Origin of the sequence: Streptomyces sp. NPDC088762, assembly GCF_044750905.1 — a bacterium.
GTDB lineage: Bacteria > Actinomycetota > Actinomycetes > Streptomycetales > Streptomycetaceae > Streptomyces.
On the sequence record NZ_JBIVKT010000003.1, the window covers coordinates 433492 to 655768 of the forward strand.

The 222277-nt window shown below is 73.6% G+C and carries 208 protein-coding genes and 2 pseudogenes (1 of these 210 cut by a window edge); 93 read left to right on the forward strand and 117 right to left on the reverse strand.

Annotated elements, in window-relative coordinates; genetic code table 11:
- From ACIP5M_RS10470 to ACIP5M_RS10480, 3 genes are all read right to left on the reverse strand, one after another.
- Positions 1-541, reverse strand: the 5' portion of a protein-coding gene (locus ACIP5M_RS10470; protein WP_401194553.1) for an NAD-binding lipoprotein. It extends 1394 nt beyond the left edge of the window; 541 of the gene's 1935 nt are visible here — the first part of the coding sequence; it begins with the start codon at positions 539-541; its stop codon lies off the left edge, out of view.
- Between the two features lie 138 nt (positions 542-679).
- Complete coding sequence (locus tag ACIP5M_RS10475; RefSeq protein WP_401195083.1) at positions 680-1786, reverse strand: serine hydrolase domain-containing protein; 1107 nt, start codon at positions 1784-1786, stop codon at positions 680-682.
- A 227-nt stretch (positions 1787-2013) separates the two neighbouring features.
- Positions 2014-2913 carry an alpha/beta hydrolase gene (locus tag ACIP5M_RS10480; protein ID WP_401195085.1) on the reverse strand — a complete coding sequence of 300 codons (900 nt, stop codon included), beginning with the start codon at positions 2911-2913 and terminating at the stop codon, positions 2014-2016.
- 117 nt (positions 2914-3030) lie between these two features.
- On the opposite strand from ACIP5M_RS10480, the gene ACIP5M_RS10485 reads away from it, so the two are divergent.
- Positions 3031-4065, forward strand: a complete 1035-nt coding sequence (locus ACIP5M_RS10485) for a helix-turn-helix domain-containing protein (protein WP_401194556.1) — start codon at positions 3031-3033, stop codon at positions 4063-4065.
- Positions 4066-4165: 100 nt separating this feature from the next.
- On the opposite strand, the gene ACIP5M_RS10490 is transcribed toward ACIP5M_RS10485, so the two are convergent.
- On the reverse strand, positions 4166-5257 hold the full coding sequence (locus ACIP5M_RS10490) for a DUF5954 family protein (RefSeq protein ID WP_401194558.1): 1092 nt from the start codon (positions 5255-5257) through the stop codon (positions 4166-4168).
- 159 nt (positions 5258-5416) lie between these two features.
- Here ACIP5M_RS10490 and ACIP5M_RS10495 point away from each other — a divergent pair, with 159 nt between their 5' ends.
- From ACIP5M_RS10495 to ACIP5M_RS10505, 3 genes are read left to right on the forward strand one after another with little or no spacing between them, the layout of a single operon-like run.
- Entirely contained in the window at positions 5417-5806 is a 390-nt protein-coding gene (locus tag ACIP5M_RS10495) for a GntR family transcriptional regulator (RefSeq protein WP_401194561.1), read from the forward strand.
- Positions 5803-6690, forward strand: a complete 888-nt coding sequence (locus ACIP5M_RS10500; RefSeq protein ID WP_401194563.1) for an ABC transporter ATP-binding protein — start codon at positions 5803-5805, stop codon at positions 6688-6690. Before ACIP5M_RS10495 ends, ACIP5M_RS10500 begins: the two co-directional genes overlap by 4 nt.
- A complete protein-coding gene (locus tag ACIP5M_RS10505; protein WP_401194566.1) occupies positions 6687-7616 on the forward strand; it encodes an ABC transporter permease in 930 nt (309 codons plus the stop codon). Before ACIP5M_RS10500 ends, ACIP5M_RS10505 begins: the two co-directional genes overlap by 4 nt.
- A gap of 31 nt (positions 7617-7647) precedes the next feature.
- Here ACIP5M_RS10505 and ACIP5M_RS10510 read toward each other — a convergent pair whose 3' ends face one another.
- Positions 7648-8883 (reverse strand): tryptophan 2,3-dioxygenase family protein, encoded by a 1236-nt coding sequence (locus tag ACIP5M_RS10510; RefSeq protein ID WP_401194568.1) that lies wholly within the window; start codon positions 8881-8883, stop codon positions 7648-7650.
- 197 nt (positions 8884-9080) lie between these two features.
- On the opposite strand from ACIP5M_RS10510, the gene ACIP5M_RS10515 reads away from it, so the two are divergent.
- Positions 9081-9632 carry a helix-turn-helix domain-containing protein gene (locus tag ACIP5M_RS10515; RefSeq protein ID WP_401194570.1) on the forward strand — a complete coding sequence of 184 codons (552 nt, stop codon included), beginning with the start codon at positions 9081-9083 and terminating at the stop codon, positions 9630-9632.
- Positions 9633-9645: 13 nt separating this feature from the next.
- Here ACIP5M_RS10515 and ACIP5M_RS10520 read toward each other — a convergent pair whose 3' ends face one another.
- Entirely contained in the window at positions 9646-10104 is a 459-nt protein-coding gene (locus tag ACIP5M_RS10520) for an SRPBCC family protein (RefSeq protein ID WP_401194572.1), read from the reverse strand.
- Positions 10105-10313: 209 nt separating this feature from the next.
- Between ACIP5M_RS10520 and thpR the strand changes: the two genes are divergently transcribed.
- The 4 genes from thpR (at position 10314) to ACIP5M_RS10540 (ending at position 14452) form a co-directional block, all read left to right on the forward strand.
- A complete protein-coding gene (gene thpR / locus ACIP5M_RS10525; protein WP_401194575.1) occupies positions 10314-10907 on the forward strand; it encodes an RNA 2',3'-cyclic phosphodiesterase in 594 nt (197 codons plus the stop codon).
- Positions 10908-11010: 103 nt separating this feature from the next.
- Positions 11011-12204 (forward strand): epoxide hydrolase family protein, encoded by a 1194-nt coding sequence (locus ACIP5M_RS10530; RefSeq protein WP_401194578.1) that lies wholly within the window; start codon positions 11011-11013, stop codon positions 12202-12204.
- Between the two features lie 61 nt (positions 12205-12265).
- The gene (locus ACIP5M_RS10535; RefSeq protein ID WP_401194580.1) at positions 12266-13105 is read left to right on the forward strand and encodes a YhjD/YihY/BrkB family envelope integrity protein; all 840 of its coding nucleotides are present in this window, start codon (positions 12266-12268) and stop codon (positions 13103-13105) included.
- A gap of 99 nt (positions 13106-13204) precedes the next feature.
- The gene (locus tag ACIP5M_RS10540) at positions 13205-14452 is read left to right on the forward strand and encodes a hypothetical protein (RefSeq protein ID WP_401194582.1); all 1248 of its coding nucleotides are present in this window, start codon (positions 13205-13207) and stop codon (positions 14450-14452) included.
- 21 nt (positions 14453-14473) lie between these two features.
- On the opposite strand, the gene ACIP5M_RS10545 is transcribed toward ACIP5M_RS10540, so the two are convergent.
- Both ACIP5M_RS10545 and ACIP5M_RS10550 read right to left on the reverse strand, forming a co-directional pair.
- Positions 14474-16093 carry a protein kinase gene (locus tag ACIP5M_RS10545; RefSeq protein WP_401194584.1) on the reverse strand — a complete coding sequence of 540 codons (1620 nt, stop codon included), beginning with the start codon at positions 16091-16093 and terminating at the stop codon, positions 14474-14476.
- A 97-nt stretch (positions 16094-16190) separates the two neighbouring features.
- Positions 16191-16844 (reverse strand): maleylpyruvate isomerase N-terminal domain-containing protein, encoded by a 654-nt coding sequence (locus tag ACIP5M_RS10550; protein ID WP_401194587.1) that lies wholly within the window; start codon positions 16842-16844, stop codon positions 16191-16193.
- Between the two features lie 107 nt (positions 16845-16951).
- Here ACIP5M_RS10550 and nadE point away from each other — a divergent pair, with 107 nt between their 5' ends.
- Positions 16952-17782 carry an ammonia-dependent NAD(+) synthetase gene (gene nadE, locus ACIP5M_RS10555; protein WP_401194589.1) on the forward strand — a complete coding sequence of 277 codons (831 nt, stop codon included), beginning with the start codon at positions 16952-16954 and terminating at the stop codon, positions 17780-17782.
- A 63-nt stretch (positions 17783-17845) separates the two neighbouring features.
- On the opposite strand, the gene ACIP5M_RS10560 is transcribed toward nadE, so the two are convergent.
- From ACIP5M_RS10560 to ACIP5M_RS10570, 3 genes are all read right to left on the reverse strand, one after another.
- On the reverse strand, positions 17846-19048 hold the full coding sequence (locus ACIP5M_RS10560) for a DUF6545 domain-containing protein (protein WP_401194591.1): 1203 nt from the start codon (positions 19046-19048) through the stop codon (positions 17846-17848).
- Positions 19041-19682: a hypothetical protein gene (locus ACIP5M_RS10565; RefSeq protein ID WP_401194593.1), complete on the reverse strand. Its 642-nt coding sequence runs from the start codon at positions 19680-19682 to the stop codon at positions 19041-19043. Before ACIP5M_RS10565 ends, ACIP5M_RS10560 begins: the two co-directional genes overlap by 8 nt.
- Before the next feature lie 138 nt (positions 19683-19820).
- Entirely contained in the window at positions 19821-20033 is a 213-nt protein-coding gene (locus tag ACIP5M_RS10570; protein WP_401194596.1) for a hypothetical protein, read from the reverse strand.
- Positions 20034-20280: 247 nt separating this feature from the next.
- Between ACIP5M_RS10570 and ACIP5M_RS10575 the strand changes: the two genes are divergently transcribed.
- On the forward strand, positions 20281-21258 hold the full coding sequence (locus tag ACIP5M_RS10575) for a hypothetical protein (RefSeq protein WP_401194599.1): 978 nt from the start codon (positions 20281-20283) through the stop codon (positions 21256-21258).
- 79 nt (positions 21259-21337) lie between these two features.
- Here the strand turns inward: ACIP5M_RS10575 and ACIP5M_RS10580 are convergent, their stop codons facing one another.
- The gene (locus ACIP5M_RS10580; RefSeq protein ID WP_401194601.1) at positions 21338-21946 is read right to left on the reverse strand and encodes a helix-turn-helix domain-containing protein; all 609 of its coding nucleotides are present in this window, start codon (positions 21944-21946) and stop codon (positions 21338-21340) included.
- Between the two features lie 631 nt (positions 21947-22577).
- Here ACIP5M_RS10580 and ACIP5M_RS10585 point away from each other — a divergent pair.
- Positions 22578-23450, forward strand: a complete 873-nt coding sequence (locus ACIP5M_RS10585; protein WP_401194604.1) for a helix-turn-helix domain-containing protein — start codon at positions 22578-22580, stop codon at positions 23448-23450.
- An 11-nt stretch (positions 23451-23461) separates the two neighbouring features.
- Here ACIP5M_RS10585 and ACIP5M_RS10590 read toward each other — a convergent pair whose 3' ends face one another.
- Positions 23462-25111: a serine/threonine-protein kinase gene (locus ACIP5M_RS10590; protein WP_401195088.1), complete on the reverse strand. Its 1650-nt coding sequence runs from the start codon at positions 25109-25111 to the stop codon at positions 23462-23464.
- Positions 25112-25175: 64 nt separating this feature from the next.
- Positions 25176-25772, reverse strand: a complete 597-nt coding sequence (locus ACIP5M_RS10595) for a 2'-5' RNA ligase family protein (RefSeq protein WP_401194607.1) — start codon at positions 25770-25772, stop codon at positions 25176-25178.
- 132 nt (positions 25773-25904) lie between these two features.
- On the opposite strand from ACIP5M_RS10595, the gene ACIP5M_RS10600 reads away from it, so the two are divergent.
- A complete protein-coding gene (locus tag ACIP5M_RS10600) occupies positions 25905-28292 on the forward strand; it encodes an ATP-binding cassette domain-containing protein (protein ID WP_401194610.1) in 2388 nt (795 codons plus the stop codon).
- Between the two features lie 34 nt (positions 28293-28326).
- Here ACIP5M_RS10600 and ACIP5M_RS10605 read toward each other — a convergent pair whose 3' ends face one another.
- The 4 genes from ACIP5M_RS10605 to ACIP5M_RS10620 all read right to left on the reverse strand — a co-directional run bounded on the left by ACIP5M_RS10605 (position 28327) and on the right by ACIP5M_RS10620 (position 34069).
- The gene (locus tag ACIP5M_RS10605; protein WP_401194612.1) at positions 28327-29043 is read right to left on the reverse strand and encodes a hypothetical protein; all 717 of its coding nucleotides are present in this window, start codon (positions 29041-29043) and stop codon (positions 28327-28329) included.
- A gap of 90 nt (positions 29044-29133) precedes the next feature.
- A complete protein-coding gene (locus ACIP5M_RS10610; protein WP_401194615.1) occupies positions 29134-30306 on the reverse strand; it encodes a GDSL-type esterase/lipase family protein in 1173 nt (390 codons plus the stop codon).
- A 279-nt stretch (positions 30307-30585) separates the two neighbouring features.
- The gene (locus ACIP5M_RS10615) at positions 30586-32064 is read right to left on the reverse strand and encodes a branched-chain amino acid ABC transporter substrate-binding protein (RefSeq protein ID WP_401194618.1); all 1479 of its coding nucleotides are present in this window, start codon (positions 32062-32064) and stop codon (positions 30586-30588) included.
- A gap of 4 nt (positions 32065-32068) precedes the next feature.
- The gene (locus ACIP5M_RS10620; protein ID WP_401194622.1) at positions 32069-34069 is read right to left on the reverse strand and encodes a hypothetical protein; all 2001 of its coding nucleotides are present in this window, start codon (positions 34067-34069) and stop codon (positions 32069-32071) included.
- 171 nt (positions 34070-34240) lie between these two features.
- Between ACIP5M_RS10620 and ACIP5M_RS10625 the strand changes: the two genes are divergently transcribed.
- The gene (locus tag ACIP5M_RS10625) at positions 34241-34738 is read left to right on the forward strand and encodes a GNAT family N-acetyltransferase (RefSeq protein WP_401194624.1); all 498 of its coding nucleotides are present in this window, start codon (positions 34241-34243) and stop codon (positions 34736-34738) included.
- A gap of 42 nt (positions 34739-34780) precedes the next feature.
- On the opposite strand, the gene ACIP5M_RS10630 is transcribed toward ACIP5M_RS10625, so the two are convergent.
- From ACIP5M_RS10630 to ACIP5M_RS10640, 3 genes are all read right to left on the reverse strand, one after another.
- On the reverse strand, positions 34781-35494 hold the full coding sequence (locus ACIP5M_RS10630) for a ribonuclease H (protein ID WP_401194626.1): 714 nt from the start codon (positions 35492-35494) through the stop codon (positions 34781-34783).
- Positions 35495-35631: 137 nt separating this feature from the next.
- On the reverse strand, positions 35632-36360 hold the full coding sequence (locus ACIP5M_RS10635) for an SOS response-associated peptidase (RefSeq protein WP_401194628.1): 729 nt from the start codon (positions 36358-36360) through the stop codon (positions 35632-35634).
- A 190-nt stretch (positions 36361-36550) separates the two neighbouring features.
- A complete protein-coding gene (locus ACIP5M_RS10640; RefSeq protein WP_401194631.1) occupies positions 36551-36811 on the reverse strand; it encodes a DUF6225 family protein in 261 nt (86 codons plus the stop codon).
- Between the two features lie 237 nt (positions 36812-37048).
- Here ACIP5M_RS10640 and ACIP5M_RS10645 point away from each other — a divergent pair, with 237 nt between their 5' ends.
- The 3 genes from ACIP5M_RS10645 (at position 37049) to ACIP5M_RS10655 (ending at position 39192) form a co-directional block, all read left to right on the forward strand.
- Positions 37049-37969 (forward strand): DNA-binding protein, encoded by a 921-nt coding sequence (locus tag ACIP5M_RS10645; RefSeq protein WP_401194633.1) that lies wholly within the window; start codon positions 37049-37051, stop codon positions 37967-37969.
- A 66-nt stretch (positions 37970-38035) separates the two neighbouring features.
- Positions 38036-38632 (forward strand): TetR/AcrR family transcriptional regulator, encoded by a 597-nt coding sequence (locus tag ACIP5M_RS10650; RefSeq protein ID WP_401194635.1) that lies wholly within the window; start codon positions 38036-38038, stop codon positions 38630-38632.
- Positions 38629-39192: a TIGR03086 family metal-binding protein gene (locus ACIP5M_RS10655; protein ID WP_401194638.1), complete on the forward strand. Its 564-nt coding sequence runs from the start codon at positions 38629-38631 to the stop codon at positions 39190-39192. The genes ACIP5M_RS10650 and ACIP5M_RS10655 overlap by 4 nt, the downstream gene beginning before the upstream one ends.
- 447 nt (positions 39193-39639) lie before the next feature.
- Here the strand turns inward: ACIP5M_RS10655 and ACIP5M_RS10660 are convergent, their stop codons facing one another.
- The 4 genes from ACIP5M_RS10660 to ACIP5M_RS10675 form a co-directional block, all read right to left on the reverse strand.
- Positions 39640-39963 carry a hypothetical protein gene (locus ACIP5M_RS10660; protein ID WP_401194641.1) on the reverse strand — a complete coding sequence of 108 codons (324 nt, stop codon included), beginning with the start codon at positions 39961-39963 and terminating at the stop codon, positions 39640-39642.
- Between the two features lie 186 nt (positions 39964-40149).
- Complete coding sequence (locus ACIP5M_RS10665) at positions 40150-40725, reverse strand: GNAT family N-acetyltransferase (protein ID WP_401194644.1); 576 nt, start codon at positions 40723-40725, stop codon at positions 40150-40152.
- A gap of 134 nt (positions 40726-40859) precedes the next feature.
- Complete coding sequence (locus ACIP5M_RS10670; protein WP_401194647.1) at positions 40860-41372, reverse strand: hypothetical protein; 513 nt, start codon at positions 41370-41372, stop codon at positions 40860-40862.
- Positions 41373-41621: 249 nt separating this feature from the next.
- Positions 41622-42113 (reverse strand): hypothetical protein, encoded by a 492-nt coding sequence (locus ACIP5M_RS10675; protein ID WP_401194649.1) that lies wholly within the window; start codon positions 42111-42113, stop codon positions 41622-41624.
- On the opposite strand from ACIP5M_RS10675, the gene ACIP5M_RS10680 reads away from it, so the two are divergent.
- Positions 42096-42308 carry a hypothetical protein gene (locus tag ACIP5M_RS10680; RefSeq protein ID WP_401194652.1) on the forward strand — a complete coding sequence of 71 codons (213 nt, stop codon included), beginning with the start codon at positions 42096-42098 and terminating at the stop codon, positions 42306-42308. The two genes, ACIP5M_RS10675 and ACIP5M_RS10680, sit on opposite strands and share 18 nt — an antisense overlap.
- Positions 42309-42731: 423 nt before the next feature.
- The gene (locus ACIP5M_RS10685; protein WP_401194654.1) at positions 42732-43130 is read left to right on the forward strand and encodes a nuclear transport factor 2 family protein; all 399 of its coding nucleotides are present in this window, start codon (positions 42732-42734) and stop codon (positions 43128-43130) included.
- A 44-nt stretch (positions 43131-43174) separates the two neighbouring features.
- Here the strand turns inward: ACIP5M_RS10685 and ACIP5M_RS10690 are convergent, their stop codons facing one another.
- The 3 genes and pseudogenes from ACIP5M_RS10690 to ACIP5M_RS10700 form a co-directional block, all read right to left on the reverse strand.
- On the reverse strand, positions 43175-43402 hold the full coding sequence (locus ACIP5M_RS10690; RefSeq protein WP_401194656.1) for a DUF6213 family protein: 228 nt from the start codon (positions 43400-43402) through the stop codon (positions 43175-43177).
- Positions 43403-43515: 113 nt separating this feature from the next.
- Positions 43516-44333, reverse strand: a pseudogene (locus tag ACIP5M_RS10695) (NAD(P)-dependent alcohol dehydrogenase); the annotation flags it as partial.
- Positions 44334-44371: 38 nt separating this feature from the next.
- Positions 44372-44671 (reverse strand): hypothetical protein, encoded by a 300-nt coding sequence (locus ACIP5M_RS10700; protein WP_401194658.1) that lies wholly within the window; start codon positions 44669-44671, stop codon positions 44372-44374.
- A gap of 123 nt (positions 44672-44794) precedes the next feature.
- Between ACIP5M_RS10700 and ACIP5M_RS10705 the strand changes: the two genes are divergently transcribed.
- On the forward strand, positions 44795-45535 hold the full coding sequence (locus ACIP5M_RS10705; protein WP_401194660.1) for a PP2C family protein-serine/threonine phosphatase: 741 nt from the start codon (positions 44795-44797) through the stop codon (positions 45533-45535).
- A gap of 186 nt (positions 45536-45721) precedes the next feature.
- Complete coding sequence (locus ACIP5M_RS10710; RefSeq protein ID WP_401194663.1) at positions 45722-47152, forward strand: family 2B encapsulin nanocompartment shell protein; 1431 nt, start codon at positions 45722-45724, stop codon at positions 47150-47152.
- Positions 47153-47211: 59 nt separating this feature from the next.
- Here the strand turns inward: ACIP5M_RS10710 and ACIP5M_RS10715 are convergent, their stop codons facing one another.
- Positions 47212-47628 carry a nuclear transport factor 2 family protein gene (locus tag ACIP5M_RS10715; protein ID WP_401194665.1) on the reverse strand — a complete coding sequence of 139 codons (417 nt, stop codon included), beginning with the start codon at positions 47626-47628 and terminating at the stop codon, positions 47212-47214.
- Between the two features lie 94 nt (positions 47629-47722).
- On the opposite strand from ACIP5M_RS10715, the gene ACIP5M_RS10720 reads away from it, so the two are divergent.
- Together ACIP5M_RS10720 and ACIP5M_RS10725 are read left to right on the forward strand one after the other, a co-directional pair.
- Positions 47723-48292, forward strand: coding sequence for a PadR family transcriptional regulator (locus ACIP5M_RS10720; RefSeq protein ID WP_401194668.1), 570 nt, complete (start codon positions 47723-47725; stop codon positions 48290-48292).
- Positions 48279-49064 (forward strand): SGNH/GDSL hydrolase family protein, encoded by a 786-nt coding sequence (locus tag ACIP5M_RS10725; protein ID WP_401194670.1) that lies wholly within the window; start codon positions 48279-48281, stop codon positions 49062-49064. The genes ACIP5M_RS10720 and ACIP5M_RS10725 overlap by 14 nt, the downstream gene beginning before the upstream one ends.
- A 47-nt stretch (positions 49065-49111) precedes the next feature.
- Here the strand turns inward: ACIP5M_RS10725 and ACIP5M_RS10730 are convergent, their stop codons facing one another.
- Entirely contained in the window at positions 49112-52321 is a 3210-nt protein-coding gene (locus tag ACIP5M_RS10730; RefSeq protein ID WP_401194673.1) for an amidohydrolase family protein, read from the reverse strand.
- A gap of 193 nt (positions 52322-52514) precedes the next feature.
- Between ACIP5M_RS10730 and ACIP5M_RS10735 the strand changes: the two genes are divergently transcribed.
- Positions 52515-53411: a sigma-70 family RNA polymerase sigma factor gene (locus ACIP5M_RS10735; RefSeq protein WP_401194675.1), complete on the forward strand. Its 897-nt coding sequence runs from the start codon at positions 52515-52517 to the stop codon at positions 53409-53411.
- 88 nt (positions 53412-53499) lie between these two features.
- Here ACIP5M_RS10735 and ACIP5M_RS10740 read toward each other — a convergent pair whose 3' ends face one another.
- A complete protein-coding gene (locus ACIP5M_RS10740) occupies positions 53500-54114 on the reverse strand; it encodes a DUF1877 family protein (protein WP_401194678.1) in 615 nt (204 codons plus the stop codon).
- 155 nt (positions 54115-54269) lie between these two features.
- Here ACIP5M_RS10740 and ACIP5M_RS10745 point away from each other — a divergent pair, with 155 nt between their 5' ends.
- Positions 54270-55463, forward strand: coding sequence for an MFS transporter (locus tag ACIP5M_RS10745; RefSeq protein WP_401194680.1), 1194 nt, complete (start codon positions 54270-54272; stop codon positions 55461-55463).
- Between the two features lie 72 nt (positions 55464-55535).
- Here ACIP5M_RS10745 and ACIP5M_RS10750 read toward each other — a convergent pair whose 3' ends face one another.
- Positions 55536-55922, reverse strand: coding sequence for a MazG-like family protein (locus tag ACIP5M_RS10750; RefSeq protein WP_401194683.1), 387 nt, complete (start codon positions 55920-55922; stop codon positions 55536-55538).
- 422 nt (positions 55923-56344) lie between these two features.
- Between ACIP5M_RS10750 and ACIP5M_RS10755 the strand changes: the two genes are divergently transcribed.
- The 3 genes from ACIP5M_RS10755 (at position 56345) to ACIP5M_RS10765 (ending at position 60219) form a co-directional block, all read left to right on the forward strand.
- Positions 56345-58348, forward strand: a complete 2004-nt coding sequence (locus ACIP5M_RS10755) for an RICIN domain-containing protein (RefSeq protein ID WP_401194686.1) — start codon at positions 56345-56347, stop codon at positions 58346-58348.
- 90 nt (positions 58349-58438) lie between these two features.
- Positions 58439-59047: a hypothetical protein gene (locus tag ACIP5M_RS10760; RefSeq protein ID WP_401194689.1), complete on the forward strand. Its 609-nt coding sequence runs from the start codon at positions 58439-58441 to the stop codon at positions 59045-59047.
- Positions 59048-59244: 197 nt separating this feature from the next.
- Entirely contained in the window at positions 59245-60219 is a 975-nt protein-coding gene (locus ACIP5M_RS10765) for an endonuclease/exonuclease/phosphatase family protein (RefSeq protein ID WP_401194691.1), read from the forward strand.
- Positions 60220-60252: 33 nt separating this feature from the next.
- On the opposite strand, the gene ACIP5M_RS10770 is transcribed toward ACIP5M_RS10765, so the two are convergent.
- From ACIP5M_RS10770 to ACIP5M_RS10780, 3 genes are all read right to left on the reverse strand, one after another.
- Complete coding sequence (locus ACIP5M_RS10770) at positions 60253-60726, reverse strand: hypothetical protein (protein WP_401194693.1); 474 nt, start codon at positions 60724-60726, stop codon at positions 60253-60255.
- Positions 60727-60901: 175 nt separating this feature from the next.
- Positions 60902-62971, reverse strand: coding sequence for a prolyl oligopeptidase family protein (locus ACIP5M_RS10775; RefSeq protein ID WP_401194695.1), 2070 nt, complete (start codon positions 62969-62971; stop codon positions 60902-60904).
- A complete protein-coding gene (locus ACIP5M_RS10780; protein ID WP_401194697.1) occupies positions 62961-64010 on the reverse strand; it encodes an AI-2E family transporter in 1050 nt (349 codons plus the stop codon). Before ACIP5M_RS10780 ends, ACIP5M_RS10775 begins: the two co-directional genes overlap by 11 nt.
- Positions 64011-64148: 138 nt before the next feature.
- Here ACIP5M_RS10780 and ACIP5M_RS10785 point away from each other — a divergent pair, with 138 nt between their 5' ends.
- The 3 genes from ACIP5M_RS10785 (at position 64149) to ACIP5M_RS10795 (ending at position 68624) form a co-directional block, all read left to right on the forward strand.
- Complete coding sequence (locus ACIP5M_RS10785) at positions 64149-65426, forward strand: MFS transporter (protein ID WP_401195090.1); 1278 nt, start codon at positions 64149-64151, stop codon at positions 65424-65426.
- Between the two features lie 165 nt (positions 65427-65591).
- The gene (locus tag ACIP5M_RS10790; protein WP_401195093.1) at positions 65592-66887 is read left to right on the forward strand and encodes a radical SAM protein; all 1296 of its coding nucleotides are present in this window, start codon (positions 65592-65594) and stop codon (positions 66885-66887) included.
- Between the two features lie 294 nt (positions 66888-67181).
- Positions 67182-68624, forward strand: coding sequence for a nucleobase:cation symporter-2 family protein (locus ACIP5M_RS10795; protein WP_401194699.1), 1443 nt, complete (start codon positions 67182-67184; stop codon positions 68622-68624).
- A 107-nt stretch (positions 68625-68731) separates the two neighbouring features.
- Here the strand turns inward: ACIP5M_RS10795 and ACIP5M_RS10800 are convergent, their stop codons facing one another.
- From ACIP5M_RS10800 to ACIP5M_RS10815, 4 genes are all read right to left on the reverse strand, one after another.
- Positions 68732-69454: a transcriptional regulator gene (locus tag ACIP5M_RS10800; RefSeq protein WP_401194702.1), complete on the reverse strand. Its 723-nt coding sequence runs from the start codon at positions 69452-69454 to the stop codon at positions 68732-68734.
- Positions 69455-69588: 134 nt separating this feature from the next.
- Positions 69589-70398, reverse strand: coding sequence for an MBL fold metallo-hydrolase (locus ACIP5M_RS10805; RefSeq protein WP_401194705.1), 810 nt, complete (start codon positions 70396-70398; stop codon positions 69589-69591).
- Positions 70399-70521: 123 nt separating this feature from the next.
- Positions 70522-71484, reverse strand: a complete 963-nt coding sequence (locus tag ACIP5M_RS10810; RefSeq protein WP_401194708.1) for an aldo/keto reductase family oxidoreductase — start codon at positions 71482-71484, stop codon at positions 70522-70524.
- Positions 71485-71519: 35 nt separating this feature from the next.
- The gene (locus tag ACIP5M_RS10815) at positions 71520-71954 is read right to left on the reverse strand and encodes a hypothetical protein (RefSeq protein ID WP_401194711.1); all 435 of its coding nucleotides are present in this window, start codon (positions 71952-71954) and stop codon (positions 71520-71522) included.
- Between the two features lie 241 nt (positions 71955-72195).
- Between ACIP5M_RS10815 and ACIP5M_RS10820 the strand changes: the two genes are divergently transcribed.
- From ACIP5M_RS10820 to ACIP5M_RS10840, 5 genes are all read left to right on the forward strand, one after another.
- Complete coding sequence (locus ACIP5M_RS10820; protein WP_401194714.1) at positions 72196-73401, forward strand: sensor histidine kinase; 1206 nt, start codon at positions 72196-72198, stop codon at positions 73399-73401.
- Positions 73398-74063: a response regulator gene (locus ACIP5M_RS10825; protein ID WP_401194717.1), complete on the forward strand. Its 666-nt coding sequence runs from the start codon at positions 73398-73400 to the stop codon at positions 74061-74063. The genes ACIP5M_RS10820 and ACIP5M_RS10825 overlap by 4 nt, the downstream gene beginning before the upstream one ends.
- A 147-nt stretch (positions 74064-74210) precedes the next feature.
- Positions 74211-74501, forward strand: a complete 291-nt coding sequence (locus ACIP5M_RS10830) for an SHOCT domain-containing protein (protein WP_401194719.1) — start codon at positions 74211-74213, stop codon at positions 74499-74501.
- Positions 74498-75280: an ABC transporter ATP-binding protein gene (locus tag ACIP5M_RS10835; protein ID WP_401194722.1), complete on the forward strand. Its 783-nt coding sequence runs from the start codon at positions 74498-74500 to the stop codon at positions 75278-75280. The genes ACIP5M_RS10830 and ACIP5M_RS10835 overlap by 4 nt, the downstream gene beginning before the upstream one ends.
- Positions 75277-77847: an ABC transporter permease gene (locus tag ACIP5M_RS10840; RefSeq protein ID WP_401194725.1), complete on the forward strand. Its 2571-nt coding sequence runs from the start codon at positions 75277-75279 to the stop codon at positions 77845-77847. Before ACIP5M_RS10835 ends, ACIP5M_RS10840 begins: the two co-directional genes overlap by 4 nt.
- A gap of 39 nt (positions 77848-77886) precedes the next feature.
- Here the strand turns inward: ACIP5M_RS10840 and ACIP5M_RS10845 are convergent, their stop codons facing one another.
- Together ACIP5M_RS10845 and ACIP5M_RS10850 are read right to left on the reverse strand one after the other, a co-directional pair.
- A complete protein-coding gene (locus ACIP5M_RS10845) occupies positions 77887-78135 on the reverse strand; it encodes a hypothetical protein (RefSeq protein WP_401194728.1) in 249 nt (82 codons plus the stop codon).
- Between the two features lie 44 nt (positions 78136-78179).
- Positions 78180-78689: a hypothetical protein gene (locus tag ACIP5M_RS10850; protein ID WP_401194731.1), complete on the reverse strand. Its 510-nt coding sequence runs from the start codon at positions 78687-78689 to the stop codon at positions 78180-78182.
- A 198-nt stretch (positions 78690-78887) separates the two neighbouring features.
- On the opposite strand from ACIP5M_RS10850, the gene ACIP5M_RS10855 reads away from it, so the two are divergent.
- Together ACIP5M_RS10855 and ACIP5M_RS10860 are read left to right on the forward strand one after the other, a co-directional pair.
- Positions 78888-79712 (forward strand): serine protease, encoded by an 825-nt coding sequence (locus ACIP5M_RS10855; RefSeq protein ID WP_401194734.1) that lies wholly within the window; start codon positions 78888-78890, stop codon positions 79710-79712.
- Between the two features lie 104 nt (positions 79713-79816).
- Positions 79817-80191, forward strand: a complete 375-nt coding sequence (locus tag ACIP5M_RS10860; RefSeq protein ID WP_401194736.1) for a toxin Doc — start codon at positions 79817-79819, stop codon at positions 80189-80191.
- Between the two features lie 73 nt (positions 80192-80264).
- Here ACIP5M_RS10860 and ACIP5M_RS10865 read toward each other — a convergent pair whose 3' ends face one another.
- The 10 genes from ACIP5M_RS10865 to ACIP5M_RS10910 all read right to left on the reverse strand — a co-directional run bounded on the left by ACIP5M_RS10865 (position 80265) and on the right by ACIP5M_RS10910 (position 88036).
- Positions 80265-80654, reverse strand: coding sequence for a hypothetical protein (locus ACIP5M_RS10865; protein ID WP_401195095.1), 390 nt, complete (start codon positions 80652-80654; stop codon positions 80265-80267).
- Positions 80655-80970: 316 nt separating this feature from the next.
- On the reverse strand, positions 80971-81891 hold the full coding sequence (locus ACIP5M_RS10870) for a MurR/RpiR family transcriptional regulator (RefSeq protein ID WP_401194737.1): 921 nt from the start codon (positions 81889-81891) through the stop codon (positions 80971-80973).
- Positions 81892-81955: 64 nt separating this feature from the next.
- Positions 81956-82663: an NADPH-dependent FMN reductase gene (locus ACIP5M_RS10875; protein ID WP_401194740.1), complete on the reverse strand. Its 708-nt coding sequence runs from the start codon at positions 82661-82663 to the stop codon at positions 81956-81958.
- A 108-nt stretch (positions 82664-82771) separates the two neighbouring features.
- Positions 82772-83113 carry a TcmI family type II polyketide cyclase gene (locus tag ACIP5M_RS10880; protein WP_401194743.1) on the reverse strand — a complete coding sequence of 114 codons (342 nt, stop codon included), beginning with the start codon at positions 83111-83113 and terminating at the stop codon, positions 82772-82774.
- A gap of 21 nt (positions 83114-83134) precedes the next feature.
- The gene (locus ACIP5M_RS10885) at positions 83135-83614 is read right to left on the reverse strand and encodes an SRPBCC family protein (RefSeq protein ID WP_401194746.1); all 480 of its coding nucleotides are present in this window, start codon (positions 83612-83614) and stop codon (positions 83135-83137) included.
- 1 nt (position 83615) lies between these two features.
- Positions 83616-83870 (reverse strand): acyl carrier protein, encoded by a 255-nt coding sequence (locus ACIP5M_RS10890; RefSeq protein ID WP_401194749.1) that lies wholly within the window; start codon positions 83868-83870, stop codon positions 83616-83618.
- A gap of 48 nt (positions 83871-83918) precedes the next feature.
- Complete coding sequence (locus ACIP5M_RS10895) at positions 83919-85157, reverse strand: beta-ketoacyl synthase N-terminal-like domain-containing protein (protein WP_401194751.1); 1239 nt, start codon at positions 85155-85157, stop codon at positions 83919-83921.
- Positions 85154-86425, reverse strand: coding sequence for a beta-ketoacyl-[acyl-carrier-protein] synthase family protein (locus tag ACIP5M_RS10900; protein ID WP_401194753.1), 1272 nt, complete (start codon positions 86423-86425; stop codon positions 85154-85156). The genes ACIP5M_RS10895 and ACIP5M_RS10900 overlap by 4 nt, the downstream gene beginning before the upstream one ends.
- Positions 86422-86865, reverse strand: a complete 444-nt coding sequence (locus ACIP5M_RS10905; RefSeq protein WP_215020393.1) for a cupin domain-containing protein — start codon at positions 86863-86865, stop codon at positions 86422-86424. Before ACIP5M_RS10905 ends, ACIP5M_RS10900 begins: the two co-directional genes overlap by 4 nt.
- 73 nt (positions 86866-86938) lie before the next feature.
- Positions 86939-88036 carry a SchA/CurD-like domain-containing protein gene (locus ACIP5M_RS10910; RefSeq protein WP_401194755.1) on the reverse strand — a complete coding sequence of 366 codons (1098 nt, stop codon included), beginning with the start codon at positions 88034-88036 and terminating at the stop codon, positions 86939-86941.
- Between the two features lie 276 nt (positions 88037-88312).
- On the opposite strand from ACIP5M_RS10910, the gene ACIP5M_RS10915 reads away from it, so the two are divergent.
- Positions 88313-89980 carry an FAD-dependent oxidoreductase gene (locus ACIP5M_RS10915; RefSeq protein ID WP_401194757.1) on the forward strand — a complete coding sequence of 556 codons (1668 nt, stop codon included), beginning with the start codon at positions 88313-88315 and terminating at the stop codon, positions 89978-89980.
- An 86-nt stretch (positions 89981-90066) separates the two neighbouring features.
- On the opposite strand, the gene ACIP5M_RS10920 is transcribed toward ACIP5M_RS10915, so the two are convergent.
- Positions 90067-90282 (reverse strand): acyl-CoA carboxylase subunit epsilon, encoded by a 216-nt coding sequence (locus tag ACIP5M_RS10920; RefSeq protein ID WP_401194758.1) that lies wholly within the window; start codon positions 90280-90282, stop codon positions 90067-90069.
- Between the two features lie 266 nt (positions 90283-90548).
- On the opposite strand from ACIP5M_RS10920, the gene ACIP5M_RS10925 reads away from it, so the two are divergent.
- From ACIP5M_RS10925 to ACIP5M_RS10935, 3 genes are all read left to right on the forward strand, one after another.
- Positions 90549-90773 carry a hypothetical protein gene (locus ACIP5M_RS10925; protein WP_401194761.1) on the forward strand — a complete coding sequence of 75 codons (225 nt, stop codon included), beginning with the start codon at positions 90549-90551 and terminating at the stop codon, positions 90771-90773.
- A 344-nt stretch (positions 90774-91117) separates the two neighbouring features.
- Positions 91118-92563 (forward strand): glycoside hydrolase family 16 protein, encoded by a 1446-nt coding sequence (locus tag ACIP5M_RS10930; RefSeq protein WP_401194764.1) that lies wholly within the window; start codon positions 91118-91120, stop codon positions 92561-92563.
- A 106-nt stretch (positions 92564-92669) separates the two neighbouring features.
- The gene (locus tag ACIP5M_RS10935; protein WP_401194767.1) at positions 92670-93710 is read left to right on the forward strand and encodes a LacI family DNA-binding transcriptional regulator; all 1041 of its coding nucleotides are present in this window, start codon (positions 92670-92672) and stop codon (positions 93708-93710) included.
- Positions 93711-93814: 104 nt separating this feature from the next.
- Here the strand turns inward: ACIP5M_RS10935 and ACIP5M_RS10940 are convergent, their stop codons facing one another.
- Positions 93815-94444 (reverse strand): DUF4360 domain-containing protein, encoded by a 630-nt coding sequence (locus ACIP5M_RS10940; protein ID WP_401194769.1) that lies wholly within the window; start codon positions 94442-94444, stop codon positions 93815-93817.
- Between the two features lie 216 nt (positions 94445-94660).
- Here ACIP5M_RS10940 and ACIP5M_RS10945 point away from each other — a divergent pair, with 216 nt between their 5' ends.
- Positions 94661-96595: a galactose oxidase-like domain-containing protein gene (locus ACIP5M_RS10945; RefSeq protein ID WP_401194771.1), complete on the forward strand. Its 1935-nt coding sequence runs from the start codon at positions 94661-94663 to the stop codon at positions 96593-96595.
- A 41-nt stretch (positions 96596-96636) separates the two neighbouring features.
- On the opposite strand, the gene ACIP5M_RS10950 is transcribed toward ACIP5M_RS10945, so the two are convergent.
- Entirely contained in the window at positions 96637-97215 is a 579-nt protein-coding gene (locus tag ACIP5M_RS10950; RefSeq protein WP_401194774.1) for a HutD family protein, read from the reverse strand.
- The gene (locus ACIP5M_RS10955) at positions 97212-97652 is read right to left on the reverse strand and encodes a MarR family winged helix-turn-helix transcriptional regulator (protein ID WP_401194776.1); all 441 of its coding nucleotides are present in this window, start codon (positions 97650-97652) and stop codon (positions 97212-97214) included. Before ACIP5M_RS10955 ends, ACIP5M_RS10950 begins: the two co-directional genes overlap by 4 nt.
- Positions 97653-97795: 143 nt before the next feature.
- Here ACIP5M_RS10955 and ACIP5M_RS10960 point away from each other — a divergent pair, with 143 nt between their 5' ends.
- Entirely contained in the window at positions 97796-99319 is a 1524-nt protein-coding gene (locus tag ACIP5M_RS10960) for an MFS transporter (protein WP_401194778.1), read from the forward strand.
- A 63-nt stretch (positions 99320-99382) separates the two neighbouring features.
- Positions 99383-99907: a DUF664 domain-containing protein gene (locus ACIP5M_RS10965; RefSeq protein WP_401194780.1), complete on the forward strand. Its 525-nt coding sequence runs from the start codon at positions 99383-99385 to the stop codon at positions 99905-99907.
- A gap of 171 nt (positions 99908-100078) precedes the next feature.
- Here the strand turns inward: ACIP5M_RS10965 and ACIP5M_RS10970 are convergent, their stop codons facing one another.
- The 6 genes from ACIP5M_RS10970 to ACIP5M_RS10995 form a co-directional block, all read right to left on the reverse strand.
- On the reverse strand, positions 100079-101125 hold the full coding sequence (locus ACIP5M_RS10970) for a tetratricopeptide repeat protein (RefSeq protein ID WP_401194783.1): 1047 nt from the start codon (positions 101123-101125) through the stop codon (positions 100079-100081).
- A 220-nt stretch (positions 101126-101345) separates the two neighbouring features.
- Positions 101346-101528: a hypothetical protein gene (locus tag ACIP5M_RS10975; protein WP_401194785.1), complete on the reverse strand. Its 183-nt coding sequence runs from the start codon at positions 101526-101528 to the stop codon at positions 101346-101348.
- The gene (locus ACIP5M_RS10980) at positions 101456-105202 is read right to left on the reverse strand and encodes a hypothetical protein (protein ID WP_401194787.1); all 3747 of its coding nucleotides are present in this window, start codon (positions 105200-105202) and stop codon (positions 101456-101458) included. The genes ACIP5M_RS10975 and ACIP5M_RS10980 overlap by 73 nt, the downstream gene beginning before the upstream one ends.
- 2 nt (positions 105203-105204) lie before the next feature.
- Positions 105205-105678 (reverse strand): hypothetical protein, encoded by a 474-nt coding sequence (locus tag ACIP5M_RS10985; protein WP_401194790.1) that lies wholly within the window; start codon positions 105676-105678, stop codon positions 105205-105207.
- A 94-nt stretch (positions 105679-105772) separates the two neighbouring features.
- Entirely contained in the window at positions 105773-106435 is a 663-nt protein-coding gene (locus ACIP5M_RS10990; protein ID WP_401194791.1) for an NADPH-dependent F420 reductase, read from the reverse strand.
- 318 nt (positions 106436-106753) lie between these two features.
- The gene (locus ACIP5M_RS10995; RefSeq protein WP_401194793.1) at positions 106754-108115 is read right to left on the reverse strand and encodes an FAD-dependent oxidoreductase; all 1362 of its coding nucleotides are present in this window, start codon (positions 108113-108115) and stop codon (positions 106754-106756) included.
- 230 nt (positions 108116-108345) lie between these two features.
- On the opposite strand from ACIP5M_RS10995, the gene ACIP5M_RS11000 reads away from it, so the two are divergent.
- Both ACIP5M_RS11000 and ACIP5M_RS11005 read left to right on the forward strand, forming a co-directional pair.
- Complete coding sequence (locus tag ACIP5M_RS11000) at positions 108346-108537, forward strand: DUF5302 domain-containing protein (RefSeq protein WP_401194796.1); 192 nt, start codon at positions 108346-108348, stop codon at positions 108535-108537.
- Positions 108538-108706: 169 nt separating this feature from the next.
- Positions 108707-109114 carry a rodlin gene (locus tag ACIP5M_RS11005; protein ID WP_401194799.1) on the forward strand — a complete coding sequence of 136 codons (408 nt, stop codon included), beginning with the start codon at positions 108707-108709 and terminating at the stop codon, positions 109112-109114.
- 37 nt (positions 109115-109151) lie between these two features.
- Here ACIP5M_RS11005 and ACIP5M_RS11010 read toward each other — a convergent pair whose 3' ends face one another.
- The 3 genes from ACIP5M_RS11010 to ACIP5M_RS11020 all read right to left on the reverse strand — a co-directional run bounded on the left by ACIP5M_RS11010 (position 109152) and on the right by ACIP5M_RS11020 (position 115039).
- Positions 109152-111941 (reverse strand): AAA family ATPase, encoded by a 2790-nt coding sequence (locus tag ACIP5M_RS11010; protein ID WP_401194801.1) that lies wholly within the window; start codon positions 111939-111941, stop codon positions 109152-109154.
- A 192-nt stretch (positions 111942-112133) separates the two neighbouring features.
- Entirely contained in the window at positions 112134-113897 is a 1764-nt protein-coding gene (locus ACIP5M_RS11015) for a S8 family serine peptidase (RefSeq protein WP_401195097.1), read from the reverse strand.
- A gap of 389 nt (positions 113898-114286) precedes the next feature.
- Positions 114287-115039, reverse strand: coding sequence for a DUF1838 family protein (locus ACIP5M_RS11020; RefSeq protein ID WP_401194803.1), 753 nt, complete (start codon positions 115037-115039; stop codon positions 114287-114289).
- 166 nt (positions 115040-115205) lie between these two features.
- Between ACIP5M_RS11020 and ACIP5M_RS11025 the strand changes: the two genes are divergently transcribed.
- From ACIP5M_RS11025 to ACIP5M_RS11035, 3 genes are all read left to right on the forward strand, one after another.
- Complete coding sequence (locus tag ACIP5M_RS11025) at positions 115206-116189, forward strand: DUF1996 domain-containing protein (RefSeq protein WP_401194806.1); 984 nt, start codon at positions 115206-115208, stop codon at positions 116187-116189.
- 111 nt (positions 116190-116300) lie between these two features.
- Positions 116301-116912: a sigma-70 family RNA polymerase sigma factor gene (locus tag ACIP5M_RS11030; protein ID WP_401194808.1), complete on the forward strand. Its 612-nt coding sequence runs from the start codon at positions 116301-116303 to the stop codon at positions 116910-116912.
- Complete coding sequence (locus tag ACIP5M_RS11035) at positions 116909-117631, forward strand: anti-sigma factor family protein (protein WP_401194811.1); 723 nt, start codon at positions 116909-116911, stop codon at positions 117629-117631. The genes ACIP5M_RS11030 and ACIP5M_RS11035 overlap by 4 nt, the downstream gene beginning before the upstream one ends.
- A gap of 433 nt (positions 117632-118064) precedes the next feature.
- Here the strand turns inward: ACIP5M_RS11035 and ACIP5M_RS11040 are convergent, their stop codons facing one another.
- Complete coding sequence (locus tag ACIP5M_RS11040) at positions 118065-118796, reverse strand: hypothetical protein (RefSeq protein ID WP_401194813.1); 732 nt, start codon at positions 118794-118796, stop codon at positions 118065-118067.
- 183 nt (positions 118797-118979) lie between these two features.
- Here ACIP5M_RS11040 and ACIP5M_RS11045 point away from each other — a divergent pair, with 183 nt between their 5' ends.
- From ACIP5M_RS11045 to ACIP5M_RS11055, 3 genes are all read left to right on the forward strand, one after another.
- A complete protein-coding gene (locus ACIP5M_RS11045) occupies positions 118980-119876 on the forward strand; it encodes a RimK family alpha-L-glutamate ligase (RefSeq protein ID WP_401194816.1) in 897 nt (298 codons plus the stop codon).
- On the forward strand, positions 119873-120715 hold the full coding sequence (locus ACIP5M_RS11050; RefSeq protein ID WP_401194818.1) for a RimK family alpha-L-glutamate ligase: 843 nt from the start codon (positions 119873-119875) through the stop codon (positions 120713-120715). Before ACIP5M_RS11045 ends, ACIP5M_RS11050 begins: the two co-directional genes overlap by 4 nt.
- 75 nt (positions 120716-120790) lie before the next feature.
- Positions 120791-121648 carry a DMT family transporter gene (locus ACIP5M_RS11055; protein ID WP_401194820.1) on the forward strand — a complete coding sequence of 286 codons (858 nt, stop codon included), beginning with the start codon at positions 120791-120793 and terminating at the stop codon, positions 121646-121648.
- A 17-nt stretch (positions 121649-121665) separates the two neighbouring features.
- Here ACIP5M_RS11055 and ACIP5M_RS11060 read toward each other — a convergent pair whose 3' ends face one another.
- Positions 121666-121986: a putative quinol monooxygenase gene (locus tag ACIP5M_RS11060; protein WP_401194823.1), complete on the reverse strand. Its 321-nt coding sequence runs from the start codon at positions 121984-121986 to the stop codon at positions 121666-121668.
- Positions 121987-122083: 97 nt separating this feature from the next.
- On the opposite strand from ACIP5M_RS11060, the gene ACIP5M_RS11065 reads away from it, so the two are divergent.
- Positions 122084-122401, forward strand: a complete 318-nt coding sequence (locus tag ACIP5M_RS11065) for an ArsR/SmtB family transcription factor (RefSeq protein ID WP_401194825.1) — start codon at positions 122084-122086, stop codon at positions 122399-122401.
- A 12-nt stretch (positions 122402-122413) separates the two neighbouring features.
- Here the strand turns inward: ACIP5M_RS11065 and ACIP5M_RS11070 are convergent, their stop codons facing one another.
- Together ACIP5M_RS11070 and ACIP5M_RS11075 are read right to left on the reverse strand one after the other, a co-directional pair.
- Positions 122414-124057: an AMP-binding protein gene (locus ACIP5M_RS11070; RefSeq protein WP_401194828.1), complete on the reverse strand. Its 1644-nt coding sequence runs from the start codon at positions 124055-124057 to the stop codon at positions 122414-122416.
- A gap of 49 nt (positions 124058-124106) precedes the next feature.
- Positions 124107-124643, reverse strand: a complete 537-nt coding sequence (locus ACIP5M_RS11075; protein WP_401194830.1) for an ATP-binding protein — start codon at positions 124641-124643, stop codon at positions 124107-124109.
- 255 nt (positions 124644-124898) lie between these two features.
- Here ACIP5M_RS11075 and ACIP5M_RS11080 point away from each other — a divergent pair, with 255 nt between their 5' ends.
- A complete protein-coding gene (locus tag ACIP5M_RS11080) occupies positions 124899-125852 on the forward strand; it encodes an alpha/beta hydrolase fold domain-containing protein (protein ID WP_401194833.1) in 954 nt (317 codons plus the stop codon).
- A 146-nt stretch (positions 125853-125998) separates the two neighbouring features.
- Complete coding sequence (locus ACIP5M_RS11085; RefSeq protein WP_401194835.1) at positions 125999-126790, forward strand: phosphatase PAP2 family protein; 792 nt, start codon at positions 125999-126001, stop codon at positions 126788-126790.
- Between the two features lie 51 nt (positions 126791-126841).
- Here the strand turns inward: ACIP5M_RS11085 and ACIP5M_RS11090 are convergent, their stop codons facing one another.
- From ACIP5M_RS11090 to ACIP5M_RS11100, 3 genes are all read right to left on the reverse strand, one after another.
- Positions 126842-127849, reverse strand: a complete 1008-nt coding sequence (locus ACIP5M_RS11090; RefSeq protein ID WP_401194837.1) for a LacI family DNA-binding transcriptional regulator — start codon at positions 127847-127849, stop codon at positions 126842-126844.
- A gap of 123 nt (positions 127850-127972) precedes the next feature.
- Positions 127973-129562: a carboxylesterase/lipase family protein gene (locus tag ACIP5M_RS11095; protein WP_401194840.1), complete on the reverse strand. Its 1590-nt coding sequence runs from the start codon at positions 129560-129562 to the stop codon at positions 127973-127975.
- Between the two features lie 92 nt (positions 129563-129654).
- Complete coding sequence (locus ACIP5M_RS11100; protein ID WP_401194843.1) at positions 129655-130347, reverse strand: phosphatase PAP2 family protein; 693 nt, start codon at positions 130345-130347, stop codon at positions 129655-129657.
- A gap of 1554 nt (positions 130348-131901) precedes the next feature.
- On the opposite strand from ACIP5M_RS11100, the gene ACIP5M_RS11105 reads away from it, so the two are divergent.
- From ACIP5M_RS11105 to ACIP5M_RS11115, 3 genes are all read left to right on the forward strand, one after another.
- Positions 131902-133161 carry an MFS transporter gene (locus tag ACIP5M_RS11105; RefSeq protein WP_401194846.1) on the forward strand — a complete coding sequence of 420 codons (1260 nt, stop codon included), beginning with the start codon at positions 131902-131904 and terminating at the stop codon, positions 133159-133161.
- A gap of 108 nt (positions 133162-133269) precedes the next feature.
- Entirely contained in the window at positions 133270-134193 is a 924-nt protein-coding gene (gene surE, locus ACIP5M_RS11110; RefSeq protein ID WP_401194849.1) for a 5'/3'-nucleotidase SurE, read from the forward strand.
- 99 nt (positions 134194-134292) lie between these two features.
- Entirely contained in the window at positions 134293-135894 is a 1602-nt protein-coding gene (locus tag ACIP5M_RS11115) for a carboxylesterase/lipase family protein (protein WP_401194851.1), read from the forward strand.
- Here the strand turns inward: ACIP5M_RS11115 and ACIP5M_RS11120 are convergent.
- Entirely contained in the window at positions 135891-136967 is a 1077-nt protein-coding gene (locus tag ACIP5M_RS11120) for a DUF2330 domain-containing protein (RefSeq protein WP_401194853.1), read from the reverse strand. The genes ACIP5M_RS11115 and ACIP5M_RS11120 overlap by 4 nt on opposite strands.
- A gap of 12 nt (positions 136968-136979) precedes the next feature.
- Entirely contained in the window at positions 136980-137990 is a 1011-nt protein-coding gene (locus ACIP5M_RS11125) for an NAD-dependent epimerase/dehydratase family protein (protein WP_401194856.1), read from the reverse strand.
- A gap of 71 nt (positions 137991-138061) precedes the next feature.
- Here ACIP5M_RS11125 and ACIP5M_RS11130 point away from each other — a divergent pair, with 71 nt between their 5' ends.
- On the forward strand, positions 138062-138979 hold the full coding sequence (locus ACIP5M_RS11130) for a LysR family transcriptional regulator (protein ID WP_401194859.1): 918 nt from the start codon (positions 138062-138064) through the stop codon (positions 138977-138979).
- Positions 138976-140553 (forward strand): hypothetical protein, encoded by a 1578-nt coding sequence (locus ACIP5M_RS11135; protein ID WP_401194862.1) that lies wholly within the window; start codon positions 138976-138978, stop codon positions 140551-140553. Before ACIP5M_RS11130 ends, ACIP5M_RS11135 begins: the two co-directional genes overlap by 4 nt.
- 236 nt (positions 140554-140789) lie before the next feature.
- Here ACIP5M_RS11135 and ACIP5M_RS11140 read toward each other — a convergent pair whose 3' ends face one another.
- Positions 140790-141749 (reverse strand): hypothetical protein, encoded by a 960-nt coding sequence (locus tag ACIP5M_RS11140; protein WP_401194865.1) that lies wholly within the window; start codon positions 141747-141749, stop codon positions 140790-140792.
- An 87-nt stretch (positions 141750-141836) separates the two neighbouring features.
- Positions 141837-142619, reverse strand: coding sequence for an ABC transporter ATP-binding protein (locus ACIP5M_RS11145; protein WP_401194867.1), 783 nt, complete (start codon positions 142617-142619; stop codon positions 141837-141839).
- A gap of 176 nt (positions 142620-142795) precedes the next feature.
- On the opposite strand from ACIP5M_RS11145, the gene ACIP5M_RS11150 reads away from it, so the two are divergent.
- The 4 genes from ACIP5M_RS11150 to ACIP5M_RS11165 all read left to right on the forward strand — a co-directional run bounded on the left by ACIP5M_RS11150 (position 142796) and on the right by ACIP5M_RS11165 (position 151365).
- Entirely contained in the window at positions 142796-146104 is a 3309-nt protein-coding gene (locus ACIP5M_RS11150) for an FtsX-like permease family protein (RefSeq protein ID WP_401194869.1), read from the forward strand.
- Entirely contained in the window at positions 146101-148836 is a 2736-nt protein-coding gene (locus ACIP5M_RS11155; RefSeq protein ID WP_401194871.1) for a hypothetical protein, read from the forward strand. Before ACIP5M_RS11150 ends, ACIP5M_RS11155 begins: the two co-directional genes overlap by 4 nt.
- Entirely contained in the window at positions 148833-149801 is a 969-nt protein-coding gene (locus ACIP5M_RS11160; protein ID WP_401194873.1) for an ABC transporter ATP-binding protein, read from the forward strand. The genes ACIP5M_RS11155 and ACIP5M_RS11160 overlap by 4 nt, the downstream gene beginning before the upstream one ends.
- Before the next feature lie 82 nt (positions 149802-149883).
- A complete protein-coding gene (locus ACIP5M_RS11165; protein WP_401194876.1) occupies positions 149884-151365 on the forward strand; it encodes a condensation domain-containing protein in 1482 nt (493 codons plus the stop codon).
- Between the two features lie 49 nt (positions 151366-151414).
- Here ACIP5M_RS11165 and ACIP5M_RS11170 read toward each other — a convergent pair whose 3' ends face one another.
- From ACIP5M_RS11170 to ACIP5M_RS11185, 4 genes are all read right to left on the reverse strand, one after another.
- On the reverse strand, positions 151415-152644 hold the full coding sequence (locus tag ACIP5M_RS11170) for an RNA polymerase sigma factor (RefSeq protein ID WP_401194878.1): 1230 nt from the start codon (positions 152642-152644) through the stop codon (positions 151415-151417).
- 65 nt (positions 152645-152709) lie between these two features.
- On the reverse strand, positions 152710-153063 hold the full coding sequence (locus ACIP5M_RS11175) for a YciI family protein (RefSeq protein ID WP_401194881.1): 354 nt from the start codon (positions 153061-153063) through the stop codon (positions 152710-152712).
- 163 nt (positions 153064-153226) lie between these two features.
- On the reverse strand, positions 153227-153847 hold the full coding sequence (locus tag ACIP5M_RS11180; RefSeq protein WP_401194883.1) for a hypothetical protein: 621 nt from the start codon (positions 153845-153847) through the stop codon (positions 153227-153229).
- 88 nt (positions 153848-153935) lie between these two features.
- Positions 153936-154205 carry a hypothetical protein gene (locus ACIP5M_RS11185; protein WP_215017590.1) on the reverse strand — a complete coding sequence of 90 codons (270 nt, stop codon included), beginning with the start codon at positions 154203-154205 and terminating at the stop codon, positions 153936-153938.
- A gap of 117 nt (positions 154206-154322) precedes the next feature.
- Between ACIP5M_RS11185 and ACIP5M_RS11190 the strand changes: the two genes are divergently transcribed.
- The 3 genes from ACIP5M_RS11190 to ACIP5M_RS11200 all read left to right on the forward strand — a co-directional run bounded on the left by ACIP5M_RS11190 (position 154323) and on the right by ACIP5M_RS11200 (position 156206).
- On the forward strand, positions 154323-154685 hold the full coding sequence (locus ACIP5M_RS11190; protein WP_401194886.1) for a thioredoxin family protein: 363 nt from the start codon (positions 154323-154325) through the stop codon (positions 154683-154685).
- Between the two features lie 94 nt (positions 154686-154779).
- Entirely contained in the window at positions 154780-155976 is a 1197-nt protein-coding gene (locus ACIP5M_RS11195; protein ID WP_401194888.1) for a cytochrome P450, read from the forward strand.
- Positions 155977-156008: 32 nt separating this feature from the next.
- Positions 156009-156206 (forward strand): ferredoxin, encoded by a 198-nt coding sequence (locus ACIP5M_RS11200; protein WP_401195100.1) that lies wholly within the window; start codon positions 156009-156011, stop codon positions 156204-156206.
- Positions 156207-156282: 76 nt separating this feature from the next.
- Here ACIP5M_RS11200 and ACIP5M_RS11205 read toward each other — a convergent pair whose 3' ends face one another.
- Both ACIP5M_RS11205 and ACIP5M_RS11210 read right to left on the reverse strand, forming a co-directional pair.
- Positions 156283-156489, reverse strand: a complete 207-nt coding sequence (locus ACIP5M_RS11205) for a cold-shock protein (RefSeq protein WP_215017580.1) — start codon at positions 156487-156489, stop codon at positions 156283-156285.
- A gap of 194 nt (positions 156490-156683) precedes the next feature.
- Complete coding sequence (locus tag ACIP5M_RS11210; protein ID WP_401194891.1) at positions 156684-157076, reverse strand: HGxxPAAW family protein; 393 nt, start codon at positions 157074-157076, stop codon at positions 156684-156686.
- Between the two features lie 120 nt (positions 157077-157196).
- Between ACIP5M_RS11210 and ACIP5M_RS11215 the strand changes: the two genes are divergently transcribed.
- Positions 157197-157691: a MarR family winged helix-turn-helix transcriptional regulator gene (locus ACIP5M_RS11215; protein ID WP_401194894.1), complete on the forward strand. Its 495-nt coding sequence runs from the start codon at positions 157197-157199 to the stop codon at positions 157689-157691.
- A gap of 68 nt (positions 157692-157759) precedes the next feature.
- Positions 157760-159247 carry a DEAD/DEAH box helicase gene (locus ACIP5M_RS11220; protein ID WP_401194897.1) on the forward strand — a complete coding sequence of 496 codons (1488 nt, stop codon included), beginning with the start codon at positions 157760-157762 and terminating at the stop codon, positions 159245-159247.
- A 121-nt stretch (positions 159248-159368) separates the two neighbouring features.
- Here the strand turns inward: ACIP5M_RS11220 and ACIP5M_RS11225 are convergent, their stop codons facing one another.
- The 7 genes from ACIP5M_RS11225 to ACIP5M_RS11255 form a co-directional block, all read right to left on the reverse strand.
- Positions 159369-159839 carry a hypothetical protein gene (locus tag ACIP5M_RS11225; protein WP_401194900.1) on the reverse strand — a complete coding sequence of 157 codons (471 nt, stop codon included), beginning with the start codon at positions 159837-159839 and terminating at the stop codon, positions 159369-159371.
- Positions 159836-160009 (reverse strand): hypothetical protein, encoded by a 174-nt coding sequence (locus tag ACIP5M_RS11230; protein ID WP_401194902.1) that lies wholly within the window; start codon positions 160007-160009, stop codon positions 159836-159838. The genes ACIP5M_RS11225 and ACIP5M_RS11230 overlap by 4 nt, the downstream gene beginning before the upstream one ends.
- Positions 160010-160169: 160 nt before the next feature.
- A complete protein-coding gene (locus tag ACIP5M_RS11235) occupies positions 160170-160745 on the reverse strand; it encodes a GNAT family N-acetyltransferase (protein WP_401194903.1) in 576 nt (191 codons plus the stop codon).
- 115 nt (positions 160746-160860) lie between these two features.
- Entirely contained in the window at positions 160861-161376 is a 516-nt protein-coding gene (locus ACIP5M_RS11240; protein ID WP_401194906.1) for an SRPBCC domain-containing protein, read from the reverse strand.
- A 105-nt stretch (positions 161377-161481) separates the two neighbouring features.
- On the reverse strand, positions 161482-162102 hold the full coding sequence (locus tag ACIP5M_RS11245; protein WP_401194909.1) for a hypothetical protein: 621 nt from the start codon (positions 162100-162102) through the stop codon (positions 161482-161484).
- Positions 162103-162142: 40 nt separating this feature from the next.
- A complete protein-coding gene (locus ACIP5M_RS11250) occupies positions 162143-163489 on the reverse strand; it encodes an NUDIX domain-containing protein (RefSeq protein ID WP_401194911.1) in 1347 nt (448 codons plus the stop codon).
- Positions 163490-164120: 631 nt separating this feature from the next.
- The gene (locus ACIP5M_RS11255; protein ID WP_401194914.1) at positions 164121-164285 is read right to left on the reverse strand and encodes a hypothetical protein; all 165 of its coding nucleotides are present in this window, start codon (positions 164283-164285) and stop codon (positions 164121-164123) included.
- A gap of 171 nt (positions 164286-164456) precedes the next feature.
- Between ACIP5M_RS11255 and ACIP5M_RS11260 the strand changes: the two genes are divergently transcribed.
- Entirely contained in the window at positions 164457-166298 is a 1842-nt protein-coding gene (locus tag ACIP5M_RS11260) for an RNA ligase family protein (RefSeq protein WP_401194917.1), read from the forward strand.
- A 5-nt stretch (positions 166299-166303) separates the two neighbouring features.
- Positions 166304-169198 carry a poly(A) polymerase gene (locus ACIP5M_RS11265; protein WP_401194919.1) on the forward strand — a complete coding sequence of 965 codons (2895 nt, stop codon included), beginning with the start codon at positions 166304-166306 and terminating at the stop codon, positions 169196-169198.
- A 45-nt stretch (positions 169199-169243) separates the two neighbouring features.
- On the opposite strand, the gene ACIP5M_RS11270 is transcribed toward ACIP5M_RS11265, so the two are convergent.
- Complete coding sequence (locus ACIP5M_RS11270; protein ID WP_401195101.1) at positions 169244-170161, reverse strand: NADP-dependent oxidoreductase; 918 nt, start codon at positions 170159-170161, stop codon at positions 169244-169246.
- 179 nt (positions 170162-170340) lie between these two features.
- Between ACIP5M_RS11270 and ACIP5M_RS11275 the strand changes: the two genes are divergently transcribed.
- On the forward strand, positions 170341-170973 hold the full coding sequence (locus tag ACIP5M_RS11275; RefSeq protein WP_401194922.1) for an HAD-IA family hydrolase: 633 nt from the start codon (positions 170341-170343) through the stop codon (positions 170971-170973).
- Here the strand turns inward: ACIP5M_RS11275 and ACIP5M_RS11280 are convergent.
- On the reverse strand, positions 170960-171607 hold the full coding sequence (locus tag ACIP5M_RS11280) for a nucleoside/nucleotide kinase family protein (RefSeq protein ID WP_401195103.1): 648 nt from the start codon (positions 171605-171607) through the stop codon (positions 170960-170962). The two genes, ACIP5M_RS11275 and ACIP5M_RS11280, sit on opposite strands and share 14 nt — an antisense overlap.
- Before the next feature lie 49 nt (positions 171608-171656).
- The gene (locus tag ACIP5M_RS11285; RefSeq protein WP_401194925.1) at positions 171657-173039 is read right to left on the reverse strand and encodes a sporulation protein; all 1383 of its coding nucleotides are present in this window, start codon (positions 173037-173039) and stop codon (positions 171657-171659) included.
- A gap of 175 nt (positions 173040-173214) precedes the next feature.
- Here ACIP5M_RS11285 and ACIP5M_RS11290 point away from each other — a divergent pair, with 175 nt between their 5' ends.
- From ACIP5M_RS11290 to ACIP5M_RS11310, 5 genes are all read left to right on the forward strand, one after another.
- On the forward strand, positions 173215-173595 hold the full coding sequence (locus ACIP5M_RS11290) for a hypothetical protein (RefSeq protein ID WP_401194927.1): 381 nt from the start codon (positions 173215-173217) through the stop codon (positions 173593-173595).
- 78 nt (positions 173596-173673) lie between these two features.
- The gene (locus ACIP5M_RS11295; protein WP_401194930.1) at positions 173674-175029 is read left to right on the forward strand and encodes an FAD-dependent oxidoreductase; all 1356 of its coding nucleotides are present in this window, start codon (positions 173674-173676) and stop codon (positions 175027-175029) included.
- Positions 175030-175078: 49 nt separating this feature from the next.
- Positions 175079-175825: an SDR family oxidoreductase gene (locus tag ACIP5M_RS11300; RefSeq protein ID WP_401194931.1), complete on the forward strand. Its 747-nt coding sequence runs from the start codon at positions 175079-175081 to the stop codon at positions 175823-175825.
- A gap of 128 nt (positions 175826-175953) precedes the next feature.
- Entirely contained in the window at positions 175954-176781 is an 828-nt protein-coding gene (locus ACIP5M_RS11305; protein ID WP_401194934.1) for a PP2C family protein-serine/threonine phosphatase, read from the forward strand.
- A gap of 86 nt (positions 176782-176867) precedes the next feature.
- The gene (locus ACIP5M_RS11310) at positions 176868-177824 is read left to right on the forward strand and encodes an MASE1 domain-containing protein (protein ID WP_401195104.1); all 957 of its coding nucleotides are present in this window, start codon (positions 176868-176870) and stop codon (positions 177822-177824) included.
- Positions 177825-177861: 37 nt separating this feature from the next.
- Here ACIP5M_RS11310 and ACIP5M_RS11315 read toward each other — a convergent pair whose 3' ends face one another.
- From ACIP5M_RS11315 to ACIP5M_RS11325, 3 genes are all read right to left on the reverse strand, one after another.
- Positions 177862-178653: a peptidoglycan-binding protein gene (locus ACIP5M_RS11315; RefSeq protein ID WP_401194936.1), complete on the reverse strand. Its 792-nt coding sequence runs from the start codon at positions 178651-178653 to the stop codon at positions 177862-177864.
- Between the two features lie 62 nt (positions 178654-178715).
- Positions 178716-178877: a hypothetical protein gene (locus ACIP5M_RS11320; RefSeq protein ID WP_401194939.1), complete on the reverse strand. Its 162-nt coding sequence runs from the start codon at positions 178875-178877 to the stop codon at positions 178716-178718.
- A 115-nt stretch (positions 178878-178992) separates the two neighbouring features.
- Positions 178993-180327, reverse strand: a complete 1335-nt coding sequence (locus ACIP5M_RS11325; protein ID WP_401194941.1) for an MFS transporter — start codon at positions 180325-180327, stop codon at positions 178993-178995.
- 232 nt (positions 180328-180559) lie between these two features.
- Between ACIP5M_RS11325 and ACIP5M_RS11330 the strand changes: the two genes are divergently transcribed.
- Positions 180560-181000 (forward strand): hypothetical protein, encoded by a 441-nt coding sequence (locus tag ACIP5M_RS11330; RefSeq protein WP_401194943.1) that lies wholly within the window; start codon positions 180560-180562, stop codon positions 180998-181000.
- A 54-nt stretch (positions 181001-181054) separates the two neighbouring features.
- Complete coding sequence (locus tag ACIP5M_RS11335; protein ID WP_401194945.1) at positions 181055-181609, forward strand: AAA family ATPase; 555 nt, start codon at positions 181055-181057, stop codon at positions 181607-181609.
- Here the strand turns inward: ACIP5M_RS11335 and ACIP5M_RS11340 are convergent.
- Positions 181585-181866 carry a hypothetical protein gene (locus ACIP5M_RS11340; RefSeq protein ID WP_401194947.1) on the reverse strand — a complete coding sequence of 94 codons (282 nt, stop codon included), beginning with the start codon at positions 181864-181866 and terminating at the stop codon, positions 181585-181587. The genes ACIP5M_RS11335 and ACIP5M_RS11340 overlap by 25 nt on opposite strands.
- 93 nt (positions 181867-181959) lie before the next feature.
- Here ACIP5M_RS11340 and ACIP5M_RS11345 point away from each other — a divergent pair, with 93 nt between their 5' ends.
- Together ACIP5M_RS11345 and ACIP5M_RS11350 are read left to right on the forward strand one after the other, a co-directional pair.
- Positions 181960-182415 carry a hypothetical protein gene (locus ACIP5M_RS11345; RefSeq protein ID WP_401194950.1) on the forward strand — a complete coding sequence of 152 codons (456 nt, stop codon included), beginning with the start codon at positions 181960-181962 and terminating at the stop codon, positions 182413-182415.
- 203 nt (positions 182416-182618) lie between these two features.
- Positions 182619-183035, forward strand: a pseudogene (locus tag ACIP5M_RS11350) (GNAT family N-acetyltransferase); the annotation flags it as partial.
- 30 nt (positions 183036-183065) lie between these two features.
- Here ACIP5M_RS11350 and ACIP5M_RS11355 read toward each other — a convergent pair.
- On the reverse strand, positions 183066-184031 hold the full coding sequence (locus ACIP5M_RS11355) for a helix-turn-helix transcriptional regulator (protein ID WP_401194953.1): 966 nt from the start codon (positions 184029-184031) through the stop codon (positions 183066-183068).
- 114 nt (positions 184032-184145) lie between these two features.
- On the opposite strand from ACIP5M_RS11355, the gene ACIP5M_RS11360 reads away from it, so the two are divergent.
- Positions 184146-184562 (forward strand): DUF3224 domain-containing protein, encoded by a 417-nt coding sequence (locus tag ACIP5M_RS11360; protein WP_401194956.1) that lies wholly within the window; start codon positions 184146-184148, stop codon positions 184560-184562.
- 58 nt (positions 184563-184620) lie between these two features.
- On the opposite strand, the gene ACIP5M_RS11365 is transcribed toward ACIP5M_RS11360, so the two are convergent.
- Positions 184621-187362 carry a DNRLRE domain-containing protein gene (locus ACIP5M_RS11365; RefSeq protein WP_401194958.1) on the reverse strand — a complete coding sequence of 914 codons (2742 nt, stop codon included), beginning with the start codon at positions 187360-187362 and terminating at the stop codon, positions 184621-184623.
- A gap of 344 nt (positions 187363-187706) precedes the next feature.
- Here ACIP5M_RS11365 and ACIP5M_RS11370 point away from each other — a divergent pair, with 344 nt between their 5' ends.
- Both ACIP5M_RS11370 and ACIP5M_RS11375 read left to right on the forward strand, forming a co-directional pair.
- On the forward strand, positions 187707-188009 hold the full coding sequence (locus tag ACIP5M_RS11370; RefSeq protein ID WP_401194960.1) for a hypothetical protein: 303 nt from the start codon (positions 187707-187709) through the stop codon (positions 188007-188009).
- Between the two features lie 153 nt (positions 188010-188162).
- Entirely contained in the window at positions 188163-188621 is a 459-nt protein-coding gene (locus tag ACIP5M_RS11375) for a Crp/Fnr family transcriptional regulator (protein ID WP_401194962.1), read from the forward strand.
- A gap of 56 nt (positions 188622-188677) precedes the next feature.
- Here the strand turns inward: ACIP5M_RS11375 and ACIP5M_RS11380 are convergent, their stop codons facing one another.
- The 4 genes from ACIP5M_RS11380 to ACIP5M_RS11395 form a co-directional block, all read right to left on the reverse strand.
- A complete protein-coding gene (locus tag ACIP5M_RS11380) occupies positions 188678-189301 on the reverse strand; it encodes an isochorismatase family protein (protein ID WP_401194965.1) in 624 nt (207 codons plus the stop codon).
- Between the two features lie 85 nt (positions 189302-189386).
- Positions 189387-190379: a GlxA family transcriptional regulator gene (locus tag ACIP5M_RS11385; protein ID WP_401194967.1), complete on the reverse strand. Its 993-nt coding sequence runs from the start codon at positions 190377-190379 to the stop codon at positions 189387-189389.
- Positions 190380-190505: 126 nt separating this feature from the next.
- Positions 190506-192965 (reverse strand): ABC transporter permease, encoded by a 2460-nt coding sequence (locus ACIP5M_RS11390; protein ID WP_401194970.1) that lies wholly within the window; start codon positions 192963-192965, stop codon positions 190506-190508.
- Entirely contained in the window at positions 192959-193696 is a 738-nt protein-coding gene (locus ACIP5M_RS11395; RefSeq protein WP_401194973.1) for an ABC transporter ATP-binding protein, read from the reverse strand. Before ACIP5M_RS11395 ends, ACIP5M_RS11390 begins: the two co-directional genes overlap by 7 nt.
- A 398-nt stretch (positions 193697-194094) precedes the next feature.
- Between ACIP5M_RS11395 and ACIP5M_RS11400 the strand changes: the two genes are divergently transcribed.
- Positions 194095-194538 (forward strand): subtilase-type protease inhibitor, encoded by a 444-nt coding sequence (locus ACIP5M_RS11400; RefSeq protein WP_401194976.1) that lies wholly within the window; start codon positions 194095-194097, stop codon positions 194536-194538.
- 74 nt (positions 194539-194612) lie between these two features.
- Here ACIP5M_RS11400 and ACIP5M_RS11405 read toward each other — a convergent pair whose 3' ends face one another.
- Entirely contained in the window at positions 194613-195461 is an 849-nt protein-coding gene (locus ACIP5M_RS11405; protein WP_401194979.1) for a GNAT family N-acetyltransferase, read from the reverse strand.
- 103 nt (positions 195462-195564) lie between these two features.
- Complete coding sequence (locus tag ACIP5M_RS11410) at positions 195565-195993, reverse strand: hypothetical protein (RefSeq protein ID WP_401194980.1); 429 nt, start codon at positions 195991-195993, stop codon at positions 195565-195567.
- A 319-nt stretch (positions 195994-196312) separates the two neighbouring features.
- Between ACIP5M_RS11410 and ACIP5M_RS11415 the strand changes: the two genes are divergently transcribed.
- Complete coding sequence (locus tag ACIP5M_RS11415) at positions 196313-197038, forward strand: SIR2 family NAD-dependent protein deacylase (protein ID WP_401194982.1); 726 nt, start codon at positions 196313-196315, stop codon at positions 197036-197038.
- A 66-nt stretch (positions 197039-197104) separates the two neighbouring features.
- On the opposite strand, the gene ACIP5M_RS11420 is transcribed toward ACIP5M_RS11415, so the two are convergent.
- The 7 genes from ACIP5M_RS11420 to ACIP5M_RS11450 form a co-directional block, all read right to left on the reverse strand.
- Complete coding sequence (locus tag ACIP5M_RS11420) at positions 197105-197587, reverse strand: VOC family protein (protein ID WP_401194985.1); 483 nt, start codon at positions 197585-197587, stop codon at positions 197105-197107.
- Between the two features lie 140 nt (positions 197588-197727).
- A complete protein-coding gene (locus ACIP5M_RS11425) occupies positions 197728-201312 on the reverse strand; it encodes a CDP-glycerol glycerophosphotransferase family protein (protein WP_401194988.1) in 3585 nt (1194 codons plus the stop codon).
- Positions 201313-201476: 164 nt separating this feature from the next.
- Positions 201477-201851, reverse strand: a complete 375-nt coding sequence (locus ACIP5M_RS11430; RefSeq protein ID WP_401194991.1) for a hypothetical protein — start codon at positions 201849-201851, stop codon at positions 201477-201479.
- Positions 201852-201911: 60 nt separating this feature from the next.
- The gene (locus ACIP5M_RS11435; protein WP_401194993.1) at positions 201912-202331 is read right to left on the reverse strand and encodes a roadblock/LC7 domain-containing protein; all 420 of its coding nucleotides are present in this window, start codon (positions 202329-202331) and stop codon (positions 201912-201914) included.
- 71 nt (positions 202332-202402) lie between these two features.
- Positions 202403-203191, reverse strand: coding sequence for a transcriptional regulator (locus tag ACIP5M_RS11440; RefSeq protein WP_401194996.1), 789 nt, complete (start codon positions 203189-203191; stop codon positions 202403-202405).
- On the reverse strand, positions 203188-203592 hold the full coding sequence (locus ACIP5M_RS11445; RefSeq protein ID WP_401194998.1) for a hypothetical protein: 405 nt from the start codon (positions 203590-203592) through the stop codon (positions 203188-203190). The genes ACIP5M_RS11440 and ACIP5M_RS11445 overlap by 4 nt, the downstream gene beginning before the upstream one ends.
- A gap of 160 nt (positions 203593-203752) precedes the next feature.
- Positions 203753-203998 carry a helix-turn-helix domain-containing protein gene (locus tag ACIP5M_RS11450; protein ID WP_401195000.1) on the reverse strand — a complete coding sequence of 82 codons (246 nt, stop codon included), beginning with the start codon at positions 203996-203998 and terminating at the stop codon, positions 203753-203755.
- A gap of 339 nt (positions 203999-204337) precedes the next feature.
- Between ACIP5M_RS11450 and ACIP5M_RS11455 the strand changes: the two genes are divergently transcribed.
- Together ACIP5M_RS11455 and ACIP5M_RS11460 are read left to right on the forward strand one after the other, a co-directional pair.
- Positions 204338-205642 (forward strand): M48 family metallopeptidase, encoded by a 1305-nt coding sequence (locus ACIP5M_RS11455; RefSeq protein ID WP_401195003.1) that lies wholly within the window; start codon positions 204338-204340, stop codon positions 205640-205642.
- A 196-nt stretch (positions 205643-205838) separates the two neighbouring features.
- Positions 205839-207086 carry a helix-turn-helix domain-containing protein gene (locus ACIP5M_RS11460; RefSeq protein WP_401195005.1) on the forward strand — a complete coding sequence of 416 codons (1248 nt, stop codon included), beginning with the start codon at positions 205839-205841 and terminating at the stop codon, positions 207084-207086.
- Here ACIP5M_RS11460 and ACIP5M_RS11465 read toward each other — a convergent pair.
- From ACIP5M_RS11465 to ACIP5M_RS11480, 4 genes are all read right to left on the reverse strand, one after another.
- On the reverse strand, positions 207016-208944 hold the full coding sequence (locus ACIP5M_RS11465; protein WP_401195008.1) for an APC family permease: 1929 nt from the start codon (positions 208942-208944) through the stop codon (positions 207016-207018). The genes ACIP5M_RS11460 and ACIP5M_RS11465 overlap by 71 nt on opposite strands.
- A 52-nt stretch (positions 208945-208996) precedes the next feature.
- Entirely contained in the window at positions 208997-210442 is a 1446-nt protein-coding gene (locus ACIP5M_RS11470; RefSeq protein ID WP_401195010.1) for a PucR family transcriptional regulator, read from the reverse strand.
- Positions 210443-210658: 216 nt separating this feature from the next.
- Positions 210659-211114, reverse strand: coding sequence for a (2Fe-2S)-binding protein (locus ACIP5M_RS11475; RefSeq protein ID WP_401195012.1), 456 nt, complete (start codon positions 211112-211114; stop codon positions 210659-210661).
- 21 nt (positions 211115-211135) lie between these two features.
- Positions 211136-213364 (reverse strand): molybdopterin cofactor-binding domain-containing protein, encoded by a 2229-nt coding sequence (locus ACIP5M_RS11480; protein ID WP_401195014.1) that lies wholly within the window; start codon positions 213362-213364, stop codon positions 211136-211138.
- A gap of 317 nt (positions 213365-213681) precedes the next feature.
- Between ACIP5M_RS11480 and ACIP5M_RS11485 the strand changes: the two genes are divergently transcribed.
- Together ACIP5M_RS11485 and ACIP5M_RS11490 are read left to right on the forward strand one after the other, a co-directional pair.
- Entirely contained in the window at positions 213682-213930 is a 249-nt protein-coding gene (locus ACIP5M_RS11485; RefSeq protein ID WP_401195016.1) for an SCO4226 family nickel-binding protein, read from the forward strand.
- A gap of 182 nt (positions 213931-214112) precedes the next feature.
- Positions 214113-215534 carry a PP2C family protein-serine/threonine phosphatase gene (locus ACIP5M_RS11490; protein ID WP_401195018.1) on the forward strand — a complete coding sequence of 474 codons (1422 nt, stop codon included), beginning with the start codon at positions 214113-214115 and terminating at the stop codon, positions 215532-215534.
- Positions 215535-215705: 171 nt separating this feature from the next.
- On the opposite strand, the gene ACIP5M_RS11495 is transcribed toward ACIP5M_RS11490, so the two are convergent.
- Positions 215706-217202 (reverse strand): hypothetical protein, encoded by a 1497-nt coding sequence (locus ACIP5M_RS11495; RefSeq protein WP_401195020.1) that lies wholly within the window; start codon positions 217200-217202, stop codon positions 215706-215708.
- 231 nt (positions 217203-217433) lie between these two features.
- On the opposite strand from ACIP5M_RS11495, the gene ACIP5M_RS11500 reads away from it, so the two are divergent.
- Complete coding sequence (locus tag ACIP5M_RS11500; protein WP_401195022.1) at positions 217434-218561, forward strand: aminoglycoside phosphotransferase family protein; 1128 nt, start codon at positions 217434-217436, stop codon at positions 218559-218561.
- 176 nt (positions 218562-218737) lie between these two features.
- A complete protein-coding gene (kstD, locus tag ACIP5M_RS11505; RefSeq protein ID WP_401195024.1) occupies positions 218738-220546 on the forward strand; it encodes a 3-oxosteroid 1-dehydrogenase in 1809 nt (602 codons plus the stop codon).
- Between the two features lie 19 nt (positions 220547-220565).
- On the opposite strand, the gene ACIP5M_RS11510 is transcribed toward kstD, so the two are convergent.
- Both ACIP5M_RS11510 and ACIP5M_RS11515 read right to left on the reverse strand, forming a co-directional pair.
- On the reverse strand, positions 220566-221066 hold the full coding sequence (locus ACIP5M_RS11510; RefSeq protein ID WP_401195026.1) for a hypothetical protein: 501 nt from the start codon (positions 221064-221066) through the stop codon (positions 220566-220568).
- Between the two features lie 57 nt (positions 221067-221123).
- The gene (locus ACIP5M_RS11515) at positions 221124-221942 is read right to left on the reverse strand and encodes a maleylpyruvate isomerase family mycothiol-dependent enzyme (RefSeq protein ID WP_401195028.1); all 819 of its coding nucleotides are present in this window, start codon (positions 221940-221942) and stop codon (positions 221124-221126) included.
- Positions 221943-222277 lie beyond the last annotated feature (335 nt).

The window sequence follows — 222277 nt, forward strand, 5'->3', positions numbered from 1 at the left end:
CGGGGTCGGGGACGGAGGTGGAGATCTCGTCCTCCATCTCCACTTTGTCCATCGGCGCGAGGACGGCGATGGCCGACGTGCGCTGGTTGGCATGGGCCGCCACCAGCTCCCCGACCACCGGGAAGATCTGGTCGGACCAGCCCAGCACGACGGTGTGCCCGGATTCCAGCACGGTGGAATGACCGCGGCGGAGCTGCATGATGCGCCGGTTGATGCCGGTGGTGATCAGACTGACCAGCGTGGACACGAACAGCAGGGCGACGAGGGCGAGCGCGACGGAGGCCAGCACGTAGAGGGGGGAACCGACCGCTCCCCCGATCTTGAGCGTTTGTCCGACACTCACCCACACGGCCGCGAGCCGGCCGGAAAGGGTCCTCGGGGCGGACCGGTCGGCCCAGACGAGCACCGTGCTCGCCGGGACCACGACGGTGAGGCAGGCCAGGGCGAACCAGCCGATGAGCGCGGTGGTTCCCCCGGCCACCAGGTTGTCGAACCGGTACCGGAGGCGCAGCCGTAAGGACGCCGTGTGCCGCTGCGCCATGAGATCTCCCTCGTCTTCCGTGCTGCTAACCCGTGGGCGCCCTCCGGGTTACGGCCCATCCGGTGGTCAACTTCCTTGCGCGGCCCGCAAGGAAGTTGCACGACCGTCGGGAGACCGGCAGCGGGGGAAGGACCCGGACTACGGCGTGTCCTCGCCCCGTTGGGCGGTCGTGTCGCCGCACATCGCCTGCCGGTACAGCGCGGACAACGCACCGTCGATGGGGTGGGGCTGCGGCTTGCCGGAGGAGTCCGGCTTGTTCCACCGCTCGAGGTTGAGCGCCACGGACATCTGCCGCTTGCCGTCGTCCCGGGTCAGGGCCATCGTCCTGGCTCCCCAGACCGTACCGTCGCTGCCCCAGAAGGTGCCGCACCCCTCGACGCTGACCTTGTGCAGACCGAGGCCGTAGTTGATCATCGTCCCGTCCAGGGCGCGGACCGGGACCGTGCGCTGCATCTGCGCCAGCGACGACCGGCTGACGATCTCGCCGGCGAGCAGCTTGCCGTAGAAGCGGTTGACGTCTTCCATGGTCGACACCAGCGCGGCCCCCGTGCCGGTCCAGGACATGTCGTAGACGCTGTAGTCGCGCGGCGGGTCGATCGCGCCGTACAGGGACTCGTACATCCGCGCGTGCGGGCCGTTGATCCGGGTCCCGGCCGGGAACTCCGTGTGCCGGAGGCCGGCACGCTGGATGACGTTGCGGGTGATGTACTCCTCGGCCGTGGTGCCGGTCACCCGTTCCAGGAGTTGGCCGAGGAGCTGGTAATTGGTGTTGGAGTAGACCCCGATGGGGCCTCCGGGCTCGCCGGCGGGGGGCGCCGCGAGTCCCAGCTCGATCAGCTCGGCCGGGCGGAAATGGCGGAACCGGTTCTCGTCCAGGCTCGCGGACGCCTGCGGCGAGGGGTACTGCCGGATGGACGGGAAGGCGTAGGGGATGTAGTCGGGGAGGCCACTGGTGTGGTTGAGGAGCATCCGGACCGTGATCTTCTGGCCGCGTTCTCCCGGAACCAGGTGTGGCAGATAGCCGCCGATCGGCGCGTCGAGCCGGATCCGGCCCTGCTCCACCTGCTGCATGACGGCCGCGGCGGTGAAGCTCTTCGTGATGCTGCCGACGCGCTGTCGCATGTCGGGCCTGACGGGACGGCCGGTCGCGAGATCGGCGACCCCGGAGGCGCCGCGCCATGTCCGGTCGCCGTCGCGTACTTCGGCGAAGAGGCCCGGCATCCCCGCACGGTGGACACCGTCCATGGCGGACTTCAGCTCTGCGGGGTCAAAACGGGGCGAGGGGCTCGCGCCGTTGGGCGACGCGTTCTCTGCCTCGTGGGGCACGGGGGCTGCCGCCACCGTGCCGGCGCAGACGCTCAGCGCGGCCACGCTCGCGCACACCACCAGTCGGATCTTCACTGCGTCATCCGTCCTTTCGTCATCGAGGGGTACAACGGAGCCTCTTTCTTCGGCTGTTCGGCGGCCACGGCTCACCGGGCCAGGGCGCGGCGCAGGGCGGCGCCCAGTTCGGCGTTCTGCCGCTGCGAGATCTCGGCGGACAGGATCGCCTGCGATCCGTGGAAGGTTCCGGGCCATTGGTGGAGCTCGACCGGCACGCCCGCCCGGAGCAGGCGCAGCGCGTACTCGATGCCCTCGTCGCGGTTGGGACAGAACTCCGCGGTGGCGATGTAGGCCGGTGGCAGGCCGGACAGATCGGCGGCCCGCGCGGGGGCGGCGTACGGCGTGGCGGGCCGGGAGCCCAGGTAGTGCCGCCACACCGCTGCGATCCGGTCGTGGTTGAACCAGGGCGTGTCGGTGAAGTTCCGCGCCGACCACGTCTCCTGCCGGTCGTCCAGTCCCGGCTGGTTGAGCAGTTGGAAGCAGATCCCCGGCCCCTGCTCGTCACGTGCCCGCAGGGCCACCGCGGCCGAGATGTTCGCGCCGGCGCTGTGACCGCCGACGGCGATGCGCGCCGGGTCGATGCCCAGTTCGGCGGCGTTCTCGGCCGCCCAGACGAGTACGGCGTAGGTGTCGTCCAGGGCGGCCGGGAAGGGGTCCTCGGGCGCGAGGCGGTAGCCCACCGAGATCACCACCGCCCCGGAGAGGGCCGCGATCCGGGCGGCCCAGGGGTGTTCGGTGTCCAGGTCACCGAAGACCCCGCCGCCGCCGTGCAGCCAGACGACGGCGCCACCGTGTGCGCGGTGCGGGCGGTAGATGCGCACCGGCACGTCCGGATCGGCGGGCACCGTGCGGTCGGTGACCTCCAGGTCCGAGGTGTCCGGTGCCGGCGCCGCGGCGGCGCGCTCGGCGAATTCCTTGCGTGCCGCGACGGGGTCGTTCATGTCGAGTTGCGGGAGGAACGGGAGGAACGCTTCGAGTTCGGGATCCATGACGACCATCCTGATCGCCGTCCCACCGGGGTTCATCCGCCATCCGTCGCGCATCCGGCCCTGATCACGCGCCGCCCGGCGGGCCCCTGCCCTCATGTCCCCTTCTATCCTTCTGACATGGAGGCACTGGCCGTACGGCTGTCAGGACTTGATCCGTACGCCGAAGGCGCGATCCGCGTCATCGCGTTCTACGACACGCTGATGCGCCGGCGGGTGGACCTCCCGGCGCTCGCCCGGGCGTCGGCGGGCCTGGCCGAGTGCGTGGCCGGGATCCGGCTCCACGGCACCGGGCGCCCGGTTCGCGTCTCTCCCGACGGCAGGGAGGCGTCGGCGCCGCCGGCGCCCGCGTCCACCACGGTGCCGGTGACGCTCGACGAGGAGGAGATCGGGACGGTGTGGCTGGAACGCCCCGGCCCGCCCCATCCGCTCGACGAGGTGCTGCTGGAACGGCTCGCCCTCGCCGCCGCGGCGGTCGTCGAGCGGTACGGCCCGGCGCGCACCACCATGGCCGACCCCGCACTGGTGGAACTGGTGATCAGCTCCGACAGCGACGAGGCGGCCCGGGCCCGGGCGCTGCGGCTGCTGGGTTTCGCCGTCGATCTGCCGGTGCGCGTCGCCGCCGTACGGTCCGGGCTCCCGCTCGACCGGATCGGCGGTCTGGTCTGCCCGGCCGGCCATGTCAAGGCGGCTCCTCTGGCCGGCGTGGGCGTCATCCTGAGCACCGTCATCGACCCGGCCCGGTTTCCGGCGGGCGTACGCGCGGGCATCGGCGCCGCGCGGAGCCCCGACCGTTCCTGGCGGCAGGCCCGCACCGCCCTGCGCTTCACCGGTCCCCGCGAACCGGTCGTCGACTACGCCGACTTGGGCGCGCTGGCGCTCCTGGCCGAGGTGCCCAGGGCGACCTCGCGCGACAACGCCGACGTGGCCGCCGTCGCCCGGGTCGCCGGCAACCCGGAAGACATGGAGACCCTGGACGCCTACTGCGCCACCGGCTCCCTGCGCCGGGCTGCCGACCTCCTCCACCTGCACCACAGCAGCGTCGCCCGCAGGCTCGAACAGATCGCGAAGACCCTGGACGTCGAGCTCACCGAACCCACCGGACTGACGCGGGTCAGGCTCGCCCTCACCGCATGGCGGCTGCTCGAGGACTGACGGGAGGGTCCGGCGGCCGGCACCCGACACGGGCGCCGGGGCTCGCTGGGCAGCCCGCCCCCGCCGGCATGCGCAGGTGCGGAGGGGGACGGGGGCGGGGTCAGTGCTCGGGGATGACGTGGCCGTCCTCGTCGAGCCCGGGGTGGATGCGTGTGGGGTCCTGGCTGTTGGTGTCGGACGGGCGCGGGCCCTCGGGCCCGTCGGGACCCCAGCGCAGCAGGCGGCGGGTGCGGGCGATCTGGTACACGGTGCCCTGGAATTCCAGCCGGTTGACGCGCCCGGCCCGGAGCGTGTCGGCCGCCCGTGCGTACGCGGCCAGCTCCGCGTTCCTCGCGCCGGCCGACGGTTCTCCGTCGGGAAGACCGGTTCGGGCGTCGGTGCGCGGGGGGACGCCCGGGGGAATGTGCCCGTGCATGCGCGGCCACATCCACGTGAGGGCGAAGTCCAGCGACTTCCGGGCGGCGTGCGCGGTCGCGTGCGGGCCGCTGACCGGCCTCCAGCCGCCCGTGCTCTGCTCCACGACCGTGAACGTAGGGGGCAGCAGGAGCACGTCCGGGTGGGTGTCCAACGCGCGCAGTGCGTCACCGCGCACGTCCGGGGGGAAGCGTTCACCGGTGTAGCACAGGCCGCGCAGCGCCAGCTGCTCGAGGGCCTGGCTCGGGGTGACGGGCGCGTCCGGGTTCAGGACCAGGCCGTCGTCGACCGCCGTGTCCCTGGTCGCACGGTCCCACTCGGGGACCGGCGGCTCCGGGTCGGTCGGCCGTGGCTGCTCGATGCCGTCCGGGCCCGTGCCGGCGTACTCCTCGGCGCGCACGACCCGGTAGCGGGTTCCGGCCGCGGCGAGTTCGTCGACCCGCTCCTTCTCCAGCCGGGCGACCGCGGCCAGCAGGGCCCGCCGCTCCGCCTTGTCGTGCGCTTCGTCCTTCGCCCGGAACCACAACAGTGAGTTCAGCCCGTCGCGCGCCAGCTGCGGGCAGCCCGCCGTCATCTCGATGACCACCCGCCACCGGGGCCCGTCCTCGGCGGACTGCGCCGCCACCCCGAACAACGGACCGCGCACCACCACGTCGCCCGCCCGGGTCACGGCGTCCACGGCGTCGGCTTCGACCGCGGCTTCCACCGGCTCCACCGGCACCCGCACCCGCACCACCACCGGGCGGGGTCCGCCCGGTCCCACATCGCGACGGTTCATGGCCCCATCCTCCCGACTGCGGCAGGACAACGTCCCTGAATCGCGGATTCCGCGCGATTCGAACACAACGACGGGCGACTGCCGACCGGTTGAGGTTGACACGGACCGCGCCCCTGCATCACCCTTTCACTACTTACCTAGTGAAAGGGTGATGCAGGCGTGCTGGAATACCGCATCGACCGGCGCAGCGGCATCGCCACGTACCTGCAGATCGTCCAGCAGACCAAACGGGCCCTGCGGCTGGGGCTGTTGGAGCCCGGCGACAAATTGCCAGCGGCGCGCGAGGTCGTGGAGGCCACCGCCATCAACCCGAACACCGTCCTCAAGGCCTACCGCGAACTGGAACGCGAAGGGCTCGTGGAGGCGAAGCGGGGCCTGGGCACCTTCATTCGCAGGTCCCTGGGCAGCGCCCCGGCCGACTCTCCGCTGCGCGACGAACTCGCCGACTGGGCGCGGCGCGCCCGGGACGCGGGGATGGAACGGGACGACGTGGCCGCGCTCTTCACATCCGTACTGGAACAACACTTCGAGGGAGACGGCGACGCATGACGGAAACCGTGATCGAGGCGGAAGGCCTCGGCCTGCGCTACGGACGCCGGGGAGGGTGGGCGCTGCGCGACTGCTCCTTCCGGCTGCCCGAAGGCGGGGTGTGCGCGCTCGTCGGCCCCAACGGTGCCGGGAAGTCAAGCCTGTTGGCCCTTGCGGCCGAGCTGGCCGTCCCCACCGAGGGCACTCTGCGCACTGCGCCGCAGGAGAGGTCGGCGTACGTGGCCCAGGACAAGCCCCTCTACCCGCAGCTCACCGTCGGCGAGACCCTGCGCATGGGCCGCGAGCTCAACCCGGGCCGCTGGGACGCGACGGCGGCGGAGCGGATCGTCGAGGCCGGAGGACTCGACCCGTACGCCAAGGTCCGCACCCTCTCCGGCGGCCAGCGCACCCGCATCGCCCTGGCCCTGGCCCTCGGCAAGCGCCCCGGCCTGCTCCTCCTGGACGAGCCGATGGCCGACCTCGACCCGCTGGCCCGGCACCAGCTCATGGGCACGCTGATGGCCGACGCCGCCGAGAACGGCACCACCGTGGTGATGTCCTCCCACATCCTCACCGAGCTGGAGGGCGCCTGTGACCACCTCCTCCTCGTCGACGGGGGCCGGATCCGCCTCTCCGGCCCCATCGACGAGGTCCACGCGGCCCACCGGCTGCTCACCGGTCCGGCCGCCGCCTCCGCCGAACTCGCCGCGCACACCGTCGTCGAAGCCCGCACCGCGGGGCGCCAGCTGACCGCACTCGTGCGGCTGCGGGGCCCTGTCGACAGCCGGACCTGGCAGACGACGCACCCGTCCCTGGAGGAACTCTTGCTCGCCCATCTGCGTTCACCCGACGCCCCGTCGTTCACCCTCGACGGCTCCTTCGCCACCGCGGGGGGCCAGGCGTGAGCGCCCTGACGCTGAAGGGCCCGTACTGGGTCACGGTCCGCCAGCACCGGCTCACGCTGTGGGCGGTGCCCGCCCTCGTGGTCCTCGGCCTCGCCTCGGTCGTCGCCCTGCGCGCGTGGGCGGGCGACCCGGACCCCGGGCGGATGACCGTACCGTCCTCGAACCACGGGTTCACCGCGCTGCGGCTCTTCATGGAGGCGGCGAGCACGGGCCTGCTGTTCCTGCCCCTGCTGGTGGGGGCCTTCGTGGCCGGCCCGATGACCGCCCGCGAACTGGAGAGCGGCACCTGGCGGCTCGCCCTCACCCAGTCGAGCTCGCCCAGGGCCTGGCTCGGCGCGAAGGTCCTGGTGGCCGCCGCGGTGTCCGCGCTCGGGGCGGCCGCGCTGGCCGCGGTCTACCGCCTGGGCTGGGTCCGGATATCGGGGACCTACCAGTTCCACTGGGCCGACCGCGGGACGTACGAGGCCTCCGGCCCGGTGCTCATCGGCTACTGCCTGCTCGGCGTGGCCCTCGGAGCCCTCGCCGGCCAGCTGGTCCGGCGCACCCTCCTCGCCATGTCGGTCACCGGTCTGCTCACCGGGCTGGTGCTGCTGGGCCTCGGCGCCCTGCGATGGTCGATCCTCCCCGTGGAGACCAACACCGCGCCCTTTCCCGGCCGGCCGGCGTTCCCACCCCACTCCGCGTTCATGACGGACTCCGGACTCCTCACCGCCACGGGTGAGCGCGTGCCCAGGGCCGCCTGTTTCGCCCGGACCCACGACATGAGCGTGTGCCCCGCCGACATGAACATCACCGGCCAGTACACGGAGTTCCACCCGGCCTCGCACTACTGGCCCACGCAGCTCATCGAAACCTCCCTCGTCCTGGTCCTGGCCGCCGGCCTCCTCTACGCCGCCTTCCGGGTCGTGCGGGCCCGACGCATCTGAACGCTCACTGCCGGCCGGCCCCCGGGCCCGCTCAGAGGCTCGTGCCGAGGTTCCGGAACAGTCGGTTCCCGAGGCATTCGGTCAGATAGGGAACGCCATCGGTGTGGCCCGTGCCGCGTTCCTCGCCGAGGATGCGCACCGCAAGGCCGCGGTGGGCCGATTTCCACCGCTGGTGGACGCTTTCGAGCCGGCTGAGCGCCGCGTCGAGGCGATTGAGTTCCTCCCGGCCGGGACCGCCGCCGTCGCGCAGGTCGAGGTACGCCTTCGTGACGGTGTCATGGCCGGCGTCCTCGGCTGCGGCCCGTATTGCGGGAACGCTCGTGAAGGCGGGCGAGTGCAGGCGCCGGAGCGTGGGAATCCCGCAGAGGATTTCGAACCGCTTGTACTGTTCGGACTGAATGGCGCTGGCGCCCTGCGTGTACTGGCGGAGAGAGGAAAACTGCTCCGGCCGAATGGTGGCGACGATCCGGAAGAGCACGGCGGCGCGCTCGAACATGCCGACCGCGTGGTCTATTCGCTTCACGCCTTCTTCCGGGTGCCCCGCGCGCAGTGCCGCGATGGCTGCGGTCATGTCTTCCGCTATCGCGGTGAAGAGCATTTCGTGGGTTTGCAGGACGCGGATGAAAAAGTACTCGTCGTGCACGGTGGACACGGGCTGGACGGTCGCGTCGAACCACCGCCAGGCATCCGTCGCCGGTGGCCTTGGCAGGTGACCGGCGAGATCCGCCAGCCGCGACCGGGGCATGTGCGTCATGCGGGACGGCAGGTCGCAGGTCTCCGCCCGGCCCAGGCCCTTCGCCACGAACCGCAGGGCGTGCCGCAGCCGTGTGCCGAGGGTCGCCGGATCCGGCCGGCCGGCCCGGCAGGGCCCCTCGCTCGGGTCATCTGCCGCCTGGATCTCGAAGTGCACGACGTCGGACATGAGCAGGGTGGACATCCGGTCCGCGCTGAGCGCGGAATCCCCTTCCACGAGCAGCTCCAGAACCGGCAGCGCAAGGTAGGTGCGGTTACGGAAACGCCCTTCGTGTTTGTCGAGGATGCAGTCGAGAAAAGCGTCGAGGAACGGCCGGCCCGCGGCGTGCAGCCGCCGGATGGCGCTCAGCTGGACCAGCATGTGCTCCGGCAGGAGATGCCTTCCTGTGTGCCGCACGTATGCGGTGACGGACCGGGCCAGATGAATTCCGTCCGAGTCCGCCGGCACCGGGTCGGCGGCTGCCCATCGCTCTCGCACGCACGGGGTCGCGCTGCTCTCAGAAGTCGTCGCCACTCGTCTCTCCTTGCCTGGCGGTACCGTCCACTAGGCATGATCGAGAGACCGCACGTCATGTCTCGGGAATTCGTGCCTTGACAGGGGCCAGGGCATGGGTGAGCGGCAGCGCTGTCACTCCACGCCCTGCCCACCCACCGTTCCGTGTGTGGAACGATGGGTGGGCCAAGAGAATGGATCGAGCGGAGGCCGAACCGATGGGACCCACCGGACCGATCGACAGCGCCGCGGTCCTCGCCGCGCAGGTCGGCGCCCGCCTGCGGGCGTTGCGGACAGAGCGCGGGCTGTCGCTGTCGGAGCTGGCCCGAAGGTCCCGGGTCGGGAAAGGGACCCTGTCGGAGCTGGAGAGCGGGCGCCGCAACCCCACCCTGGAGACGCTCTACGCCCTCACGACCGCCCTGGAGGTACCGCTCAGCACCGCGCTGCACACGACCGGGACGGCCGCCGAGATATCCGGCGCGGCAGTCAGCGCGGTCCTCACCGAGCGGTTCGAGGACGCTTCCGCGGTCACCGAAACCTACCGGGTACGCATCCGGGCTGGCTCCGCACAGCAGTCGGAGGCTCACACGCCCGGCACCACCGAGCACATCGTCGTCCTGGCCGGTACGGCACTCGTCGGGCCGCTCGGCGCCCCCGCCCTGAGGGTCGGCCCGGGCGAACACGCCTCCTGGGCCGCTGACACGCCTCACACGTACCAGGCGCCCGCGGGAGACGTCGAGGCGCTCCTCGTCGTCCGGTACCCCCGGTAGGGGGATCCGCCGCTCACGTACGGCCTGCCGGGGCGGTCAGTGCGGTGTGGGCGGCGTCGAGGATGTTGCGAAACGTACGGGTGATGAGCGGCCGGGCGATCAGGCGGGTGAGGGGGGCGCCGAACAGCGGGATGCCGATCTCGGCGCGGGTGGTCCACTGGACGTGGGTGCCGCCCTCCACCTCGGTGAAGGTCATGCGGCCGAGTTCATGGCGGGACGGCGGCAGGCTCCGCTCGACGACGTATTCGGTGGCGTACGGCGGGTCGTAGCGGGTGATGCGCTCCTCGAACAGGCCGATGAGCCAGAGGTGACGGCGGATGGCGCCCACCCCGTAGGGCGCGCCGTCGCCGGGCCGCGTGAGGCGGCAGCGCAGCACCAGCGGCGAAGCCGTGTAGTGGGTGGTCGTGGTGAGCCAGGTGAACACGTCGTCGATGGGGGCCCCGATGACACGTTCCACGGTCATGGTTTCCATGGCTGCCGTCCTCTCGGTCGAGCGGGCGTGGCGCGCGGCTTGGGTACCGCGCACACCACGGAGACCGCACAGGCCCGCGAAGCGTGACAACCCTCCGCCGTGACGCAGACCACACCATGACGGCGGCCGGGACGCGTCGGGCCGCATGCCCTGCGCTGCGCGCACGCAGGAGATGTGACTGAGCCCGCCGGGCACGGTAGGAAGTCCTTGTGAACGAAGAGATACCGGCCGCGACCGTTCGGGTGTTCATCGCCCTCGCCCCGCCCGACGACGCCAAGGAGGAGCTGGAGCGGGAACTGAGCCCCGCCTACGACGCGTACCCGCGCATGCGGTGGAACCGCATCGAGGACTGGCACATCACCCTGGCGTTCCTCGGCGAGCTCCCGGTGACCGCCGTTCCCCTGCTGCGGCCGCCGCTCGCGGAGCTCGCGGCGACGCGCCGGCCCGTGGAACTGGCACTGCGCGGCGGCGGGCACTTCGACGAGCGGGTGCTGTGGAGCGGGATCGGCGGGGACCTGGAAGGGCTGCACCTGCTCGCCGCCGACGTGCGGTCCGTGGTCAGGCAGTGCGGTATCGACTTCGAGGACCGGCCGTTGCGTCCCCATCTGACACTGGCACGCTCCGGACGCGACGATCCGTCCTGCGTGGTGAAGGCCGCGGCCGCCCTCGGCGCGTTCACCGGGCGCAGCTGGCACTCCGAACGCCTGCACCTGGTCGGCAGCAACTTCGGCCGCGGCCCGGGACCGATCCGCTACCGCGACGTCGAAGCGTGGGACTTCGGCGGCGGCGCCGTACGAGCCTGAGCCGTCATTCACCCCCAGGGGGTGTCTTACGGATCAGGCCGGGCTCGCGGTGTCCGGTGCCTCATCCGGCCTGATCCGTAAGACACCCCCTAGCATGCACCTCATGCCGGACGCCCTGCCCCGCCCCGCGCCGTTCAGCCCGCAGACCGCCCCCGCGGCGCTCGAGGACCTGAGGGCGCGGCTGCGCGGGACGCGGTGGCCGGACGAGCCGGAGGACGCCGGGTGGTCCCTCGGGACCGACCTCGGCTACCTCCGCGAGCTCGTCGCCTACTGGGCGGACGGCTTCGACTGGCCGGCGCAGGAAGCGGCACTCGCCCGGCTCCCCCGTTTCCGCGTCCCGCTCGGCGGCCTCGGGATCCACTTCGTGCACGCCCGGGCCGTCGCACCGGCGGGGCCCGTGCTGCCGCTGGTCCTGAGCCACGGCTGGCCGGATTCGTTCTGGCGGTACACGAAGGTCGTCCCGCTCCTGACCGACCCCGGCGCACACGGCGGCGATCCCGCGGACGCGTTCGACGTGGTGGTGCCCGACATGCCGGGCTACGGGTACTCCGACCGTCCCACCGGCCCGCCCCCCGACTCCCGCGCCGTCGCCGGCCTGTGGGCCCGGCTCATGGACGTCCTCGGCTACCCGTACTTCGGTGCCGCGGGCGGGGACATGGGCAGCCATGTGAGCCGGTACCTCGCACTCGACCACCCCGACCGGGTCGTGGCCGTACACCGCACCGACGCGGGTCTGCCCGTCTTCGCCGGCGACCCGGCGGACCTCGCGCCCGAGGAGCGCGCCTGGCTCGAGAGCGCCGCGGCGTGGGGCGGGAGCGAGGGCGCCTATGCGGCCGTGCACCGCACCAGGCCGCAGACCGCCGCCGTCGGGCTCACCGACTCGCCGGCCGGGCTCGCCGCGTGGATCGTCGAGAAGCTGCGCGCCTGGAGCGACTGCGACGGCGATGTCGAGCGGCGCTTCACGAAGGACGAGATCCTCACGAACCTCACGATCTTCTGGCTCACGGGCACGATCGGCTCGTCGATGCGCATGTACCGCGCGAACGCCGCGATCCCGCCCGCCCAGCACGCCCGCCGGGTCGAGGTGCCGTCCGGCTTCTCCCTCTTCCGCGGTGACGTCGTCCGCCCGCCGCGTGCGTGGCTGGAGCGCACGGCGAACGTGGCGCGCGTGACCGAGCCTCCGCGCGGCGGGCACTTCGCCCCCTTCGAGGAGCCCGAGCTCTACACGGAGGAGCTGCGCGCGTTCTTCCGCCCCTACCGGGCAAGTGGCCTCCCCCACGGCGTGGTCCTACCGTGAAGGGACAGAGCGACGGCCTACGGCGCCCGTGGTGCCGCCCGGCACACGGAGGTGCCCTCGCATGGCCATCAGGAAGGGAGCCACCTCCGGCGGCGCCGGGCTCTGGTCTCCGTTCCGTAAGGTGCGCCGCGCGATCCGCCGTGTCCGGGCCGGGCGCCGGTGGGGGCAGGTCAGTGCCGTCGAGTTGTGGCAGCGTTCGCTGGGTTTCGCGGCGCTCGGTTTCCTCACGCTGGTGCCGCTGCTGATCGTCGTGTCCGCGGCGGCCCCGGCGAGCGGGCGGGGGTTCGCCCAGTGGCTGGGGGACGGGCTCGGCGTGTCCACGGCTGCCAGGGCAGAGATAGAACGATTGTTCGCCCTGCCCGGCCAGGCGTGGCGCACCACGACGGCGTTCGGCCTCGCCGTACTCGCCGTGTTCGGCGTCTCGTTCTGCACGGTGGTGCAGAACGGGTACGAGAGGGTCTGGGATCTGCCGCCGGCCCGCTGGTGGGCCAGGTGGCGGCACGTGGTGTGGCTCGCCGTCCTCATCGGGCTCCTCTACCTGTCCGCGATCACACCGGTCTGGCGCGACTCCCCGGCGCGCGGACTGGTCACCGCGGCGAGCGGCACCCTGTTCTTCTGGTGGTCGCAGCGGATGCTGCTCGACGGCCGGGTCGCCTGGGGCGCCCTGCTGCCCGGGGCGGTGGCCACCATGGTCGGCCTGCTCGGCCTCAGGCTGTTCTCGCGGCTGGTCTTCTCCCCGTTGATCGCTTCCGGCGCCGTCACCTACGGGCCGTTCGGGACGGTCCTCGTGATCCAGTCCTGGCTGCTCGGGGTGGGCGTGGTCGTGTTCGGCGGGGCGCTGGTCGGCCGGCTCCTCCACGACGGGTTCTCCCTTCCCAAACCCCGACCGCACCTCGACTGACCGACCCCACCGAGTCATCAGGCCTGCTAGAATGCGGGTGTTGGCCTTCGGCGCGCACGACTCACGCGTCCGGAGGCTTTTTTTATGCCTTCCGATTCCATGCCTTCCGACAGCCCCGCACCCACCACCGCGCCAACCCCCGCCCCTGCCCCCGGCTATCGCGCTCTGCTGCGCAACAGGGAGTTCGCCGGTCTCTATGCCGGCTTCACCCTGACGGTCGGCGCCACGACCCTGTCGGGCTTCGCGCTCGGCACGCTCGTCAACCACCAGACGCACTCCCCGTTCCTGACGGCCGTGAGCATGTACGGGGCCACGTTCGCGACCGTGCTCGGCGCCTTGACCCTGATGTCGGTCGCCGACGGGAAGCGGCCGCGCCGGACCCTCGTCGCGCTCCAGTGCGTCGCGCTGGCAGGTGTCGCCGCTCAAGCCATCCCGGGGCTGCCGTTGGCGGCCCGGTTCGGACTGCTGCTGGTCCTGGGGTTCTTCCAGTCGCTGGGGACCGGCACGAGGATGGGGCTGCTCGCCGAGGTCGTACCGGCCTCCGGCTACGCGCCGGCGCGTTCGCTGATGAACATCACCTCGGGCGGCATGGCGATCCTCGGCTACGCCACCGGCGCCGTGCTGCAGCGCCACCTCAGCCCGCAGGGGGTCTTCGTCGTCGCGGCGGTCCTCACCGGGCTCGGACTGGCCGCCGTGGCGGCCACCGTCCGGGAACGCTCGATCCGTCTCACCCGCCGCCCCGGCCTGCACCGGACCTGGACGACGAACGCCGAGCTCTTCTCCCACCCCGGCCGGCGGGCGCTGCTGCTGAACCTGTGGGTCCCCAACGGTCTGGTCGTGGGCTGCGAGGCGCTGTTCATCTCCTACGACCCGGGGCACGCCGGCACCCTCCTGGCGGCCGGATCGGCCGGCATGCTCCTCGGGGACCTGACCGTCGGCCGCCTGCTGAGCGCCGACGGCCGACGCCGCCACGCCTTCGCGCTGCGGCTGCTGCTCGCCGCCCCCTACCTGCTGTTCGCTGTCCATCCCCCGGTTCTGGTCTCGGCCGCCGCGGTGTTCGTCGCCAGTGCCGGGTTCGCGGCCACCCTGCCCCTGCAGGAGCGGCTTCTCGAGCTGACGCCCGAGCCGGTACGCGGTCAGGTCCAGGGCGTCGAGTCAGCCGGCCGGATGACCTGGCAGGGACTCGGCGCAGCGCTCGCCGGCGCGGCCGCCCAACACCTCAGCCCCGGCACCGCGATCACGGCCGCCGCCGCGGTCTCCCTCGTGGTCACCGTCGCCTCCCGGCCGTCGGTGGTCCGTGCCGGGAAGGCGGCTGCCGATCGGCATGCCGGCGCACCGGCCGGGTGACTCGGGAGGCCGCTCGAGCCGTCAGGCCGCGCGCGAGACCGTCATGTCCGCGACGACGAAGGGGGCCGGTCCCAGCGTCGACTTGATCTGGAGGACGAGCAACACGATGTCCCCCGACGGGTGCTTGACGCAGAACTCGCTGCCGGCCGCCGCCGGGGCCAGCGAGAAGCTCCGCGCCGTGGCGCCCTTGAGGAGGATCCGGCACTCCTCGATCGAGCCGTGCGGCTCGCCGAACAGCATCGTGATCACGCTGGAGTCGCTCTCCAGCGCGCAGCGGACGCCCTCGCAGGCCAGGCGGATGTCACCGGTACGGTCCTCGCGCTGGACCGGCTCCTTGACGCCGATCGAATTCTTCTCGTCCATGCGCACCATGGGGTAGGGGACGAGGACGGGCTTCGCCGGCGGGGACGGGCTCGGTACGGATCCGGAAGCCCCCGGTGTCCGTCCGCCGGGAGACGAGCCGACTCCGGCCGGCGGTGTCTTCTGCGCCCCCTGGGCCGAGCCCGACGGCTTGGCCCCGGCCGCCGTCCGCTCGCGCAGCCTGCCCGCCGCGTCCCCGATCGTCCAGACGAGGAGGGCCAGCAGCAGGGTCCCGGCGGTCACCGCCGCGGTGACGGTCAGCGCGGTACGCCGCCTGCGCGCCTGCCGTTCCTGCGGCCGGTCCGGCACCGGCGCCGGCGACTGCGGTCGCGGCTCCCGGCGGACCAGCGCCAGCGTGTGCACCGGGGTCGGATGCGGCACGGGCGCCGGGATGGTCACCTCCGGCCCCGCCACCTCGCGCCAGACGGCGGGGCCGCCGCCCGCGTCGGCGTCCGCGCCCAGGCGCTGCCGGCACCACGCCACGATCTCCGCCGGGGTGGCGCGCTCCTGCGGATCGGCGGCCAGGCAGCGCGCGATCAGCGGACGGAGCTGCTCCGGCAGCCGGGACAGGTCGGGCTCGGAGTGCACGATCCGGAACAGCACGGTCGGGGAGGGGCCGTCCCCGTACAGCGGCTCGCCCAGTGCCGCGAAGCCCGCGGTCTGGCCCAGCGCGAAGACGTCGGTGGCTGCCGTGCTCTCGCCCGCCAGCGCCTGCTCGGGGGCCATGAACTGGGGCGTGCCGATGGCGCTGCCCGTGGCGGTGGGCGCGGTCGTACCGGACGCGAGCGAGATGCCGAAGTCGATGACCCGTGGCCCGTCGGCGGCCAGGAGCACGTTCGACGGCTTCAGGTCCCGGTGCACGATGCCCGCTCCGTGGATGGCCTGCAGTGCCTCGGCCACTCCCGCCATCAGCCACAGCACCGCGGGCACCGGCAGGGGTCCGCGCCGGGCGACGGCCTCCGCCAGCGAGGGCCCGGGCACGTAGAGGGTGGCCAGCCAGGGCGGCGACCCGTCCGCCTCCGCGTCGATCAACTCCGCGGTGTACGCCCCCCGGACCCGTCTGGCCGCCTCCACTTCGCGGCGGAACCGCCGCCGGAACGCCGGGTCCTCGGACAGCTCCGGCCGTACCACCTTGATCGCCACCGGGCGGCCGCCCTGGGTGTGCGACAGGTAGACCCGGCCCATGCCCCCCGCGCCGAGCCGGGCCACGAGGCGGTAGCCGGCCACGGAAGGCGGATCGTCCGCCTGCAAGGGCTGGAACACCTCGGTCGCGCTGTTCATCGGCCTCCCCCGATCCCCCGATCAACGACGAGTTGATCAAGGTAACCCTAAGCGCTGGACGGGTGTCCCCCGGAGCCCTGCGCCCCCACCGCCCGGGTCAGCCGAGGACGAACGGCAGCTTCGCCGCCAGGTCACCCAGCTCGGCCTCCTCGGCTTCCGTCGGGCGGCGTCGTCCGGTGCCGAGCAGCAGCGCGTCCCTGTCGGAGAGCGACGCGGGAAACGACGCTCCGGCGATCTTCTCCAGCAGCTCGCGTGACCGGGCGAGCCCCTCGGCGGGCGGGTCCGCCGCCTCCGGGAGGCAGGCGATCAGGTCGAGGTGGTGCAGCGTCCATTCCAGGACGTACGCGGAGAGGTAATCGCCTGCGGTGAGCACCTCGCCGCGGGTGCTGACCCGGAGCGCGGGATCCGCGAGTTCGGCGGCTCGACCGGCAGCGGAGCCGACGTCGTCGAGGTGGAACCTGAGCAGCCCCGGCTCCTGGTAGGCGGCGGCAAGGCGGACGGTCAGCGCGTCGAGCGGGTCGTCTCCGGTCGGGGCTTCGACGATGTCCCAGTAGGTCACCGTGTCGCGCGTCGGTTCCGTTTCGGCCGGGGTGACGAGGGTGATCAGGACGTCCTGGGCGTCGATGATCAGGTGGCACACCACATCCCGTACGAGCCAGCCCGTGCAGCCGGACGGCCGCGCGAAGTCCTCGTCGGGCAGTTCGGCCACCGCCTTGCGCAACGCCGCCCAGGAGCGTGAGAAGAGTTCCACGCCCGCAAGCTAGCAGCACCCCTGCGGCCGCCGCCCGGCGCAAGGGGCACGTACCCGCTGGGTAGGGTGGGCGCGACAACATCGTGCACCGGAACCAAGGAGCAGACGTGAGCGAGTCGGCGTCCATCGCCCTGCAGCAGGAGATCGCCCGGGAGCTCGAGGTCGCCGAGACCTTCGAGGCCGAGCGGGAGATCGAGCGCCGGGTGGCCTTCCTCGCCGAGCGGCTGACCTCCACCGGGCTGCGCTCCCTCGTGCTGGGGATCAGCGGCGGAGTCGACTCCACCACCGCCGGCCGGCTGTGCCAGCTCGCCGTCGAGCGTGTCCGGGCCGCCGGGCACGAGGCGCAGTTCTACGCGATGCGGCTGCCCTACGGGGTCCAGGCCGACGAGCACGACGCGCAGCTCGCCCTCTCCTTCATCCGGGCCGACCACGTGCTGACCGTGGACATCAAGCCCGCGAGCGACGCCGCGCTGGAGGCCTCGCTGGCCGCCGGGGTGGGCTTCCGCGACGCCGGCCACCAGGACTTCGTCCACGGCAACATCAAGGCCCGCCAGCGCATGATCGCCCAGTACGCGGTGGCCGGCGCGCACGACGGCCTGGTCGTCGGCACCGACCACGCCGCCGAGGCGGTCTCCGGCTTCTTCACCAAGTTCGGTGACGGCGCCGCCGACCTGGTCCCGCTGACCGGCCTGACCAAGCGCCGCGTGCGCGCCGTCGCGGACGCCCTGGGCGCGCCCGCCGAGCTGGTGTGGAAGACCCCGACGGCCGACCTGGAGACCCTCGACCCGGGCAAGGCCGACGAGGACGCGCTGGGGGTCACCTACGACGACATCGACGACTTCCTGGAAGGCAAGCCGGTGGACGGCCGGGCCTTCGAAACGATCGTCCGCCGCTACCGGCTCACCGACCACAAGCGCCGGCTGCCCATCGCCCCGTAGGGCGAGGCGGGCGGTTCGGCGGGCCGCGGGGGTGGACGCCCGTGGTCCGCGAAGGCCGCCCGGTCAGCCCCGTACGGGTACGCCCGCGGCCGCCCGTACGGCCGGGTGACCGAGCCGGCCGGCGACCTTGACGAGGTGGGCGCGTTCCTCGGCGGTGCTCAGCCCGCGGCCCGGCAGCGGAGCGGGCGCGGCGGGCGGTTCGGCGCCGGCGTTCTTGCGGGCGATGGCGTCGAGGAGGGTCGCCGCCGCGGCCGCGGCCCGCTCGTCCGCCTGCGTCCAGCGCTCGGTGGCCGCCACCTGCCGGATCCGGTCGGCCGGCGCCGCGTCGAAGTAGGGGCCGAGGCTCTGTACCACGGTGAGGATGTCGGCGATCCGGGTCAGCAGGTGCCAGTCCCGTACGTCGAAGAAACCCAGTTCGGTGAGCCGGTTCGGCTCGGTAAGCGCCATGCGCGGATCGGCCTGGCGCGTCAGCTCCCACAGCGGTGCCAGGGCGATGTAGTCGCGCCGGTCCGCCCGCCAGGCGGCGACGGCGGCGCCGGAGAACCCGTAATTGATGATGAACGCGCCGATGGTGCCCGAGACCGGGCCGAGGCTGTGCAGCGCGTCGAGGGCGTGGGAGCCGAGGGCCCCGGCGAGCGTGGCCGGTCCGACGCAGACGACGTACCCGGCGATGAACCAGGTGGCGACGCTGATGTGGTGCAGGGCACGGCTCAGGCGCGGGTCCCGCTGCGCGGACAGCAGGGCGCTGCGGTGGAAGCGGATCGCGGTGGCCAGCGAGGCGTAGGCGAGGCCGGACTGGAAGGCGGCGAGCATGAGGAGCGCGCCGGGGTCCTGGCCGTAGGCGATGTTGAAGTCCATGGGGTGGGGGGTGTCCCCGGTGGCGGACCACAGGAAGCCGGCCAGCATCAGGACGCCGAGCAGGCCGTAGACCGACAGGCGCACGGAGAGCGCGCTGACCCCGGCGAGCGGGGGCATCGGCTCCGGCTGCCACAGCATCGCCATCACGTGCGTGTGGGCGAAGAAGCCGAGGATGCAGAAGAAGACGAGCAGTTCGGCGAGGTTCGGGGAGCCCGTGGCACCGGCGACCGCCCGGTAGACGACGGGTGTGGCGAAGAGGAAGGCGCCCACGCCGACCGCCGAGCAGGTGGCGATGAGCCGCAGGGCGCCGGAGCGTTCCCGGCGCCAGGCGATGACCTTGGCCGTCGTGGTGGATATGCCGATGGCCACGACGATGAGGTAGACGATGTCGGCTGCGTCCTCAGACACCCGTCCCCCTGTGGCGGAGGGCCGAGTTGGCCTCGGCGCTGTGGGCGGGCTCGTCCGCGTTGACGATCATGGAGACCATCAGCCGCCCCAGGATCTCGGCCTGGCGTTCCGCGGACGGGCCGCAGTGGGCGTGCGTACCGGCGACGGGGTTGGCGGCGTCCCCCTCGGCACGGGGGTGGGCGTGTGTGGGGCCGGGACCGGCGACGTCGAAGTAGGTGCGGCCCAGCATCATCCGGCTCACAGCCGGGTTCAGCGCGGGCGCGAGGAGCGCGAGGATCTCGTCGTTCATGAGGTCGTGCCCGTGCTCCTCCGGGTCGTGACCGAGGTAGATGTGCGCGAGTTCGTGACCGATGACGATGGACTGGAGCGTCTTGGGCGAGTCCCGGTCGACGAGGAGGATCAGCTCGTCGGGCGTGTGGAGGAGGCCGCCGGTCAGGGGCCGGCGCAGCGGCAGGTGCAGGATGCGGATGGGCAGGCCTCGGCTGCGGCCGACCGCTTCGACCACCTCGTGCTGGGTCGGGTGCGCCGGGAGGCCGAGCCGGATCCGGAAGTCCCTGCGCTCCTTGCGCAGCGTCCGCTGTTCACGAAGTGTCTGTGCTGCGAGGCCGAGCGATGCCCGGATGCTGCCCCCCACGACTCGTCCCTCCGACATCCTGCGTACGTACTCTGCGCTGCTTGTGGTTCTTGTGGTGCTCGTGGTGCTCATGTGCCTGCTCGGGCACTCGGTGGAGGCCCTGTCGGCGGCCCGGTGCGGGCCGCCCACAGGCAGAGGCTAGTCCCAACGCGTGTCGAGCGGCGCAAGGGTGGCGGGAGCGGAGTCCCACCGGGTGTCCGACGGGGCCGAGTCCCACCGGGTGTCGGCGGGGGACGAGTCCCACCGCGTGTCCGCGGCCGCCGTACCGCCCAGGGCGGTCACGGAAAGGAGGACACCACCGGCCAGGGCGATCCCTGCGACGGCTCGTGACAGCCTGCGGGTGTTGCGCATGATCTTCTCGATTCTCTCGTCGGGGCAGCGGTCGTATGCGGCCTCCGGCGTGCCCGAGGTCCGGCGGGGGCCGGGCCGGCTGGGGACAGAATCCCAGCTCAGCGCCTGTTTTGCGCCGCGAAGAGGCTGGTCCGTGCCTGGAGGGCCACACCCGGCAGCCTGTACCGTCCCCCTTGGGAAGATCAAGGAATTCGGGTCTTCCCATCGGCGCACTTCCTCAAGTGGAAGCTCTCAGGGGGGTTCGGTCTTGTACGAAGCAGGCGAAAACGTTCTGCCCCCGGTCACCCTCTCCTGCGCCGCCCAGGAGCTCTACCTCGAGATCACGAACGGGGCCGGGGTCTCTCCCGACGACCGTCCGGCCCTGGAGGAGCTGCTGGCGCTCGAGCTGGTCACTCCCAGCCTGTACGTTCCGGGCCGGTTCGAGCCCACCGATGTCCATCAGGCGGAACGGAACGCCACGATCCGGGAACTCGATGCGATACGCCGGCACTTGGAGCGGCTGTCCGGGGTGCCGGACCTGTTCGCCGCCCTGCCGAAGAAGACGGCGCTGGCCCCTCTGGAGGGCATCGAACGACTGGCCTCGGCCGATGACGCCAACCGGTTGCTGACCACCCTCATCTCGGGCACCGAGTCCAGCGTCTGGTCGGCCCAGCCCAAGGACCGTCCCGCGTGGAGCCTGGAGAAGTCCCTCGCCCGGGAGCTGGAACTGGTGCGCCAGGGAAAGCAGTTCCGCACGATCTACCCCAGCTCCGCGCGTCAGCGCGAAGCGGAGAGCAAGTGGGTGAGCACCATGTCGGCCGCGGGAGCGGAGGTGCGCACCCGGGTCCCCGACTTCATCCGCATGATCATCATCGACGGCCGGACGGTCGTCGTGTCCGACCCCAAGGACCCCGAGGGGACGACGACTTCGGCCTACTGCATCACCCACCCGGTCGTGGTCTCGCTCATGGTCGCGGTGTACCAGCAGCTCTGGGCCCGCTCCGAACCGTGGAAGGGCGGCAGGGGCCCGGTGCCCGCAGGTGCGGCGGTGACCACGCCGCAGACGCGCGCGCTGTACCGGATGCTGCGGGCCGGCAAGGGCCGGGCCGAGGTCGCGCGCCGGCTCGAGATCAGCGAACGGACGGTGACCACCCTGCTGAACCGGCTGTACGAGGCGACGGGGACCGACAACCTGCTCGCGCTCGGCGAGTGGTGGGCAGGCTCGGCCGACCGACACATGGACTGACCGGCCGGACCGTCCGCAGTCCTCCCGACCGCCGGCGGGGCCCGCTCGGCAGTCCGCCCGCGCCCCGGCGGGATCCGTCTCAGCCGCCCGCGGGACCCCCGTGCACCACCCCCGGCAGCGGGCCCGTCATCCGGCCCAGCAGGGCCGGGATGCCCCCGGCCTCGCGCAGCATCGCCAGCAGCTCGACATGGGCCGTCGTGTCCCGTACGACCTCGGAGTCGTCGGGGGCGAGGAAGAACTCGGCGCCGGCCTCGACCCCGAAGTGCCTGGCGAGGGCCTGCAGGGGGGTGTCCGCGAAGTAGGAGGTCTCGACACCGAACACGGCGGCGAGCTGGACGGTCGATTCCCAGCTCGGCTTGCTCTTCCCCGAGGTCACGTTGTACAGCCACACGCGGCTCTTGTCGCACGCCTTGGCCACGTCGTCCCTCTTGAACGGGTCCCCCGAGGGGGTGGTACGCGTCTCGAAGAGGTGCTCCAGGCGGGCGCGGAACAGCTCGGCGTCGGCCGGAACGTCCTCGGCCGGCTCGCCCGACCGGAGCCGGGCCAGGTGGTCGAGGGGCACACCGGTGGCCGCGCTGACCTCTTCGGTGGTCTGCGGGCTGCCGCCCCTGCGGTAGATCCGGTCGAACAGGAAGTTCAGCCGTGCCGCGATCCGCTGCCCGTGCTCATCCCCGGCTGCCCCGCTCATCGATACCTTCCCGCGATGGCCCGCCGCTGCCGCTGGATGCGAGCAGGGTGGCGTCAACTCCCCCTCTTGGTGAATCTCTCAGGGAAGACTCTCCCAGCCCGACTTTGGTCGGGCAAGGGCAAACCGGATCAAGATCCGCGCGGCCGGTACGGAGCCGGCGGCGGGATCCGCGAGCCGGCTGCGCCTCCGACCGCCCCGGGACGCCACCGGAATGGTGCTGACGGCGCCTCAAAGCCGATCGTGCTAACTATTGTTGACATGGACGGCGTGGCTGGAGCAAGATCCTGCTTGTGCCGCCGAGCCGCCACCGTCCTCGCCACCGCGAGGCATGTGCGGACCCGGCCGCGTACGCCGCCACGGTTCCGGCTTCCACGGGGGAGAAGTCGGACCGTAGGCGGGCGAACAGGAAAGCCCCGGCAGCGTTCCGGGGGCGTCCTCAGCCACCGTCCGCCGTCCGGCGGCGCACGGCACCCGATGCCGGCCGGGGAAGCGCGCCGGCGCTCGCCGACGGCACGGCCGACGCGGCCGATACCGGCGACACCGCCGACACGGCCCTCGCGAACCGAACCGCCGCAGCCGCGCCACCGGGACTCCCGACCCCCAGGCAGACCCGGACGCTCCAGGAGGAAGCGTGACCACACCCGCCCGCCCCGCGCAGCCCACGCCCGAGCGGAACGGCGCCCAGGCCTACGCGTTCCTCCAGGCGGTCCGCCGGCTCGGCCCAGGCCCGCACCGGTTCCGGGAGATCATCCACCAGACCGGGCTGAGCAAGTCCGAAGCCCACCGGCGCCTCTCCCAGCTGGTCGACGCCGACCTGTGCCGCCGCCCGCGCCACGGCCAGTACGAGCTGCTGACCCACACCCCCGCGGCGGCGCCGGGACCGGCCACCCCGGCCCTGCGGCATCCGGGCGCGGCCCTCCCCCGCTCGCCGCTGCTGGAGACGCTCCTGAACGAACTCCACGCGCGCACCGGCTGCCCCGTACTCCTGCACACCTACGCTCCCCTGAGCGGCGAGCGGCTGTGCGCCGCGGCCACCGGCGCCCACACGCCCCGGGTCCGGCGCGCGCTGGCCTCCGCCCCGGAGGCGACCGGCATGCTGCGCCAGGCCCCGCTCGGGGCGGACGCGGCCGGCCTGGCCATGCTGGCCCATCTGTGTCCCGACGACGCCCAGTTGCGCGCGGACCTGCGCCGCGTCCGTCGCGACGGCATGGCCCGCACCCGCTCTCCGCTGCCCGGCTGGTCGCTGGTGGCCGTACCGCTGAGGCGCCTGCCGGGGACCTGCGCCGCCCCCGGCGCGGAACCGCCCGTGGTCGGCGCGCTGAGCGTCCTGCATCCCGATGGGGCGGCGGAGGACGACCGTGCCGCCGGGTACGGGCTTTTGCTGCGGGCCTCGGTCGAATCCGCGACCGCTCCCGAAGCGCGGACGCGCGTCCGGACCACGCCCCGGTGTGCCCTGCGCGACGGGCAGCGCGGTGGCCACCGTACGGCGCAGGAGAACCGGTAGGCCCGCGGCGTTCAGCGGCTGCGGGTCAGGGCCGCAGGAGCGCCGGCCGACTGGGCCCCCTCCGATTCGAGCGTCAGCCGGTCCGGTGTCTCCATGGTCAGTACGTAGAGGTTGCGCCGGGGGCACTCGAAGGTGGCCGCGCGGTCGGTCGGGTGGCTGGTCACCGCTTCGAAGACCAGCCGGTTGCCGCTGACCTGCCGCAGCTCGAGGGCTTCCGTGCATCCGAGATTGCGCCCGCTGGAGACCTCCTTGAGGTCGCTGGCCTGGCGGCCCACGAGCTCTCCCACGGCGCCGGCGTGCAGCGTGACGGTGACGGCGAACTCACCGGTCCTCGCCCGGGTGATGCCGTCCGCGTCCGGCGTCCCGGGCCCGACCCCGGACCACGTACCGACCCACGCCTCGGGCAGTGAGGCAGCGGAGGCCGAAGGGGCCGAGGAGGAAGGGGCGGGGGGCGCGGCCCGACCGGCGTCGCCGCCCCCCGCGAACCGGATCGCGAGCGTGACGACCGCCGCGAGCACGACCGCGCCGGCGGCCGTACTCATCACCAGGGGCCGGTGCGCTGCCCACCGGCCCGGGCTTGCGGCGGAGGTGGAGGCGAAGGCGGAGGCCGGCGGCGGAGTTCCGGGCGTCAGGACCGGAGGGGTCGGCGCCACGGGAGCGGGCAGGGCCGGAAACCCGGGCGGGGAATCCGGCTGCGCGACCGGCCCCGCGGGGGTGGGGACGGGCGGCGCGGGCGGCTGCTGCGCGGCGAGGAGCCGCCGCAGTTCGGCCTCCCGGCGGCCGACGTCCGCCGCCAGCTCCGGAGGCACCACCGCGCTCCAGCCGCCCTCCTCCGCTCCCTCCTCGCCCGCGGGGCCGAGGCGGGCCCGTACCTCCTCGGCGGTCGGGCGCCGGTCCGGGTCCTTGGCCAGGCACTCCCGCACCAGCGGAAGGAGCGGTTCCGGCACGCCGTCGAGAAGGGGCTCGTCGTGGACGATCCGGTACAGGAGGGCCGGCAGGTGCAGCTCTTCGCCCTGCGCCAGGAAGGGACTGCGGCCGGTGGCCGCGTGCACGAGGACCGCGGCGAGGGAGAACACGTCCGCCGGTGCGGCGGCCACGGTGCCCGTCGCCTGCTCCGGCGCGAGGTAGCCGGGCGTGCCGATGACCGCGCCCGTCTGCGTGTGGCGCGGGTCGCGCACGGCGCGGGCGATGCCGAAATCGATGAGGAAGGGCCGCTCCTGACCGAGCAGTACGTTCGCCGGCTTGATGTCGCGGTGCACCACGCCCGCCGCCCGTACGGTGACGAGCGCGGCCGCCAGCTCGCGGGCCAGGCTCCACACCGCCGGCGCGGGCAGCGGCCCGTACCCGCGCACCCAGTCGCCCAGCGACGGCGCGGCGATGTACTCCGTCGCCAGCCACTGCGGCACGTCGCCCGGCGGGCTGAAGTCCACCACCGAGACCGTCCACGGACTGCGCACGCGGTCGTTGGTGCGTATCTCCCGGGCGAACCGTTCGGCGAAGTCGGGTTCCGCGCTCAGGTCCCGGTGCACGGTCTTCAGGGCCAGCGGGCGGCCCGAGGCGGTCCGGGCCAGGAACACCTCGCCCATGCCTCCCTCGCCGAGCCGCCCCAGCAGGCGGTACCCCCCGATCTCCGACGGGTCACCGTGCCGCAAAGACTCCACCAACTGCCCCCGCCCCCCAGGTCATTGCGCGACCCGCAGCACGCGGGCCCTCCGGTGGGCCACCTTAGGGGGTCCGGCGCAGCTCCCCCGTGCCCAGGCTGATCGTGACGCGGGGCTCCATCGGCCCTTCGGCGCGGCGGGAGAGCAGCACGATCTCGTCCACCCGCGCCGACATGCTGCCCAGGCGGGCGGCGCACTCCGCGGCCAGGTGCCGGGGATCACGGGTGCGGCCCAGCGACAGGTGCGGTGTGTACCGCGGGAACCGGCTGCGGCAGCCCGGGAACGGCTCCGCCAGGGCGGCCTGCAGCGCCGTCCAGGGCTCCGCGCCGGCCGCGGCGGGGTCCAGCCACACGGTGGAGTACGCGCGGTGGCGGAAACTGTGCACTCCGCTGAGGCGGACGGCGAAGGGTTCGGTCCGTGCGGCCACGGCGGACAGCAGGGGCGCCGCCTGCGCGAAGTCCTCCTCCGGAACGAAGCCGAAGACCAGGTTCACATGCGGTGGCCAGCGGCCGATCTGCGGGTCGTGCTCGGCCCGGATGCTCTGGATGGGGGGCCACAGCCCGGCCGGCGGGAGCCACACGACAGCGGTCCGAGGGGTGGCGGCGACCTCGAGGAATCCGGGAACACCGGCTCCGCCGCCGCCGGTCGGAGACACGTTCACACGGCCATGATGCCCCGGGGCCGCCCCGGGTCGGCGGATACGCGCGCCCGTTCGGTCCAGAGCTGGTTAGATCGAGCCAGGCGACGGAGGCGGAGACCGCGACGGCGGCCCCGCGCGACAGAGGGAGACACGATGGGCAGGGCCACGCAGCCGGACACACGGCCGCCCGCGCCGCACACCGCCGACAGTCACGCTCTGATCCGTGTGCACGGCGCCCGCGTCAACAACCTCAAGGACGTCAGCATCGAGATCCCGAAGCGCCGGCTGACGGTGTTCACCGGAGTCTCCGGCTCGGGCAAGAGCTCACTGGTGTTCGACACGATCGCCGCCGAGTCGCAGCGGCTGATCAACGAGACCTACAGCGCCTTCGTACAGGGCTTCATGCCGACGCTGGCGCGGCCGGAAGTCGACGTACTGGAAGGGCTGACGACGGCGATCATCGTCGACCAGCAGCGGATGGGCGCCGACCCCCGCTCCACGGTCGGCACCGCCACCGACGCCAACGCGATGCTGCGCATCCTCTTCAGCCGGCTCGGGGAGCCGCACATCGGCCCGCCCGGCGCGTACGCCTTCAACGTCCCCTCCGTCCGGGCGAGCGGTGCGATCACCGTCGAGCGCGGCGCGAAGAAGGCGGTGAAGGCGACCTTCAACCGCACCGGCGGCATGTGCGCCCGCTGCGAGGGCCGCGGTTCGGTCTCCGACATCGACCTCACCCAGCTCTACGACGACTCCAAGTCGCTCGCGGAGGGCGCGCTCACCATCCCCGGCTACACGCCGGGCGGCTGGAACCACCGCCTCTACAGCGAGTCGGGCCTCGTCGACCCGGACAAGCCGATCCGCAAGTACACCAAGAAGGAACTGCACGACTTCCTCCACCACGAACCGGCCAGGATGAAGATCGCGGGCATCAACATGACCTACGAGGGACTGGTCCCGCGGATCCAGAAGTCCATGCTGTCCAAGGACAAGGAGGCGATGCAGCCGCACATCCGGGCGTTCGTGGAGCGGGCCGTCACCTTCACCGTCTGCCCCGAGTGCGACGGCACGCGGCTCAGCGAGGGCGCCAGGTCCTCGAAGATCAAGAACATCAGCATCGCCGATGCCTGCGCCCTGCAGATCAGCGATCTCGCCGAGTGGGTGCGCGGCCTCTCCGAGCCGTCGGTGGCACCGCTGCTCACGGCGCTGCAGCAGACCCTCGACTCGTTCTCGGAAATCGGGCTCGGCTACCTCTCGCTGGACCGGCCGGCCGGCACACTGTCGGGCGGTGAGGCCCAGCGCGTCAAGATGATCCGCCACCTCGGCTCCTCGCTCACCGACGTCACGTACGTCTTCGACGAGCCCACCACCGGCCTGCACCCCCACGACATCAGCAGGATGAACGACCTCCTGCTGCGCCTGCGCGACAAGGGCAACACGGTGCTCGTCGTCGAGCACAAGCCGCAGACCATCGCGATCGCCGACCACGTCGTGGACCTCGGCCCCGGCGCCGGTACGGCGGGTGGCACCGTCTGCTTCGAAGGCACGGTCGAGGGGCTGCGGACCGGGGACACGGTCACCGGCCGCCATCTCGGCGACCGCACCACCCTCAAGGACGCGGTGCGCAAGCCCACCGGCACGCTGGAGATCCGCGGCGCGACGACGCACAACCTGCGCGACGTCGACGTCGACATCCCGCTCGGGGTGCTCGTCGTCATCACCGGTGTCGCCGGCTCCGGCAAGAGCTCGCTCGTGCACGGGTCGGTCCCGGCGAGCGCGGGTGTGGTCTCGGTCGACCAGGGTGCGATCCGCGGTTCGCGACGCAGCAACCCGGCGACGTACACCGGGCTGCTCGACCCGGTCCGCAAGGCCTTCGCCAAGGCCAACGGGGTGAAGCCGGCCCTGTTCAGCGCCAACTCCGAGGGCGCCTGCCCCACCTGCAACGGCGCGGGCGTCATCTACACCGACCTGGCGATGATGGCCGGGGTCGCCACCCCGTGCGAGGAGTGCGAGGGGAAGCGGTACCAGGCGTCGGTGCTGGAGTACCGCCTCGGCGGCCGCGACATCAGCGAGGTGCTCGCCATGTCGGTGACCGAGGCCGAGGAGTTCTTCGGCTCCGGCGAGGCCCACACACCGGCCGCGCACCGCATCCTCGGCCGCCTCGCCGATGTCGGGCTCGGCTACCTCACCCTCGGCCAGCCGCTCACCACGCTGTCCGGCGGCGAGCGGCAACGGCTCAGGCTGGCCACCCACATGGCCGAGAAGGGCGGCGTCTACGTCCTCGACGAGCCGACCACCGGCCTGCACCTGGCCGACGTGGAGCAGCTGCTCGGCCTGCTCGACCGGCTCGTCGACTCCGGCAAGTCGGTGCTCGTCATCGAGCACCACCCTGCGGTCATGGCGCACGCCGACTGGATCATCGACCTCGGCCCCGGCGCCGGCCACGACGGCGGCCGGCTCGTCTTCGAGGGCACGCCGGCCGAACTCGTCGCCGCCCGCTCGACCCTCACCGGGGAGCACCTCGCGGACTACGTCGGCGCCTGACCGGCGCGGCCGGGGGCCGGGTTCCCCGCGCGGCTCAGGAGATTCCGTACCACTGGCTGGCCCAGCCGGTGTTGATGGTGCTGGTGGACTGGTCGGCGAGGTTCACGGTGGGCGGGAGCGAGGTCTGGCCGGTCAGGAGGGTGCTGTAGCGGAGTTGCGGCGGCATCAGACCGGCGTTGACGGAGATCCCGGCCCCCGTGGCCTTCAGGGTGAGGGCGTTGGTGGCCCAGTTCCCGTTGAGCAGCAGGGCGATGAAGTACGTTCCGGGGGCTGCGGTGAACGGCTTGCCGAGCGGCAGCGGTTTGGCGACGGCATCGGTCATCAGCTGCGGTGAGATGTCCGCGGTGGACCCGACCAGCCTGCCGTTGGCGTCGTAGACGCCGAGGTAGCAGTTGACGAGCTGGGCGCCCGGGTCGACGCCGGCCAGGCCCAGCCAGATGTTCGACCAGGTGATCTGCTCGCGCAGGACGATCCGTACCAGCGTGACCCGCCCGCCCACCCCGGCGGCGGACTGGGCGGTGACGTGGCCCGCGTCGTTGGGATCGCCGGTCCACGCCAGCAGGTTCTGGTCCTGGGGCCGGGGCCCTTCGTACCCGGAACCACCGGCCTGCTGCGCCGGCGCGGGCGACGCCGCAGCGGAACTCCCGGCCGGGCGCGGGCTCTCGCCCGGTGTGCCGCAACCGGCCAGGACGAACAGTGCCGCGAGCGCGGCCACGGCGCCGGTCGTGACAGTGGTGGTGCGGGTGCGCATGGTCCCCCCATGAGGTGCGGATGTGCCGACGGCCATCGTCACATGGGCCGCCGGCACGGTCCGACACCGAGTACCCCGGGCCGGGGTGCTTCAGGCGGTGGCGGCGGCGAACGGGCCTCCGGGGCCGAAGACCAGGGACGCGAAGCGTTCGCCGATGCGGCGGTGGGTGGCGGGGTCGGGGTGGAGCCGGTCGGGCAGCGGCAGTTCGGCGAAGTCCGCCTCCCCGTAGAGCTCGCGGCCGTCGAGGAGGTGCAGGTACGGGTCCTCGGCCGCCCGCTGCTTCACGATGCGGTCCAGTTCGTCCCGGATGACGCCCAGGGTCAGCTTCCCGGCGGCCCGTTCCGCGGGGTCGCCCGCGGCCCGGAACGTGAGCCTTCCCTCGCCGAGGCCGCCGAATTCGGGGACGGTGGGGCCGGGGGTGTCCTCGTGGATGGGGCACAGGAGGGGCGAGACGACCAGGAGCGGAGTGGCGGGGTGGCCCTCGCGGATGGTGTCGAGGAAGCCATGCACCGCGGGGCCGAAGGCGCGCAGGCGCATCAGGTCGGTGTTGACGAGGTTGATGCCGATCTTGACGCTGATCAGGTCCGCGGGGCTGTCGCGCAGGGCGCGGGCGGTGAACGGGTCGAGCAGGGCGCTGCCGCCCAGACCCAGGTTGGTGAGTTCCACGCCGCCGGCCGCGGCGGCCAGCGCGGGCCAGGTGGTGCTGGGACTCGCGGCGTTGGATCCATGGCTGATCGAACTGCCGTGGTGCAGCCACCTCTTGCGGCCGTCCTCCGGCAGGGGCTCGGCGGGGGCGTCGGTGCGCAGGGCGACCAGCTGGGTGATCTCGTTGTACGGGAGCCAGATCTCGACGTCCTTGACCCGGTCGGGCAGGCCGGAGAACCGGACGGTGCCGACCGGGCCGGGCCTCGTTTCCGCCGACCCGGTCGCCATGTCCACCATGAGGACGTTTCCACCGGTCACTCCGGCCTGCCCGGCCGGCCGGCCGTCGACGAGCAGGTCGTACACGCCGTCGGGACGGGGCGGGGCGCCCTGGTAGGCCATCTTGGTGCGCAGGGCGTCCAGTTCCACGGTGGTGGCACGCGTGCGGAACACCAGCCGTACGCCGGAGGGTTGCGACTCCGCCATGGCCAGCTGCCCGTCGGTGCACTGGGCGCGCGCCCGGGCGGGCAGCCGGTGCGGCAGCACGCCGTGGGCGGTGCGCTCCAGATCCAGGGCGCCGCGTACGAGGGCCGCGGTGATGGGTGTGGTGATCCACTTCATGAGTGCATTGTGCCGGTCGGAGGCGCGGCCCGGCCGCCTTTGACGGGGAGCGGTGGGCGAGGGCCAGGGGTCGCCGCCGCGGGCCGCGGTGACCGGCCACGAGCTGCTGCGCAGCGCCCCACCGCGCCGCCGTTCTCGTAGGGGCGCAGCGTCTCGATCAGCCTTCGGCGGGCCTCCCCGTGCGCCTCGGGCCCCGCTTGGCCGAGCAGATGCCTGCTCGGCGCCGCACAGCCGGGGCCGCCGGCGGCCTGCGCCGGACCTCCCAGTGGCGGCCGGCTCTCACTGCGCTTCCGGTGGCTTCCCCTCCGCCGCAGAGACCTCGACGAACTCGGCCATGCCCTTGACGTTGAGCCGGAGGATCGGAACCGCCTTGTTGCGGGGGTTGCCGTTATTCTGGAAGGAGATGAAGCCGCTGGCTCCGGCGACCTGCTGACTGCCGTCCATCTGGTGGAACATGCGGGCCACGGCGTCGCCGACGACCTGGCCCTGCCAGCGGGCGGCCATCTGGATGCCGTGGGCCGCGGTGAGGACGGCGTCGTGGCCCATCAGGGCCCCGCCGTCGTCGCGCGGGTCGTGCGGGAACCACTGGTCGAGCAGCCCGCCCTGCTGGAAGTTCCGCGCCGACGGAGCGGACACCGCCTGCGGCGAGGTGCGGTACATGTCCGGGTGCGAGAGACCGGTGTAGAGGACCTCGACGCCCGTTTCGGCGGCGTGGGCCAGCTGTTCGGCAGTCAGGTTGGTGGTGTCGTCCCCGGCGAAGACGGTGAACTTCTGTTCCGTGCAGCTCCTGTTGGACAGGGCGTCGAGGAAGTGGGTGAGGTGCCGGCCCCGGCCGGCGAAGTAGACGAGTTGCGGGCGCTGCAGACACAACTGTCCGGGCATGTACCGGAGTTCGTTCTGCCAGGCGCTGCTGACGGAGGAGTCGTAGGTCATGCGTTCCGCGACCAGCTTGTGCTTCTCGCCCTCCTGGAAGGCCTCGGTGAAGGCCGTGCCGAGGGTGGAGGCGTAGAGGTTCCCCTTGGCCACGTCCTGGATGACGACGGCGGTGCCGACGCCCCGCCGTTTGAGGTAGCCGGCGGCCGCGTACGCCTCGTCGACGTTGGTGGGCGCCACCCGCACGAAGCCGTTGATGCCCTGGATGTTGGTGGCGGTCATGGTGGCGCCGACCATGGCGATGCCGTGGTCGGAGAGGCGCCGTATGGCCGCGAGGTTCTCGTCCGTACTGGGGCCGAGGCCGGCGACCGCCACCAGCCGGTCCGGGGAGTCCTTGCGGACGATCAACTCGTCGACGGTGTGCTGCCAGTGCGCCGACCGGCTGCCCGCGTTGGCGATCAGCAGCCGGATCTTCGGCGTGGCGGACAGGTCACCGCGGTTGTGCCGGTACTGGGCCAGGTACGCGCCCTGGAGCTCGTGCCGGATGCCCTCGGCCGAGTTGCTGTCCTCGGCGGTCACGGTGAAGGAGGTCAGGTACGCGACGCTGACGTAGGGCTCCTTGTCCGCGTTGTCCAGGACGCGTTCGTTCTCCTCGAGGATCTTCTTCGTGACCGCGTCGAGGTGCGGGGCGAAGGAGTAGGCACCGTCGGTGACCCCGACGCACTCGTCGTGGGGGCCCTGTTCGACCACGCCGTCGGCGCACCTGGACTGGCGGTCCTGGATCCAGCCGACGCCCAGCCAGGCGGCGGCCGCCAGCACGACGGCAGCGGCCGTCGCGAGGGCGATGCGTCGCACGACGTGCAGCGGCCATTCGACTCTGACCACGGGCTCAGCCCTCCCCTCCGACGGTCTGGGGATCACGCCAGTGGCGGTACCGCTCCGCCTCGTTGAACAGAGCCACGATGTCGTTCCTCCGCAGTTGTGACAGCTGGGTGAAGCCGTCGGCGATCATGTCGTTGAGCCGCATGGCGGGGTCGGCGAGCGGATCGCTCCACACCCAGCGGGTGGTCACCAGCGTGTGGATCACGGCCTCGACGTCCATCACCCCGTCGGGTCTGCGCGGGCCGAGCCCGGCGAGGAGTTCCAGCGGGCCGCGGTCCGTCGGCAGGCGGTTGGGGGCGGCGGTGATCGCGTCGAACTCGGCGATCCACTGCATGGCCGGGACGGCGCCGAAGCGCCACGTCAGATGGGCGGTGACCTCGTCGGTCCGGCCGAGGGCGAGCAGGTGGTACATCTCCTGCACCTGCTTCCCCTCGCCCCGGTAGTACTCGGCGAGGAGTTCGTGCGCGGCGTCCCACGCGTCGGGGCGCCGGCCCAGCCGCCACAGCAGCAGCCGGCGCAGCCACGGGTGGAGTACGGGGACCACGGTGTGCGGCCCGGACAGCAGCCAGCGGGAGCGGATCTCGCCGAACAGCGCGTCGCCGGGGCTGAGGAGGCGGGTGCCGACGGAGAAGTCCCTGGCGGCGGCGCATTCGGCGAGGGCGGTGCGCTCGGTCTCGTCGAAGTCGCGCAGGAGGTGGCCGAGGGCGGTGTCGGCGAGGGTGGCGGTGTGCTCGCCGCTGCGCAGGGGCCGGTCGGGGAGGGTGCGCAGCCAGCGGTCCTGCTGGGGGCCCGAGTCCGGGGGCGGCCCCGACTGGCGCAGTACGTCGAGCACTTGGTGCACGGCTCGCGGCAGTCCCCCGGTCAGCCGGTGCACGAAGGGGGTGAGGCGGGTCAGCGGGGCGAGGTCGCTGTGACCGCCGAGCTGGAGCTCTATGCGGATGCGCACCTCGTCGAGGTTGAGGTCGCGCAGCCGTAACGGATACCACCAGGTGTCCTCGCTGTCGCGGGTCGGCCGGTGGGTGTTCCAATCGGCGAGGGAGGCCCGGTCGGGGCCGCGCAGCTGCCAGGGCCAGGAGTCCCCGGTGGCGGGGCCCCAGCGGGGCAGCCAGCGGTTGGCGCTGGCGACGATGGTGAGGGGGTCGCTGTCGAGGCCGGCCACGACCGTGTTGTCGTGCCGGACGCGCACGAGGAGGTCGAGGAAGCGGCGGCCGTACTCGGTGTGGGAGTTGTCGAGGAGCAGCAGGTAGGAGCGGGGCATGAAGCTGCGGGCCGTATTGCGTCTGAGGTCTTCCAGGAACGCCGAGAAGAGGACGAGGTCGAGCCGCTCCTGCTCGACCTCGTCGCCCTCGTGCCGCCACAGGTTGAGCTCGACGAGGGCTTCCATGGGATCGCCGCTGCGGATCATGGGGTGCCGTCCGTACCACTGGGCCCCGGCGGTGAGCCGGCTGCCGAACCTGCCTCCGAGCAGGTTCGGCATGGTGCGGCGGCCGCGGCGCAGGGCGTCCTGGAAGAGGGCGAGGGCGGCGGTGGAGGCGCCTTCGGGCATGCCCACCGCGCCCATGCCGACTTCGAAGAAGGCGGCCAGGTAGTCGCCGTGCCGGGCCTCGTTCTCCTCCTGGAACCGGTCGAGCTGCCGCTGCACGGCGCGCCGGCCTTCGGCGAGGCTGCGCATGCGCAGTTCCTGGTCGGAGGCGAGGAGGCCGAGGCTGAGCAGCGGGAAGTGGGAGCGGCCGTAGCGGGGCAGTTTGCGTTCGAGCTGGCGCGCGAGGAGGCCGAGGGCGTAGCGGGGCAGGAGGGACTGGGCTCCGGCGAAGTTGACGAAGGCGAAGGGGTAGTCGGGCCCGAAGTGCTCCATGAGCGCGCTGTGCGCCTCGCTGGCACCGCTGCCGGGCGGGCCGAGCAGCATGGTGAGCGGCCGCTCGGCGGCGGGAGACTCTTTGAGGGACGCGTCGACGAGTGACAGGATGCCGCTGCGTCCGCGCAGGCCCATGCCTGTACCCGGCTCCATCACGTTTCCCCCCACAGGATGCCGTAAACGAGGACACGAGACTGCCATCCGCAGGCGGTGGCGGCTAGGGCGTTTGCGGCGGATCATCTGATCGTGATCCGGTCGATCGCCGGGGCGAAACGTGGGAACGGTCGTCTGCCCGGCTCGATGGAGCGCGGGTAGGGTGCTCGGATGATCGACATACGTCACGCCGAACCGGCCGACGGGGACGTGCTCGGTGAGATCCACGCGGCGGCCTGGGAAGTGGCCTACGCGCCGTTCTTTGAACCGGAGTTCGCCGCGGCAGCCGTCCGGGACAGGCGCACGCGGTGGCACGCGCGGCTGGCCGGCGGCGAGGAGACGATCCTCCTCGCCGTGCTCGACGGCCGCCCCGTGGCGCTGTCCTTCTCCGGCCCGTCGGCGGCCCGGCGGGGCTTCGCCGAGATCCACGGCTTCTACGCGCACCCGGACAGCTGGGGCGGCGGAGCCGCCGCGGTGCTGATGAGCCGGACGCTGCGGCACCTGCGCGCCGACGGATTCGCCGGGGTCCACCTCTGGACATTGCGCGACACGCCCCAGTCGCGCCGCTTCTACACCAAGTCCGGTTTCACCGAGTCCGGAACCGCGCGGGCCTTCGACTTCGGCGACGGCACCCCGCTCGAACAGGTCGAGTACGAGCGTTCCGTGTAGGGGGCCGGCGCTACGGGGGCGGACCGTGCGCGGCCGGGCCGGTCAGGCGGTCGGGGCGGCGGGGACGGCGGCCGCGCACTCCGGATGACCCCAGCGGGTGCCGTTCTTGGTGATCAGGTCGCCGGCCGCGTACGGCTTGCCGCACGGGCAGGTTCCCGGGAACTTCGCCTTGATGGGCCTGGCGCCCCTGCCGGCCGGCGTGGCCTCGGAGGTCTTGCGGCGGGTGGCGCCGGCCTTCTGCCGCGAGGGCGCGCTGCGGGCGGGAGCCGGTCGCGGAAACTCCGTGTCGCCGAGCGCGGTGCCGGCGGCCTGCTGGGTGAGGGCGGCCTCGCTGGCGGCCTGGTCGGCGATCGCGTTCAGGTGGTCCCCGTCCTCGCGGTGCGCCGGAACGTACTGGAACATCACATCGCGCTCGGTCAGCAGCAGGTCGATCCGCTCGACGAGCTCCCGGTTGGCGACGGGCTGGCCCGAGGCCGTCTTCCAGCCGTTGCGCTTCCAGCCGGGGAGCCACTGCGTGACGGCCTTCATCGCGTACTGGGAGTCCATCCGCACCTCGACCGAGGTGCCCGGGTCGACCGCCTCCAGGAGCCGCTGGAGGGCGGTCAGCTCTCCGACGTTGTTCGTGGCGCGCCCCAGCGGGCCGGCCTCCCAGCGCTCGGGGCGCCCCTCGCCGTCGGCGATGACCCAGGCCCACGCGGCCGGGCCCGGATTCCCCTTGGCCGCTCCGTCACAGGCGGCGATGATGCGATCAGACATCCTCCGATCATGCCGCACGCCGTCGCCTGCCGGTACTCGGCCCCGGGGCCGGCCAGGGGGCCGGCCGGGGGCTGTGACGCGGCGCTACGTGCTCTTACCTGTCGTTACGGGCATCGCGTCGGGCGCTACGGGCATGGTCATGCGTCGGCCAGGAGCTCGGGCCCGTTGTTGCGGACGTTGTTGACGGCGGTGGACACGGGGCGGACGTCCAGGCGACCTCCCGCGGGGGCCTTGAGCAGGGCGCGCAGTGCGTCCGGGTCCCGGTGGGAGGGGTCGAGCCAGGCCTCGTAGTCGGCGGGGGCCAGGGCCAGGGGCATGCGTGGGTGGATGCGTCCGGCCGCGTCGGTGGCCTCGGTGGTGATGATCGTGCAGCTCGCCCACCACGCCGCCGGATCGTCGTCCGCCGTGACCGCCGGGTCGCGCCAGAACTCGTACAGCCCGGCCATCGCCATGACCGAGCCGTCCTCGGGGCGGATGAAGTAGGGCTGCTTGTACGCCTTCGCGGTACCGGTGGCGGGGACGGACTGCCATTCGTAGAAGCCGTCGGCGGGCAGCAGGCACCGGCGGGTGGCGAACGCGCGCCGGAAGGCGGGCTTCTCGTGCACCGTCTCCACCCGCGCGTTGATCATCTTGGCGCCGCCGGACGGGTTCTTCGACCAGGAGGGCACCAGCCCCCAGCGCAGCGGCCTCAGCCGCCGTTCCAGCAGCCCGCTCTCGCGGTCCGCGCGCTCCAGGACCGCCCAGACCGCGTCCGTCGGGGCCACGTTCCAGCTCGGGGGCAGCGCGTCGGCCGGCTCCGGGGGCACTGCCTGGAACAGGCCGGACAGGTCCTCCGGGCTGCGGGTGGATGCGTAACGACCACACATACGGCCAGACTGCCACGTCGCTCCGGCCGGCGAGCGCGCGCCGGGGCGCGTCGCAGGGGGTTCCTCCGCTCGCGCCGTCTGCCGGGGCGGCGTGCGTGAGCCCTCGATCCCGGCCGGGGCCGCTACGCGGACGCCGAGGCGCATCCGCCCCTAGCGGTGGCGGCGGGCCGCCCGGATCCGGGGCGCGCCGTCAGTCGACGTCGAGGTGGTAGGCGCCGGCCCGCGCGTCGGCGAAGAGCGTGAACTGCACCTCGGACGTGCCCGGGTCGCCGTTGCCGTCCATCTCCACCGGCTCCGCGTCCACGAGGACGTACTCGCCGTATCCCTCGAAGTCCCCGGGCCCGTCCGCGACTCCGATGTGGATCGGGGTCTCGTCGGGAAGGTCCGCGAGGGCTTCGCGCAGGCGCGCCGCGGTCCATACCTGCGGTGCGTGATCGAACATCTCAGCCATGCGCCGAGGTTAGAACCACGGGCCATCGGAAACCCGGCACGGCGCGCCGGAGACACGCGGCCACGGCGGGCGCGGCGCCGGGGGCTTGGACGGTGGCGCCCCCGCGCGAGATGATCACCTCATGAGTGACATCGTCCCCATGTCCGGTGAAAGGATCGCGGCCGTGCCCGTACGGGAGTGCCGGGAGTGCCGGGAGCGTCCCGCCGGCCGCAGGCCTCGGGACCCGGCCTGATATCCGTGGCGGAGCACGCGCCGGAGCTCGACGTCGCCGCGACCACGGCGGAACTCCTCCGGCTGGACGCCACGGCAGGCGCGCGCCATGCGGCTCCCGGGGCGCTACGGGCGGTGCGCGCCGCCCGGCGACTGCTCAGGGCGCCGTTGGGGGCGGCCGATCGCGAGGCGCTCGCGGAGCTCTTCGAGGTGGCCGCCTGGATCCTCTTCGACGCCGAGCGGCACGGTCCGTCGTTCGCGCTCAACCACCAGGCGTTGGCCCTGGCCCGCGGGCTGCCGCCGGAGCGGCGGTCCATCGAGTGGCTCGTCCTCTCCGTGCTGTGCATGCAGCAGGCGCACCTCGGGCGGCCCGGGGATGCGCTGCGCATCTCCTCGTCCGTCCTCGCCGGAAGGCGGCTCCCGGAGCGGGTGGCCGCGATCTTCCACGTACGGGAGGCGCGGGCCCATGCCCTGCTCCGGCGCAGGAGGGCGGCCGTGCGGTCGGTGAGCGCCGCCAGGGAACTCCTCGGCGACGGGCCCGCCACGGCTCGTGATCCGTCCTGGACCTGGTGGTTCGACCGGTCGGAGCTGATCGGCCACCAGGGGCTGGCGCTGGCCGACCTGGGGGACCTGGAGGCGGCGGTGTCCTGCCTGCGCGAGGCGGCGGGAGCGGACGACGCACCCGCCTACCGCTCCCTCTTCTCCGCCGAGTTGGCGTCCGCCCTCGCCCGGCTCGGCGCTTGGCGGGAGACCGACGCCTGGCTGGCGACCCTCGTCGAGTCCGTCCCGGACATGGGGTCCGCCCGCGCCCTGAACTCCCTCGTGTGCGCCACGCGCATCATCGGCCGCGGCCGCGGCGTCCCTCGCGGCCTGCGCGACACGAACGGCCACCTCACCGAGACCCTCCGGAAGGAGATCCCGACCCGCACCATGCGCCGCCCGTCATGAACGCGGCGGCGTTCAGGGCGAATTCACCCCTGGTGGAGTACTGCTCTAGAGCGCTACTCTGGCGCCATGGTGGGTTCCGACACGTACCAGCGCATCCTGAACTCGGCCCTCGGCTGCTTCCTCGAGAACGGAGTGCAACGCACCACGGTGGAGCAGGTCCGCAAGCGCGCGGGGGTCAGCAACGGCAGCTTCTTCCACCACTTCCGCACCAAACAGGATCTCGCCGAAGCGGTCTATCTCCGCGGCCTGGAGGAGCACCAGGCCGCTCTCCTGGCCGTGCTGACGCCCCAGGTCTCTCTTCAGGCCGGCGTGGAGGGAGCGGTGCGCCGCCACCTCGCCTGGGTGGAGGCCCAACCGGAGTTGGCCGCCTTTCTCATGGCACCGCCCGACTGGATCACGCCTCGTGATGTGCCGAGGATCGCGGCTTGCAGCAGGGAGTTCTTCCAGGCCGTCGCGCAATGGCTGAGGGAACGCGGCTGGGACGGCACGCCCGATCTGGGTGTCGTGGTCGCCGTGTGGATCGGACCGGTCCAGGAGTACACCCGCAGTCGGCTGACGAGCGGAGCCGGACTCTCGCACACCGCGGCGGCACCATTGGCCCGAGCTGCGTGGAGCGCCTTGCGGTCACTGCTGTCGACGACCATCTCGGAGGACACACGATGAACGAGACCTTCACTCGCTACCGGCGCGTACTCGCAGGTGTCACCGACGTCGTCGAGCGGATGCCGGCCGACCAGTGGAACAGCCCCTCCCCTTGCCCGGGATGGACGGGCTTCCACGTCCTGGGGCACATCATCGACGGCCAGCGGCAGGTCGCCGCCCTGCTGTCGGGCCAGGGGCCGCGCGAGCCACTGCGGGATCCGGCCGAGGCGGTCGTCGGGCCGCCGGTCACTGCCTGGAGTGGCGCTCTCCGGTCCATGCTCGAAGTGCTGGGCGCCACCGATCCCAACAGCCGCGTTGCGTCGCCCCACGGTGAAGTGACGACCGAGTGGGTGCTGTCCACCGCCGTCATCGAGCCGCTCGTCCACGCCTGGGACCTCGCGCAGGCGGGGGGCTTCGAAGCCTCCCTTGACGGCGAGGCCGTCGAGGCGTGCCTGAAAGCCGTTGCTCCCATGGCGGAGCAGTTCGCGGCCACCGGAATGTACGCGCCCGCTCTGCCGGCTTCGGCACAGGCGGAGCCTTGGCAGCGGCTTCTGGCGCTCCTTGGGCGCGGTACCGCCTGACGTTCGGGGTGGGCCGCCCGCATCAGCCGGGGAGGTACGGCCGGTCGAGGTGGTCGAGCAGCTGGTGAAAGGGGCGGCGGAGGACGACTGCTTGGGGGTGTCTTACGGTCGTAGTCGGCCAGGCAGTGCCGGGCGGCCGAGAGGGCGGGGCGGGGGGCTTCCCCGGAGAGGGTGTGGTCGATGGCGCGCCCGGTGAGCGCGGGTGCGGCCAGTTCGGGGAGTCGGCCGCGGGTGCGGGCGGCTCCGGCGCGAGGTCTCCCGGCCGGTGAGCGCGGCGACTTCCCCGGCCAGGGTCACCAGGGGTGCGGTGGGTCCGGCGGCGGTTGCTATGTGCCGGGTCTGGAGGCGTACGGCGTCCCGGTGCCGGCGGCGCAGGGGGTTGAAGCGCATGGCGCGTTCGGATTCGCGGGCGCGCGGCGTTCGCGCATACCGCTTCGACATGGGCGTTCACCAGGGTGAGGTTGTCGCGGGCGACGGCCGGGCCGGCGACCAGGGCCGCCGCGGTGCCGGTGAGGGCGCGGGCAGGCGCGCACGGCAGTCGTCGGCGATGCCCGCCAGGACCCGGTGCGGGTCGGGCGGCCACAGCAGCGGGGCGAGGAGGATCGTCACCGCCGCTCCGGCCGCGGTCTCCCACACCCGGTGCCATGCGTAGGCGTCGGGCGAGGGGCTGGCTAAGACCATCAGCGACGACGCCGCCACCTGGATGTTCAGCCGCGCGAGGTCCCGGACCCGGCCGCCTCGGGTGGCCGGGGCGCCGGCGTGGTCGGTCATCCGCGCCTTTCGGTCGGGCGCGTCCGCGCGATCGTACGCCGTTGCTTCCCCGGCCCCAGCGTGCAGCGGCCGGGCGGCCGGGCGCCGCCATTACACCGAAAGCGGCATGTCCCACCCCCGGCGGCCGCGCGACGCAGCTCAGCCGGGCCGGTGGCGGGGAGCCCTGGCAAAGGCCAGTGGATCTGACTAGTGGGGTTCGTGCTGCTGAGCCCAGGTCTCGCGCGTGACCGCGTACTCCACATCGCCGTGCTCGGCCCCCTCGACAGGCTCAGGCCACTCCTCGAAGAACGTGCGGACCAACGACAAGCCGGCCTTCTCCATGACCCGCCTCGAGGCAGTGTTGACCGTCATCGTCGTGGCTACGATCCGGTCCACTCCCAGCTCGGTGAACGCGTGGTGCACCAGCGCCCGCGCGCCTTCCGTGGCATAGCCCCGGCCCCAGACGGACGGCAGCATCCGGTAGCCCAGCTCCGTTCCGCCGCTCAGGCCGACACTCGTCGCGGGCCGCAGCGAGAGCCACCCCAAGAACGCCCCGGACGACTTCTCCGCCGCGACGAAGCAGCCCTGACCGCTCGGGAGCTCGTCGTACTCGCGCAGGATGCTCGGGAGCTGCTGCTGCTCGACCACGTGCCTGGGCACCGGGAGGCCGTCGTCGATGTGCCGCATGACGTCTGCGTGGCCGTGCAAGGAGGCCAGCGCATCGATGTCCCCCGCGGAGAAGCGCCGCAGCTTCATCCGCTCCGTTTCCACATGGATGTCCACGGCAGCGATTCGAGCAGACCGCTCCGGCACGCATCAACTGCATTCCCGCCGCCGACTCGACAGAACAGCCTGATCAGGGCGATCCACACACGACCCGCAGGCCAACCATCGCGCTCAGGGGCCAACCCGCTCGGCTACGGCGTCATCGGTGCGCGGACCTCTCTGCGGATGATCGCGGTCTTGGCCGCGAAGGCATCGAGGTCGAATTCGGCAGCGGGCTTATTGAAGTCCACGGTCTGGGTGACGTCGACCACGGCCGATCCGTCCGCCCAGGAGCAGTCCGGACCCCAGGTTGTTCCGAACTGGTCGGTCTCCCGAACGATCCGGCACGAGACAGGCTCCGAGGAACCCTGGGGGGTGATCGTACGGGGACCGATGATCACGGTGGACTGGGTGGGGACACTGTGTCGTCGGTCGAGGAACTTCAGAAGCTCGGCGCGGGCCGTGACCGGGCTGAGCACGGTCCCGTACACCCCGGTCACCGCCAGCACCGGACCCGAAGTGTCCGACTTTCGGTCGGCGGGCTGATAGGCGGCGAACGCGGAGACGCCGTTCTCGATCTGCCCGGACAGCATCGACGCGATGCCCTGATCGGGCTCGGCATGATCCGACTCCGTGAACGTTCCCCCGAGCACCGCCTTGGGCATCTTCAAGCGGTAGGGCCCGGGTGGAACGGTGGCTTGTCCCAGTCCGTTCGCCAAGGGGCTCTCTCCACCGCCGCCACAGCCGGCCAGGGCCACCATGGCCATCGCAACCGCCACCGACCTGATATGCCGCTTCACGTCTCTCCCCCACTACAGAAAGGCCAAAGTGATCACTTTGCCATGAGGTGACACGTCGAAGAGGTCGTGAGCCGAAGCGGTGCACCACAGAAATGGTCGGTCCGGTGCCGGGTATCAGGTGCTGAGGTCGAACACGCCCCATGCGGTGAACGGCTCGGTCTGGACGTAGATCCTGCTTCCCCGGCCGACGACCCGCCGGCGGCCGGGGGCCGTGCCGTCGGGCAGGGTGAGCACGCCGACGTTCGTTGGCTCGACGGATGTTTCGGTGAGCTCTCCGTGGGCGAGTCGGTCCCGCTCCTCGCGGTATCCGCCGAAGAAGGCGACCTGCTCGCCGTGGACGGCCACCGCATGGGCGCCCCGTATGCGGTTCGCCCACACCGTCACGGGCCGGTCGGGGTGGTCGGGGCGTATCTCGACGAGCGGGAACTCCGTGTACGGGCACGCCCAGGCGGTGGTGCCCGACACGTTCAGGGCGTAGCAGTCGAAGAGACCGGGGATGCGGGCGCCGTCTGATGTCCAGGCGAGCCCGCCCGTGGCGCTCCAGCGGCGGATTCCCACCGGGTTCTCGTCGAAGTGCCCGATCCATATGTGGCCGGCCTCGTCCACGAGCAGGTGCTCGATGGCGTCCCCGACGGAGAAGGACGAGGTCTCGCGGCCGAGCGCGTCAAAGACCTGGACCTGGTCCGCGTCCTCGCACCGGCGGGCGCGGGACGCGGCGACGACGAACCCGCCGTCGGGCAGGCGGTCCAGGAGCGGCGGTCGGCGGCGCGCGAGCGGTGGAGAGCGGAGCGGGGTGCCTAGACGGCATGGCCCTTTCTGGTCGTCATGAGGTGATCATCGTCGACGTCCGACCCCACTGACAAACCCTTTTGGCGCAGCGCCCCGTTGATCGAAAAATGCGAAAGCAGGGGCCCCTCAGCCCTCGGCCCGGCCTACGCCGACAGGGACCCGCCTATGGCGGCATACGCGGTCGCGCGCGCACGGAGGAGGAGGCGTCGGGTCCTTGTGATCGTCATGGGAGGGGTCCTTACGGCGGAACAGTGGCTCGGAGGTCGGGCAAGATCGGGCTTCGACGCCGCGAGCGGCTCTTCCGCCGCTCCGTGCCGGGTCTCTCATGCGGCGGGGCACGACTCCATTGCGCCCCCGTCGGGAGTCCAGGTCACGGCCCGGGAAATCGGGGCTTGACAGCCGTCGATCCCGCTGACCGGCGGGCATCATGAAGGCATGAGTGACCGCGAGGATTTCCTGGCCTGGGTCAAGACCACCCTGTACGAGGCGGAGCTCGCGCTGCACAACGGCGACGCGGCTCCCCGCCGGGCGATCTGGTCGCGCAACGAACCCGTGAGCGTCCTGGGCGCCTGGCGCAACGCCACCGGCCAGGAAGAGCTCGACCGCCTCTTCGCCGCCCTCGGGAAGAGCTTCTCCGACTGCACCTCGTACGCGTTCGAACTGCTGGCCTGCGACGTCTCCGGCGACATGGCCTACACGGCCGGTCTCGAGCACACCTCCGCCTCGGTCGACGGGCGGCCGCGCAGCTACACGTTGCGGGCCACCCAGGTCTACCGCCGCGAGGACGGCGAGTGGAGGGTGGCCCATCGTCATGGCGACGCCGTCGCCGAGTGAGCCGAGTGAATCGCGGCCGAATCAGCCGGCGCCCGCCGGCCTGGTCAGACCTCCTCGTTCTGCGGCGGGAACGCGACGCAGTCGACGTCGAACCGGTCGGCCAGCACGTTGATCATGCCGGCCAGGGCGAGGACGGTCTCGGGATCGAGGTCCGTCTCGTCGGTGGAGCGCAGCCACTCCGCCCCGAGGCGTCGCTGGAGGCCGGTGACCTGGTCGGACGGGGCCAGCAGCGTGCCGCCCGCAGCGGAGAGCAAGTGTGTGGATGCATTCATGATGAAACCGCCTCCGGGCCTGTGCTCCTACCCTCTGTCGCGCCGCCCATTCACCGTGCGCGGCCCGGTTTCCCCCGCGCGCGGGCGGGGGCCCGCGGAGCGGAGCCTCGGGCTCAGGGGCCGACGGTGACGACGACCTTCGCGCGCGCGTGTTCCACTTCGAGGTACCGGATGGCCTCGGGCGCTTCGTCCAGCGGATAGGTCCGGTCGACGACCGGGGTGACCTGGCCGCCTCGGCGTACTCCCGCAGGGCCGCCAGGTTCTCCTGCTTCGGTGTCGCCGTGAGGACGAGCACCCGCTGGCTGACGAAGTACGACACCATCGGCCCCCGCAGGAGGAGGCCCAGCGGTCCGACGAGGCTGCCGTCTCCGGACGTGCCCCCGCCGGACAGGACGAGCGTCCCCGCCGGGGTCAGGGCGCGCCGGCAGTCGGTCAGGGAGCGGTTGCCCACGAGGTCGAAGACGACGTCGTACCGCTGCCCGTTCCGGGTGAAGTCCTCGCCGGTGTAGTCGACGACCCGGTCCGCGCCGAGGCCCCGGACCAGGTCCGTGTTCCTCGTACTGCACACGCCGGTCACCTCGGCGCCCATCGCCTTGGCCATCTGCACGGCGAAGGTGCCCACGCCCCCTGACGCGCCGTTGATCAGGACGCGCTGTCCCGGCCGCACGTCGGCCAGGTCGCGCAGTCCCATGAGTGCGGTGTTCCCGGCGAGCGGCACCGCGGCCGCCTGTTCGAAGGTCAGGGTGGCCGGCTTCGGCTCCAGGGCCCCGGCCGGGGCGCACACGTACTCGGCGAACGCCCCGTCCGCCTCGCCGAACACCTCGTCGCCGGGGCTGAAGCGCGTCACGTTGCCGCCCACCGCCTCCACCCGGCCCGCGAAGTCCGTGCCCCGGATCCTCGCCTTCGGCCTGCCGAGGCCGAGCACGGCCCTGCCGGGCAGCCGTACGGGCCGGGCGCACGGGGGCCGGGTCAGGGCTCCAGGTGGCTGAATCCGACCTCGAAGCGTTCGATCGAGATGATGCGCTGCCCCTCCCGCTGTGCGACTTCCTCGCGGATCCGGGCGCCCTGCTCCTCGCTGGCCAGCATGGTCTGCTCGTCTTCCCACAACGTCAGCGACTTGGCCCTCCCGGAGGCGCGGTCGACGAGGTAGTAGACACCGCGGAACCCGGGAACCCCCTGGATCTCCTTGACGACCGCCGCCGAATTCCGGCTCAGGTCTCCCCCCGGGGGAACGGGTGACCCCTGGTAGGTGCTCAGCCTCGCGAACATCGCTGCCCATCCCTTCCTGCCGCGCTACCGGTCGGGCCGCCCTCGTCGGGAGGGCGGCTCCCACCCAGCCTGCTCCGGCGGGCGGCGGGTCGCATGCCGAGCCCGCGGCGGGACAATGGTGGGGTGCCGTACGCAGCCGTGACCGCCCTGAGCCATACGGGACTGGTCCGCGAGCACAACGAGGACAGCCTCGTCGCCGGACCGTGGACCCTGTGCGGGACCGTGACGGAGAACCCCCAGACCCTGGTGTTCCGGCTCGGCAAGCCGCTGGTCGTGGCGGTGGCCGACGGTCTGGGCGGGCAGCCGGCCGGCGAGGTGGCCAGTGCGCTGGTCGTCCGCCAGCTCGCCACCGCCGGCCCCGCGCTGGAGGACCCGGAAGCCCTCGGCGAGGCTCTGGACCTGTGCAACCGGGTGGTGCACGCGGCGGCGGACGGCCGTCCGGAGCTGGCCGGGATGGGGACCACGGTCGCGGGCACCGTCCTCCTGGCGGAGTCCCTGATGACCTTCAACGTCGGCGACAGCAAGGTGTTCGAGGCGGGCCGGGACGGGCTGCGCCAGGTGAGCGTGGACGACAGCCCGCCGCCGGTGCCGCCCCTCCGCACCACCTCACTCGTCACGCAGACGCTCGGCGGCACCCGCGGGCCGAGCGCCGTACGCCCGCACGTGGCGACCTCGCCGCTGGCCGTGGGCGATCGCTACCTGGTGTGCAGCGACGGCCTGACCGACATGCTGCCCGACGACGCGATCGACGACCTGCTGCGCGTGTACGACGACGGCAGGGCCGCCTTCGAGCTGTGGAAGGCGGCCATCGCCGCGGGAGGCCCCGACAACATCACCCTCGCCCTGGTGCGCATCGGCGCATGACCCGAAGCCCGCGCCGGCGCCCGCGCCGCCGGTCGCCGCTCCCCCGACACGACACGCCGACCCGAGAGTGCGCATTGGGCCATCCGGACCAATCGCAGGAGCGCCTGCATCCCGCCACGACCACGCTGCGTTAGGCCTACGTACGGAGAGTGAGGAGACGCCCGCTCTCCGAAAGTGAGGTAGTCCATGTCGATCGGGACCGAAGCGGGCGCCGCGACCGAAGCGGCCGAGCAGCATCAGACGGAGCAGCGCAGCCTCAGTACCGCGGCCGCGCGCAATCTCGCGACCACGACCAAGTCCGAACCCCAGATGCAGGGCATCAGCTCCCGCTGGCTGCTGCGCAAGCTGCCGTGGACGCACACCCCCGGTGGTGTCTACCGCGTCAACCGCCGCCTCTCGTACGTCGTCGGCGACGGACGCGTGACCTTCGTCAAGAGCGGCTCCAAGGTCCAGGTCATCCCCGCCGAGCTCACCGAACTGCCCCTGCTGCGCGGGTTCGACGACCCGCTCGCGCTGGGGGCGCTCGCGGAGAAGTTCGTACAGAAGGAGTACGAACCCGGCCAGGTGATCGTGCACGCGGGCAAGAAGGCCGACCACGTCTTCCTCATCGCGCACGGCAAGGCCGAGAAGGTCGCGCCCGGCAAGTACGGCGACGAGAACGTCCTCGGACGGCTGGGCGACGGCGACACCTTCGGCGGCCACACCCTCGCGGCGTCGAACGGGGCCCTGTGGGACTGCACCCTCCGCGCGGCGACCGCCGTCACGGCGCTGGCCCTTCCCGAGGCGGCGTACCAGGCGGTCGCGGACCGGTACGAGCACCTGCGCTCGCACGTGGCCGACAGGGACGGCGCCTCCAACGGCTTCAAGACCAACAGGGCCGGCGAGAAGGCCATCGAACTCAGCGCGGGCCACGTCGGCGAGGCGCGCCTTCCCGGCGCCTTCGCCGACTACGAGCTCACACCGCGCGAGTACGAGCTGAGCGTCGCCCAGACCGTGCTCAGGGTCCACAGCCGGGTCGCCGACCTCTACAACGACCCGATGAACCAGACGCAGCAGCAACTGCGGCTCACCATCCAGGAACTGAGGGAGCGCCAGGAACACGAGCTCGTCAACAACCCCGAGTTCGGGCTGCTCCACAACACCGACTACGACCAGCGCATCCAGACCCACTGCGGTCCGCCGACCCCGGACGACTTCGACGACCTGATCAGCATGCGGCGCGGCACCCAGTACATCTTCGCCCACCCCAAGGCGATCGCCGCCTTCGGCAAGCAGTGCAACAAGCTCGGCCTGAACCTCGACAGCGTCGACGTCGACGGCCACCCCGTCCCCGCCTGGCGCGGGATCCCGATCCTGCCCTGCGGGAAGATCCCCGTCACCGAGCACCACACCTCATCGATCTTCGCGGTGCGTACGGGCGAGGACAACGAGGGCGTGATCGGCCTCTACCAGACCGGCCTTCCCGACGAGTACGAGCCGGGGCTGAACGTCCGCTTCATGGGCATCGACGAGCGCGCGGTCATCTCCTACCTGGTCACCGCCTACTACTCGGCCGCCGTCCTCGTCCCGGACGCGATCGGCATCCTCGAGAACGTCGAGGTCCGCCCCCGTGCCTGAGTGTCGGCCGGCACTCGGGCCCGGGCCGGCGCCGGCGGCGTGACCGCGGCCCGACCGCCCTACCCGGCGAGACCGTCGGCGATCAGGCCGGCCAGGACCGCCTCCCCCAGGGCGTGCACCGCGGACTGGGGGCGCACCATCACGGTGAACTCCTTGACGCGGCCGGTCTCGTCGAACTGGAGCTGGTCGATGCCGTGGATCTGCTTGCCGTTCACCGTGGCCCTGAAGGGCAGGATCACCGTCGGCGCCTCCGTGCCGTCGGCGCTGGTCTCGACGGTGCCTTCGAGCCGGCCCAGGTAACGGAGGTCCTCGAGGGTGCGCACCAGCACGCCGAAGAGTCCCAGCACCGCCGCCCTGCCCTCGAACGGGGTGAACTTGACCGGGCTGTAGAGGCGGATGTCCTCGGTGAACAGGTCGTCCAGTGCGGTGAGATCGCGCTTCTCCACGGCGGCGCGGAAGCGTTCGGCAGTCTCCATGACCCCTCCAGAGGCTCATACTCAACAACGTGAATAGTCATTTTCTTGAGTATGATGCAGGTCTTGACGGAGAAGGGGAAGGGGGAAGCCTCGGATGGCCTTGAGACATGCCGTACTGGCGGCGCTGCTCGACGGCGAGTACAGCGGCTACGAGTTGACGAAGACGTTCGACCTCGGCGTCGCGAACTTCTGGCACGCGCTGCCCCAGCAGCTGTACGCCGAGCTGTCCAAGCTGGAGAAGGAAGGGCTGGTCGCGGGGCGGCAGGTGGTCCAGGAGACCCGGCCCAACAAGCGGCTGTTCCAGGTCACCGACGCCGGCCGCGCGGAGCTGGAGCGCTTCGCCGCGGCCCCCTCCAAACCCTCCTCCATCCGCGATGACCTGCTCGTCAAGGTCCAGACCGCCGACCGGATCGCCGCCGCGCCGGTGATCCAGCAGCTCGAAGAGCGGGCGGCCGCGGCCGACGCCAAGATCGAACTGCTCGGCAAGATCCTGCGGAACATGCGCGGTGAGGCGGACGAGGAGGAGTTCCTGCTCCGGGGCGAAGGCATCGGCGGGTACCTGACGTGCCTGCGCGGTCTGGCCTTCGAACAGGGCCACCGGGACTGGTGCCTGCGGAGCGCGGCCATCCTGAGAGAGAGGCAGGCCAACCGTGCCGGAAGCTGACTACCTGCGCTACGTCGCCCTGGGCGACAGCCAGACGGAGGGGATGGGCGACGGGGACGACCTCGTGGGGCTGCGCGGCTTCGCCGACCGGCTCGCCGAACAGCTCGCGGCCATCAACCCGGACCTGCTGTACGCGAATCTCGCGGTCCGGGGACGGGTCACCGGCCAGGTCCGGGACGAGCAGCTGGGGCCGGCACTGGCCCTGCGGCCCGATCTGGCCACCGTGGTCGCCGGGGTCAACGACCTGCTCCGGCCCAGGTTCGACGCCGCCGAGGTGGCCGGGCAGCTGGAGGAGATGTACGCCGCCCTGACCGCGGCCGGCACCCACGTGGTGACCGCGACCTTCCCCGACGTGGGCAGCGTCGCCCCGCTGGCCCGGCCGCTGCGCTCCCGCGTATCCGATCTCAACGCCCACATCCGCGCCGCGGCCGCCCGGCACGGCGTCACCGTCGCCGAGACCGGCCGGGAGGCCGTCGCCACCGACCCGCGGCTGTGGAGCCCGGACCGGCTGCACGCGAGCCCGCTCGGCCACCAGCGGATCGCCGAGGCCCTCGCCCACGCCCTGGGGCTGCCCGGCAGCAGCGACGCCTGGACCCGGCCGCTGCCGCCGCTCCCCGCCCCCTCGGGTCTGCGGGCCGCCGGGGCCGAGCTTCGCTGGGCGGCCTCGTTCCTCGGCCCCTGGCTCGGCCGCCGGCTGCGCGGCCGGTCCTCCGGCGACGGCCGCACGGCCAAGCGCCCCCAGCTCCTGCCCCTGGCCCCCGTCGGGCCGTAAACCCGTGGGCCCGTAGGCCCGTAGGCCCGTAAACCCGTGGGCCACTCTCAGGCCGGGTCCTCGTGGACGGCACCCGTGCAGCAGCCGTCGCGCAGCATCTGGTGCAGTACGGCCCGCCAGTCGTCGGGCCGCGCGGCGCCCGGTGCGGCGGTACGGGTGAAGGCGCCTTCCAGGGCGGCGCGTTCCCGGAGGGTGCCGCCGCGGAGGGTGGCCCGCACCCGGATCAGGTCGGCGAAGTCGGCGAAGGGATCGCCGTCGACGAGGGTGAGGTCGGCGATCCGGCCCGGTTCGACCGTGCCGAGGTGGTCCGCGACGCCGAAGACGCGCGCGGGGGTGCGGGTGGCGGTGGTCAGTGCCTCGGCCGCCGTCAGACCGTGGCGGTGCAGGGCGCGCAACGAGAGGTGGAGGTGGAGGCCGACGGGGGTGAGCGGCGCGTCGGTGCCCAGCGCGATCCGGCCGCCGCCCGCGAGGACGGCCCGGTAGGTGGCGACCTCCCGTTCCAGGGCGGCGCTCTGCTCCGCGGTCGGCGGCTGGGCGGCCGCGGCCCGGACGGCCGCCACATCCCAGGGCGGCATCAGGGCGGTGACCCGGGGGTCGTCGGCGAGTGCCGGATCGGCGCCGATCAGCGGCAGGGCCGTGAAGGGGGTGGCGATGAGGTCGAAACCGCCGTGCGTGTAGACCTCCACGGTGTCCTGGTAGGTGTGCCCGCCCGGCGTCGCGCCGTGCCCGTACTCGGCGCGTTCGGTGGCCACCAGATGGGTGGTCAGGTCCTGGCCGGCCTGGATGCCGGGGGCGCACAGGTGGGAACCGGCGAGCACGCCGAGCCGTTCGTGCGCGAAGCGGGCGGCGTCTTCCATGAACGCGTAGGGGGCGCGGACGTACGTTTTGACGAAGTCCCAGTCCAGGGCGGCGGCCCGGGCCAGCGAGCGGGCGAAGCCGGCGCGGGTGCGGTGGGCCCGCCCCATGCTGTAGGCGACGCGGGAGCCGTCGAGGAGCTCTCCGCCGGCCAGCAGCCGGGGTGCGGCGAGCCGGCCGGCCCGGATGTCCTCGCGCAGCCGGGCCTGTTCGTAGGCGGAACCGCCGAGGGAGACGGCGGTGGTGATGCCGTAGGCGAGGTGCAGCGTGCCCTGCCGGGCCCCGTAGGTGTACGGGTACGGGTGGACGTGCGCGTCCCACAGGCCCGGCAGGACCGTCCCGGTGGAGGCGTCGACGATCCGGGCGGCGCGGCGGCGGCGCGGCCGGTGGGGCTCGACGGCGGTGATCCGGCCGCCGCGGACGAGGATGTCGACGTCGGCGCGGGGCGGTGAGCCGGTGGCGTCCCAGAGGAGTCCGGCGTGCACGACGATGTCGACGGGGGCGGGGCGGCGGTAGGTCAGCGTGAGCGGGACGGTGCGGGGCGCTCCGGCGGGCGTTCCGTCGGCGTAGAGGGTGAGCAGGCGCAGCCGGGCGCGGGACTGGTAGAGCAGGGTGCGCGAGTCGGCGGACCAGGAGGGGTGGTCGGCGGGCTCGTCGGTCAGGAGACGGGCCGGTCCGTCGGGTGTTCCGTCCGGGGTGACGGGGAGCAGCCAGAGGGCCGATTCGGCGACGCAGGCCAGGAAGCGGCCGTCGGGTGACCAGACGGGGCCGGAGGCGTAGCGGTCGGAGAGGGAGGCGTGCGGGGCGAGGGCGTGGAGGCGGGCGGCGCCGGTGGTGGTGTCGACGATCCGGATGAGGTTGTGGCCCTCGCGGAAGCGCCGGCTGAGGCGGCCCCGGTCGCACAGGGCGAGGTGGCGGCCGTCGGGCGACCAGCTGGGCGGGCTGGGCAGGCCGCCACCGCCGAGGGCGTCGGCCAGCGGGGTTTCCGTGCCGGTCGTGAGGTCGCGTACGAGGAGCCGTCCGGCGAGGTCGAGGGCGGCGAGGCGGGTGCCGTCCGGGGAGAGGGACCCGTAGACGCGGCCGCTCGGGGAGAGGACGCTCTCGGCGCCGCCGTCGAGTTCACGGCGGCGTACGGTGTTCAGGCCGTCGCGGTCGTCCGTGTAGACCAGGGCGCGGCCGTCGGGGGTCCACACCGGGCCCTGGACGTAGGCCGTGTCGGGTGCCTGGAGGACCTTGCGCGGCGCTCCCCCGGTGACGGGCACGGTCCACAGGGCGCCCAGCGCGGCGAAGGCCACGGTCCGGCCGTCGGGCGACAGGCTGGGCAGGTGGAGGCCGAGCACGGGGCGGCTGCGCTCGGCCTCCAGCGCGTACGCCTTGATGCGGTGGCGGGGGCGGGGCACTTCGAGGGTGGCGTCGAGGGGGATCTCGTACCCGATCGGGTCCCGGTGCGGGCGGATTACGCGGAAGCGGCCGTCGAGGGTGATCAGCAGGCGGTCGTCGTCGATCCAGCGCGGTGGAGCGGGCGCGAGGTCCCCGGGGAGGGCGACCGGGCGGCCGTCCGCGCAGAGGGTGAGCACCTCGGCCTTGCGGGCGCCGGGAGTGGCGGACAGCCAGGCGGTACGGCCGGACGGGGAGAGCGCGGGGGACCGCAGGCTGCCGTCGGGGACGGTGTGTTCGATCCGTACGGGCCCTGGCGCGTCGGCGGCCACGGAGGCGAGGATCCGGGCGGTCAGGGTCTCACCCGTGGGCGTGCCGCGGACGAACAGCACGCGGGCGCCGTCCGCCGACCAGACCGGGTCGAAGTCCTCCCACGCGCCCTCCTGGGCCGGACCGGTCTGCTCCGGCAGGCCCGTCAGGCGGCGGACGCGGCCGTCGGTGACGCCCACGGTCCAGATCCGGTACGGGCTGCCCGCCACCGGGTCGCCGCCGCGTTCGGAGCAGAAGGCGAGGGTGCGGCCGTCGGGTGACCAGGCGGGCGCACGGTGGTCGAAGGGGCCGTCGGTGAGCTTGCGCAGCCCGGTGCCGTCGGCGCGCATCACCCAGATGTGGAAGGTGCCGCCCCGGTAGGCGCTCATCGCGACGTGGTGGCCGTCCGGGGAGAACACCGGGCGGCCCGGCTCGAGGTCGGGCGGGGTGAGCGGGGTGGCGGGCGAGCCGTCCGGGGGCAGCGACCAGAGGATGTTCTGTACCTCGGCGACGACACGGCCGCCGTCGGCGGTGGCGGTGGCCGCGCCGTTGGTCGTACGGGTGAAGCGCAGCCGGACCGGGCGCCCGGGCGCGGTGGCGCCGGCCGGGGGTGGTGCGTCCGGAGGTGGTGCGGCCGACGCCGAGGGGTGGCCGAGCAGGGCCGTCAGGGCGCCGGCCGACGCCGCCTGGAGAACCGTCCTGCGTGCAATCCGCATCCCGACCACTCTCGCCTCGCGTACCGGTGACCGCCCCGACGGCCCGTCCGGTCACCAAACGATCAACGGCCCTCTCCGGCAACGGGCGGGCGGAGTCCCGTCGTTGCCGGACGGCGGTCGGACGGCTGTCGTCCGCCCGTGTCGGTTATGGTCCGAAACGGTACTGACCGAACAGAACACGGGGACGTGACAGGTGAACGAGAAGGACGTGCTGGCGCAGCGCTTCGAGGAGCACCGCCCCCATCTGCGGGCGGTGGCCTACCGGATGCTGGGATCGCTCAGCGAGGCGGAGGACGCCGTACAGGAGGCGTGGCTCAAGCTGGCCCGCTCCGACGCCGACGAGGTGCAGAACCTGGGCGGCTGGCTGACCACCGTCGTGGGCCGGGTCTGCCTGGACATGCTGCGTTCGCGCACCACGCGGCGCGAGGATCCGCTGCACGACGAGGACGGGCGGATCCGCGTCCCCGACCCGATCGTCAGCAGGGCCGACGGCCTCGACCCCGAGCAGCGGATACTCCTGGCCGACTCCGTCGGCACCGCTCTGATGGTGGTCCTGGAGACCCTCTCCCCCGCCGAGCGACTCGCGTTCGTCCTGCACGACATGTTCGCGGTGTCGTTCGACGAGATCGCCTCCGTCCTCGGTCGTACGGCGGCCACGACCCGGCAGCTCGCCAGTCGTGCCCGGCGCCGGGTGCAGGGTGCGGCGCCCGCTCCCGACGCCGATCCGGCCCGGCTGCGTACGGTCGTCGAGGCCTTCCTGTCGGCGGCGCGGGGCGGGGACTTCGACGCCCTCGTCGCCGTCCTCGACCCCGAGGTCGTGGCGCGTTCCGACGGCGGCACGCTGCTGCCGAGCGTCCTGCGGCGCGGTGCGGCCGAGGTCGCCTCCCAGGCGATCACCTTCGCCCGGTTCGCGGAGGCAGCGCGCCCGGTCCTGGTCAACGGGGTCCCCGGTGTGGTGTCTCTGTCGGCGCGGGGCGAGCTGCTCTCGGTCATGGCCTTCACCGTCCGGGACGGCAGGATCACCGCGCTCGACGTCCTCACCGACCCCGAGCGCCTCGCGCGCATCGACCTCGGCGTGCTGGACGACTGAGCCGCCGGCGGCAGCCCCGAGGGGGTCGCTCAGCGTGCGGCGGGCCGGGCCGTCGGGGCCCGCCCGTCGCCGCGGCGGAGCGTCAGGCTCAGGCGATCCCCTTGACGACGGTGTTCCCCGCCGCCGCGGCGCGCGCGTAGAAGGCGCGTACGCCTTCCAGGCTCTCGGCAAGGGAGCCGTCTTCGATCATGCTCATGACCCGGATGCTCCCGTCGGGCTGTCCGACGCGCATGCGGAAGGAGTACACGCCCGCCTCCTCGACCAGTCGGGCGCGGTCACGGACCAGCGCGGGGACGTCCAGCGTCCGCAGGAATCCGTGCACCTCGCGCACCTCGGCGGGCATCAGCAAGCGGGGGGTGTCGAAGCGCAGGCTGTCGCCGTCCTCCTCGGAGAGGGGCAGGCCGCCCATCACCGCGTCGCGGGCGGGCGCCCGGCCGCAGGGCATGGCGTGCTCCTCCCGATCGTGGTCCGCACAGCCGGTGAGGAGGACGTGCAGGCCCTCCCAGTTGCGCCGGATGTCGTCGTTCTCCTCGAGGAACTCCAGCCGCGGCCCGCCTCCGTGTGCGGGCTCTGCGATGGCGTAGGCGTCGTCGTCAGGTCCCTCGTTCCATGCCTCTCTCAGCCGGATCCGGCCCGCCCGGTCTCCCTCCGGATGGCGCAGCAGTTCCTCGACCCGCGCCGCGTCGTGTCGTGACAAGGTCATCCAGAAACCCATCGCGGCCGGCCGCCCTTCCCGGTGTGTGGTCCGAATCGGCCAGTCTCCCGCAGACCCCGCCGGCCCGTGGGCGCGGGGTCGGCGGCGGCGCGCCGGGCACGGCAGGCCGGGTCCGGGCGCTCCGCGGGTTTACCGTCGGCGGCATGGACGGTGATCGCAAAGGGTGGCGCCCGAGTTCGCTCGGCGGGGCGGTGTTCGCGGTCTGCATGGCCGGCACCACGCTGCCGACCCCCCTGTACGGCCTCTATCAGGAGAAGTTCGGCTTCTCCGTGCTGATGGTGACCGTGGTGTACGCCGTGTACGCCTTCGGGGTCATCGGTGTGCTGCTGCTGGCGGGCAACGCCTCGGACTCCGTGGGCAGGCGGCCGGTGCTGCTGGCGGGCCTGGGGTTCGCGGCGGCCAGCGCGGTCTGCTTCCTGTGCGCCACCGGGCTGGGCTGGCTGTACGCGGGGCGGCTGCTGTCGGGGCTGTCCGCCGGCCTGTTCACCGGGGCCGCCACGGCGTACGTGCTGGAGCTGGCACCGCCCGGCGGCGCCTCGCGGGCCACGTTCGTCGCCACGGCCGCCAACATGGGCGGGCTCGGCTGCGGTCCGCTGCTCGCCGGAGTGCTCGCGCAGTACGCCGTCCTGCCGCTGTACTTGCCGTTCGCCGTGCACCTCGCGCTGGTGGCCGGCTCGGTCGCCGTGCTGCTGCGGCTTCCGGAGACGGTACGGGAGCGGCGGCCGCTGAGCACCGTACGGCCGCAGCGGCCGGGCCTGCCCCGGCAGGTCCGGGCGGTGTTCGGGCCGGCGGCGACCGCCTCGTTCGTGGGGTTCGCGCTGTTCGGGGTGTTCACCTCGGTCAGCCCGGCGTTCCTCGCGCAATCCCTGGACGTGCACGACCATGCCGTGAGCGGGCTGGTCGTCGCGCTGGCCTTCTTCGCCTCGACCGCCGGGCAGCTGGCGGTCGGCCGGGTCGGGGTGGGGCGTTCGCTGCCGCTGGGGTGCGCCGGGCTCTTGGCCGGGCTGGCGCTGCTCGCGGGGGCGCTGCGGTGGGACCTGCTGGCGCTGGTGGTGCTGAGTGCGCTGGTCGGCGGGGGCGGGCAGGGACTGGCCTTCCGGGGGGCGCTGTCCGCGGTGGCGGCGGCTTCTCCCGCGGACCGGCGGGCCGCGGTGATCTCGACGCTGTTCGTGGTGGCGTACGCGGGCATCTCGGTGCCGGTGATCGGGGTCGGGGTGCTGGTGGGTCCGCTCGGACTGGAGGGCGCGGGGCTCGTGTTCATCGCGTGCATGGCGGTGCTCGTCTCGTCGGCGGCCCTCTACCTGCTCCGGCGTCCGGTGCGGGCCGCCGGGACCTGAGCGCGGGCGGTCGCGGAGACCGGCGGGAACGGCCGCGGCCGTCCCCGCCCCGGCATCCGGACCGACGGCGGGTCAGCCGCCGGTCCGCTCGGGTGCGGGCAGGAACTTGCCCGCCTTCAGTCGGAGCTGGCCGGCGAAGTACGCCGCCGCGTCGGGACGCATCCTGGCGAGGGCGACCATGCCCGTGATGATGACGTCGCACACCTCGTCGTGGACGTCCTCCCAGGAGTGGGAGCGGCCCTTGCGGGGGTTGGTGCCCTTGGCGCCGATGACGGCCTGGGCCGCCTCGCCGAACTCCTCCCCGATCTTGAGGACCTGGAGCAGGTGACTCTCCTCGGGCCGGAGTCCCTGCTCGGCGTCGGCTGCGTCGAAACGGCCGGCGAGGGCCGTGATCGTGTCCCACGGTGCGGTTACGGCGGGCGGCGCCTGGCCGGCAGCCGTCGGGGCGAGCGGTTCCATCGTCGTACCTCCGGTTCGGGCAGGGGCAGCACCCTATCGCCGCCCGGGAGTTGGGTATCGCCCTCGCCTTCCTCACGGGTCGTGACGGAGGGAATTCGACAGGTAGTAATTAGATGAATCCCTGACTGAATTCCCGTCAACAAGCATGCCGCCGTTATCTCGATTTGATAACGACTCCATTGACAAGGCCTGGACCAATGGCACGCGACGCGCGTAACTCCCTTTATTTCCAGGCTCATTGAGTGTTCGTCAGATTTGGCGGACAGGTAACGGAACGATTTCTCGAACCGCACTCCCCTTTGTCCGAATTCTCCGCCGCATTCGTCTGGCAGGCTTCCGCGCACCCACTCATCCGACATCGACTTGAGGTGCCCATGACAGGACGACGCAGACGGCGTGAACACCGCCGCAAACCCCGGCGGTTGATACTGCTCACCGCGGCCACGGCCGCGGCGGCGGTGATAGCCGCCGGCATCGCCTACTCCGGACTGGGCGACGGCGCCCAGGCCGTGTCCGTACAGGCAGATGCGGAGGCCGCCGCACCGGCCGCCGCCCCCGCCCGGGACCAGGAGCCCGAACCCCTCGCGAGCGCCCCCGCCAACGAGAGCGCGCGCGGCATGGTCTACGACGGTCTGCAGACCGCGCCCAAGGGCGACCGGTGCGTGGGTGTCTACCGCACCGAGGCCGGGCTGTGCACGCACGGCCCCGACGCCCCGCCCAAGGACGTCGACATCACCAAGGACGTCGCGCCCGCCGTCCAGGCCTCGGCGCCCGCGGCCGATCCGGCCCGCCCCGCCACCGACGACCCGGCGACCGGCGAAGGCGGCGGCCGGCCCCAGGACGCGCCCGCCGCCGACGCCGACCGCGCCGCCGACAAGGCCGCCGCGCCCGCACCCTCGGCCGCCGGCCAGGACGTCGCGGCGGGCCCCGCGGGCCAGACCGTCCAGTGCGACGGCGACGGCAGCACCGGCAACCGCGTCCAGGTCGTGTACGTCCACGGCCCCGGCCGGGACCGCTACTCGCAGTACGTGGCCTCGTTCCGCAAGTGGGCGGCCGATGCCGACCTCATCTATGCGACGAGCGCCCAGGAGACCGGCGGTGTCCGCCACATCCGCTACGTGACGGCCGCCGACTGCACGCCCACCGTGCTCAACATCGAGCTCCCGGATTCCGCGCTGGCCGAGTTCAACGCGACCAACAAGGCGCTCGCCGGCAAGGGACTCGACCGCCGCGACCGCAAGTACATGATCTTCGCGGACACCCAGGTCTACTGCGGCATCGGCACCTTCAACGGCGACGAGCGGCCCGGCCAGGCCAACCTCAGCAACTTCGGTCCCTCCTACGGGCGTACGGACTCGGGCTGCTGGGGCGGTCACACCGCGGCGCACGAACTGGGCCACAACCTGGGCGCGGTCAACAACAGCGCCCCGAACACCAGCCGCGGCGCGCACTGCACCGACGAGTTCGACGTCATGTGCTACTCGGACACCCCGTACTACCCGCAGATGCGCAACGTCTGCACCAACCAGGCGTCCGAGAACATCCTGGACTGCAACCACGACGACTACTTCCACACCAGTCCCAAGGCCGGCAGCTACCTGGCCACGCACTGGAACATCGCCGACAACCAGTTCCTGATGCGGAACAAGGGCGGAGGCGGCACCGACCCCGGTCCGAACCCGAACCCCACCCCGACGCCGACCAAGAAGCCGACGCCCACGCCGACCAAGAAGCCCACCGGCGGACCGGCCGTGACGGTGGCTCAGGTCCAGTCGGACTCCGTCGTCGCGAGCTGGCCCAAGGTGGAGGGCGCGGCCTGGTACCAGGTCCTGCTCAACGGCAAGCACCTGGCCTGGGTCCAGTCCCCGGTGCTGCGGATCTACAACCTGCGGCCCGACACCCCGTACACGATCGCCGTCTCCGCCCGCGACAGCGCCGGCCGGGACAGCGGGCCCGGAAAGGCCGCGTCCTTCCGTACGAAGGGCACCGGCGGCGGCGCGACCACCCCCGGCGCCCGGTACCTGCTCGGCAACGGCAGTACCGGCATGGCCGCCGAGGTGTGGGGCGGGCGCAGCGCCGACGGCACCGTGCTCGTCGGCGCCCGCTCCAACGGCTACGCCCAGCAGCAGTGGTACTTCGACGACGCGGGCAACGGACAGGTCCGCATCCGCTCCGCCGTCTCCGGCAAGTGCCTGCAGCCCGGCGGCACTCCGGCCGCGGGCATGTGGGTCGCGCAGCAGCCCTGCGGCGGCGGTGCGCAGTCCTGGAAGCTGACCTCCCGCGGCGGCGCGGTGACGGTCACCGACCCGAGCGGCGGCTTCGCCCTGACCGTGAGCAGCCGCCCCTACTACGGGAACTGGCTGCTCGACCTCCAGCGCGCGGACGGCCGTCCGGCGCAGGCCTGGACCGTTCAGAAGGTCGGCTGATCATTCCAGCCCCGTGAAGTCCCCTCCGGCGGGCGGCCGCTGTCGCGCGGCCGCCCGCCGGCCCCTCACGCCACCCGGAGCACCGCCACCATGCGCATACGCATCGCTTTCCAGGCCGTCCTGGCCGCACTCGGCCTGATCCTGCTGTCCCCCTCCGCGGCGCACGCCCACGGCGACACGGTAAAGGTGGTGGTGACCGGGCAGCGGGCGGGCCACGTCACCGCCGACCTCACGTGGGAGAACGACGGGGACGCCCTCACGGAGGCGGTCGCCGCCACCGTGAACGCCGTCAGCGCCGACGGCGCCCGCACCATGGGCCCCTGGCGGCTGGTGCGTGATCCGGCCGCGGCGCCGGCCGGCTGGACCACGGCCGAATCCTTGCCGCCGGGCGCCTGGAAGGTCAGCGTGGACGTGGGCTTCCCGGCCCTCGGGCACGGCGAACTCGAGGTCGGCGTACCAGTGGTGGACCCGGCTCCCGCCAGTGGCACCCCGGACCCCCGCCCGGCCACGCCCTCGACCGCACCGAGCCGTTCGGTGGCCCCGGCGCCGGCCCCTGCGCCGGCCTCCGCTGCCACGGCCGCCCCCGCCGAGCCCGGACCGGGCTCCGCCGTCTGGTGGACGACGGCCGGCGTGGCGGCGACGGCCCTGGCTGGCGCGGCCGTCGGGATCCTCCTACGGCGCCGACGCGCGCGCCGCTAGGGAGTGTCGTCAAAGTGGCGCCGGCCGCCCGAAGGGCGGGGCTGGAGGGGCCTGGTGCGTGCGATCGCAAGGCGGAGGAGGGCGGAGAACCCGATGGGCCTCGCGCGCGTCATGAAGGTCATGACCGTGTACGTGCTCACCTGGAAGCGCCCGCCGGGAGGCGCCGGGCCCGCCTCCCCCCAGGGGCCGGGCGCCTCGTGACGAAGACCGCTCCCCCGGCCGCCGCCCCGCGTGGCCGCCGTGCCCCGCGTGCCGCGGCCGGTCGCCGGGGGCTGGTCGTCGCCGCGCTCTGCGTGCTCACCGCCCTCGTGCCGGCGTTCCACCGTCTGCTCCCCAACCGGGTCGCCAATCTGGGCAGCCTCGTCGAGACCTTCCTACCGTGGACCGGCGCGGTGGTCCTCGTGGCGGCCGCCGCCGGGCTGGTGCGCCGGTCGCGCGTCGCGCTGATCGCCGTCCTCCTCCCGGCGCTCACCTGGGCCGCGCTGTACGGACCCGGCCTGGCCGACCGCAGTGCCGGCGGACCGGCCGACCTGACCATCGTCACGCACAACGTGGACGACGCGAATCCCGACCCCGTCGGCACCGCCCGCGCCCTCGCCGCCTCGGGCGCCCAGCTGATCGCCCTGGAGGAGCTGGTCCAGCCCTCGGCGGGCCGGTACGAGCAGACGCTGGCCGCCACGCACCCGTACCACGTGGTCGAGGGAACGGTCGGCCTGTGGAGCACCTTCCCGCTCCGCGACACGGCCGCGGTACCGGTCACTTCGTGGAGGGTCGCGCTCCGCGCCACGGCCGAGACCCCGCGGGGTCCCCTCACCGTGTACGTCGCCCACCTGCCCTCGGTACGGGTCCGGCCATCGGGGTTCACCACGGGCAACCGGAACGAAGGCGTCGGCCGGCTGGCCGCCGCGCTCGCCGGCGCCCCGGCCGGCCGGACGCTCCTGGTCGGCGACTTCAACGGCACCACCGACGACCGGGCCCTCGCGCCGGTGCTGGAGCACTTCCGCTCCGCCCACGAGGCGGCGGGCGCGGGCTTCGGCTTCAGCTGGCCCGCGCGTTTCCCCTTCGCCCGCATCGACCAGATCCTGGTCCGCGACATCACCCCGGTCTCGGCGTGGACCTTGCCGGCCACCGCCAGCGACCACCTGCCGGTGGCGGCCTCGCTGCGACTGTGACGGGCAGATCGGGGGCGGGGCGTCCGGGGCGGTTCAGCCTCCCCGCGTGAGCGGGAACAGCCGCTCCCCGTCGAGGCCGAGGGCCCGGCTGCTGCCGGTGAGCAGCTGGAGGCCCGGTTCGCGGGCCAGGAGGTGGCGCAGCCGGCGCACCGCCCGGTCGGTGAGGTGCTCGCCGCCGTCGATGACGAGCAGCAGGTCCTGGCCGGTGATCCAGGGCAGCTCCGCCCGCCCCGGGGAGGCCGGGGCCGTGGTGCCCGCCGAGAGCGAGCAGAGGGCCGCCGTCAGGTCCGCTTCGCCGGTCTTCCGCTCCAGCGTCACCAGGGCGGTACCGGCGACGAAGTTGGACCGCAGCCGGCACGCGACGGCGGTGAGGAGCCGGCTCCTGTCGTCGGCGCCGTGCCCGGTGAGCGTGACGATCCGGCTCCTTCGGACGGCCGACATGAGGGCGGCCAGGTGCCGGGGCGCCGGCTGGGTCGATGGTGAGGTGGACAGAGAGGTGCGCTTCATGGATCCCCCGTGTGGTGCCGCACGCGGCGCGCTGGTCATGTCGCGCCGGGCAAGGGTTGATTATGAGTGACCCGGTCGGATCGCGGAACCGGCGTCCGGGGTGAGCGGAACGGGCGCGCGCCGCCGGGCGTGGTGCGGTCCCCGCCGGGGCCGTGGCCGCGGCGGGGACCGGGGTTCACCGTCCCGGGGTCAGGCGGTCCCACAGGAAGGTGTGGACCAGGGCCTCGTTGAAGGCGGTCTGGCCGTGGTCGGTGGCTCCGGCGTGGCCGCCGCCCAGGTGCTCGTGGAAGAGGACGGGGTGGCCGTGCTCGCGCAGCCGGGCGGCCATCTTGCGGGCGTGGCCGGGGTGGACGCGGTCGTCGCGCGTCGAGGTGAGCAGGAGCAGCGGCGGGTACGGGGCACCTCCGGCCCGCACCTGGTGGTAGGGGGAGATCTCCTCCAGGTGGCGGCGGTCGGCCGGGTCGTCGGGGTCTCCGTACTCGGCGATCCAGCTGGCGCCCGCCAGCAGCCGGTGGAAGCGGAGCATGTCCAGCAGCGGCACGTGCGCGACGACGGCGCCGAACAGCTCCGGGTGGCGGGTGAGCATGGCCCCCATGAGCAGGCCGCCGTTGCTGCCGCCCTCGATGCCCAGCTGGGCGGGGGTGGTGATGCCACGGGCGATGAGGTCCCGGGCGACGGCGGCGAAGTCGTCGAACGCCCGGACGCGGTCCGCTCCGAGGGCCGCCCGGTGCCAGGACGGCCCGTACTCGCCGCCGCCCCGGATGCCCGCGACCACGTACGTGCCGCCGCGGGCGAGCCAGGCCCGGCCGGTGACCGGGCTGTAGTACGGGGCCTGGGAGACCTCGAAGCCGCCGTATCCGGACAGCAGCGTGGGGCCGGGGCCGGGGCGGTCCTCGGGCCCGACGACGAAGTACGGCACGCGGGTGCCGTCCGGTGAGGTCGCGAAGTGCCGTCGTACGGCGAGGCCGGCGGTGTCGAACAGCGCCGGGGCCTGCTTGACGGTCCGGCCGGCGCCGGCCTCCCCCTCGCCGTCGGCGCCCGCGGTGCCCCCGTAGAGGGTGGAGGGCTGGAGGAAGCCGGAGACGCCCAGGAAGTAGTCGTCGTCCACGTCCGGGTCGGTGCAGCTGACCCAGGCCGTGGACAGCGGCGGCACCCCGGGCAGCGGCGCGCGCCGCCAGCCCTCGGGGCCCGGGGTGAGGACCTCCATCCGGGAGGTGACATCGGCGGTGGTGCCGAGGACGAGGTGGTGGCGGGTCCAGCTGTAGCCCGCGAGCGCGGTGCGCTCGTCGGGGGTGAACAGCACGGCCGCCTCCCGCCCGCCCGCCAGGAAGGCGTCGAGGTCGAAGGCGAGGAGGCTGCCCGCGGGGTGGCCGAGCCACGGCGTCTTCGGGGTGACGAGGAGCCATGCGCGGTGGACGGAGGTGCCGGCGTCGTCCGGTACGTCGATCTTCAGCGGCGGGCCGTCGGATCCGTCCTCGGGAAGGAGGAACAGCTCCTGCTTCCAGAAGTCGATCTGGCGGTGGACGAAGTCCCGTTCGAAGCCGGGGGTGTCGTCGTGCCAGCCGGAGGCGGAGAGGTCCGACGGCAGGCCCTCGTAGACCGTTTCCGCCTCGTGGAGGGCGGTGCCGCGCCGCCAGCGGCGTACCTGGAGCGGGTAACCGGACCCGGACATCGAGCCGGGGCCGAAGTCCGTGCCGATCCAGACCCGGTCGTGGTCGATCCACCCGATGCGGGTCTTGGCCTCGGGGACCTCGAAGCCCCCCTGGACGAACTCCAGGGTCCCGAGGTCGAACTCGCGCACCACACACGCGTCCGCGCCGTCCCGCGAGAGCATGACGAGGGCGTGCCGGTACTCGGGGGCCAGCACGCTGCTGCCCGCCCAGGCCCACTTCTCCCCCTCGGCGGCGGCCAGCGCGTCCAGGTCCAGGAGCGTTTCCCACGCGGGCCGGTCCGTGGCGTACTCCTCCGGGGTGGTGCGCCGCCACACCCCCCGTACGTGGTCGGCGTCCTGCCAGAAGTTGTAGAGATGGCGGCCTCGGCGGACGACGTACGGGATGCGCCCGTCGTCGTCCAGCACCTCGCGGATCCCGGTTTCGAGCACCTTGAACGCGGGGGTCCCGGCCAGCGCGGCCACGGTCTCGGCGTTGCGCTCGCGGACCCAGCCGAGGGCGGCTTCGCCGGTGACCTCTTCCAGCCAGAGGTAGGGGTCTGCGGCAGGTTCCACGGAGGGGTCTTCATTGCTCATCCGGCGATTGTGCCCCGCGCAGGGCGGTGCGCACCGACCAGGTCACCGATACCAGCGGGACCGCCACCACGGCGCCGATGACGCCGGCGGCGATGGCTCCTGCCACCACCGAGACCGCGACCACCAGCGGGTGCAGGCGGACGGCCCGGCTCATCACCAGCGGGTGCAGCAGATGCCCCTCGATCTGCCCGATGACCACGATCAGCGCGACGACCACGCCCGCGATCAGCGGCCCCTTCGCGGCCAGGGCCACCACCGCGGCGACCGCCAGCGCCACCGGCGATCCGACGAGGGGGACGAAGGCCGCGAAGAACTCCAGGAGCGCGAGCGGCACGGCCAGCGGGACCCCGAGGAAATACAGCGCCACCCCCACGAGTACGGCGTTGGTGGCCGCGACGATGACGATGCCGTGGGTGTAGCCGGTGAACGTACGCCACGCCGCACGCCCGCCGATCGCCACGCGTTCGCGCGCCGCCTCGGGCAGCTGCGCGCAGAACCACGACCACTGCCGGTCGCCGCCGTGCAGGAAGAAGATGGAGGAGAAGACCGCGAGCACGAGCACGGCGAGCACCTGCACCAGGTGCCCGGCCCCGCTGAGCGCCCTGCTGAGCAGGGTGGAGCGGTGGCTGGACAGGAAGGCGCCGAGGCGGGACTGGATGTCGGACAGCGCGTTCGGGTTCACCCGGAAGGGAGGTTTCTCCAGCCACTCCTCGATGCTGTCCACTCCCGCGCGGAACTCCCGCAGGAGTGTCGTGCTCTCCCCCGCCACCGCCTCGCCGACCAGCGCCAGGACTCCCAGCACCAGCAGCACGCTGCCGAGCAGGCAGACGGCGACCGCGAGCGACCGGGGGACGACGCGGGCGAGGCGCCGGGTGGCGGGCGAGAGCAGGGCGGTGACGACGAGGCCGAGGAAGAGCGCCACGGCGATCTCGTGGAAGCGGCCGAGTACGGCGAAGACCGCGTACACGGCGGCGCCGACGACCAGCAGGCGCCAGGCGTAGGCGGCGGCTGTCCGAAGGAACGCTGACACCGGCGGCATGAGCCATGGGTGCCACCGAGGACCGGCGATGGCACGCCCCGGAGCGCGCATTCGCCCGTCCGCGCCGGTCCGGGCACGAAATTCCGTTGTCCGGGGCGCCGCGACCACGGACGATGGCCCGTTGTGAGTACCTCCCGGCTGTCCGCCGTCCTGCCCGACCTCGCCCCCTGGCGGTCCAGCCGCGACTTCCGGCTGCTGTTCTTCCAGGGAACGGTCACCTTCTTCGGTTCGTTCATGGCCATGATCGCGCTGCCGCTCCAGATCAAGCACCTGACGGACTCTCCGCTGGCGGTCGGCGCGATGGGTGCGGTGGAGCTGGTTCCCCTCGTGGTCTGCGGGCTGTACGGGGGCGCCCTCGCCGACGCCGTGGACCGGCGGCGGCTGATCCTGCTGACCGAGGCCGGGCTCGGGGTGCTGGCCCTGGTGCTCCTGGTGAACGCGCTGCTGCCGAACCCGCTGCTGTGGCCGCTGTACGTGGTGGCCGGCGGGGTGTCGGCGCTGACCGGGCTCCAGCGGCCGGCCCTGGATTCGCTGATGGCGCGGATCGTGCCGCACGACCAGCTGACCGCCGCCGCGGCGCTCAACGGGCTGCGCTACCAGTTCGGCGCCATCGCCGGTCCGGCGCTGGCCGGCCTGGTCGTCGCGTACGCGGGCTATCCGGCCGCCTACTCGGTCACCGTCGCCGGGTTCCTCGTCTCCGTGCTGCTGTGCCTGCGGCTGGCTCCGGCTCCGGCGGCGGGGGACGCCCGGCGCCCGTCGCTGCGCGGGATCGCGGAGGGCGCGCGCTACGCGTGGAGCCGCCCGGTGCTGCTCGGCACCTACGCCGTCGACCTGGCCGCGATGCTCTTCGCCTTCCCGAACGCGATCTTCCCGTTCCTCGCGGACGAGCTCGACGCGGTGTGGGCGCTCGGGCTGATGTACGCGGCGGGCGCGGTCGGCTCACTGCTGCTGGGGATGACCAGCGGCTGGACCTCGCGGGTACGCCGGCACGGGCTGCTGGTGGTCTGCGGTGCCGCGGTGTGGGGGCTGGCGATCGCGGCGGCGGGCTGGTTCGGGAGCATCTGGCCCGTGCTGGCGTGCCTCGCGGTCGCGGGCGCCGGGGACATGCTGAGCGGGCTGGGCCGCGCCACGATCTGGAACCAGACGATCCCCGAGGAGCTGCGGGGGCGACTGGCGGGCATCGAGGTGCTCTCGTACAGCGTCGGCCCGCAGCTGGGGCAGGTCCGGGCGGGCTCGATGGCCGGCTGGACGGGGACCCGGACGGCCTTCTGGAGCGGCGGTCTGGCCTGTGTCGCCTCGGTGGCCGTGCTGGCCGCGCTCCTGCCGAAGCTGGTCTCCTACGACGCGGACACCGACGAGGACGCGCTGCGCCGCAAGGCCGCCCGGGAAGCCGAGCCGGCGGCCGCGGCGTCCTGAACCTCCCGGCGGGCGGCTGCGGCGGCCTGCCCCGCGGGGCCTGTAGTGAGGGTGAGATGATCGCCGTGCAGCCGGCGTGATCGCGGAGTTCGGTGAGCTCCTCGGGATTCGGGAATGGAGCAACACGTGGACGACATCAGCCGTACCGCTCTGGTCGAGGGCCTGATGGAGCGCTTTCCGCAGGTGCCCCGGGAGGCCGTGATCAAGGAGGACCTGCTGCGCGGGGGCATGGCCTTCGACGAGTCCGCGCTCAGCGGCACCGCCGACGGGGCTTCCGGCGACGTCAAGCCGAAGTCGTACTTCATCTTCTCCTTCGACCACCGCACGCTCCCCGAGCTCGGCGCGGCCGCCCTCAACCGGCCGCCCGAGGAGATCGTGCTCACCGGCGGCCCGTACGGACTGCGCCGCACCGTCGTGTCCGTGCGGGTCAACCCCTACTCCCCCTACGTGGTGCGGGGCGGCGAGGACGGCGCGCTCGGCCTGTACCTGGACGGCGTGCGGATCGCGGACGTCGGGCTGCCGCCGATGCCGGAGTACTACCGGCACGAGCTGTCCAACGGCAAGTCGGTGATGGAGGTCGCGCCGACCATCCAGTGGGGCTACCTCATCTACCTGACGGTCTTCCGCGTGTGCCAGTACTTCGGCGCCAAGGAGGAGTGCCAGTTCTGCGACATCAACCACAACTGGCGCCAGCACAAGGCGGCCGGCCGCCCGTACACGGGCGTGAAGCCGGTCGAGGAGGTGCTGGAGGCCCTGGAGATCATCGACCGCTACGACACCGCGGGCACCTCCCGGGCCTACACCCTCACGGGCGGGTCGATCACCTCGCAGGTCGGCGGCCGCGACGAGGCCGATTTCTACGGCCACTACGCGAAGGCCATCGAGGAGCGCTTCCCCGGCCGCTGGACCGGCAAGGTCGTCGCCCAGGCGCTGCCGCGCGACGCCGTGCAGCGCTTCCACGACTACGGGATCCGGATCTACCACCCCAACTTCGAGGTGTGGGACCGGCGGCTGTTCCAGCTGCACTGCCCGGGCAAGGAGCGCTACGTCGGCCGCGACGAGTGGCACCGCCGGATCCTGGACTCCGCCGAGGTGTTCGGTCCGCGCAACGTGATCCCCAACTTCGTGGCGGGCATCGAGATGGCCGAGCCCTTCGGTTTCACGAAGGTCGACGAGGCGATCGCATCCACCGCCGAGGGGCTTCGGTTCTTCATGTCGAACGGCGTCGTACCGCGCTTCACCACCTGGTGCCCGGAGCCGACGACCCCGCTCGGCAAGGCGAACCCGCTGGGCGCGCCGCTCGAGTACCACATCCGCCTGCTGGAGACCTACCGGGCGACGTTGGAGGAGTACGGCCTGAAGTCCCCGCCCGGATACGGTCCGGCGGGCCCCGGGCGTGCGGTGTTCTCCGTCAGCTCGTTCATGGACAGCCTGGAGGGCCTGGAGGAAACGGACGCCTGAACTCCGCCGGAGTCAGGGCGCCCGGGGGGTTACTCGCGAGGAAACACAGCCTTTGGCTATGGTGAGCGCCTTCCGGTCGATCCCCCTTCGGATCCCATGTGAATCACGGATCCGGTCCGTCGATCGAAGGATGTCCTGCCAATCCGGGACGCAAAGTTCAGTGCAGAGCGACGTGCTGTCGGCAACACCGCCCGACGTCGGTTCCGTACGAGCCGGCCTGCCCTCGCCCCGTCACTCCCGGGGCTTGAGGGCGGCGGTCCTCTCATTCACCTACCTCGCGAAGGCAAGGCAGAGATGGCAAGAATCTCCCGACAGTCCCCCCGGCAGTCCTCGCGGACGGCCTCCCGACAGCAGACCCACCCGGTCGACGAGCTGCTCCCGCTCCCCAAACTGGCCCTCTACGGTTTCCAGCACGTGCTCGCGTTCTACGCGGCGGCGGTCATCGTCCCGGTCCTGCTCGGCAACGCGCTGGGCCTCTCCCGCCAAGAGCTCGTCCACCTGATCAACGCGGACCTGCTGACCTGCGGCGTGGCCTCGATCATCCAGGCACTCGGCGTCTGGAAGATCGGCGCCCGGCTTCCGCTGGTCCAGGGCGTCACCTTCACCGCGGTCTCCCCCATGATCGCCATCGGCCTGGGCGCCGGCGGCGGCACCGCCGGGCTGCTCGTCGTCTACGGGGCGGTGATCACGGCGGGCATAGCCACGTTCGTCTTCGCACCGCTCTTCAGCAAGCTCGTCAAGTACTTCCCGCCGGTGGTCATCGGCACCATCCTCACGATCATCGGCATCACCCTCATCCCCGTGGCCCTCCAGGACGCGGCGGGCGGCGCCCACCTCATCGGCACGCCCGCTTACGGGGAGCCGAAGAACCTCGCGTACGCGGCGGGCACGCTGCTCTTCATCCTGGCGATGGCCCGGATCGGCAAGCCGTTCCTCAGCAGCCTCGCCGTCCTGCTCGGGCTGGTGGTCGGCACGGCGGTCGCCTGGCTGTTCGGCGACGCCGACTTCGGGGCGGTGCGGGAGACGGACTGGTTCGGCGTCACCACCCCGTTCCACTACGGCATGCCGCGCTTCGAACTGCTCCCGATCGTCGCCATGCTCGTCGTCATCCTCATCACCATGGTGGAGACCACCGGGGACGTGTACGCGATCGGCGAGATCACCGACAAGAGGGTCGACGCCGACACGGTGGCGCGCGCGCTGCGCGCCGACGGCGCGGCGACGGTCCTCGGCGGCATCCTCAACTCGTTCCCGTACGTGGCCTTCGCCGAGAACATCGGACTCGTGCGCATGTCCAAGGTGATGAGCCGTTATGTCGTCGTCGCGGCAGGGGTGTTCATGGTCGTCCTGGGGCTGCTGCCCAAGGCGGGCAGCCTGGTCGCCTCGATCCCGCACCCGGTGCTGGGCGGGGCGGCGATCTCCATGTTCGGCATCGTCGCGGCGGTCGGCATCCAGATCCTGGGCAAGGCAGACCTGCGCGACGAGCGCAACACCCTGATCCTGGCGGTCAGTCTGGGCGCGGCGCTGCTGCCCAGCACGGTCGGGCCGTTCTTCGACCGGATGCCGGAGGACATGCGGGCGGTGCTCAACAGCGGGATCACACTGGGCGCCCTGACCGCGATCACGCTGAACCTGCTCTTCAACGTCTTCACGAGCCGCTCCACGATGGAGATCGACTGGGACGACATCGGGGAGGACGGTGCGGCCGATCCGCACCTGGGGGCTGCCGCCCGCTGAACACGCTCGCGGCCGTGGGCCGGGAAGGGAGCCGATGCCCTTCCCCGCCCGCGCGCCGCGTCGTGTCCGGCGGGTTCGGCCGTACCGCGTCGCGCGGCTTGGGCGGTTCAGCGGCCGCCGATGGGGAACGGTGACGCCTCGCCCGCCTCGCCGATCAACTCCCAGAAGTGGTCGACGAGTCGGCGCAGGTACGCCGCGCGCTCGGCCGCGACCTCCTTGAGCCGGGCGTCGTCGTTGCGTGCGACGAGGTGTCCCATGTACCGCTCCGCGAACTCGGCGAACTCCGCGTGCATCGTCTGGAGCGCGTCGCCCACGCTCGTGGCGTCCACCACGACGATCTCCGCCACGGGTTCGACGTACGTCTTCCAGCGCCCGTCGATGGCCGCGCGCAGCAGCTCGGCCAGCTCGTCGACGCGTCCCATGATCCCGATGAGTTTGCGCAGGGACAGGCCCAGGGCCTCCACCAGCGCCCTGGTCTGGCGGGAGTCACCGTGCCAGCGCTGGGCGGCCTCGGCGGCGTGGTACTCGCCGGGGTCCATGCCTATGCGGTACGCCAGTCGCTCCACCGTGAGCTGGCGTGCCAGGCGGTGTTCGGCGAGCGTGCGCGGCTCCACGCCCATGAGGGTCGTGGTGTCGCACCACAGGACGTTGGCCAGGGAGAAGAGCTCCTGGTCGGACGGGACGTGGGAGCCCGCTTCCCAGGCCGTGACCAGCCCGGGATGGACGGGGGTGCCGCAGGCCGCCATGGAGTGGGCCACCTGGGCCGCGGTCAAGCCCATGCGGGCTCGCGCGGATCTGGCCTCGTTGGGGGAGAACGGAGTGCTGTACACGTACGAGACACCTCGCAGCGCCCTGGGGCGTGGGGCGCCCGAGGGGGAGACGGATTGATGGATGAACACCAAGCGCGGGCACAGTAACAGATGTTCATCGGGGTGCAACCGCCCCGTCCCCTTCAATTCCAAGGCTACGCGGGCCCTCCAGGCTCGAAGCCGGCGAGCAGCTGCTGCAGGGCGGCCTGGTCCGGTCCGACGAACGGATCGATGCCGGGGAGTGCGGCAAGGGTGTCGAGGAACTGGCCGGTCAGACCGGTCGCCGGGGGCAGATGGGTGCCGAGGATGGTCTCCGGATCCATCGCGCGCACCGGCTCCATGGTGGCGAGGAACCGGTCCGGGTCCACCACCTGGACCCAGGGACTGTCGACGCTCGCCCAGAGCCGCTGGGCGGCCCGCAGGTCTCCGGCCGGTACGGCGGCGACGTCGGCGCTCGTGGCGGCATCGGCGCTGGGCATGGGGCCGCCGAAGCAGTCGGAGCTGAAGCAGGTGCGGGAGCGGTCGTCGTAGAAGCCGACGGTGGACGGGTTGTCGAAGAGAGGAGGACGGAAGGCGTGCAGCGTACGGTCGCCCGCGTCCAGGCTCTGGCCGGGGTTGAGGAAGTACACCCGGTCCATGGGCAACGGCCGCTCGGTGGACATCTGCCCGGCGCCCAGGAAGGTGGTGACCAGCTGGGCCCGGGGGGCGGCTTCGAGCAGCTCGAAGAGGCCGCCCGTATGGTCCCGGTCGGGGTGGGTCAGCCAGATCCACCGCACGTCGGCAGGGTCGACGACCGAACCGAGCGTGTTCAGGAAGTCCCGGTCGGGCAGTCCGAGCCCGGTGTCGACGACGACGGGCTGCTCCGCGTGCAGGACGAAGGCGTTCACCGGGATGAAGCCGATGCCGGGCACCTCCAGGCAGTCGGCGAGAACGGTGGTGTCGGGCCCCACTTTGTGTGTGCTCATGACGATCTCCACGACCCTGCGACGGCCCTGCGGGGAAACAGGCTCTCCCTCCATCTTGGCCCGGCCGGGTTGCGCCCGCGCGCGGGAGGAGCTACCGGCCGGGCGGCCCGGGTGCGGGGCGGGTCAGGGCAGGGGAACTCCTCTGGCCGTGACCCAGAGTTCGTACCACTCCTCGTGGGTGAGGTCGGGGGCGCGGGTCGCGGCGTCCCGGCAGGCGCGGATGCGGTCGGGGCGGGCCGTGCCGATGACCGGGGAGATTCCGGCCGGGTGACGGCGCAGCCACCACAGGAGGACGGATTCGGGTGTCGTGCCCTTGCGGTGGGCGAGGTCGGCCAGCAGGGCGGCGGTGGCGCACTCGGCGGGCGTCTGCTCGCCGCCGGTGAACCGGCCCCGTGCCAGCGCTCCCCACGCCTGGAGCCGGATGCCGTGGTCGCGGCAGTGTTCCAGCGTCCCGAAGGGGAACCCGTTGGCCGTGGAGGCGGGGGTGTTGAGCAGGACCCCGGCCTCCACCCAGTCGCGGCTGTGCAGGCTCATCTCCAACTGGTTCGCCACCAGGGGTACGTCGAGGCGGGCCTGGAGGTGGGTCATCTGGGCGACGCCCATGTTGGAGACGCCGAAGTGCCGTACAAGGCCCTGCCGGTGCAGGGACATCAGCGCCGACGCGATCGAGTCGGTGTCGGCGAGCGGGTCGGGCCGGTGCAGCAGCAGTACGTCGATCACATCGGTCCGCAGCCGGGTCAGGCTCTCCTCCACCCGCCGAACGATGCTCTGCGCGCGCAGGTCGTACAGGCCCGGACCGTGCTTGCCGCCCAGCCGGATCCCGCACTTGGTCTGGAGCGTGATGCGCTCGCGCAGCCCGGGCGTGCGCGCGAGCACCTCGCCGAAGACGGCCTCGGCCTTCCCGTGGCGGTAGATGTCGGCGTGGTCGAAGGCGGTGATCCCGCTGTCGAGGGCGGCGACGACCGCCGCCTCGGCGGCGTCGATGTCGGCGGGCCCGTACGGCTCGGGCTCCCAGCTGCCGCCCAGCCCCATGCATCCGTACAGCACCCGGTCACCGCTCACGGCCGCGGTCTCGTTGTTCACCACGCCGCCACCCTACGCGGGGATCGGCGGGACACCTCCTACAGCATCCGCGCGACGTACAGACCGATGAGCGCGGCCACGCAGGCGACGACCAGCCAGGAACTCAGGCTGGTGTGACGGGAGCCGCGGGTGCGGCGGAGGCGGCGGGTGCGGCGGGGACGCACCGGCGGCGGGGCGGCCGGGCCGGGGGCGGTTTCGGCCAGCAGGCGGCGGCAGACCGCGGCGAGTGCGGTCGTTCCGTCGGAGAGGCCGGCGACCGCCTCCGAACGGGCCGGGGCGGTCGTCCCGCCCTCGAGTATCCGGCCGGCGCGGAGCAGCACTTCGTCCCGGCCTGCGCCGATGGACAGGCTGATCCACCGCTGGACGTGTTCGCCCCGGATGACGACACCGCCCGACCGGTCCCGGTAGACGGTGTGCTCTCGCCACAGCAGATCGGCCAATTCATCTGCGGCTTCGCGCAGTTCGGCGCTCATCCACGTCCCCCACTCAAACGGTTGTTCGCAACGGCAGCGAACCTTATCGGCCGCCTGCCGGCGCCGCGCGGGCGGGGTCTCGGCCGCGGCGTCACTTTCGTGGCTTCGGGTCGGGGAGGGGCGCGGAGATCGCCCGCCTGGCCGAGGGAGAGCCCGCACGCCCGTACTACCTGGGGAGTACGCGGCGAACGCTACGCCGGGGTGACGCGGGTGACGGCGGGTGCGCACTAGCGTGGCGGGTATGGATGAGCAGCGCGAGCGCCCGGGTCCTCCGTGGCGGCGATGGGAGGAGCGGTCCGGGCGGGGCCCGGGCTGGCGCTCGGCGCTTCTCGTCGCCGTCTTCGCGCAGGCCGGCTCCGGGTGGGCCGCGCAACAGCAGACCGGGCGGGTGGCGCTGGACGCGTTCGCGCGGATCCTGCTGCTGCTGGGGCCGGCGCTGCTCCTTCTGCGGCACCGGTATCCGGTGTCCGTGGCGTACGGGGTCAGCGTGGTCACGCTGGTGTACATCGCGGCCGGTTACCCGTACGGCCCGGTGTTCATCAGTCTGGCGCTGGCCTGCTTCGCCGCCGTCGTCGCCGGTCACCGCAGGGCCGCCTGGGGCGCCGTCGGACTGCTCTGGGCCGGGCACCTGCTCATCGGGCACTGGCTGTACCGGTGGCTGCCGCCCGCGGGGGACGGGCCGGCGCCCTGGGGGCAGGAGCTGGGCATCACCGCGTGGGTGCTCGCGATGCTCGCCGTCTCGGAGCTGGTCCGCGTACGCCGTGAGCAGTGGGCCCGGGAGCGCGTCGAGCGGGCCGCGGCCGAGCGGCGCAAGGTGGACGAGGAGCGCCTGCGCATGGCGCGCGAGCTGCACGACGTCCTCGCCCACAGCATTTCGGTGATCAACGTCCAGGCGGGGGTCGGGCTGGCCCTGCTCGACTCCGACCCGGAGCAGGCCCGTGCGGCGCTGACCACGATCAAGGCCGCCGGCAAGGAGGCGCTGGGCGAGGTCCGGCAGGTCCTCGACGCCCTGCGCGCCCCCGGTGACGCGCCGCGCACTCCCGCTCCCGGTCTCGACCGCCTCCCCGAGCTGGTGGAGCAGGCCGCCGCGGCCGGGCTCGCCGTGGACGTCGGGGTCGAGGGGAAGGCCCGGGCGCTGCCGCCCGGCGCGGATCTGGCCGCCTTCCGGATCCTCCAGGAGGCGCTGACCAACGTCGTCCGGCATTCCGGAGCCCGTACCGCCCGTGTCGGCCTGGTCTGGCGGCCCGGCGCCCTGGAGTTGCGCGTGGAGGACGACGGGCCGGCCACCGGGAGCTCCGCCGGCGGCAGTGGCAACGGTCTCGTCGGAATGCGGGAGCGGGCCGGGGCCCTGGGTGGCAGCATCGAGGCCGGCCCCCGTCCGGAGGGGGGCTTCCGGGTGGTCGCGAGGATCCCGCTGAAGGACGTGCCGGCCGAGGAGGGTCCGTGATCCGCGTACTGCTCGCCGACGACCAGCTGCTCGTCCGGGCGGGCTTCCGGGCGCTGCTCGACGCGCAGCCCGACATCGAGGTCTCGGGCGAGGCCTCCGATGGCGAGGAGGCCGTGCGGCTGGTGCGGGAGCTGCGCCCCGACGTGGTGCTGATGGACATCCGGATGCCGGTGCTGGACGGGCTCGCCGCCACCCGGCGAATCAGCGAGGACGGGGCGCTGGCCGAAGTCCGCGTCGTCATGCTCACCACCTTCGAGCTCGACGAGTACGTCTTCGAGGCGATCCGCTCCGGCGCCTCCGGCTTCCTGGTCAAGGACACCGAGCCGGAGGAACTGCTGCGCGCGGTCCGGGCGGTGGTGGCGGGCGACGCCCTGCTGTCCCCGGGCGTGACCCGCCGTCTGATCGCGGAGTTCGCGGCCCGTTCGAAGCGGCCCGCGGCCGCGGCGGGGCTGGGCCGTCTCACCGACCGGGAGCGCGAGGTCATGGCGCTGGTGGGCATGGGCCTGTCCAATGAGGAGATCGCCCGCCGCCTGGTCGTCAGCCCCCTCACGGCGAAGACCCACGTCAGCCGCACGATGGTCAAGCTGGGTGCCCGCGACCGGGCCCAACTGGTCGTCCTCGCCTACGAGTCCGGGCTGGTCCGCCCCGGCTGGCTCGCCTGACGCGCACGGCGCCGGGCGCCTGTGCAGCGGCTCGTACTCCCGGGGAAGCAGGCCCGGTGCCGCCGGCCGTACGACGACGCGACCCCCTCCCGCGGCCAGTCTCGGAGTGAGACGGAACGTCCACTCACTCCGAGGAGCTGAACCGCGATGAACACCCTCACCACCCTCGCGTACGACGGGCCCGGCCCGTGGATCCTGTTCTTCCCGCTGATCTGGGCGGCGGTCGTGATCGGCGCCGTGACCGTGCTGCGCCGCACGGTGTGGCGCGGCCGCCGCGGTCCGTGGCAGGAGCGCGGGGCCGCCTACGGCGAGCACGCGCCGATCGCGATCCTGGGGCGGCGCTTCGCCTCGGGTGAGATCGACGAGGACGAGTACTGGCGGCGGCTGTCCGTGCTGGACGAGCAGTTCGGCCCTGCCTCCAAGGGCGGTGCGGCATGAGCACCGCCACCACCCTGACGGGCGGCGGCGCCGTCGCCGCCCGGGTCGTCGACGCCCGGAAGGTCTACGGCCGGGGCGACACCGAGGTACGGGCCCTGGACGGGGTGAGCGTCGATTTCCCGGCCGGCCGCTTCACCGCCATCATGGGGCCCTCCGGCTCCGGCAAGTCCACCCTGATGCACTGCGCGGCCGGCCTGGACACGCTCACCTCCGGGTCCGCCTTCATCGGCGGTACGGAACTGGGAACGCTCGACGACCGCGGGCTCACCCTGCTGCGCCGCGAACGCATCGGCTTCGTCTTCCAGGCCTTCAACCTGGTGCCCACCCTCACCGTGGCCGAGAACATCACCCTCCCGCAGGACCTCGCCGGCACCCGGCCAGACGCCGCCCGGCTCGAGCGCCTCATCGACGTGGTCGGCCTGCGCGACCGGCTGCACCACCGGCCCTCCGAGCTGTCCGGAGGCCAGCAGCAGCGGGTCGCCGTCGCCCGCGCCCTCGCGGGCGACCCCGAGGTCGTCTTCGCCGACGAGCCGACCGGCAACCTCGACTCCCGCTCGGGCGGGGAGGTGCTCGACCTGCTGGGCCGGGCGGTGCGCGAGATGGGCCGTACGGTCGTCATGGTCACCCACGATCCGGTGGCCGCCGCCCACGCCGACGAGGTCCTCTTCCTCGCCGACGGACGCCTGGTCGACCGGATGGCGGGCCCGACCGCCGAGCGCGTCCTGGACCGGCTCAAGGCCCTGGACACGCGCGCCGTCACGACGGGAGCGGAGTCGTGAACGCGGCCCGTACCACCCTGCGGCTGAGCACGGCCGCGCTGCGCGCGCACAAGCGGCGCTTCGCCGGAACGTTCACGGCCGTGCTGCTCGGCGTCGCCTTCCTCGCCGGGACCCTCGTCATGGGGGACACGCTGCGCGCGAGCTTCGACACGATGTTCGCGGGCGCGGCGAGCGGCACCGACGCCGTCGTGCGCAGCGCGCGGGTGATCACCGTCCCCGGCCGGACGCAGGGCACCCGGCAGCCCGTGCCCACCGACCTGGTGGAGCGGATCCGGCGCACCCCGGGCGTGGCCGCCGTCGCCCCGAACATCCAGGGTGCGGGGCAGCTCATCGGCCACGGCGGCCAGCCGATCGGCGGCCAGGGCCCGCCCACGCTCGCCGGCAACTGGATCACCGACCCGCGGCTCAACCCGTACCGGCTGGCGGAGGGCCGCGCACCGGAGCGCTCCGGCGAGGTCGTCGTCAACCGGGGCACCGCCGTCAAGGGCGGACTGCGCATCGGCGACACGACGGTGCTGCGCACCCCGGACCCCGTCCGGGTGACGGTCGTCGGCCTGGCCACCTTCGGCGGCGCGGACGGGATGGCCCAGGTCACGTACACCGGCATGACGCAGGCCGACGCGGAGAAGTACCTGACGGCCGGGCCCGGTCAGGCGGCCTCCCTGCAGGTGCGGGCCGCACCGGGCACCAGCCAGGAACGGCTCGTCGAGGCGCTGGCTCCGGTGCTGCCGCAGGGCATCGAGGCGATCACCGGCCGGGAATCGGCCCGGGAGAACACCGACATGATCTCCGGTCAGTTCCTGTCCCTCTTCACCACCCTGCTCCTCGTCTTCTCCGGCATCGCCCTGCTGGTGGCCACTTTCAGCATCCACAACACCTTCGCGATCGTCGTCGCCCAGCGCACCCGCGAGAACGCCCTGTTGCGCGCCCTGGGCGCCTCGCGCCGCCAGGTGGCCGGTGCCACCCTGGCGGAGGCCGCCGTCGTCGCGGTCCTCGCGTCAGCGGCCGGACTGGCGGGCGGCATCGCGATCGCCGCCGGACTCCAGGCGCTGTTCCCGGCGATCGGATTCCCGTTCCCCGAGGGGAGCCTGGTGATCAGCGGTCTGTCGATGCTGCTGCCCCTGGCCGTGGGCGTCGTGGTGTGTCTGGGCTCGGCCCTGCTCCCGGCGGTGCGCGCCGGTCGTACCGCGCCGCTGGCCGCGCTGCGCGAGAGCGCAGTGGACACCTCCGGGGCCTCGCGGTCCCGTACCGCCGCCGGGGCGGCCCTGGGGGCGGCCGGTATCGCGGTGATCGCGGCGGGGGTGCTCGCCGTGCCGTCCCTGTGGCTGTCCGGGGCGGGGGCGGTGCTGGTCACGGCCGCGTTCGTGGTCCTGGGACCGGTCGTCTGCTCGGCCGCCGTACGGATCCTCGCGCGGCCGCTGGAACGGCTGCGCGGGGTGACGGGCGCCCTGGCCGGGCGCAACGCGCGGCGCAGTCCCCAGCGGACGGCGTCGACCGCGGCCGCGCTGATGATCGGGGTCGCCGTCGTCTCGCTGTTCACGGTCTTCGGCGCGTCCCTCAAGGCGACCGTGGACCGCACCGTGTCGCGGTCCTTCGCCGGCGACGCCGCCATCAGCGCACCAGCGTTCGGGGCGGGCGGCAGCGGCCTCAGCCCGGCCCTCGCCCCGGCGGTGGCCTCCCTCCCGGAGGTGGCCGGGGCGGTCGGCCTCGGCAGGGGCGTCGCGGAGGTCGACGGCTCGGGGCGGGCGCTGACGGTCACCGACCCGGCCGCGCTCGCGGTCGGCCTGGACCTCGGCGCCGTCGAGGGACGGCTCGACGCGCTCGGCACGGACGGCATCGCCGTCGCGGGCAAGGAAGCGGCCCGGCACGGCCGGCGGCCCGGCAGCAGCGTCGAACTCACCTTCGCCGACGGGCACAAGCAGCGGTTCACGGTCCGTGCCGTCTACGAGGAGTCGCGGATCGCGGGCGACTACGTCATCACCCGCGCGGCCTGGGCCCCGCACCGGGCGCAGGACACGGACACGTTGGTCGCCGTCACGTTCAAGGACGGCGTCCCGCTCGCGGACGGCGTGGCGGCGGTGGAACGGACGGCCGCCCGGTACGGGAGCCCCGAGGTGCAGACGCGCGAGGCCTACGCGCGGTCCTCGGCGAACGGCATCGACATGATGCTCACCCTCGTCTACGCACTGCTCGGGCTCGCGGTGCTGATCGCCCTGCTCGGCATCGCCAACACGCTCACGCTCGCCGTGCACGAGCGGACCCGCGAACTGGGCCTGCTGCGCGCCGTCGGGCAGAGCGGAGCCCAGCTGCGGGCCATGGTCCGCTGGGAGTCGGTGCTGGTCGCCGCCTTCGGCACGGCCGGCGGCCTGCTCCTGGGCGGTTTTCTGGGCTGGGTCCTGGTGAAGGCCGCGGGCGGCGCCGAGGACGGCGCGTTCGCCTTCGCCGTCCCGCCCGTGCAGCTGGGCCTGGTCGCGCTGGTCGGGGTGGCGGCGGGCGTCCTGGCCGGCCGGCGCCCGGCCCGCCGCGCGGCGCGCCTGGACATCCTGCGGGCCATCGCCACGGAGTAGGCCGTGGGCCCGCTCGCGCGCCGGCTGCCGGGGGCCGCGTCACGGGAGGTCGTCGGTCGGCGGGTCGGCCTCGTAGACGTGGGGGGTGTCGGAGTCCCACTCGACGAACTCCATGCCGCCGAGGACCGCCTCGTCGGGGTCGGGCATGCCGGCGCGCCGCAGGAACTCGATGACGTCCTCGTCCGAGCGGGCCACCCCGAGGGACTCCTCCCCTCCGGCGGTCCGCAGGGTCACCTGGCGGCCTCCCGACGGGAAGATCCGGTGCACGACAACGGGTGCGTGATGCATACCACCAGCCTCGCCCCCGCGGCAGGACCCGGCATCCCGGGCGCTCAGGGGGTGCGGCCGACCGCCGGGACCGTGGCCGGGACGCGGAAGGCCGAGGGCTCGGGGTAGGTCGCCCGCTCGGCCCGCACGACCTCCTCCACCTCCTCCTTGAAGGACGGGTCGAAGAGGTCGACGCCGAGCAGCAGCCGCAGCCCGCGCAGCGTCGGGTCGAGCAGCGGGCGGGCCATGCGGGAGCCGCCGCCGCGGATCGCGGCGAAACCCGCCCGCGCCGCTTCCGCCCTCCCGCCCAGGCGGTCGTCGAGTCCCGCGGTGCGGTAGCCGGCGATCAGCGCGAGCTCGGTGAGGAAGCGGCGGGCTCCCAGGGCCATCTCCTCGGCGCCTTGGAGCGTCTGCACCGGGCCGCCCGCCACGTTGAACTCCTCGCTGGTCCGTTTGGGACCGCGCGCCTGGTAGACGGCGAGTGCTTCTTCGAAGAGCCGGCCGGCCTCGTCGACCGCTCTCATGGCCGTCACCAGCCGGTCGTTGCCGATGTCGCTGCCGATCTCGCGCTCCACGCTGCCTCCTGGTCCGGAACCGTTCTGGACAGACCGTAGGAGGCAATACCTCCGCTACGGAACACCCGTGCGGTTGCGAGATCTTCACGGTTCCCGACTCCCCACGCCCTCTTGCGAGTTGAGAGGGGAGCTATCGACAATGCGCATGACAACCGAAGGATCTTCGGTCGCATTTGTCCTCAGAGGGGAACCCCCACAATGAACAAGCCTCTCGCCGGCGCCTTATTCTCCCTGCTCCTCGTGGGAGCGGCGGGCGCCCCGGCCGTGGCCGCACCGGCCGCACCGGCCGTCGCGGTCAACTTCGCGGGAACCGTGGCGCTCAGCAACTGTTCCGGCTCCGTCGTCCGCGCTCCCTCCTCCCAGCCGAACGACCCCGCGCTCGTCCTGTCCAACGGCCACTGCCTGGAGACCGGCTTCCCGGCGGCCGGCGAGGTCATCAAGGACCAGCCGTCCACCCGCTCCTTCTCCCTGCTCAACGCGTCCGGTTCGAAGGTCGGGACACTGCGGGCGAGCAAGGTCTCGTACGCGACGATGACCGACACGGACGTCTCGATCTACCAGCTGACCAAGACGTACGCGCAGATCCAGAGCCAGTACGGCATCACCGCACTCACCCTCAACGACACCCACCCCGTGCAGGGTTCGTCGATCAAGGTGGTCTCGGGCTACTGGAAGCGGACGTACAGCTGCAACGTGGACGGCTTCGCCTACCGCCTCAAGGAGGGCGAGTGGACCTGGAAGGACTCGGTCCGCTACACCTCCTCCTGCAACACCATCGGCGGCACCTCCGGCTCACCGGTGATCGACACGTCGACCGGCAAGGTCGTCGCCGTCAACAACACGGGCAACGAGGACGGCGGCCGGTGCACGGACAACAACCCGTGCGAGGTGGACGAGAGCGGCAACGTGACCGTTCGCCAGGGCATCAACTACGCCCAGGAGACCTACATCATCGTCCCCTGCATAGCCCCCGGTAACAAGATCGACCTGAGCCGCCCGGGCTGCGTCCTGCCCAAGCCGTAAGCCTTGCCCGCCGCCCGGCCCACCCGCGGCCGGGCGGCGGCCACCCGGGCCGCACTCGGCCGAACCGCCCCCGGGCCGGGCCCCGGACAGGGATACTCGGACGCGTGGAACTGCACATCGATCACCGCTGGCTGCTGGAGCGGCAGGAGGCGCTGTTCAAGGACGTGGCGGTGGCCGACCACTCCGCGCTGGTCGCCGCCGTGGCCCGGCACCGGGTGAACACGCCCAGCCTGGACGTGGACAGCCCCGACGCGTACTGGCGCGCGGCCGCCCTCCTCGAGGCGATCGTCCTGCTGCGCCCGCTGCCCGAGGCCAACGAGTACTTCGGCTACGGGGTGGCCGTCGCGTACATCGAGGCCTCCGGCAAGGCCGTGGACGCCTCGTACGAGCAGTGGCGCGACCTCATCACCGACCTCCGCACGCTGCGCGTGACGGTCTTCGACGCGGCCGACCGGCTGCGCTCCTGGCAGCCGGCGTAGACCGTAAGCCGCAAGCCCGTAAGCCCGTAAGCCCGTGAGCCCGTGAATCCCCGAGCACGCAGGGCCCGGCTGCTCAGCGCTTGCGCGGGGCGGGGGTGGTGCCCACCAGGAGTGCGTCGGTGACGAGCCGGGCGCCGCGGGCGAGGCGCCCCAGCTGTTCGAGCTCCACCGCATACATCCGGATCGTGTTCTCTATGACGGATTCGGCGACGCCCATCATGGGCAGTTCGGCCCGGCTGGTCTGGAGGGCGACCCGGACCGCGCGCATCTCGTGCTGCAGCTGGAGCTGTACGTGCCGCGCCAGGAGCGCGTGGTGGCGGGTCAGGGTCAGGTAACTGCCGTAGCGGGCCGGGAGCAGGTCCCGCAGCCATCGTGTGGCCGAGCGTTCCCAGTCGTGGGTCCCGGGCGCCTTGACCTGCAAGGGCCAGTCCGGGCTGCGGGTGATGGTGGCCGTCTGCGGCATTCTCGTCACTTCCGAGTGGTGTCGAACTCTGATCGAGATGGTGCTGGGGGCGGCCTCGGCCCAGGGGTTGACCGAGGCCGCCATGGGCGCTCTGCGGGATCCGAAAGCCTGGACTCGACCCGCGGCCGCGACGTGAGGAGGTTCGTCGTGCCGCGCGTGTGTTCGGGAGGGCATGGGGTCGCCCTCCTTGGCATCTGGTGGATCCGGAACGCCGCCGTCAGTAAACATATATACCGTCGAGTAAGCAAGAGAATGAAAAATTTCATGCATCTCGGAGGCTGAATATCTCCCTCGGGAACAGCGGGTCGGATATGCCCTACAGGAAGAAACCGTGCTGGTCAGCGACCTGCTCGTAGCTCTCCAGACGCGACTGCGTCCGCTCCGGGTCGGCGTCGGCCATGGCCTGAAGCAGTGCGGCCGAGAGCATCCCGGGCGCCGCGTATGAGTCGAAGACCAGCCGCGATCCGGTCCCCGCGGTCAGGGTCACGTCCGCCTCGTCCACGAGCGGCCCCAGCGTCGGGTCCGTGATCAGGACGACGCGCAGCCCCGTACTGCGGGCGGCCCGGATGGCGGCCAGGGTCTCCTTGGCGTGCCGCGGCATGGCGAAGGCCAGGACCCAGGTCCCGCCGGCCGCCTTGGACTGCAGGAGCGCGTCGAAGGCGACGCTGCCGCCGCGCGTCACGAGGCGCACGTCGGGGTGGATGCGCCGGGCCGCGTAGGCGAAGTACTCGGCGAGGGAGACCGAGATGCGCAGCCCGAGGACGGTCAGAGGCACCGAGGCGGCCAGCTCGCGGCCGATGTCCAGCACCTGGTTGGTGTCGGCGAGCAGCCGGCGTACGTGCTCCAGGTTCTCGATCTCGGCGTCGACGGCCGCCTGGAGTTCGTTGCGGCGGATCTGCTCGCGGGAGTCGGGGGATCCGGCGACGGCGCTCAGCGCGATCGGCTGGAGCACGTCCCGCAGCGCGGGGTATCCGCTGAACCCGAGGGAGGCGGCGAAGCGGGTCACGGAGGGCTGGCTCACGCCGACCCGTTCGGCGAGCTCGGTGATCGAGAGGAACGCGGCCTCGGTGAGGTGGTCGATCAGGTACTGGGCGATGCGGCGCTGGCCCGGGGAGAGGCGGCGGCCGTCGAACAGCGCGAGGAGCCGGTCGGCCGGGGGGCGGGCCTCTTCCGACGACTGGCTGCCGCTCGGGGTGATCGCAGCCGCCTGTGCGCGTGCCTGCTGGCCCGATGACACCGGAGGGCCTCCTTCTCATGTCACTCGGGATCAAACATAGCTCACCCCCTGTGGCCGACGAAGATCAGTCCTGGGCGCGGGAGGTCACCGGAGCGTCGGTCCGGTCGCCGAGGAACTCGTACCAGCGGCGCTGCAGGCACAGGTAGCGGGTGTCCGCTTCGGCCAGGTCGAGGAAGGAGGCGGTGGTCGCGGTCAGCCGCTCCCCCAGGCCCCGGTCGGCGAGCGCGCCGTCCTCGTCGAAGGCGTGGTGGGCGGTCGCGAGGCTGAACATGTCGGGGTAGACGCGGGCCCCGAGGTGTTCGAGCGGGATGCGCAGCGCCCACAGGCCGCGGTTGCCGCCGACCATGGACGGGGAGGCGGAGACCAGCAGGGTCTGCTTGTCCTTGAAGGGCTGGGGGCGGAAGCGGGAGACCCAGTCGATGGCGTTCTTCACCACGCCGGGGACCGACGCGTTGTACTCGGGCGAGGCGATCACCAGCGCCTGGGCGGCCTCGATCCGGTCGCGCAGGGCGACCGCGCCCATCGGCAGCCCCTCGTCGGCCTCGGCGTCGCCGTCGTACGGAGGCATCGGGAAGTCGCCGAGCGTCGCCGGGTCGGCGATGGCCCCGGCCCCGACGACCAGGCGCGCGACGAGGGCGGCCAGGCGGGCGTTGACCGATCCGGTGCGTGAGGACCCGGACAGGACGAGGACGCGCAGGGAGGACCGGGCGTGCCCGTCGGCATGCGGGCGGGCCGGGTCGGCGGGGAAGGTCTCGTGGTCGGGCGGGGTCATACCGTCTCCTCGGGGGGTGTCGCGCCGATCAGGCCGGACCGGCGAACGGCGGCTCACGCGGCGGGACCCGCACACGCAGGTGTGCGGGTCCCGTCCGGGCCGCCCGTGTCACGTCGCGGGGGGCTTCTCCCAGCGGTAGAACTCGTGGGCCATGGCGTCCTTCGGACTGCGCCAGGTCTCCGGGTTGTGCGGACTGATGTAGGCGGTGAGCCGCTCGCTGAGGCTGCGGAACTCCGGGTGATCGGTGACCTTCGCGATGGCGGGGCCGGGCGGCCGGTCCGACTCGATCAGGTGCATGTACACGTCGCCGAACTGGAAGAGGCTGCGGCGGGTGACCCCGACCAGGTGCGGGAGTTCGCCCGCGTCCGAGTCGGCGAAGAGTTCGGCGATGTCGGGGGCCGATCCCGGCGCCATACGGGCGACGATGAGAGCGCGGTGCGGGGAGTGCATCCGGGGTGCTTGCCTTTCGTTTCAGACTCGGGTGGCGGCGGGGGTGCGGTTCTCGCGTTCGCGCTGCTCGATCTTGTCGCGGATGAGCGCCATCTGGATCGGGGAGTTGCGGTTGATGTTGTCGGTCATCCACGCGTCGTCGACCGGCGCGTCCGGCTTCATCGCGAAGTCCTGGGTCCACTTCATCCGGGTGCCGCCGGGCACCTTGAAGTACTGCCAGTGGATGTCCATGTGGGCGAAGGGGCCGGTCTCCACGCGCCGGGCGCGGACCGTGAGGCTCTTGCGGTCCACGGTCCGCTCCGAGACCCAGCTCCACACCTTGCCGTTCTCGTCGGGGTGCATGGTGAGGCGGAAGCGGGTGGTGTCGCCCTGCTGGTCGAGGATCTCCAGCGACGCGTATTCGCTGAAGAGCTGCGGCCAGTTGGGGAGGTCGTTGGTCATCTCCCACACGACGTCCACGGGTGCGTTGACGGTGATCTCGTTCTCGGTGTGTCCTGGCATGTCACGCTCCGGTCATGAGGCTGTTGTTGACGAGGTCGAGGAACTCGCGGGGGGTCTTGCAGCGGTCGGCGTCGGTGGGCAGCGCCCTGCCGCGCCGGTTCTCCAGCTCCCCGACGATGCCGAGCAGGCCCAGTGAGTCGAGGCCGTAGTCGTCGAAGGCCACGTCGGGACGGCTCGCCAGCTCGGCGGGGTCGACGGTGATGCCGGCGCTCTTCATCAGGGCCGCCAGCTCCTCCAGGGTCAGTCGGTCGGACATGTGGGTTCTCTCTTCCTACGAGGGGCCGTGGGGCCTTGACGTGTCCCGCTACACGGCCGCGGCGGGGCCCTTGCGCAGGACGAGCGCCGAGTTGGAGCCCATCCGGCCGCGGCTCAGCACGAGCGCGGTGCGCAGCTCCGACGGGCGGGCGGCGCCGGTCACCACGTCGAGGTCGTGGCACACGTCGAAGACGTTCGGGGTCGGCGGGACGATGCCGTGCTCCAGTGCCAGGACCGCGGCCGCGGTGTCCAGGGCGGGCGCCGCGCAGTACGCCCGTCCGGTACCGGACTTGGGCGCCGTGACCGCCACCTTGTGCCCGTGTGCGCCGAGCGCGGCGGCGATGGCCGCCGCCTCGGCCGTGTCGGCCTCGGCCGTGCCCAGGGCGTCCGCGAAGACCACGTCGACGTCCTCGGGTGCGCAGCCGGCTTCCCGCAGGGCGCCCCGGATCGCGTGGGCCAGTCCCTCGCCCGAGGCGTCCGGCCGCTGCGTGCCGCTGAAGGTCGCGGCGTGGCCGGCCAGTACGGCGCGGATCGGGGCGCCGCGCCGGCGGGCCGCCGTCTCGTCCTCGACGACGAACATCGCGCCGCCCTCTGCGGGGACGTACCCGCAGGCATCGGCGGTGAACGGCCGGTAGGCCCGCGCCGGGTCCTCCCGCAGGCTCAGGCCCTCGTACTCCAGCTGGCAGACGATGGAGTACGGCGCGAGGGGCGCCTCCGTCGCCCCCGCCAGCATCGCCCGGCTGCCCTGGCGGATGGCCCGGACCGCGTGCGCGAACGCGTCCAGCCCGCCCGCCTCGTCGCTCGCGACGACCCCGCACGGGCCTTTGAGGCCGCGGCGGATGGAGATCTGGCCGGTGCTCGCGGCGTAGAACCAGGCGATGGACTGGTACGGGCCCACGTAGCGGGGGCCCTGCTCCCAGAGGTGCTGCAGTTCGCGCTGCCCGAACTCACCGCCGCCGGAGCCGGCCGCGGTGACGACACCGAAGGAGAAGGGGTCGTCCGCGTAGTCGGCCTGCCCGAGCCGGGCGTCCTCCAGGGCGAGGTCGGCCGCGGCGAGGGCGTGGTGGGTGAAGCGGTCCGTCTGGACGAGGAAGCGGTCCTCGACCATGGTTCCGGGGTCAAAGCCCCGCACCTCGCCCGCGACCCGCAGCGGCAGGTGTTCGCAGCCCGCCCGGGTGACCCGGTCGAGCACGCTCGTGCCCGACTGGGTGGCCTTCCAGAAGGCTTCGGCGCCGACGCCGTTGGGCGCGACGACCCCGATGCCCGTGATGACCGTACGGCTGGTCACGAGACCTCCTCCTTCGGCCGGGTCATGACCACGGCGGACTGGAATCCGCCGAAGCCGCTGCCGACCGAGAGCACGTTGCGCAGTGTGCGGCTGCGGGCGGTGCGGGGCACGTAGTCCAGGTCGCATTCGGGGTCGGGCGTCTCGTAGTTCGCCGTCGGCGGTACGACCTGGTGGGTCATGGCGAGCACGCAGGCCGCCAGTTCGATCGCCCCGATGGCGCCGAGGGAGTGACCCACCATGGACTTGATGGAGGTCATCGGCGTCTTGTAGGCGTGGTCGCCCAGGACCCGCTTGACCGCCGCCGTTTCGTGGCGGTCGTTCTGCTTGGTTCCCGAGCCGTGCGCGTTGACGTAGTCGATCTCGCCGGCGTTGGTCCGGGCCTGGTCCAGGGCCGTTTCGATGGCCCGGGCCATCTCGAGGCCCTCGGCGGTCAGCCCGGTCATGTGGTGGGCGTTGCCGAAGGTGGCGTAGCCCCCGATCTCGCAGTAGACGGTCGCACCGCGGGCGCGGGCGTGTTCCAGCTCTTCGAGTACGAGGACGGCTCCGCCTTCGCCGAGGACGAACCCGTCCCGGTCGGCGTCGAAGGGGCGGGAGGCGTGGGCCGGGTCGTCGTTGTTCGGCGAGGTCGCCTTGATGGCGTCGAAGCAGGCCACCGTGATCGGCGATATGGGTGAGTCCGAGGCGCCGGCGATGCACACGTCCATCCGGCCCTCGGCTATGGAGTGCACGGCGTACCCGATGGCGTCCAGGCCCGAGGTGCAGCCGGTGGACACTGTCTGTACGGGGCCGCGCGCTCCCGTCTGCTCCGCGACGGCGGAGGCCAGGGTGGCGGGCGTGAAGGCCCGGTGGAGGTAGGGCCCGGCGAACTTCTCGTCGACGTCCCACCAGGCGCCGGACTGGCTCACGGCGACGTAGTCGTGCTCCAGGCGGGTGGTGCCGCCGACGGCGGTGCCGAGGGAGACTCCGGTGCGCCAGGCGTCGTCGGTGGTGAGGTCGAGTCCGGCGTCGAGCAGGGCCTCTCGGGCGGCGACGAGGGCGAACTGGATGTAGCGGTCCGCCCGGGCCGTCTCGGCCGCGCCGAGGCCGTGCGCGGCGGGGTCGAAGTCCACCTCCGCGGCTATCCGGGAGCGGAACCCGGCCGGGTCGAAGAGGGTGATGCCGCGTGTCGCCGTACGGCCGTTGGACAGCAGGTCCCAGAAGGCCGAGACGCCGATCCCGCCGGGCGCGACGACCCCGACGCCGGTGACGGCCACCCGCCGGCCGGTCACGAGACCGCTCCGGTGCGGTCGGGGGGCTGCGCCCAGGCGGTGCTCTCCGGGTGCGGGGCCTCCTCGGTGTCGACGTGGCCGAGTTCGGGCCGGGGGGCGAGGGGGCCCAGGTGGAAGACCATGCGGGCCTCGGTGTCCCCGGTGTTGCGGAACCGGTGGCGCACGTTGAGGGGTACCAGCAGCCCCTGGTCGACGCGCAGCGGATGGGTCTCGCCGTCGAGGTCGACCTCCAGCCGGCCGGCGACCACGTACACGAACTCCTCGGAGTACGGGTGGTAGTGCTCGGCGATGGACTCCCCGGGGGCCATGATCGCCATGCCCATGAAGCCGCTGGTGGACCCCACCGAGGTCGGGGTGAGCACGGCCCGGAGGTCGCCACCGCGCCGGCGGTTGGGCGGCGTCTCGCTGAGGTCGACGATGCGTGGGCGCTGTCTGGTCATGGCGGGTTCCTCCTGGCGGTGGGAAGCCTGGACGGGGCTGGGGGGTGGGGGACGGGGCGAGGGGACCGGGGGATCAGGACTCGGCGGGTGCCCGGCGGTCGGTGATCAGCTTCATGGTGTGGTGCGCGGCGCCGGCGCGCTCGCCGTGTTCGGCCATCAGGCGTCGGAGCACGGCCGCCTTGCGCGGACCCGCGACGCCGAAGGCCGTCTCGGGCTCGGTCTCGAGGGGTCCGCGCACGTCGATCAGGCGGACGACGATGTCGTCGCGCTGGAAGATGCTGCTGCTCCGAACGGGGCCGGCGGGCCGGGCGGCGGCGGCCTCGTCCTGGCGGGCCAGGAACCTGGCGAGCGCGGTGCCGCAGCCGGGCTTGGCCGGGTAGAAGTACGCGTGGCGGTGCACGTCGGCGGATTCCGGTTCCGGTGCGGCGATGTGGTGGACCGCCGGGACCGCGGCGCGCATGAAGAACATCCGGGCGGACTCGGGGTCGTTGAGGTTCCGGTCCTGTTCCAGGTACGGGTTGATGGCCTCTTCGACGGCGCGCACCTCGGGCTGTTCGGAGACGTGGCGCAGGGCCGCCATCAGGTCGCCCTGGACCTCCACGGTCCGTACGACGCGGTTGCCGTGCATGAACAGCGAGGTGCGGCACAGCCGGGTGTGGTCGTCGACGCGGGCCGCCGGGGAGGCGTAGTCGGAGAGGATGGCCGCGACCTGCTTCTCGCTGCCCGGCTTTACGGTGAAGGTGAGGGCGTGGCGGACGATGCCCGCGCCCAGCCGCGGGGCGGGCTGGAGCCGTGCGGAGGCCGGCCGCGCCGCCTGGTCGTAGCCGCGCCCGGTTTCGCGCAGGACGGTGAACTTGAGCGGGCGCATGGCGCGGGCACAGGCGCCCAGCGGCTTGACCTGTTCCGCGTGGTGCTCGCTGTTGACCCATGCGAGGTACTGCGGGGCGCTCTCCCACTCGCTGGTGATGAGCCACTGCGAGGGGTTCTCGAAGGACTGGCACAACTGGTCGCTGATGTGGCCCGGGATCGACGCGATGTCGTTGCGGAGCTTTTCGTACGCCTCGAAGAACTGCTGCTGGGTTCCCTCGTGGAGGTCCATCAGCAGGACGACCCGGAGCATGGAGCCGTCGAAGGCTGACTGCGACACCCGTTCGGACAGGGTGGTTGTCATCTACTCACTCCTTCATGAGGGGGTGGAGATCCATCGCGTACGGACCCCTCGTCCGTCACCGGTGGCGTCCGCCCGGGCCGGCGGCCGTCTCGGTCGGGAACGGCGGGGCCGGCGCATCTCAGGGGGAGCCGCTGTCGCTCATCGTCATCCGGGTGGGCGGGTACCGCTACATGTCAGGATCAAGCGGGTGACAACCGGCGAATCAACCGGGCCTCATCGACGATCGGGGGCATAAAGAGTCCACTGCCCCACACAGAAAACAGGAGCCCGCAGCTGATGGAAGACAACGCCGATGTTCGCGTACCGGTTCTCGTCGTGGGCGGCTCCCTCGTGGGCCTGTCCACCTCGCTTTTCCTGAGCCGCCACGGAGTGAGGCACCTGCTGGTCGAGAAGCACTCCGGCACTTCCCCGCACCCGCGGGGGCGCGGAATCAACGCACGCACCATGGAGCTCTTCCGCACGGCAGGGGCCGAGCACGCGATCCGCGGGGCGGCGTCCGTACTGGAGGGCAACCAGGGCATTCTGCAGGCCGAGTCCCTGACCGGCGGCAGGCACAACTGGCTGATCAAGTCGATCGACCCGTCGGGCGCGCTGCGCCGGTTCAGCCCGACCGGCTGGTGCCTGTGCAGCCAGAACAACATCGAGCCGGTGCTGGCCGCGCAGAGCGGCGCACAGGGCGCCGACGTCCGGTTCTCGACCGAGCTGATGAGTTTCGACCAGGACGCGGCGGGAGTGAGCGCCGTGGTCAAGGACCGCGAGACGGGCGTGCACACCACGGTGCGCGCCGACTTCCTGATCGCGGCGGACGGGCCGCGCAGCCCCGTGCGGGAGCAACTGGGCATCCCCCAGACGGGCAACGGCGAGCTGTTCCACAACGTGAGCGTCACCTTCCGCTCCCGGCGGCTTCCCGAGGTGCTGGGTGATCTGCGCTTCATCGTCTGCTACCTGATGCGGCCGGGGGCGGACGGGGCCCTGCTGCCGGTGGACAACGGCACGCAGTGGGTCTTCCACGCCCCCTGGCACCCCGAGCGGGGCGAGACCCTGGAGGACTTCACGGACGAGCGCTGCGTGGACCAGATCCGCGAGGCGATCGGGGTCCCCGACCTGGATGTGGAGATCGGCGGCAAGGCTCCGTGGCACGCCGCCGAACGGGTGGCGGAGCGGTTTTCGGCCGGACGGGTGTTCCTCGCGGGCGACGCGGCCCACGAGATGTCACCGACCGGCGCCTTCGGCTCGAACACGGGCATTCAGGACGGGCACAACCTGGCGTGGAAGATCGCCGCGGTGCTGGACGGCTCGGCCGGCATCGGGCTGCTCGACACCTACGAGGCGGAGCGGCTTCCGGTGGCCAGGGCCACGAGCGAGCGCGCCTCGGCCCGTTCGGCGGAGCACAGCCACCCGGGGTACGCGCCGCCGCCCACGATGGGCGGCGGACCGGGCAGCGGGGTGCTCACCACGGCGATGGGCTACTGCTACCCGCAGGGCGCGGTCGTCGGCGGCGATCCGTCCCGTCCGGTCATCCCGGAGACGCTGCGGCTGACGGGCGACACCGGCACCCGGGCCCCGCACATGTGGCTGACCGGGGCCGGGGCGGGCACCGCAGCCCGCGCCGGAGCGGGAGCCGGTGGGCGGATCTCGACCCTCGACCTCTACGAGCGCTCGTTCGTGCTGCTCAGCGGTGTGGGGACGCCCTGGCAGGAGGCGGCGCGGCAGGTGGCCGGGCAGCTGTCCGCGCGGCTGGACGCCTACACCATCGGCTCCGGGCCGGGCGCCGCGCTCCTCCAGGAGGAGGGCGCCGACTGGGCCGAGACCCACGCGATCGATCCCGCGGGCTGTGTGCTCGTACGCCCGGACGGGTTCGTGGCGTGGCGCTCGGAGGGCGCCGTGGCCGATCCCCGGGCGACGCTGCTCGAGGTCCTCTCCACGGTGCTCCGCCGGACGTGACCCCTTCACTCCCCCACCCGCCGGCCGGGCGCGCGGCCGGCGGCAGGGGTTCAGCGACAGGTACGGCCACGGACTCGGGGGCGGCCTCAGCGACAGGCCCAGCAGCCCGCCCAACAGCCGGCCGGCGGGCCGGCGGGGCGCCGGCGGCCGTGCCCCGGCCCGCCTTCCGCCGTTTCGCGGGCCGTCCCGGTGACGCGGCGTGCACAACAGGCCACCACGACCGCGATCGCGGCCAGTTCCTCGGGGGCGGCATGGCCCTTCTCGACACGCAGCAGGCTCGATATCGGTACGTCGTTCTGCATCGGCACGGCCTCTCGTACGGGGGCAGCGCGTGCGCCCGGCCGCGGCGCGAGGGATCGACCGTCCCGCCGCCCGCGCGGGCCGCGCTCAGGTGGCTCGGCGCGCCCCGGGGGCGTGAGCCGCGGATGCGCACCGGCCGTCGGATTCCTGTCGGACCACCAGGACTCCTGACGCGACCGACGCTACAAGCGCCGGGTGGACCCGGCACGTTGGGACGGTGCGGGTGCGCTCGGCCGCTCCCGGCCGCGGCGCGCCACCGGGGCCGGCCGTGACCGGCCGCGAAGCCCTGCTCTGCCGGGGCTGCGCGGGCCGGCTCTACGCGGTGTGCACCACCGACCGCGGCGGCCGCGGCAGCACGGTCGGCGAGTGGGAGGTCGACCACGAGATGCCGGCGCCGTGCCCGCTCTCCGGGCTGCTGCCGCTCACCGGAAGGGCGGCCTCGGTGTACGACCTCCCGGGCGCGCAGGAGGTCATCGGCCGGCCGCCGAACTGAGCAGGGCGGGCTGGGCCGTACGGGTGAGGGAGCGGCGGTCAGGGTGACCGGCGGGGGGGTCCGGCGGGGTTCCGGCGGGGCGGAGCACGGGGCCCCGGCGGCCGGCGAACGTCCGGCCGCCGGCCGGCCGCCGGCGAGCGACCGGGGGACGCACGGCGGGCGGTCCGCGATCCGGTCCGGAGCCATCGGCGACCGTTCAAGGTCCGAACTCCCCAGGCCCGTCCGCCCCTTCCCGGTTCCATCTCTTGACGCCCGCGGGAGCGGGGAGCACAGTGGCCGGCGGCGCCGTGTGAGAGCGCTCTCAAACGGTGCACTCCCCCGACTCCCCGGCCGAGAGGGCCCCCATGCGCGAGACATCCGCCGAGACGTCCGGCAGGAAACGACCGACCGTCCGACGGGCCGTGACGGCTGCGATCAGCACGATCGCCGTGGTCGCGGCCGCAGCCGCGGCCGTCACCCTGCCCGCGAGCGCCGCGGCTCCCCCCACCCCGTCCGGCTGGTCCCAGGTGTTCCTGGACGACTTCAACGGGCCTGCGGGATCCGGCGTGAACACCGCCGACTGGCAGTACACCACCGGCACCGGCTACCCCGGCGGCCCGGGCGGCTTCGGCACCGGCGAGATCGAGACCATGACCGCCGACCCCGCCAACGTCTCCCTCGACGGTGCGGGCAACCTGCGCATCACCCCGCGGCGGGACGCCGCCGGGAAGTGGACCTCCGGGCGCGTCGAGACCAGGCGGTCCGACTTCCAGCCCCCGGCGGGCGGCACCCTGCGCACCGAGGCGCGCATCCGGATGCCGGACGTCACGGGCCCCGCCGCCAAGGGCTACTGGCCGGCGTTCTGGATGCTCGGGGCTCCGTACCGGGGCAACTGGTGGAACTGGCCCGGCATCGGCGAGCTGGACATCATGGAGAACGTCCAGGGCCTCGACAAGGTCTGGGCCACCATGCACTGCGGCACGAGTCCGGGCGGTCCCTGCAACGAGACGTCCGGCATCGGCGGACAGCGCGCCTGCCCGGGCACCGGCTGCCAGAGCGGCTTCCACACCTACGCCGTCGAGTGGGACCGGTCGACGGCCGTCGAGGAGATGCGCTTCTCCGTCGACGGGATCACCTTCCACACCGTACGGGCCGACCAGGTGGACGCCGCGACCTGGACCGCTACCACGAACCACGGCTACTTCATCATCCTCAACGTGGCCATGGGCGGCGGGTTCCCCGACGCTTTCGGCGGCGGGCCCGACGCGGGCACCGAGCCCGGCCATCCGATGGTCGTCGACTACGTGTCGGTCCTGCGGTCGGCCGGAGGCACGACCCCGCCCACGACTCCCCCGACGACGCCGCCCACCACTCCCCCCACGACGCCTCCGCCCGGCCACCGCGACGCGTACTCCCCGATCCAGGCCGAGTCCTACGACGGCCAGGCGGGCGTGGTGAAGGAGACCACCTCCGACACCGGCGGCGGCCAGGACATCGGCACGATCGGCAACGGCGACTGGGCCCTGTACGAGGGCGTCGACTTCGGCTCCACCGCCGCGCGTCAGTTCTACGGACGCGTCGCCTCCGGCGCCCCGGCCGGGGTCGGCGGACTCGTCGAGGTCCGGCTCGACAGCCGCACCGGCCCGCCGATCGGCAGTTTCTCCGTGGCGAACACGGGCGGCTGGCAGAGCTGGCGGACGGTACCGGCGAACATCGGCGGCGTCACCGGCACGCACGACGTGTACCTGACCTTCACCAGCGGCCAGAGCTCCGACTACGTGAACGTCAACTGGTTCGACTTCGGCCACTGACCGGACGCGCGAGAACGCTCCGGCTGGTGAGGGACCCGCATCCCCGGGAACGCTCCGCGTCTCCCGGGGACGGGCTACCCTGCTGCCCAGTTGGAAGGAGCGCCCGTTGCCCGTACAGCGTCCCGGGAACCGCCCCACCCTGGAGGCGGTGGCAGAGCGCGCCGGGGTGTCCCGGGCCACCGCGTCCCGCGTCGTCAACGGCGGTGACGGGGTCCGCGCGCACCTGGCGGACAAGGTGCGCGAGGCCGTCCGGGACCTGGGGTACGTGCCCAACCCCGCCGCCCGCACGCTGGTGACCCGGCGCACGGACGCCGTCGCGGTGATCATCGCCGAGCCGGAGGTCCGGGTCTTCTCGGATCCCTTCTTTTCCCGCCAGGTGCGCGGGATCAGCAAGGAACTGACCGCGCACGACACCCAGTTGGTGCTGCTGCTGGCGGAGGACCGCGGGGACTACGACCGCATCGGGCGCTACCTGGCGGGCGGCCACGTGGACGGAGCGCTCGCCTTCTCCCTGCACACCGACGATCCGCTGCCCGCGATCACCCGCCGGCTCGGCATGCCCACCGTCTACGGCGGCCGCCCGGGGTGGACCACCCCCGGGGAGGCGGAGGGCGTGACGTACGTGGACGCGGACAACCGCGGCGGGGCCCGTGCGGCCGTACGGTACCTGCTGGAGCGGGGGCGCGAGCGGATCGCGCACATCGCGGGGCCGCTCGACCAGACCTCGGCGGCCGACCGGCTCAGCGGCTACCGCGACGTCCTGCCGGCGGCCGATCCCGCGCTGGTCGTGGAGGGGGACTTCACCGTGGCGGGCGGAGCCCGCGCGATGGCCGAACTGCTGGGCCGCGGCGACGGCGTCGACGCGGTGTTCGCCGCCAACGACCTGATGGCCACGGGCGCGTTGCGGGTGCTGCGGGAGGCCGGTCGCGCGGTACCGGCGGACGTGGCGGTGGTCGGCTTCGACGACGCGGAACCGGTGGCCGAATGCGCCGATCCGCCCCTGACGACCGTACGCCAGGACATCGAGGGAATGGGCCGGCTGATGGCGCGGCTGCTGCTTCACACCCTGAGCGGGGACGGGGACGGCGGCACCACGGCCGGACCGGTGATCACCGCCACGGAACTGGTGCGGCGCGCTTCGGCCTGAAGCCGGGACCGGGACCGGGACCTGGCCGGCCGGATGTGCACGGGCCGGCGCGCCGGAACCCGTGGTGACGGGTCCCGGCGCGCCGGATCCTTGCCGAGCCGGGGTCAGCGCCGCCCCGGGCACTGCTTCCAGGAGAAGTGGTACACGCTGTTGATGCTGCCGTCCGTCGAATCGAGCGCCATGAAGCTGGTCTTGTCCGGGTCGGAGGTTCCGACCTCGGCGCGCAGCTCGGTGTTGATGTTGAAGTTGCGCTGCTCGCCGCAGGGGGCGAAGACGAGGGCTTGGACGCCCGTGGTGTCGGTCGCCTGCCAGTTGTCGTCGAGCGCGCCCGTGAACCTGTGGGTGCGCTGCGCGGTCTGGCTCATGCCCTGGAAGTAGTAGCCGGCCTTCTGGGTTCCGATCGCGCCCTCCTGCAGGCTGCCGAAGCCGCGGTAGTCGACCTGGGCCACCGCGTAGGTGTAGCCCTGGGGTACGTGGACGACGAGGGAGAGGAGACAGTTCTTGCGGCCTTCGGTGGCGGGGGCGCCGCCGCCCGCCTCGGCCAGGTACTCGCTGTAGGTGACGGTGAAGGCCGTGTTGTCCGGGGAGACGGCCACGGCGGCGCTGCCCGGACGGCAGCCCGAGCCGTTGACGGAGGCGACGTCCACGGTCACCTGGTCGGAGGGAGCCTTGACGGCGGGGGCCGAGGCGGTGGCCCCGGCCGACGGGGAGAGCGTGACGAGAGCTGCGGTCACGGCTGCTGCGGTGAATCCGCTACGGAGCGACTTGATCACGAGGACATGGATAGCCCTCCGCTGCGGCTCGGGGCGGCCGACGGGTGCGCGTACTCACCTCTATGGCCGCAGCGGTTCACCGCAGAAACGATTATTCGCCTCATATCGGACGCCCGAATGGCGCCACCTCGCACCGACCTCGGTGCGAAAGATCCGCTTTCTCCTAATATCGGCGCAATGAGGAGTCCCCTGCCCCGCGCCCATCGCTCCGCCGTCCTGTCGGCCTGGGCGATCGCCGCCGCCGTGGGCCTCGCGGCGGTGAGCCCGGCACCGGCCCTCGCCGGTACCCCGGCCGTCGCAGACGCCCTGACCGTCGCAGACGCCCTGACCGTCGCAGACGCCCCGGCCCTCTCCGGTGCCCCGCGCGCCGCGGGCCGCCACACCGAGCCCGTCGGCGGGCCGGAGCCGAAAGCCGACGCCGCCGAAGCCGCCGTGATCGGCGAGAACCACGCCCGCGCGCACGCACGCCGGCGCGAGGCCGCCGAGGGCACCCGGTCCTACCCACAGGCGAAGCGCACGGCGAGCCTGGCCGCGCTCCGGGAGTCGCAGCTCACGACCAACGCCGGCCTGGCACCGGCGCAGTTCGGCCGGTTCACGGAGTTCTTCCCCTCGCCCGACTTCGGGGTGCACGTGGCCCTGCTGCCGACCGGCAAGGTGCTGCTCTTCTCCTTCGAGCGCGTGGAGGCCGACCCCACCAAGGAGACCGGGCCCACCAACACGGTCGGCGTGACGAACGCGGGCCGCGCCTACCTGTGGGACCCGGCACGGGGCACCGGGCCGGGCGCCTTCAAGAAGGTGGCCCCGCCGACGGTCCTGATGCCGGACGGCCGCTACGCGCCGCGCCCGGCGCCGTTCTTCTGCGCCGGGCACGCCTTCCTCCCCAACGGGATGGTCGGCGTCTTCGGCGGCAACGTCGGCGGCAAGGGCGGCAGCGGCGCCAAGCTGTCCTTCGTGTTCGACCCGTGGACCGAGCTCTGGTACCGCAACCGGGACATGGCCGTGGGCCGCTGGTACCCCTCGGCCGTGACGGGGGCGGACGGCCGCCAGATCATCATGTCGGGCCAGTCCGAACGCGGTACGGGCACCCCGACCCCGGTGGTGGAGCGCTTCCCCTCCCTCCGGCATCCCGTGCCCTGGCGCCCGTACGACATCCCGCTGGACCTCCCCTCACAGCGGCTCCGGACGGACGCCCCCTTCCGGAACGACTATCCGCACCTCTTCTCGCTGCGGGACGGGATGATCTACGGGCTCGGCCGCGACGCCGACCAGCAGTGGCTGTTCGACCCGGTCAAGGAGGTGCGCACGGACCTGCCCCGGCGGCCGGCCGACTTCCGCGGGTACGGCTCGGCGGTCCCCCTGCCGGCCGGGTTCCGGGGTCCGGACTCGGTGCTGGTGCTCGGCGGCGACCCGCGCGATCCGCTCACGTACCGGCTGTCCGGGGGCCGCTGGACCACCGAGGGGCCGCGCGCCTTCGGCCGGACCCAGGACGACACGCTGATCCTGCCCGACGGCACCCTGCTGACCGTCAACGGCGCCCTCGACACCCGGGATTACGGGAACGGACCGTTCAACCCGAAGGCCGATCCGAAGTACCGGCGGATCGAGCTGCGCGACGCGCGCGGGCACTGGCGGCTCGGCCCGGCCCAGCGGCTGCCGCGCGGCTACCACTCCAACGCCCTGGTCCTGCCCGACGGCCGGTTGCTGGTCACCGGGGACGAGCTGCAGCAGATCGCCAACGACCCCGACATCGGGGACGGGATGGACGGCAGCATCGAACTCTACGAGCCCGCCTACCTGCACCGGGGTCCGCGGCCGGCCCTCGACCGGGTGCCGGGCGGTGAACTCGCCTACGACACCGCGTTCCAGGTGTCGAGCACCACCCCCGGGGACGTCGCGCGCGCCGTACTGCTGGCGCCGACGACCGTGACCCACTCCGTGAACACCAGCCAGCGCCACCTGGAGCTCCGGCGCACCGGCGTGCACGGGGACACGATCGGGCTCCGGACGCCGCCGAGCGCGGCCGACGCCCCGCCGGGGTACTACATGCTGTTCCTGCTCGACGCGAAGGGCGTCCCCAGCACGGCGAAGTGGGTGAAGCTCGGGGTCCGCTGACCCCTGCGACCGGCTACCGGCTACCGGCTACCGGCTACCGGCTACCGGAAGCAGACCAGCGCCGCGTGCCCGGAGACGTCCGTGTAGTCGAGGAAGTCACCCATCACCAGGACCGCGTCGTACGGGGCCAGCGTGAGGGTCGGGCCCCGTCCCACCCGGACCGTGGCCGCCCCCTCCAGGGCGAGCACCAGCAGGGTCTCGTCGGACACCACCGCGCGCGAGAGCCGCCCACGTACGACGGCGGTCGCCACCTCTGCGGCGCCTCGGCGGTGCATCACGTTGAAGTTGACCACGGGGCCCGACAGGAGCCGGCACGCGGTCGGCTCGTCTCCGGGGAAATCCTGTGGCGCGAACCGCTCGTTCACCAGGCGGCGCACGCCCCCCACCTTGAGGTCCATACCCGCGCCTTCGACCAGGGTGAGGGTGCGGTCGATCTCGGGGAAAGCCGAGAACGGCCCGTCGGCAGCGACCTCGGCAAGGCTCGCCCGCCAGACGAAGTCGTCCATGCCCGCACCCTCGGGGAAGACCGCGATCTCCCGGGTGACTCCCCCGCCGTTCTTCCAGACGGCGGCGGCGCGATCGGCGGCTCGCAGGATCCGGACCTGCGCGCCGCTCCTCACGCTTCCTTCTCCATGGTGGGGCGCAGCCGCTCCAGAAGGGCGTAGAGCGTCGCGCTCTCGGTGTCGTCGAGGGTGTCGAGCGCGCCGTGCGTCGCCTGCATCTCCTCCCGGACGCGGCGGATGACCTCGCGGCCCGCGTCCGTCGCCACGACGTTCTTGACGCGGCGGTCCGCGGGGTCCGGTTCGCGGCGGACCAGCTCGCGGGCCTCCAGGCGGTCGACGATGCCGGTCACGTTCGACGCGTCGCAGACCAGAAGGGTGGCGAGGCCGCGCATCGGGAGCGGACCGTTCAGCTGGGCCAGGACCCGGGCCTGGGTCGAGGTGAGGCCGTGGTGGGCCGCGGCGGCCGCGAAGTCGCGCCACTGGGCGGTGCCGATGGCCGCGAGCAGCTCCAGCAGTTCGAGCTTGGAGGGGGCGTGCGTGGCGGTGTCGCTCATGCCTCGAGACTAGCCGGATTGATTGACATTATCAATTGTTTACTTGACCACCTTAACTATCGAGGTCTACCTTCATGGAGTTACTTGATGACATCAAACATCTGCGTCCTGAAGCTCTGAAGCACGAAGAAGGTCTCCCCGCCATGAGCACCCCCTCCCCCGCCGCCGCACCGGGCGCCACCCGGCAACGGAACGAGACGGTCATCGTCTTCGCCCTGAGCCTGGCCGCCATGGTCGTGTCGATGATGCAGACCCTGCCGGTCCCGATCCTGGGCCTCATCCGCAACGACCTCGGCACCTCCACCGCCAACGTCAGCTGGGTCACCACCGCCACCCTGCTGTCGGCGGCCGTCTTCACCCCGCTGCTCGGCCGCTTCGGCGACCAGCACGGCAAGAAGCCGACCCTGGTGGCCGTGCTCGGCGTCATGGTCGCCGGATCCGTCATCGCCGCGCTGGCCTCCTCGCTGCCGCTGCTGATCCTGGGCCGGGTGCTCCAGGGAGCCGCCACCGCGATCTTCCCGCTCGCCCTCTCCGTGCTGCGCGAGGAGGTCCGCCCCCAGAAGCTGCCGGGCGCCATGGCACTGGTCAGCGGCACGCTCGCGTTCGGCAGCGGCCTCGCGCTCGTCGCCACAGGGCTGCTCACCTCCGGGTCCGGCGCGGACTACCGCAACGCCTTCTGGATGGCGACGGGCTTCGCCGCCCTCGCCCTGCTGGCCGTGGTCTTCCTCGTCCCGGCGACCCGCCACAAGACGGGCGGCCGTACCGACTTCCTCGGCGCGCTGACCCTCGGCATCGCCCTGCTGCTGCTCCTGCTGCCGATCTCCCAGGGCCACGAGTGGGGCTGGACCTCCGGCCGTACGCTGGGCAGCTTCGCCGGCGCCGCCGTCATGACCGCCGTCTGGGTCCTCGTCGAGCGCAAGGTCCGCGAGCCCCTCGTCGACATGCGGATGTTCGTCCACCGCCCGGTGCTCATGGCCAACCTGGCCGGCATCCTCGTCGGCTTCGGCATGTTCGCGAACTTCCTGGGCGTCTCGTACCTGGTCCAGATGCCCGAGGCGCTCACCGGCTACGGCTTCGACGCGTCCATCCTGCGCGCCTCCGTGCAGTTCCTGCTGCCCGGGGCGATCGTCTCGCTCCTCGCCTCCCCGATCGGCGGCCAGCTCGTCCGCCACCGGGGTCCGCGCGTGGCGCTCGGCCTGGCGGCCGCGCTCGGCGCCGCCGGCTTCGCCTGGCTCGCCGTGGACCACCAGCACACCCTGTCGGTGATCGGCGCCGGACTGGTCGTCGGCGCGGCCGTCAGCTTCGGCTACGCCGCCATGCCGGCCGTGATCATGGCGAGCGTCCCGCACCACCAGAGCGGTATCGCCAACGGCATCAACTCGATCTCCCGCTCGACGGGCAGCGCGATCGGCTCGGCCATCGTGACCACCATCCTGGCGTCCAAGACCATCGAGCACCTGCCGGCGGGGGTCCCGCCGCTGCCGGCCGAGTCGGGATTCACCCTCACCTTCGGGATCGGGGCCGCGGCCTTCGCGCTCGTCGCCGTGATCAGCTGGCTCGGCCTGCGGGGCGGGCGCGGGACCGTGGCGGCGGCTTCGGCCCCCGCGGCGCCGGCGACGAAGACCCAGGAGGCCGGCGAGACCGAGAAGGCCGACGCGCTCCGGTGAGTCGCCCCGCCCGCCGCGTGTCGCACGCGGCGGGCGGGCCGCCGCGCCTTGCATGGTGGACCCATGAAGGCTACGGAGGTCATCACCGACGGCTTCGGACGCATCCGGGAGCTCGTCCACGAGATCGTGGACGGGCTCCCGGCGCGTTCGCTCAACGCCCGCGTCGACCCGGCGGCGAACTCGATCACCTGGCTGGTCTGGCACCTGACCCGGATCCAGGACGACCACATCGCGGACGCGGCGGAGCTGGAGCAGGTCTGGCAGGCCCAGGGCTGGGCGGACCGGTTCGCCCTTCCGCTCCCGGCCTCGGCGACCGGGTACGGGCACACCGCCCGCCAGGTGGGCACGGTCCGGGTCGACTCCGGCGAGCTGCTGCTCGGGTACTACGACGCGGTCCACGAGCAGACCCTGGGCTTCGTGCGGGGGCTCGCCGCCGCGGACCTGGGCCGGGTGGTCGACGAGCGCTGGGACCCGCCCGTCACCCTGGGGGTCCGCCTGGTCAGCGTCCTGTCCGACGATCTCCAGCACGCCGGCCAGGCCGCCTTCGTACGGGGCCTGCTGGAGCGGGGCGCCTCAGAGACGGCCTAGGGCCTGTCGTCACACTCCCGTCGTCGCCCGGAGGGCGGCCACGCGGCGTCTGGTGCGTGCTCTCGGCGTGCCGGGTGGAAGACCTCGTACTGGACGTACTCGGGATTCCGCCCGGTGCGGCGAGAGCACGTGCCAGGCGTCGCGGGGCAGACGGGAGTGTGACGACAGGCCCTAGGAGGGGCCTTCGCGGGACCGGGCCCGCGTCAGCTGGTCGAGGTAGGTGTACACCTCGGGGAGCTTGGGGTGCGTGGGACCGCCGAGGCGCACCAGGGCCGCGATGAGCCGCTCGGTCGCCTCGATCGCCTCCTCGACCCGCCAGGCCTGGTCGTAACCGGAGATGAGGCCGATCAGCGCGTCCAGGGTCCCCGGGTGGTCCGGGCCCAGGCTGTGCTCGCGCGCGGCGAGGGCCGCCTTCAGGTACGGCAGGGCCCGCTCCGGCCGGCCGGCTTCCAGATGGGCGATCGCGAGGTTGTGGTAGCGGTAGGCGATCTCTTCGCTGTCGGGCCCGTGGATGCGCTCGAAGCCGTCGATGACCCGCTCGTAGCAGGCGACGGCCGCGTCGAGGTCCCTGGCGTCGTGGTGGACGTGTGCCAGGTTGTCCAGCCAGATGTAGGTGTCGAGGTGGTCGGGGCCGTAGAACCGCTCCTTGTCCGCGACGATCTCCCGGCACAGTGCGATGGCCTCGGTCAGCAGGCCCCCCGCGCGGTAGGCCATGAACAGCTTCTGCTTCCGGGCCTCCAGCCGGTCCCCGCCCGGTGGCAGGAGGCGCCTGCTGCCGGCCACGGCCTCCTCCAACGAGGCGAGCGCCCGGTCCGCGCGGCCCGCCGCCGCGTAGGCGTCGGACAGCTTCTCGCGCCAGGTGAGTGTCTCCTCCTCGTCCCGGCCGGGGCCGCGATCGCTGCCTTCCACGGCCTGTTCGAGATAGGGGATGGCCTCGGCCGGGCGCCCCGCCGACAGGTGGGCGGATCCGATCCCGTGCAGGGTGATCAGGGTGTCGCGGGCGTGCGGGCCCAGGGTCGCCGACTGGTGGCGCAGGTTCTCCAGCAGCAGCGGGATCGCCTGGTCCTGCATGTACGTGTCTCCGGGCGGGGCCGCTGCGGACCACATGCACAGGAAGAAGGCGTAGTTGTGGCGCAGCCGCAGCACGTCCTCGTGGCCCGGGCCCAGCCGGCGCTCGGCTTCGGCGAGTTCGTCGCGCATCCGCAGGGTGGAGTCCATGCCGAGGTGGACCGGTGCGTCGCCGGGCTCGTTCAGCCGCAGGTCGAGGGGATCCGCCGGAGCCCCGGGCTCCGGCGGCGAGTTCTCCGGGTCCGGCGGGTTGTCTGCGTTCTCTGGGTTCTCTGCGCTTTCTGCGTTTTCTGCGTTCTCTCGGTTATCGGGGCTGTCCTTCGGGCGCTTCCTCCGGAACATCGCGGTCACTCTCCTCGGTCGGCGGCGGTCACGAGAGGGACCCGAGGTCCCGTACGAGCTCCAGCAGTTCCCGGAGCGCGGCGTACGGTGCCCGCCCCCCGTCGAGGTAGGCGTCCAGGGCCGCCCGGTCGGCCGCGGTCAGCGAGGCGAGCGGGCGGCCGGCGAAGGACAGCGGGTCGTCGAGGTCGTGCAGGGCCGAGCCGTGGACCACGCGCGGCCTCCGGGCGGGGCGGTGACGACGTGCGGGGCACCGCGCGACGGGCCGCCGAGCGGACGCGGATCCGGCACCGGGGAGAGTCCCACCGCGTCGTGGAAGTACGTCGCCCCTCCTCCCCGGACCCGCCCCCCGACGACGCGCCACCCCGGGACGGCGAACAGGTGCTCCAGGCGGGGCCCGGAAGCGTTCCAGGCGGTCACCATGGTCCGGCCGCACTCCTGCTGGAGGAAGTAGACGCCGCCGGTCGACGCGGCGGTCACGAACTCGTCGGGCGACAGGAACGCGGCGCCCTCCACCGTGCCGTGCTGCTCGGGTACCGCCCGCCCGCCGCGTGCGGTCAGCGGCCGCAGCCCCGCGTCGGTGAGCACCACCCGGCGGTCACCGGCCAGCAGCAGCCGGTGCCCGGAGGCGTCGACGGCGTGGACGGTGCAGCGCTCCAGGCCGAGGTCGTACAGGTCGATCCGCTCCAGCGGCCGGCCCGGCGCGCCGACCAGGGCCGCGGGCTCGCGCGCGAGGAGCACGACGAACCCGCGGGCGGTGGCGAAGGTCCGGGCCTCGGCGAGGCCGGGACCCCGCGCCAGGACCTCCGCCCGGCCCGGCCGGTACAGGACGAGTTCGGGGGCCGCCCCGTGCGGGCCCGTACGCAGCGCGAGGACGGCCTCCGGCCCGAGGCAGCTCACCGCGCCCGCCCCCGCCCCGAGGTGGTCGGCGGACCAGAGGCGGGAGCGGGAGGAGACGTCGTACACGTCGATGCGCGTGCTTCGCGCGCCGTCGGGGCGCGGCCCGCGCGAACGGGACGCCTCCCGGGCCATGACCGGCGCCCCGGGGGCGAAGGAGACCCGGTCCGGGGCGGCAGGGCCGTCGTGGCCGGGGAGGCGCCACACCGCCCGCGCCGCCGCGGCCCGGGCGGCGCGCTCGGCGGCCCGTGGCCGGTGGCGCCGCGAGGTCAGCCGGGCGGCCAGGCGGTGGCCGGGATCGTCCTCGGACGGGGCCCAGTGCTCGGGCGGGTGGCGGTGGGCGATCCGCAGCGCGTCGGTGACGGGGACCCGGCGCATGAGGTCCCACAGCCCCGCCGGGTCGGCGGTCCCCACGAGCCGCTCGGCCGCCTCGTCGATCTCCGCCGCCGTGCCCCAGGGCAGGCGGTCGGCGCCGCGCCGCTCCCGCAGGTAGAGCAGTGCCCGGCCGATGGCCGCGCGTTCGGTCGTGGCGGTCGCGGTGGTGGTGCCGGCAGGTCCGGCGCTGCCGGCGGTGTCCGGAGCGAGGGCGAGCCGTTCCCGGTGGCGGGCGAGGCTCTCCTCGACGATCGCGACGGCCTCGGCGTGCCGGCCCAACGCGATGAGCTTGGCCGCCGCGTCGTCGAGCCGGGCGGTGAGGACGTCCCCGTAGGCGGTCCGGACCTCGGCGAGCTGGCGGTAGAGGTGGATGGCTTCCAGGAGCGCGTCGACGGATTCGGCATGCCGTCCCGCGTTCCACAGGTGCGCGCTGTGCATGTCCAGTCCTGCGGCCAGGTCATCGCCGTAGCGCGCGGGGTTGAGGTCCGCCATCTGACGCGTGTGGGCCACCACCGCCCCGGCTCCCTCGGCTGCCTCCAGTGGACGGCCGGACATCGCCAGCAGGAAGGCCTTCACCATCTCCAGGCGGTTCACGTCCGCGGACATGGACCACCACCGGAGGGGGTCGCGGTCCAGCACCTCCGCGAAGAGCCGTTCGGCCTCCGCCACGGACGCGTGGGCGCTTCCGGTGCCGGTCTCCCAGAGCGCCAACGCCAGCCGGGTGTGGGCCTGGGCCAGGGCACCGAGGACGCCGGCGTCCACCGCGGCCTCGGTGCCTTCCCGCATCAGCCGGATCGCCTCCCGGAGGAGGTCGATCCGGCGTTCGGGGGCGATCTCCTCCAGGAAGAGGCCGCCGAGGTTGAGCAGGTCGTCGGCGTGGGCGGACCGGTGGGCCGGATCCTGCTCGGCAGCCTCCCGGCTGAGGCGTACGGCCTCCTCCATGTGCGCGAGCGCCTCGCTCCGGCGGCCCGTCCTGAGGTGGGCCGAGGCCAGCTGCTTGGAGAGCCGGGCGCGTTCCATGCGGTCCACGGCCCCTTCGAGGCGGTGGGTGGTGAGCCGCAGGGCCAGTTCCCCGGCCCCTGCCTCGACCCGTACGTCGCCCGCGGGCAGCAGGGGTTCGACGGCCTCCAGGACGTCGTGGTCCACGGAGTCGAGGGCGGCGAGGGAGGTCAGTACCGCGTCGCCGCCGCGAACGGCGAGGGCGGGGTCGCGGCGCAGCAGCGGGAAGAGGACGGCGGGGCCGATGTGCGGCCAGCGTTCGGCCGCGGCGATGAGGAAGGTCAGGGCCCGGGGTGTCCAGGTGGGCGCGGCCCCGGCGTCGCGCTGCAGGATGCGGGTGGCCGCGGTCACGGACCACAGGTCGGTCGGGTAGCCGGTCACGGGGCTGCCGGGGAGGGTGAGGGCCAGGTAGTCCTCGGCGAGCCGGTCGGGGAGCAGCGGTTCGAGTACGTGGGCGGCCGCCGGGTCGGTGGGCGGGTAGTGCGCGGCGTGGGCGGCCAGGAGCCGGTCCGCCGGGGTGCGCAGCAGGAGCCTGTCCAGGAGCGGGCGGGCGGTGGTGTGGCGCATCGGGCCGGTGAGGACGGCGGTGAAGACGGTGCGCGCGAGGTCGAGGGCGCGGCGGTCCGCGGCCCCGGTGCTCGCGCCGCTCCGGTCACCCCTGTCACCGCTGTCACCGCCGTGCCCGGTGTCGTGCTCGCCTGCCCTGCGCCAGTTCTCGTGCTCGCGGTCGAGCAGGTACGCGGTCATCCCGGCGAGGTCGGAGGGCGGTTCCCGGCCGCCGGCCCGGGCGTCGACGGCGGTGAGCGCGGCCATGTGGACGGCGAGGGTGAGCCCGAAGTCGGGCCGGGCGAGGTCCTCGTGCGAAGGGCGCAGGCCGTCGAGGGCGGCGGGGTCCGGGTAGTGGGCCGCGAAGCTGCGGCGGGCGGCCTCGAACATCCTGCTCCGCTCGCCCTGGTGACCGGAGAGCGGGGCCAGCGGCTGGTCGGACAGGTCGGTCGCGCGCCGTTGACGGCTCAGCTGCGCGCGCAGGGCGGGCCAGGGCCGCACCGACCTGGCGATGAGGAGGACCCGCGCGGGGAGTTCGCCGAGCAGCAGCCCGTTGTGGAACAGCCACCTGAGGTGGGCGTCCGGCCAGCGGTCGGCGTAGTCGACGAGCACCAGCACCCCGGCGCGGTGGTCGGTGCGCAGGTCCTGGCTGCCCCGGGCGGGCGGGTAGGTGTCGGTGCCGTGGACGGCGTCCACCACCAGCCAGCCGGCCCCGGCGCATTCGGCGGCGAAGCGGGCGGCCAGGCGCGACTTGCCCGCGCCGCCGGGTCCGTGCAGCCAGCGTACGGCCGACCGCGCGGGCTGCTCGCGCCATTCCCGCAGCCGGTCCAGCTCCGCTTCGCGGCCGGTGAACTCCACGATCTCGCTGCGGGCGTCGAGCATCCGGCTGGGCTGGGCGCGCAGCCAGGCCGAGTCCCGCCGCAGGGTGTCCGAGGTGCCGTGCGTGTCGCGGGCGTACAGCAGGTAGACGGGGGTGCCGTCGCCGAAGACGTGGATGTCGGCGCCGACCGCGCCGTAGGCGAAACCGGCGACGGCGCGGACCTCCTGGTGGACCTCGTCGGGGAGGTCCACGGTCAGCCGGTCCCGTCCGCGCCGTCCTCGTCGGCGGGCGGTGGCACCTGCCCCTCGGCCGACTGGTGGTAGTGGAGGTTGCCGCCCTGCACGGCGAAGAGGGTGCCGTGGTCGCGTGCGGTGTTCGACTGCGTCCACACCTGCCGCCCGGCCGGCAGGCCGCTCTGCACGCGGGTGATCAGTTCGCGCAACTCGCTTTCGGATTCGGGGTGTTCCTCGAGCAGCAGGAGCAGCCGCCGACGCCATACGGGCAGCAGCTCCGCCCGGATCTCGTCCGCGCCGGCCGGTTCGGCCCGGACGACGAGGGCGGCGTCCTCGTCGAGCTGCGCGCCGATGGCCTCCCCCCGGGTCTCGCCGCCCCGCCCGAAGAGCCGGACGACCCCGCCGCGGGCCCCTTGCCACACGTCCGTGGCCATGGCTCCGATCAGCGCGGTGGCACCCGCGCCGGCGAGCGCCGTCAGTGACTCGGCCAGCATCCGTCCTCCTCGGTCCCGTGCCGTGGGCAGCCCCCGTGCATTGCGAACTCCCCTTGCCCGGCCCCAGGTTAGCCCGGTGGGACAGTGCCCGTCTTCAGCCGCGGAAGGCCGCCGGGCGTTCCGGCGAGGCCTCGGCCAGGGCCCTGGTGACCGCGTCGATGCCCCCGCGGAGCCCGTAGACGGGGGTGTCGGGCTGCTGGCGCCAGGAGTCGTCGATGCCGCCGGCGTCGACGGTATCGAAGCCGAGGTCGTCGATGAGGGCGCGGACGGCCTTCTTCGCGGCCTCGTCGTCGCCCGCGACGGGCAGCGCGATCCGGTCCGGGTCTCCGGCCGGGCGGTGCCGGTCGAGGATGTCCTGCGCGTAGGTGCCGTTGAAGGCCTTGATCACGGGGTGCCCGAGCTGCCGTTCGGTCCACCGGCTCTCGGTGAGGCCCTCGTCCTCGACGGCGGCGATCCGGCCGTCGCGCTGTTGCGGGTAGTAGTTGTTGGTGTCGATGACGCTGAACCCCTCGGCGGCCTCGTCGAAGAGGCCGGCGGGCAGGTCCGGGACGTTCTTGAAGGGGACGGTGACCACGACGATCTCGGCGCCGCGCGCCGCTTCGGCGACGGTTACGGGGGTGGCCCCGGTCTCCTCGGCGAGGGCGGCCAGGGTGTGGGGACCGCGCGAGTTGGCCACGGACACGTCGTGCCCGAGGGCCGTGAGCCGGCGGGTGAGGTTGCCACCGATGTTCCCTGCGCCGATGATGCCGATCTTCATGAGCTCTCCAGTGCGTCCGGAATCGGGTGTCGCGCCGGTGGGAACTCCCGTCGGCGGCGCGGCATTCCCCCGCGCGGCGCACATCGCCCGGACGAGCGACGCGATCGCGCCGGCGGACGGGCCCGGGCGGCGCGGCGAGCGCCTCCGACCTGCCCCGCGGCCCTCGGTGTGGCCTTTCGGCCATTTCGCACGTCCCGCGAGGACCCTGCGTTGGTCCGTCGAGGGCCGAGACGGCCGAGAGGGCCGGAACCCCGTCCGGGTTCCGGCCCCCTCAGCTGCCTTTTCGAGGCGTTTCCTGGCGTTTCCAGCCGGTTCCGGCTAGGCACCGCTCGCGTCGAGCATCGCCTCGCGCTCGACGATCTTCACGCGCTCGCGGCCCTGGGGCTCGCCGAGGGCCTTCTCGGCCGCGTCGAGCCGGTACCAGCCCTCCCAGGTGGTGTAGCGGACGCTGCGCTCGGTGAGGAAGGACTCGACGGCCTCCGGCGCGGGTTCGGCCGGGGTGTGCAGGCGGCCCTCCGCGTGGTCGGCCAGCAGGTTCGCGACCGTCTCGTTCGCGTCGCCCTTGGTGTGGCCGATGAGGCCGATCGGGCCGCGCCGGATCCACCCCGTCACATACGTGGACCGGAGGTGTCCGCCCGCTTCGATCACGCGGCCGCCCTCGTCCGGGACCGTGCCCGACTCGACGTCCCAGGGGAGCTTGGGCAGCTCGTCGGACAGGTAGCCCACCGCCCGGTACACGGACTGGACGTCCCAGTCGGTGAACCGGCCGGTGCCCTTGACGTTGCCGGTGCCGTCGAGTTCGGTGCGCTCGGTGCGCAGGCCGACCACCTTGCCGTCCTCGCCGAGCACCTCGGTGGGCGACTCGAAGAAGTGCAGGAACAGCTTGTGCGGGCGGTCGCCGATGTCGCGGATCGCCCAGTTCTCCAGGGTCTTGGCGACCATGTCGGCCTGCTTGTTGGCGCGGCGGGTCGCGATCGAGCCCTCGTCGTAGTCGATGTCCTCGGGGTTGACGATGACCTCGATGTTGGGCGAGTGGTCCAGCTCCCGCAGCTCCATGGGGCTGAACTTGGCCTGGGCCGGCCCGCGGCGGCCAAAGACGTGCACCTCGAGCGCCTTGTTGGCCTTGAGGCCCTCGTAGACGTTCGGCGGGATCTCGGTCGGCAGCAGCTCGTCGGCCGTCTTGGCCAGGATGCGCGCGACGTCGAGGGCGACGTTGCCGACGCCGAGCACGGCGACCTTCTCCGCCTCCAGCGGCCAGGTGCGCGGCACGTCCGGGTGGCCGTCGTACCAGGAGACGAAGTCGGCGGCGCCGTGGGAACCGTCGAGATCGACGCCCGGTATGTTCAGCGCGCGGTCGGCGGTGGCGCCGGTGGAGAAGATCACGGCGTCGTAGAAGGAGTGCAGCTCGTCGAGGCTGATGTCGTTCGGGTAGTCGACGTTCCCGAAGAGGCGGACCTGCGGCTTGTCGAGCACCTGGTGCAGGGCCGTGATGATGCCCTTGATGCGCGGGTGGTCGGGTGCCACGCCGTAACGGATCAGACCGAAGGGCGCCGGCATCCTCTCGAAGAGGTCGATGGACACGCCGGGCTCGGTGGCGGCCTCGGACTTCAGCAGCGCATCGGCGGCGTAGATCCCGGCGGGGCCGGCACCGACGATTGCTACTCGCAGAGGGCGAGGCATGGCAATGGTTCCCTTCGAGCGACAGCACAATCGATCAAGGGAACCCTAAGCGAAGGCAATCCTAACCCGGCACCCGGTGTCGTCTTATGACCCCATCAGCAGAACTTATGGCCCTTCAAAGCGATCCTTGGGGCTCTGCTCCTGCCCGAGGCGTCGGCCGTCTCGAACCCGCTGGTCAGCGCGCACCCCAGCTGACAGACTGAAACGGCTTGATCACCCCAGGAGGACACATGGCTGACGAGACAGACGCCCCGCAGGACGAATCACCGGCCGAGGAGGCCAAGCGCAAGTTCCGGGAGGCGCTGGAGCGCAACGCCGCGAATGCCCATTCCCAGCAGGCGCACCAGAGCCGCGCCAAGGTCCAGGGTGCGAGCAGCGGCCCCGGCGGCAAGAACAAGAAGGTCCGCCGCAAGACCGGCTGACCCGTGGGACACGAGGTGCTCCGTCTCGCCGTCACGGCGGCGGGACCGGGCCGCCCCGTGTGTTGGGCCACCCGGGTGAGCGGGGATAACCCCGGGTGTCGTCGGCAGTTGATCAGCGCGTCCCGCCCAGGGCGGCTATCACTGCGACAGAGACAGAAGGATCCCCCACATGTTCAAGAAGTTCCTGGCCACCGCCGCGGTCACCGCCTCCGTGATCGGTGCGGGCGCCGCGGCCGCCTCCCCCGCGATGGCGATCGGCAACGACGGCGGCGTCAAGACGGTCAACGGCAACGGCGAAGCGCAGATCTACGGCAACCAGGAGACCGAGGGCCCGCTGAGCCCCCAGGCCAGCCTGGTCCAGGGCTCCCTCAACAAGCTCTGCATCGGCCTGCCGGCCAAGGCCAACGTGCAGTCCATCCTGCTGATCAACGTGGGCGTCCAGGACATCCCGATCCTGTCCAACCCGCAGAACCAGCAGTGCGCCGAGAACTCCACCCAGGCCAAGGGCGACGAGCCGCTCTCGCACCTCGTGGACAACATCCCGGTCCTGTCGGGCAACTTCTCGCACGACAGCTGACCCTCCAGCTCCTCCGGTTCCGCGCCGGCGTGGTCCGCTACGCCGGCGCGTTTCCGTGTGACCGCGCCAGGGCCGTGGCGAGTTGGGCCCGGGAGCGGACGTCGAGCTTCTGGTAGATCCGGGTCAGGCGGGACTCCACCGTCTTGACGCTGAGGAACAGTTTCGCCGCGGCTTCCTGGTTGCTGGCCCCCTGGCTGACGAGCAGGGCCAGGCGGGTCTCCGCCTCCGTCAGGGCCGCGATGGCCGCCACCTCCGGGCGGCCGGTCGCCTCGCCGGGAGCGGGCTCCCCGGCGAGTTCCGTCCACGGGGTGGCTCCCGCCCGCTCGAAGACGCCGGCCGCCGCGAGCAGCGCGGCGCGGGCCGGTGCGCGCCGCCGGCGCCGGCGTTCCACCCGCGCGAGCGCCAGAAGGGTGCGGCCTCGCTCCAGCGGCAGGCCCAGCAGGTCGAACCGCTGCGCCGTGGCCTCCAGGAGTCCTACGGCCTCGTCCGCCTCGCCCTGGGCGGACAGGCACAGGCCCCGGGCCCGGTCGAGGGCGGCGACGACCCCGGTACGGCCCAGGCCGCGGGCGACGGTGCGGACGGAGTCGATCAGACGGGCCGCCTCGTCGGGCGCGTCGGCGGCGACCAGGGCCTCCGCGAGTTCCCCGTGCCAGCGCAGGATCGAGGGGTCCACCACCTGCTGGGCGGCCTCCAGTTCGGCGACCCGGCGCAGGGTGGCGACCGCCTTCGCCGCCTCCCCGGTGGCCAGTTCGACGAGACCGAGCGCGTGCAGGCTGCGGGAGAGGAAGACCTGGTCGTGCTCCTCCAGCGAGGCCTGTATGCCGCGCCGGGCGTATCCGGCGGCGCGCGCGAAGCTGCCGCCGGCGGACTCGGCCATCGCGGCGACGTACCAGGCCGGCCCGGGTGAGAGGCCCGCCTCGATGGTCAGTTCCAGGGCCTGGCGGGCGCGGGCGGAGGCGGCCTGGCAGCGGCCGCCGCGCAGTTCGACCTCGCTGAGGCTGCGCAGGACCTCGAAGACGTCCTCGGCGGAGCCGGTGCGCTGGACGGCGGGCAGCAGCACCATCAGCTGGTTGCGGGCGTCGTCGAGGCGGTCGTCGAAGAGGGCGTGGCGTACGGCGAGGTACTGGGGCGCGTTGCGCATGCCGAGCGGCACCTCGGGGGCCGGCAGGGCGAGGGCCTCGGCCAGGATGGCCTCCGCCCCCGGGTCCCCGAGGATGCGGCCCATGCGGGCCCGTACGGTCAGGGCCATGGCCTGGGCGGTCCGGTCGCCGCCGAGCGCGGCGAGGGCGCCGGCCCGGGCGGCGGCGTCGCGGGAGCGGACGGGGTCGCCGTCGCTGAGGTTGTGCTTCCAGGCGACCCGCAGCTGGACGGCGGCCTGGAGGTTGGGGTCCCCGGCGGCCTCGTCCATGGCGTACGCGAAGGTCTCGTCGAGGGCGCCGAGGGCCTGCCCGGCGGCGTCGATGACGGCGAGCCGGGCCCGTACCCGGTCGGCGGGAGAGGCGTCGCGGGCCAGCACGGCCCGGCTGGCGAGGCGCGCGAGGTCGGCGCGGCCGGCCCAGCCCGCGTCCTCGGCGGCGGTGACGAGCCGGGCGAGTTGGTCACCGGCCAGGTGGCACGGCGTACGTTCGGCGGCGAGCAGGCCGAGTTCGGCGGCGAGGGCCCGCTGGCCCCGGCGGCGGCAGACCGCGGCGGCTTCGGTGATCTCGGCGGCGAGCCACTGGTCGGGGGCGTCCACGGCCAGCGCCCGGTGGCGTACGGCCTGGACCGGGTCGTCGACCGCCTCGGCCAACGCGGCGTGCCCCGCGGAGCGTTCGGGCCAGCCCGCGTCGGCGGCGAGGGCGGTGGGCAGGGCGCCGGCGGTGAACTCGACGGTGCCGTCCTCCCCGACCCGGACCAGCGCGGCCCGCTCCGCCTCGGCCAGCTCCGCCTCGGCGTCGGGGCGCCCGGCCCGGCGCAGCAGGGCGGTGGTGGGGCGGGCCGCGAGGGCGGCGAGCAGCAGGGTGCGGCGGGCCTGGGCGGGGGCCTCGGCGAGCAGGCGGCGGGCGACCTCGCGGGCCTGGCCGGAGACGGGCAGGGTGTCGGCGTGGTGGGCGCCTCCGTCGCGGGAGCCGGCGGCTTCGGCCAGGGAGTGCCCGAGGGCGAGGGCGAGCCGGGGGTTGCCGCCGCTGGCCTGGTGGATGCGGCCGGCGAGGCGGGCCGGGAGCCCGTGGCGGACGAGGAGTTCGGCGACCTCGTCGGCGCCCAGCGGGGGCACCCGTATCGCGGGAGTGCCCGTGCCGCAGAGGGATTCGCCGACCGGCGCGCCGCCCTGGAGGCATTCGGCGACCAGGACCCGGACGCGGGGCGGGGTGAGCCGCAGGGCGAAGCGGAGCAGGTCGGTGCTCTCGGCGTCGAGCCACTGGGCGTTGTCGAGGACGAGGAGGACGGGGTGGCGGACGGCGAGCGTGCGCAGGACCTCGACGACGGCGAGGCGCAGCGCGACGTGGTCACGGCCGGCGCGGGGGGCGTCGGTCTCGCGGCGCAGCAGTGCGATGGCGGTGCGCTGGGGGCCGGAGAGGCGTTCCAGCGCCGCGCACGGCACCGAGGCCAGCAGGGCGGCGGCGGAGGCCTCGGGTATCCATTGGTCGGCGGCCTCCGGGGCGAGCCGCAGGACGGTCTCGCGGCGGGACTCGGCGGCGGCCGCGACGGCGCGGACCACCTCGGTCTTGCCCGCTCCGGCGGGTCCGGTGAGCAGGGCGCGGCCGTGCTCGGTCAGGGCGCGCTCGACCGCCCTGATCAGTTCGCCGTGTCCGACACTTGTGTCAGCGTGCCCCGTCGCCGCCACCACGCACAGCCACCAGCCTTCCGGTCCCCCTGTGCCCTTCCTGTGAGACGCGACAATACGAGGTCGGATGCCGGGTGGGCCCGCATTGTGACGCAGAAATCAGCCGGAGGCCGGGAAAACACGTCGGACCTGCCGATACGAGGTGTATCAGCAGGTCCGCGGGCTCTGTTGGTCCGTACTATCGGGCCGTCAGAATCAGAAGGTGAGGTTCCAGGAGTTGATGTAGCCGGTGTCGCCGCCGGCGTTGTCGTTGACCCGGAGCTTCCAGGTGCCGTTGGCGACCTCGGAGGAGGCGTTCACGGTGTAGGTGGTGTTGATGTTGTCGGCGCTGCCGCCGGCCCGGTTGTGCACGGTGTAGACGGAGCCGTCGGGGGCGACCAGGTCGACCTTCAGGTCACCGATGTAGGTGTGCACGATGTTCACGCCCACCTTGAGGGTGGCCGGGGCGTTGCCGGTGACACCGCTGACGGTGATCGGGCTCTCCACCGTGGTGTTGTCGCCGATGGCCACGTCCGCGGTGTTCTCGAAGACCGGGGTGGTCGGGGTCGAGGTCACGGCGGTGACGGTGGCGGCCGCGTCGGCGAGGCCGGCGCCGCAGCCGCCGGTGCAGGTACCGGCGAGCGGGCGGGCGTTGGCCTTGATGGCCGACTCGATCTGCGCCGGGGTCAGCGTGGGCTTGGCGGCGGAGAGGAGCGCGGCGAGGCCCGCGACGTGCGGAGCGGCCATGCTGGTGCCCTGGTAGGGCTTGTAGATCTCGGCGCCGGGGGTGGTGGTGCCGGAGTTCAGCGTGGAGAGGATGCCGTTCTCGGGGGTGGTGATGGTGCCGGGCGTGTCGGTGGCGCGGCGGGTCTCACCGCCCGGGGCGGCGATGTCGATGATCGAGCCGTAGTTGGAGTAGAAGGAGCGGTCACCGGTGCGGTTGGTGGAGGCCACGTTGACCACGTTGGCGCAGCTGGCGGGGGAGAAGCCGCTCGCGTCGGAGTTGCTGTTGCCGGCGGCCACGACGACGGTGGTACCGCGGGCCACGGCCCCGTTGATGGCGTTCTGGTAGCTGGTGCCGCAGGCGCCGGAGCCGCCGAGGCTCATGTTGATGACCTTGGCCGGGGTGGCGTTGGCGGGGACGCCCGCGACGGAGCCGCCGGACGCCCAGGTGATGGCGTCGACGATGTCCGAGGTCATGCCACCGCACTTGCCGAGCACGCGGACGGGCTGGATCTTCGCGTTGTACGCGATGCCCGCGACGCCCTTGCCGTTGTTGGTGGCGGCGGCGATGGTGCCCGCGACGTGGGTGCCGTGCCAGGAGGAGTTGCTGGCCGTGGAGCCGGTGCCGCACTCGCCGGCCGCGCTCCAGTCGCCCTGGTCGGCCGGGTTGCTGTCACGGCCGTTGCCGTCACGGGCGGCGGTGGAGTCGGAGATGAAGTCGTAGCCGGCGACGACGTTCGGCGCGACGTCCGAGTGGGCCACGTAGCCGGTGTCGATGACGGCGACCGTGACGCCGGAGCCGGTGGACTTGTCCCAGGCTGCCGGAACGTTCATGCCGGCGGTGGGCTCGAAGAGGTCCCACTGCTTGGCGTACTCGGTGTCGTTCGGGGTGACGGCCATGGCGTAGGCGCGGGTGTCCGGCTCGACGTAGGCGACGTCCGGGTCGGCCTTGAACTGGGCCATGACGTTCGCGGCCTCGGCGGGGGCGGTGGTACCGCCCAGGCTGACGAGGGCGGCACCGGTGCCGAGGCGGCGGTCGAACGTCGTCTTCTTGCCGGCCTTCTTGCCCTTGGCGGCGGCGTCGACGGCGGCCGCGGTGTTGGAGCTGGCCTCGGTGGCGGAGGCCTTGTATCCGACGATGAGGTTCTGGACCGGGGCGGCGGGGGTGGCGACCGAGGCGGCCGGGGCGGCGCCGGGGATCTCGGCGGCCAGGGCCACGGAGGCGGTGGCGGAGCCCGCGAGCAGGGTGACGGACATCGCCACCACGGATATGAGCCTACGTCTGGATGCGTGCACGTTGTTCCCTTTCGCGGGCCGTTCCGGGCAGGCCGGACCGGCCGGTCTGTGCAGTGTGGGAGGTGTACCGGCGGCTGCGGAACCGGGGCGAGCTGGTCGAACTCTCCCCGGCGCCGCCGCGCGCCACGTTGTCCCGGCCGCGACGGCGGGGCTGGGCAACGGCGGTGCCGGCGATTCCCCGGGCGGTGCGGCATCGCGCCATGTGGGGTTGGCGCGTTGGCCGCTGACCTGGGGAAGATCGCCGGTGGGCAGACAGTAGGCAACGCGGAGATGAACCGGATACGGGGAAAACCCTTGTCCGCCCCCTGCCGCTCCCCCCTCGGGGCCCACTGGTGCCCTTCGAACCGCCGCTAAGGGCGGGGCGGGAGGAGTTTACGGTAGTACGTCCAGCTGGTTTCGTTCGGGTCGCTCCACTGCTCCGGGGCGTGCGCGAACTCGGGATGGCGGTCCGCGATGTACGCGCGGGTGCGCTCCGGGACCTCGGCGTAGGAGCCGAGTTTGCGGCCCCGGCAGTGGAAGGTGAGACCGCCGGGGCGCTGCCCCTGTTCCATCCAGGGCAGCCACGGGGACATCCTGGTCCAGGACATCGTCGAGGGGACGCTCGGGGCGTCGGTGGTCAGGGCGGCCGCCGGCGCGAAGAACTGGAAGAGCTCCAGGGCCCGGTAGGTGTCGTCCGCCGACTGGGCGGGGTAGTCGGAGACCGGCAGGGGCGACGGGTAGGCCAGCGGGATCTCCAGGCTGAAGCAGACCTGGTCGCCGAGCTCCGTCACGGGGACGGGGAAGGGCCGCAGCCTCTGGTTCGCCGGGTCGTTCCAGACGTGAACGACCGGTTTGTCCTGCCAGGTCTCCAGGATCTCCCGGGTGCGGGGGTCGAGGTAGAACGCGGCTTCCCTGGACAGCAGCTTGTAGCCGCCCGTCTCCTCGTCGTCGGTCAGCCGGGCGGCGTTCACCCCCTCGAAGCCGAAGAGCCGCTCGTACGGCTCCCCCGGGGCCCAGGAGTGGACGTCGCCGGTCCACCAGAAGACGGTCTCGGCGCCGTCGAGCGAGGCACGGGTACGGGCGAGGGCGTCCAGGAGCTCGGCGGGCGTCATGGCGGTCGTCATGGGCCGTACTGTGCGCGGCCCCGGGCGCGCAGGGCAAGCGCGCACGGCCAATCCGGCCGCCGACGGGGCCGGTTCGCGCCACCGGGGACCCCGGTCCGGGCGGCGGGCGGACCGGCATGCGGATGCCCCGTTGACTGCGCTCTCACCACCGGCAACCGTGACCGCCATGGGGAACCCACGCCGACTGCTCGCTCTCGTCATCTGCCTGGTCCTGGGCGGCGGGCTGACCGCCGCCGTGCTGGGGGCATCGCGGGCGGCCGGCCCGCACGCCCGGGCGGCCCCCGCCGATCAGGTCGACATCCGCACGGTGCCGCGCACGCCGGCCGCGGCCCCGGCCGCCGGCCCCGACGCCTCCGCCGGCTCGGTCGCGGTGGCGTGCGGGCGCAACGAGCAGGGCCACTACAACGAGGACAACCTGGTGGTCTCGCCCGGGCTGCGGTCCGGCGCCCACCACACGCACGCCTACGTGGGAAACCTGTCCACGGACGCGATGTCGACCGACGCCTCCCTGGACGCCGCCGCCACCAGCTGTACGGGCGGGGACCGGTCCACGTACTACTGGCCCGTGCTGCGCCGCCCCGACCGGCCGGGCATCCGCCCGCACGAGAGCTCGGCGGCCCACGGCAACGAGGGCCAGATCCTGCCGGAGGCCTCGGTCCTGGTGGAGTTCCGCGGTAGCCCGGCCGGCAAGGTGGTGCCCATGCCCCGGTTCCTGCGCGCGATGACCGGCGACGCCGTCGCATACACGGCGGGCAGCGCCGCCGACGTCCGGGCCCGCTGGGGCTGTTCCGGCCACCCCGACCGCTCCACCACCGGCTATCCGCGCTGTCCGCGGGGCGAGCGCGTCACCCGCACCCTGGTCTTCCCCAGCTGCTGGAACGGCCTGGACAACACCGCTCCGGACCACCGCTCGCACCTGCGCTTCCCCGGTGCGGGCGGCGTCTGCCCGGCCGGCACCTTCGCCGTGCCCGAATTGCGCGTCTCCCTCGCCTACGAGGTCCCCGCGGGCGCGGCCATCGCGCTGGACTCCTTCCCCGAGCAGCGGCACAGCCCGCGCACGGACCACGCCATGTTCGTGAACGCGATGACGGACCGGCAGATGGCGGAGGTCGTCGCCTGCCTCAACGAGGGCCGCGACTGCCGGCTGTGAGGGACCTTATGTGCGCGAGCGGAGCCGAGTGACCCACGCCACATGAACCCGGAAGGTCCGGGAGTCGTGTTCCGACCGCACCACCCGAGCGAGGAAGACGGAGAGGGTGAGATGGCCGGACCACTGTGGCCCCGCACTCGGCGGGGCTCGACCGATGAGGCACTGATCAAGTCGGTGTACGAGGAGCACGGTCACGCCCTGCTCGCGTACGCCACCCGACTGACCGGGGACCGGGCGGCCGCCGAGGACGTCGTCCAGGAGACGCTCATCCGGGCGTGGCGGCACTCCGAGGTCCTGGTCAACGGAAAGGGTTCGGTACGCGGCTGGCTGCTGACGGTGGCCCGCAACATCATCACCGACCGCCACAGGGCCAGGGCCGCCCGTCCGCCCGAGGTCTCCGGCGCCTCGGCCGCTCCCCCGGTGGAGGCGGACCACGCCGATTCCGTGGTGGACACCATGACGGTCCTGGGCGCCCTCGACCAGCTGTCTCCGGAACACCGGGACGTGCTGACGGAGTTGTACTACCGGCAGCTCAGCGTCGCCGAGGCCGCCGACCGCCTCGGCATCCCGGCGGGAACGGTCAAATCGCGTGCGCACTACGCGCTCAAGGCCCTGCGCGAGGTCTTCCGGGACCACGGCGCCAGGGACAGGACGGCCGGAAACGGCAATCGATCGGGCAGGCCGCCCCAGCAGCCCGCCGCACTGCGTGAGGTGGTGGCATGAACCGGCAGCGGCACGAGGAGGAACAGCTCGGCCCGTACGTGCTCGGCGTCCTGGACGAGGAGGAAGTACGCCGGGTCGAGGAACACATGAGCGGGTGCGTGCAATGCCGGGAGGAGGTGGCCGCGTTGCGCGAGATGGAGGCGGCACTGGGCGAGGTGCCCGAGGAGGCGTTCCTGGAGGGGCCGCCGCAGGGCGGTGACCTGCTGCTCCAGCGCACCCTGCGGGAGGTGCGCGGCGAGCTGGCCGGTGCGCGGCGCCGCCGGGTGGCGCTGGCCGGGCTGGCCGCGGCGGCCTCCCTGGCCGCCGTGTTCTGGGTGGGCACGCGGCTGGGCACCGGTGACGCGGGACCGGTCGCGCTGCCGCCGCCGTCCCCGACGGTGTCGACGGCTCCTCCGGCCCCGCCGGCCGGGACCAAGGTGGGCTCGGCGACCGATCCGGCGACCGGCGCGCGGCTGACCGTACAGGTGACTCCGGCCGCCAAGTGGGTGCGGGTGCACGCGGCCGTGACCGGGGTGCCGCCGGGCGAGCGGTGCCGGCTGGTCGTGGTCGCCAGGGACGGTACGCGCACCACCGCCGGCAGCTGGGTCGTGGGCAGCCGGGAGAACGGCGAGGGCAAGGGCGCGGCACTCGACGGCTCGGCGGCCGTGGACCCGGCCGACGTCAAGGCGGTCCTGGTCGAGAACGAGGCCGGCAAGGCGTTCGTGTCCGTACCGGTGTAGCCGGCGGTGCGTCGGGAGCCTGTCCGGCGGCCGGCGCGGGGACGTGACGGAGCCCGGGAGCATGTCCAGCTCCCGGGCTCCTGTTTGCCACCCAATTGCGCACACCGGCGGCGTTTAAGAGCCGCGGATCATTCTTAGATCGCCGTGTTCTGCCTTTGAACTACCGCGCCACGAGGAGAGGCGCAGGAGGGACTTGAACCCCCATCCGTCGATGATCGTCCGCGCTCGGTCGATCCGGTGTTCGGCGGCGAATACTGAGACTGGAGCGAGAATCTGAGATTGAAGGGCCGCCTCTGCCAGGCTTGGGCCACCCCGGCTCGTCGTGCCGGGGGAGGGATTCGAACCCCCAACTGACACCCTGTTCAGCTTCGACATCAGTTTCAGCTTGCGCTTCCGCGCACCCCCTGCGCTCAAACAGGGGGCGATCATGGGGCTACCCGAAGAGGTAGCCGAACACCGCGTCCCCGACCCGCTGGTCGGTGACCTCGGTGCCGTTGGCCTCCTCGCGGGCGAACTTGACCGCCTGCTGGAGCTTCTCCACGCGGTCCAGCAGCTCGTTCACGCGACGGGCCGGAAGGGCGCCGGAGAACTTCACGGTCGTCCAGTAGCCGACCGCGACGTCCTCGTAGTAGACCTCGACCTGCGCCGGGTGCTTCTCGGTGGCCTCGGCCTTGACGTGGTTGCGCGGCACCTTCTTGGTGCGGATGGTGCGGACCGGGTCCGTCCGCCACGAGTCCGTGGAGGGGTCCAGGGTCCAGGACTCGGAAGCGTCCAGGACCGGCAGCTTCCGCACGAAGGTGTGCATGTCCGTCAGCTGCTTCTCCAGGAAGAGCAGATAGGGCACGGGAACCTGCTCCAGCAGGACCCTGCCGTCCACGACGACGTCGGCGGCCGCCGAACGGTTCGCCCAGTCCTTGGTCGCCGTCACGTCGAACAGCCGCGTCAGCGTGCCGGCCGTCGCCCGCAGCACGTCCTCCGCCTTGACCTGCACCCGCGTGGACTCGGGCGGCAGCTGCTCGCCCTCCTCGTCCTTGGGCTGGTAGGTCCGCGAGATGCCGGCCAGCAGGGCGGGCTTCTGGACGTCGTGGTGAGCCTGGGTGAGCTCCTGGAGGGACTTGGACTTGACGCCCTTTTCCACTGCGATGATCTGATTCAGCTTCGGCACGGGAGGAACCTAACAGCAGCCCGGCCGCCCGCACATTCGAATATCGGCGGACCGTCCGGTATCGGCGGACCGTCCGGGATCCGCCGAGGCGGGACGATCATCACATTGCGGTCCATGCCATCCTGTGACGTCACAACTCGCCGGACGGAATCGGCGGACGTCCGGGAAATATGGGGAAGGTCCATGAGGCTCTGCTTCCTGGTGGAGGAGCACTACCGCCACGACGGCATGCCGAACGAGGTGATCCGGCAACTGACCGCCTGGGGCCACCAGGTCGACGTGGTGCGGCCGGGCGGCTCGCTGCTGTGCATGACGGAGGCGCTGCACACCGGCACGCACGACGCGTGGGTGCTCAAGACGGTCTCGGGCGGCCCGGGGCTGACCCTCCTGGAGGCCGCGGCCGCCACCGGACTGACCACGGTCAACGACGCCCGCTCGATCCGGGGCGTACGGGACAAGGCGCTGGCCGCCGCCATCGGCCGTGCCCGGGGGCTTCCGCTGCCCCCGACCTACGCGGCTGCCCGCCCCGAGCTGCTCGGGGAGGTACCGGCGGCGGAGTACCCGCTCGTGGTGAAGCCGGCCGACGGCAGCTCCGGGCGCGGCGTGCACCTGGTGTCCTCGCCGGAGCGGCTGGCGGCGATGCTCCCGGCGCTCGCGGGCGAGGGCATGCTCATCGCCCAGCCGTACGTGCCCAACTCGGGCACCGACATCAAGGTGTACGCGGTCGGCGGGGAGCTGTTCGCGACCGAACGCTGCTCCCCGCTGCACCCGGATCCCTCGGTGCGGGAGCGGCGCGTGCCGCTGACGGCCGAAGTCGCGGCGATCGCCGCGCAGGTGGGGGCGGTGTACGGGCTCGACCTGTACGGGGTGGACGTGCTGCTGGGGCCGGACGGGCCCGTCGTCGTCGACGTGAACGACTTCCCGAGCTTCCGTCAGGTGCCGGACGCGGCGGCGCGGGTGGCCCGGGCGGTGCTCGCACTGGCGCGCACGGGCGGTGCGCAGCCCCCCTCTGCGGGGCCGTACGCGCCGCCCGTCTCCATTCCGGCGCAGGCCTCGGCGCGGGCGGGTGACGGCGCGTGAGGATCGGCCTGATCACCCCCGAGCCCGGCCATCCGCTGCTGGCCGCCACGACCGCGCTGCTCTGCGCCGAACACGAGGTGGAGCCGCTCGATCCGAACGCGGCCGCTGCCACCGTGCCCGATGACCCGGCCGACGTGTACCTGCTGAAGTCGCGCACTCCGCGGGCGCTGGCCCTCGCCCGGGAGCTGGAGCGGCGCGGGGCTCCCGTCGTCAACTCGGCCGACGCCACCGCGCTCTGCCAGGACCGCACGGCCATGGCGGAGCTGGCGACCCGGGCCGGCCTGCCGTTCGCGGACACCCGTACGTACGGCTCCCTCGCGGCGTGGGCGTCGGGCGCCCCGCTGCGCACCCCCGTCGTCGTCAAGAGCCGCCACAGCCGCCGCCGGGACCTGGTCGCCCGCGTCGACGACCCGGCCGGGCTGCGGGAGCTGGCGGCCGCCTGGCCGCAGGAGCCGGTCGTGGTCCAGGAATTCGCCCCCAACAGCGGCTGGGACCACAAGCTGTGGGCGATCGGGGACCGGGTCTTCGCCGCCCTGCGCCGCTCCGAGCTCTCGCCCGGGGAACGCGGCCCCGCCCGGCCGCTCGCCGTGGACGAACTGCCCGACGGCTGGGCCGATCTGGTGCTGCGGGCCGGCGCGGTCTTCTCGCTCGACGTCTACGGCGTGGACGTCATCGACACCGGCGGTGGCACCCCCCTCATCGTCGACATCAACGCCTTCCCCGGTATCCGGGGCCAGGCCGGCGCACCGCAGGCCCTGGCGGCCCTGACCCTGAGCCGGGCCGGCCGCCGCGCCGTGCCGGCGGCCGCGGCCGAGGGGGAGGCCGGCGGCTGCGGCTGACGCCGGACAGGGGGATTCCGCCTCCGGGGGCGTGTCGGCCCGGCGGCCGGGCGGCCCGCCGGTGACGATCGGCGGATGGGCCTCGTCCTGCCGGTCTTCTGCGCGCTGTTCGCGGCGTTCAGCAACGCGCTCGCCACCGTGCTCCAGCGGCGCGCCGCGCTCACCGTGCCGCAGAGCTCCGGCTTCCGCCCCGGGCTGATCCTGGACCTGCTGCGGCGGCCCGTGTGGATCGCGGGGATCCTGGCCGTGATCGCGGCCGGGGTGGGGCAGGCCGTCGCCCTCGCCACCGGCCCGCTGGTCCTCGTACAGCCGCTGTTCGTCCTGGAGCTGCCGCTCGCGCTGCTGATCGCCTCGGCCGTGGCGAGGCGGCGGCTGCCCGTCTCGCTGTGGGCGGCCGTGGCGGGAGTGGTCGCCGGGCTGGGCCTCGCGCTGGCCGCGGCCGCCCCCACCGGGAACCGGACGCACGTACCGCCCGACCGGTGGGCACCGGCCCTCGCCTCGTGCGCCGTCGTCGCCCTGGCACTCGCGGCGGCCGGCCTGCGCCGCCCGCCGGGCCGGGCCCGAGCCGGCTGCCTGGGCGCCGCCACCGCCGTCTGCTACGCGCTCACCGCCGCCCTGATGAAGGACTCGGTCAAGCTGCTCGACGAGGGGGGTCTCGTCCCGTTCCTGAGCGCCTGGCAGACGTACGCCTTCGCCGTGTCCGGGATCTGCGCCCTGCTCCTGCTCGAACACGCCATGCAGGGCGGGCCGCTGGTGGCCTCCCAGCCCGCCCTGACCCTGGGCGACGCGACCGTCAGCGTCGCGCTCGGTGTGGTCCTGTACGAGGAGCACCTGCGCACGGGGTGGTGGCTGCTCCCCCAGTTCCTGGCCATCGCGCTGATCTGCGCCGGCGTCCTGGCCCTCGCCCGGGCAGAGGCCGGGGAGGCGCCCTGAGACCCTCGCGGACGCGGTCAGGTGCGGACGGCGGGCCGGTAGGGGCTGTGCATGGTGAGGAAGCGGATCTCGAGGTCGGACTGCAGGTAGTCCATGCGGCGCTCCCAGAAGGCACTCAGGTGGGGAAGGGCCAGGTGGGCGTCGAGATCGTCCTGTGAGCGCCACGCCTCGTAGAAGACGAACACGCCGGGTTCGTCGCGGTCCTCGTGGAAGTGGTACTCCAGGCAACCGGGCTCCTGGCGGGTCGGCTCGACGAAGGAGAGCAGGAGCTGCTTCAGCTCGGCGGCGCGTTCGGGCTTGGGCCGGGCGATGCCGAAGAGCGTGAGCGGCTGGGTCATGAGGTTCCCCCGTCGATAGGTATGAGCGATCTCGTACCTGCGGGACGCTAACAAGGGGGAAGGTATGATGCAAGGCGTACCTGAAGGGAGCCGTTGGATGCCCGATAGTGAAGGCCACCCGGCCGTCGAGGAGATCGAGCTCGGCCCGGTCCTCTCGGCACTGGCGGACCCACTGCGTCGCCGGGTGGTGCGCACGTTGGCGCTCGAGCCCGAGGGGACGACGCGGACCTGCAGCTCGTTCGGGCTGCCGGTGTCAAAGGCGACCCTCACGCACCACTTCCGCACCCTGCGCGAGGCGGGACTGATCCGGCAGGTCGACCGGGGCAACAGCCGGATGGCCAGCCTGCGCCGAGCCGATATCGAGCGTCGGTTCCCGGGGCTGCTGGGCCTCGTCGCGGCCGAGCCCGAGCAATAGCGCCGGAACCGGTCACGACCCCACCGGCTCAGGCCCCGTCGCGCTCCGGGCCCGGGTGCGGAGTTCGCCGCGCCGGAGCTTCCCGATGGCGGTGCGCGGGAGTTCCGGGACGAACTCGATGGCGCGCGGGTACTTGTACGGGGCGAGGGCCAGCTTGACGTGGGCCTGGAGCTCGCGGACCGTCGCCCCGCCGGCCGGGACGCCGGCGCGCAGGACGACGTAGGCCTTGACGATCGTGCCGCGGCGCTCGTCCGGGGCCCCGACGACGCCGCACTCCTCGACGTACGGATGGGCTGCGAGGGCCCTCTCGACCTCGGGGCCGGCGATGTTGTAGCCGGAGGAGACGATCATGTCGTCGGCGCGCGCCACGTACCGGAAGTAGCCCTGCCCGTCGCGGACACAGGTGTCGCCGGTGATGTTCCAGCCGTTCCTCACGTACGAGGCCTGGCGCGGGTCCGCGAGGTAGCGGCAGCCGGTGGGTCCGGTGACGGCGAGGAGGCCGGGCTGCCCGTCGGGGACGGGATGACCGTGCTCGTCGACCACGGCGGCGCGGTAGCCGGGCACCGGGCGGCCGGTGGAGCCCGGCCGGATGTCGTCGTCGGCCGCCGAGAGGAAGACGTGCAGCATCTCGGTGGCGCCGAGGCCGTCGATGATGCGCAGACCGGTGGCGGCCCGGAAGGCGTGCCACACGGCGGCGGGCAGGGCTTCGCCGGCGGACACGCAGCGGCGCAGTCCCGCCAGACGGCCGGCCCGCCCGGCCGCCAGGATCGCGCGGTAGGCGGTGGGTGCGGTGAACAGCACGCTCACGCCGTGGTCGGCGACGAGGTCGGCCAGCCGTTCGGGGTCCGCCTGCTCGGTCAGCAGGGTCGCGGCTCCGACGGACAGCGGGAAGACCACGAGTCCGCCGAGTCCGAAGGTGAAGGCGAGCGGGGGCGTACCGGCGAAGACGTCGTCCGGGCGGGGCCGCAGGACGTGGCGGGAGAAGGTGTCGGCGATGGCGAGTACGTCGCGGTGGAAGTGCAGGGTGGCCTTGGGGCGCCCGGTGGTGCCGGAGGTGAAGGCGATCAGGGCGACGTCGTCGGCGGCCGTGGCAACGGTGTCGAAACGGCCGTCCTTGGCGGCGCAGCGCGCGGTCAGGTCCCCCGGGTCCCGGCCGCCGTAGGGGAGGACGGTCAGCCCGGGGAGGCGGGCCGCTTCGAGCTCCCCGGTGTGGCGGTGGTCGCAGATCGCGACCGCGGGCCGACTGATGCCGTGGAGTTCGGCCAGTTCGGCGGCGCGCAGCATCGGCGTGGTGGTGACGGCGACGGCGCCGGCCTTCAGGACGCCGAACCATGCCGCCACCAGCCACGGGTTGTTGGGGCCGCGCAGGAGGACGCGGTTGCCGGTTTCGAGACCCAGGTCCTCGGTGAGCACGCGGGCGATCCGGTTGGCCCTGAGCTGGAGCTCGCCGTAGGTCCAGCGTCCGGCCGGGGTGAGCAGGCAGGGGCGGTCGGGGCCCCATCGTTCGACGGCGTCGTCGAGGAGCCGGCCGGCGCAGTTGAGGCGGTCCGGGTAGCCCAACTCGGGCAGGTCGAAGTGGAGTTCGGGCCATTGGGCGGACGGCGGCAGCCGATCCCGACAGAAGGGGTCGGTGTGCGCGGAAGGGGAGAGCTCCATGCGGCGGACCTCGATGGTCGGTCAGCGGACGTCGGTCAGCGGGCTTCGGTCAGCGGGCTTCGGCAGCAGCGCCGTGCGGCGGTACGGGTGAGGGCGGGATGCTCGAGGCCGGGATGCTCGAGGCCGGGATGCGCGAGGCCGGGATGCGCACGCGGACGGCCTTGCCGAACCGGTCGACGGCCAGGGCGAGTTCACCACCGAGACCGGCGGCCAGCAACTGCACGAGCAGCAGCCCGCGGCCGCATTCGGAGTCGGGGTCGGGGTCGGCCACCGCGGAAGGTTCCGGCAGCCGGGGCAGGGCAGCGCCCTGGTCGGCGACCTCCAGCCGGAGCCACCCGCCACCGGAGGCCAGAGCCACCCGCATCCGGCCGGCGCCCGCGTGCCGGACGACGTTCGCGACGAGTTCGCTCACGGCCAGCAGCAGGACGTCCGCCTCCTCGGCGGACACGCGCCAGCCCTCGAGCGCGGCGCGCACCCGGGCCCTGACCTGGGGGACGGTCTCGGCGACCGGATCGGTGACCCAGTGGGTGAAGTTCCTGCTGCCGCCGAGGGCGGGGGCGGCGAGGGTGCCGTTGGTGGTGAGCATGGGGTGCTCCCGGAGGGGATTGGCCGACGTCCCTGCTGAGGTGGCTCGTGTAACTGGAGCGGAAGTCAGACCGACTCTGGGCTTGTAGTCGGCGGAAATGCGTCGCTAGAGTCTTGGTAACACGTGTAACAAGTGGTTTCACCACCGTAAGTCCACCCGGGCGACCACGCAAGGATTTCGGACAAAGCGCACGAAACTCGAGCCGCACGTGGACCCGTCGGCCAACCCCGGCCGCGCCGATTTGGAAGGGCCGCAATGACGCAATCGCCCCCCGCCGTGTTCGACGTCTCCGACATGACCTGGCCGCCCCCGCCGTACCACTCCCCCGTCGCGCCCGTGACCGGCCCGGACGGCGTCCGCCGCTTCGACGGGGTCACGTACGCGACGACTCCCGGCTACCGCCCCCGACTGCTCGACGTACAGGTCCCCGCCGGCGACGGGCCGTTCCCGGCGGTCGTGTGGACACACGGCGGCGGCTGGCTGGACGGCGACCGCCGCTACCCGCCGCCGACCGTGCCCGCCGCGCTGCTGCACGGGGCGGTGCTGGCGGCGGGCCTGGCGCTGGTGTCCGTCGACTACCGGCACAGCCTCGAAGCCCCCTTCCCCGCGCAGCTCCACGACGTGAAGGCGGCGATCCGCTACGTCCGCGCCTTCGCCGACGACCTCGGCATCGACCCTGACCGGATCGGCGTCTGGGGCGAGTCGGCCGGCGGCCACCTGGCCGCGCTCGCGGGCCTCGTCGGGCCCGGCACCCCGGACGGCGCGGCGCTCGAAGGCACGGCCGGCGTCGGCACCGGAGAGACGGGCGTCCGGGCCGTCGTCGACTGGTACGGCTGCTCCGACCTCGAGGCCCTGGCGGCCCACCCGATGCCGCCGATGCCCTCGGGCGTCGACTTCCCCGACCCGTACGCTTCCCTGCTCGGCGGCACCGAAGCCGAACGCCCGGCGCTCGCACGGGCCGCCAGCCCGGTGACGTACGCCGGGGGCCCGCACCTGCCGCCGTTCCTGCTGGTGCACGGGACCCGGGACGGCCTGGTCCCGTACAGCCAGAGCGAGGCGCTCGCCGCGGCCCTGCGGAGCGGCGGGGGCGAGGTCACCCTGCGGCCGGTGGACGGCGCGGACCACATCTTCCTCGGCTCGCCGGACATCGCCGAGATCGTCGCGGAGAGCGTCGCCTTCCTGGCCGGGCACCTCGACGCGGGCGTCTGACCGCCCTCTGGGTTCCACCGCTTGGCTCCACCGCTTGGCTCCATCGCTTGGCTCCACCGCTTGGCTCCACCGCGCGGGGGCGCGGCGCCCGCCGGGCCCCCGCCCCCGCGTCCCCTCAGCACCCCGCACGGCCGCGAGAGGCAGCAATGAACCACGCCACCACCACCCCGCCCCACAGACCCGACGCGCCCGACCGGCGGCCCGGCGAACGACCCGACAGCCGACCCCGCGGGCGCCGTGACGCCGGGGCCCAGGCCCCGCGCTGCCCGGGCTTCCTCGTCCTCGCCTCGGCCCTCCTGCTCCTGGGAACCGCCGCGCTGTCGGCCCTCGTCGTCCGCTCGGACGTCGCCCATCCGCCGTTCCAGCGCCTGGACGACCGCTGGCTGGCCTGGATGGGAGGCCCGCACGACGGTCCGTACGCCGCCCTCGCCGCGGCCTTGAACTGGTTCGGCGGGCCGATCGGCGTCGTCGTCCCGCTCGCCGTACTGACCGTGCTGCTCGTGCGCGGGCGCCGGGTGTCCGCCGCCTTCTTCTTCCTCGTCTACGTCGGCGGCAACCTGGCCGTCGTCCAGGGGCTCAAGCACCTGGTGGACCGGCCGCGCCCGGCGAACCCCCTGGTCCGCGTCGACCACGGCTCCTTCCCGTCCGGGCACGCGGCCACGGCGGCGCTGCTCGTCGTCCTCGTCGGAGCCCTGCTGGTCCCGGCCGCCCGGCGGCGCGCGTGGTGGTGGGCGGGCACCGCCTTCACGCTGGCCATGATGTGGAGCCGTACGTGGCTGCACGCGCACTGGCTCAGCGACACCGTGGTCGGGGCCGCCGCCGGAGCCGGGACGGGCCTGCTGGCGTGGTGGCTGTGCCGGGCGGCGCTTGCCCGGGAAAACGTACGCGCCCACGACCGCCGGGGGGCGGCCGCGGGCACCCCGGAACGCGCCCTCTGACGGGCGCGGTTCGGCCGTGGGGCCGGGGGAAGCGACTGCGCCCCCGGCCCCTCAGGTCGTGTCGCGCTGGACGAGCACGGCCTCGATGGCCGGTACGGGCGGCGCCGTGCCGGTTTCGACGAGCGCGTGCAGGGCGTCGGCGATCCGCGCGGCGGTCGGCATGTCCAGCCGGACCGTGGTGAGCGCCGGCTGCTGGATGGCGGCGAGGACGAGGTCGTCGGAGCCGACGAGGGCCACCTCGTCCGGGACGGTGATGCCTTCGGCCCGGAGCGCGTGCAGGAGCAGGGCGCCGTACTCGTCGTTGTACGTGAATACGGAGTCCAGGCCGAGACCGCGCCACCGGCCGGCGAGGGCGGTCGCGGACTCCCGGGTGTAGGACAGCTCCACGGGGGTGACGGTGGCCATGTGGCGGGCTGCGACCGACTCGGCGCCCGCGAGGCGCGGCTGGGCGAGTGTGCCGAGGCCGCGCTCGGTGGGCATGACCACGCCGATCCGGGTCCGGCCGCGGGCGATGAGGTGCTCGGCGGCGGTGGCGCCGATCCGGGCATGGTCGAAGCCGATGGTGAACACGCCCTCGACGGGGCGTGCCGCGAAGGCGAGCAGGCCGCGGACCCCGGCGCGGCCCAGCAGCCGGGCCGCCTCGGCGGTGAAGCGGTCTCCGTCGAGGGCGACGACGGCCGCCGGGCGCAGTTCGGCCCAGGCCCGGGCGGCGTCCACGGGGTCGGCGAAGCGGCCCGCGTGGAGCACGGCCGTGTAGCCGCGGCGGTCGAGCTCGCTGTGCAGGTCGTCGATCCAGTCGCTGACGAGCCTGCCGACGGCGGAGATCGACGCGGGCATGAGCACCAGGTTGCTGCGGCCGGCGCGCAGGGACCGGGCGGCGGCGTGCGGTACGTAGCCGAGCTGCTGGGCCGCGTCCAGCACCCGGGCGCGGGTGGTCTCGCTGACCCGGTGGCCCTGGGTGTCGTTCAGTACGAAGGAGACGGTGGCGCGCGAGACCCCTGCGAGGCGGGCCACGTCGGCGCTGGTGATGGATGCGCGGACGTGCGTGTCTTTGGCCATGACGTCCCTCGACGCTCCTCTTGCTCGACCGGCGCTGCCGCTTGCCTGCGCTGGCGCTGACGGCGCTGGGGCTCATCGCGCATCCGGCTGACGCGCACCTCCCTTCAGGTTACACGAGTTAGATCAGGCGAGCGGGGCGGTGCGCAGACGTGCGGTCGGGGCATGCAGGAGCCGGGAGGTGCCGGCGAGGTCGCCGAGGGGCGCGACGACCGAGTCGAAGCGCATCGTGGTGCGCGTGGGCGTGTCGTACGGCTGCCAGTCCGGCAGGTCCGGGTGGTTCGGGTCACCCGTGCGGACGAAGGCGATCCAGGCCCGGTGCATGGAGTGCGCGAGGCCGTCGCGGACGGCCGGGGCGAGCCCGGCGAGGAAGGGGGCGTGGGACCACTGGTCGAAGTTATCGAAGACGAAGGGAAGTTCGAGACAGTGCGCGGCGCCGAGCCGGCCCTCGTACGCGGGCGTGGGCAGGTCGAACTGGTAGGCCCATACGGGCCTGCCCAGCGCGGCCCGGTCCTCGGCGAGCCGCAGGGAGGGGACGCGGAACAGCTCGTCGGTGATCAGGTCCATCAGCACGTCGGCGGGCCGGGCCCCGGGGCGGGCTGACGCGTACGCCGCGTAGACCGCGGGCGCGGCCTCGGCCCCGAAGGTCTCCGCGATCCGGCTCGTCACCTGCTCGCGGGTGGCGGCGGCGTAGCCCTCGTCGAGGGCGAAGCCGAAGTTGGCCTCTTCGCGCGTCCAGCCGATCATGACGTCGATGTCGGCGGCCGCTCCGTGCAGCAGGGTCCGGGCCGGATGGCGGGAGAGGGTCGTGCCGTCGATCACGGGCAGGAAGGGCGTGGGCCAGTAGCCCCAGCGCATCGTCCGCGCGAAGAGCCCGCCGCCCGCACCGATCAGCGCGGGCCAGGGCAGGGAGCGCAGCCCTTCGGCGTCTTTCACGCCGGCCAGCTCCAGGTAGGCGGCGGTGCGCTCCAGGTACGCGTCGGGGTCGGGGAGGTCCAGGCCGAACGGCGGGCTCTGCAGGATCACCCGCCGGATCAGCCCCCGGGTCTCGGGGTGCCCGGCGAGCGCGGCGGTGGACACGGCGCCGCCGGACTGTCCGGCGACGGTGATGCGGTCGGGGTCGCCGCCGAGGGCGGCGATGTTCTCGCGTACCCAGCGCAGGGCGGCGAGCTGGTCGCTGAGCCAGTGGTTGGCGCCGGCCGGACCGGATTCCCCGCTGCCGTCGTACGGGCCGAGGTAGAGGTAACCCAGGGGGCCGATGCGGTAGTTGATGCTCACGACGACGAGGTCGCCGTCGCGTGCGAAGGTCTCGCCGGAGTAGCCGGGGAGCGATCCGGAGCCGGAGACGAAGCCGCCGCCGTGGATCCAGAGGAGCACGGGGCGGCGGGCTCCGTCGGCGGCGGGGGTCCACACGTTGAGGGTCAGGCAGTCCTCGTCGAACGGGGGCGATCCGTGCCCGCCGAGCACGGGGTCGCCGCCCTCCTGGTACAGCTGCGGGGCACTGGGGCCGTCGGCGGTGGCGTCGCGCACGCCGCTCCAGCCGGGGTGCGGCCGCGCGGGCCGCCAGCGCAGGTCGCCGACGGGCGGGGCGGCGTAGGGCACGGCGCGGAAGACCGTGACACCGCCTTCGATCGCACCGCGGAGCCGTCCCGCCGGCAGGTCGACCACCATCCGGTCCTCGCCTGCGGGGTGAGCGGAGTGAGCGGAGTGAGCCATGAGCCGATCCTTCCTGGCTGCGCGCGGGGGTGCGCGCCGAAACCGAAGAATATTGCGAAATTTTCTCGACCGTCAATCTAGCTCGACATGCGTCACAGCCACAGACTGTCGGAGGCCATCCGCTCGGCCTCCGTCCGGAGCAGCGGATCGAAGGCCCGCCACAGCACCAGGCCCGTACCGACACCGAGCAGAACCCCGGCGAAGGTGTCGCTGAGCCACTGGGCGTGCAGCCAGGTCCGGCTGCCCATCATCGCGACGACGTACGCGGCGCCGGCCGCCCACCACCAGCGGCGGGCACGCGGGGGGAACACGACGACGGCGACGACCAACACGAGGATCACCGCGCTGAACACCTGGCCGGAAGGGTACGAGCCATCGTTGACCAGGACCGACGGGTGCGGCGGACGCGGCCGGTCGGCGAGCTGCTTGAGCGGCAGGACCACGAGGACGTTGGCGCCGACGGCGGCGGCGAGGACGAAGAGGGCGGAGCGCCAGCGCCCGTAGACGCAGAGGCAGCCGACGAGCGCGAGCGGCAGCACCAGCCCGAACGGTCCGCCGAGCCGGTCCAGAACGATGGTCCAGCCGGCGTCCCCGCCGCCGCGGGCGCCACCGGCGGAAGAACCGTTCACGGAGGCGGCCCACCGGTCGTCGAGCCCCTGGAAGGCGGGCCGCGGAGAGACCCGGAGCCACAGCGCCACGAGCAGCGATACGAGGAGGAGACCGACCCCGCAGACCAGCGCGTGACGCGGCGGAGCGGCCGGAAGGGGATGCCCGTAGGTCGGCATGGCGTGCCTTTCACGAGGGCCTCGCCGGGGCGGGGCCAGGAGGAACTCGGACAACGGCAGGAAAGACCCGGGGCCCCGACCCGACCGACCCCGGGTCGCCCGGGTGGCCCGGAGCGCCGGCTGGCCCGGGTGGCCGGTGGCCCCGAGTGGCCTGCCTGGCCCAGGGAGGCCGGTGGGCCGGGTGGCCCCGGTGGACTGCCTGGCCCAAGTGGGCCGGTGGGCGTGGCCGGTCCGGGCGGACCAGGTGGGCTGGGTGGCCCTCCATCGACCGCCCGGCCGAGGTGGGCCGGTGACCACGGGTGGACTGCCTGACCCGGGTGGGCTGGCGGGCCTGGCTTGCCCGGGCGGACCGGGTGGGCCGGGTGGCCCCCCGTGGATTGCCCGGGTGGGCCGGTGGCTCGGTGGACTGCCCGGCCGGGGTGAGCCGGGTGGGCCGGTGGCCGCGAAGGGCCTGACTGACCCAGGTGAACTGCCTGGCCCAGGTGGGCCGGTGGGCGTGGCTGGTCCGGGCGGACCAGGTGGGCTGGGTGGCCCTCCGTGGACTGCCCGGCCCGAGGTGGGCCGGTGGTTACGGGTGGACTGCCTGACCCGGGTGGGCCGGCGGGCCTGGCTGGCCCGGGTGGGCCGGGTGGCCCCCGTGGATTGCCCGGCCCAGGTGGCCCGGGTGGGCCGGGCACCCGGGCCGGGGGCCCAGAAGGGGCTGCCGACTCGGGGGGTCGGGCGGGCCGGGCCACCTGGACCGGCTGACCCGGCTGACAGGTTGGACCGGCCGGGCAGGGGGCTTCGGTTCTCCGCGACCGGATGGGGCTGGGTTGCCGGTTGGCCCGGTGGGGCCGGCGGCTCGGGCTCGGGCGCGGGCGCATGGTCTGCGCGTGGGTCGCACGGGCGGGTGGACTGGACTGGGCTGGGCTGGGCTGGGCTGGGCTGGGCTGGGCTGGGCTGGGCTGGGCTGGGCTGGAGTGGATGAACCGAGTTGGGTAAGCCGGCCAGGGTGCCGGTTGGTTGAGTTGGCCGTCCCATTCCCGCTGCCTTGCCGGCGGCACGACCATGACCCCTCGCCCGGCCGGCCGGACCTCGCCGGTGAACCGGCCCGCCACGCCGCCCCGGACACGCCGGGTCGGCGCGGACTTTCCGGGCGGGCTCGTGCGGGTCCCCGAACCGACCCTCCCAGGCCCCCGGCGTGGGCCGAGGGTGGGCCGGGTGGGGCCCGGAGGCAGTGGGTCGCGCTGCGGCACGGAGTATGGCTGATGCGTGACGGCCGCCACAAGTGCAAGACGGTTTTTCGACACGCCGAGCCGGTCCAGTGGCCGGGGTGCCCTGGTTACACGTCATCGCATCCACTCGCACGCGCCGGTCACGATCTGCGCAGCGTCCGTGCACGGCCCCTAGCGATGCCCGGAAATGGGTGCTACACAGTGTCCAGCGCCGAAGGTGACACGTGTAACAACCACAACCCGGCGGCTCGGCACCTGACGCATGCCCGCCCGGCGCCGCACCTCCCCGCGAGCCCCCCGCCTCGCCCCTCCCCTCCCGCTCGGTCCCCGAGGAGTCGTCATGGCCCTGCCCGAAACCGCCGGTCCGCCCGTTTCCGCGGTTCCCGAACCTCCGCACCGGCGGGGGCTGCTGCCCCTGCTGCTCTTCGCGAACTCCGCCATGATGGCCGTGTACATGGGCGTCGGCTCCGTCCTGCTGCCGCTCCAGATCGCGCAGATCGACCCCGTCCGCAAAGTCGCCGTCCTCGGCCTGATCGGCGGAATCAGCGCGGTCTTCGCGACCGCCTTCAACCCGGTCGCCGGCGCCCTCTCCGACCGCAGTGGGCGCCGCAGCCCCTGGATCCTCGGCGGAGCCATCGGCTCGCTCGCCGGCCTGGCCTTCCTCGGGAGCGTCGGCACCGCGCTCCTCGTCGGCATCGGCTGGTGCCTGGTCCAGGCGACGATGAACATCTACCAGGCGGCCGTCACCGCCATCGTGCCCGACCGCATCCCCGCCGCCCGCCGCGGCACCGCGTCCGCCCTCGTGGGGCTCGGCCTGCCCATCGGCGGTACGGCCGGCGTGCTCATCGCCTCCCGGACCTCGGAACACCTGCGCTCGGGCTACCTCGTCTTCGGCGCCGTCATCGCCCTGGCCGCGCTGCTGCTCACCACCTTCTGCAGGGACGTCCCGCGCACCGGGCCCACCCCCGAGGACGCCCCGTCCGAGCGGGTCAAGGGGAGACAACTGGCCGCCTTCCTCTCCGCGTTGTCGCACCACGACTTCCGGTGGGCGTTCATCGGCCGGGCCCTGATGGTCCTCGGCTACTTCTCCGTCGTCGGCTACCAGCTCTACATCCTCGACGACCACGTCTCCCTGCCCGCCGGACTGACCCCGCCCGCCGCGATGGCCGTGCTCACCCCCGTTTCCATGGTCGCGATGGCCGTGTCCACCCTGCTCGGCGGCCTGCTGTCCGACCGGTGGAACCGCCGCAAGGTGTTCGTCGGCGTATCGGCCGCCCTCGCCGGTCTCGTCATGGTGGTCCCGGTCATCAGCCCGACCTGGACCGGCATGCTCGTCTTCAGCGCGCTCAACGGCCTCGCCTTCGGCTGCTTCATGGCCGTCGACACCGCGCTCGTCACCCTCGTCCTCCCCCGGGCCGAGGACGCTGCCCGCGACATGGGCGTCCTCAACATCGCCAACGCCGGGCCGCAGGTCATCGCCCCCTTCGTCGCGTCGGCCGTCGTCACCACCCTGGGCGGCTACACCCCGCTGTTCCTCGTCGGCGGTGCCCTCTCCCTCATCGGCGCGCTCGCCATCCTCCCGATCCGCAGCGTGCGCTGAGCCGGATTCCGGCGGGCGCGCGCCGAGGGTCGCGCGCCCGCCGGTCACCTCCTGCCACACCCTCCCCGCCCCTCCGCACCCCTCTCCGCCCCTCCGAAGGAGCACTCTGTGCAACGCAAGCGAGTCCTGCCCTTGGCCGCCCTGATGCTGTGCACGCCCGCCCTGGCCGGCACGGCACCGGCCGCGGCCACGCCGCAGACCGCGGCCACGCCGCAGACCGCGCCCGCCGGGCCGCTGCGGATCCTGCTCACCAACGACGACGGCTACAACGCGCCGGGCATCCGGAAGGCCTTCGACCGGCTGACGGCGGCCGGGCACGACGTCACGATCGTCGCCCCGCTCACCAACCAGAGCGGCACCGGTACGAAGATGATGAGCGCGCCCTCCGTCACGGTGAAGCACCCCGAGCCGAAGGTCTGGGCAGTGGACGGCACCCCGGGTGACTCCGTCGCCTTCGGCCTGGCCGAGGTCTTCGCCGGCAAGGCCCCCGACCTGGTGGTCTCCGGCACGAACTTCGGCCCGAACGTCGCCGGGCTCGCCACCCACTCCGGTACGGTCGGCGGCGCCGTCGCCGCGCTGGAGTCGGGTGTTCCGGCCATCGCACTGAGCACCGGAGGCGTGAGCGCCCCCGACCCGGTCACCACCGTCAACGCGATGGATCCGACGGTCGACTTCGCCGTCCGTCTGATCGACCGGCTGCGGGAGCGCGCACGGTCCGGCCCGCTGCTGCCCCACGGTGTCGGCCTCAACGTCAACCACCCCGTGGTCGGCGCGGACGGCAAGGGCACGGCCGCGGGTGTGTCCGCCACCTTCCAGGATCCGCAGAACTTCCTCCAGCCCGACTTCACCGACTCCGGCGACGGCACGTGGAAGGTGTCCGTGAAGGTCGCGCTGCGGCCAGCGGCCAGGGGCGGTGACATCGAGGCCGTGAGCGCCGGCCGGATCGCCGTCAGCCCGATGAACGCGGACTGGAACACCGGCCCGGCCGACCAGGCCCTGACCACCGCCCTGCTCGCGGGACTGCGCCCGTAAAACCACCCCACCGGACGGCCGGTGGCCGGGACGGGGCCGGAGCACCACGGACGCCGGCCCCCCGCCCCGGCCCTCGGTCACCCACACCCAGGAGGACCCATGAAGTGGCCCGGAAAGCGGCCGGCTTCGGCAAGACCCCTGATCGGTACGGCACTTGCGCTGGCAGCCCTGCTCGTCGCCTCGGGACCGCCCGCGGCGGCAGCGGACGGAACACCGCGCCCGGTCGCCGCCCTCGCGCAGGGCGTCGTACGCGGGCAGGTGCACGACGGGGCGCAGGAGTTCCTCGGTGTCCCGTACGCCGCTCCCCCGGTCGGGGCGGCCCGGCTGCGGCCTCCGCAGCCGCCGCCCCGGTGGGCCGGGGTGCGGGACGCCGTCCGGCAGGCCCCGGCCTGTCTGCAGTTCGCGCCGTTCGGGCTGAGTGATCCGCAGGCCGTCAGCGAGGATTGCCTGTACCTGGACGTCTACCGGCCGCGGACGGCCCGCCCCGGATCCCGGCTGCCCGTGATCGTCTGGATGCACGGGGGCGCGTACGCCATGGGGACGGGTACGCAGTTCGGCGGACGCACCATGGCCGACCTCACCCAGACGGTCGTGGTCAGCATCAACTACCGCCTCGGACAACTCGGTTACCTCGGTCTTCCCGAACTGGCCGGGGAGAACGGGCAGCGCTCCGGCTCCTTCGGCCTGATGGACCAGGTCGCGGCCCTGCGCTGGACGCGGGAGAACATCGGAGCGTTCGGCGGCGATCCGGGCAGCGTCACGGTCTCCGGCCAGTCCGCGGGCAGTGCTTCCGTCTGCGCGCTGCTGGCGGCCCCGTCGGCCGCCGGTCTGTTCCACCGGGCCGTGCTGCAGAGCGGCCCGTGCACGCTGATCCGTACGCCCGACCGCGCGCGGTCCGAAGCCGAGGCGCGGGCCTTCGCCGCGCAGGCGGGGTGCGCCGGTCCGGACGGTGTCGCCGCATGCCTGCGCGCCGTCCCGGGACCGGCTCTCGTCGACGCCGCCCGTACGCTGCCCACTTCGGGTCCGGCGTCCGGTGACGGGCTGCTGCCGGTGGACCCCGCGCGGGCCATCGGGAGCGGGGCGTGGAACAAGGTGCCGGTCCTGATCGGGAGCACCCGCTCCGAGTCCCGGTTCTTCGTCGCCCTGAGCCGGCCGCACCTGACGGCGGAGCAGTACGCGGCCCAGGTCATGGCGCAGTACGGGGACGCGGGCGCCGAGGTGCTCGCCCGCTATCCGGTCGCCGCGCACGGCTCGCCGTATCTGGCGCTGTCGGCCATCATGACCGATGCGACCTTCGCCTGCCACACCGCATGGACGGCGCAGCTCTTCGCCGCGCAAGTGCCCACGTACGCCTATGAGTTCGACGATCCGGATTCGCCGACGCTGGCGGGTGCGCAGGTGCCGGGCCTCGACGAGTCGAACGCGCACAGCGCGGAGCTGGCGTACCTGCACGACTTCACCCTGGGCGAGCGGCCGCTGACCCCGGTCCAGGTCGCGCTGGCCGGCCGGATGAAGCGGTACTGGGGCGCCTTCGCCCGTACCGGCGCCCCCGCCGTGCCGGACCAGCCCGCCTGGCCCCGGACGGGCATCGGCACCGGAACCGTCCTCACCCTCAACCCCCTGGCGACGCGGCCGAGCACGTCCTTCGGGGAGGACCACCAGTGCGCGTTCTGGCGGTCGGTCCCGGGGCAGTCCACCTAGGCCGGGATCCGGCGGCGTCGGCGGCGGGTTGCCGCGAAGGCCGATGCCGCCAGGGCGACGAGGGCGGCGGACACCATCAGGAGCCACACCGGGATGCCGTCGCCCACGGTGAGGAGCTTGTCGTGGTAGACGGCCCGGCGGTAGGGGGTGTCGGCGGGCGCGGCGAGCAGTTCGTGGTCGGCGTCGATGCGGCCCGGTTCCGGGAACTCCTGGTCGATCGCGGTCAGGAACACCTGCTTGCCGCCCGCGAGTTCGCCGAGCGGTCCGCTCTTCGGAGTCACGTTGCCGGCGAAGGTCACCTTCGGGGCGGATCCGCCGATCGTGGAGCCGGGTTCCATGCGGTGGTCGGCCAGCACGTACAGGCCGAGGGACTGCGGGGTGCGCGCCATCCGGGAGAGCCGCATCGGGTAGACCAGCCGCGGGCTCTCGAAGCGGATCTTCAACGGGTCCAGGTTGCCCCCGAGGACCTGGCCCTGCTGCCGCGGGGCCAGCCGTACGGCCACGTACTCCCACTTCTGGTCGACGTACGGCTTGAGCTCGGCGGCGAGCCGGTCGGGCAGCTTGAAGCCGTTGGACTCGAGCCAGTTCTTCAGGGCGTCGGGGTCGGTGGCGGTCAGGCGTGCGACGTCGAAGTCGCCGAGCTGTTCGCGGCCGACGACTCCGACGCCCGCGCCGGCGCTGCCCGGCAAGGCGGCGCCGGCGCCGTCGCCGGTGCCGGAGGAGAAGGGCCAGTCGCCGCCGCGCGGCCAGAAGTGGCTGCGCGTCCTGTGCTCGGGCCGGGTCAGCCAGGCGAGTTCCCCGAAGATGCCGGCATCGCCGAGCTCCACGGTGGCCCGCCCGGGCACGGGCATGATCCAGGCGGCCCGGTGGGCGTCCCCGCCGACCCTGAACCGCATGACGATCTGTTCCGTACGGCCGTCCCAGCGCACGACGGAGGTCTCCCGGTCGACGCCGATCCGGGACTGCCCGTCGGGCACCATTGCCCCGCAGCCGCACGCGTAGGCAGGGTTGACCAACGCGCCCACCTGGGTGGTGAGCAGGGCGAACAGCAGCACGGCGATTCTTCGTTTCATCCACACGGGGTCTCAGACGACCGCCCGGGAGATCCGGTTCCGCGCGAGTCCCGGGCTCGGCTGCACCCGCCGGGGAAGGCCCAGGCCGCGTGCCGTCCGCGTGATCTCCCCGGGCAGCCAGTCGGCGACCCGGTCGAAGACGAACCCCCGTGCCGCGGCCCGCCCGTTGTCCAGGGCGTAGCCGCGGTCGAAGGAGAAGGGCGAGGCGGCGGCCCCCTTTCCGACGACCCGGAACTCCGGCCGGCGCCCGAGCCGTTCGCCGACCGCCTCGCAGAGCGCGGTCACGTCCAGCGCTCCGTGCGAGGCCGCGTTGAGCGGTCCGGTGAAGCTCTGGCCCGCCGCCCAGTGGAGGAGCTCCGCGATCTCCTCGTGGTGGATGAACGAGGTGGCGTACGGGGCTTTGTGGACGTCCACCGGGATCCCGTCGGCGATCCGGCCGATGTAGTGCGCCAGCCGCCCGGTGAAGTCCTCCTCGCCGCCACCGAGGACGTGCGCGGTCCGTACGGAGACGTACGGGAAGGCGGGCTCGTGCAGGAAGACGGCCTCGGCCCGCCGCTTCCCCTCCGCATAGGCCCGCGCGGGGCCGAGCAGCCGCTCCACCTCCGCCCGGTCGTGCCACGGCAGTCGGCGGCTGTGCGCGAGCGCCACGGGGTCGAGGGAGTCCTCGGCGACGGGCTCCCGCCGTCCGGGATCCGCCGGGCCGGGGAGGGTGGCCGGGTCGTACACCTCCATCGTCGAGGTCATGACGTAACGCCCGGTCCGCCCGGCGAAGACGCGCCGGGCGACGGCCGCCTGGTCGGGGGTGTAGCAGACCTGGTCGATGACGGCGTCGAAGGTGCGCGGGCCCAGCGCGGCCCGCAGCCGGTCCTCGTCGTCGCGGTCGGCGAGGAGGTGTTCCACACCGGCGGGCGGGGCGGTGGTGCCCCGGTTGAGGACGGTGACGGAGTCACCTGCGTCACGGGCCCGGGTGACCAGGCTCTTTCCGAAGTAGCGGCTCCCGCCGATGACAAGAATGTTTCGCATGCGTCCGACTCTGCCGCTGTAGGGTCCCCGGCAGAACTGACGATCTGCTGAACTCGTATGAAGGAAAACCGATGATCGACGTGCAGCGGCTGCGCATCCTGCGGGCCGTGGCCGAGCACGGCAGCTTCAACAAGGCGGCCGGAGCCCTGCTCCTGTCGCCCTCGGCCGTCTCCCAGCACATCGCCTCGCTGGAGCGCACGCTCGGCCATCCGGTGGCGGTGCGCAGCACGCGCGGGATCACGCTGACCGAGCCGGGGCGGCTGCTGGTGGAGGCGGCCGAGACGATATCCGCCCAACTGGACCAGGTCCGCCACGAGATCGGCCGGCTCACCGCGCCGCGGCCGCGCCTGACGGTCGCCACCTTCACCAGCGGGGGCCGGCACCTGCTGCCCGAGGCGCTGTCCCGGTTCGTGGCCGAGCACCCCGAGGTGGAGCTGACGGTGCTGGAGAGCGAGCCGGAGGCCGCCGTGCCGATGGTCCGCGGGGGCTCGGCCGACCTCGCCCTGACCTACCACTTCGACGGGCCGCCGCCAGTGGGCGCGGGCGGGCGGGCTGGGCTCGACTGGGTGCCGCTGATGGAGGATCCGCTGTGGCTCGTGCTGCCGCGCGGCCACCGGCTCGCGGGCCGGGCGTCACTGAGTCCGGCCGAGCTCGGCGGCGACCGCTGGGTGCTCGGCTGCCTCAAGACGGAGGCGTTCCTGCGCCGTTACGCGGACCTGGCCGGCTTCGACCTCCGGGTCGGGGCGTCGACCACCGACTACTTCTTCGCCCAGACGCTGGTCGCCGCCGGGGTCGGGGTCTCCCTGGTGCCGCACGTGTCGCTGGCCCCGGCGCCCGGGCTGGCGGTGGTCCGCGTCGAACCGCCCCGCCCCGCACGGCACATCGGGGTCCTGACCCCGCGCAGGCGCCGCCCCCACCCGTACGCCGACGCCCTGACCGGGGCCCTGACCGCAGCCGCCGCCCCGGCGGCCGACGGAGACCGCCCGTGAACCACCTCCTGACCGGACTCGCGGCCAATCCGGCCCTGCCCCCCGAACTGCTCGACCAGCTGCTGGATCTGGTGGCGGCCGCGGGACCCGAGGACGACGACGCCACGAAGTTGCTGCTGCTCTCCCTGACCGGCCGCTCCGACCTCGGGCCCGTCCGGGCGCGGGCGCTCGCCGACCGGGATCTGGGTACGGCGGTCCAACTGGCGTACGGGGGACAGCTCGACCCCGACGACATCGACCCCGGAGCATGGCCCGTGACCGCGGTCGCGCTGCTCGACGCGGGCGCCGACCGGCCCGGGTGGGCCCGCCTCCTCGCCGCGCATCCCGATCCCCGCGTCCGGTGGCGGCTGGCCTCCTGCCCCGGCCTGCCGTCCGACGTCGCCGAGAGGCTCGCCGCCGACCCGGACACGGGTGTGGTGGCGGAGTTCGCCCTCTGGGCGCCGGGGGAGGTCGCGGACGGCCTGGCCCGCCATCCGCACGCGGAGGTCCGCTACGCGGCCGCCCTCAACGAGGCGGTGAGCCCCGCCCTGCTGGCCGCCCTGATCACCGGCGAGGGCCTCGCCCCGGCGTCCTCCTGCCTGGTCTGCGACACCAAGGACATCCCCTTCACCCACCATCCGTACTGCCCGGACCCGGAGTGTGAGCTGCGGGCCGGCGCGGAGTGCGACGGCAGGCACGGCTCCACCGTGGAGGAGACCCGCGAGCGGGCGGCGCGCAACCCGGCGACGCCGGCCGCCGCCGCGGCCTCCCTCGCCGGCCATCCCTCCATGCTGCACCGATGGGCGCCGGCCGAACGGACCGACCTGCCGCAGGAGGTGTACGCCCGGCTCGCGCAAGACCCGGTGCCGGGCGTCCGGGAGGCGGTGGCCGGGAATCCCGCGGCGGGTGAGGACACCCTCCGCGCGCTCGGCGCCGACACTTCGCCGGAGGTCCGCCGCGCCCTCGCCCGCCATCCCGGCCTGCCGCTGGACCTGTTGACCGCACTGGCCCACACCACCCGCATCGGTCCGGTGCTGCTGCCCCGGATCGCCGGGGCCTCCCCCGCCGAGCTCGCCGAGCTCGCCGCCTCACCGCACGCACGCGTACGGATGCTCGTGGCGCACCGGCACGATCTGCCGGCGGCCGTGCGCGACGCGCTGGCCGCCGATCCGGACGCCGCGGTGGTCGCCGCGGTCTCCCCGCACCCCGGGCTCTCGGAGGAGCAGCTGCGCTCCATGGTTGCGGTCCACGGGAGCCGCGTCTGCGCCCGGGTCGCCGCCAACCCGGGCGCTCCGGCGGACCTGCTGGCGGAGCTCGCCCGTCTGGAGCCGCCCGTACGCAAGGCGCTGAAGGCGATCGCCTCCCATCCGAACGCCACCGCGGAGGCGCTGCGGCCCTGCCTGGCCGATCCGAAGGCGGGCCCGCTGGCAGCCGCCCACCCGGCGCTGCCGCCCGCGCTCCTCGTGGAGCTGCTGGACGGTGCCGACGAGGCGGTGGCCGAGGCCGCGGCCGCCAACCCCGCGCTCCCGGCGGCCACCATGGCGCGGCTGCTGACTGCCTCCACCGAGCCGGGGGTCACCGGGCCCGTCTCGTAGGCGAGGACCACGGCCCGGGCGCGGTCGCGGAGCGACAACGTCGCGAAGATCCGGGCCACACGGGTCGTGACGGTGGCCTTTCTGAGGGTCAGCTCCCCCCCCGGCTCGGCGTTGGATGGGCCGTGTCCCATCAGGTCGCGATCGCCGTCCTCGGCGCCCTGCTGCCGGCCCGCTCGGCGGCGCGGATGACGATCGGCCCGGTGCTGCACACCGAGTAGCCGTGACCGGCCCGTCCGTCAACCGCTCCCGTCTCCTCTGCCTCCCCCGCCGCTCCGGCTCCGGCCGCTGCCGGTCCCGCCGCTCCCGGTCCCGCCGGTCTCGTCGCCCGTCAGGGACCGGAGCCTGCGGGCGGCGGCCTTCGCCGCGCGCCGGGCCTCCCGGGCCGTCCGGCCGGCCTCGCGATGCCGCTCCTCGGCTTCGGCCACGGCGGCGTACGCGCGGTCGCGGGCCGCCTGGGCGCGCTCGAGTTCGGCGTCGGCGGCCGCCGCGGCCTCGACCGTGTGCTGCCGTGCCTCCTCGGCCACCCGCAGCTCGTCCTCCCGGGCCGTGGCGGCCCACTCCGCGTCCTGGGCGGCGGCGCGGGCCGCGTCCACCCGGCGGTCGGGCCGCCGTCCGGCCGGTTCGGCCTCCGGTGCCGGCGGCTCGGGCCGCGCGACGGACGCGGATGCGGCCTCGGGCTTGGGTCCGGCCGGGGACGTGGGTGGCACGGCGTCCGGGTCGATGCCCGGGAACTCCGTCACCAGGGCGGGGGCCTTCGACAGCCGGCCCGAGGCCCAGGCCTCGGCCGCCTCCGGATCGGCCAGTGCGGCGTAGAGGATCTGGCCGACCTCGCGCCGCACGGTCTCCGAGACCGGCGTCCCGGCCTCCTCGGCCAGCCGCTGCGCCTCCAGCGCGAGGGCCCCCACGACCACGTGCTGCTGGTGGGACAGGGCACGCAACTGCTCCCCGTCCAGGTGCCGGTGCGCCACCCTCAGCGCCTGGCCGAGCTGGCGGAACTGCTCGACCTCCTCCGGCTTCGCCCGTACCAGCGTGTTCGACGCCCAGGCGGCCAGCGTGGGGCGGCGCAGCCCCGCGATCCGCTTCCCCGCCGCCGGGTCCCCGGCCCGTTTGACGCGGGCCGCCTCCTCGTCCCGGACGGCCGTGAACCGCGCCGGGGGCAGCGCGTACAGGGCGTCGATGACCTCGTCCACATCCACGCGGCCCACTCTCCGCCATCACCGCGCGCGATCACCGCAGCGGACGGCCGACACGGCACGCCCGGGTGAACGGCGCGGCGTGGCGCCTCAGCGGACGGCGGCCCGCCCGGCCTGATCACCCTGCCCGTCCCGGTCGCCCCGGTCGCCCCCGTCCGCCTCACCCACGCGGTGCTCGTCGACGATGCGGCCGTCGCGCAGCTCCACGACCCGGTCGGCCAGTTCGATCAGGGCCGGGTCGTGGGTGGCGACCAGGGCGGTGACGCCCTCGCTGCGCACCACCGCGCGCAGCAGCCGCATGATGGAGCGGCCCGTCTCGGAGTCGAGCTGCCCGGTCGGTTCGTCCGCGATGATCAGGTCGGGTTCGTTGGCCAGGGCCCGGGCGACCGCCACCCGCTGCTGCTGTCCGCCCGAGAGCTCGCCGGGCCGCTGCCCGGCGTGTTCGGCCAGGCCCACCAGGGCGAGGAGGGTACGGGCGCGTTCCTCGCGCTGCCGGGCGGGGACCTTGCGCAGCCGCATGGGGACCCCCACGTTCTCTGCGGCGGTCAGGACGGGTATCAGGCCGAAGGACTGGAACACGAAACCGATCCGGTCGCGGCGCAGCGCCAGCAGTCCGGCCTCGTCGAGCCCGGCCAGACCGGTGCCGTCGAGGGTGACGGACCCCGAGGTCGGGGTGTCGAGGCCGCCGACCAGGTTCAGCAGGGTGGTCTTGCCGGAGCCGGACCGGCCCTTGAGCGCGGTGAGTTCGCCGCGGCGCACCTCGAACGAGACGCCGCGCAGCGCGTGGACGGCCCGGGCGCCGTCGCCGAAGCTCCGGTGGACGTCGTCGACCACGACCATGGGCGCCGCCGCGCCGCCCTGATGCTGCGTCATATTGCCTGCTCCCCCTGGTAGTCCATCCGCCCGGACGGGGCCGGTGGAAGCGCCCCCTGCGAATTTGCTCATCCGTCACATCCTCCCCGCAAGTCCCTTCCCCTGTGCGTTCGAATCTGACAGCATCGTCCGCTATCCGGTGCCAGCGATCCGGACGGGGGGAAGGAACACGGCACATGCTCGGCTTCGTCGTGCGCCGGCTGCGCGGGCGACTGCCGCTCGCCGCCGCCGTACTGCTCACCGTATTGATCACCACGACCGTGCTGACGGCGCTGTTCGCCTTCACCCGCGACGTGGGCGAGGCCGGGCTGCGCCAGGCCCTCCAGGGCCCCGGGCGCAGCCGCGCCACCGTCCTGGTCACCACCGAGCACCCGGCGGCCGGCCGCACCCAGGACGACCAGGCCGTACGGAGCTTCGCGCGCGAGCTGTTCGGCCGGTTCCCGGTCGCCGTCGAGAGCGTGGCCCGCAGCCGTGCGTACGGCCTGCCGGGCGCCCGCACCCCGGGCAAGGACGACACCGACCTGACCCTGCTGGCCGCCTTCTCCCGGGAGCGCGTACGGCTCCTCGCCGGGCAGTGGCCACAGCCGCCGGGCGGTGCGGGGGCCGGCCCGCTGCCGGTGGCCGCGCCCCGGGCCGCGCTGGTACGGCTGGGCCTGACCGAGGCCGCGCTCCCCGCCGAGGTGCGCCTGGACGACCGGTACGGCGGGGCTCCGCTCCCCGTGCTGGTCACCGGCGTGTACCAGGCGGCGGACCCCGCGGACCCGTACTGGCGCCTCGACCCGCTGGGCGGCCGCGAGCTCCAGGTCAGCAGCTTCGCCACGTACGGTCCGCTGCTCGTCGACGACAGCGCCTTCACGGCCGGCGGGCTCCCGCAGAACAGCCGCGCCGCGCTGCTGGAGCCCGACTTCGCCACCGTGGGTTCCGCCGATGTCGAGGACGTGCGGGGCCGGGCGGCCGCAGTGATGTCCGGCGCCCGCGGAGGCGGTCTCAAGCCCCCCGCCGGGTTCCAGGTCAAGACCGAACTCCCGGACCTGCTCGGCGAAGTGCGCTCCGGCGGGCTCGTCGCCCGGTCCACCCTGCTGGTCGGCGCGCTCCAGCTCGCCGTCCTCGCCGCGGCCGCCCTGCTGCTGGTGGCCCACCTGCTGACGGACCGCCAGGAGCCCGAGCGGGTCCTGCTCACCGCGCGCGGCGCCTCTCGGCTGCGGCTGGGCGTCCTCGGCGCGGCCGGCTCCGTGCTGCTCGCCCTGCCCGCCGCCGTTCTGGCGCCGCTGCTCGCCCCGCTCCTGCTCGGTCTGCTCAGCGGCTTCGGGCCGCTCTCGCGGGTACCGCTGAACACCTCGGGCACCTGGCTGATGTGGCCGGTCGCGGCGGTCTGCGCCTTCGGCTGCGTGCTGCTGACCGCGCTGCCGGCCGTGCTGCGCGGCGCCGGGGCGGCCGCCCTGCGCCGCAGCGGCCGCCGCCAGGCGCTGGTCGCGGGCGCCGCCCGGTCCGGGCTGGACCTGGCCGTGGTGGCGCTGGCCGTCCTCGCCTACCAGCAGGTCGCGCAGTACAGCGGCGACGGCGCGGGCCCCGCGGCGGGCGCGGGGGGTCTGGGCGTCGACCCCGTACTGGTGGCCGCCCCGACGCTGGCCCTGTGCGCGGGCACCCTGCTGGTGCTGCGGCTGATGCCCTTCGCCGCGCGGCTCGGCGGCCGGCTGGCCGCACGCGGCCGCGGGCTGGGCCCCGCACTGGTCGGCTGGCAGCTCGCCCGCCGGCCGGGGCGGACCACCGGGCCGGTGCTGCTGCTGGTCCTCGCGGTCTCCAGCGGGGTCCTCGCGCTCGGCCAGCACACCGCGTGGTCGGACTCCCAGCGCGACCAGGCCGGCTTCGCGACCGCCGGCGGCCTGCGGATCTCCGGCAGCGACCTGGCTCCCCCGGGCCGCAACGGCCGCTACGCCTCGCTGCCCGGCGGTGAGCGGCTGATCCCGGTGGTGCGCGCCCAGCAGGGGCTGCCGGGCGGGCGGACCGGGCAGGTGCTCGCACTGGACGCCGCCGGGGCCGCCGAGCGGGTGCCGCTGCGCGCGGACCTGCGAGGCGGACGCAGTGTGCGCGAGCTGTTCGCACCCCTGGCCGCGGGCCGCGCCCCGGGAGACACCGGCATCGAACTGCCCGGTCGTCCGCGGCGGATCGATCTCGACGTGACCGTACGGGACGCGCCGGGCGGCCGGCCCGGTCTGGGGCTGGTCCTGCGCGACCGGTTCGGCCTGACCTTCCGCTCCCCGCTGCTGCCGCTGCCCGAGTCGGGGGACGCCACCGTCTCGGTGGACGTCGACGCGCTCGCGGGGGCGCCGCTCGGGTCCGCCGCCGCGCCGCTGAGCGTCACCGGGTTCGTGCTCTCGTACGGCACGGAGCTGTCGGGGCCGGGCCGGCCGGGCGCCGGCGCCGAGCAGCCGGTCACGGCCGGGGAGTTGACCGTACGCGGCCTCGCCGTCGCCGAGGACCCCGCCCGGGCCGCCGTGCCCGTACCGCGCGCAACGGCGCCCGGCTGGGTCCTGGCGGGGCCGCCTCCGAGCGGCGGCGTCCCCGCCGGCGAGGTGCTGGCGGCGCCGTCGGACGGCTCGGGCGGCCCGGCCCTGCTCCGGCTGGCCTTCCGCGGCAGGCAGAACGGCGGCGGGGTCCAGCTCGGGCTGCTCGCCGGACCGGCGCCCGCGGCGGAGGTCCCCGGGGTCGCCACCCGCGCCTACCTGGCCGCGGTCGGCGCCGGCGTGGGGGATCTGGTCCCCGTGCCGCTGGGCAGCGGCACCCTGCCGGTGCGGATCACCGCGTCCGTCGGATCGCTGCCCGTCGCCGGCGACACGGCGCTGGCCGTCGATCTGGCCGCCGCCGGGCGGCTGCTGGCCGCCGACATCGGACGCGAGCTGCCGCCTCCCACCGAGTGGTGGCTGCCGGCCGCCTCCGCCGAGGACCCCGTCCCCGGCCGCGCCGCCGCCGAACTGCGCGCCGGGGCGGGCTCCCAGCAGGTGGAGCTGCGCGAGGAGGTGGCCGCCGGGCTGCTGGACGATCCGCTGAGCGCGGGCCCGCAGAGCGCGCTCGCCGCCCTGGCGGTGGCCTGCGCCGTGCTCGCGGCGATCGGCTTCGGTGCCGCCGCGGCGGCGGCCGCGCGGGAACGCGGCAGTGAGTTCGCCGTCCTGCTGGCCCTGGGCGCGCCGCGCCGGAAGCTGGCCCGCACGGCCGTCGCCGAGAGCGGGCTGCTGGTCGCCCTGGGCACGGCCGTCGGGCTGGGTCTGGGCGCCGCCATCGTCCATCTGGTGGTTCCGCTGATGGTGCTGACGCCCGCCGCCGGCCGGCCGGTACCGGAGGTGCTGGTGGACCTGCCGACCGCCGGGACCCTGCTGATGGCCGCGGCGATCGCCGCGGTACCGCTGCTGTCGGCCGTCTTCGGCGGCCGTCGCGACCGCAGCGTCCGGGGCACCGGCGACCGGCTGCGGCACTTGGAGGAGATGTGACCCGCCCGGCCCTTGCACCCGCCCGCGCCCCGCGGCCCGCGCCCTGGGTGCGGACCCGGCTGCGCGCCGCCCCGCTGAGCGCGCTGCTCGCCGCGGCCCTGGCCTTCGTCACCGTGCTGCTGGCGGCGGCGCTGCCGCGCGCGGTCGACCGGGGCGCCGACGGAGCGCTGCGGACCTTCCTGGGCGAGCAGGGTCCCGGGCCGACGAGCCTGAGCGCGGCGTCGTACTCCCGCAACGGGCAGCTGGCCCCCGCGCAGCTGGACTCCGTGCGGGACGCGCTGGTCGCGCGCACCGGCGGGTCCTTCCGGCTCGCCGCGAGCGGACCCGTGCACGGCGCGCAGAGCGCCAAGCCCCGCTCCCTGGCCAACCCCGGCCTCGGCAGGCCGGAGGGCGTCGACCCGCGGCTCGGTTTGGTGTACCTGCCACAAGCCGGCGCCCACACCAAGCTGGTGGCCGGCCGCTGGCCTGGGGGCGGGAGCCCCGACGGCCCGATCCAGGTGGCGCTGTCGCGCCAGGCCTCCGAGAAGCTCAAGGCGCCGCTGGGCATGGTGCTGGAGTCGCGGGCGACCATCAACGGAGCCCTCCGGGCCGAGGTCGTCGGTCTCTACGACGCCGACCCGGAGGACGTGTTCTGGACCGACCTGCCCTGCCTGGCCAAGGCCTGCCAGACCGTCACGGCCTCGATCAAGGGCCCGCCCCAGGTGTTCCTGGACGCGGCCGCCCTCGTCGACGCGGACACCGTGACCCGGCTGGACTCCTGGGGCGAGGGCTCCGAGTACTTCTGGCGGCTCCCGGTGGACACCGGGGTGCTGCGCGCGGACCTGCTGCCCGGCGTCGCGCACGACATCGCGTCCTTCGTCGCGGGTCCCACCGCCTCCGAGCTGGCCATGGCCGTCAAGCGGCCGGACCTGCGCATCACCTCCCGGCTGCCCGAGCTGTTCGAGCGGGCCCGGGCCCGGCAGCGGGGCGCCGCCCCGCTCGCCGCGATCGGTCCGGCGGGGGTCGCCGGGGTGGCCGCCGTCGTGTTCTGCCTGGCCGCCGCCCTCGTGGGCGACCGGCGTGAGAACGAGCTGCGGCTGCTGCTGGCGCGCGGCGGATCACGCCGGGCGATCGTCGGGCGCCTGCTCGGGGAGGGCGCGGTCACCGTGCTGCCGGCGTCCGCGCTCGCCGCCTGGCTCGCCGTCCTGCTGCTGCCGACCCCCCGGCTGGCCCTCTCGCTGACCGCCGCCACCGCCGTCACGCTGCCGGCCCTGCTGGCCTTCCCCGTACGGGCCTTCGTGCTGCTGTCCCCACCGCGTGCGGCGGGGGCGCGGCGCCGGCTCGTGGCCGAGCTGTTCGTCCTCGCCGCCACGGCCGCGGCCGTGTTCGAACTGCGCCGGCGCGGGGTCTCCGCCGCCGCCGGGCTCGATCCGCTGCTGGTGGCCGCCCCGCTGCTGCTCGCGCTGTCCGGGGCGCTCCTGCTGGCCCGGCTCCAGCCCGTCGTGGTGGGGGCGCTGGCCCGGGCCGCGGGCCAGGGCCCGGGCGTGATCGGGTTCCTCGGGCTGGCCCGGGCCGCCCGCGGTTCCTCGGACCGGGCCCGTCCTTCCGTACTGCCGCTGGTGGCGCTGCTGCTGGCGGTGACGACCGGTGGGTTCGGCGCCGCGGTGCTGGGGTCGGTGGACGCCGACCGGCTGCAGGTGGCCCGGCGGTCCGTCGGCGGTGACGCCCAGATCACGGCGCCCCGGGACCAGGCCGTTCCTGCGGAAGTGGTCCGGGCGGCCGGGGCACTGCCCGCCGTGCGGACCTCGGTGGCCGCCTGGACGGAGGACGACGCCTTCGTCTTCGGCATCGACCGGGGTTCCCGGCAGGTCAGTGTGGTCGTCGTCGATCCGGCGGCCTACGCGGAGCTCGCCCGGACGGTCGGGCGCGGCCGCTTCGACCCGGCGGTGCTCGCCGGGGGCGGGGGGAGCCTCGACGACCCGGTGCCCGCGCTGTTCAGCACCGACCTCGGGGCCGAGCCGGGCAACCGGCCCTTCCGGCTGCGGATCCGCGGCGAGGACCTCCAGGTCAGGGCGGCCGGGGTGGTCGACGGCACGCCGGCCCTGCCGGACCGCGGCGGCGCCACCCTCGTGCTGCCGGCCGGGCCGATGACCGCGCTGCTGCCCAAGGCCGCGCTGCCGAACCGGTGGCTGGCCACCGGCCCGGTCGACGCCGGCCGGCTGGAGGAACTGCTGCGGGCCTCGCTGCCGGCCGCGACCGCCGAGAAATACCAGGTGCGGACCAGTGCCACCGCGGTAGCGAACCTCTCCACCGACCCGCTCCAGCACTCGGCGCAGCGGCTGTTCTGGGCGTCGGTCGCGGGAGCCGCCGGCTTCGCGCTGCTGGCGGTGCTGCTGACACTGGTGCGGGCCGCGCCCGAACGGGCGGCCCTGCTGGCCCGGTTGCGCACGATGGGCCTGCGGCCGCGCCAGGGCGTGGCCCTGATCCTGACGGAGGCGCTGCCGCAGACCCTGGTCGCCGCGTGCGGCGGCGCGCTGGCCGCGGCGGCCGCCGTGGCCCTGCTCGGCCCCGCCGTGGACCTGTCGGCCCTGGTCGGCGCGCCGGTCGCGGCCGGGGTGGACCTCGCCGCGCGGCCCGTACTGACGCAGGCGCTGGCCCTGGCGGGGCTGGTCGTGGCGGTCGTCCTCGCGGAGGCGGCGATATCCGGCCGGCGACAGATCACCACCGAGTTGAGAGCGGGAGACGAGCGGTGAACACCGACCAGCCGACCTACGAAGAGCTGCGCCGGCAGGCCCTGGCCGCCGCCGGACCCCGTACGGCGGGGGCGGGCACGGCCATCGTCTGCGACCGCCTGGTGCGCATCTTCAGCGCCGACGGCCTCGAGGTGCAGGCCCTGCAGGGGCTCGAACTGACCGTGTCGCAGGGCGACCTGGTGGCGCTCGTCGGTGCTTCGGGCAGCGGCAAGTCCACACTGCTGAACATCCTGGCCGGCCTGGACGTCCCCACGGCGGGCACCGCCACCGTCGGCGGCTACGACCTGCTGGAGATGTCCGCCCGGGACCGGCTGCGCTACCGCCGCGAGACGGTGGGCTTCGTATGGCAGCAGACGGCCCGCAACCTCATGCCGTTCCTGACGGCGGCGCAGAACATCGCGCTCCCCATGCAGCTGAAGGGGCGGGCCTCGCGGGGCGCGGCCGGGCGCCGCGCGGCCCGCGTCTCGGAGCTCATGGAGGCCCTGGAGATCGCCGACCTCGCCGACCGGCGCCCGGCCGCGCTCTCCGGCGGCCAGCAGCAGCGCGTGGCCATCGCCGTGGCCATGGCCAACGACCCCCGGGTGCTGCTGGCCGACGAGCCCACCGGTGAGCTGGACTCCGAGACCGGCGCCGCGATCTTCGAGGCCTTCCGCACGGTGAACCGGGACCTCGGGGCGACGGTGGTCATCGTGACGCACGACCCGCTCGTCGCCGGCGAGGTCCGCCGTACGGTCGCCATCCGCGACGGCCGAACGAGCAGCGAGGTCCTGCGCCGCACGGTCACGGACGAGCACGGCGCGGAGTCGGTGAGCGAGCGCGAATACGTGATGCTGGACCGCACCGGCCGGGTACAGCTCCCGCAGAAGTTCCTGGAGGCCCTGGGCATGGAACACCGCGTCGCGGTGGACCTCGCCGCCGACCGCATCGAGGTCCGCCGCGACGACGTGGAGGCCGCGGGATCCTGAGCCCGCACGTCGCTGCCGTCACCTCCCCGGCCCGGGGGTCGTTAGGGCCTGGGGGTTGGCTCGGGGGCGAAGGGATGACGGTATGCGGCAATTTCCTCTGGAGATGCACCAGGTGGCACCCGGTCGGGTGGTCGAGTGGCGCTTGCGGTCGACGGCCGCGGCGGAGGCCGGCGGCCCGGACGGACCGACCGGCAGGAGGGCGTCCTTCAACCAGGACAAGCACTTCACCGTCGCGGAGGAGAGCCGCGCCGCCGACGACCCCGTGGCGTCGTGGCTCGCGGTCACCTTCGAGGTGGCCGGACGGCTGGACGAGGACGCGCTCTCCCGGGCGCTGCTGGCCTTCGTGCAGCGCCACGAGGTCCTGCGGTGCGCGTTCCGCCGGCTGGCCGGGGAGCTGGCCTGCGAGCCCTTCGACCCCGCCGAACTGGCCCTCGACGCCGAGGAGGTGGGGAGCTTCGCGACGTCGGAGCTGCTGCGCGGGTTCCTCGCCGAACGGTTCAAGCGGTCCATCGACACCCTCTCCTGGCCGCTGTTCACCATGGGCGCGGTGCTGCGCGAGGACTCCGCGACGGTCTACCTCGCCTTCGACCACATCGTGTGCGACGGCATGTCGATGCCGATCGTCGTCAACGAGGTGCTGACCGCGTACGAGGCCCTGTGCCGCGGCGAGGACGTCGAGCTGCCGTCCGCCCCCAGCTACCTCGACTTCGCGGAGGAGCAGCGGCGCCGCTACCTCTCCATCGGCGCGGACGACGAGCGCCTGGGCTACTGGAAGTCCTTCATCGGCCGCGGCGGCTCCTTCTTCCCGCGCTTCCCGCTCGACCTCGGCGTGGAGCCGGGCCGGATGTACCCGATCGTCAACGAGGCCTCGACGCTGCTGGACGCCGCGGAGGCCGAGGTGTTCGAGAAGACCTGCGCGACGGTCGACGGGAAGCCCTTCATGGGGGTGCTCGCCGCCGTCGCCGTGTGTCTGCGCGAGGCCGGCGGGCCCGGTGTCTACCGGGGCCTCATGCCGGTCAGTGAGCGCGGCCGGGGCACCTGGGCGGACTCGGTGGGCTGGTTCGTCAACACCATGCCCATCGAGTTCGACGCCTCCCCCGGGCGGGATTTCGCGCAGGTCATGGCCGCCGTCCGGGCCGGGTTCAGGGAGATGATCGGCCACATCGACGTGCCGTTCGTACGGGCGTGGGAGCTGCTGGCGCCCGAGGAGTTCGCCGCCCGCTCCTGGCCGTACCCGGTCAACTTCTTCTCGTACCTCGACATGCGCAAGTGCCCGGGCGCCGAGCGCCACGAGGACTGGCGGCCCGCCACCCACGTGTGGTCGGCGCGCGCCAACGGGGCCTGCTCGTGGTTCCAGCGGGACACCGCCGGCCTGCACATGAACTCCCTGTACGTCGACACCCCGGCGGCCCGCCGCACCATGGGCGACTTCCAGGAGGCCCTGCGCCTGACGGTCCAGGAGATCGCCCGCTCCGGCGGGTTCCGGCGCCCCATCGCCCTGACCGCGCCCCGCCGGCCGGCCGGCACCCCGCTCGACGTGGCCTCGTTCGCCCGACGCCGCTGACCGCTGCCGCCACGGGCTCCCGGCCCCGAGGGGCCGGGGCCGTCACGGATCAGAGGCGGGACGCCCGACGCAGGAGCAGGGCGCGCTCGCGTTCGTTGCGGGTGAGGGCGGCCGCACGCTCGAACTCGGCGCGGGCCTCGTCCGGTCGTCCGAGGCGTTCCAGCAGGTCGCCCCGCACGCTCGGCAGCAGGTGGTAGGCGCGCAGGGCCGGTTCCGCGGCCAGGGCGTCGACCAGCGGCAGGGCCGCCTCGGGCCCCTGGGCCATGGAGACGGCGACCGCGCGGTTGAGTTCCACCACCGGGGAGGGGACGAGCCGGACCAGCTGCCCGTACAGCGCGGCGATGGTCGGCCAGTCCGTGTCCTCGTAGCGCACGGCCGCCGCGTGGCAGCCGGCGATCGCGGCCTGGAGGGAGTACGGGCCGCTGCCGGCGTGGCGCATGGCCTGGACGCCCCGGTGGATGAGCATGCGGTTCCACTTGGACCGGTTCTGGTCGGCCAGCAGCACCGGCTCCCCGTCGGGGCCGGTGCGCGCGGGGATCCGCGAAGCCTGGAACTCCAGCAGAGCGGCGAGGCCGTGCGCCTCGGGCTCCTCGGGCATCAGGGCCGCGAGGACGCGGGCCAGCCGCAGGGCGTCCTCGCACAGGGCGGGGCGGACGAGGTCGTCACCGGCGGTGGCCGAGTAGCCCTCGTTGAAGACCAGGTAGATGACCTCCAGTACCGACGCGAGCCGGGCCTCGCGGTCGGCGCCGTACGGCACTTCGAAGGGCACCCCCGCCCCGGCCAGCGTCCGCTTCGCCCGGACGATGCGCTGGGCGACGGTGGACTCGGAGGTGAGGAAGGCGCGGGCGATCTCCCGGGTGGTCAGCCCGCCCATCAGGCGCAGGGTGAGGGCGATCCGGGCCTCGGTGGCCAGTACGGGATGGCAGGAGGTGAAGATCAGCCGGAGCAGGTCGTCGTCGATGTCCTCGGGGTCCGCCGGTTCGGCGGGCGGCGGCACGTCCTCCAGGGTCCGGCCGACCTCCGCGAGCTTGCGCGCGTAGGTCTCCCGGCGGCGGACGAGGTCGATGGCCCGGTGCTTGGCGGTGGCCATGAGCCAGGCGCCCGGCCGGTCGGGGACGCCCGACTGCGGCCACTGCTCCAGCGCGGCGACGAGGGCGTCCTGCGCGAGCTCCTCGGCGATGCCGAGGTCCCGCACGATCCGGGCGACCCCGGCGATGATCCGCGCGGACTCGATCCTGAACACCGCTTCGACCGCCTGGGCCGTGCTCGATCCCGTCACGGCGACCCATCAGAGCAGCCGTGACGGGCCGGGGCAAACACGCCGCGGGCGCATGCGGCGCGCGGTCACATCTCTTCGAGCTCCCGGACCTCCGCGCCGACGGTCCACTCCGCCGGGTGGATGCTCAGGAACCGCTGGATCCACTCCAGAGCCTCGGCCTTGTCCTTGCACTGGAGGAGCAGGTACCCGCCGACGACCTCCTTGGTCTCGGTGAAGGGGCCGTCGGTGAAGCCGATCTTCCCGCCGGACCAGGTGACGCGGGTGCCCTGGGAGGTGGGGAGCAGACCGGCGGTGTCGAGCATGACCCCCGCCTTGGTCATCTCCTCCACCAGGGCGCCCACCCGCTCCTGGAATTCCGCGGGGAACTCGGTGGGAAGGTTCTGCTCGTCGATGCGGATCATCGTCAGGAAGCGCGGCATGGTGACTCCTCGGTCGGAAGGGCGGGGGCCATCCCCGCCTCTCACCCCTGCGTCGAACGGGAGACGCCCGGATCGACGGGTCCCCCGGAAATTCTTCGGAGGATCTTCGGAACCGGCCACCCGGCGGCCACCGGCCGGCAGCCCCCACCCGCCGCCCGGCGGCTCAGCTGAGCCAGAAGAAGACCGTGTCCTCGGTCCGGCCCGCCTTGACGGTCAGCGGCCACTCTTCCGCTTCGACGCGCATGGGCTCCAGCAGGAGCTCGGCGGTCTCCCGGACCTCCGGGTCGAGGCGGTCGAGCACGGCTTCGTAGGCCTCGACCACCTCGGCGGCCCGCGACGCCGGGAAGGTGCTCATCCACGGCGTGGCGTCGCCCGGGTGCGGGATCCGTACCGGCGGGCCCGCGAACAGCAGCGCGGCGGGCGCCAGATCGGCCGGGACACCGTGCCGGGTCATCTCCTCGTCGACGGTGTGGAACCAGGAGGGGCGCCGCCACCAGCCCAGGTCGTAGGTGTCGGAGAACTGTACGGCGACCAGCGCCTGCAGGGCGTGGCTGTAGCCGGGACCCGTTTGCGCGGTGAAGGTCCCCTCCAGCAGCTCCTCGAGGGCCTGGACGACCGGTACGTCCGGTTCGTAGCCCATGTCCGCGTAGCGGGCGTCGACCGCCGCGCACCGCTCCCGGGCGATGCCCACGAGCCGCTCCTGCTCGGGTGTCCGCTCCACCGCCGTCAGGAGCCGGACCACCCTGCGCATGTCCCCGGTGCTCATCTCCAGCTTGTGACTCATGACCCCATCCCTCCGCAATGACGAAATTCCATGATCGCGGACGCTGGCCGCGGCCGGCGTCCGGGGGGCCGGAGAGCCGGAAGGCCGGTCAGCGGCTGTCGCCCGTCCAGTCCCAACGCCCCGGGTCGCCCGGCCTGCGGCGGTAGTGGGCGCGGCCGCCCGCTCCGTAGCGCCCTATCTCGGTGGGGAGCCTGGCCTCCTCGGCGAGCTGCGGGGCGCTCCAGCCGGTGATGTCCAGGAGCAGCCCGTCGAGGGGGCCGCCCACGAGTTCACCGTAGACGTGGCCGGGCCGGGGGCCCGGGTCGGGGTCGTCGTGGTCGGCGCCGTAGACCCGGCGCCGGAGCATCCTGTCGTCCATGCTGCTCAGCTTCACAGGCACCACTGACAACGGGCCCCGGCGAGCGGCGATGATGGTGTCCGCCCTCCGCATCGGAGGGGCGATCACGGGCGGGCGCGGGAGCGAGGAGCGGTACGCATGACACGTCGGGTACACCAGCCACTGGAGGACGAGGAGTTCGACTTCATCCTCTCCTTGGCGCAGGGGCCGGTTCTCGCCTACTTCTGCGGGTCCTGGCCGAAGGCCCTGGAGGCGTGCCGCGCGATGGACGCCGTCGTCGGCGAGCTGGCCGAGGAGTACGGGACGCGGCTCACCGCCGTGCGGACCGACATGACCCGCTGCCCCGGGCCGACCAGGCGTTACGGCGTGACCGGCGCCCCGACGGCCGTACTCGTCAAGGACGGCGGGGCGGTCGCGAGCCACGCCGGTCCGATGACGCGCGAGGAGCTCAGGGGGTTCCTGGACGCCCACCTGGACACCCAGCCGGGCGAACTCGGGTGATCTGGCCGAAAGTGGCATGGGACGGATAGGTGCCCTAGGCATGTAATGGACTCCGGCACGACGGAACACGGAACCATCGCTCGCGAGGTGCTTGATGTCCTTCACGTCAGAGACCGTTGCCTTTCCCCAGGACCGGACCTGCCCCTACCACCCGCCCACCGGCTACGAACCCCTGCGGGAGGGGCGACCCCTCTCCCGCGTCACCCTCTTCGACGGCCGCTCCGTATGGGTGGTCACCGGGCTCGCCGAGGCGCGCGCCCTGCTCTCCGACGGCCGGCTCTCCGCCGACCGCACGAAGGCCTCCTTCCCCGCGCCGACCCCGCGCTTCAAGGGCCTGCAGAACCGCCGCGCGGCACTGCTCGGATTCGACGATCCCGAACACAACGCGCAGCGCCGGATGCTGATCCCGCGTTTCAGCCTGAAGCGGACCGCCGCCCTGCGGCCGCGGATCCAGCAGACCGTGGACCGTCTGATCGACGAGATGGTGGCCGCGGGCCCGCGCGCGGAACTGGTCGGGGCCTTCGCCCTGCCCGTGCCGTCGATGGTGATCTGCGACCTGCTCGGGGTGCCGTACGAGGACCACGAATTCTTCGAGGGACAGTCACGCCGGCTGCTGCGCGGGCCGGAACCGGCCGATGTGGAGGACGCCCGCCGGCAGCTCGACGCGTACCTCCACGACCTGGTGGAGCGAAAGCGCGCCGAGCCCGGGGACGGGCTGCTCGACGAGCTCATCGCACAGCGCCTGGAGACCGGTGAGATCGACCTCGAGGAGCTGGTCGCGTTCGCCGTGATCCTGCTCGTCGCGGGGCACGAGACCACCGCCAACATGATCTCCCTCGGTACCTTCACCCTGCTGCGCCACCCCGAGCAGCTCTCCGAACTGCGGGCCGACCCGTCGCTGATCTCGGCGGCGGTGGAGGAGCTGATGCGCTTCCTCTCGATCGCGGACGGCATGCTGCGGGTGGCGACCGAGGACATCGAGATCGGCGGGGTGACGGTACGGGCGGACGACGGGGTGGTCTTCTCCACCTCCGTCATCAACCGCGACGCGTCCGTCTTCGAGCAGCCCGACGCCCTGGACTGGCACCGGCCGACCCGCCACCACGTGGCCTTCGGTTTCGGCGTCCACCAGTGCCTCGGTCAGAACCTGGCCCGCGCCGAGATGGAGATCGCCCTGGGCACGCTGTTCGCGCGGCTGCCCGGCCTGCGGCTGGCGGCCGAGCCGGACCGGATCCCGTTCAAACCCGGCGACACCATCCAGGGCATGGTCGAACTCCCCGTGGCGTGGTGAGGGCCGTGGCCGAAACGACACCGCGCCCGCCGCTGCACATCGAGATCGACACCGGCGTCTGCATCGGCGCGGGCCAGTGCGCGCTGACGGAGCCCGCCGTCTTCACCCAGGACGACGACGGCTTCGGCACGGTGCTCCCGGGTCGCGCGGACGGCGCCGGCAGCGCGCTGGTCCGCGAGGCGGCCCGGGCCTGCCCGGTCTCGGCCATCTCCGTACGCTCCGGCACCTGACCCCGGGCGCGCGAGGGCCCCGCCGGTGGACGGACCGGCGGGGCCCGGGCTCACGAGAACGCCTCGTGAAGCGGTACTACCCGATGGGGACCACCCGCTCCGCCTGGGGCCCCTTGGGGCCTTGGGTGACCTGGTACTCGACCCTCGCGTTCTCATCCAGCGACTTGAAGCCGGTGGACTCGATGGCGGAGAAGTGCACGAACACGTCGGGGCCGCCGTCGTCCTGCTGGATGAAGCCGAACCCCTTCTCCGAGTTGAACCACTTCACGGTGCCTGTTGCCATCTGGCTGATCCTTCTCAACGTTCCACTGCGGGCCGCACACGCGGCCGTCTCGATCCTGCCCAACGGTCCCCCACAGCACACGCCGGACGCGGCCAACCGGGGGCGCGGCGCGCAATCGAACTTCTGCTCGCACTGTCCGCGGATCGGGGGAGGCTCCTGCGCGGAGCGCTCGACCGGGACGTCCACCGGGACGTTCAGACCCCGCTGTCCGGAACGGGCGTGGGCGCGGCGGACGGCGCGGCGGACGACACGGCGGACCGGGGCCGAGGAGCTGCCGCGCGGGCTCGCCGCGGTCCGCCGAGCCGGCAGCCCAGGCAGTCCTCGTGCCCCGCGTGCGCGGCCGTGTCCCGTACGCGCCAGTCCCACTCGGCCGCCGGCCGGGGCCCGCTCGGCTTGCCCCAGCCCGCGAGGTGCAGGACCCAGGTGACGACCCCCGCAGCGGCGACGACGCCGAGTCCGATCCAGATGCCCGGCCTCCAGGCGGTCACCACGCCGAGGCCGGCTCCCGTGAAGCCCAGCAGGGCCAGGGCGGTTCCGGTCCAGCCGGCCACGGTGTGGCCGTGGTCCGCGTGTCCTTGCGTGCTCATGCTTCCCCTTGGTCGGACGCTCGGCGGCATAGGGTCGGAAGCGGGATACTTATTTCGCAAGGTAAGTATCTCACCGACTATCTCACTTGCTAAGTAACTTAGATACTAAGGAGTATTTGCGTGGAGGGCAAGCCCCGTCCCCCGGCCACCGCCGAGGAGGCGCTGTCGCGCATGGACCAGTACGTGGCTCTGGGCATCGTCGGCCAGCAGGAGGTGGCGCAGCGTCTCGGGCTGAACGTCACCGACCTGACCTGCCTCGGGCACATCCTGGGCGCCGGGGACCACCCGCTCGCCGCCGGCGACCTCGCCGAGCTGGTCGACCTCACCACCGGCGCGGTCACCGGCGTGCTCAACCGCCTCGAGCGGGCCGGGTACGCGAGGCGCCGGCCCGACCCCGCCGACCGGCGGCGGGTGCGCGTGGTGGCGGATCCGACCGCCGCCGCCCGGGTCATCGCGGTCTACCAGCCGTTCTACGACCGGCTCGGCGCCCTGTTCGCCGACTACACCCCCGACGAGATCGCCGTGATCGCCGACTGGTTCCAGCGCGCGGCGGTCGAGGTGCGCGCCCACTGCGCACAGGTGCGGGCGGGCGAACCGGACGCCGGGGAGGCGTAGGCCCCGCTGGTACCATGGGCGGTTGACCATCTTCTTTCCAGCTTCTTTCCCGCTTCGAAAGGTCCTGCATGAGGAACCCGTCAGCTCATGGGCGCTTCGGTGTGAAGGGCGGTGCCAAGGCCGCCGCCACATCCGGCGCCAAGGCCCCCCGGAGCATCGGTCCGCAGGGTGAGTTCGCGATGCCCGAGCCGAAGGAGCCCGCGCTGCCGCCGGTGACCTCGTTCTCCGAGCTGGACCTGCCCCATGAGCTGGTGACGACGATGGCCGGGCTGTCGGTGAAGGAGCCGTTCCCCATCCAGGCGGCGACGCTTCCCAACGCCCTGGCCGGCCGGGACGTCCTGGGCCGCGCACAGACCGGCTCCGGCAAGACGCTGGCCTTCGGGTTGGCGCTGCTGGCGCGTACGGCGGGACAGCAGGCCGATCCGAAGCGGCCGCTGGCGCTGGTCCTCGTACCGACGCGCGAGCTGGCGCAGCAGGTGGCCGAGGCCCTGACCCCGTACGCCGAGGCCCTGAAGCTGCGGATGGCCACGGTCGTCGGCGGGCTGTCGATCGGGCGGCAGGTCAGCGCTCTGCGCACCGGCGCCGAGGTCGTGGTGGCCACGCCGGGGCGGCTGAGCGACCTGGTCGGGCGGCGTGACGTCCACCTGGAGCGCGTGCGGATCACCGTGCTCGACGAGGCCGACCAGATGTGCGACATGGGCTTCATGCCGCAGGTCACGGAGATCCTGGACCAGGTGCACCACGCGGGGCAGCGCATGCTGTTCTCCGCGACCCTGGACCGCAACGTGGACCAGTTGGTGCGCTCGTACCTGAAGGACCCGGTCTCGCACTCCGTCGACCCGCAGGCGGGCGCGGTGACCACGATGGACCACCACGTGCTGCACATCCACGCGGCCGACAAGATCTCGGCGGCCACCGAGATCGCGGCGCGCGACAAGCGGGTGCTGATGTTCCTGGACACCAAGCACGGGGTCGACCAGTTCGTGAAGCACCTGCGGGCCATGGGCGTACGGGCGGAGGGGCTGCACAGCGGGAAGTCGCAGCCGCAGCGGACCCGGACCCTCGCGCAGTTCAAGACCGGCGCCGTCACCGTCCTGGTCGCGACGAACGTCGCGGCGCGCGGCATCCATATCGACGACCTCGACCTCGTCGTCAACGTCGACCCGCCGGCCGACCACAAGGACTACCTGCACCGGGGCGGGCGCACCGCTCGGGCCGGCGAGTCCGGCCGGGTCGTCACCCTCGTCACCCCGAACCAGCGCCGGGACATCGTCCGGCTGATGTCGGACGCCCGGATCCGGCCCACGATCACCCAGGTGCGGTCCGGCGAGGCGGCCCTGAGCCGGATCACCGGGGCGAAGGCTCCGTCCGGTGTGCCGCTGGCCGGCGCCGCCCCGACGGACGCCAAGGGCAAGCCGTCCGGCTCGGAACTCGGTTTCCGGGGGATGGGCACGCGCCCGGGCCGGGTCGGCAGGGGCAAGGAGTCCCGCAAGACCCTGGAAGCCAGGCAGCAGGCGGAAGCCCGCCGCGCCGCGCGGGTACGACGCGGCGCCTGACGTACGGGCTCGCGGGCCCGGGGCTGCCATGTGCAGGGGCAGGCCGCCCGCAGGCCCGGCGGCCGCTCGCAGGCCCGGGCGGCCGCTCGCAGGCCCGGGCGGCCGCCGTGAACCGGCGGCCTTACACCGCGGTGCGACGGCGCAAGCGCTCGGCGGCGGCGTTGCGCACCCGGCGCGTGCGGGCGCTGGAGGCGAGCAGTCCGAGGGCGTCCAGCGAGGTCAGGGACTGGGCGGCGGTGCGCTGGCACCAGTCGGAGGCGGCGACGAGCTCCGCGGGCGACCAGGGCTCGCCGTGGGTGATGGCCTTGAGCAGGCTCCACTCGCGCAGCCGGCGCTCGGGGAAGGCACGGCCGGCGAGCACGCCGGTCATGGCCCGCGCCCAGGCGGGGAACCCGTCGTCGGCCAGCAGCCGCGCCGCGCGGCGGTCGAGGTGGGTGACGACCGCGCTCTCAGCCATGACCGGGTCGGGATCGCGCAGTACGGCGGCGACGACCTCGGCCTCGGCGTCCGCTCCCGGCGCCACGGCGAGCGACTCCAGGTGACGGCCGTAGCGCCAGTGCTCCGGGGGCATGGCGGCGTCGGAGCGGCTCATCGGGCGGCGCCTTCGCGGACGGGCCCGAGCCGGGCGCCGTCCCGGGACGGCTTCCGGCGGACTTCCACGGCCCGACCGTGCGCCTCCCGCGCGGCGGTCTCCGCCGCCCCGGCCCCGGCCCGCTCGGCACCGACACCGGCCGGCCGCTGCTGCTTCTTCCCTCTCCCCATGCCCCCCATTCCACACGACCGCCCCGACCGGCCGACGGCCAGGGTGCCGTCCGGGCTCCCGCGCGGGGTCCGGTCGATGCCCTCGACGGCGCGCCTGATCTGTCGTTTGTGGGCGGTCCGGAACGAGACGAGCTCGTCGGGCACGTCCTGCCAGGCCGGATCAGCCCATCAGAGGGACACGCCCTGGTTCCGTACGGGCGCGAGCATCAGGGACTCGGCGCCAACCGGCCGGTAGCCGGTCGCGGGCGCCCTCGTCCACCTCTATCGCGGTCTCCCAGCGGCCGGCGACGCCCCGGCCGAGGATGACGACTCCGCCGTCCGCCGCCCAGACCCGTACGTCGTCGCGGCCGAGTGCCCGCCGTACGCGCGGGTGGTCGGGGTCGTCGATCTCGCGCAGCTCCAGCGGGGGTTCGCCGGGCAGTGGGTCGGCGACGGTCAGCAGGTCGACGGTGTCGCTGCTGCGGCCGGTGCGTTCCAGGAGCGCGGTCAGGAAGCGTGCGTTCATGCCGGCGGCCAGCGCGTCGGCGTCGACGGCCGCGAGGGTGGAGCGCACCCACTCCGGGTCCTCGTCGGTGAACACCACGGAGTGCGCGGTGAAGGCGATGACGCCCGCGTCGCGCGGGTTCTCCTGCGGGACCACGGTGGTGCCGCCGTCCGCGGGCGGGAAGCGGCCCTCGGCCGCCGCGTCCAGGATCTGTGCGAGGGTCCGTGCCCCGCCGTGGTGCCGGAGTGCCATCTCCACGCTCCTGATTGCTGGTCTCTACACATGATCTCAGGTGCGGGGAAAGGGAGTTCGGGCAGGCGGGGAGAGCCGGCTCGGCCGGGCGCGCGCCGGCTCTCCGTGCCGCCGGTCAACTGCCGCCGGAGCCTTGTTCCGGCTCGTGGCCCGGTTCGGGCAGCGGAGCCCCGGTCTCCAGCAGGGTCTTGAGGCTTGAGGCGAGCATCGGCCAGGCGCGGCTGCACATGCCGATGAGGGTGCCGCCGGGTTCGAAGCCCTCGTGGAGGATGGTCAGCCGGGCGAGGGTCTCGCCGACCGGCTCGATCTCGTACGTCACCTTCGTGCGGCGCTCGCTCGCCAGCTGGGTCCGCAGCTCCTCGCCGATGCCGGCGGAGGCCGCCCACTGCGGGGTGAAGGTGTGCCAGGTGTAGGAGAGCAGCCGGTCGGGGATGCAGTCGAGGACCACCTGCTCGGGATCGCTGGTGCGGGCCCCGCGCTCGATCCAGTCCATCCGCGAGCCCACCGCCCAGTCGGTCTCGAAGCTCAGGCCCCAGTAGCGGCGCGTGAAGGCGGGCTCGGTGAGGGCCTGCCAGACCCGGTCGGGATCGGCCTGGATGTACAGGGTGTAGGTGATCGCACTGTCGCTCATGGCCCCATGCTGAGGGACCGCGGACCGCGGATGCCGGATTTCCCGATCATGGCGGACCCGGCGGCCGCCGCCCGGCGCGGACCACGCCGGCCCCCGGCTTCCGGCTCACGACACGTGAAAGGCCACCCCGCACACCCCCCATCCCGCCGCCGCGGCCGCCCGCAAGACTCGCAGCGGCCCGTCCAGGACGCTCTCGTCGCGAGCCCCGTAGTCCAGCCAGTCCTGCGCCTGCGCACGCTCCCGCTCACCCGGCCCGAACCCCAGCGCCCGCTCCACGCCCGGGAGCGCCCGCCGCACCCCCGCGGCGTCCAGCAGGAAGTTCCCGCACCACCCCGGGAGCAGCGCGGCCCGCTCCGGGCCAAGGGCGTGGAACAGCGCGGCGACCGCGTATTCCTTCCGGTGGACGGAGGTGAACATCGCCCCCGAATCCGGCCGGCGGTCCCAGATCTCCTGCTCCACGTCGAAATCGGGCGCGACGGTACACAGGTCGTCGACGTGCCGGCCGGGGCGTGTCATCTCCTGGAAGGAGCGGATCGCGTCGTGGTGGGCCGGGTCGGTCCACCAGGTGCGCCGGTCCGGCAGCGGCGCGCGCTCCCAGGCCGCCCAGCGGCCGCGGGCCTCCGTGCACGCCTGGTCGGCGGCGATGGCCGCCGAGACGCGCGGCGCGAGCTCCCCGATGACGGGGTCCTCGTGGCTGCTGATCGACCAGACGCTGGTGAATCCCATGCCGTCGACGGTACGGGTCGCCGCTGACAGCGGGGGCGGGTTACCAGTGGGTGCCCGACTCGGGGAGTTCGGTGAGCGGGGTGCGGGTGGGGGCCGGAAGGGAGAGGCGGGAGCGGGCGTTGTGGACCGACGCGAGCTCGTGGGCGCCGGCCGGGCCCCAGTCGCTCAGTTCGCGGACCTGCTCGGGGGTGGCCAGCAGCCGGGCGTACGCCAGGTCCGCGGCCGGCGGGACGGCGGTGAGACGGGCCGCGGTGCGGGCGTGGACGGCTCCCTGGTCGCCGACGCGGTAGCCGAGCGGGGCGGCCCCGGCCGTGGGTGCGGCCGACGGGGGCGGCAGGTGGGCGGCGCCGGTGGCCCGCGCGATCAGCAGGAGGACCCGTCCGTCCGGTGCGAATAGCCAGGCCGAGTGGTCCCGTACGGGCAGCTGCCCGGGCACCGGGCCCGCGTGCCAGGCGCCGTGCTGGGGGATCCTGCGCGTGCGGAGCACACCGAGCCGGTCGAGGGCGGTGGGCATGGTGGGGCGGCCGTCCTCCAGCAGGGCGACGCCCGAGCCGTTGATGCGGGCGCGCAGGGCGGACAGGGCGCGGCGGGCGTCGCCCGCGTCCATCAGGGCGGGCAGGTCGGCCGGCTCGGCGAACTGGATGCCGGTGATCTCCTGGTCGGGGAGGCGGACGGAGCCGATCCGGTCCGGGGTCCAGGTGCCGCCGTCGTAGACGAACAGGATCTCGCCGGGGAAGCGCATGGCTGCAGGGAAACCGGGGGTGTCGGCGGGGATCCAGTCCACGGCGAGACCGAGGGGGTAGTGGCCGTCGACGCCCAGCTCCTCACGCAGCTCGCGGGCCGCCGCGGCGCAGGGGGCCTCCCCGGCGTCGACGGCTCCGCCGGGCAGCAGCCGGTCGGCACGGTAGTCGACGCTCTGGACGAGGACGCGGCCGTCGGCGTCGGTGACGAGGACGACGGCCCCGGTCCACAGGGCGGCGCGCGAGGCGCCGTACGCCTCGGGGGTCATCCATGTCCCGGCCCGGCCGGACCGGGGCGCGTCGGCCGGTGAGTCGCCGGCCGGTGGTTCGCCGGGCGGGCATTCGCCGGGCCGGGGTTCGCCGCGCAGGGGTCCGTCGCGCAGGGGTCCGTCGCGCAGGGGTCCGTCCGCCCGGGGCTCGCCGGGCCGGCCGTCCGGGGCCACGGACCCATCGGCCACGGACCCATCGGGCAAGGTCTCCTCGGGCATGGACTCCTCGGGCCGGGTCTCCTCGGCCACGCACCCATCGGCCGCGTACCCATCGGGCAGGGCCTCCTCGGGCCGGGTCTCCTCGGGCACGGACTCCTCGGCCACCGCCTCCTCGGGCCGGGTCTCCTCGGGCACGGCCTCGTCGGTCAGCTGCGGCATCGGAACTCCGTTCACCGTGGGTGGACCCGCCGACTGTGCAACACCGGGGACGACCCCCTGGTTACGGCGGCCCGGGACCCGGACCGGACACCCTGCGCTTTGCCGCCCCTATACCTCCTTATTACCTGGTTATGCAGCTCCTGCTACGGTCCGAACGCGGACTGGCGGCCTGAAAACCGCCGGTCCGACCACGTCACCGGCCGCCCCCCGCGGAAACCGGGCGGAGGCCGGGCGGACCTGCGGCGGGCTGCCCGTACGGACCCGGGCCGGAGTACGGGCGCCCGCGCCCGGAGTCACGTACCCGCCCCCAGGTCACCCGTCCGCGTGACGGGGGCGCGACTCCGGCGGCCCGGGTACGGCAGGGTGGGCGGATGCAGCTGCGCCGGGCCCTGCCCCTGACCCTTGCCGCACTCGCGATGGCCACCGGATGCGTGACCGTGAACCCCGCCGCCCCGCCGGACTCCCCACGGCTGGGCCCCGCGGCGGTCCGCACGGAGCCCCGCCGGCCGACGCCCCCCGCCTGGCCGTTGGGACGGCTGCCCGGGGCATCCGTATCGGTGGAGCCGGCCGGACCGGCGGCGGTGCCGGAGCCTCCCGCCTCCCCCGCCTCCCCCGCCGCACCCCGGCCCCCTCACCGGGCCGGGCCCGGCCGCCCGTACGCCCCGTCGAAGCCCCACAGGCGGACCTCCTCGAAACCGAAGGCAAGGGCGAAGGCCAAGCCGAAGGCCGCCAGGGTCAAGGCCAAGGCCCCCGCGAAAGCCAGGCCCCGCCCGGCGCAGGGGGGTGCGTACGACATGACGTCCTGGTGCGAGGCGGGCCGCGGCACGGTGTCGCCCTCGATCCTGGCCCTCTGCCGTTAGCCCCCCCCCCCGCCGCGCACGGACCACCCCGCCGTTATTGGGTGGATGCGCCCGGCTCCGGATACTTACAGTGACGACGTACCCCATTCGTCGGCCAGGAGCGGACCATGCGCACCCCCTATCCCCGGACCCCTCATCTGCCCTGGTCACCCGGGGTGGGCGCGGATGACGTCCGGGCCGCTGCCGATCTGGCCGGGCTGACCGGGCGGGAGGTGGTGGTCACCGAGAAGCTCGACGGGGAGAACACCACCCTGTACGCCGACGGACTGCACGCCCGCTCGCTCGACTCGGGGCACCATCCCTCGCGCGCCTGGGTGAAGGGCCTGCAGGGGCGGATCGGCGCGGGCATCCCGCTCGGCTGGCGGGTGTGCGGGGAGAACCTGTACGCCCGCCACTCCCTCCCGTACGAGGACCTGGACAGCTGGTTCTACGGGTTCTCGGTGTGGGACGGCGACCAGTGCCTCGGCTGGGACCGGACCGTAACGTTCCTGCGGGGCATCGGGGTGCCGACCCCGCGCGTGCTGTGGAGGGGTGTCTTCGACGAGCGGGCGCTGCGCAGGCTGCGGCTCGACACCACCCGGACGGAGGGGTACGTCGTGCGCACCGTGGACGGCTTCGCGCGCGCGGACTTCGCGCGGTGCGTGGCCAAGTGGGTGCGGGGCGGGCACGTCCAGACCGACACGCACTGGATGTACGCGCAGGTGGTACCCAACGGGCTGGGGCCGCAGGCCCCGCTGTGGGCGGTGCGGTCGGGCGCGGAGCCCGATGTGGCGGGGCTGTCGGCCGCCCTGGGGGCCGGAACCGGGGACGGGGCCGAAGCCACGGCCGCGCCCACGGCCGCAGCGACAGCCACAGCCACAGCCACAGCCACAGCCGAGACAGTGGCCGAGGTCGGTGAAGTGACCGCCCGGATCGACGCGTTGGGCCGCACCGGCGAGGCCCGGCTGGCCGGCGTACTGGCCGCGATGCTGCGCCGGGTACCCCGCGCCCGCCTCGCGGCGGAGCTGGCGGCGGGCCCGGCCGGGATGTCCCTCGCGCGGCGGGTGGCCGACCTGGTCGGGCTGTACCCGGCGCTCCAGCGGCCGTTCCCCGACGCGGAGCGGCGCGCCGGCCTGGTACGGATGGCCGTCGCGGCCGACCTGGGCGTGCTGCACGCGCTCGCCGGTGCGACGGCCGGCGACCCCGGGGCGCGGGAGAGCGTGGAGTGGTCCGCGCTGTACGCCGAGGAGGCGGGGCTGCTCGGCGCGGACCCGCTCGGGCCCCTGCGCGCCGGGCTGCGCGAAGCCCTGGCCGGCCTGGAGCCGGAGGGAGCCGACCGCTGCTGGGCCGAGGCCCGCGACGCCTTCGCGCGGGGCGGTATCTCCACCCCGGAGGAGGCGGTCGCGGCGACCTGGCGGTGGCGGGGCGCGGCCTTCCCCCGGCTGGTACAGCTGTGCGGGCCCTCGGGCAGCGGCAAGAGCACCTTCGCTCGGAGCCTGCCCGGCGTGTCCGCCTACGTGAGTCTCGACGATCTGCGGGCCGCCCGGGGGTCCCGCGCGGACCAGCGGGCCAACGCGGACGTCCTGCGCGAGGGCCTGGACCGGCTGGACACGGCCCTGGCGGCCGGCGGGACCGTGGTCTGGGACGCCACCTCCCTCACCGAGCAGCAGCGCGGTCTGGCCGGTTCGATCGCCCGGCGCCGCGACGCGCTGGTCACCCATGCGGTGGTGCTGGTCGAGGAGGCGGAGCTGCTGCGGCGCAACGGCGTGCGGGCGCATCCCGTACCGGCGACGGTGCTGGCCGGGCAGCTGCACCGGTTCAGTCCGCCGTATCCGGGTCAGGCGCACCGGACCTGGTACGTGGGGGCGGGCGGAGCCGTGGAGGACACGGCGGGGGTGCTGCGGGGCCACGGCGATCCGGGCGCGCCGGGCACCACTGGCGGTCCGGGCACCACGGGCGGGGAGGCCTGATTCCGATGCGTACCAGTGAGGAGCTCTACCACCAGGTCCGCTGGGACCCGCGGTTCGATCCGGCGCGGTTCGTGCTCGGTCTGCTCCAGCGCGGGGCCGCCCCCAAGCGGGTTCCGTTGCCTGCCTTCGTGCCCGGCGGGGACATCCCCTGGCACCGGGTGCTGTTCGTCGAGGCGGACGGTGAGCTGGTGTGGGACCGGGCCACGGGGGTGGACCGGATCGACGTCACGGAGGCGGGACGGGTGCGCGAACCCCGCCTGCTGCGGGCCCCGTTCTTCACCGCCCGGACCCCGCACGCGTGGGATCCCTCGGCCGGCGGCGCCTGGCGGCCCGTGCCGGTGCCGGCGCCCGGGTTCGGCGGGGCCGGCGCCCCCGACACCGTCCGGCTGCTGACGTGGAACACGCTCTGGGACCGCTACGACGCCCCGCGGATCGCCACCGCGCGGCGCAGGCCGCTCCTGCTGGCCGAGCTGGCGGCCGCCGACGCCGATGTCATCGCGCTCCAGGAGGTCGAGCCGTCGCTGCTGGCGATGCTGCTGGCGGCGCCGTGGGTGCGGGCCGGGTACACGGTCGGCACGGATCCGGGCGGGCGGGACGTCGCCGACTGCGGGCTGCTGGTACTGAGCCGGTTGCCGGTGCGGGAGGCCGGGCTGCACATGTTCGGCCCGCACAAGGCGGTCACGGCGGTGACGGTGGACACGGCGGCCGGACCTCTGGTCGTCGCCGCCACCCACCTGACGAGCGATCACACCGACGGCGGAGAGCTGCGCCGGGTCACGGAGACGGCCCGCCTCGCCGAGGGCCTGGGCGGGATCGGGGCCGCCGTGGCCCTGCTGGGCGACTTCAACGACGGCCGGTCCGGGTCCGAGGGGCCCGCGGGCGTCCTGGGGATGCGGGACGCCTGGAGCGAGGTACACGGGCCGGCGGACGATACCCCCACCTTCGATCCGGTGGCCAATCCGCTGGCCGCGGTGGCCTCCCTGTCAGGGCGGGCCGCACGGCTGGACCGGATCCTGCTGACGCCCTCCGAGGCCCGGGTCACGGCGGCGGCGCTGCGGGGGAACGCACCGGGCCCGGAAGGGCTCTTCGTCTCCGACCACTACGGGGTGGAGGCGACGCTGGAATGCGGGGCGGCGAGCGGCAGGCCGCCCGCGCGGCTCGGCACACCGGCGACGGCACGCACGGCCGTGGCCTGGCTTCCACCGCAACTCCCCGCCGTGATCGAGGAGCTGAGGCGTCAGTACGACCCGCAGGCCGACCGCTGGCCCGCGCACGTGAACCTGCTGTTCGGCTTCGTCCCCGAGTCCTCGTTCGAGGAGGCCCTGCCGCTGCTCGCCGAAGTGGCCTCGGCGACGCCACCATTCACCGCACGGCTGGAGGGGGTGGACAGCTTCGGCCACCGGGAGGACGCCACCCTGTGGCTGGATCCGGCGGCAGCCGGCGACGCACCGTGGCAGGAGCTCCGCCGGGCGCTGACCCTGCGGTTCCCGGGGTGCCGGGGGCGCGCCGAGGGCTACACCCCGCACCTGACGCTCGGGCGCAGCAGCGATCCGCAGCGGGCGCTCGCGGAGTTCGCGGCCCGGCTCGGCGACGGGCCGGACCGTGAGCAGCTGGTCGCCCGGGTCGGGGAGCTGGCCGTGCTCTCGCGGCGCGGTGACGGGCCGATGCGGACCCGGGCGGTCGTGGAGCTGGGCACGGGCCGGGTGCGGTGGCTGCCGGAGCCCGCGCCCGAGGAGGGCGTCGAGCCGCCGGGCGCCGCGGAGTCGGTCACCGCGCGGATCGCCGGCGCGCTGGCCGACGGCGTGGTGCACGTGGCCGGATCGCGCCGCATGGGCTGCGCGCTGCCCGGGGCGGACCTCGATCTGGTGGCGGTGCTCCCGGGGGCGGCCGGTATCGCCGGAGTGCGGGACCGGGTGGCGGCCGCGCTCCCCGACGCCGTACGCCTGCGCGAGGTGACGGGCGCGCGGGTGCCGGGGCTGCGGTTCCGGGTGGCGGGACTGGATGTGGACCTGGTCGTCGTGGCCACCGGCGCGCTCGATCCGGCGCAGGCGGTGGCGCGGCGGGCGGAACTGGGCGAGGCCGCCGCCGTCGCGCTGAGCGCGGTGAGCGACGCGGAGGCCGTACGGGGCTTCGTGGGCGCGGAGCGAGGAACGGACCAGGGCGCGGAGCACGCCGCCTTCGCCCGGCTGGCGCGCGAGGTCAAGGCCTGGGCCCGGGCCCGGGGTCTGGACTCGGCGCCGTTCGGCGGGCTGCCCGGGCTGGCCTGGGCCGTACTCGCCGCGCGCACGGTCCGCGGGGCCCGCGACCTCTCCCCGGCCGCGCTGCGCCTGGACTTCTTCGGAACCTGGGCGGCCTGGGACTGGCGGGACCCGGTCGGCCTGACCGACGCCCCCGCGGCTCCGGGGCCGGATCCGGTCACGGTGCTCACCCCCTCCGAGCCGGTCCGCAGCTGCACGGCCCAAGTGGGGCCGGGTCTACGGGACCTGCTGGGGCGGGAGCTGTACCGGGCCTGGGAGCTGCTGGACGCGGCCCCCGGCGATGTCGGCGCCGTCCTGGCCGCGCCCCCGCTGCACCGCCGGCACGCGGCCTGGGCGGTGGTGACCGTACGGGCGCCCGGGGAGCGGGAGTTCGAGGAGGCGCTGGGCCGGACCCGTGGCCGGCTGCGGGCGCTGCTCGGCGCCCTGGAGGAGGCCGGCATCGCGGACGCGCACGCCTGGCCGCACCCCTTCGACCCGGCCCCGGGCCGCGTCCGGTACGCGATCGGCCTCGGTGCCGATGCGCCGGACGCGACCCGGCTGGCCGCGGCGGCCGAGCCGTGGTCGCGCGGTCTGCCCGGCGTCGAGGTCACCTGGGCGGCCTGTGGCGAGGTTCCCGACGTGGGCCCGGCAGCCGCGGGGTGACGTACCGGATGCCGCCGGGACGGCGCCCTGCCGGCAGGCCGCGCGTCAAACCTCGATGACGATCTTTCCGGCGGCGTGTCCGCCCTGGCTCAGTTCGAAGGCCGCCGCCAGCTCGTTCAGCGGGAAGGTCTTGGCGATCGGCACCTTCAGCTGCCCGGAGTCGGCGAGCCGGCCCAGTTCGGCGAGGTCGCTGCCGACCGGGCGGACCCACATCCACTGCCCGCCCGAACCGAGCACGGTGGGGTCGGTGATGGAGGCGTGCCGGCCGTCGTCGTGCAGGACCTTGCGGGTGACGTCGAGGACACCCCCGACGAAGTCCGCGGCGACGGTCACGCCGTCGGGGACGAGCGCGAGAACCCGCTCGGCGAGCCCGTCCCCGTACGCGACGGGCTCGGCGCCGAGCTCCCGCACCCGGTCGTGGTTGCGCGGCGAGGCGGTGCCGATGACCCGCGCCCCGAGTGCGCGGGCGATCTGCACGCCCATCGATCCGACTCCGCCGGCCGCGCCGTGGATCAGCACCGTGTCGTCCTTGCCGGTGCCGAGCCGGGTGAGCAGCTGGTAGGCGGTGAGCCCGGCGAGCGGCAGCCCCGCGGCTTCCGCCCAGTCGAGGGAGGTGGGCTTGTGCGCGAGGGCGCGGACGGGCACGGTGACGAACTCGGCGAAGGTGCCGCCGCGCACGTGGTCCTTGCGGGCGTAGGCCATGACCTCGTCGCCCTCGGCGTACTCGGGTACGTCGAGGCCGACGCGCTCGACGGTGCCGGCCACGTCCCAGCCGGGGACGACCGGGTAGAAGGCGTCCATCATGCCGTCGAGGCCGCCCGCCATGATCTTCCAGTCGACGGGATTGACCGCCGCGCACTTCACCCGGACGAGGACCTCACCGGGCCCGACCTTCGGCACCGGCAGCCGCATCTCGGAGAGCACCTCCGTCCCGCCGTACGTCTCGTACGCCATCGCCCGCATGGTGGCCTCGGCCATGTTCCCGACCTCTCCGTGAGCTGGTGGACCCACCCCCGGGCCCCATCCCACCACGCGGGCGGCGCCCGTTCCGAGAAGCGCGGCGGGCGGGGAAGAAGAGCCCGTACGGGCACGTGCGTCATCCTCCGGACCGGTGGCCGGGCCGCCGCTGACATGATCGGGACATGATCGGCGAACCGAAGCGGTATGTCCTGTTCGATGTCGACGGCACCTTGATCGACGCCGTCGACAACCAGCGGCGTGTGTGGCACACGTGGGCGGAGCGCCACGCGCTCGACCCCGACGAGGTCCACCGAGTGGCCCTGCGGACCAGGCCCGTCGAGACCTTCGCGCAGGTCGCACCGGACCGGGACCCGCGGGAGTGCCTGGCCGCACTGCACGAGCTGGAGGACGAAGACGTCCGGTCGGGTGTCTACGGGGCCTTCGACGGCGCCTCGGACCTGCTGGCCGCCCTCCGCCCCGGGGGCTGGGCGCTGGTGACCTCGAACTACGAGCACCGGGTGCGCGGCCGGTTCGCCCGTACCGGTCTGCCGGTCCCCGAGGTCCTGGTCGACGCGGCCGCGGTCGAGGAGGGCAAGCCGTCGCCCGCGCCCTACCTGCGGGCTGCCGCGCGGCTCGGCGCCGACCCGCAGGACTGCCTGGTGATCGAGGACGCCCCGTCCGGCGTGCAGGCCGGGCTGCGGGCCGGGATGACGGTGTGGGGGGTCAACGCGCCCGTCGCCGTGGACGGGGTGCACCGCCATTTCGCCACCCTGCGCGAGGCGGTCGGCGACATCCTCGCCTTCACCAGCCGATGACCCGGTCCGCCCGCTCTCGGCCGGGGGCGATCAGGCGGGCGTTGGACTCGTCCGAGCGCATCACCCAGGCACGGGCCTGCGCGGGGTCCTTGCCGTGGCGCACGTGGCGGTCGATCAGGCGGCGGACGCGCAGGGTGTCGTCGGGTGCGAGGTACCACGCCTCGTCGAGCAGGGGCCGGACGCGGGCCCACTCCCCCGCGTCGTGGAGGAGGTAGTTCCCCTCGGTGATCACCAGGGGTACGGCGGGCCCCACGGGGACGCTCCCCGCGATCGGCTCCTCGAGCGAGCGGTCAAAGGCCGGTGCGTAGACCGTACCGTCGCCCGGTTCGCGCAGCCGGCGGAGCAGGGCCGTGTAGCCGTGCACGTCGAAGGTGTCGGGGGCTCCCTTGCGGTGGGCGCGGCCCAGGCGCCCCAATTCGGCCTGGGCGAGGTGGAAGCCGTCCATCGGCACCACCACCGCCAGCTCCGGTCCCAGCGCCTCGGCCAGTCTCCCGGCGAGCGTCGACTTGCCCGCTCCGGGCGGCCCGGCGATCCCGAGGATGCGCCGCCGACCGCTCCCGCCGCCGCTGTGGTCCTTCTCCTCCTGGCGGCGGCCGCCCGCCAGCGCGCGGGCCCGCGCCGCCAGTTCCGTCATCTCCACGCTCCCATCCTGCCCGAGCGGGGAGGCGGGCCGGTGCCCTGCCTCATGCCGCCGCGAGGCTCGCGGCCAGGGTGCGTACGTCGCGGAGGTACTCGGTGACCCGCGGTTCGTGCCTCCAGGGATGGAGCGCGTTCGTGAAGATCCTGAGGTAGTCGATCCCACGGACCGTCTGGAGGCGGGAGAAGAGCTGGAGCGACTCCCGGCCGAGGGACAGGGCGGCCTCCAGCTCTCCCTGCTGGGCGTGGGCGGTGGCCAGCACGGACAGGCGGATCCCTCGGGACCGGGCGAACGCGTCTCCGGGCATCGCACCCAGCGCGTGCCAGGCGAAGGTGGACTTGGGGCGTCCGAGGTCGCGGAAGCTCTCGGTGGCGTCGGTGATGACCCGCTGGCGGGTGAAGAAGTCGATCCAGGCGCGTTCTCCCGAGCCTTCCGTCTCCCCCCGCTCCAGCAGCCGCTCGGAGGCGGCCAGGCACGCGGACGCCGCCGGGGCGTCGCCCTCCCTCGCGTGCGCCCTGGCCTCGATCAGTTTGGCGAAGCCCAGTACGCGGGGATCCGCGGCCGGAACCCGCTCGTAGGCGCCCTGTGCCATGTCGATGGCCTGCGAGGAGAAGCCCCGCATCATCGCCTGCATCGCCATGGTGGTGAGGATGTACGCGCCCAGGTGGATGTCACCGCCGGCCTTGGCCATCCGCAGCGCCTGGATGTAGTGCCGCTGTGCCTTCTGGTGCTCGCCCGCGTCGAAGGCCGTCCAGCCGGCCAGCCGGGCCATCTCGGCCGTCACGGAGAAGAGTTCGCGTCCGTCCTGCTCGGAGTAGCGGCCGCGCAGGAGCGGCGTGACCCGCGTGTAGAGGTACTCGCTCAGCGACTGGGACTTCCACGCCGCGCCGCCGAACCGCGAGTCCCAGGTCCGGGCCGCGTCGGCGGCCGCCCGGAGTTCCTCGATGTGCGTGCGGCCGATGGTCGCGGTCGTGGACGAGGCCGGCACCGGCTCGGTGGGGCTGACCAGCCACCGGGTCACGGGCTCGGAGAACGCGGAGGCCGCGAAGGGCGCTGCGGCAAGGAAGTTCCGTCGGTTCACCATGCTCCAATACGAGGTCGCTTCGTCGACCGCCTGCTGCCGGTCCCTGGGGAAGGTGAGCCCCGCCGACCGGCCGGGACGGGCCCCGTCCATTCCGATGTCCGCGGCGCTCACCGGCCGCCCGAGCACCTCGGTGAGCACGGTGCCGATGTGCTGCGGCACCGGCCACTTGGGCTGCATGCCCCTGCGGCACCAGTTGGCCACCGAGGTATGGGTGTACTCGGTCGTGATCCCCTCGGAACGGCAGATCTCATTCAGCCGGAAGGCCAGCCGTTTGTGGCTGATCCCGGATTCCTCTATCACCTTGACCAGCCGGTGGTTCACCGCGTGCTGTGGTTGCTCCGCCATCGGAGTCTCCTGCCCTCAACGTCAGGCGCGTCCCGAACTCCATGGTAGTGAAGGGCAGTTGACATGAGCCTTCGCTCCGATTCGTGAGCCCCCTCTGTGAGCCCTGTGCTCCGCCCCGGGCGCTGGTCTCCTGGTGGGACATCGACGGAATCACCCGGACGAGGGGCTGGAACCGATGACGCGGATGACGAACGAGGCGCACGACACCGACCGGTCGGCGAAGACGAAGACGAAGACGAAGACGAACGGGACGAGGGCCCGGATCGCCACCGCCGGCGGACGGTGGTCCCGGCACGCGGCCGGCCGGGGCCTGGCGCCGGCCCTCGCCCTGATCCCCGCACTGGTCGAGGCGCTCCCGCCCTGGCTGCTCGTCCTCGGCATCGCCGCGCTCGTCATGGCCGCGGGCCGGCACGGGCAGCCGGGACCGGCTCCGGAGCACGTCCGCAACGGCGTGGACGCCGGCCCGCCCCGCGCGGGACGGCCCGTGCCCCGGGGGGCGCACCACCGTGTGCGCGCCCCGCGGCGCGGGGGTCCGGCAGGGCGGAGCAGGAGGTAGGGGTCCTCCCGCCGCGGGGGCGGCCGTAGGGTGCTGACGGGAAGCCCCGCTCGGGGCTCCGGGAAGGGGAGACACCTCATGCAGCACGTTGCGGTCCTGGGCGGAAGTGTCGCGGGACTCGCCGCTGTTCGGGCGTTACGGAGTTCCGGGGTCAGGGTGACCCTGGTCGAGCCCGACGGCCTGGGCGGCGTGGCGGAAGGAGCCGGGGCCGGCCGCAAGGGGGTGCCGCAGAGCGGGCAGCTGCACGCACTGCTCGACATGGGGCGCACGCAGGCGGAGCGCTGGTTCCCCGGCCTGTCGGACGAATTGGTGCAGCACGGGGCGGTATTGGGCTCCGGAGAGGAGATCCAGCTGTTCGCGGGCGGTACGCGCAAGGTCGCCGTCCCGGGCAACGAGCTCATCGGGACCACGCGCCGCCTCCTGGAGGACCGCATCCGCCGCCGGACCCTCGCCGACGAGCACCTGACGGTGGTGCGGGGCCGGGCCTGCGGCCTGCGCTTCGAGGGCGGGCGCGTGACCGGCGTCCTTCTCCAGGGGGCCGACGGCGGTCCGGAGACCTGCCTTGCGGTCGACGCCGTCGTCGACGCCATGGGCCGCTCCAGCCGGCTGACCTCCTGGCTGCGGGACGGCGGCTGGCCCGAGCCGCCCGTCGACCGCATGAGGATCGACCTCGGCTACGCCACCGGCCTGTTCCGCCGCGGCGCGGAACTGCCCGGCGTACGCGTCGCGCACCAGCTGCCCCTCGCGGCCACCCTGGACCGGCAGCCCGACACCGGCGCGATGGCAGCCGTCGAGGGCGACCGCTGGATGGTGGTCATCGCCGCCTACGCGGACCGCAGGCTCAGCCGCGACCGGAACGCCTTCCTCCAGCGCATGCGCGCCATGGAGGCCGAGCCGTTCGGCGTCGTCGCCCGACGGTGCGAGCTGCTCGGCGAGGTCGAGACGTACACGATGGCGCACTCCATGCGGCGCAACTGGTCCCGGACGGAGCGGCTGCCCGGCGGCCTGTTCGCCGTCGGGGACGCCGTCGCCTCCTTCAACCCCGTCTACGGCCAGGGGATGACCTCCGCCTTCCTGCACGCCTCGTGCCTCGCCGCCCACCTTCGCAAGGGCGCCGACCTCAGGGCGCCGGCCGTCGGCTACTTCGAGCACGTGCGGGTCGTCGTCGACGCGGCGTGGAAGGTCTCCACCCTCTCGGACCTCGCCCGGCCCCACGTGACCGGGCCCTACCCGCGCGGCTACCGGCTCGCCAAGGCCCTCTCCGACCGGTTGGGCGAGGCCTCCGTGACGGACGCCTGGGTCAACGAGCGCTTCCTCGACGTGGTCAACATGCGCCGCCACCCCGCCGACCTGGAAACGCCGCACTTCTGGTGGCGCGTCGGCAGGGCGCTGCTGTCGCGGCGCGCCGCTGCGGCCCGTTCGGAGGGGTGTTAGCCTGCCGCGCCGCGAAGGCACTGCGGCGCGGCTCATAGGGGAGGCTCACATGTCACATCGTCGTCCGGTCACCGTCGTCACCGGGGGCAGCAGGGGGATCGGCGCCGCCACCTGCCTGCGGCTCGCCGCGGACGGACACGACCTGGCGCTGGGCTACGTCCACGACGAGGAGGCGGCCGAGAAGACCGCCGACCGGATACGGGCCGCGGGGGCGCGCTGTGTCACCGTACGCGCGGACACCTCCGAGGAGTGCGGTGTCGAGCGGCTGTTCGACATCGCCGGCGCGGAACTCGGCACGGTGACGGGGCTGGTCAACAACGCCGGGGTGACCGGCCCGCTGGGCCGGCTCGCCGACGCCCGGACCGAGGACCTGCGGCGCGTGGTCGAGGTCAACCTCCTGGGGTACCTGCTGTGCTGCCGCCGGGCCGCCCGGGACATGGCCGCGGCGGGCGGCGGGGCGATCGTCAACGTCTCCTCGGCCGCCGCGACCCTCGGCAGCCCCGGGGACTACGTCCACTACGCCGCGACCAAGGCCGCCGCCGACGCCCTGACCATCGGCCTCTCCAAGGAGCTCGGCCCGGACGGGATCCGGGTCAACGCCGTGGCGCCCGGCATCATCGAAACCGACATGCACGCGGCGATGGGCGACCCCGACCGGCCGGCCCGGGCGGCGGCCGGCATCCCGCTCGGCCGGCCCGGGCAGCCCGAGGAGGTGGCCGGGGCGATCGCCTGGCTGCTGTCCCCGGAGGCCTCGTACACGACGGGAGCCGTGCTTCGGGTCTCCGGCGGCCGCTGAGGTCCGCAACGGCCCTGGTACGGCCTCGGTACGGCCCCGGAGCAGGCCGGGCCGCCGCTGCCTGAGCGCACCGCGCCGACCGCAAATATGATGAGCACGGGCCTTTCGCGCGGCGGAAGGAGTGGCCCATGAGCCCGCATCGTCATCCGCGGGCCGCGAGCGCCGACCTCCTGTCCAGGCTGGGCCGGCTCACCGCCCAGGCCCGGGAAGGGGCGGAACTGCAGCAGGCGCGGGTGCGGCTGGCCGAGGTGCTGCAACGTGCGATGCTGCCCGCCTCGCTGCCCGTCCTGCCGGGGCTGCGGGCCGCGGCCCGGTACGCGCCTGCCCGGGACGGCCTGGACATCGGCGGTGACTGGTACGACGGCTTCCGGCTGCCCGACGGGGCGCTCGCCTTCTCCATCGGCGACGTGGAGGGGCACGATGTCGAGGCGGCCGCCTTCATGGGGCAGGTCCGGATCGGACTTCGTGCCGTGGGCTCCGTCGTCGAGGACCCCGGCGAGGTCCTGAGCCGGACCAATGACGTCCTGCTCTCGACGGACGGCGACCTCTTCGCCACGTGCACCCTGCTGCGCTTCGACCCCGAGACCTGGGAGTTCGAGAGCGCCCGCGCAGGACACGTCCCCTCGGTCTGGGCCACCGTGGACGGCGAGTACGGCATCACCGAGGACGACGGCGGGCTGCCGCTGGGCATGCTGCCCGGCGCGGGATACGCCGTGACCCGGCGCCGGCTGACGACGGCGGGCGCGATCGTCCTGCTCACGGACGGGGTGGTCGAAGGGCCGGCGTTCCCGATCGACGTGGGGCTGGAGCGGGTGGCGCAGGTCGTCAGGGAGGCGGCGGCCGCCGAACCCGACGAGATCGCCGCCGAGGTGATGAAGGTGGCCGATTCCACCGGCCACGCCGACGACGCCGCCGTACTCGTCCTCCGGCACGACGCCGCGAGCCGCCGAGTCTGACCCGCCGAGCCACTGAGCCCCCGAGCCACCGAGCGGCCAAGCGCGTGTCACGGCCCGCCCAGGCGCGGCGACTGTTGTCTGATGCTGTGGTGCGCAACCAGGAATGGCGACGCCTCCCCGAAGCTGTTCTGTGGATCCTCGCCGTCGCCGTCGCCTACTACGCGGGCGCGCGGATCGGCCTGCTCCAGCGCGTGGTGGTCGAGGGCGCGATGGTCACGCCCCTGTGGCCGCCCACGGGCATCGCCCTCGCGGCGCTCCTGTGGCGGGGCGTCCTGGTCTGGCCGGGGATCGCCCTGGGCACCTACCTCGCCATCGAGAGCATCAGCACGTTCGACCTCCTCCCCGACGGGGGGATCGTCGCGGGCAACACCCTCGCTCCGGTGTGCGCGTACCTGATGCTCCGCCGGGCCGGCTTCCGCGTCGAGCTGGACCGGCTGCGGGACGGGCTGGCGCTGGTCTTCCTCGGCGGCCTGGTGCCGATGCTGATCAGCTCGACCGCCGGGACCTGGATCCTGATCCTCACCGGCGACCTGGCCCTGGCGAGCTTCTGGTCGACGTGGTCGGCCTGGTGGGCCGGGGACGCGATGGGCGTGCTCGTGGTGACCCCGCTCCTGCTCGTCCTGCGCAGGGCCCGGCTGCCCCGCGACAGCTACCGCCTGGGCGAGTCGGCGGCGCTGGTGGTCGCCGCCGTCGTCCTCACCTTCGTGATCACCCGCAGCTCCCTCTCCCTCCTCTACCTCGTCTTCCCGCTCCTCATCTGGGCGGCGGTCCGCTTCCAGCTGGCCGGGAGCGCGCCGTGCGCCCTGCTCGTCTCCGTCATGGCCAATTCGGCGGCGCGCGACCGCACCGGAGCGTTCGCCCGCCACACCCTCTTCGAGATCATGGTCACCCTCCAGGCGCTCAACGGGGCCGCGGCCCTGACCGGTCTGCTGCTGGCGGCGCTCGTCACCGAGCAGAACAACGTCCGCCTCCAGATCGAACAGGTCTGCGAGGACCTGGCCGAGCTGGTGGAACAGCTCCGCCCTCACGGGCGGGACCAGTGAGACCGCGCGCGCCTGCCCGGACTCCGCGTTGGCCCGTTCAGCCGAACGCGGCCCGCGTGGCCGGGCCGTAGACCCCCTTCGGGTCGCCGGTGATGCCCCGGTCGCTCTGCAGCTGGGCCACACCGCGGCGGGTCTGGCCGTCGTACACGCCGGTGACGGAGACGTACGTGAACCCCTGCCCGTAGAGCCGCCTCTGCAGCTCGCTCACCTCGGGCCCGCGGTCCCCCGGGCGCAGCGTGCCGGCCGCCGCGCCGGGTGACGGCTGCGCTGCGGAGGCGCTCGGCGGAGGCGTCGGCTGCCCGCTGCGGCTCGCGGCCGGAGCGGTGGGGCCGGAGGCCGTCGGTGACGCGGACGGGCGGTCGTCGGCCGGGGCCGAGGTCGCGCCGGCGGCGTCCGGGCTGCGCGCGGGGAGCGCGGGCACGGACAGGTCGGGGGGCCGTGCGGACCGGGGCGGTGGCTGCGGATCGGAGCCGCCCAGCAGGAACACCAGGACCCCGGCCGCGGCGAGCACCGTCAGGGCCACGACGGCGGAGGGCGGGACCCGGCGCCGCTCGCGGCGGCCGGCGGCACGACGACCGGAGCCACCGGCACCGGCCCCCGCACTGACACGGGCGCCGGCACCACCGCGCGCAGCCCGAGCGGCGGCCGGGCCGGCGGCGGCGCGCGCAGGTTCCCGGTCCGGCACCGGGCCGGAAAGGGGCGCGGGCCCGCTCGGCCAGGCCGGGCCGGTTGCCGCCTGCTGGGGCGGTACGCCCGAGGAGGCCACGTACGGGCGTATGAACAGGCGGTCGTCGGGGACGGTCCCGCTCTCATCGGAGTGGTCGGACATGTGTCTCCCCGGCTGGGTCGGGGGCCGGCGCGGCGGTGCGGTGCCGGCCCCGTCCCGGCCGGTCAGGCCCCGCGCCGCCGGGCGGCCGGGACCGTCACGGCGCGTACGGCGGCTCCGCCGGGAGCGCGGCCGGGCGTACCGCCGAGTGCGAGGGAACCGCCGGTCGTGGCCGGGGCGAGCCCCGGTACGGGCAATGAGCGGACGGACACGAGCATCTGGGACATCTCCGAAGTGCAGCTCAAGCGGTGGTTCTCGACCGGCGCACTCTTCACCTCCGGGCACGGCCGGGTCAAGCCGGATGTCCGATCTGCCCCCGTCCATCCGCTCTCTGCCGACGGATCACTTGAGGGCACCGGGCCGGCGGCGGACGGACGTGACCCACACCGTGACCGCCGCCACGAGCATCAGGGCGGCTCCGCCGAACGGGGCGGCGGGGGCGGAGATGCCGTCGACCGCGAGGCCGCCGAGCAGCGCGCCCGCGGCTATGGCCAGGTTGAACATGGCCACCATCAGCGAGGACGCGGCCTCGGTGGCGGCCGGCGCGGCGGTGTTCATCCAGCTCTGGAGGCTCACCGAGACCCCTCCGTACGCGAGCCCCCAGGCGAGCAGCAGCACGGTCCCGGCGGCCGCTCCCGGCAGGACGGCGATCAGGCCGAGGATGCCGGTGAGGCAGGCGCTGACCGTGAGCACCGTACGGTACGGATCGCGCGGCCCGGCCACGAAGTTGCCCGCGACCCCGGCGGCGCCGTAGCCGAGCAGCAGGGTGCTCACGTACGCGGCGTCGATGCCCGAGACGTCCTGCAGGATGGGCCGGACGAAGGTGTAGGCGGCGAACTGCCCGGTCACCACGAGGAAGGTGACGATCACTCCGGCACGCACGGCACGGTTCCCGCGGAGCAGGGCGGGGAGTTCGGGGAAGGTGATGTGCCGGGTCGGCGGCAGCGGGGGCAGCAGCAGGAGGAGCGCGGTCAGCGTGAGGAGTCCGAGGACGCCGACCGCCGCGAAGGCGCTGCGCCAGCCGCCCAGTTCGCCGAGCAGGGTGCCGGCGGGAACGCCGAGCACCGAGGCGGTCGGGACACCGCCGAAGACGAGCGCGGTCGCCCGGCCGACGTGGCGCTCGGGGACCAGCCGGACGGCGAGTCCCCCGGCGATGGCCCAGAAACCGCCGACGCTGACTCCGACGAGCAGGCGGGCGGCCAGGAGGACGGCGAAGTTCGGCGCCGCGGCGGCGGCGAGGTTGGCGGCGGCCATCAGGGCGATGAGTACGCAGAGCACGAGCCGCCGGTCGAGGCGGCCGGCGCCGACGGTGACGAGCGGTGCGCAGAGGCCTGCGACCAGCCCCGGCACGGTCACCATGAGCCCGGCGGTGCCGTCGGACACGCGGAGGTCGGCCCCGACGGGGGTGAGCAGCCCGACGGGCAGCAGCTCGGAGGTGATCAGGCAGAAGATCCCGAGCGCGACGGCGCACACGGCCGCCCAGCCCTTCCATGCGGGGCGGGGGGCTGCTGCGGGGCCCGGCCCGGAATCGGGCGCGGAACCGGGCCCGGGCAGGGAGTCCCGCTCCGGTCTGGCGCCCGGTACGCGGGACGTGTGCGCGCGGCCGGCCCCGGTACCGGAGGCGGGCTCGGGTTCCGGAGCGGGCGCGGGGTTGCCGGGCGCGGCGGCTGCGGTCATGGATCGGTACTCCGTACGGGCGGAACGGCGGGCAGGACACGGCGGCACGGGGTACCGGAGGTCGCGCCTCCGCCGGCACCCGCGCTGCTGCTGCGGTGACCCTCCCATACCGGTGGATCCAGGACCACCCACTGTCCACGCTCCGGCGGCGAATCGATTCCGCTCCGGCGGCGTCACCCGGACGCGTGAGACGGGGGACGGTGCCGGCCGGGCCGTACGGCAAGGTGGTCGGATGCTGTTACGCCGGGCCGTGCCCCTCTCCCTCCTCGCGCTCCTCACGAGCGCCGGCTGCGTCTCCGTCGGCCCGCAGGACGCGGCTCCGGTTCCCGCGCCCGTTCCCGTACGGGATTCCGTGCCGCCCCCGGGGGTGCCGGAGGCGCTGCCCCTGGGGAAGCTGCCGGGGGCGCCCGTGCCTGATCCCGCCGATCCGCAGGCCGGCCCGCGTCAGGCTCCGGCCCCCGGGCGGCCCCACGCCAAGGCTGCCCGGCCGCCCGCCGCACGGCCCGCGAAGCCGGCGGCGACCACCCGCCGCCCGCGCGCGGCCAAACCCGCGCCTCCCCACCCGCGCCGCCAGCCGGTCCCGCCGCCGGGGGCGGACGAGCTGTGCGCGGCCGCCGAGGGCGCGGTACCGCCGTCCATCGTGGACCTCTGCCTGCGCCAGTACGGCCGCTGACCCGCCCCCGCGGGGGCCTCGTGCCCCGGCCCGGGCATGGCCTACCGTGCCCGGATGCGACGCGTACTGGTGGTCGGGATCAGCGGAGCGGGGAAGTCCACCCTGGCCCGGGCCCTGGGCGAGCGGCTCGACCTGCCGTTCCACGAGATGGACGCCCTTCACTTCGCCGGTCCCGGGTGGGCCGTCAGCCCGACCTTCGCCGAGGACACGGCGCGGCTCGCCGGGACCGAGCGGTGGGTCTTCGACTCGCTCGGCCCCCGAGCCGTCCGGGACCTGCTGTGGGAGCGGGCCGACACCGTCGTCTGGCTGGACCACCCGCGACACGTGGTCATGCGGCGCGTGGTGCTCCGCTCGCTGCGCCGGAGCCTGCTGCGCGAGCGGCTGTTCGGCGGCAACCGGGAGGCCTGGCGCGAGTGGCTGCGGGCCGACCATCCGGTGAGGTGGGCCTGGACGCGATACGGGACGAGGCGGGTGGAGATCGGCCGCCGGGCCGCCGATCCGAGGTTCGCGCCGCTGCGCGTGGTCCGGCTGCGGACGCCGCGGGCGGCCCGGGCGTGGCTGGGCGCGCAGGGGGAGGGGCCGTCTCAGGGGCGGCGGCCGCAGACGTGAGCGCACCGGCGGGCCGTATCACGGCGCGCGGTGCGCAGCCGGCGCAGGGTGCCGTGACCGCGCCGGCGCCATTCGCCGCGGGGCAGGGAGGCGCGCTGTCCGCCCCCGGCGATCAGGGCGTTGACCGGGGTCATCGGGTCCGCGGCCATGGCTTTGGCGAGCAGCACGCCGACGACGAGGGGAACCAGGGCCACGGCGAGGGCGGAACCGGCGGTGGTCACGTGCTGCAGGCGGGGGCGGGAGGTCGCGGAGGTCATGGCCTCATTCGACCAGCGGCGGCACGGCGGGGAATCGGGGCGGATACTCAGGCCGTTGGGGACGACGTACTCAGACGGACGGGGCGGTGGGCGATGCCGGTGTCGGGGCAGGGCTTCGAGGCGGCGACCGGCGACGGTCCGGCCACGCCGCCGGATGCCGGGCGGGCGGCGGAGCTGCGCACGGCGTACGAGGGGCTGCTGCAGATCCGCCGTCTGGTCAACGGCCCGGCGGGCACGGCGGTTCCCGCGCCGTGGGAGGTACGGCAGCTGCCGCGCGCGGTGGCCCTCGTCCTGGAGGCGTCGGGGATCCCGCCTTCCGCGGTGGACTCCCGGGGACTGCCCGTGCGCACGGGATACCGCGTGAGCGCCGCCCCCGAGGCGGGGCGCGCGGAGGTGACCTGGGTCGGCCCGCGCGGCAGCGGCGCGGCCGAGGAGGAGCAGGAGCGGCTGACGGCGTGCGCGGCCGCGCTGGAACGCCTCGGCTGGGTGTGCCTCCTCTACCGCGGCCCGCGCAGGCGGCGCTTCCTCGAGGTGGAGCCCCCTCGCTGACGCCCGCGCCCCCGGAACCGGCCGGCCACGCCCCTGTGCCGGGAGACACTTGACCGATGGACACACATGGCACACGGGGGGACGGCACCGGCCGGGGAGGTGCCGCGCAGTCGCGGCAGCTCGCCCTGCACCTGAGCCGCCGCCTCACACCGCCCGGGCGGCGGGTCGATCTGGTTCCGCTGCAGCCCGGGCACGCCGAAGAGATGGCCGGTGTCCTGAACGACCCCGCCCTGCATGCCTTCATCGGCGGTGAGCCGCTGCCGGCCGACGCGTTGCGCGCCCGGTACGAGCGGCTGGCGGGCGGCTCCCCCGATCCCGGTGTCGTCTGGGCCAACTGGGTCGTACGGCTGCGCGGGCCGGGACGGCTGATCGGTACCGTGCAGGCCACCGTCACCCCGGAACGGGCCCTCGCCGAGCTGGCCTGGATCATCGGCACCCCCTGGCAGGGCCGCGGGTTCGCCACCGAGGCCGCCCGGATCCTGGCCGGCTTCCTGGCGGACGTCCCGATCGGCCGCCTGGTCGCGCACGTCCACCCGGACCACGCCGCCTCGGCGGCGGTCGCCGCGGCCTGCGGGCTGCGCCCGACCCCGTACCACCAGGACGGCGAGGTCCGTTGGGAGTCCGGCGCCGCGGACCGCGGACAGACCGCCTCAGGCCCGGTACCGCTCCGCCAGGGCCGCGACCGTATCGGCGAGGGCGGTGCGCAGTTCGGGTGGTCCGAGCACTTCGGCGTCCGTGCCCATGCGGAGCAGGTCGCCGACCGCGACGGCCGCTGATTCGACCGGGAGGGCGGTCCGTACCCACCCGTCCGCGTCGGCCGGGCCGGCGTCGGCGAGGGCCCGTACGCCCGCGGCGCCGAACCACATCGGGAGCAGCCGCTGTCCGCGGGGCGAGAGGCGCAGGTCGGCGGTCTGCCGGTGCAGGGCCGCATCGAGGCGGTCGGTGGACTCCCGCCAGTACGCGGCGAGTTCGAAGCCGGTGGGCCGCTCGAAGCCGTCCTCCGTGGTGTCCACGGCCAGGAACCTGGAGACGCGGTAGGTGCGCACCGTCCCCTCGGTCCGGGCCACGAGGTACCAGATGCCGCCCTTGAGGACGAGGCCGAGCGGATGCAGTTCGCGGTGCACCTCCCCGCGCCACCGGCGGTAGTGGGTGCGCAGGATCCGCTGGTCCCAGACGGCCTGGGCGATCCGTGCGAGGTGCGGTACGGGGTCGGCGTCCCGGAACCAGGCGGGGGCGTCGAGGTGGAAGCGGTCCTGGATCTGCCGGGCCCGGCCGGCGAGCGCGGCGGGCAGCGCGGCCTGGAGCTTCAGCTGGGCGGCGGCCAGGTCGGCGCCGAGGCCGAGCTCCCGGGCCGGTCCGGGAGCGCCGGCGAGGAACAGCGAACCGGCCTGGGTGTCGGTGAGGCCCGTGAGGCGGGTGCGGTAGCCGTCCGCCAGCCGGTATCCGCCGGCCGGGCCGCGGTCGGCGAGGACGGGGACCCCGGAGGCGCCGAGGGCCTCGACGTCCCGGTAGACGGTGCGGACGGACACCTCCAGCGCCTCGGCCAGTTCGGGCGCGGTCATGCGGCCGCGGTTCTGGAGCAGCAGGAGCAGGGAGAGGAGCCGGTCGGCGCGCATGGCGGCCATTGTCGCGGTACCGGACTCCGTACCTGACAGGAGGTGTCAGGTACGGCTGCCAGCCTGGGGTCATGCCGGGCGGAGCAGACCGTCCGGCCCGCCGAGAGGACACGCATGCCCACGCCGACCACCGTCGAGACCGCCGGCCGTTTCACCTTCACCGACTGGCAGGAACAGCCCGTCGGCTCCCCCGACTCCACTCCGCGCCTCGCGCACGCCACGGTCACCAACGCCTTCTCCGGCGGGATCGAGGCGGCCGCGACCTCCTGCTCGTACGTGATCGCCTACACCGGGGAGAACGTCGGGTCCTACTCCGGCATGGAACTGGTCTCGGGCGGTGTCGACGGCCGCAAGGGAACCTTCGTCCTGGAGGAGCGCGGCGGCTTCGACGCCACCGGCACCACCTGCCGTTTCGAGGTGGTCCCCGGCTCCGGCACCGGGGACCTGGCCGGTCTGACCGGTTCGGGCGGGTTCACCTGCCGCCACGGGGACGCCTCCGTCGCGTACACCTTCACGTACACGATCGCCTGACCCCCCGGTCCGGGTGGCGCACGTGCAACACGCCGGCCGGGGGGAGCGCCTGGTGCGGCTACGGGGCGCCGAAGGTCAGCGTCAGGCGGGGGGTTCCCTCGTTGGCCTGTGCCTCCGAGGACCAGAGCCACAGGGCGTCCGTGCCGGCGCTGGTCAGGGCCAGGCTGTAGGAGCCGCCGAGCGCCGCGGCGACCGCCGTGGTGTTCAGCCCGGTGGTGTGCACCGCCGAGCCGTCCGGGACGCCCGCGAAGCCGCCGAGCGCCGGGCCGCCGAGTGCGGGGCGGTTGTCGTAGGTCGTTCCGCCCTCGGTCCACGCGCCGGTGACGGGGACGACGGAGACGGTGTCCGTCGTTCCGGCTCCGCTCATGGTGCTCGTCTTGACGGCGAGCACGGCCGACTTCAGGACCGTTCCCGCGGGCGGGGCGGGCAGGTCGAAGCGGAGGTAGCTCGCGTAGAACGAGGTGCCGCGCACGGCGAGCGATCCCGAGGTGCCGTAATTGCCGTCGGGCGCGCCCGCGTTGGCGTAGGTGTCCTCGGCGGCGGTCACCTGGACCACCGAGTCGCCCGGGGCGGTGGCGAGGGCGTAGTGGTGCTGCACCTGCGCCGCGCTCAGGACGGTCGGGTAGACGGCGGTCTCGTCCAGTTGGCCCGCCCAGTATTCGCTGGTGGGGCGGTCGGGCCAGCCGCCGAGGCTGTCCCCGCCGGCGTGCCAGTAGCCCGAGAAGTTCTCGTGCGTGGTGACGGCGAGGGTGCCCTTCTGGACGCCGTCGACGTAGAGGGTCATCCCGCCGGGGCCCTGGGTGGCGACGGCGTGGTGCCACTGGTTGTCGTTGTAGGTGCCGGTGGTGGTGATGGTGCGGGTGGCACCGGTGTAGACGCCGTAGACCAGGCGCCCGTCATTGGTCATGTAGAGGTGCTTGTCGTACTGGTTGCTGCCGCGCTCCTGGTTGCTGCCGAAGCCGAAGAGCTTGCCGCCCCGGGTGGTGTTCGTCCTGAACCAGGTCTCGATGGTGTAGGTGCTGCCCACGGTCTGCCGCTTGTCCCCGTACACCTGGGTGTCCGTGCCGTTGAAGCCGATCGCCGTGCTCGCGCCGGGGACCGCGCCCGGGCTCTGGCGCAGGGCGGGGGCGTTCAGGTGCACGCCGCTCCGGTTGCCGCCGTCCGAGGAGTCCGCGACGAAGGGCAGGGCGGATTCGTCGTAGCGCCAGTACTGCTGTGCTCCGTCGGCGCGGACCTGGTTCGGGTAGCCGTCCACCGAGGTCGGGACCGTCACGGCGGCCGTACCCGACAGGGCGCTGGTGTTGCCCGCCGCGTCGGTCGCCGTCACCCGGTAGGTGTACGTCTGCCCCGGCGTGACGGTGGTGTCGGTCCAGGAGGCCTGCGGGCGCCGGAAGAACAGCGAGTCCGCGGTGACCGTGGCGATCGGCGTGCCCGCGCCGTTGCGGTAGATCCTGTAGGTGAGTGCGCTGTCGTCCAGGTCGAGGCTGGTGCGCCAGCGCACCTGGGCCTCGCCGGGCTTGAAGCTGACCGCACTGGCGACGGGCACGCTGGGCGCGCCGGTGTCCCCGGTGGAGGCGAAGCGCGTCAGGCTCTGCTGCGCGGCGCCGTTGACGGTGGTGAACTCCCCGCCGACCCACAGGTACGGGACGCCGTCCTTCGAGCCGACCGTCATCACCCGCGGGCCGATGCCCTCCCCGATGCCGTCGTTGGTGTCGGGGGCCCAGCCCAGCTTGCCGGTGCCGGTGGTGGGCTGGGCAAGCAGGTGGTGGCGCCGGCCGTCGGGAAACTCGCCGACGCTGGAGCAGTCGTGTGCGTGCGAGGCGCTGTAGAGCACGTTCTGGTACGGCAGTACGGCCTGGGTGGCCCCGAGGCAGGTGTCGCGCCAGCGCTGGCCCAGGTCGTCGAGGTCGAGTGCGATGCGGCCGTCGAAGACGCCGCCGCCCGTGCCCTCGTTGGCGGTGTAGAAGCCGGTCGCGTCGGTCGCGATGTCCTTGACCACCGAGTTGGTCTCGATGAAGCCGGGGTACGCCTTGGTGAGGGCTCCGCTGGTGGCGTTCACGACGGCCAGCGCGTGGGTGTTGGCACCGTTGACGGTGAAGAAGTCGCCGCCCAGTACGACGTTGTTGCCGTCGGGGGTCACCTCGACGGCGCGCCCGGGCTCGTCGGCGTCGGCGGTGAAGGGGCGCAGCGTGCCGTCGGCCGCGTCGACCGCGGCGAAGCGCGCGCGGGCCTGGCCGGCGACGGTGAGGAAGTCGCCGCCCGCGTAGACGGTGTCGGCGGTGACGGCGAGGGCGCGGACGGTGGCCGCGAAGGCGGGCCGGAAGGAGGCCTTGACCGTGCAGCTCGCCACGTCGACGGCGGCGAGGCTGGAGACGGGGGTGCCGTTGACGGCGCCGAAGTAGCCGCCGGCGTAGAGGGTCTTCTTGTCGGGCGAGAGGGTGAGCGCGCGGACGGTGGCGGTGCCCGAGCCGACGGTGAAGGACAGGGTGCAGGAGGTCGGCGCGCCGGTCGCGGCGTCCAGCGCCACGAAGTTCACGGCGGGCCGCTCACTGCCGGCGCCGCCGGTGGGCGGGCGTACGGCGGAGAAGGTGCCTCCGACGAAGACCTGGCCGCCGGCCTGGGCGAGGGCCCAGACGACTCCGTTGGGCTGCCAGGTCGGCAGGGCGTCGGCGGTGAAGGCGACGGGCGGAGTGAGGGCCGCCGCCGGCGGGGCGAGGCCGAGGCCGAGGCCCGCGCCGGTTCCGGCCAGGGCCAGGGCGAGAGCGGCGGTGAACCCTTGGGACCTGCTGGTTCTGCGCATGAACCCCCCAGTTCGGTGTGCGGTGTGCGGTACCGGCCGCCCGACGCGTGGCCGGGTGGACCGGGACATGACCTAAAACCGCCGAACAGCCGTCCGCGGCCATGCGTACGGCCGCACACTAGGATGAATCGCCGTGCGGTTCACGCCACTTGACCCATCGGATGCAAAATCGCGCCGGGGCGGGCACGGGCGCGATCCGGCCGGTTCCGATCCGAACGGCACCCCTCGGCACCGCAGGTCGCCACCCCTCTACGGAGGGTCACCCTGGCGAAACCGCCCCGCGCGGGCCCGGCCCCCTCTACCGTGCCCTGAGGTGATGGGCACGGCACCGGAGGGTGGGACGGATGGACGAGGACGAGGACATGCGGCTGGCGGGGATGACGCCGGAGATCTCCCGCCGCACCCTCACCATGCTGCGGGGTCTGGCGGGCCTCGAACCGCCCGAGCAGGTGCCCGAGGACGCCATGGTCGTGGCCGACGGGATCCTGGCCGACCACGGCACCGACGGGCTCCGGGTGCTGGCGATGACGCTGGCGGCCTGGGCGACCGCCCAGATCGAGAACGTCGCCGAGCTGAGCGGCCGCAGCCACGAGGCAGTGCTGGACGCCATGGAGCTGGCCTGCCTGGAGGCCAACGCCGAGGACTAGCGAGTGACGCCCCGGACCCGGCCGTGATCCGCCGGGCACTGGGCCGGATCGGGCTGATCCGGAAGAAGCCCCGCCCGATCCGGCCGGGATCGGGCGGGCGTCGGCGACACTGGGGATAGCAGTCGCGTCGTGGGGGGCTGATCGGAGGCCGTCGTGAGCACACCTTCCCCCGTACGAATCGCTGCCATGCTGTCCACGGAGCACCGGGGACGGCTGATGTCCCAGGCCCGTGAGGTCAATTTCCGCGAAGGGGCGCGCATCTTCGACGAAGGAGCCAAGGCGGATTCCTTCTGGATCGTGCGCTCCGGCACGGTGACCCTGGAGATCCCCGTGCCCGGCCGCCGGCCCGCGCCGGTGGAGAACCTCGGCCCGGGTGAGCTGGTGGGCTGGTCGTGGCTGTTCCCGCCGTACGTGTGGCAGCTGAGCGCCGAGGCGATGACCCCGGTGCGTGCGTACGAGTTCGACGGCCCGGGCGTACGGATGCTCATGGACGCCGATCCCACCTTCGGCTCCGCGATCGGGCACTGGGTCGGCCGAGTCCTCTCCCTGCGGCTCCAGCAGACCCGCACCCGTCTCATGGACCTGTACGCGCCGCGGGCCGCGGCGGGATAGGCCGGCCGGGGCGCGGCAGGGCTCCGTTCCTGCCGCGCCCGGGCCCCATACGCCGCTCAGGCGCCGAGGGCGTCCGCGGTCGGGACCACGAGGCCGAACAGGTCGGTGACGGTCGTCAGGGCGGCGGCCTGGAGGGCGGAGGCGGGCAGGACCGTGCCGTCGGGGGCGGCCAGTGCGCGGGTGGCGGTGGCGTCGGCGACGACGGTGGGCCGGTAGCCGAGGCAGAAGGCGCCCTCCGCCGTGAAGGTGACGCACATGTGCGTCATGAACCCGGCCAGCACCAGGTCCTTGCCACTGCCGGGGCCGGCGCCCAGGTCGGTCAGGGTCTTCTCCAAGTCGGTGCCGTGGAAGGCGTTGGGGACCTGCTTGACCACGACCGCTTCGCCGTCGGCCGGCGCGACCTCGTCGCTGAGGGAGCCGATGTGGGCGCGGATGTCGTAGGGGGTGCCCTCGCCTCCGTCGTTGATCACGTGGATCACCGGCGTGCCCGCCGCGCGGGCCCGCTCCAGCAGGCGGGCGCCGGCCGCCAGGGCTTCCTCGGCCCCCGCCAGGGCCATGACGCCGGTGCGGTAGGTGTTCTGGAAATCGATCATGATCAGGACGGACTCGCTCAGCCGGGGCGGCCGGTTGTCCAGTCCGCTCACGTCACGCAGGGTCCTGGACGCGGTGTTCGTGCTCATCGGATGCCTCTCATGGGAGAAAAAGGGCAGGGCGAAGCCGTCCGCCTCGCTCCGTGCCGGGGGAAACAGGTGGGGGTGGCGCAGGTCAGCCGGCCTGCGTGCGGAAGCGGCGGCGGTAGGCCGCCGGGGTCGTGGCCAGCTGCCGCCGGAACGCCCGGTGCAGGGTTTCCGCCGAACCGAGCCCGGCGGCGGCCGCGATCCGGTCGAGCCGGTCGTCGGTGGTCTCCAGCAGCCGCCGGGCGACCTCGATGCGGGCCGCTTCGACGTAGGCGGCGGGGCCCACGCCCGTCTCCTGGGTGAAGACGCGCGCGAAATGCCGTTCGCTGAGGCACATCCGGGCGGCCAGGGCCGGCGCGGAGAGGTCCTCGTTCAGGTGCTCGGCGATCCACAGCCGCAGCTCGTCGATGTCCCGGCGTTCGGCCGCGGGGCGGCTGAGCGGTACGGAGAACTGGCTCTGGCCGCCCTGCCGCTTGAGGTACATCACCAGCTGCCGGGCCACGGAGAGGGCCGTCTGCTCGCCCAGGTCTTCGGCCACCAGGGCCAGGGCGAGGTCCAGGCAGGCGCTGATCCCGGCGCCCGTCCACAGCCGGCCGCGGTCGGTCCGTACGAAGATCGGGTCGGGGTCGACCGTGATCTCCGGATGGTCGGCGGCGAGCTGAGCCGCGGTCGACCAGTGGGTGGTGGCCGTCTTCCCGTCCAGCAGCCCGGCCGCGGCCAGGACGTGCGCTCCCACGCACACCGAGGCGACCCGCCGGGCGTGCGGGGCGGTCTCCTTCACCCATGCCACGACCGCGTCGTCGATACGGGCGACGGGGCCGCTTTCGGCCATGTCGACCGCGCCCGGCACCAGCAGGGTGTCCACCTCCCCGCCGACCTCCTCGAAGGACACGTCGGCGAGCAGCCGTACGCCCGCGGACGTGCGGACCGCTCCGGCGGCCGGTCCGGCGAGGCGGACCCGGTAGCCGGCGCGGCCCGCGGTCTCCCGGTTGGCCAGCGCGAAGACCTCGGCCGGGCCGGTGACGTCGAGGAGGTCGACATCGGGGAAGACCGCGATGACGACACGGTGCGGAGTGGGCATGAACCGATCTTCACGGCTGCGGCGCATGGGCCGCAATGACGATTCCCTGTCACATCCGGACACCTCCCCCGGGGCTCTCCCCGGCGGGCGACGGGCCCCCTTCGGACGCCCCGCTCGCGTACGCCCCTACTCGCGTACGCCCGCCAGCTCGACCGGGCGCCGCCGCAGGACGACCGCGGCCGAGGACACGGCGGCCACCACCGCCACGGCCGCGCAGGCCGCGGTCATCGCCCCCAGCGCGTCCCACGCGACCACGACGCCGCTCCGGACGCCCAGCAGGGCGAGGGCACCCCGGATGCCGGCCAGGTTCAGGGCGGCGACGAGCGTCCCCAAGACCGCGCCGATGAGGACGACCATCAGGGATTCCCCCGCCACCAGCCGCAGCACCTGCCCGCGGGTGGCGCCGGCCAGCCGGAGCGCCGCGAACTCGCGGGCACGGTCGGACGTGGCCATGACCAGGGTGTTGGCGAGGCCGATGCCGGTGTAGAGCAGGGCGATGCCGAGGACCAGCAGGAGCCCGAGCCGGGTGGTGCGCTTGGTCTCCGGGTAACCGGCCTTCACCCACTCCTCCGTGGTGAGGAGCCGGCCCCCGGCCGGCCGGGCGGCCTCGGCCAGTGCCCGGCCGGCCGCGGCGGCGTCCGCGCCGGGGACGAGCCGTACGTCGATGCGGTCCACCGTCGCGCCGGGGGCGTTGGCCGCGGTGACGTACACCCCGTTGTTGCCGGTGCCGATGCTCATCACCGCGGCGATCCGCAGCCGTCTGGGGCTGCCGTCGCCGAGCCAGACGTCGACGGTGGATCCGACGTCGTGCCGCTCCCATTCCTCGTTGACGATGACGGAATCGTCGTCGAGGTCGGTGACCCTTCCCGCGGTGAGGGGCAGTTCGGCGGTCCTGGCGAGGGCCGCCGGGTCGACCGCCCGGGCGTCGGAGCGGATCAGCGCCACGCCCTCCTCCAGGACGTGGACGGCGTCGGCGGCCGTCGCGGAGACCTCGGTGCCGGGGACGGCGCGGACCTGTTCGACGGTGGCCGGGCCGAAGCCGGCGGGACCCGCGGTGATCACGAAGTCGGCGGTGGTGCGCTGCCGGACCTCGGCGGCCCTGGCCTCGTTCAGGGTGGCCGTGGTGCCGAGCAGGGATCCCGCGAGTGCCACCGTGACCAGGACGGGCGCGGCGACGGCCGCCGTACGCCGGATTCCGGCGGCAGCGTTCTCGCGGACCAGCATCCCCCCGGCGCCCGGCATCCGGGCCGGGAGCCGGCCGAAGAAGCGGACCAGCGGCCGGACCAGTACCGGCGCCAACAGCGCGAAGGCGACGATCAGCAGCATGGGCCGGCTGATGTAGGTCTTGCGGTGGAGCAGGTCGGAGGGGTCGGCGAACAGGGCGTGGGCGAGGGTCCCGAGGCCGGTCAGCAGCAGCCCGGCGCCGAGGATCCAGCGGCCGGCGGTCATGGTGCCCGGTTCCACGGCGGCTTCGCGCAGCGCCTCGGCGGGGCCCACCCGGCCGGCCCGCCAGGAGGCGGCGACGGCTCCGGCCAGGCAGACGCCGAGGCCGGTCCAGAAGGCCAGGTGGAAGGGCCAGGCGGCGTCACCGATGGCGAACCAGTGCGGTGCCAGCTCCCCCTCGACCATGGCCCCGGCCAGTACGGGCGCCCCGTACGCCCCGAGGACGCACCCGGTTGCGGAGGCGAGCACGCCCACGGTCAGCGCCTCGGCGAGCACCATGCGGCGGATCTGCCGCGGGGTGGCGCCTGCGGTGCGCAGCAGGGCGAACTCCTTGCGGCGCTGGGCGACGGCGAAGGCGAACGTGGAGGCGACCACGAACACGGAGACGAAGCCGGTGATCCCGCCCGCGGTGCCGAGTGCGGCGTTGACGGCGAGCAGGGCCTCGCTGTCGCGCTCGGGATCGGGGTCGGCGTAGCGGCGGTCGCGGTCGGTCAGGACCCGTACCGAGGGGTCGTGGCCGACCGCGGCCCGTACGGCGGCCGGGTCGGCGGCGACGACGAGCTGGTCGACGGCGGGCGACAGCCGGGCGGCGCGGGCGTCGGTCCAGAAGACGGCCTCCTCGAACCGGTGGCCGCCGGGGGCCTTGACGGTGCCGACGACGGTGGCGGGGCCGCGGTCGGTGGTGAGCCGCTCGCCCGGGCGGGCCCAGCCGGTGGTGACGACCTCGCCGTCGGATTGCGGGGCCCTGCCCTCGTCGAGGGTGTACGGGGCGAAGGCGGCGACGGACCACGGATGGCCGACCAGCCGCTGCGGCCCGCCGTCGGCGCGCACCGGGAAGGACCGGTCCTCGGTGGTGGGGCCGAGGCCGGCCAGCCGCACGGCGAGTCGGGGTGACACGGGTTTCGGGTGGGCCAGCTTCCCGGTGCGCTCGCCGATGGCGGTCGGGACGCGCAGGGTGTCGTTGCCCTTGACGACGACGGGGGCCCGGGAGAAACGCTCCGGGCCGCGTTGCGGTGCCTCCAGGGTGGCGGCGAGGCCGAGACCCATGGTGGCGAGCAGGCCGACGCCGAGTGCGAGGGCGACGAAGCTGCCGGCGAAGGAGACCCAGCGGGCGCGCACGGTGCGCAGGGCGGTGCTCAGCACGGCGCGTCCTCCAGCTTGGTCATGTGCGCGGCGATGTCCTCGGCGCGGGCACCGGTGAGTTCGCCGTTCGGACGGCCGTCGGCGAGGAAGACGACGCGGTCGGCGTAGGAGGCGGCGACCGGGTCGTGGGTGACCATGACGACGGTCTGGCGTTCGGTGTCGACCAGGGACCGCAGCATGGTGAGCACCTCGCGGCCGGTCCGGGAGTCGAGGGCTCCGGTGGGTTCGTCCCCGAAGAGCACCTCGGGACGGGTGATGAGGGCGCGGGCCAGGGCCACGCGCTGCTGCTGGCCGCCGGACATCTCGGCGGGGCGGTGCCGGGCCCGGTCGCCCAGGCCGACCCGGGCCAGGGCCTCACGGACCTCGGCCTTGGCGGGGCGGCGGCCGGCCAGGCGCAGGGGCAGGGCGACGTTCTGCTCGGCGGTCAGGGAGGGCAGCAGGTTGAAGGCCTGGAAGACGAAGCCGATCCGGTCGCGGCGCAGCAGGGTGAGCCGGGTCTCGCTGAGCCCGGTGAGGTCGGTACCTCCGACGGTCACGGTGCCGGAGGTGGGCCGGTCGAGGCCGGCCGCGCACTGGAGCAGCGTGGACTTGCCGGATCCGGAGGGGCCCATGACGGCGGTGAAGGTGCCCTGGGGAAAGCCGATGGAGACCCGGTCGAGGGCGGTGACCGCGTGGTCGCCGGAGCCGTGCACCCGGCTCACGTCCGTGAGGTGGACCGCGTCGATTCGCATGACCCCACCCCATCGCGTCGGGCGGCGGGACACAGCGGGTCCAGACCGAGTCTCCGGGGTAGGGCCGGCCCTACCCCCTTGCGGGTCCCAGGCCCACTCGGGGACCCGGCCGGAGCCGCGGACGGAACCCGCCGAAGCCCCGTCAGAGTCACCTGTGAGCACCCCCGTAGGAGCCGCCGCGCAGCCCTGCGCAAAGGTTTCACGCGTATCTCCGGGTCGGTGTTCGGCCGTTTCGGCGGCCCGCTCCCTCACTGGTCAGCCGTGGCCACAGCCCTGCGGTCTGCGCTCATTCGTACACGATCCGTGACGGAAAACAGAGGTGCGAACGGGCGTTCACGGCCCGCGTGGGCAAGACTCGTGTCCGCTATCCGCAACAACAACCCAAAGGAGTGTTCGCAATGCGGTCCATCGCAAAGGGTCTTGGGCTCGGTTCCGCCGCCATGGCGCTCACCGCGCTCACCGCACTGGCCTGGCCCGGAACGGCCGGAGCCGCGCCGTCCGGTACGCAGAGCCTGTACGCGCCCTCCGCGCTCGTGCTCGGTGTGACCGCCGGGGAAGACAGCGAAACCGGTACGGTGCTGCGCGCGGTGACACTGGTGTGCGCGCCGAAGCCGGGCGGTACGCACCCGCAGCCCGCCACCGCCTGCGCCGAATTACGGGCCAACGCGGCCGAGTTGGACGTGCTCGCGGCGCCCGGCGCCGGCACCGCGTGCACCAGGGAGTGGAACCCCGTGACCGTGACGGCCGACGGGGTGTGGCAGGGCCGCCGGCTGAACGACTCGTACACCTTCGCCAACCCGTGCGGCCTGCGGAGCACCGCGGGCACGCTGTTCGACTTCTGACACCCCCCGGTGTACCGGGTGGCCGGGCGGCGCGTCGACTGCCGCCCGGCCGCCCGGGCCTCGGCCGTTCCCCGTCAGCCCAGTTCGAGGCTGGTGACCCCGTAGATCCCGGGCAGTTCGACCTCCGGGGCGGGGCCGGTGTACATCCGGGCGGCCTCGAAGGTGGGGGTCAGGCCCAGGCCCGTGAACAGCTCGACGGCGCCCGGGTTGGCGTCCGGCACGTCCACCGAGACCAGCCCTCCGGGCGTGCGCTCCGCCAGCCGCCGGATCAGGCCGGCCGCCACTTGGGGGGTGGAGGCGTAGAGCGGGCCGATCCGGGCGGCGCCGCTGCAGGGGCGGATGACGCCGAGCCCCTCGATCCTGCCGTCGCGGACGGCGGCCAGCGCCGTTCGGCCGGGCAGCGCCGTCCAGGCGGACAGAAAGGCGTCGCGCGAGGCGGGGAAGAACCGCCGGTCGTAGGCGGCGAGCCGGCCGAACGGCAGGCCGGCCGCGTCCACCACCTCGAAGTCTTCGACCGCCCCGTCCCCGGCGTGCGGCACGCCCTCGTGGCGGATGTTGTTCCAGGCGGAACGGAACCCGGACTTGCGGTAGTTGGCCTGCTGGTCGACGACCCCGTCCAGGCCGACCAGCCGCCCGCGCAGCCGCTCCATCCCCGCGTTCCACACCCGGATGCCGTAGCCCCGCCCGCGGAAGGCGGGGCGGGCGATGTAGAAGCCGATGAACCCGAAGCCCTCGCCGTAGCGGACGGCGGAGATGCTGGCCACCGGTTCACCGTCGAGCCGGCCGACGAGGAAGCCCTCGGGGTCGGCGACCGCGAAGGCGAACCGGTCCGAGTCTCCCGGGTTCCAGCCCTCTTCATCGGCCCAGCCGCGGATCATTTCCATGTCGGCGGCGCTCGCGCCGGTGATCTCGAATCCCGTCATGCCCGTGTTGTACCAGACCGGGCGGCGGGCCACGGCAGTTCCTGATCAATCGTCAGGAACCGGGCCCCCGCGGCATGATGGATCCCTTGGGGGCCGCGGAGCCTCAGCCCGCGCAGATCACGTCGTCGAGGTAGATGGGCTGGGAGTCGAGGCGTACGTACGCGGTGAAGGTGTCCGTCTTCCCGGAATCCCAGTGGGTGGTGACGGTGGCCCAGCCGACCCCGGCCGTCTCGGCGACGGTGACCGGACCGACGGTGATGTCCTGCGGCGTGCCCGGGGCGCAGAGCAGGACGTCGGCGTCCGCGCGATCCCTCTGCCGGTCCTTGAGCACCTCCGAGACCCGGTTGTGGCGGTCGTAGTCGGTCGGGCCGTGGTGGCCGTAGAAACCGGTGAGGAAGGCACTGATCTTCCTGGCGTCGTGCGGCGGCGGAACCACGGCGGGGGCGGCGTGGGCAGCGGCGACGGACAGCGGGGCCGACAGCGCGAGCAGAGTCGTCAGAAGGGCGCCTAGGCGGTACGTCATGAGCTTCATGTCCGTTTTGTACCCGACCACCCGGCCCCTCGGGAGGCCGCTGCCGGGATCTCACTCCTGTGGAGGGCGCGATGCACCGACGAAAACGCCCTCCGCGCCCCCTGTCCTGCCCAGCCACCACCGGCAGCCGCCCGCAATGATGTGATCGGCGCACGGCGTCCGAAACGCACGGGACACACGGGGCCAAAAGAGTGAAGCGGTGGTCGCGAGGCCGTCGGCCCGACGGGAACGGTGGCCGTGCCACGCCTCCAGGGGGGTGCCCGCCGCGGAGCGCTGAATTCGGTCGCGGGCCGGTGGTCGCCCTGCGTACGGTCGGCCCATGGGAAAGCCGCTCGTCGCAGTGTTCAGTGGGGCCGGGATGTCCACCGATTCCGGGATTCCGGACTACCGGGGGCCACAGGGGCTGTGGCGCCGGGAACCCGACGCCGAGAAGCTCGTGACCTACGAGTACTACATGGCCGATCCGGAGATCCGCCGACGGTCCTGGCTGATGCGGGCCGAACTCGGCGCCCTCGGAGCCCGGCCCAACGCCGCACACCTGGCCGTGGCCGAGCTGGAGCGCGGCGGCACCCCGGTGCGGGTGATCACGCAGAACGTGGACGGGCTGCACCAGCTCGCCGGGATGCCGGCTCGCAAGGTGCTCGAACTGCACGGCAGCGCCCGCTCGGTGGTCTGCACGGCCTGCCACGCCCGCTCGGACATGGACGAGGCGCTGGCCCGGGTCGCCGCCGGTGAACCGGACCCCGCCTGCCTGGCGTGCGGCGGGATCCTGAAGGCGGCGACCGTGATGTTCGGCGAGCGGCTCGACCCGGTGGTGCTGGGGCAGGCGATGGCCGTGGCCAAGGGGTGCCAGGTCTTCATCGCCGTCGGGTCCACCCTCCAGGTGCAGCCCGCCGCGTCCCTGGCCGCAATGGCCGCGGAGGCCGGGGCCCGGCTGATCATCGTGAACGCGGAGGAGACCCCGTACGACCCCCTCGCCGACGAGGTCGTCCGCGAGCCGATCGGCACCGCCCTGCCGTCGCTGCTGGCCCGGTTCAGCGGTTAGGGGGCGTCGTACGGATCAGGCGGGCTGATCCGTACGACACCCCCCGGCGGTACGCGCGGGACCCGCTCACTCCCCCGCGGCCGCCCGGCGCATCTCCGCCACGTCCAGCTTCTTCATCTTCATCATGGCGGCCGTGGCCCGGGCGGCCCGCCCCGGGTCCGGGTCGCTGACGAGCTCGATGGCCCCGGGCGGGATGACCTGCCAGGAGACGCCGAACTTGTCCTTGACCCAGCCGCAGGCGACCTCCTGGCCGCCCTCCTTGGTCAGCGCGTCCCAGTAGTAGTCCGACTCGGCCTCGTCGGAACAGTGGATCTGGAAGGAGATCGCCTCCGTGAACCGGAACTCCGGTCCGCCGTTGAGGCCGACGAACTTCTGCCCGTTGATCTCGAACTCCACGACCATCACCGAACCAGCCGGGCCGGGGCCCGCGTCCGTGTAGCGGCCGATCCTGCCGATCTTGCCGTCCTTGAAGACGGACACGTAGTAGTCGGCGGCGGCCTCCGCGTCGCCGTCGAACCACAGGCACGTGGTGAAGCCCTTGCTGCTCATGACTGCCTCCTGGCGCGCATCGCGCGTCGCGTATGCGGGGACGTGTACTGCGTTCCTCACATACAGACCGGCCCCGGGCCCGAAATTCATCGGTGGGCCCGGGGCCGGTTCGCGTTCAGCCGGGAATTCGCCCGTTCGGGCTACTTCGCCGGGCCGGCGCCCAGCTCCAGCATGCGGTCGACGACACGCTCGGTGGCGTGGCCGTCGTCCAGGTCGCAGAACTCCTCGCGCCAGGCGGCCCGGGCCTGCGCGTACTGCTCGCCGAGGGCGTCGGCGTTGCGTACGGCCTCGATCAGGCTCGCCGAGTCCCGCAGCAGCGGGCCGGGAGCCTTCTCCTCCAGATCGAAGTTGAAGCCGCGCAGGGTGTCCCGGTAGCGGTCCAGGTCGTAGGTGAAGAGCAGGATCGGCCGGTCGGTGAGCGCGAAGTCGAAGAGCGCGGAGGAGTAGTCCGAGATCAGCACGTCGGCGACGAGCAGCAGGTCCGCCGCGTCGGGCCAGCGGGACACGTCGACGACGAAACCGTCCCGGACGCCGTCACGGACCTGCTCGGTCACGTGGTGGTGGCCGCGGATCAGCAGGACGTGGTCCTCGCCCAGCTCGCGGCGGGCCGCGTCCAGGTCGATCCGCAGGTCGAGCTTGTAGCCGCCGGACCAGCCCTCGCAGTTCTCCCGCCACGTGGGCATGTAGAGGACGACCTTCTTGCCCTCGGGGAGACCCAGGCGACGCCGGACCTCAGCGATGCGCTCCGCGTCGGGCCGTACGAGCGCGTCCGTGCGCGGGCTGCCGGACTCGATGACCTCGCCGTCGTAGCCCAGGGCGCGCTTGAGCAGGGGCGTGGCGTACGAGCTGGGCGAGGCCAGCAGGGTCCACTGGGCGCTGTCGTGCGCCAGTCCCTCGAGGATCTCGGGGCTCGTGTAGTAGTCGTGGACGAAGTCGTGGCCGATCTGCTTGACCGGCGTGCCGTGCCAGGTCTGTACGACGACCTGGCCGGAGCGCCGCTGGAAGCGGAGCGGGACGTTGTCGTTGGTCACGAAGTAACGGGCGCGGGCGAGCAGGTCCCAGTACTCGACGCTGCCGTACTGCACGGCGCGGGCGGTCGCCGGGACCTCGGTGCGGCCGTCGCGGACGAGCCAGACGTGTTCCAGCTTCTCGCCGCGGCGCACCAGTTCCTCGTGGATGGCGCGCGGGGAGTCACCGGCGCCCGTCCCCTTGAAGGTGTCGTAGAGGACCACGTCCTTGACCGGCAGGGCGCGCTGCGCCGGGTAGGTCTCGAACCGGGCGACGCGCTGGGCGTAGCGGGAGCGGTCGTGCGGGCTGAGCAGCGGGTCGGCGACGAGCACCATGCGGTCGTACAGGCGGCTCTCGATCCGCATCCGGCGGCCCAGCGTGGTGAAGGGGTGCGGTCCGGAGGCGAGCGTGCCGGGACCCATCTGCACGGGGGCGCCGCGGTCGACGCCGAGCAGGCCGGCGGTGGTTCCGCCCCGGGAGACCGGGCGCATCGTGGGCCACCAGCGGCCTTCGGGGAGCGTGGTGCGGCCCGCGTACGGCTCGGGGAGCACGGGCTCGAAGGTGGTTTCGAAGCCGTCGCCGTCGCGGGTGACGGGGTAGCTGAACTCCACGCCGTACGCGTTGTGCAGGACGAGTTCGTACGGCTCGTCGGTGGGCGCGACGAACCGGCCCCGTAGGGTCACGGTGCCGTCCTGGGCCTCGACGGTGTCGACGAGCGGCGGCGAGGGCTGCACGGAGAGGGTGAGGTGGCCGGTGCTGCCGCGCTTGGCGAAGAGCGTGCGGTCCGCGTCCTCGCCGGGCAGGCGCACGACGAGGCCGTCGAAGCCGCCGCGCTCGTCGTGGACGAGGCGGTGCTCGGTGCCGTCGGCGCCGAGCACGGACAGGCTCCAGGGCTCCGGGGTCCACTCGCCGGGCTCGCACGGGGCGTCCGGTACGGCGGCCAGCTCGGCCAGCGGTACGCGGGCGGTGAAGGGGATCCGGCCGCCGGGCGCCGCGGCGCCGGTCTCCAGCGGAACGCTGAGGACGGTGCCGGTGCCCACGTGTACGGCGGTGAGCGTGGCGGCGCCGGCGCCGGCCTCGGCGGAAAGTTCACCGGTGATCTCGACGGCGTCGTCGTCGGCGGGCCGGACGTCCAGGGCGCGGGCCCGCACGGTCTCCACCTGGATGGTGAGGGCTCCGTTGACGGCCGGGAGGATCCGAACGTCGGGGGCCACCCAGTGCGCGGGCGGGTTCTGGCCGGTGTCGTGCTCCCCGCCCTTCAGGCGCGCCCGGTGCAGGCCGCCCGCGCCCGTGACGGCGATGGAGGTGGTCCATATGCCGTCGTTCCACTTGCCGCCCGACTGGAAGATCGAGGGGTCGACGACGGCGGTGAAGCCGGCCCAGTCCGCGTGCCGCAGGGCGAGGTGCGGGGACTTCACGGTGGCCATCGGGGAGGCGACGGTGCGGGCGCTGACGACCGAGCGGCGGCGCTTGCCGCCCTCACGGAAGATCAGCATCTTGCGGGAGCCGAGGCGGCTCTCCGCGCCGAGGTGGCCGGGGAGTGCGTAGCCGCGCAGGAGCAGCTTGCCGTCGGCCCAGGCCGCCTGCTCGAGGCGGCTGACGACGCGGCGCTCGCGCGGACCGAGGGTGAGGATCTTGGCGGGGACGGGCGGGCGGCCGTGGAGGAAGGGGTAGTCCGCCTGCGGGCGGGCGAGGCCCTTGACCGGCACGCTGTACTGGTAGTCGCGCTGGTGGTGCAGGAGGGCGATGAAGTCCTCCACGCGGCCTTCGCTCGCGAGGTACGCCTTGAGGCGGTCGGCGACGGTCAGGTCGGACCAGGGGCCGGTGCCGATCTCCCGGACGAGGCCGCCGACCTCCTTGACGAACGCGTCGCGGAACTCGGGGCCGCCTTCGGGGACGTACTTGTAGATGAGCGGGAGTTCCTCGCTCAGTACGTTGTAGTCGTAGTCGCGCAGGTAGCGGGCGTACTTGGCGCCCTGCTTGGCCTTGAGGGACTCGCGGACCAGGCGGACGGACGTGACGCGGTCGATGAGCGAGACCGGGTCGGTGGAGCGCTGGGTGATGGAGCGCTCGCCGGTCTCGCGGACGCGCCAGTGGTAGACGCAGTCGCTGATGATGTCGACGCTGGAGGCGAAGTAGTGCGCGGGGATGCTGACCGGGGCGTCCTCGTAGAGGATGCCCTCGGGGTACTGGAAGCCGTGCTCGTCCCAGAAGGTGCGCCGGTAGACCTTGTTCCACGCGGTGCGGTCGGTGACCAGCGCGGGGAACTTCGAAATGTGGGTCTTCAGCTGCGTCTTGGCGAAGGCGGCGCGGTGTCCCCACGACTGCTGCATGCCGACGGAGCGGAACCGCTTCACGTTGCCGCCGGCGAAGTCCGAGCCGGTCTCGTCGAGTGCTGCGATGAGCCGCTCGTAGGCGTAGTCCGGCAGGGTGTCGTCACTGTCGACGAAGGCCAGGTACTCGCTGTCCGGGTTGGCGTGGCGGGCACCCACGTTGCGGGCCGCACCGAGGCCCGCGTTGTCCTGCATGACGACCCGGAACCGCTTGTCCCGCGCGGCGAAGGCCTTCGCGAGGACGGCGCTCGTGTCCGTGGAACCGTCGTCCACGAGGATGACCTCGAAGTCGTCGAAGGTCTGAGCTGCGAGTGATTCCAGGCACTCGTCGAGGTAGAGCTCGACGTTGTATACGGGGACGACGATGCTCAGGCGCGGGGGCATGGGTGGCGGGTTCTCCAGCGTTTTATGCTTTGTCGATGATCAGCTGCTCAGAGCATCCTACTCCGTAACGGAATCATGAACTCCCCCCATTTCGGACATATAGCGGCTGATCGCCGGGGCGGACGGCAAAGAATTAAGCCGCCCGCCACCCAGGCGATTCCCGGTCAGACCTCCAGCTCGGACTCGATCTTCTTCAACTGGTGGCGCGCCATCGCGAGGTTGGCCCGCCCCTTGTCGAGGGCCAGGTAGAGGAAGAAGCCCGAGGCACCGCGGCCCTTGAGCAGGCGGATCAGGTGGTACTGGCCTCCGAGCGTGATGAGGATGTCCTCGATCTCGTCCTTGAGGCCGAGCATCTCCATCGTGCGGACCTTCGCGCGCACCACGTCCGTGTTGCCCGCGGCCGCGACGGCGAGGTCGAGTTCCTTGCCGCCGCCGATGGTTCCGAGGGCCATGCCACTGCCGTAGTCGACCAGGGCGGCACCGAGCGCGCCGTCGATGGTGGTGGTGGCTTCCTTGAGGGCGGTCTCGACGTTTGCCATGAGGGTTCCTCTTTCCGTTGCTGTCTTCTGTTCGGTCCTGCCGGTGTGGCTCTACGGGGGTCAGGCGGGCGGGACGGCGGCGCCGCGCCGCCCGAGGGTGTGGTCGATGAGCTCCGCTATGCGCAGGCTGGAGCGCCGGGCCTCCAGGTGGAGGCGCCCCACGTTGACGCGCGTCTCGGCCGTGAGCGTGAGGACGGCCGCCTCGCCGGCGGCGTAGGTGGCCACGTACCCGAGTTCGCCGCGCACCAGGAGCTCCCGGAACCCGCCCTGGCCGGTGCTGTCGCTCAGCCGCTGGGCGACCCCGAGGGCGGCCGCGGTCAGCGCGGCGACGGTCTCGCCCTCGGAAGCGGCGCTGTCCTGGGCGAGTACCAGGCCGTCGGCACTGGCTGCGAGGGCGCCGGTGAGCTGGGGTACCCGGGCCCGCAGCCTGCGGAGCTCGGCGAGTATCTCGGCCTCCGCCTCGGCGGGCACCGTGCTCATGTCGGCCTTTCTCCTTTCGGGCTGCCTCCGCTCGGAGCGGTCGGCGCGCAGGGCCGGTCGCAGGGGGAGCCTCACAGGCTTGCCTCCAGTGCGTCGCGTAAGCGGCGGAGCAGCGCCACGTCCGGGGATTGGGTCTCGGTCATCCAGTCGGGAAGGGGTTCCGCGGCAGGCGGCGGGGCCGGCGTGTGCGGGGTCTCGACCAGTCCGGCCGCCGCCAGGCGCCGTACGTCGAGCAGGGTGTGGAAGGCGGGCCGGCCCAGGACCCACGCGAGGTCCGCGGGGGTGCGGACGCCGTCGGCCTGCCCCAGCAGGATCCGCTGCCGGGCGGTGACGGTCTGACCGGGCGCGGCGGGCCGCGGCACCACGGGCGCGGTGTCGAGCAGCGGATACGGCCAGACCGCGTCGAGCAGTTCCCGGCGGCGGCGGGTCTCGCGTTCCACGGCGGCGGCCGGGACCGAGCGGACCGAGCCGATCCAGTGGGTGGCGCCGCGGCGGAAGCGGGAGGGCCCGCTGCCCGGGGACAGGGCGAAGAAGGCGGCGTCGAAGATCGCGGCGAGGTGGCAGATCTCCAGCTCGCCGCCCGCGAGGCCGCCGCTGTCCACGAGGAAGCGGGCCACCTGGCGGCGGGCGCCGGCCCGGTCCACGGCCTCGCGCCAGCGCTCGGGGGCGAGGGCGCCGCCGGTGGTGAGCAGGACGTCGAGGCCGGGAGTGGCCGGGCTCTCGGCGTGCACGATGCGCCCGTCCTCGAGGAAGAGGGTGCCCCGGTCGCGCAGCAGGGCGCCGGTGGCGCGCTCGGCGGCGAGCCGGGTGAGGAGCGGCGAGACGGCGGTGGCCGCCGGGGCGGTCGTCGGAGCGGTCATCTGAGCACCAGCCCCTCGGCGAGGGCGCGGAGTTTGTGGCGGGCGAGCGCGAGGTTGCCGTCGGCGCGGTCGAGCCAGAGGTGCAGGAAGACGCTGCTGTCGAAGCTCGTCTCCACGAAGCGGAGCACGTGGTAGCCGGTGCGGGTGGTGACGATCAGGTCCTCGACGGGCGGGCCGGCCGCCTCACCTCGTAAGGGAGCCTCGTCCGCCGGGGCGAAGGACTCGTACTCGGCGGCCGCGCGTGCCAGCTCGGCGGTCTCGGCGGCGGTGGTCTCGTGGTCCCCGACGGGCGAGTCCCCGGCGGTGCCGAGGGCCAGTCCGCTGCTCCAGTCGACCAGCGCGGCCCCCTTCGCACCAGGCAGGGCCATGGCTTCGAGCAGGCATTCGTCGATCCCGGGCACGCGGGCTCCCCTCCCGGCCGGACGTGCGGGGTGCACGGTCGTACGGCGCGACAGGAGGGAACTTACTCAACTTCCACAGAGCGGAAGGGGGTTCTGGCATTTTCCGCAGGAACATGCGCGGAACCGCGCGACAGCTTGGCCGGAACCCGTCGCCTTTTGATCACGAAGCGAGCGGGAGATCGTCCGCGAGCCGGAAGGACCCGCCCTCGCGCTGGACGTAGCCCTCGTGGCTGAGGGTGCGCAGCAGGTGGTAGACGGTGGGCAGCGGAATGCCGGTGAGCCGGGCGAGCCGCTTGGCCGTCGCCCCGCCTTCGGCGTACATCGCTTCCACGAGGCGCAGTGCGCGCTGCACGGAACCGATCAGGGTGGGTGTGCTGTCCTTCTGACTGGGGTGGTCGGCGCCCATGAGTAGTCCCCCTGCTCCGGTACGAGGCCTGGCAAACCCATCAAAGTCGCTCACGGGCCGCGAACGCGGCCGACGCGCGTAAACCCGAGCATAAGATCACCGGACCCCCGCCCGACCGCCGCCCGGCAGGCGTGTCCGGCCCGAGTCCGGGACCCCGCGCCGTGACCCCCGCCCCGCCCGGCCCGTGCCCCGCGCCCCGGCCCTCAGGCCGGCAACGGCAAACCACCCCACCCCCGGCAAAGCGGCATCGCCGCACGTCAGCCCGGTGCGAGGGCGCCTTACCCGCCCCTTATCCTTCCCGGACCGCTGATCCAGGGGGGTCGCGGCAGGAAGGGAATCATGGCGATCGGCGAGGGAACGGCCGTGGCGGCGACCCGGGAGTGCCCTGAGTGCGGGAGCCCGGTGCCGGTGCACGAGCTGTACGTCGAGTGGTGTGCGGCCTGCGACTGGAACGTGGACCCGGGTGCGCCCGACCCGGAGCCCGGGCGGATCGCGGCCGTCCGGCGCCGCCTCGTCCGGGCGTACGGGGACCAGCTGGCGGCCGAGCTGGAGCAGGGGGCCGACGACGGCCGGCCGCGGGGCCGGGACGCCATGACGGTACTGGCCTTCGGCGTGTCCCTGCTGGTGCACGGGCTCACCTCGGCGCTCGTGGCGGCAGGGGTGCTGCTGGTGGTCCTGGGCTGGGACACGGGGGTGCAGCCGGTTCTGGGGGCCCTGCTGTTGGGGATCGCGGCGGCCCTGCGGCCCCGGCCGCGGCGGCTGCCGAAGGACGAGCCGGTGCTGTACCGGGCGGACGCGCCACAGCTGTTCGACCTGATCGACGAGGTGGCGTCCGCGGTCGGCACGGCCGGTGTGCACGCCGTGGTGGTGGAGCCGGCGGCCAACGCGGCGGTGACCACGTACGGCCTGCGGCAGCAGCGTGTGCTGTATCTGGGGCTCGGGCTGTGGGAGATCCTCACGCCGCAGGAGCGGGTGGCGCTGCTCGGGCACGAGCTGGGCCACTTCGCCCACGGCGACATCCGGCGCATGCGGGTCACCGGCGGAGCGCTGCACGCGCTGTCGGTCTGGTACTACCTGCTGGCACCGACGGCCCCGCAGCGGCTGCTGGACCGGTTCGTGAACGCGGCCACCTTCCTCCCCCGGTGCGTGGTCTACGGGCTGCTCCGACTGCTCGACGGACTGACCCTGCGGGCTTCGCAGCGGGCGGAGTACCTGGCCGACGCGAGTGCGGCCCGGGTCGGCTCCTCGGCGGCGGCCGTCGCGCTCATGGACCGGCTGCTGGTGGCGGACGCGGTCGACGAGCGGCTCCGGCGGGAGTCCGTGGCCGCGCAGATGCGTGGCGGACGCGCCGGGCGCGAGGCCCGGGAGTCCGCGGGGCACGAGCTGTGGGAGCGGCTGGCCGAGCGGTTCGGCGCGGTACCGGAGCGGGAGTACGAGCGGCTGCGCCGGGCTGCCGCCCGGCGGGGGCACAGCGTGGACGCCACGCACCCGCCGACCCACCTGCGACGGCGCCTCGCGGCCGCGGGTGGCCCGCATCCGGCGCGGGTGAAGTGCGCCGGTCCGCGGGAGGCCGCGGTGGCGGCCGAACTCGCGCCCGCCCGTGCGGCGGTGGCCCGCCGGGTGATCAGCGACTACGCCGGCTGACCGGTCCCGGCCGGGGCGCGGGGAGCTCCGGGAAACGCGTTCGACCGGCGGGGCGGTGAGGACCTACGGGGGTGCCTCACCGATCAGGCCGGGCTCGTGGTCTCCGGGGTCGCCGGTGTCGGATTCGCCCGCGGCGGCATATGCGGGCGGTCCCGGGCCTCCCCAGCGCGGCCTTCGCCGTGTCAGGCTGCCCGTCATGGAGCGGATCATCGAGGAGATACGCGAGGACCTGTACCGCCGGATCGCCGTGGCGGCGGACCGGCTCGCCGACCGGACGCTGGCCGAGGATCCCGCGTACGCCGCCCTGATCGGCCGCGCCGAGCTGCGCGAGCGGATCCACCGCACGTTCCGTCAGGCCGTGGAGGGCCTGGTCCGCAGCTCGCGCGGCCTGCCCCCGGACCTCTCCGACGCCTGGACCACCGGCGCCCTGCGGGCCGAACAGGGGCTGCCGCTCGCCTCGCTGCTGCGGACCCACCGCAGCGTCGGGCGGCTGCTCTGGCAGACCCTCACCGAGGCCGTGGCCTCCCACGACCGGGCGGCGCTGCCCCGGCTGCTGCCGGGCGCGCCCGCCCTGTGGGACGTACTGGACCAGATGGCGGACGCCGTGTCGGAGTCGTACCGGCGTACGGAGGCCGTGCGCGCCGACCGCGACCGGGAGCGGCGCGCGGCCCTGCTCGACGCCCTGCTGGACGGCGCGGCCGACGGCGGCGGGCCCGCCGCCGCGGAGGCCGCCGCGCAGCTGGGGCTGCCCGCGCGGGGCCGCTTCGCGGTGGTCGTGGTGGCCGCCGCGGACGGCCCGTCCCACCCGGCGGAAGGACCCGTGACCACCGGCACGCCGCGCGTGCTGTGGCGGATCCGCGCCGGCGGGGAGACCGGCCTGGTGGACCTGGGCCACCATCCGCTGGAGTCCGTACGGGACCTGCTCGCGCCGCTCGGGGTGCGGGCGGGGGTCAGCCCGGTCGTGGAGGCACCGGGCGAGCTGGCCCGGGCGCACCGGCTGGCGGCCCTGGCGCTGCGCACCGCTCCCGCGTCCGGCGGCCCGCGCACGGCGCTGCTCGACGAAGGGCTGCCGGCGGCGCTGGTCGCGGCCCAGTCCGAACTGGCGGGCCGGTTACGGGCGGTGGTGCTGGGGCCCGTACTGGCGCTGCCCGCGGAGGACTGCCGGCTGTTGCTGACCACGCTGGGCACCTGGCTGGCCTGCCGGGGTTCCACGGCGTCCGCCGCGCAGCGGCTGTACTGCCACCGCAACACCGTCTCCAACCGGCTGCGCCGTCTGGAGCAGCTCACCGGCCGCTCCCTCGCCGACCCGCGGCACGTGGTGGAGCTGACGCTGGCGCACGCGGCCGTGGTGCAGCGGGCCGCCTCGGAGCCCGCTACCGCGGGCCTTGCGGGCGCGCCGACTCCAGCAGGTACGGCACGTCGATCACCGCGACCCCGGGCGTGAACAGCAGCCGCGCCTTCAGCCGCAGCGCGTTCTGGTTGTGCAGGGGCTGCTCCCACCAGTGGCCCACCACGTACTCCGGGATGACCACCGACAGCATGTCCGTCGAGCTGTCCGCGGCCAGTTCCTGCACGTGGGCGAGGACCGGGGCCACCACCTCGCGGTACGGGGAGTGCAGGATCTTCAGCGGCAGCCCGGGGTCGTGCTCGGCCCACTCCTCGCGCAGCCGGGCCACCTCCTCCTCGTCCGCCGCGACGGTGACCGCCGTCAGGACGTCCGGGCGCAGCCCCTGCGCGTAGCCGAGGGCCTTGAGCGTCGGGGCGTGCACGGAGGAGACCAGCACCAGGACGTGGTGGCGGGCGGGCTTGCGGGGCCTGGCGCCGGGGGCGACGGCGACCTGCCGGGCCACCTGGTCGTAGTGGCGGCGCACGCCCTTCATGCCGAGGAACAGCAGCGGCATGGCGATGACGACCAGCCAGGCCCCGTGCGTGAACTTGGTGACGAGGACGATGACCAGGACCAGGGCGGTCAGGGTGGCGCCGACCGCGTTGATGGCGAGCCGGCGGTGGATGTGCACGCGCTCCGCCCGCGGGGTGGCGGGCGAGGCGAGCTCCCGCCTCCAGTGCCTGACCATGCCGGCCTGGGAGAGGGTGAAGGAGACGAAGACGCCGATGATGTACAGCTGGATGAGGCGGGTCAGTTCGGCGTCGAAGGCGACGATGAGGGCGATGGCGACGAGCGCGAGGAGGACGACGCCGTTGGAGTAGACGAGCCGGTCGCCGCGGTTGAAGAGCTGGCGGGGCGCGTAGCGGTCCCTGGCCAGGATCGAGGCGAGCATCGGGAAGCCGTTGAAGGCGGTGTTGGCGGCGAGGACCAGGACGCCGGCCGTGACCGCCTGGAGCAGGTAGAAGAGGAAGTGCCAGTTCCCGAAGGTGGCGCGGCCGATCTGGGCGAGCGCGGTGGACATCGGGGTGCCCGGGGCCAGGCCCAGCTCGGTGGGGTCGGCCGCGACGTGCACCCGGTACGACATGGCGAGCGCGGTGATGCCCACGAACATGGTCACGGAGAGCACGCCCATCGCGGCGAGCGTGGCCGCCGCGTTCTGCGCCTTCGGCTTCCGGAAGGCGGGGACGCCGTTGCTGATCGCCTCGACGCCGGTGAGCGCGGTACAGCCGGAGGCGAAGGCGCGCATCGCCAGGAGGACGAGGGCGAGGCCGGTGTAGGTGCCGGCCTCGGTGATCGGCAGGTGGGCGGACTCGGCGCGGATGGTCTCGCCGGTGGCCAGGCGCACCGCGGCGAAGGCGAACATGACGTAGACGACCAGGACGAAGCCGTAGGTGGGGATGGCGAAGACGCGGCCCGACTCGCGGACGCCGCGCAGGTTCATGAGGGTCAGCAGCACCACGAATCCCACGGACAGCGCGACTTCGTGGTCGCTCAGGGCGGGAATGGCGGAGGTGATGGCGGCGACGCCGGAGACGACGGAGACCGCCACGGTCATCACGTAGTCGATGAGCAGCGCGGAGGCGGCGGTGAGGGCGGCGGTGGGCCCGAGGTTCTCGGCGCTGACGACGTAGGCGCCGCCGCCGCCCGGGTAGGCGTGGCAGGTCTGCCGGTACGAGGCGACGACCACCACCAGCAGGAAGACGATCGCGGCGGCCGCGTACCAGGCGAGGTGGAGCAGCGTGACTCCGCCGAGGGCGAGGATCAGCAGGATCTCCTCGGTCGCGTAGGCCACCGAGGAGAGCGGGTCGCTGCAGAAGATGGGCAGGGCGAGCCGTTTGGGCAGGAGGGTCTCGCCCAGGCGCGCGGTGTCGAGGGCTTCGCCGACCAGCACGCGTTTCAGATGGATACGCCTCATTCACGCATGATTGTTCACCCTATGCCCCATTCACTCCTTTTCGGGGCCTGTGTCACCTGGCGAGCTCCTCCGCCCGGTGCGCCAGCCACAGGTCGTGGCGGGCGCTCGGGGACCGCAGCAGGGAGCGTTCCAGCAGCCCTTCGACGCGGGTGAGCCGTTTGCGGACGCCCGGGACGGAAATGCCCAGCGCGGCGGCGGCCGGGGCGAGTTGGGCGTCGTGCGCCAGCCAGGTGCGGACGGTCTCACGGGCGCCCGGCGGGGCATCGGGGCCGGTCAGCGGGCGCAGATGGGCGCGGGCCCAGGCGGTCAGGCGCGGATCGCTCAGCACCGCGTCGAGGTGCGGGAGGCCGGCGCCGGGGGCGTACGCGACCGGGGCGTGCTCCGCAGCCCGGTCCGCCCCCGGGGTCAGCCGCAGTGCGAGCGAGAGCGCCGCCTGGTCCCCGAGGCGCGCCAGGTCCAGGTCCAGCACGGTCTCGATCAGCCGGAGCCTGGCGGCCAGGGTGTTGCGGTGGACCTTCAGCAGCCGGGTTGCGTGGGAGGTGAAGTTCAGCCACGCGTGCGCGGTCGCCCGCAGCTCCTGCGCGCCCGGGTCCTGCGGGCGCCGCGGCTCGTGGGCGTGCAGGGGCGCGAGCAGGGTCCGGGCCCAGCCGGCCCCGGCGTCGCGGGCGGCGAGCTCCAGCTCGGGCCCCGGCCCGAACCGGGCGTGGCGTTCGGCGCGGCCCCGGGCCACGGCCAGCGCGTGGAAGGCCTGGGCGTAGGCGGCCGGAGCCTCCCGCAGCCCCAGCTGCCCACTGGCCCCGACCGTGCAGTCGGGGGCCACCCCCGCCAGTGCCCCGGCCAGGGGGTCGTGGTCGCGCGAAGCGCCTGCCGGGTCCGCCGGGTCCGCCGGCACGAGCACGATGAGGTGCCGTACGTAGACCGGGCAGCGCACGATCCACGCCCGGCCGCCCGTCAGCTCCTCGCACAGCCGGGCCACTTCGGCGCGCTGCCCGGTCCGGCATTCGACGACGTACAACCGCATCGGCTCGGGCAGCGAGGGACCGAGCGCCTCGGCGATCTGGTGCGCGGTGGACATCCGCCCGTTCATCAGCAGGTGCAGCACCGCCTCACGGGCCCGCGTCTCGGCGAGCTCCGCCCGCTCCTCGCGGCGCACGGCCTCCTCCGCGCGCAGTACGAGGGCGAGCGGTACGGCGGCGTCCGCGAGGAGGGTGGCAGCGCCGGGATCGTGCGGCTGCGCCAGTACGGCGGCGAGCGTGTGCCGGCCGTCGAGCGCGAACAGCAGCGTGGCCGGGCCGCCGCCCTGGAGGACGGCCGAGCGTACGCCGCGGGCCCGCATCTCGGCGGCGCCCCGTACGGCGGTTTCCGGCCCCCGCGGCTCCTCGGCGTCCACCACGCCGGTCCAGCCGCCCAGCCGGGCGGCGAGCCACCCCAGCAGCGCGGCCGACCCGCCGGTGTGGGCGAGCCGGTGGACCTTGAGGATGTCGTCGGGCCGGGACACCGCCGCATTCAACCACCGGCCGCACACTGTGCGCTGTGATACCCCTCTCCGGCCCACACTGGGCGGAGCGAAGCCTGCCGAAGGGGACGCGCCCGCATAGGTTGGACCACGAGCGGCCGATCCCGGCGCGGCCCGGTCCGCCGGGCACGGGGGAAGCCCCGGGATCCGTCGCCGCTCACCCGGCCCGCGCCTCCTGCCGCCACCTGGCGGTATCGGTTACATCTTCGCCGCCGCGCTGCGGATGGCCTCGCGGATGCGGAAGTACGTTCCGCAGCGGCAGATGTTGGCGATGGCGTCGATGTCCTCGTCGGTGGGCTCGCTCGTGCGCTTGAGCAGGGCGACGGCCGCCATGATCTGGCCGGGCTGGCAGAAACCGCACTGGGCGACGTCCTGTTCGAGCCAGGCCTCCTGCACCGGGTGCAGGTCCTCCCCGTCCGCCAGCCCCTCGATGGTGGTCACCGTCCTCCCCGCACAGGCGGAGACCGGCACCACGCACGGCCGTATGTCGGAACCGTCGAGGTGGCTGGTGCACGCCTTGCAGACGTCGACGCCGCAGCCGTACTTGGGGCCGTGGATCCCGAGCATGTCGCGGAGCACCCACAGCAGGGGCAGGTCGTCGGGCGCGTCCACGGTGACGCTCCGCCCGTTGACGGTGAAGGTGTGCGAGGGCACGGCGTACTCCTGGCTCCGGGTCTATCGCGGGTAGGGGGTGAAGTCGACGTCGAAGTCGAGCGGGAAGCTGCGCGGCCTGGAACCGGTGGCCCGCGCCCAGGCGTTGGCGATCGCGCCGACCGCCGCGGGGACACCGAGCTCGCCGGCCCCGCCGGGCTCGTCTCCGGTGGCGGGCAGCACGAAGACCCGGACCTCGCGCGGGGTGTCCCGCTGCTTCGCCCAGTGGAACTGGCTGTAACTGCCCTCCATCGGCAGTCCCTTGTCGATGTGGATCCCGGCCCGCAGCGTGGTGGAGATGGCGTCGGTGAGCCCGCCGATCATCTGGGCCTCCAGGCCGCGCGGGTTGACGGGCAGGCCCACGTCCACGGCGATGACCGCCTTGGTCACGCGGACGTGCTCCGGATCGCGGGTGTCGATCTCGACCAGGCACGCGGTGCGGGACTTGTACTCCTCGTGGAAGGCGATGCCCTGCGCGCACCCCGGTTCCATCGGCCGCCCCCACTGCCCTTCCTGCGCCGCCTTGTCGAGTACGGCGCGCTGGGCGTCGGTCTTCAGGAAGGTGCGCCGGAACCGGTACGGGTCCTTGCCCGTCGCGGCGGCGAGTTCGTCGACCACGATCTCCTCGGCGCCGCGGGTGTTGGCCGAGTACACGGAGCGCCAGGATCCGGTGGGGATGCCGGTCGGCACCTCGGTGAGGGCCTGGGTGGTGAGCCCGAAGTGGTACGGGGACTTCACGGTGGTGAGGAAGAGGGTCTGGGCGAGGGTCGCGTTGCCGATGCCGGAGGGCAGGCTCGCCGCGGTGGCGGTGATGATCTCGCCGAGCCCGTGCCGGAAGTCGGTTTCGGCGGCGGCGACGCGGTGCTCGAAGCTGAGCACCTCGCCGAGGAGGTGGGTGGCCCGGATCTTGTGGTGGGTGGCGGGGCGCATCCGGCCGTGGCGGGTGTCGTCGACGCGGGTCCACATCAGCTTGACCGGGCGGCGGCAGGCCTTGGAGATCCGCGCCGCCTCCAGGGCGGCGTCGAAGAAGAGGCGGCGGCCGAAGGACCCGCCCGCCTGGACGACGTGCACCTTCACCTGGTCCAGGGGCAGGCCCAGGTCGGCGGCGATCGTTTCACGGGCCACGATGGGCGACTTGAGACCGGACCATATCTCGGCACGGTCGTCCCGTACGTCGGCGATGGCGGAGTTGGTCTCCATCGGGGCGTGGCTGACGAAGGCGAAGTCGAACTCGGCGTCGACGTACGGGGTCAGCAGCGGCGGCACGAGCAGCGGCGGAGTGGCGGCGCGCAGTTTCGTCCGGATCTGCGCATCGGAGAGCTGGTCGGCGGGGCCGGGACCCCAGATGACCTGGAGGGCGGCCTTCGCGTCGAGGGCCTGGCCGAAGGTCTCGGCGACGACGGCGACCCCCGTCTTGACGGTCACCACGTGCAGCACCCCGGGCATGGCCCGGACGGCGGCCAGGTTGGCGACGGTCCGGACGCTGCCGCCGAGGGTGGGCGGGCGGCGCACCACGCAGGGCTTGGCGCCGGGCACGTCCAGGTCGAGGGTGTACCGCTGGGCGCCGGTGACCATGGCGCGCGCGTCGACGCGGTTGGTCGCCTTCCCCACGAGGGTGTGCTTCGCCCTCGGCTTGGGCGTGGCGCCGAGCACGACGAGGGCCGGGTCGGCGGCGGCCGCGGCGAGGCCGCCGTAGTCGGCGGTGCGGCCGTCGGGGGCGCGGACGGTGCCGTTCGCCGTGGTCAGTGTGGTGGGCGGCAGGCCCCATCGGGCGGCGGCGGCCGCGACGAGCCGGGCCCGGGCGGTGGCGGCGCACTGCCGGACCGGCCCGTAGAGGGAGCGGATGGAGTTGGAGGAGCCGGTGAGCTGGTTGAAGAGCAGCTCGGGGCGGGCGTCGTCCAGTTCCACCCGTACGTCGGCCGGCGGGGCGTCGAGTTCCTCCGCGACCAGCATGGCGACGGCGGTGGTGAGCCCCTGGCCGACCTCCTCGCGCGGCAGCCGGAAGCGGATGGTGCCGTCCCCCTCTACGGCGAGGGCGAGCAGGGCGGAAGTGGGCGCACCGGCCAGGATGAACAGGTCGCCGAGGTCGACCAGATCGGCGATGGCGGGCAGCGTCGGCACCACCGCGTGGGCGGCCTGCGGGGCCAGCGCATCGGCGCCGGCACGGGTGACGAGCGCGAGGGTGGGCGCCGCGACGAGGTGGGTGAGGAAGGAGCGGCGGCTGGGCCCCGCCGGGTGCTGCTGCCCGGTCATGTCGTCGCGTCCCCACCTGCACGGGCCCGCGCTGTGCGGGCCTCCCCGGCTGATTACCGACACGTACAGTAGCGATCCGGGGAGGGGGTGGGAAGCCCGGAAGCGGGACGCCCGCCGCGAGCGCGAAATCCGGCCGGAGGGGGGTGGCGTCCTTCGTTCGGGGGGTATGGCGAACGCCGCATTGATTCGGTGTTTGGGCGACCGTGGCCACCCGGCCCCCTCGCACACCCTCGTCCGTACGATCGATCCGGCCCCGCCGAAAGGCCGGTTTCCGGCCGCGGGCGGACGATGGGAGGAAGGGAAGGAGGTGCCCCGAGATGGCCACCTTCATGGATGTCCACAAGGACATGAAAGGCATCACGTCCGAGCAGCTGATGGCCGCCCACCGCGCCGACCTGGCGATCGAGGCCGAGGAGGGCGTGCACTTCGAGAAGGCGTGGGCCGACCCCGAATCGGGCACGGTCTACTGCCTTTCCACGGGCCCGTCAGCCGAGGCGGTGCAGAAGATCCACGAGCGGACCGGACACCCGGCCAACGAGATCCACCCGGTGCCGCTCACCGTCTAGGAACGGCCGCTGACCGAATTCATTCGCACACGGCAGGGGGGGGTGGGAGGCCTGCGGCATATGCCATGAGCAAGACCGTTACGGATGTTGCCAAACGCCTTACACGCCGTCGCCGCCTGTGCAACAGTCGTAACCGGTCCTTCCTTCAGACTTGGCCGTGCCGCGCCTGTATCGGAGTTCTCATGCCGTCCCACCTGTTCGCGGACCGCCCCGCACAGCCTCCAGAGCCAGGGTCGGTGGACGCGTTGATCTCGCAGACCCGCCGACTGCGCGGAGAAGTGGACGCGGTCCGCCGCGACACCGTCGTGGACGACGACGACGCCCAGGGCCGCTGGCAGCGCGCGCTGTGCGATCTCGCCGTGCACCACCTCGACGATCTCCGCGAACACCTGGGCCAGCTCAAGGAGGGCCTGCCGCCCGCGGTGGAGACCATCGAGCTGCCGCAGGCGCCGCCCGAGGCCGGCCCCGAGGCGCAGACACGCGTCGGCAGCGCCGAATGGAACCTGCTGACCGACGAGGTCAGCTGGTCCGACGAACTGTTCCAGATCTTCGGCCGGTCCCCCGAGGCGGGCGCGCTCCCCCTCGACGAACTGGGCTCGACCCTGTTCTCCGAGGACCAGCCGCTGCTCACCGCCTGGGTCACCGCCTGCCTGGTCGACGGCAAGGCGATCGACGGCGAGTTCCGCATCGTCCGGGCCGACGGCCGGGTGCGGACCTTGCACATGAGGGGCGAGCCGGTACTCGACTCCGACGGCTGCACGGCCTCCATGTGGGCCGTGATGCGGGACGTGAGTGAACTGCGCCGGAGCCAGCGGGCGGTGCGCGAGTCACGGGACTCGCTCCAGCGCCAGCGGGAGATCGCGCAGACCGAGCACCGGCTGGCGGTCGAGCTGCAGGAAGCCGTGCTCCCCCCGTGGCGCGGCTCCCTGCGGTTCCCGCACGGCAATGCCGGCACGCTGGACGTGGCCGCGCACTACCTGCCGTCCGCCACCAGCGCGCTGATCGGCGGCGACTGGTACGACGCGCTCGAACTCCCCGATGGACGCTCCCTCCTGACGGTCGGCGACCTCACCGGCCACGGGGTGACCGCCACCTCCGGCATGGCGATGATGCTCGGCGCGCTGCGCGGCATGGCCATGGCCGGCATCGAGCCGGGCCCGCTGATGGGCTGGCTCAACCAGCTGCTGGAGACCTCCGTACAACCGGCGCTCGGCTCGGCCGTGTGCTGCCGTTACGATCCCGCGCGCCGGGTCCTGTCGTGGGCGCAGGCCGGACACCCGGCGCCCCTGCTGTTCCGCCGCGGAACCGGGCGCTCCCTCGTACCGCCGGAGGGCGTCCTGCTGGGCGCCACGTCCGGGGCCTCGTACGGGCAGGCCGAGGAACGGCTCGAAGCGGGCGACGTCCTCGTCCTGCACACGGACGGACTGACGCCGCGCAGCATCGAGTTCAGCCGGGCGGACGGAACCGAGCGGCTGCTGGCGCTGGCGCCGCGGTTCTCGGCGGCGCGGTCGGCGCAGGACTGCGTACGGATGGTGATCGAGGAGTTCGGGGAGACCGAGCGCGAGGACGACGCGTGCGTGCTGGTCGCACGGGTCGGCGAGTGAGGTCGCGCCCCTCGTGACGCAGTGGTGACCGGAGACGGATCACGGGTCATGAGGCATGGGTCATGGGTTACGGCCGATCGGGCGTGACCGGACGGGGCCGAGGGCCGCGCCAGGGGGCGCGGCCTTTCCCGTGTCCGTACGTCCCGGTCCCGTGTTCGTACGTCCCCCGGCTCAGACGGACGTACCCCGACCCCGGGAGGCGGCGGGGCTGTCGGGCAGAGCGAGCTCGATCTCCTCGCGCAGGTCCTCGATGCGCGCGTAGCCGGCGTACTGGCCGGTGAGCCGGTACATCTCGCGCAGCCGGTCCCATGTCCGGTGGGAGGAGGTCTCGTTCATGGACACGAGGGCCAGGCGGGCGTAGCGGTCGGCCTGTTCCGGATCGTCGGCGATGAAGCAGGCCGAGGCCATGGAGATGTAGTCGAAGATCTGCGAGCGCTGGTAGCCGTCCCCGCGCAGCCGCAGGGCCTCCTTCGCGTGGCGCGCGGCGACCGGCGCCGCCGTGGCGTCGTGGTCGGCGAGGGTGCGGTACGCGAGCGCCTGCATGCCGTGCAGGTCCGCCTCGTCGAAGTGCTGCATCCAGCTCGGCGGCGGCACGTCGCCCTTGTCGGAGACGAAGAGCTCCTCCGCCTCGCCCAGGGTGCGCCGCATGGCCTGGCCCTTGCCCATGGCGGCCTGCGCCCAGGCCTCGATGGTGTGCAGCATGGCGCGGGTGCGCGGCAGGGTCTGGTCACCGGAGCCTGACTTGGCCAGCTTCATCAGGTCCAGGGCCTCGTTGGGCTTGCCGAGGTGGACCATCTGGCGGGCCGCCCGGGAGAGCGCCTCGCCGGCCCGGGGCCGGTCCCCGCCCTCGCGGGCCGCGTGCGCGGCGATGACGAAGTACTTCTGCGCGGTGGGTTCGAGGCCCACGTCGTGGGACATCCATCCGGCGAGCACCGCGAGGTTGGCCGCCACCCCCCACAGCCTGCGCTGGAGGTGGTCGGGGTGGTGGTAGGCGAGCATCCCGCCCACCTCGTTGAGCTGGCCCACGACGGCCTTGCGCTGCAGTCCGCCTCCTCTGGAGGCGTCCCAGGCGCGGAACACCTCGACCGAGCGCTCCAGGGCCTCGATCTCCTGCGAGCCGATCGGGGCCGCCTCGTAGCGGTCGTACCCTGCGGGGTCGCCCTGGAAGGAGTTCCCGAAGCGCTGCGCCTCCTTGCCGGCGGCGGGGTCGGTGTGGAGCCAGTCGTACATGGCGTTGCTGAGGGCGGAGCCGGCGGTGAGCACGGCGCCCGCGCCCATCAGACCGCGACGGTTGAGCATGAGGTCCATTCCCGTGAATTCGGTGAGGACCGCGGCCGTGCGCTCGGGCGCCCAGGGCATTCCGTCGGGGTTCTCCTGAGCCCCGTCAGGCTGCCGTTTGGAGGCGCGCCGCTGCCGTACGAACCCGAGGTCCTCGATGGTCACGACACGACCGAGCCGCTCGGTGAACAGTGCTGCCAGTACCGTGGGCACCGGCTCGCGCGGGGTCTCCCCCATGTCGATCCAGCGCCGCACCCGCGAGGTGTCGGTGGCCAGCTGGGGGTGGCCCATGGCCGCCGCCTGCCGGTTGACCATCCTCGCCAGCTCGCCTTTCGACCAGCCGGCGAGGCCGAACAGGTCGTTCAGGCGGGTGTTCGGACCTTTGCTCACGTCAAGCCCCCAGGTTCTCGGCTGAGTTGACAGTAACCCGGCGTCAGATGCCCAGCGACTATTCGCCAGGCTTCGCCAGGGCACGCTTCGTGGTCCGCCACCCACGGCCGGGTGTCAGGTAGGAATGCGCCTCCCCGACCCGGTCACCGGCGGAACTCCCCAGGGTGAAGTACGGGATCGGAGCGGGGCGGCGTACGCAACTCGTCGGCGCACGAAGGGATCCGTAACGCCATGTACGCATCAACGTCCTCCGTGTCCGCCCCGGTCCGGCCGCACCGCACGCTCCAGGCGGGCGGGGGCCCCTACCTCGAACCCAACCGCCCCGCGGCTCCGGCGCAGGGCGCCGTACGGGCGCGGCGGATGCCGGGGACCGGTTCACAGCCGCCGCTCAGCGGAAGAATCGACCTCTCGGGGCCGCAGGGTGCGCAACTGCGCACCGCACTCGCCTCGGTGCAGCGGATCTGTCCCGAGTTCGCGCCGGTGCAGGTGCTGCGGCGCAGCGGCCGCTCGGTCCTCCTGGTGGGGACGACGGGACGGATGACCGCCGTCGCGAAGGTTTTACTGGACCACTCGCCGGAATGGCGCGAGCGCTACCGGCACGAAATAGCGGCGTACCGGACCTTCGTCCGGCACCGCCCGCCGGTCCGGGTGCCCCGGCTGATCGCCGCCGACCCGGAGAACTGCGTACTGGTCGTCGAGCGCATGGCGGGCCGGGTCGCGGCGCTCCAGCGGCACCCGGTGGAGGCCCCGCCACGGGTCGACCTCCGGGCGGCCCTCGGCGCGGTGTGCCGGCTCAACCAGTGGCGTCCCCCGGCCGAGCTCTTCGGGACCCCGCTGAACTACGCGCGGCGGATCGCCCGTGACTACGAGCTGGGCCTGCTGACCGACCGGGACCTCGGCGACCTCCAGAAGCTGCTGCACGGCGTGAAGCTGTCGGGCACGGCGCTCCAGTTCAACCACGGTGACGCGCTCCTGTCGAACCTGCTGCTGTCCCCCGCGGGGCCGGTGCTGCTCGACTGGGAGCACGCGGGCTGGTACCTCCCGGGCTACGACCTGGCGACGCTGTGGACGGTCCTGGGCGACGCCCCGGCGGCGCGGAGCCAGATCAGCCGGCTCGCCCAGTCGGCCGGTCCGGCGGTACGGGACTCCTTCCTGATCAACCTCATGCTGGTGCTGACCCGGGAGATCCGGATGTCGGAGACGGCCGTCCAGCGCTCCATGGCGGCGACCGCCCCGGCCCAGCCCCTGCCGGCCGGCGCCCTGTCCTCGGGAGAGGAGCAGCGGCTGCTGCTGCGCCGCCTGCACGACGACGCCGGGATGGCCCGCGGGGCGATCCGCGCGGCGGTCGGCACCCGGTAGAACCGCTCCCCCAAGACGCGAAGTCCCGTGGCTCCCACCGCCGCGGGACTTCGCTCGTGCGTGCGGGCGGCGGCGCCGGATGCCTTGACATCACATGATCCCGCGAACAGTTTGCTGACTCAGCATCAGACGTGCTGGAGCCACTTCCCGCCTCCCCACACCGCTGGAGCCTGCCCATGTCCGCAAGCGCTTCACGCACCTCCCCCACCCTTCCGTCCAGACGTGCCGTCCTCGCCGGGACGGGCGCCGGGGTACTCGCCGCCACCGTGCTGCCGGGCCCCGCGGCGCGGGCCGCCGGCGCCCAAGAGGGGCCCTTGCTCGGCGAGTACGACGTCGTCGTGGTCGGCTCCGGGGCCGCCGGGATGACCGCGGCGCTGACCGCCGCCCAGCGGGGCCTGAGCGTGCTGGTGGTGGAGAAGGCGCCCACCTTCGGCGGATCCGCCGCGCGCTCGGGGGCGGGCATCTGGCTGCCCAACAACTCGGTGATCCTGGGCGCGGGCGTGCCGGACACCCCGCAGAAGGCGGCGACGTACCTGGCGGCCGTCGTCGGGTCCGAGGTGCCGGCCGACCGTCAGGCGGCGTTCCTGGCCAACGGGCCGCGGATGCTGGACTTCGTGATGGCCAACAGCCCGCTCAGGTTCCGTTTCATGGAGGGGTACAGCGACTACTACCCCAACCTGCCGGGCGGGCTGCCGAACGGCCGCTCCATCGAGCCGGACCAGATCGACGGGAACGTCCTGGGCGCCGAACTGGCCCGGCTGAACCCGGCCTACATGCCCGTCCCGGCGGGGATGGTGGTCTTCAGTCAGGACTACAAGTGGCTGAACCTCGCGGCGGTGAGCGCGAAGGGGCTGGCCGTCTCCACCGAATGCCTGGCACGCGGGACGAAGGCGGCGCTGCTCGGACAGAAACCGCTGACGATGGGCCAGGCCCTGGCGGCAGGGCTGCGGGCCGGTCTGATGCGGGCCGGGGTCCCGGTGTGGCTGAACAGCCCGCTGGTCGACCTGGTGCAGGAGGGCGGGGCGGTCACCGGGGTCGTGGTGGAGAAGGGGGGCGTACGGGGAACCGTACGGGCCCGGCGCGGGGTGATCGTCGGCTCGGGCGGCTTCGAGCACAATGCGGCGATGCGGGCCCAGTACCAGCAGCAACCGACGGGCACCCAGTGGTCGGTGGGCGCGAAGGAGAACACGGGCGACGGGATCCGGGCGGGCGAGCGGGCCGGTGCGGCGCTGGCGCTGATGGAGGACGCGTGGTGGGGTCCGTCGATCCCGCTGCCCGGCGAGCCGTACTTCTGCCTCGCCGAGCGGACCCTGCCGGGCGGGCTGATCGTGAACGGGAACGGCGCCCGGTTCGTCAACGAAGCGGCGCCGTACAGCGATGTGGTGCACGTGATGTACGAGAAGGACCGGGGTGCGGTCGGCTCGCACATCCCGGCCTGGCTGATCGTGGATCAGAACTACCGCAACAAGTACCTGTTCAAGGACATCCTGCCGACGATCGTCTTCCCCGACTCCTGGTACGAGACGGGCGCGGCGAAGAAGGCGTGGACCTGGGACGCGCTGGCGGGCCAGATCGGCGTACCGGCGGCCGCGCTGCGGGCGACCCTGAGCCGGTTCAACGCGCAGGCGTGGAGCGGGACGGACTCCGACTTCCACCGGGGCGACACGGCCTACGACCACTACTACACGGATCCGAACGTGCAGCCGAACTCGTGCCTGGCGCCGGTCTGGGCCCCGCCGTTCTACGCCTTCAAGATCGTGCCGGGTGACCTCGGGACGAAGGGCGGCATCGTGACGGACGCGCGGGCCCGCGCGCTGCGCCCGGACGGCTCGGTGATCCGGGGTCTGTACGCGGCGGGCAACGCGAGCGCGGCGGTGATGGGCCACAGCTACGCGGGGGCCGGGTCGACGATCGGCCCCGCGATGACGTTCGGCTACGTGGCTGCGAACGACATCGCGGACGCCGCGGCGGGCCGAATGGCGTAAGACACCCCCTAGGGGGTGTCTAGGCCTGCTGGAAGAGCTCGGCGGGGAGGGGCTTCAGGAGGGCGTAGAGGTCATCGGTGATCGGGCGGTCCCAGCTGGCGATGGTGACCAGCACGTTGTCGCTGCGGTCGAACTGCACGCAGGAGATGCGGGACTCGGACAGCTTGATCTTCCGGACGATGAGGAGGTTGTCGCCCTGCATGACGGGGCAGTCCTCGACGCCGGTGACCTCGACGTCCTCGTCGTTCTCCAGTGCGTCGAGGAGCTGCGCCACCTCGAAGGGGACCTGCCCGTCGGAGAGGTCCCGCGCGGGGGAACCCTCGGGGAGGTTGCCGATGATCATCGCGGGGCCGCGTCCGCCGAACAGGTCGTAGCGGAGGAACACGCCCTGGCAGCTCCCGTCGGGCGCGGGCAGCAGCCCGGCCCCGAGATTGCCCGGCCAGTCCCCCGGGTCCATGGCCAGGACGTCGAAGTCCGGGCCGGCGGGTGTGGCGGCGCGGTGGCGGCGGAGGAAGGACATGCCGCCATGGTACGTGGCCGGAGGGGATTTCCGGCCCCGGGGCCCCTTCCCGGGTGGTCACACCGGTGGGACGAGCGTGAAGTAGTACGGGAGCAGGCCGGCGTCGCCGCGGACCCGCAGGGCCGTGGCCGGCTGCCGGCCCCAGAGGAAGAGCGCCAGGTCCGAGGCGGGGCCCTCGGCCTCCACGTCCGCGGGGGCGGCGGGGTCGGGCTCCGCCACGGCCCCGTCCCCCGAGAAGACGACCGTCCAGGTTTCCGGACCGTCGGTACGCCGGAAGCGGTACCTCTCCCCGGCCCCCGCCCGGGCCGCCCCCTGCGCGTGGCGGGCCGGGGCCATCACCTCGACGGCCTGGGCGACGGCGTCGGCCGCCAGCGCCGGGTCGAGGGGGCCGGGGGTGCCGGTCGCGGCCTGGGCGTCCCAGCGGTGGACGGCCAGCTCGATGGTCTGCATCCGCAGCCAGAAGCCGGAGCTCTGCTCTGCCGACCAGGACCACACCGGCACGTCGGGACCGAGCTCGCGGAAGAGCCGGGAGAGTGACCGGGCGCCCTGCGCGTACCAGGCGGTCAGGGCGTCCGGTGCCGGCCCCCGGTTCGGCGCCCGGTCGGGCCGCGGCCAGGTGGCGAGCACGTCCGGGTCGGCCGGGAGCCCGTACAGGGTGAGGTCGCCCGGGTCCGGCGCCTCGGTGAGGCGTTCCCGCAGGATGTGGGCGACGTAGCGCTGCACGCCCCCCAGGTGCCCGGTGAGGTCGGAGACCGACCAGCCGGGGCAGGAGGGAACGAGGGGCGCCCCCCGTCCCGGGTGGAGGGCGCGGCGGACGGCCTGCTCGAAGGCCGCCGCCTCGCGGCGGAAGTGGGAGAGCCGCTCGGTGTGGTCCATGGGGTCACCCTTCCCGTGCTCCGGCGGTTCCTCCCGCCCCGGCTGCGACGTGCGCTCCGGTCGGGGCCTGTTCCGAACCCCTTCGAGGTGCCGGGTCCCGGCCCGGCGGCGGCGCTGGACAGGGCCCGCCGGACCCGTGAGGCGCGGTCGCGGCGTGCGTACGTGCTCCCTAGGGCCTGTCGTCAAACTCCCGTCGTCGCCCGGAGGGCGGCGCCGCGGCGTCTGGTGCGTGCTCTCGGCGTGCCGGGGGGAAGCCCTCGTACTGGACGTACTCGGGATTCCGCCCGGTGCGGCGAGAGCGCGTGCCAGGCGTCGCGGGGCAGACGGGAGTTTGA

Excerpts from the sequence above, each read along its gene's own strand:
- ACIP5M_RS10670 (WP_401194647.1), bottom strand. The coding sequence starts at position 41,372 with ATGCCCAAGGCGGTGCTCGGGGGAACGTTCACGGAGTCGGATCATGCC.
- ACIP5M_RS10985 (WP_401194790.1), bottom strand. The coding sequence starts at position 105,678 with ATGCTGGCCGAGTCACTGACGGCGCTCGCCGGCGCGGGTGCCACCGCG.
- ACIP5M_RS10515 (WP_401194570.1), top strand. The coding sequence starts at position 9,081 with ATGGGACCCACCGGACCGATCGACAGCGCCGCGGTCCTCGCCGCGCAG.
- ACIP5M_RS11510 (WP_401195026.1), bottom strand. The coding sequence starts at position 221,066 with ATGTCCTTCCTCCGCCGCCACCGCGCCGCCACACCCGCCGGCCCGGAC.
- ACIP5M_RS10835 (WP_401194722.1), top strand. The coding sequence starts at position 74,498 with ATGAGCACCGCCACCACCCTGACGGGCGGCGGCGCCGTCGCCGCCCGG.
- ACIP5M_RS11210 (WP_401194891.1), bottom strand. The coding sequence starts at position 157,076 with ATGAGCACGCAAGGACACGCGGACCACGGCCACACCGTGGCCGGCTGG.
- ACIP5M_RS11275 (WP_401194922.1), top strand. The coding sequence starts at position 170,341 with ATGATCGGCGAACCGAAGCGGTATGTCCTGTTCGATGTCGACGGCACC.
- ACIP5M_RS10530 (WP_401194578.1), top strand. The coding sequence starts at position 11,011 with ATGCCGGACGCCCTGCCCCGCCCCGCGCCGTTCAGCCCGCAGACCGCC.
- ACIP5M_RS10630 (WP_401194626.1), bottom strand. The coding sequence starts at position 35,494 with ATGTCTGATCGCATCATCGCCGCCTGTGACGGAGCGGCCAAGGGGAAT.
- ACIP5M_RS10480 (WP_401195085.1), bottom strand. The coding sequence starts at position 2,913 with ATGGATCCCGAACTCGAAGCGTTCCTCCCGTTCCTCCCGCAACTCGAC.
- ACIP5M_RS11030 (WP_401194808.1), top strand. The coding sequence starts at position 116,301 with ATGGCCGGACCACTGTGGCCCCGCACTCGGCGGGGCTCGACCGATGAG.
- ACIP5M_RS10790 (WP_401195093.1), top strand. The coding sequence starts at position 65,592 with ATGGAGCGCTTTCCGCAGGTGCCCCGGGAGGCCGTGATCAAGGAGGAC.
- ACIP5M_RS10955 (WP_401194776.1), bottom strand. The coding sequence starts at position 97,652 with ATGAGCGACACCGCCACGCACGCCCCCTCCAAGCTCGAACTGCTGGAG.
- ACIP5M_RS11270 (WP_401195101.1), bottom strand. The coding sequence starts at position 170,161 with ATGCGGGCGATGGCGTACGAGACGTACGGCGGGACGGAGGTGCTCTCC.
- ACIP5M_RS11105 (WP_401194846.1), top strand. The coding sequence starts at position 131,902 with ATGGCCCTGCCCGAAACCGCCGGTCCGCCCGTTTCCGCGGTTCCCGAA.
- ACIP5M_RS11100 (WP_401194843.1), bottom strand. The coding sequence starts at position 130,347 with ATGCCGACCTACGGGCATCCCCTTCCGGCCGCTCCGCCGCGTCACGCG.
- ACIP5M_RS10545 (WP_401194584.1), bottom strand. The coding sequence starts at position 16,093 with ATGAACAGCGCGACCGAGGTGTTCCAGCCCTTGCAGGCGGACGATCCG.
- ACIP5M_RS11165 (WP_401194876.1), top strand. The coding sequence starts at position 149,884 with ATGCGGCAATTTCCTCTGGAGATGCACCAGGTGGCACCCGGTCGGGTG.
- ACIP5M_RS10650 (WP_401194635.1), top strand. The coding sequence starts at position 38,036 with ATGGTGGGTTCCGACACGTACCAGCGCATCCTGAACTCGGCCCTCGGC.
- ACIP5M_RS10605 (WP_401194612.1), bottom strand. The coding sequence starts at position 29,043 with ATGCGCACCCGCACCACCACTGTCACGACCGGCGCCGTGGCCGCGCTC.
- ACIP5M_RS11060 (WP_401194823.1), bottom strand. The coding sequence starts at position 121,986 with ATGACCCAGCCGCTCACGCTCTTCGGCATCGCCCGGCCCAAGCCCGAA.
- ACIP5M_RS11070 (WP_401194828.1), bottom strand. The coding sequence starts at position 124,057 with ATGGAGCTCTCCCCTTCCGCGCACACCGACCCCTTCTGTCGGGATCGG.
- ACIP5M_RS11205 (WP_215017580.1), bottom strand. The coding sequence starts at position 156,489 with ATGGCAACAGGCACCGTGAAGTGGTTCAACTCGGAGAAGGGGTTCGGC.
- ACIP5M_RS10660 (WP_401194641.1), bottom strand. The coding sequence starts at position 39,963 with ATGACCGACCACGCCGGCGCCCCGGCCACCCGAGGCGGCCGGGTCCGG.
- ACIP5M_RS11240 (WP_401194906.1), bottom strand. The coding sequence starts at position 161,376 with ATGAGCGACAGTGCGATCACCTACACCCTGTACATCCAGGCCGATCCC.
- ACIP5M_RS11235 (WP_401194903.1), bottom strand. The coding sequence starts at position 160,745 with ATGGCACTCCGGCACCACGGCGGGGCACGGACCCTCGCACAGATCCTG.
- ACIP5M_RS11380 (WP_401194965.1), bottom strand. The coding sequence starts at position 189,301 with ATGAGCACGAACACCGCGTCCAGGACCCTGCGTGACGTGAGCGGACTG.
- ACIP5M_RS11455 (WP_401195003.1), top strand. The coding sequence starts at position 204,338 with ATGGCGATCGGCGAGGGAACGGCCGTGGCGGCGACCCGGGAGTGCCCT.
- ACIP5M_RS11410 (WP_401194980.1), bottom strand. The coding sequence starts at position 195,993 with ATGAAGCTCATGACGTACCGCCTAGGCGCCCTTCTGACGACTCTGCTC.
- ACIP5M_RS10535 (WP_401194580.1), top strand. The coding sequence starts at position 12,266 with ATGGCCATCAGGAAGGGAGCCACCTCCGGCGGCGCCGGGCTCTGGTCT.
- ACIP5M_RS10570 (WP_401194596.1), bottom strand. The coding sequence starts at position 20,033 with ATGCGCAACACCCGCAGGCTGTCACGAGCCGTCGCAGGGATCGCCCTG.
- ACIP5M_RS11405 (WP_401194979.1), bottom strand. The coding sequence starts at position 195,461 with ATGACGGGATTCGAGATCACCGGCGCGAGCGCCGCCGACATGGAAATG.
- ACIP5M_RS10820 (WP_401194714.1), top strand. The coding sequence starts at position 72,196 with ATGGATGAGCAGCGCGAGCGCCCGGGTCCTCCGTGGCGGCGATGGGAG.
- ACIP5M_RS11255 (WP_401194914.1), bottom strand. The coding sequence starts at position 164,285 with ATGTCGTACGCACCCCCCTGCGCCGGGCGGGGCCTGGCTTTCGCGGGG.
- ACIP5M_RS11225 (WP_401194900.1), bottom strand. The coding sequence starts at position 159,839 with ATGAGCCGCTCCGACGCCGCCATGCCCCCGGAGCACTGGCGCTACGGC.
- ACIP5M_RS10580 (WP_401194601.1), bottom strand. The coding sequence starts at position 21,946 with ATGAGCGGGGCAGCCGGGGATGAGCACGGGCAGCGGATCGCGGCACGG.
- ACIP5M_RS11305 (WP_401194934.1), top strand. The coding sequence starts at position 175,954 with ATGAGCCCGCATCGTCATCCGCGGGCCGCGAGCGCCGACCTCCTGTCC.
- ACIP5M_RS11180 (WP_401194883.1), bottom strand. The coding sequence starts at position 153,847 with ATGAGTCACAAGCTGGAGATGAGCACCGGGGACATGCGCAGGGTGGTC.
- ACIP5M_RS10885 (WP_401194746.1), bottom strand. The coding sequence starts at position 83,614 with ATGCCAGGACACACCGAGAACGAGATCACCGTCAACGCACCCGTGGAC.
- ACIP5M_RS10920 (WP_401194758.1), bottom strand. The coding sequence starts at position 90,282 with ATGCAGAACGACGTACCGATATCGAGCCTGCTGCGTGTCGAGAAGGGC.
- ACIP5M_RS10690 (WP_401194656.1), bottom strand. The coding sequence starts at position 43,402 with ATGAATGCATCCACACACTTGCTCTCCGCTGCGGGCGGCACGCTGCTG.
- ACIP5M_RS10915 (WP_401194757.1), top strand. The coding sequence starts at position 88,313 with ATGGAAGACAACGCCGATGTTCGCGTACCGGTTCTCGTCGTGGGCGGC.
- ACIP5M_RS11385 (WP_401194967.1), bottom strand. The coding sequence starts at position 190,379 with ATGCCCACTCCGCACCGTGTCGTCATCGCGGTCTTCCCCGATGTCGAC.
- ACIP5M_RS11000 (WP_401194796.1), top strand. The coding sequence starts at position 108,346 with ATGGCTGACGAGACAGACGCCCCGCAGGACGAATCACCGGCCGAGGAG.
- ACIP5M_RS10700 (WP_401194658.1), bottom strand. The coding sequence starts at position 44,671 with ATGTTCGCGAGGCTGAGCACCTACCAGGGGTCACCCGTTCCCCCGGGG.
- ACIP5M_RS11020 (WP_401194803.1), bottom strand. The coding sequence starts at position 115,039 with ATGACGACCGCCATGACGCCCGCCGAGCTCCTGGACGCCCTCGCCCGT.
- ACIP5M_RS11345 (WP_401194950.1), top strand. The coding sequence starts at position 181,960 with ATGCCGGTGTCGGGGCAGGGCTTCGAGGCGGCGACCGGCGACGGTCCG.
- ACIP5M_RS11250 (WP_401194911.1), bottom strand. The coding sequence starts at position 163,489 with ATGCCGCAGCTGACCGACGAGGCCGTGCCCGAGGAGACCCGGCCCGAG.
- ACIP5M_RS11145 (WP_401194867.1), bottom strand. The coding sequence starts at position 142,619 with ATGACGCAGCATCAGGGCGGCGCGGCGGCGCCCATGGTCGTGGTCGAC.
- ACIP5M_RS11055 (WP_401194820.1), top strand. The coding sequence starts at position 120,791 with ATGGGCCTCGTCCTGCCGGTCTTCTGCGCGCTGTTCGCGGCGTTCAGC.
- ACIP5M_RS11120 (WP_401194853.1), bottom strand. The coding sequence starts at position 136,967 with ATGAAACGAAGAATCGCCGTGCTGCTGTTCGCCCTGCTCACCACCCAG.
- ACIP5M_RS10490 (WP_401194558.1), bottom strand. The coding sequence starts at position 5,257 with ATGAACCGTCGCGATGTGGGACCGGGCGGACCCCGCCCGGTGGTGGTG.
- ACIP5M_RS11480 (WP_401195014.1), bottom strand. The coding sequence starts at position 213,364 with ATGACCGGGCAGCAGCACCCGGCGGGGCCCAGCCGCCGCTCCTTCCTC.
- ACIP5M_RS11115 (WP_401194851.1), top strand. The coding sequence starts at position 134,293 with ATGAAGTGGCCCGGAAAGCGGCCGGCTTCGGCAAGACCCCTGATCGGT.
- ACIP5M_RS10710 (WP_401194663.1), top strand. The coding sequence starts at position 45,722 with ATGTCGATCGGGACCGAAGCGGGCGCCGCGACCGAAGCGGCCGAGCAG.
- ACIP5M_RS11465 (WP_401195008.1), bottom strand. The coding sequence starts at position 208,944 with ATGAGGCGTATCCATCTGAAACGCGTGCTGGTCGGCGAAGCCCTCGAC.
- ACIP5M_RS10930 (WP_401194764.1), top strand. The coding sequence starts at position 91,118 with ATGCGCGAGACATCCGCCGAGACGTCCGGCAGGAAACGACCGACCGTC.
- ACIP5M_RS11175 (WP_401194881.1), bottom strand. The coding sequence starts at position 153,063 with ATGCCGCGCTTCCTGACGATGATCCGCATCGACGAGCAGAACCTTCCC.
- ACIP5M_RS11005 (WP_401194799.1), top strand. The coding sequence starts at position 108,707 with ATGTTCAAGAAGTTCCTGGCCACCGCCGCGGTCACCGCCTCCGTGATC.
- ACIP5M_RS10745 (WP_401194680.1), top strand. The coding sequence starts at position 54,270 with ATGGACGGTGATCGCAAAGGGTGGCGCCCGAGTTCGCTCGGCGGGGCG.
- ACIP5M_RS11015 (WP_401195097.1), bottom strand. The coding sequence starts at position 113,897 with ATGTCCGTCACCCTGCTCGCGGGCTCCGCCACCGCCTCCGTGGCCCTG.
- ACIP5M_RS11430 (WP_401194991.1), bottom strand. The coding sequence starts at position 201,851 with ATGGCAAACGTCGAGACCGCCCTCAAGGAAGCCACCACCACCATCGAC.
- ACIP5M_RS11090 (WP_401194837.1), bottom strand. The coding sequence starts at position 127,849 with ATGGCCAAAGACACGCACGTCCGCGCATCCATCACCAGCGCCGACGTG.
- ACIP5M_RS10610 (WP_401194615.1), bottom strand. The coding sequence starts at position 30,306 with ATGAAGTGGATCACCACACCCATCACCGCGGCCCTCGTACGCGGCGCC.
- ACIP5M_RS11195 (WP_401194888.1), top strand. The coding sequence starts at position 154,780 with ATGTCCTTCACGTCAGAGACCGTTGCCTTTCCCCAGGACCGGACCTGC.
- ACIP5M_RS10990 (WP_401194791.1), bottom strand. The coding sequence starts at position 106,435 with ATGAAGATCGGCATCATCGGCGCAGGGAACATCGGTGGCAACCTCACC.
- ACIP5M_RS11500 (WP_401195022.1), top strand. The coding sequence starts at position 217,434 with ATGTACGCATCAACGTCCTCCGTGTCCGCCCCGGTCCGGCCGCACCGC.
- ACIP5M_RS10855 (WP_401194734.1), top strand. The coding sequence starts at position 78,888 with ATGAACAAGCCTCTCGCCGGCGCCTTATTCTCCCTGCTCCTCGTGGGA.
- ACIP5M_RS11435 (WP_401194993.1), bottom strand. The coding sequence starts at position 202,331 with ATGAGCACGGTGCCCGCCGAGGCGGAGGCCGAGATACTCGCCGAGCTC.
- ACIP5M_RS10845 (WP_401194728.1), bottom strand. The coding sequence starts at position 78,135 with ATGCATCACGCACCCGTTGTCGTGCACCGGATCTTCCCGTCGGGAGGC.
- ACIP5M_RS10540 (WP_401194582.1), top strand. The coding sequence starts at position 13,205 with ATGCCTTCCGACAGCCCCGCACCCACCACCGCGCCAACCCCCGCCCCT.
- ACIP5M_RS11265 (WP_401194919.1), top strand. The coding sequence starts at position 166,304 with ATGCGTACCAGTGAGGAGCTCTACCACCAGGTCCGCTGGGACCCGCGG.
- ACIP5M_RS11080 (WP_401194833.1), top strand. The coding sequence starts at position 124,899 with ATGACGCAATCGCCCCCCGCCGTGTTCGACGTCTCCGACATGACCTGG.
- ACIP5M_RS11425 (WP_401194988.1), bottom strand. The coding sequence starts at position 201,312 with ATGCCCCCGCGCCTGAGCATCGTCGTCCCCGTATACAACGTCGAGCTC.
- ACIP5M_RS10795 (WP_401194699.1), top strand. The coding sequence starts at position 67,182 with ATGGCAAGAATCTCCCGACAGTCCCCCCGGCAGTCCTCGCGGACGGCC.
- ACIP5M_RS11230 (WP_401194902.1), bottom strand. The coding sequence starts at position 160,009 with ATGGGGAGAGGGAAGAAGCAGCAGCGGCCGGCCGGTGTCGGTGCCGAG.
- ACIP5M_RS10865 (WP_401195095.1), bottom strand. The coding sequence starts at position 80,654 with ATGCCGCAGACGGCCACCATCACCCGCAGCCCGGACTGGCCCTTGCAG.
- ACIP5M_RS11290 (WP_401194927.1), top strand. The coding sequence starts at position 173,215 with ATGACGCGGATGACGAACGAGGCGCACGACACCGACCGGTCGGCGAAG.
- ACIP5M_RS10655 (WP_401194638.1), top strand. The coding sequence starts at position 38,629 with ATGAACGAGACCTTCACTCGCTACCGGCGCGTACTCGCAGGTGTCACC.
- ACIP5M_RS10475 (WP_401195083.1), bottom strand. The coding sequence starts at position 1,786 with ATGGACGGTGTCCACCGTGCGGGGATGCCGGGCCTCTTCGCCGAAGTA.
- ACIP5M_RS11130 (WP_401194859.1), top strand. The coding sequence starts at position 138,062 with ATGATCGACGTGCAGCGGCTGCGCATCCTGCGGGCCGTGGCCGAGCAC.
- ACIP5M_RS11395 (WP_401194973.1), bottom strand. The coding sequence starts at position 193,696 with ATGCGAATCGACGCGGTCCACCTCACGGACGTGAGCCGGGTGCACGGC.
- ACIP5M_RS10880 (WP_401194743.1), bottom strand. The coding sequence starts at position 83,113 with ATGCACTCCCCGCACCGCGCTCTCATCGTCGCCCGTATGGCGCCGGGA.
- ACIP5M_RS11095 (WP_401194840.1), bottom strand. The coding sequence starts at position 129,562 with ATGGCTCACTCCGCTCACTCCGCTCACCCCGCAGGCGAGGACCGGATG.
- kstD (WP_401195024.1), top strand. The coding sequence starts at position 218,738 with ATGTCCGCAAGCGCTTCACGCACCTCCCCCACCCTTCCGTCCAGACGT.
- ACIP5M_RS10720 (WP_401194668.1), top strand. The coding sequence starts at position 47,723 with ATGGCCTTGAGACATGCCGTACTGGCGGCGCTGCTCGACGGCGAGTAC.
- ACIP5M_RS11315 (WP_401194936.1), bottom strand. The coding sequence starts at position 178,653 with ATGTCCGACCACTCCGATGAGAGCGGGACCGTCCCCGACGACCGCCTG.
- ACIP5M_RS11485 (WP_401195016.1), top strand. The coding sequence starts at position 213,682 with ATGGCCACCTTCATGGATGTCCACAAGGACATGAAAGGCATCACGTCC.
- ACIP5M_RS11355 (WP_401194953.1), bottom strand. The coding sequence starts at position 184,031 with ATGCGCGCCGACCGGCTCCTCTCCCTGCTCCTGCTGCTCCAGAACCGC.
- ACIP5M_RS10730 (WP_401194673.1), bottom strand. The coding sequence starts at position 52,321 with ATGCGGATTGCACGCAGGACGGTTCTCCAGGCGGCGTCGGCCGGCGCC.
- ACIP5M_RS10780 (WP_401194697.1), bottom strand. The coding sequence starts at position 64,010 with ATGCCGCCGGTGTCAGCGTTCCTTCGGACAGCCGCCGCCTACGCCTGG.
- ACIP5M_RS10805 (WP_401194705.1), bottom strand. The coding sequence starts at position 70,398 with ATGAGCACACACAAAGTGGGGCCCGACACCACCGTTCTCGCCGACTGC.
- ACIP5M_RS10635 (WP_401194628.1), bottom strand. The coding sequence starts at position 36,360 with ATGTGTGGTCGTTACGCATCCACCCGCAGCCCGGAGGACCTGTCCGGC.
- ACIP5M_RS11035 (WP_401194811.1), top strand. The coding sequence starts at position 116,909 with ATGAACCGGCAGCGGCACGAGGAGGAACAGCTCGGCCCGTACGTGCTC.
- ACIP5M_RS11190 (WP_401194886.1), top strand. The coding sequence starts at position 154,323 with ATGACACGTCGGGTACACCAGCCACTGGAGGACGAGGAGTTCGACTTC.
- ACIP5M_RS11260 (WP_401194917.1), top strand. The coding sequence starts at position 164,457 with ATGCGCACCCCCTATCCCCGGACCCCTCATCTGCCCTGGTCACCCGGG.
- ACIP5M_RS10685 (WP_401194654.1), top strand. The coding sequence starts at position 42,732 with ATGAGTGACCGCGAGGATTTCCTGGCCTGGGTCAAGACCACCCTGTAC.
- ACIP5M_RS11285 (WP_401194925.1), bottom strand. The coding sequence starts at position 173,039 with ATGGCGGAGCAACCACAGCACGCGGTGAACCACCGGCTGGTCAAGGTG.
- ACIP5M_RS11320 (WP_401194939.1), bottom strand. The coding sequence starts at position 178,877 with ATGTCCCAGATGCTCGTGTCCGTCCGCTCATTGCCCGTACCGGGGCTC.
- ACIP5M_RS11335 (WP_401194945.1), top strand. The coding sequence starts at position 181,055 with ATGCGACGCGTACTGGTGGTCGGGATCAGCGGAGCGGGGAAGTCCACC.
- ACIP5M_RS10965 (WP_401194780.1), top strand. The coding sequence starts at position 99,383 with ATGAAGGCTACGGAGGTCATCACCGACGGCTTCGGACGCATCCGGGAG.
- ACIP5M_RS11420 (WP_401194985.1), bottom strand. The coding sequence starts at position 197,587 with ATGAGCAGCAAGGGCTTCACCACGTGCCTGTGGTTCGACGGCGACGCG.
- ACIP5M_RS10875 (WP_401194740.1), bottom strand. The coding sequence starts at position 82,663 with ATGACCCCGCCCGACCACGAGACCTTCCCCGCCGACCCGGCCCGCCCG.
- ACIP5M_RS11400 (WP_401194976.1), top strand. The coding sequence starts at position 194,095 with ATGCGGTCCATCGCAAAGGGTCTTGGGCTCGGTTCCGCCGCCATGGCG.
- ACIP5M_RS10815 (WP_401194711.1), bottom strand. The coding sequence starts at position 71,954 with ATGAGCGCCGAACTGCGCGAAGCCGCAGATGAATTGGCCGATCTGCTG.
- ACIP5M_RS10740 (WP_401194678.1), bottom strand. The coding sequence starts at position 54,114 with ATGACCTTGTCACGACACGACGCGGCGCGGGTCGAGGAACTGCTGCGC.
- ACIP5M_RS11490 (WP_401195018.1), top strand. The coding sequence starts at position 214,113 with ATGCCGTCCCACCTGTTCGCGGACCGCCCCGCACAGCCTCCAGAGCCA.
- ACIP5M_RS11075 (WP_401194830.1), bottom strand. The coding sequence starts at position 124,643 with ATGCTCACCACCAACGGCACCCTCGCCGCCCCCGCCCTCGGCGGCAGC.
- ACIP5M_RS11440 (WP_401194996.1), bottom strand. The coding sequence starts at position 203,191 with ATGACCGCTCCGACGACCGCCCCGGCGGCCACCGCCGTCTCGCCGCTC.
- ACIP5M_RS11220 (WP_401194897.1), top strand. The coding sequence starts at position 157,760 with ATGAGGAACCCGTCAGCTCATGGGCGCTTCGGTGTGAAGGGCGGTGCC.
- ACIP5M_RS11325 (WP_401194941.1), bottom strand. The coding sequence starts at position 180,327 with ATGACCGCAGCCGCCGCGCCCGGCAACCCCGCGCCCGCTCCGGAACCC.
- ACIP5M_RS10910 (WP_401194755.1), bottom strand. The coding sequence starts at position 88,036 with ATGACAACCACCCTGTCCGAACGGGTGTCGCAGTCAGCCTTCGACGGC.
- ACIP5M_RS11125 (WP_401194856.1), bottom strand. The coding sequence starts at position 137,990 with ATGCGAAACATTCTTGTCATCGGCGGGAGCCGCTACTTCGGAAAGAGC.
- ACIP5M_RS11340 (WP_401194947.1), bottom strand. The coding sequence starts at position 181,866 with ATGACCTCCGCGACCTCCCGCCCCCGCCTGCAGCACGTGACCACCGCC.
- ACIP5M_RS11360 (WP_401194956.1), top strand. The coding sequence starts at position 184,146 with ATGCCCACGCCGACCACCGTCGAGACCGCCGGCCGTTTCACCTTCACC.
- ACIP5M_RS11295 (WP_401194930.1), top strand. The coding sequence starts at position 173,674 with ATGCAGCACGTTGCGGTCCTGGGCGGAAGTGTCGCGGGACTCGCCGCT.
- ACIP5M_RS11415 (WP_401194982.1), top strand. The coding sequence starts at position 196,313 with ATGGGAAAGCCGCTCGTCGCAGTGTTCAGTGGGGCCGGGATGTCCACC.
- ACIP5M_RS11365 (WP_401194958.1), bottom strand. The coding sequence starts at position 187,362 with ATGCGCAGAACCAGCAGGTCCCAAGGGTTCACCGCCGCTCTCGCCCTG.
- ACIP5M_RS11245 (WP_401194909.1), bottom strand. The coding sequence starts at position 162,102 with ATGGGATTCACCAGCGTCTGGTCGATCAGCAGCCACGAGGACCCCGTC.
- ACIP5M_RS10995 (WP_401194793.1), bottom strand. The coding sequence starts at position 108,115 with ATGCCTCGCCCTCTGCGAGTAGCAATCGTCGGTGCCGGCCCCGCCGGG.
- ACIP5M_RS11515 (WP_401195028.1), bottom strand. The coding sequence starts at position 221,942 with ATGGACCACACCGAGCGGCTCTCCCACTTCCGCCGCGAGGCGGCGGCC.
- ACIP5M_RS11150 (WP_401194869.1), top strand. The coding sequence starts at position 142,796 with ATGCTCGGCTTCGTCGTGCGCCGGCTGCGCGGGCGACTGCCGCTCGCC.
- ACIP5M_RS10890 (WP_401194749.1), bottom strand. The coding sequence starts at position 83,870 with ATGTCCGACCGACTGACCCTGGAGGAGCTGGCGGCCCTGATGAAGAGC.
- ACIP5M_RS11330 (WP_401194943.1), top strand. The coding sequence starts at position 180,560 with ATGCTGTTACGCCGGGCCGTGCCCCTCTCCCTCCTCGCGCTCCTCACG.
- ACIP5M_RS11065 (WP_401194825.1), top strand. The coding sequence starts at position 122,084 with ATGCCCGATAGTGAAGGCCACCCGGCCGTCGAGGAGATCGAGCTCGGC.
- ACIP5M_RS11300 (WP_401194931.1), top strand. The coding sequence starts at position 175,079 with ATGTCACATCGTCGTCCGGTCACCGTCGTCACCGGGGGCAGCAGGGGG.
- ACIP5M_RS10500 (WP_401194563.1), top strand. The coding sequence starts at position 5,803 with ATGACGGAAACCGTGATCGAGGCGGAAGGCCTCGGCCTGCGCTACGGA.
- ACIP5M_RS10970 (WP_401194783.1), bottom strand. The coding sequence starts at position 101,125 with ATGGACTCCACCCTGCGGATGCGCGACGAACTCGCCGAAGCCGAGCGC.
- ACIP5M_RS10775 (WP_401194695.1), bottom strand. The coding sequence starts at position 62,971 with ATGAGCAATGAAGACCCCTCCGTGGAACCTGCCGCAGACCCCTACCTC.
- ACIP5M_RS10750 (WP_401194683.1), bottom strand. The coding sequence starts at position 55,922 with ATGGAACCGCTCGCCCCGACGGCTGCCGGCCAGGCGCCGCCCGCCGTA.
- ACIP5M_RS10625 (WP_401194624.1), top strand. The coding sequence starts at position 34,241 with ATGATCGACATACGTCACGCCGAACCGGCCGACGGGGACGTGCTCGGT.
- ACIP5M_RS10760 (WP_401194689.1), top strand. The coding sequence starts at position 58,439 with ATGCGCATACGCATCGCTTTCCAGGCCGTCCTGGCCGCACTCGGCCTG.
- ACIP5M_RS11450 (WP_401195000.1), bottom strand. The coding sequence starts at position 203,998 with ATGGGCGCCGACCACCCCAGTCAGAAGGACAGCACACCCACCCTGATC.
- ACIP5M_RS10715 (WP_401194665.1), bottom strand. The coding sequence starts at position 47,628 with ATGGAGACTGCCGAACGCTTCCGCGCCGCCGTGGAGAAGCGCGATCTC.
- ACIP5M_RS11025 (WP_401194806.1), top strand. The coding sequence starts at position 115,206 with ATGGGGAACCCACGCCGACTGCTCGCTCTCGTCATCTGCCTGGTCCTG.
- ACIP5M_RS10905 (WP_215020393.1), bottom strand. The coding sequence starts at position 86,865 with ATGACCAGACAGCGCCCACGCATCGTCGACCTCAGCGAGACGCCGCCC.
- ACIP5M_RS10620 (WP_401194622.1), bottom strand. The coding sequence starts at position 34,069 with ATGGAGCCGGGTACAGGCATGGGCCTGCGCGGACGCAGCGGCATCCTG.
- ACIP5M_RS10640 (WP_401194631.1), bottom strand. The coding sequence starts at position 36,811 with ATGGCTGAGATGTTCGATCACGCACCGCAGGTATGGACCGCGGCGCGC.
- ACIP5M_RS11280 (WP_401195103.1), bottom strand. The coding sequence starts at position 171,607 with ATGACGGAACTGGCGGCGCGGGCCCGCGCGCTGGCGGGCGGCCGCCGC.
- ACIP5M_RS11045 (WP_401194816.1), top strand. The coding sequence starts at position 118,980 with ATGAGGCTCTGCTTCCTGGTGGAGGAGCACTACCGCCACGACGGCATG.
- ACIP5M_RS10960 (WP_401194778.1), top strand. The coding sequence starts at position 97,796 with ATGAGCACCCCCTCCCCCGCCGCCGCACCGGGCGCCACCCGGCAACGG.
- ACIP5M_RS10520 (WP_401194572.1), bottom strand. The coding sequence starts at position 10,104 with ATGGAAACCATGACCGTGGAACGTGTCATCGGGGCCCCCATCGACGAC.
- ACIP5M_RS11370 (WP_401194960.1), top strand. The coding sequence starts at position 187,707 with ATGGACGAGGACGAGGACATGCGGCTGGCGGGGATGACGCCGGAGATC.
- ACIP5M_RS11460 (WP_401195005.1), top strand. The coding sequence starts at position 205,839 with ATGGAGCGGATCATCGAGGAGATACGCGAGGACCTGTACCGCCGGATC.
- ACIP5M_RS10770 (WP_401194693.1), bottom strand. The coding sequence starts at position 60,726 with ATGAAGCGCACCTCTCTGTCCACCTCACCATCGACCCAGCCGGCGCCC.
- ACIP5M_RS10945 (WP_401194771.1), top strand. The coding sequence starts at position 94,661 with ATGAGGAGTCCCCTGCCCCGCGCCCATCGCTCCGCCGTCCTGTCGGCC.
- ACIP5M_RS10830 (WP_401194719.1), top strand. The coding sequence starts at position 74,211 with ATGAACACCCTCACCACCCTCGCGTACGACGGGCCCGGCCCGTGGATC.
- ACIP5M_RS11085 (WP_401194835.1), top strand. The coding sequence starts at position 125,999 with ATGAACCACGCCACCACCACCCCGCCCCACAGACCCGACGCGCCCGAC.
- ACIP5M_RS10485 (WP_401194556.1), top strand. The coding sequence starts at position 3,031 with ATGGAGGCACTGGCCGTACGGCTGTCAGGACTTGATCCGTACGCCGAA.
- ACIP5M_RS10600 (WP_401194610.1), top strand. The coding sequence starts at position 25,905 with ATGGGCAGGGCCACGCAGCCGGACACACGGCCGCCCGCGCCGCACACC.
- ACIP5M_RS11185 (WP_215017590.1), bottom strand. The coding sequence starts at position 154,205 with ATGGACGACAGGATGCTCCGGCGCCGGGTCTACGGCGCCGACCACGAC.